The following is a 230686-nucleotide window of genomic DNA, read 5'->3' as shown; positions in this document are numbered from 1 at the left end:
GCTTCACTTAAGTTATCACTGAGGACTACGGGAATACTCTCCATACCCAGTTTTCTTGCTGCTTTGAGGCGTAAATGACCATCAACCACAGTGCCATCGCTTTTTGCAACTATTGGGATACGAAAACCAAATTCCCGAATAGAGGCACACATTCTGTTTACTACATCGTCATTCTTGCGAGGGTTACGATCGTATTCGACAAGATTTTCAACGGGGTAATAGTGGATTGCTAAATTCATATAATTGCTATGTTTAAATTCTTAATAACTTGTTAAAAAGTTAATAATCAAAATACGTCTGACGCTAGAGAGGGCCCGGGGTTTCGCTCCCAAGTCCGCCATTCTGGCCGAAAGGACCCACTTCCTATGTGTTATCTAGCATATTAAAATCTTTACTAAAATTATTAACATAGAACATCAATGCCAAAGCATCAGCTTCATTATCGTCTTGAGGGAAAAAACCTTTGCCCCTTACAGCTTCAATAACTTCACCCTTACTTGCATTGCCTTTGCCTGCTATGAAACGTTTTATCGTCTTCACCGGAACACCTTTGTATGGTATATGATGCTCTTCACACCAAGCAGTTAAAATGGCAAAAAAACCACCATAACAATGTGCAGCGTCAGTACCTAAATGTCTTCTCACTTCTTCAAAATACACTGCTTCAATATCTGAAAATCTTTCCCTCATCTCATTGAGCCACCTACGAAAATTTAAGAAGTGCATTCCACCTCCGCTGAAACGGCTACCATGAAAGTTTTTGCTCCCACTTTGAATTACTCCATCTGTAAGAATAGCCCAGCCGGTTTGTTTGCCGAGGTCTAGTGTTAAGATTGACATTTGCTATAATTTAAAACTGCAAGTAGCACTAAATATCATTTGGTTCCTTCAAAATACGCTATGAATGGGTTTTTATTGGCCAATGACAAGAATCTTATGCTACTACCTTAGTTAGGACTTGCTATTATATATATTCACCGATTTTACAAAAACTGTTCACTTTTTTTTAATTTTTCTTTGCAAAGCGTAAAAAACGTGCTAAACTCACCTGTGAGTTTACTATACAGCAATAGAATTGCTAAGAATGCCATTTATTCGAGTTCTAAGGGGTATTATATGCGTTCTTTGGTAATAGTAGTATTTGTACCCTAAAGTTGCATCTAGCCTTAAAACAAAGTTTTTACCTCATCTAAAAAAATACAAATTCTCAATTACGTAACTTACCAAAAGCCTAAATTTCTTTTGCTTCCTTCAATCTTTTCTACTCTGTTTATTTGCCGACTTTTGTGTTTGAAGCACATCTACACTCAATGCCCCTATACTCCGGATTTCTCACCACTTTTTCCGGGATTTTCTGAAAAAAAGTTAAAATAATTTGAATGCAGCTAAGAAATTAAAAAGAGCCTAAACTTTAAGAACCCGCTAAACGGAAGTCCGACCTCCTAGACACCTTACTATTTGAGTTGTTTCCATTTTGGAAATAACTGTTTAATGGAGCTGAGAAGAGGTCACATGAATTTTTGATAAAACAGATACTTCCCCTCTATCTAGCTCATTAATAAGTTATAATAGCCCTCTAAAGACGTTTTAAAGAATTTAGTTGCAGTAGAGACAATTAATTGGTTAAATTCCTATTGATGATCAATGGTTTGTTTGTAAGTTATAGGAGATAGATAATGGATGAGAATAAGATTGTATTTTATACTACTCCAGGTGGAAATATAGAAATTGAAGTTTTATGCAGAGATGAAAATCTTTGGCTTACGCAAAAAAGGATGGCTGAATTATTTGATGTACAACTGCCAGCTATTAGTAAGCATATCAAGAACATATTTGAATCTGGTGAATTACAGGAAAAAGAAGTTGTTTCCACTTTTGAGGTAACCGCTGCAGACGGTAAAAATTACCCAACACAACTTTACAATTTAGATACAATTATAGCTGTTGGTTATCGAGTTAATTCTAAAAAAGCAACATTATTCAGAGTATGGGCTACAAAAGTTTTGAAGGATTTTATTATCAAAGGATTTGCTTTAGATAGTGAACGACTAAAAAACGGGAAAAAGTTTGGCAAAGACTACTTCAATGAATTACTTGAAAAAATCAGGGAAATACGAGCATCCGAACGTAGATTTTACCAGAAGATTACCGACATTTATGCCGAATGTTCTGCAGATTACGATCCAAATTCAGAAATAACAAAACAATTTTACGCAAAAGTACAAAACAAATTATATTGGGCAATTTATGGTTTAACTGCAGCAGAGTTGATATGTTCTCGGGTTGATCACAAAAAACCACATATGGGGCTAACTACATGGAAAGATGGTCCAGGTAAAAAAATTCACAAGAGTGATGTAAGTATTGCGAAAAATTACTTAACTGAAGAAGAACTAAGTGAACTAAACCACATTGTTTCGATGTATCTAGATTATGCAGAACTTCAAGCAAAAAAGAATCGGCTGATGAAAATGCAAGACCGGGCTGAAAAATTGGATGCATTTCTATTATTCAATGATTATGAAGTACTTAAAGATGACGGTAAAGTTAGTGCTGAAGTTGCAAAAGCCCTGGCTGAAGGAGAATACGAAAAGTACAGAGTTATACAGGACAAATTACATGAATCTGATTTTGATGAATTAATTAAAGCAAGTAAAGAAAGTGAGAAAATAACTATCTAACTACAACAAAAACCAGCTTGTAGTTGAGTTATCTGTGTTTGACATCTTGTTTACCACCTTTTGTTTTAATTTTAAGGGGGGTGAAAAATTGTGTGCGCCAAGAAGTGCGTAAGGAACAGTTGGTGAAAATCCAACACGGGTAAAGCTTAGCCGGCAACCTGGAACAAACCATTATGCTGCGTAAGGTAACGAGCGTAGTAAAGCTAATGGAATGGACAACATAGGGTGCAACGAAAGTGAAGGTATTGAGTCCCGTAATTCACGCGTCATGGGGGCTGACACTTTACATTTGGTGGAAGGCAACATGGGTAATAACGCTAAGGCAAGATATTACTCACCTCATCGGGATCGAAGGCCGCGTCATGTGTTGAGATGGACCTTACGTGAACTTGGGAGATCCTTTGTATTCCTGTAAGGGTACTCTGGAACAAGTCAATAAAGGCGAGGACTGGAGGAAGATGCAAAGGAAGTCGGACTAACTGATAGTACTCGGAGTGTGGGAAAGCCACATACAAGGGGAAGCGGTTAGCAATATAGTGACTGGTATAGGGATTGCTATACCAATACAACAGAGATTAGAGGAGTATGCAAGGAAAACTAAACCAGATAGCAGTAAGGGCTAAGCAAGATAAGCGAGTAAAATTTACATCATTAGTTCATTTGATTAATGAAGAGAATCTTGCAGAGTGTTATAAGGAACTAAAACGCAACAAGGCTTGTGGTATAGATCGTGTGACAGTGGAAGCTTATGGAGAAAATCTAGAAGAGAAACTTAAAACACTAGTGGATAGTATGAAGAGAAAACAATATCAACCGCTACCAGTGAAAAGGGTATACATACCCAAAGCCGGGAGCAAAGAGAAGCGCGGTCTCGGAATACCATCAACGGAAGATAAGTTGGTACAGGTAATGCTAAAGAAGATATTAGAAAATATTTATGAAGCAAACTTTATGGACAGCTCGTATGGATTTCGACCAGGAAGAAATTGTCATCAGGCGATAAACGCTCTAGATAAAGCAGTTATGCACAAACCAATTAACTATATTGTAGAAGTGGATATCAAGAAGTTCTTTGATAATGTTCAACATAAATGGCTAATGAATTGTCTAAGGGAACGAATAGCTGACCCAAATTTATTGTGGTTAATAAAACGATTTCTAAAGGCAGGAATAGTCGAAGTTGGATGTTATAAAGCAACCGATCAAGGCACACCACAAGGTGGTATAGTAAGCCCTGTATTAGCTAATATATACTTACACTATGTGCTGGACTTATGGTTTGAAAAGAAATTTAAGCCAAAAGCCAGAGGATATTTACAGCTAATAAGGTTTTGCGACGATTTTGTAGTTGGCTGCGAGAGGGAAGAAGACGCAAAAGAATTTCTAGAATTACTGAAACAAAGACTAAGTAAATTTGGGTTGGAAATAGCTGAAAATAAAACAAAAATAGTAAAGTTTGGTAAGAAAGAATGGTATCAAGCAGAAAGAGAGAAACGTAGGACGGCTAGCTTCAACTTTCTAGGATTTACACATTATTGTGGAAAAAGTCGTAATGGTAAACTTATGATGAAGCAGAAAACTTCAAAAATAAGCCTAGCCAGAAAGATTAAAGAAATCAAAGAATGGTTGAAGATGGTACGAAGTCGTATCTGTCTCAAAGATTGGTGGCAGAAACTTAAAGCCAAACTAACAGGACACTATAGCTACTTCGGAGTTAGCGGAAATTATCGGTGTTTGATTCAATTCTATCGACCGGTAACAAAGTTAGCATTTAAGTGGATAAACCGACGTAGTCAAAAGAAAAGTATGGATTGGGAACAACTTATACACTATTTAAAAGTAAATCCATTACCAAAACCAAAGGTATATGTTTCTTTATACACAGGAGCACTAGTGTGAACGCTGTATTGTGGAGCCGTGTGCGGGAAATCCGCAAGCACGGTTCTTTTGGGGAGACTATGGTTATGAGACCAAATCGCTGGTTTCAAGGTCATGAGTCTCTACCAGACCCCCTCCCTTCAGAAAGCCCTATATCTCTGCTTTTTTTGACTACTACAAAAGAAGCTTTTCTGTTGGAGACGTAAATAAACTTTGCTCTTTGTCTCCATTTTAAGCAGCAATCAAATTTTACGAGCTTCTGTCTCTTCTTCTATGGCAGTAACTTCAAACTTTTTTCCTTTAGCTTCATCTACAATTTGCTGATAAAGATTGTTTCATCACTGAGAGTTTTGCAATCAATTGCTCAGAGGTTTGCAATAAAAGTTGTTGTATTCTCATATAGTCTCCATTAACCCCTTATACTCACCACAAGTTGTTCAATCTTTTTTGAAAAATTTTCTTTGCAACCAACAAAAAAACATGATAGACTAGCTTTAGGGTTTTTTGTAATAAATAAAAATTTGAGATAAAAAATAATTTAGAAATGCCTCATAATCAATTTTTAAGCTACCTTACATGAGCAACTTAGGTCTTGGTGGTATAATTGTACCCTGAAGTCGTAGAATCGTTTTAAAACCGCATTAGCAGACCAACGTTTATTTGAGTTTTATCAGCATAAAAAAAAGATGAGAGTAAGAGCCTTTTAAAAACGCACTAATTGTATTTTTCATTAAATGTAAATATCTTAATAATATTTTGTGGCAGCCTTTCTGGACTTCTTTCTTTTTGCTGTTTAAGTTATTGTACTTTATTTGTATTTTACTATTATTTTATATTATCTATTATTATTTATTACTATTATATATATATAATATATAAGGGTTTTAGGAACGCAGAATCCGCTATACTGGCTGACTTCAGACACATAATAACTAGGAACACTTTTAGGAATAGAGGGCAAAAGGTTAGGATTCAAGCGATCTTTAGCTTCCTAGTTTCTCATTACTTATTTAGTAACCAAGGAATCAGGAATATAATTCAACCATTTGATGTCTTATCCCTTTTTAATTGAAATCATAACTTATAATAGGGTTGTGGCTCCGAAGTTAGATTGAGTAGATGGTAGATTGAATAGAGAAAATAGGGCAACTCTAAAATATTTAAAGAGCCACCCATAAAGAAAGACTTATCCTAACATTAAATTTTGCCTATAGCTAAAATCTTCAGCTCCAAGAGTGAACTTTCCTATACCACAAGCAAATGGTCCAGTTGGAATGTCAAGCCACTTATCCTCTTTTGCACCTGTAGACATTCCTTTAACTAACTGCTTTGCTTGTAAAAGTTCCTGAACTATACGCTCTAGTCGATCTCTTCCCATACTGTGGAAAATCTCAGGTAGCCTATGCCGTTGTTTATATACTCCTGTGCTTCCTGTGTGAGTAAATGGGTGTCCTGCAACAGCAGATCGTGTAATTGCATCAGTAAGACATATTTTAAGGTCTTTTTCACTAGCATTTTTAACTGTTAGTTGTATTGTTATATCTTCTAGTAGCCCTGTTTCCTGATTTCTTAGGTAAGTTCTTACAGTGCGATCAGCTAAACCATTGGCCTTCACAACTGCCCCATGAAACAAAGCATTCTGTCTTGGTGTTTCTCCTACTGCCTTAAAGATTTCTAGCCTAGCTGTATTTTCTATTGGCCAAAAAGCGTATGAGCATCTAACACCATTAACAAGAGCAGAGGTACCTCTAATTGCATCGCGTGCTTGTTCAGCAGTTAATATTGCTCTACCTAAAATCCTTCCTACTCCTGTATAAGTATTCACCAAATTTTTAGCAATTTCTTGAGCCTGTGGGCTTTCATGTACTGCACTTAGAAACGTTTCCATTATTTCACGATCAAGTAGTGCTTTGCCTTTGCTTTCTAATATTCTGAATTCGATTTCTTCTTTACTTTTATTCATATAATTTACCTTTCACTAACAACAAACTTTTTTTAGATATTTACTGCTGTTTTTTATCAGCATTGGCATAAAGCCATAGCTTTCGAGTGAAGTCAAATCAATTTCTCAATCTTTTTTACTTATTTTTTCATCTAAGAGTAAAGATATTAATATATACTGATTTTTTATTTTAAATCTGTTGAATTTCGCCTAAAGAGAGGCCTGTTATTTGCAAAATAATATCGGTAGAAATTCCTCCTTTCACTAAATCCTTTGCAATTTTCATCTTTTCTGCTCTTTTCACTTTTTCTTCGCAAATTTGTATGCTTTCAAACAGAGATTTTATTAGCGCATAGCGTAATTCTTGACTCTCAATTTTTTTGTATTCTTTTATTAAATCAGGTAGCTCACTTTCTACTATCTCATCTTCCTCTATGAGCAGATCTGTAATGCTAATTGATAATGTTTCTGCTATTGCATATAATTTTTCCAGTGGAATGGCCACACGTCCTTGCTCATAGTTGCTTATTTCATCACGTGTTGTATCCATTTTCTCAGCCAAATCCTTTTGAGTATACTCTCTCACTAGCCTCCATTCTTTTATCTTTTTTCCTATTTGGTAGTAGATAGAACCTGTTTTTTCTTCAACACACTCATTAGCAGAGAGGCCAATTGCTTGTGAAACAATATCAACAGAAATTCCTGCTTTAACCATACCCTTTGCAATTTTTACCTTCTCTGCTTTTTTACTACTTTTCTCACCAACTCGGGTAAATTTTGTTAGCAAGTAAAACACCTTGCGCAACTCTTGATCATTAATCGTTTTATATTTTCTTACTAGATTTAATATTTCCTCTTCTTCGTTTTTAAGGCAAATTTTTTCACTTGATACAGGAATAAGATCTATGATGCCAACCGATAACACTTCTGCTATAGCATACAATTTCTCAATCGAAATTTTACGTGTTCCTTTTTCATATTGTAGTACTACTTGATACGTTACGCCAATTTTTCCCGCTAAATCTTTTTGAGTATAACCTCGCTTTAACCTCCAGCTCCTTACTTTTTGTGCTATTTTGTACCTTATCGAGATATTTGCCATAAATATTATACAGGTTAATACTACCAAATAAAGATATACAAAAGGGATGCTTCTTTCTATGTTTGAATTTTAGTTGAATATTTCTTCACAATTGTGTATAATTATTAATGCTTTTTAAGTGGATTTCCTATGGCTCTTTCGAAGTTTCTCGATCCCAAGAATGATATATCGTTCAAGCGCATCTTTGGTACTAAAAAAAATAAAGATATCCTTATTCACTTTCTTAATGATATTCTCGGCTTTGCTGGAACAAATGCAATACAGGATATAGAGTTTTTAAGTACTATTCAAGATCCTGATATTGCTTCTAAAAAACAAAGCATTGTTGATGTTCTTTGTAGAGATAAAAATGGGCTGCAAGTGATAGTCGAAATGCAGGTCGCTAAAACTAAGGGCTTTGAAAAACGTGCTCAATACTATGCTGCTAAAGCCTATTCAAGACAGGCTGACAAAGGCGATCAATATCATGACCTTAAGGAAATTATCTTTATTGCTATAGCAGACTGTATTTTATTTCCTGATAAGTCTGAGTATAAGTCAAAGCATACCATTCGCGATGAAGATACTAATGAACATGATCTAAAAGATTTTTACTTTATATTTATTGAGTTGCCTAAATTTCCAAAAACCAAAGAAGATCAGCTTTCAAGTATTGTTGAGAAATGGGTCTACTTCTTTAAATATGCAGATGAGACTAGTGAAGAAGAGCTGGAAAAAATAATAGGTAGTGATCTAATAATTAAAAAGGCCTATGAAGAACTAAATAGGTTCAACTGGTCAGAAAAAGAATTTATTGCCTATGAACAGGAAATAAAACGTATTCTTGATGAACAGGCTGTCCTTGCTCAAAAACTTGATGATGCTACTGCAAAAGGCATCCTCATCGGACATGAAAAAGGCAGAAAAGAGAGGGAAATTGAAGTTGCAAAGAATCTACTTAAAGCAGGAGTTTCTATTGATATCATAGCTCAAACTACTGGTCTTACAGCTAATGAAATTAAAGACTTAAGCTCTTTGGATGTTTAGATGAACATCTTTGTACTAGATGAAAACCCAGAGATTGCGGCAAAAATGTTATGTGATAAGCATATAGTAAAAATGCTATTAGAAACTGCTCAGTTACTGAGTAATGTTTTTTCAATAGCATTAAAAGTGCCAAATCCTTTAGTCAGCATCACAGACCAGAATATAGAAGTTCCATATAAACTTACTCACAAAAACCACCCTTGTTCTCTATGGGCTAGACAATCCAAAGGGAACTTTTTCTGGTTAATAAAATACGGAAGGGAGCTGTGCAAAGAGTATACTTGGCGATATAAAAGAAAACATAGATCAGAAGAAGTTATAGATTGGTGTGATAGTAATAAGAATTTGCTTGTTTTTCAATCAACCGATATAAAGCCTTTTGTACAGGCGTTACCAGATCAATATAAGTCTAGTCATTCAGTAAAAGCTTACAGAGAGTACTACCTAAAAGAAAAGATGAGGTTTGCTAAGTGGGAAAAGGGTAGAGAAGTACCGGATTGGTTGCTAAGCAGAATCGTACGTCTGAAAAGCCGCAAATAAAAAGAACGCCTTAATTAGTAGAGAGGAAGGTGCATAAAAACTAAAACATCTTCTCACTTTAACTCTTAATTAGATTTGAGGTAAATCATTAAAATCTCCACTCTTTTAACTGAGTCTGATAAAATTTAAAAACGGCAGTTTATTGAATACTTTACATGATTAAACCATTAAAACTCTTCAATTTTACTGAATTGATGGTAATTTCAAGGTATTTGCTGCTCAAATTTAGATACATGCTAATTTCTCTATTATAAATACTTAAATTATAAACTATTTACTCTTTAATTTTGGTTATTAGTACTGCGATCCAGAGGTATTCCAACATCACTCACTTCAGAAGAGCAAAGTACTCTGATAATCTGGAATTTCAAAGTAAGGTCTCGATATTACTTCTTTTATAACCTAACGAAAATCTGAGTTCAGAACATAAAACCAGTCCCTTAATATAACTACTTTGCTGTTCCCTTACTATCATTTACAAAGAAGCCCTTATATTTTTCTACTAAATCTGGTCTTTTCTTCATCTATATCTCCTTCTACACCTAGAACTCTATTCGCCAATTCCCTATTCTCTAGAGAAATAAGTAATGCTCTATATCACCGTCAGAAATTAATCTGCCGCACCGAGAACTGATAGACTTTTTTATCTTTCCCATTATCTCTTTTCTTGGGGTGAGTAAAACAATATATTTTTCCACATAGTTATAAGCTGGGAACCATAAAAACAGCTTCATGATCAGCCATTTTAAAAGTTCGATCAAGTTCAATATTCCTAAGCGTTGTACTTGCCTTATATGAACAATAACATCCCAATGTAAGGAAAGTTAATGCAGTCAAAGCAAGTGAAATAGATATTCCTAAATGAGACATTGTTAAACTTGTGCCAACAGCAAATACTCCAGATAATATAAGAGAAGCAGAGGCATAAATTATTTGCTTTCTACTCTGAGCTCTTGCTTCTGAGAATTGAGATTTTACTGCTGAACTTTGTTCAGAGACTCGAGATAGGTTGCTAGTCCTTTTACTATAACCTTGTTTTACATTAACACCCACAGACTCAGTGGCAACTTTTGAATCCATCTCATCCTGGATTGATATATCAATATTTTCCGGCTGTTCATTAGCTAGAATAAGCTCATCATGCAAATTTTTTACAGAGCAAAAATGTGAGGGATCGATACTAAAGCTTTCTTCAATGCCTTCTAATCGTTTATTCTCTTCCTTTAATCGTTCTATATTTCCTCGTAATATACTATTTTCTAATAGCAATTCCTCACATTGTTTCCCTTTTGCATCTATCTCTTGTTCCAGCTTTACTAGTTTAATTTCATAGTCTTTACATAACTCAGCTTTTCCTTCCGGTATATCTGCATCCTCCACTTGTATACACGAATCTTCGGTTTCTCTTTTTGTCTTTTCCGCTCTTAACAAATACTCATAATCATCTTCTAACCCATTTATTTTTTGCATTAATCGTTGATTGTTCTCATTCAGCCCATTTATAACTTCCTGCATCTTTTCTTTTTTATTAAATAGCAATTCCTTTTCTTCTTTCGCTGTAGCAAGTTTTTCCTTAAGTTCATCATTTTCTGCTAGAAAATCTTTATTCTCTTTTTCAAGTTTACCTACTTTTTTCTCTAACTCTTGAACACTGTTATCTAAGGATTCATTCATCTTTTCCAATCCCTTCAATTTTTGTTCAAGATACATGCTTTTAGAATCACTTTGTGGTAATCTTGTACCAATATCTACGAGAATTTCTCCTACAAAATCCATAAACTTTTTGAAATGTCTCTCATGAACTATCACTTCTTCACTTAGTGTAGTATTACCCAGCTTTTCCACAATTTCTTGGATTTTTTTTAAACTATTGGATAATAGCTCCATTCGTTCAACAATTTTAGTTACTTCACTTACGTTCAATTCATCACTCAGATCTGCATTACTAGTATAATTCTCACCAGTGGTAACTAGGTTAGATGGATTGGCAGGTTTAATCGGGGTACTCGTATCAACAGAAGCTCCAAATGGCATAAACAGTGCACTTCGGCTGCTCTTAATCGATCTACCTAGTGAAGGTATATCACTATTATAAAGTGTTCTATCACCACTAGAGGCAACTTGCTCTTGTCTATAATTTGTAGAAGTTCCTGTTGGACTAGTACCATTTTTCTGATCTTCTCTACTGCTTTCATTCGTAAAGCGCTTCACTCCCATTACCCTCCTAACATTCTCTCCAAGTTCTTCTCTTTCGATTATAATACGAGATTCATTTTTTTCATAGTTAATTTTATCATATAATTGTTCACATTCTTTGTAGGACAATATTGGTTGTAGCGTCTTCTTCTTTACTTCTTCATCGTAGAAAGCTCTCAGCTTATCATTTGATAATATTGCTATAGCTTCTTTTACATCAGGATGCAATTGAGAATGCCCATTTTTGCATGAATGAACACGGTTCAGTAGAAAAATCTTAACAGAGTGTTGCTTGTATTCCATAATTTCCTCTAATGTAATCCCCATAACTTTTTCTTGTGATTCTATGTATCCTAGAGCTTCTTCAAAGTCTTGTCTGTTAGAGGTGAGAGGTTGAGCTTTTTTTAACTTTTTGATCTCACTATCTTTTGGATGCACACCATTAACTTCAATAACAGGGATAACACTTGCAGAGTCAATCGCATTTAACACAATACTACAATCATCTTGATTTTTTAGGAAAGCTTTTAGCTGTTTTTTAAAGTTCAATAAATTACTTAATTTATCTTCATTAGTTTTAGATTTTTTGATTTGATCATAAACGTTTCTGGCTGCTTGGTTATTCTCTTTATCAGTCCTTATTTTACTTTCTAACTTACCAAGGAGTTTGCTCAGTGGTTTTTTAAGTTTCTTATAATCGTTAACAAGCAGTTCTCTTATCCGTCTTTCAAAATCTCCTTTTTCTTTGAATCTCAAAACAGTATATAGATCATCTTCAGCCCTCTGCTGATCGGATTTTGTATTTACAACCATAACCTTACCTAACACTAACAGATACTGCTGAACAGAACTTAAGGGCGAAGTTAAAACACACTTAGTTAAAGTCATAAGCACTTCTCCAATTAATCTTACTAATATTCTTCTGGAAAACAACATATCTACTGACCTTATTCTTGGGAATATAAATAGAAAAAGTGCATCACCTATAGTCTCCAGAAAACCTGGTGTTAGCTGTCAAATTAAGATTTCTAGAAAATACTCAATAATTCCAGACAGATTTCTCTAGGCCTGACCAGAACGTTTGGGTATCAAATAGGTCTTTCTGGAGTAATTAGGTGTTGCAACTTAGTTACAAATTTAGTACCATAGCGTTGTTTTCATGATATAGGGAGGTTTAAATGCCAATAGAAACAAAACGTCAGGCTGAAGTGCTTAAAAAGCTACAAGATGTGATAAAACATACAGATCGTGACATTGCGGCTGGAAGAAAGTTAGCTATTAAAAGGTGGGTCGAGACCTATATAGAGTATATCAAACTTTTTAAGGATGATAAGCTGGAATTCTTATATAATGTTTTTCGAGATGAAGGTTGTTGGTTAGGTACAAGGTTAAATAATACTGTTTTAGGTCAGAAATTGACTGAAGAGAAAATAGGAGAAATCGATAACCCACTACCAAGGTATGGCATCTAGGTACTGTATAACGGGCAAGATAGGTGATTTTTTCAACAAACAGTTTGTACTCTCTAGAGGTCAATTTACTTCAGAAGAGGTAGATAGTCAAGGTAATCCGATCAGTGATCAATATGTAAGAAACATTCTGCTATCATCCATGAAGAGAAATGGTCCTGTGTTTGATTTCTGGATCGATAGAGAATCTGGGGAATTAAAGAAGTATGATGCAGTAGAAGGTTTTGACAGTACTGTAAAACTTAAGTGGAGCGAAGGGGTAGAGTATTTTTATAATCAGTTAGAGGAAAAAGATAAGGAGAAGAAGCTTACAGAAGCTATTGTTGCTCTTTCTCGTCCTCAATCTGTTAAGAAAGACGCTCCTATTTTAGATTTTTGTGTAAGGAATATAGGCGATAAAGATACTCTTTTACAGAAATTATTGCAGAAAGATAAGGGAGTATATTCCCTTCTTGCTGAATTAATAGAGTCATGTTTTTTTGATACGGTTCATGATTTGGTACAGTGCTGGTGTTATAAAGGCGTTTCAGCAGGAGGAGACTGTTCGGACAAGATATTCTCACAGCAAGACTATGAACTTTTTCTTTATTCACTTTCAAATGTGATGTTGAAAAATCCTGAGTTAAGTGTTCAAGCTAGATCCCTTATTATGGAGATTTGGAAATGTGAACGCTTTGCTGAATACAGAGAGACCTCTGTTAATACTTCTAATTATACAGTTCCTATAAAGAGTGTACTTGGGGGATTAATCATTAATTGGAAACGAGAAGATGTTTGTAAGCCCGATAGGGAAATAGAGAAAGAAGAAATATTAGATATGATTTCATTTGCCAAAGGTTGCTTTCCTGAAAAGTTTGACCTTTTTAAAGAAGTCATGATAGAAAATCTTAGAATATGTGGTAGGGAAGGAAAGAGGAAAGGTGTAGATTACGGCAAGTTTGCAGAAGAGTTATTTCTTCAGTTAGAGAAAGTAACTTTACCTTCTGTAGGTGATGGTCCTTGGAATAATTTGCGGTCTCAATCTAAGGTATCTTTGCCACTTGATGGTTCTGGTGATGGCCCACAGTCTGAGTTTGAAGCTCCTAGTGTGAGTGGTATTTCTGGTTCTCATAAGAAAAGAAGAATCTAGTCTACTCATTAATGTGAGTGGTTTTTCTGGTCTTAGCAAATAGAGAGGTGCTTTGTGTCTTTAATAAGAAGTTTAGTGGATGGAGATCTTGATGGTTTTAGACAAGAGTTTGAATCCTTTTTAGATCAATGTCCATTTTTCTTGTATCATGTAAGTACAGGACGTTTCCTTCCTGTATTCTTTTTCAGTATGTTTGCTACTGCTCATGATGCTAATATCTTAAAAGCAAATGAGAGAGTGTATTTTCGTTTTGATAATCATGGTATTGATACAGGTGGTAGAAATAGAAATACAGGGAACCTAAAAGTCGCTGTTTATCGTGACGGACAGCAAGTTGTCAGATGCTACAGTATTTCTGATCGTCTTAATAGTGATGGGTTAAGGTTCAGTACAAGGGAAAGAAATGCTCTAGTGCGAGAGATTAGAGGGCAAAATCCAAATTTAAGGGAAGAAGACCTAAATTTTGAGCAATACAAAGTATGCATGCATGGAAAGGGCAAGAGTCAGGGAGAGGCGATTGCAACAGTATTCGAGGTGATTCGTGAAAAAGATTCTCAAGGTAGAGATAGATTTGCTAAATATTCAGCGTCTGAGATTAGCCTTCTTAGGCATATAGAACGCAATGGGATTAATGCGCCTGCGCCACGCAGTTTGTTGACAGTTAAGGAAATAGGAAGTATACGACTCAATCAAGATCAGAGAGTACAGCTTGGTCATTTGGTCAATTTTGTGCAAGTTGCACCGGGTCAGCAAGGGATTTTCAGTTTTATGGAAGTGCTAGCAAGTAACCAAAGAATAAATATAGAACGTGGAATAAATGAAGGAATTTTGCCATACATAACTCGAATCTATCGTAGTTACCTAGGCAGCCTACAAAATGACATTCAAAATCGCAGTCAAAAGTTTGAGAGTCACGGATTTTTCTTAGGTTTGTTGGCAAATTTTATTCATCTCTACACAATAGATATTGACCTTGACTTGTCTCCTGGAAATTCATATGTTGCTTTTCTTATATGTCATCAGGCAGAGAGAGAAAACATTCCTATCGTTATTAATGTTACTAGATGGAGGACATCGTCTGATATTGCATTAAACCGCGCTAGAGCTGATGCTAAAAGATTACATGCTTCTTCATTTATATCTATTCACACTGAATCAAGAAATGCTGTTTGTATTGGATTAAATTTTAATCTGAATATAGATCCTTTTAGTATTGATACAGTAGAGTTTTTAGAGAATAGATTTCCTTTGGTACAAAGATTATTTGAGTGTTTGGAGGATGAAGGAATTAGAGAAAATATTAGAGATTTCTTGCTTTAACATCTTCCTAACGAAATACCAAGAAATGCAGAGAATTATAACAGAATATTTGATTGCATAACTGGTTTTGCTTTTGGGAATAGTATTTTAGAAGAGTTCAGATTAGTAAACGCAGTTCAACAACGTGTAAGAAAGTATATATTTAGATATGGTGATGAGAATCATGCTTTAACCATGGTCTTCCATACTAAAGGTTCTGATATAGTTATACTTCATATTAGAGATAACAACGCTGTACAACAAGGAGCCATCAATTTACAAGATCTTAATGTTGACGGAAATAATGTTCATGTACGGGAAGTTTCATGCACACTTAATAATCAACTTGGCCTTAATATTCATACAGATAACCTTGGTTTATATCACAATTACCAAAATAATAATGCAAATAATTTTCTTGGTGGTAATCTTGTGCAAGTGCCTAATGCTGGAAATGTGCATAATGCTTTAAATCAAGTTATGAATGATGGCTGGCAAGATAGATTTCAGCATCAAGAATTATTTAGAAACATTTCTGCAGTATTAATGCCAGAAGATACGCATGGCAATATGATAATAGATGTAAATAGCAAAGATAAGTTTCGCTCTATACTACATGGTACATTTTATGCTAGTGATAATCCTTATAAAGTGCTTGCTATGTATAAAGTTGGTCAAACATATAGTTTAAAAAGGTGGCAGGAAGAAGAAGGAGAAAGGGTAATACTTACAAGAGTTACAGAACAGAGACTAGGTCTTCTATTATTAAGACAACCTACAGCAGATACTCACCCAATTGGATATGTATTAGGATTTGCTGATAATGCAGAAGAAGTAGAACAGGAGCAAGACGAGGCAAGGTACAAAATAACAGAATTGATGAGCAAACAAAGGGGATATTTGCCTATTACTTCTGGAAATGAGGTGGTTTTGTCTTATGCTGTATTTAATAGAGGTGCACAGAGAGCAGAAGACTTTATATCTCTTCCACAACAAGCAGTGTATGTACATAGACTTGATCGTCGTGGTCATGACTCAAGACCAGAAGTATTAGTGGGACCTGAAAGTGTTATTGATGAAAATCCACCAGAAAATCTATTGTCAGATCAAACTCGTGAAAATTTCAGGCGCTTTTACATGGAAAAAAGACCAGGACAGAACTCGATTTTTTTGCTTGATATAGATGATAATCTGCACGTTCCATTTAGTTACTTGCAAGGTACTAGAGCACAGGCAATAGAAACATTAAGGTCAAGAATAAGGGGAGGTGGTACTTCTACAGCACAAGGAATATTACAACAAATAAACACTATCCTTCGTAGAAACAACGCTCGTGAAATAGAAGATGTGCATAATCTACTTGCACTAGACTTTGCAACAGAAAATCAAAATTTCCGTTATTGGCTACAAACTCATGACATGTTTTTCGCTGCACGACAATATACTTTCCATGATGATCGATCTAATCCAACTAATGATCGTCATGATTTTGCAATAACTTCAGTAGGAGTCGATGGAAATCAAAATGATCCAACAGGTAGGGACTTATTAAGTAGTAACATAGATAACTTTAAACAAAAAGTAGATTCGGGTGAAAAAGATAGATTAACTGCTATTATTAATGTAGGTAATCGTCATTGGGTTACATTAGTTATTGTCCACCAAAATGGAAATTATTATGGGTATTATGCTGATTCACTTGGTCCAGATAGTCGTATTGACAATAATATTCGAGGAGCTTTAAGAGAATGTGATATTAGCGATGATAATGTCCATGATGTTTCCGTTCATCAGCAAACAGATGGCCATAATTGTGGCATATGGGCATACGAAAATGCTAGGGATATTAACCAAGCTATTGATCAAGCTTTACAGGGAAATAGTAACTTTGGAGAGAAAGGTGAAGGTATTATAGGTTATATACGTGGTCTTCTTAGTGCAGGAATTGGAAATGACACTAGACAACCTCAAAGAAATGAACAATACTTTAGAAATCGGAGAAGAAATATTTCACAATTATTCCAAAATGATTCTCTATCTTCTCCTAGGGGTAGATTGATTCAAGGTCGTCCAGGAATTCAACATGAAATTGATCCATTACTATTACAATTTTTAGAACTCCAATATCCACAGCGTGGAGGTGGGGGAGCATTGCAATTAGGCGGAGAAAGAGTGATATCAATTGATTTTGGTCCGCAATCTGTATTGGATGAAATTGATGGAGTGAATAGAGTTTATGATCATAGCAATGGTAGAGGCAGTAGGTAGAGGTTAATAGGTGAATGAAGTATTTCTTTACTCCATATTTACGCGTTGGTTGTAATGGGTCTTTTAATTTATTTCTGCATATTTTTTTTGGGGGGTTGTTTATTAACAATAATATAGAAGATATTAATAAAGCTTTTGTCCGTAAAGCACATTCATGAGAGCGATATTTTCTTAAAATCAGCTAGCTTTAGATGCTGAAGTTGTGTACCGTTTAGAATAACTTCCTTAATTTTGGATATAAAATAATTTAAACGTAAGATCCACTGTAAAAGATAAGATTTAATTTGGAAGAAAAATTGATGTGATTAGAACTTGACCTTACATAGTATAGGAATATTTTTTATAAAAAGAACAATATCCATTTGAAATGTAAAATTATCATAAATTTTTCTTTTTGTTCTCAAATGAATTACTATTAATTTAGTATTATATATTGCTAATAACTTAAATAATCCAACCATTTCCAGCAACAAAAACCAGCAAGCGTGAGAAGAGTTTGTTTTGGGATGCGTTGGTCTACCAAATGATCTGTGCGAACTTTTTTATATTATAATTTTATTATATGCCAAAACCAGCTACATTGGCTCACTTTCGCTAAATCCACATACGAACTAATTTCCCTGACTTTGTCGCAAAGATTGCAAGTTCCTATTTTCATAACCCTACTTTTACGTAGCTTGTTCTCACAAAGATACGATCTTTTTGGGATCTTTGAAGAAGTAAATAATTGAAATCTTTGTAATACTTGGTTGCAATGTTTTTTAGAGACAAAAGGTATTTTCCTATATCTGAATACAATAAATTTGTAATTCTGAAAAAATATAAAACTATTGCTAATTATAATAATTGTGTAATAATTAAAACATAAGTTTTTAAGTTAAGGTAGTGTTATGGGTAATCAATTGGAAGAAGTATCTAATCCAACAAATATTCAAGCAGATTTAGAATAGAACAGTATGGTTGATGGAATAGAAAAGCGGTCAAAAGAACAAGGTTTTTATGCAACACAGACAATACCAATTTATCAAGTTAATCAAAATATTACGTATTCATATTTAGCTACGCTCGATAGTCACTTAAAAACAGATGAGCATTGTGTACACGAAAGTAATATACATACTGACTTACTTAATTTTGCTTTTCATGGTTCCTTAGAGAAAGTTCAAGATCTATTAAACAAAGGAGCTAGCGTTGAGATAGAAGACAACGATGGTAACACGCCTTTGCATTTTGCTGCTAGCAAGGGCCACTTCGTAATCGTTGAAGCCCTGTTAGAAAAAGGGGCTACTGTTGAGGTAAAAAACAATGAAGGCGCTACTGCGCTGCATATTGCTGCTCAGATGGGTCACTTAAACGTAGTTCAATTTCTGCTAGATAATGGTACTGATGTTGATGCGCAAAAATATAATGGTGACACTGCCTTACATATTGCTGCTGAAGCAGGCAAATTAGAAGTAGTTCAATTTCTGTTAAAAAGAGGTGCTAGTTTTGAGATACGAGGTTATCAAGACTGCACTGCTTTGCATTGTGCTGCTATAGGGGGAAACTTGAAAATAGTTCAGTTTTTATTGGGCAAAATGAATAATGCTGACATACGAAAGAATAGTTTCAAATGTGTCTTGCATATTGCTGCTCGAAAGGGTTACTTAGAAATCGTTAAAGCTCTATTAGACAAAGGTACTGATATTAATGCAACAAACTATGACGGCGATACTGCTTTAAATGAAGCTGCTGGATGTGGTCGTTTGAAAGTAGTTCAATTTTTGTTAGACAAAGGAGCTAGTTTTGAAGCACGAAACGAAGAAGGATGCACTGCTTTGCATATTGCTTGTGAGGTGGGCTATTTAGGCATAGTTAAAGCTCTGTTAGAAAAGGGATCTGATGTTAATGTAGTAAGCAAAAAAAATGGCGATACTCCATTACATGAAGCTGCTAGAATGAATCGCTACGATATAGTTGAATATCTTGTAGAGGAAGAAAAGGCTACTATTGATGTAAAAAACTTTAGATGTGAGACTCCTTCCGATTTGGCGGATTCCAATGGTTACAAAGATATAGTTAAGTATCTTAGTCTTCGAGTAAGGGAGTGTCCCAAAACCTCGGGAAGTCTGGCTGACAATAAAAATGTGATACAGTATCAAAAAGTGACAGAAAATAAACACCTAACTATAACTAATAGAGCAATAAAGACCAGTTTCTGTGTAGGCATAATGACCATGTTGACAAGTGTAGCTATTGGATGTATTGCTATTCATCTTAGTTTATCAATATCAGCTACTGCTGCATTGATTGTTGGGGCCATTGCTGGTGGCATTACATATGCAGTATTAAAGCCTAGTAGTAGGCTAAATGAATGTGAAGTGAATAGGCAAAGCTTACCTCAAATGCCTAAGGACGAATGTTGCATGTCATATTAGTTCTTGCATTTTATGTCATGCGTGTAAAAATGGTGCGTAGTATTTTTAACCGAGGTGGAGTTATGGAATTGAATAAATTGCAGGAAGTATTAAGTACTGCTAACGCTGATGTTGGTTTAAGTAAGAGTAATGTAGTTAGTAAAATAGAAGAGAGATTAAAACAAGTAGATCCAGGTACATTGTGCCAATTAAGTTTTGCTGTTTTAAAAAACAACAAACAAATGGTAGAAACCCTTATAAAAGGAGGAGCTGATGTTAACACAATTGATGCGTACAATCGTGATCCATTATATTATGCTATCTCACAAGGGAACACAAGAATGGTAGAGATCCTAATAAAAAATGGAGCAAGTGTTAATAAGAAGTATAATGACGGAAGCACTCCTCTACATCATGCTGTCTTGAGCCAAAAAATAAAAATAGTAGAGTATCTTATAAACAATGGGGCTGATGTTAATGCGTTAGATGAAAAACGGCGCACTCCATTATACTTAGCTGGACGAAGTACACAAATGGTCTCGATTCTCATGAAGAAGGGAGCATTCCCTTTACTGGAAAACAGAGATATTGAATTTTTAAAGGATCTAGCTAAACTCATTAAAGATGATGATACAGAGTATTTAAAGGAGGTAAAGGTAGAACAGAAGGAGGGGCGGGTAGATGATAAGTATGAGTCAATTAAATACTCGTTGCTGCTTAGTGATAACAGCTCTTTGACCTCTATTATTAAAAGGGAAAAATTCAAAAATTTAATATCTGATTGGTCTTTCAACGTACCTGATTTAAAAGATAACCAAAAAAATTTGAATAAGGCACTGTTAAATCTTCTTACAGACTTTCCATTTTGTGACATTACAAGGTTTGAGGACTTTTTACACGATAACAAAGGTGATGATCTAAAAGCTGTTCTCAATCTTCAAAGGGGAGAATCCAAATTGACAATACTACATGTAATACAAGGTATGGAGTATTTAGCAGTGGAAAAAGACATAGGTTGTGCAGTTAGTGCATTTATGACTTTACTTTTAAAATCTGGTGCTGATCCTAACATAGTTAACAGTGAAGGGCAAACACCTTTGCACTATGCTGCTTATTATAATACTTTAAATATACCTTTGCTTCTGAAAAAAGGAGCACGTAGTCAACCTGACAGACAAGGAAAAACTCCTCTAGACATTGTAATTATTAACAAAAAACCTTTTGAAGTGAATCTTTTAGAACAGATCTTTTTAACTCAGGAGCAATTGGAAGCAAAAAATGATTTAGAAGGTGTTTGCGGTCATAGCTTTAACACTAATCGACTAAGAAAGTTTTTCAATCAGCACAAAGGAAATGAAGGTCTTAAAGAGATTCTCAATCTCCGTGATTGCGAAGGAAAGTCTCGAGTTTTTCAAAAGATTAGGGAGGCTTGTTATGGTAATGAAACTCATTTCAAAGAAGCAAAAAAGTTGCTGCTAGAAGCAGGAGCGATTGATTACGAAGAGTGGAAGGACAAAAAACGTTTGCCTAAGCTTAGAACTCTATGGGATGATTTAATATTAGATCAGTCGGAAAAGTTGAAAATATTTTTGGGTAGGGTAAATAAATCCAAAGATATAGATGAGTTAAAACGCGTTGTAAACGAAGCTATAGAACTTGGGGTAAGGCTGAACTTTCCTAACCAGGGTAGTATATACGGAAAGGTATATGAAAAGGAATATAGTTTTACAGATTTTGTGATAAGAAAGATTAGTGAATTAAGAAAGAGTTCCGAAGGTTCAAGGAATATAGAGGTTGCTAGTGGTATAGTATGTCAATTGATATCAAAAGGGGCAATTTTGTACAACATAAGCAGTATATATGTAATTGACGAACTGGAAGAGTTTGAAAGCCACAAAGCTAATATGAAAAACGCTTATGCAGATTATGAGAATCGTGCTTTAGATTTCATAACAATCGTTCAAAGCGCAACAAGTGGTAAGGTAAGAGACGTAAAAATCGACAACTCTACTCTCTGTCTTGAATATTCACAGGATAGTAAAGTAGATGTTGCAAAGATTACAAATGGAGCAAGGGGTTTAGGTATCACTCAGGAAGGTGTACAATACGGAAGAAATATAATAAAGATAGGTAAGAGTGAGGTAGAAATTATAACGGAAAACGCTATAAGGAATTATGTAGGCCTAGCAGATGGTAGTAATATAGTATTGACTTTCGATACTGGCTTGGGAGAGTTGGAAGTGAGATTATACCCTGATAAGCAAAATCTAATAAAGGTAGAAGTAGAAGATCAAGAAAAGTGGAAAAAATTACAGAATTGTGAGGAACGAATAGGGGAAAAATGTTTGCTTGGTGGGTGTTCAGTACGTGATGCTATTGAACGAGGTTTTTTTACTAGATCTGGAGAGTTGATTCGTTCTGAAACAATTAGTCAATCTGATGCAACAAAAGTGGGCCCTTGGGCAAAGCGCGAAAAAATGAGAAAAGCTTCAAGTCTTGAAGAAACAGTAGGCCGTTCTCTATAATGAAGTGATGGTGATGTTAAGTTAACATTTTAAAAGATTTTTTGAGAAATTTGTCTTATTTGTATCTGTTCAGCCTGTAAAAGACAAGATTTGATCTGACAGACAAGAATTAACTGACAGAAGAATTGAGGTAGTCAAAACTAATATCAGGCTCTTGTGTAATGCTACTAATATTTTTCTGAAAAGCAATATATTTGCTATCAAGAAAAGTTTGCATAGGCGTTTTGCCATAGCAATATTTACCCGAGTGAGGTCTTGTCTCATTATAAGAACGCAACCAATGATCAACATCAATCTGTAGATCTTCCAAAGAACTGTAGATTTTCTTTCTAAAGATGATATTGTAACACTCATCTTGCATGGTTCTATGAAACCTTTTACATATGCCATTAGTCTGTGGAGAGTTGGCTTTAGTTCTAGAATGATCGATGTTTTCTATGCCCAAATAAAGCTGATAAGCGTGATTTTCGGGCTTGCCACAGTACTCCGTACCCCTATCAGTTAAAATGCGTAATAATGGAATTTTCTGCTCATCAAAAAATGGAATAACTCTATCGTTGAGAAGATCTGCAGCTGTAATAGCTGTTCTGTCCGTGTAAAGTTTAACCATTGCAACTCTGGAATAAGTATCAACAAAAGTTTGCTGATAAATGCGCCCTATACCTTTGATATTGCCCACATAATAGGTATCTTGAGAACCCAAATAACCTGGATGTTGCGTCTCAATTTCACCATGAGCTTCCCTTTGTTCTTTCACTTTTTCTAAAGCTGCAAGTTGTTCTTCAGTTAAAATGATTCCGTCTTGAGCTACTTTTGTCTCTAGTGCTTTAAGTCTCTTTTTGAGAGTTTCAAGGTCATTTCTTAGCCATACAGACCTTACTCCTCCCTGGGAAATTATTATACCTCTTTTTCTCAGTTCATTTGCAGCTCTTTCTTGCCCATATGCTGGAAATTCTGTTGCTATACCAATCACTGCTCTTTCTATATCGTCGGAAACTCTGTTTGCTAATAGCGGTTTTTTCTTACTTATTTCATGTAATGCTTCCTCTCCTCCATTTTCATATAACTCCTTAAAGCGATAAAATGTATCTCTTGAGTATCCCATCACTTTGCATGCTTGAGACACATTTCCTAGTTGTTTTGCTAGTTCTAATAATCCTAGCTTTGGTTTTAATATTTTTGTCTGTATTGTACTCATATCTAACACTCCTTTATTTTTATTATTTTTAACTTACTTTTTTAAAGTGTCAGGTCAAGTCTTATTTAATACACCATCCTCCAGCTCAACTATTCCTTTCTTTACTAAGTAACAGACGTATTGCTTTGAAACTCCTAGTTCTCTTGCCCATTCCGTCTGCGTGATTTTTCCTCCTTCCACTTTTTTCTCCCTTCTTTTACCGTTTTTCTTCTTGAATTTGTGCAAAGGTTTTGCCAGTATTAGAAAGTATCGCTTCTCTTCCCGTGTATACTTGCCAACGTTTTATGGTCACATCTACAAACGTAGGATCTAGCTCTATCGTTCTACAGATTCTTCCTGTCCTCTCACATGCAATCAACGTACTCCCAGACCCGCTAAATGGATCAAGAACTATGTCCCCTGGTCTACTGCTGTTTACTATCGCTCTCTCCATTAACTCCACTGGTTTCATCGTTGGGTGCAGTGAGTTGTACGTTGGCTTATCGTAAAACCAGAGATCACTTTGATTACGTCCTCCATGCCACTCACGCTTATTGCCATTTTTCCAACCGTAGAGTATTGTTTCGTATTGTCTTTGATAATCAGATCTTCCTAGCGTAAAATGATTCTTTGCCCAAATTATAAATGTCGACCAACGACCACCTGCTTCTTCAAATACCTTTTGCAGCGTTGCCAGCTCGGATGATGATGCACAGATGTAAATTGCACCTTTGGTGTACGCTAAAACGTGAGAACAAATGTCATACAGAAAAAGTTCGTATTTTTCACCTTGATCATCGTTTAGTATTTTTTTGTCTTCTCTTTCCTGACTGTCACCATATGCTACGTTATACGGAGGGTCACACACGGTAATATCTGCCATTTTATCGTCTAATACCGCTTTAAATGATTCAACCAGACAACTATCACCACAGTAGATTCGATGACCACCTAAAATCCATAGATCCCCTGGTTTTGTTATTTTTACCTTTTTGCTATCACCGGCTAAGTCGGAAAAATCTTCTTTTTCACTGTTTTCTCCATCTAAATCATCAAGAAAACGTTGAACCTTTTCCAGCTCAAATCCGGTCATTTTAAGGTCAAACTGCAAATCTTCTAACTCTTGAATTTCCACTTTTAAAAGATCATCGTCCCACTTTGCCCAGTTAGCTGATTGATTGGCAAGTAAACGAAAAGCTTTGGTTTGGGCTTCACTTAAGTTATCACTGAGGACTACGGGAATACTCTCCATACCCAGTTTTCTTGCTGCTTTGAGGCGTAAATGACCATCAACCACAGTGCCATCGCTTTTTGCAACTATTGGGATACGAAAACCAAATTCCCGAATAGAGGCACACATTCTGTTTACTACATCGTCATTCTTGCGAGGGTTACGATCGTATTCGACAAGATTTTCAACGGGGTAATAGTGGATTGCTAAATTCATATAATTGCTATGTTTAAATTCTTAATAACTTGTTAAAAAGTTAATAATCAAAATACGTCTGACGCTAGAGAGGGCCCGGGGTTTCGCTCCCAAGTCCGCCATTCTGGCCGAAAGGACCCACTTCCTATGTGTTATCTAGCATATTAAAATCTTTACTAAAATTATTAACATAGAACATCAATGCCAAAGCATCAGCTTCATTATCGTCTTGAGGGAAAAAACCTTTGCCCCTTACAGCTTCAATAACTTCACCCTTACTTGCATTGCCTTTGCCTGCTATGAAACGTTTTATCGTCTTCACCGGAACACCTTTGTATGGTATATGATGCTCTTCACACCAAGCAGTTAAAATGGCAAAAAAACCACCATAACAATGTGCAGCGTCAGTACCTAAATGTCTTCTCACTTCTTCAAAATACACTGCTTCAATATCTGAAAATCTTTCCCTCATCTCATTGAGCCACCTACGAAAATTTAAGAAGTGCATTCCACCTCCGCTGAAACGGCTACCATGAAAGTTTTTGCTCCCACTTTGAATTACTCCATCTGTAAGAATAGCCCAGCCGGTTTGTTTGCCGAGGTCTAGTGTTAAGATTGACATTTGCTATAATTTAAAACTGCAAGTAGCACTAAATATCATTTGGTTCCTTCAAAATACGCTATGAATGGGTTTTTATTGGCCAATGACAAGAATCTTATGCTACTACCTTAGTTAGGACTTGCTATTATATATATTCACCGATTTTACAAAAACTGTTCACTTTTTTTTAATTTTTCTTTGCAAAGCGTAAAAAACGTGCTAAACTCACCTGTGAGTTTACTATACAGCAATAGAATTGCTAAGAATGCCATTTATTCGAGTTCTAAGGGGTATTATATGCGTTCTTTGGTAATAGTAGTATTTGTACCCTAAAGTTGCATCTAGCCTTAAAACAAAGTTTTTACCTCATCTAAAAAAATACAAATTCTCAATTACGTAACTTACCAAAAGCCTAAATTTCTTTTGCTTCCTTCAATCTTTTCTACTCTGTTTATTTGCCGACTTTTGTGTTTGAAGCACATCTACACTCAATGCCCCTATACTCCGGATTTCTCACCACTTTTTCCGGGATTTTCTGAAAAAAAGTTAAAATAATTTGAATGCAGCTAAGAAATTAAAAAGAGCCTAAACTTTAAGAACCCGCTAAACGGAAGTCCGACCTCCTAGACACCTTACTATTTGAGTTGTTTCCATTTTGGAAATAACTGTTTAATGGAGCTGAGAAGAGGTCACATGAATTTTTGATAAAACAGATACTTCCCCTCTATCTAGCTCATTAATAAGTTATAATAGCCCTCTAAAGACGTTTTAAAGAATTTAGTTGCAGTAGAGACAATTAATTGGTTAAATTCCTATTGATGATCAATGGTTTGTTTGTAAGTTATAGGAGATAGATAATGGATGAGAATAAGATTGTATTTTATACTACTCCAGGTGGAAATATAGAAATTGAAGTTTTATGCAGAGATGAAAATCTTTGGCTTACGCAAAAAAGGATGGCTGAATTATTTGATGTACAACTGCCAGCTATTAGTAAGCATATCAAGAACATATTTGAATCTGGTGAATTACAGGAAAAAGAAGTTGTTTCCACTTTTGAGGTAACCGCTGCAGACGGTAAAAATTACCCAACACAACTTTACAATTTAGATACAATTATAGCTGTTGGTTATCGAGTTAATTCTAAAAAAGCAACATTATTCAGAGTATGGGCTACAAAAGTTTTGAAGGATTTTATTATCAAAGGATTTGCTTTAGATAGTGAACGACTAAAAAACGGGAAAAAGTTTGGCAAAGACTACTTCAATGAATTACTTGAAAAAATCAGGGAAATACGAGCATCCGAACGTAGATTTTACCAGAAGATTACCGACATTTATGCCGAATGTTCTGCAGATTACGATCCAAATTCAGAAATAACAAAACAATTTTACGCAAAAGTACAAAACAAATTATATTGGGCAATTTATGGTTTAACTGCAGCAGAGTTGATATGTTCTCGGGTTGATCACAAAAAACCACATATGGGGCTAACTACATGGAAAGATGGTCCAGGTAAAAAAATTCACAAGAGTGATGTAAGTATTGCGAAAAATTACTTAACTGAAGAAGAACTAAGTGAACTAAACCACATTGTTTCGATGTATCTAGATTATGCAGAACTTCAAGCAAAAAAGAATCGGCTGATGAAAATGCAAGACCGGGCTGAAAAATTGGATGCATTTCTATTATTCAATGATTATGAAGTACTTAAAGATGACGGTAAAGTTAGTGCTGAAGTTGCAAAAGCCCTGGCTGAAGGAGAATACGAAAAGTACAGAGTTATACAGGACAAATTACATGAATCTGATTTTGATGAATTAATTAAAGCAAGTAAAGAAAGTGAGAAAATAACTATCTAACTACAACAAAAACCAGCTTGTAGTTGAGTTATCTGTGTTTGACATCTTGTTTACCACCTTTTGTTTTAATTTTAAGGGGGGTGAAAAATTGTGTGCGCCAAGAAGTGCGTAAGGAACAGTTGGTGAAAATCCAACACGGGTAAAGCTTAGCCGGCAACCTGGAACAAACCATTATGCTGCGTAAGGTAACGAGCGTAGTAAAGCTAATGGAATGGACAACATAGGGTGCAACGAAAGTGAAGGTATTGAGTCCCGTAATTCACGCGTCATGGGGGCTGACACTTTACATTTGGTGGAAGGCAACATGGGTAATAACGCTAAGGCAAGATATTACTCACCTCATCGGGATCGAAGGCCGCGTCATGTGTTGAGATGGACCTTACGTGAACTTGGGAGATCCTTTGTATTCCTGTAAGGGTACTCTGGAACAAGTCAATAAAGGCGAGGACTGGAGGAAGATGCAAAGGAAGTCGGACTAACTGATAGTACTCGGAGTGTGGGAAAGCCACATACAAGGGGAAGCGGTTAGCAATATAGTGACTGGTATAGGGATTGCTATACCAATACAACAGAGATTAGAGGAGTATGCAAGGAAAACTAAACCAGATAGCAGTAAGGGCTAAGCAAGATAAGCGAGTAAAATTTACATCATTAGTTCATTTGATTAATGAAGAGAATCTTGCAGAGTGTTATAAGGAACTAAAACGCAACAAGGCTTGTGGTATAGATCGTGTGACAGTGGAAGCTTATGGAGAAAATCTAGAAGAGAAACTTAAAACACTAGTGGATAGTATGAAGAGAAAACAATATCAACCGCTACCAGTGAAAAGGGTATACATACCCAAAGCCGGGAGCAAAGAGAAGCGCGGTCTCGGAATACCATCAACGGAAGATAAGTTGGTACAGGTAATGCTAAAGAAGATATTAGAAAATATTTATGAAGCAAACTTTATGGACAGCTCGTATGGATTTCGACCAGGAAGAAATTGTCATCAGGCGATAAACGCTCTAGATAAAGCAGTTATGCACAAACCAATTAACTATATTGTAGAAGTGGATATCAAGAAGTTCTTTGATAATGTTCAACATAAATGGCTAATGAATTGTCTAAGGGAACGAATAGCTGACCCAAATTTATTGTGGTTAATAAAACGATTTCTAAAGGCAGGAATAGTCGAAGTTGGATGTTATAAAGCAACCGATCAAGGCACACCACAAGGTGGTATAGTAAGCCCTGTATTAGCTAATATATACTTACACTATGTGCTGGACTTATGGTTTGAAAAGAAATTTAAGCCAAAAGCCAGAGGATATTTACAGCTAATAAGGTTTTGCGACGATTTTGTAGTTGGCTGCGAGAGGGAAGAAGACGCAAAAGAATTTCTAGAATTACTGAAACAAAGACTAAGTAAATTTGGGTTGGAAATAGCTGAAAATAAAACAAAAATAGTAAAGTTTGGTAAGAAAGAATGGTATCAAGCAGAAAGAGAGAAACGTAGGACGGCTAGCTTCAACTTTCTAGGATTTACACATTATTGTGGAAAAAGTCGTAATGGTAAACTTATGATGAAGCAGAAAACTTCAAAAATAAGCCTAGCCAGAAAGATTAAAGAAATCAAAGAATGGTTGAAGATGGTACGAAGTCGTATCTGTCTCAAAGATTGGTGGCAGAAACTTAAAGCCAAACTAACAGGACACTATAGCTACTTCGGAGTTAGCGGAAATTATCGGTGTTTGATTCAATTCTATCGACCGGTAACAAAGTTAGCATTTAAGTGGATAAACCGACGTAGTCAAAAGAAAAGTATGGATTGGGAACAACTTATACACTATTTAAAAGTAAATCCATTACCAAAACCAAAGGTATATGTTTCTTTATACACAGGAGCACTAGTGTGAACGCTGTATTGTGGAGCCGTGTGCGGGAAATCCGCAAGCACGGTTCTTTTGGGGAGACTATGGTTATGAGACCAAATCGCTGGTTTCAAGGTCATGAGTCTCTACCAGACCCCCTCCCTTCAGAAAGCCCTATATCTCTGCTTTTTTTGACTACTACAAAAGAAGCTTTTCTGTTGGAGACGTAAATAAACTTTGCTCTTTGTCTCCATTTTAAGCAGCAATCAAATTTTACGAGCTTCTGTCTCTTCTTCTATGGCAGTAACTTCAAACTTTTTTCCTTTAGCTTCATCTACAATTTGCTGATAAAGATTGTTTCATCACTGAGAGTTTTGCAATCAATTGCTCAGAGGTTTGCAATAAAAGTTGTTGTATTCTCATATAGTCTCCATTAACCCCTTATACTCACCACAAGTTGTTCAATCTTTTTTGAAAAATTTTCTTTGCAACCAACAAAAAAACATGATAGACTAGCTTTAGGGTTTTTTGTAATAAATAAAAATTTGAGATAAAAAATAATTTAGAAATGCCTCATAATCAATTTTTAAGCTACCTTACATGAGCAACTTAGGTCTTGGTGGTATAATTGTACCCTGAAGTCGTAGAATCGTTTTAAAACCGCATTAGCAGACCAACGTTTATTTGAGTTTTATCAGCATAAAAAAAAGATGAGAGTAAGAGCCTTTTAAAAACGCACTAATTGTATTTTTCATTAAATGTAAATATCTTAATAATATTTTGTGGCAGCCTTTCTGGACTTCTTTCTTTTTGCTGTTTAAGTTATTGTACTTTATTTGTATTTTACTATTATTTTATATTATCTATTATTATTTATTACTATTATATATATATAATATATAAGGGTTTTAGGAACGCAGAATCCGCTATACTGGCTGACTTCAGACACATAATAACTAGGAACACTTTTAGGAATAGAGGGCAAAAGGTTAGGATTCAAGCGATCTTTAGCTTCCTAGTTTCTCATTACTTATTTAGTAACCAAGGAATCAGGAATATAATTCAACCATTTGATGTCTTATCCCTTTTTAATTGAAATCATAACTTATAATAGGGTTGTGGCTCCGAAGTTAGATTGAGTAGATGGTAGATTGAATAGAGAAAATAGGGCAACTCTAAAATATTTAAAGAGCCACCCATAAAGAAAGACTTATCCTAACATTAAATTTTGCCTATAGCTAAAATCTTCAGCTCCAAGAGTGAACTTTCCTATACCACAAGCAAATGGTCCAGTTGGAATGTCAAGCCACTTATCCTCTTTTGCACCTGTAGACATTCCTTTAACTAACTGCTTTGCTTGTAAAAGTTCCTGAACTATACGCTCTAGTCGATCTCTTCCCATACTGTGGAAAATCTCAGGTAGCCTATGCCGTTGTTTATATACTCCTGTGCTTCCTGTGTGAGTAAATGGGTGTCCTGCAACAGCAGATCGTGTAATTGCATCAGTAAGACATATTTTAAGGTCTTTTTCACTAGCATTTTTAACTGTTAGTTGTATTGTTATATCTTCTAGTAGCCCTGTTTCCTGATTTCTTAGGTAAGTTCTTACAGTGCGATCAGCTAAACCATTGGCCTTCACAACTGCCCCATGAAACAAAGCATTCTGTCTTGGTGTTTCTCCTACTGCCTTAAAGATTTCTAGCCTAGCTGTATTTTCTATTGGCCAAAAAGCGTATGAGCATCTAACACCATTAACAAGAGCAGAGGTACCTCTAATTGCATCGCGTGCTTGTTCAGCAGTTAATATTGGTTTTTCTCCTTTTGGCTTTCTCATGTGATGAGCAGTAATTATCGAAGCTCCAGTACTACATGCTAAATCAGATAATAAGCACATTAGATAATCCCCTACAGCAGGATCAGCATTTATATCTGCATGGATAAATGAAGCAAGTGGATCAAATACTATCAATTTCAGATCTTTAATTTCCTCGAGCTGTTTCATTACGGATTCGAATTCAGGAGAAACTTCGACGATTTTACCACGAACATTTCTGAGTATTGTAAGTGATCCTCTGACGTTTGGCAGTGGTACAATAAATAATTTATCTTTATGTTTCAACCTTTCACACTTAGGGTCGAGTCGTTCTAAGCGGCGGTGTATCTCACTTGCATCATCTTCTGCTGAAAAAATCACTACTGATCCATGTTCAGTAACAAGTGAACCAAAGCCACACATCTGATCCTTATCACTTGCAACCTTAAGCGCTAGGTCAAGAAGAAGCATACCTTTGCCTGTATCTCCCATTGCTGCTATTATTGAAGTAACACCTAAAGGAAATAGACCTTCAACAAGAAACTTTTGCTCTGGTACCGGACCTACAAAGCGCTCTGCACTCCAATCTAAAATGTTAAGTGGCTGTTTTGTGGATCTTTCTAAACTTTTCATATTTGAAGTATCAGTAGCTGGAGTATCAATAGTAAGCAACGGAGTTGAAGCTAAAAACTCTTTGACATCTATACCTTCCTCTACACAATCAGCAGCATCCCATTTCTCAGGCTTACCTCGAGGAATTTCAAGCACAGCAAGTGATGCAACTCCGATCTCTAAAAGCTTTTTTTCAGCATTTTTTGCGTATTTATTACCTGCTTCATCATTATCTGGCCAAATGATAATATGCTTACCTTTAAGTGGTGACCAGTCTGTTTTATCAATTGGTGCGTTTGCTCCAGACATTGCTGTTGTTGCTGTGATACCTTGTTCTATCAGCGCTTCTGCACATTTTTCCCCTTCAACCAGAACAACTTTATCAGACTTTAAAATACTTGGTATGTTATAGAGAGGTCTTACTTTTGGCGCACCATACCGAGATTGTTTAACATCAAAAGGCTTATATTGCTTTTTTCCTTTAGGAGGATCAGAACGATAAATTTTTACAATGACCTGACCATTTTCATCATAATAATTCCAACTGTGGGTAATAAATTTCTCGAAGTCTTCGTCAGCCTTTGCGCATTTCTTGTTATATCCAAGACATTCACTTATAGAGGCCATCACTTCACAAAAGTCTCTCTTTGTATCTTTTCCCTGTGCACCTGCCCAAATATCAAGAACATCACCTTTCTGCCCAGTTGCAAAATCCTGCCAGAGTCCGGCTTTTCCACCAGTTAATGCTACTCTGAGGCTTTGTCCTTTGTTACCATGCACATCACCTATTCGGAATTCATCTCCATGAAAAGTTCCCCTTGGGAATAAATAAGAAAGGCATGATCTTATGTTTAATAATAGTTGTCTTTTTATTTCTTCTACATCAAATTGCTCTAATGGTTCTACAGTATTATTAAAATCATAATATTCATCATTTAAAGTATTTTTTTGTTTGACATCAGTTAAAAAATCTTGTACCATAAGTTGAAACTCCTTTTAAGATTAAGCGTTTGAAAGGTTTTTGAGTAAGGCTGTTTTGATTGGGGTCTTACTCTTTCATTATGTAAGTAAAAACTACGGTGGGGGTTCTCTTGGCAAAGCTTGAAAAATATATTAACAAGTAAAGGAAGTCAGTTCAGGTGAAAAGTGAGGTTTTAGTATCTTCTTTCTTTTAAGGAAAAATACTCTATTATAATTCTACTACATTTTACTCACCATGTCAACCACTTAGTTTTTATTCTGTTGATATATTTAAAATAAATTAAAAAAACTAATGTTTTCTTTCTGCTATATAATTCATAATGGTGTCTTTGATAGAAAACCCTCTACTATATATATACTGGGTTTCTTATGACTTTTTCTGAAAAAATTAAAAACTTTTTTCTTTGGAGGAGTTTGGCCTACCTATTAATGATAATCTTTTCAAGCCATCTGTAAAAATGAAAAGTTTCTGAAAACGGCAATTACTTTTTGGTTCATGAATAGAATTATTAAAGATGCTTTTTATTCAAATTTTAAAGGGCATTACAGGTGCTAAAGGGTACAGTTTAAAGTGGAATCACTTTAAAACGTAATTACAGGCTTTTTGCCTACCAATGAGACATAAAGTACGAAATATAAATCTTTGTCTCTATTTTGAACTATTAGCGGTAGTTAGCTGGTTCTTTACATTAAATAACTCAGCTATATTATAGTGCATTTTTTATATTAACTAAATCTCTTAATTGATCGTTGTTAAATTCTGTAATCCAACTCTCGCCACTACTTATAGTTAGGTTTGCTAATTCCTTCTTGCTTTGAATCATCTCATCAATACGCTCTTCAAATGTACCTGTTGAAAGTAGCCTGTACACCATGACATTACGTTCTTGCCCGATACGATAGGCCCGATCTGTTGCTTGTGCTTCCACTGCTGGATTCCACCATAAATCGTAATGTATTACATGGTTTGCCGCTGTTAAATTAAGCCCTGTTCCACCAGCTTTTAAAGACACTATAAGAATGTTGGACTGGAATAAGTTTTGAAAGTCATTAATCATTGTATCACGTGCTTTTCTAGAAAGTCCTCCATGTAAAAATGGCACTTCTGATTCAAACCTTTCTTCAAGTAGCCTAGCTATAATCTCACCCATTTCAGTGTATTGAGTAAATATCAATGATTTTTCTGCAACTTCACCAATACTAATCAATATTTCCTCAAGCATCTGCATTTTACCGGATTGTTCAATACTCGCACGCTTTTTCTTGCCAAACTGTGATGGATGGTTACAAATTTGCTTTAAAGCATTGATAAGTTTAAAGATTAGTCCCTTACGTTCAATCCCTTCACTTTTTTCTATCTTCTCCATAGTTGTATCAACAACCTTTTGATAAAGCGCTGTTTGCTCTGAAGTGAGGGAACAATAACGATTGTTCTCAATTTTATCTGGTAAATCCTGAATAATGCTTTTATCACTCTTAAGCCTACGTAACATAAAAGGGCTAGTGATTTTCATAAACCTTTCTAGACAAGTTTTATCTCTTGCTTTTTCAATCGGTGTTGCAAAGCTGCTTTTAAACTGCTTAGGAGTACCAAGATAAGATTTGTTGATAAAGTCAAAAATGCTCCAATACTCAAGCAACCTATTCTCAACAGGCGTACCACTCATAGCTATCTTATGTTTTGCTGCAATAGTTTTAATTGCCTTGGTTTGTTCGGTATTAGGATTTTTTATATTTTGTGCTTCATCAATCACGAGCAAAAACCAGCGAATTTTATTAAGTTCTTTTTTATCACGACGTGCAAGACCATAGGATGTTAGAGCTACATCATAATCACTTGCCAATTCTCGATTTTGTCCGTGATAGATGAAAAGCTTTAATTCTGGTGCAAAACGCTCTATCTCCCTTTGCCAATTGCTTAAGATACTTGTAGGCGCTACTATCAAGACTTTATCTTCATTTAAAAATCCTGCATTTTTACAGTATAGAATGGCTGCAATAACTTGTATAGTCTTACCAAGACCCATATCATCAGCAATTATGCTACCAAACCCACTTTCTATGTTCTGTACAAGCCAACTAAATCCGCGTTCTTGATATGGGCGTAGTTGTGCTATTAGATTATTTGGCGTAGTTACAGGTGTGTAAGTATTAAATTTTTTAAACAAGCTTGTAAGCTGCTGGTCAAATGCTACTTTAGTTTCATTTACTTCTCCTGTTAGAGCAGCTTGCATAAGCTCTGCTTGACTTAAATAATCAGGCAATTTATCAAGTTTTTTTAATAAAGCTTCTACCTCTTTGTCATCCAAAAGGACGTATTGATCCACGATTCTTACAAACCCTCGGGAATCTTTTAGCAATTTTTTAAATTCTGTAACGCTTAGTTTTTTATCTCCTATTGCTACTTTCCAATCAAATTTCAATAAATTTTCCAGCGTTAAAAAACTTTCGCGATCTTCTTTTATTTTATCCTTGGCAGACAAACTAAGACTTAATTGTGGTTTGAAGATTTTTTGCAAAGATTTCGGCAAGATAACTGTTATACCTATTGCTCTTAGTACTGGTACAATACCCAGGAATAAAGGTGCAAAATCGTCTAAATTAAATGATAACTTGCTATTGCTATCAATCGATCTTTCTAATTCAGGTATGTATTCAGATAAGAGTGCAAGATCAGATAAAATACTAAGCTTTACGTTTTGATTAGAAAGTGCTTTTTCCAGCTTGATGAATGACTTCTCATCATCCAGTGATAACTGTACCTCAAGTTCAAATTTTTCATGGTGATCTTTTATCATTAAATAGAGTTTGTAAGGTTTATCTGCTAAATAAAGACGTGAAAGCCAGAGATTAATTGCTTGCGGTATTTCCTTGTTGCTAAACTCAGTAAACTTGTATGGTCTTCCAGTAAAGAATAATTCAAAGATGTATTTATCTCTATGCTTATCCAGTGATGCAGGAAAGTTATCTTCTATATACCCTAAAAGGATGAGAGAGATAGCAACATTTACCTGTTCCTCTGGTTCCATAGCGATTTCTTGATATTTAATCAATAGAGGCGGACAAATAGATGATATCTTGCTATGAATTTCCTTAACTGACTCATTAAACAACGCCGGAATCCACCTAATTATTACTTCTCCTCTTTTGTTTTGTAATACTTGTGGTATTAGCGCTGACTTTTCCATTAGCATATGTGCAAACTGTGAAATCATATGCATGAAGCGAAGTTCAGGGTTAAGTTTGTGGAGTAACGAACTAGGAATATCATTTAAAAATCGTGCTACATCCCTCAATACATTTCCACTGAGCCTAAATAAATTAGTTGTACCATTGCTCACTTGAGTAAGGTAATGCTGATCATCAATGAATAGTTGAAATGTTTGCCAATTCTCAATATTTCCCCATCTTTTAATAAATAGCTCCTCTTCTGATAGTTCCTTCTTAGAAGCTGGATAGTACACTAACTTTCCTGCAGGATACTTTTGCCAGTGCTTATAAGCTATCTGTAAAATATTATGGAAGTTTTTTTCAAAAAAAAGTGGATTATCTGTTAAAATACTACTGATACAATCAAAAAGGTTAGGAATAGTTGATAAATCAATATCATTTAAAATTGCTTGGTTATGTATTCTAATTTTAGAACATGCCTTAAATATATCATCTATCTTTAAAATATTTTGAGCATTTTCTAATTTTCCATTCCCAAAATCATCGATAAGTGCTGACAAATTACAATTATGAATATTAAAAATCATGAAGGGGTTTTTATCAATTTCTGCAGCAATAAGATAAATTACAGCAGCAATGTGTTTACAAGGCATAGCCCAATCAGGACAGTTGCAATTTGCATTCATCTCTTCCCAATTTGAAGGAAACAATTTAATCCCAAGATCATTAAGCTTATCAAACAAGCTGGTTGGTAATTGCCTATTTATTAATTTAGATAGTATAGAAGGTGAAGTTTCAATAATTTGACGAATGGTCTGTTGTTCTGATGAGCTTAATTCATTGAGTATAATTTTGACTTTATATGGTTGAGGTTTTGAACCACGATATGGGTAAGATCCTGAGCTATGAACTTTAGCTGTAACTATGTGACCATTAATTTTAATACCAAAAGTTCGACCAGTATTAGCACAAGTTCTGCCACGTGGAAGACGGTTATCATAATCAATTCTATTGAAGCACTGAAGCCATTTTTCTCCCCACCATGTTCTTCCATAAATAGTCATCTTGTAAAACTATATATTTTAACCTAGATAAGCTAGATGCTGATTCTATGGATGATTTTCTCTGAATATGCAAAACTCATCTTGAACTACTACAAAATGTTAATTATAACAACAGAGAGGGCAAAAGCAATAAACACTTATATCAAAGGAAAAATTGATTAAGGGAAAAGTGAAACTTTTTAAAGGTTGTTTAATACCTTTACACCTGTGATTGTAGCACTAATGTTGTGCGATAAATGTACAGTGAAAATGTCATCAGAAGTTACCCAATTATTGAGTAGTTTTTTTTACGGCGTCAAGACTCTTGCCAGCATAGAAAATATCAGTTCCTATATAAATATCCTTATGGGCTAAAAGAAACTTCTATTGGTTGATAGAAAACAGAAAAAAACTATTTAAAAAGTATACTCAACAATATAACAAGGAAGCATAAGTTAGGGAAAGTAGTAGGCCGTTGATAAGGATTTGCCTATTTTCTCGATCAACTAGCTTTTGTATAAGTACTGATGGGTCAATATAAATGAGTAGTTCTGGGAAGCTTACTTTATCGGCTAATCTATATTAGCGTCATAGAGGATTTATATATTTCAAGCATGTTAATTATTTTTTCTGGATCATTTAGGAAACTATAGTAGACTTTACAACTCATTAATTATCACTTAACTTACCTCCTAGTAAGTTCTTGAGTTATGTATGGATAACACGTTGATAATATTAGCAGCAGGAAAAAGCAGTAGAATGAATTCACAGTACTCAAAAACACTACACCCAGTAGGAAATTTTACTCTTTTAGAGCATATAATTCACAATGCAAAACCGCTGAGTTTAAAAAGTCTATCAATTGTCATTAACAAGCCTTTTCTAAAGGAGTTAGAAAGATTTAGTACCTTAAAAGATATAATTGATAAATATAATATAAAATTGATAATTCAAGAAAATATTACAGGTACTGGCACTGCAGTTAAAATTGCCCTAGAAAGCCTGGAGCGGTTATCTGGACAAGACATAGTTTTAATACAGTACGGAGACACCCCGTTTATATCTAGTGATACAGTTATGAGAATGACTGATTGTTTAAAGTGTAATAATAAAAATTTAGTTCTTCTTGGATTTAATAGTCAAGATAAGCAATATGGAAGATTAGTAATTGATGATAATGACAATGTTCAAAAAGTCTTGAAAAGTGAAGATGAAATTCTTCTTGCAAACTCTGGAATAATGGTTTCATACGCTAAAGATCTTTATACCCTAATAAAAGAAGTAAAATTTAATGATTCGACCAACGAATGTTGTCTTAATGATATAATACCCATTGCAGCAAGCAATAACTTACGTGCAGGTTATGTAGTCGCTGACGAAAAGGAAGCAATGGGGGTAAATAACAAAGAGGATTTGGTCAAAGCAGAACGTTATTTTCAGGCAAATAGAAGAAGACAACCAACCCTTCTTTCATAACTATATTTTTTTATTCATTGATCCTTAATTTAAGTTGACATTTGTTTTATACTAGTTTTATAATGCTTTTTAAGTCTTACTTGTAAGATGATAGGTGTGAAAGATTTTCCTGGTTGTAGTGAGAGGGACACATGGGAATATTAATAACAGGTGCTGCAGGTTTGATAGGATCGGCTTTAGTAGAAAAGTTAGAAAAGCAGGGTTATGAAGTAATAAGCTGCGATATTAGGTTTCGCGACAACCCACTCAGTTTTTTTTCAGAAGATATAATGCCGCTACTCGCTAAGTGTACGGGGGTTATTCATCTGGCTGCAATTTCTAGAGTTATACATGGTGAGCTTTATCCTAAATTGTGCCAAAAAGTTAATGTCGATGGTACAATCCAATTCTTAGAATTCTGCAAGTCGCTTCCGAATAAACCATGGTTTATATATGCAAGCAGTAGAGAAGTATATGGAGAACAAAAGGAACTACCAGTTGCAGAGTCTGCTAGTATTAACCCAATAAATAATTACGCCAAAGGTAAAGCGTTTATTGAAGAACAAGTAATAAATTTAAAAGGTTCTAACTTTAATGTAGCAATATTACGCTTCTCAAATGTATATGGTGGTTTACTAGATCATAGTAGTAGAGTAATTCCTGCACTCTGTATCAATGCATTGAAAGGCGATCCAATTAGGATAGAAGGTAAAGAATGTGTTTTTGATTTTACCTATTTGGATGATGTTATAGAGGGTATATACTTAACTGTTAAATATTTACAAAACGAGAAATCTTCTCTTCCTGCTATTCATCTTACTACTAATAGCCCATGTACTTTAGAAAACTTAGCAAAAACAATATTAAAAGTCACGGAAAGTGATTCTAGAATTGATTTTTATCCTCCAAGAAATTTTGACGTAACTAAGTTCCATGGTGATTTTACTAGAGCTAAAGAGCTACTTGGTTGGTCTCCAAAGCATTCATTAAAAGTAGGATTAGGTAAATTTATAAAAAGTCTACAAAACAATACACAAGAATATCCTAACAATATAGATATGGTAATATATGAAAATATTAAAAGTTATTCATGGTTACCCTCCTTATTATAGCGCTGGTTCGGAGGTTTACAGCCAAACTCTTGCCCATGAACTAGCCAATAATAATGAGGTACAAATATTTACTAGGCATGAAAACAGCTTCTTACCTGATTTCCATTATACTACAGCTCTGGACTGTAGTGATTCCCGGATCTTACTGAATTTAATTAATATACCTACAACTAAATATCGTTACAAATTTATCAATGAAGAAGTAAATATAAAATTTAAAAGAATAATAGATAACTTTCAACCAGATCTTATACATTTTGGTCATCTTAATCATCTATCAATTACTTTACCAGAAGTTGCTTTTAAAGAAAATATATCTACAATTTTTACGCTACATGATTTTTGGTTAATGTGTCCAAGAGGAAGATTTATTCAACGTAATTCTGAAGATTTGTTACGGCTTTGTGATGGACAGAAGGATCAAAAATGTGCAACCCAATGTTACAAGGGGTATTTTACAGGAGATGAAGAATTCTTGAATTCAGACTTAAATTATTGGGAACAATGGGTTGCAACTAGAATGAAGCAAACAAAGAAAGTAGTGGACTATATAGATTACTTCATTGCTCCGTCAAAATTCTTAATGGATAAATTTACTCAAGACTTTAATGTTCCGATAAACAAAATTTCTTATCTTGATTATGGTTTTGATCTAAATCGTCTTAAGAATAGAAATAGGGTGCAAGAAAAAGAGTTTATTTTCGGTTATATAGGTACTCATACTCCCGAGAAAGGTGTTGACCTATTATTGAAGGCTTTTTCTCGCTTATCATCTAAAGCAAAACTTAGAATTTGGGGAGCGGCAAGGGAAGAAACTAAAACTTTAAAAGCGATTGCCGATCAGTTTCCACATGCTGTTAAAGAAAGGATAGAATGGATGGGAAGTTATAACAATAAAAATATAGTTACTGATGTATTTAATAAAGTTGATGCGATAGTTGTTCCTTCAATTTGGGGTGAAAATTCACCATTAGTAATACATGAAGCACAGCAACTGAGTGTACCAGTAATAACGGCTGATTATGGTGGCATGGCAGAATATGTAAGAGATGGAATAAACGGACTATTATTTAAGCATAGAGATACAAATAGTTTGTCAGAAAAAATGCAAGTCCTATCTACAGACCAGGAATTATACAGTGAACTGACCCAAAGAGGCTATCTTTATACTAAAAATGGTAATGTACCTTCTATAAGTGAGCATACTGAGAAACTTAACAAAATTTACCGTAATGTTATTGAAAATAAAGGCAAATCAGTGGCTACAAAACCTGGTCCTTGGAGAATTACTTTTGATACTAATCCAGATTACTGCAACTTTGCTTGTGTAATGTGTGAATGCTTTTCACCATATAGTAAAGTTAAAGAGGAGAAGAAAGCTAAAGGGATAAAACCCAAGATAATGTCAATAGAAACTATCAGGAAGGTAATTAAGGAAGCAGATGGAACACCTTTAAGGGAAATCATTCCTTCTACTATGGGTGAGCCTTTAATGTATAAAAGCTTTGATGAAATAATCAATTTGTGCCATGAGTTCGGCCTGAAGCTTAACCTCACGACCAATGGTTCTTTTCCTATTAAAGGAGCTAGAAAATGGGCTGAACTATTGGTACCAATTTTATCTGATGTTAAGATTTCCTGGAATGGGGCAACTAAAGAAACTCATGAAAGAATCATGAAAGGTTCAAAATGGGAAGTAGTGACAGAAAATTTAAAAACTTTCCTTGAAGTTAGAGATAAATACTTTAGCGATACAGGTGAAAGGTGTACCGTTACTTTACAATTAACATTTTTAGAAAGTAATTTACATGAACTTTACGACATAGTTGAGATGGCTATAAAAAATGGCATAGATAGAGTTAAAGGACATCATCTTTGGGCACATTTTAAGGAAATTAAGGATCTATCTATGAGGAGAGATGAATTAGCAATTAGTAGATGGAATACGGAGGTGGGAAGGTTATATGAACTTAGGGATAATATGCTATTGCCAAATGGTAAAAAGATAAAATTAGAAAATTTTACGATCCTTTCTCAAGAGGGTATCAAGGATTTGGCTCCAGGTGGTCAGTGCCCATTTTTAGGTAAAGAAGCATGGATAAACAATGAAGGCAAGTTTAGTCCCTGCTGTGCTCCAGATGAACTACGCAAAACATTAGGAGATTTTGGCAATGTTAATGAAGTTAAACTGGAGGAAATATGGCAAAGTAGCGAGTACCTAAACTTACAAAAGAATTATTTAAACTATGAATTATGCAAAACATGCAACATGAGAAAACCATTAGTCAATTAATGAAAGATAGTGAGTACCTTAAATCTATTAGGGTTTCCCCCTGTGAAAGGTTTCACCAATTGTCAGAAAATCCTTTGTACAAAAATAGATTTATTAGAGTTGATAAATTTCACGAGCCTGGCCTTGCACCAGTTTATGATGAGACAGGCGCTTATCACATCGATGCAATGGGAGAAGCAATTTATCGCGACAGATTTTTAAAAACTTTTGGATTTTACTGCAATAGAGCAGCCGTAGAAGATGACACAGGGTATTACCATATTGATCCATCTGGATGTAGAGCATACAAACATTCGTATCAATGGATTGGAAATTACCAAGAAGATATTTGTGTGATTAGAAAGCATGATAAGTTTTTTCATATTGATTTGAACGGCAATAGAGTTTATGAGCAAGAATACAATTATGTTGGGGATTTTAAGGATGGTATCGCTGTAGTCCATAAAGATGGTAAAGCTACACATATTAATAATCATGGAAAGTTAGTACATAATAAATGGTATAAAAAGCTTAATGTTTTTCATAAAGGATTTGCTATTGCAGAAGATAAGCATGGCTGGTTTCATATAGATATTAATGGCAATCCTGTTTACCGGCAAAGATTTAAAATGGTAGAAGCATTCTATAATGGCATGGCAAAAGTTGAAACTTTTGAAGGTGTATTAGGACAGATCGATATTACCGGAAACGTAAAGTTTAGTATTTTTGATTTAGATAAAGAATCTCAAGTGCATAAGATTTCTGCAGAACTTTCAGCCTTTTGGAAAACTTACCTCGCAAATGTTGCTATTGAACTTGATTTGTTAAATATCTTACCTGCAACTATGCCAGTTTTATCTCAAAAGTTAAATATTATCGTTCCAAATCTAGAAAGGCTGTTAAGGGCGTTGTGGGAAATAGGGTTTATTGATTACGATAAGAACAAGGACTTATGGCAACTATCATCAAAAGGTAAGTGTTTTAAGGAAATACCATTTTTGCCTAAAGCAGCAGCAATGTGGGCAAGGGTTGCCGCTGAAAAGAATTGGTTAAAAATTGCCGATATATTAAGGCAGGAGTCAATATCTTCATTTGAATCTTTTAAGGAGAAAGAAACATCAGAAGACAGGAAAATAGCGTTTTACCAAGCATTGCTAGGATATTCCAGGTTTGACACTAAAGAGTTTAATTCTAGGGTTAATATAGATGGTGCTAAAAATATATTGCTATTTGGCGTACACTCTTTATTTCTTGCTTATTCTGATATACACAATAAAGGTTCTATAGGCTTATATTATTACAACGAACATAAAGTGCCTAGGCAGGCAGTAGAAGATTTAAAAATTAAACTCATAACTCAAGAAGAATTATCAGCTACAAATTATGAATTAGGTGTCTTTTGCCGCTTTCTGCAGCATTATGATGATAATAAGGTATTGTCTTATTTAAAATTGGTAAAAAATAAAGGAATACCACGCGTTTTAGTGATAGAAACTATCCTAGATTACTACTCCCCAGTGGGAGGTTCTGTAGATATTAATGTAATGGTTGAAACAGGGGGTAAACTAAGGACATTGAGCGATTGGAAAAGAATACTAAAACAAGTAAAAGGGCTTAAAATTTTTAGTATTGTACCTTTAACAGATTATTTATCAGTTATTGACATTAGGTGTTAATATATGAAAGCATTGCAAAAAAATGGTTTTTTTATTATCAAAAATCTAGTTCCTTTAGAGTTAATAACTCAGTCTTTAAATGATATAATAAGCAAGATATCAAAGTTATCTCAAGAATTAGGTGTTTCAACTTCTGACTATTTAAACTGCACTGGAAGATGGGGTACATCATCTCAGGTAACTAGAATTGTATCTCAAGTATTAGATAAAATTATTAAAAATTATCTTGAAAAGTCACTTCAATGCCAGATACTGCAGAAAAAATCAAATGTTATATGTAAAACTGCTGATTTAATAGATGCAGTTCCCTTCCATCAGGACATCTCTTATAGCTTTAATGACCCTTATCATTTTTCTGTTTGGCTAGCTTTGAATAATGTCAATAAAACTTCAGGTGCACTACAAGTTATAGAAGATAGTCACAACTGGAAAATACAGCCTCTAGTTGATTTTTGGCATCCATACTTTTTGGATCAATACTCGGATAACCGGGAAAATTATAAAATTAAGTCACTACCTATTTCAGCAGGAGATGCGATAGTTTTTGATTCACGGTTATGGCATGGTAGTGATAAGAATATAGATGCTAAAGATAGGTTTGCTTATGTTACGAGATGGGTTGTAAAAGATAAAAGTCTTCCTTGTGTGCCAAAACCTCAGCCTTCAGTTTTTGGTATATTAAACTGTGGTGCATTAACAGAATTTATACTGAGAGAATACTTATCATTATTTCGTCGCCAGGAAAGTATAAAAACAAAAAATATGGAAGAACTTATTAAGAGCTGGTTAGCCTTTATTACAGACACAACTACAAATATTTCTGAGGTCAACACTGCTGAAGCTAAGCGAGATTTATATAAGCTACTTATTCTGAATCAAGCGTCAGCACTACATGATGCTGGAGACATTTCAGGAAAAATATACAAAAATTTATGGTTTTCACTGCTTGTATTTCTCAATAAAAAAGTCAATGTGGTGGAGCTAGCATTATAAATGAACAAAAGTAGAGTTGGTAGTTTCAAGTATATATTGGTGTTCATTTTGAATATCTTATCCAAGTTTAAGCTTAATGTGCTTGTAATGTTCCTGGTTGCCCTAGTAGTGGCTGTTGATTTATCTTTTAGAAAGTATTTAGTAAAAAATATCTTAGATACAGCTGTAAAATATCAAGAAGGTAATGTAATTGAAAATCTTTTATTACCTGTAAGCGCTTATGTTTGTATGGCATTACTTATTACTACTGCTTTTAGATTCTATGGCTATTTTGTTGACATTCGAATGTTTACCTCAATGCGTCAAAAAATAGCTGATATGTCTTTTTACAGGCTGCTTCAGCAAGACCATTCCTATTATCAAAACAACCTATCCGGAAGTTTAGTATATAAGGTCAGTAACTTAATGGATAGTGTGATAGAGCTAATAAGACTGCTTATAGACTGTTTCTTTAGTTATAGTATAGCATTAATCTTGGCTATTTATACTTTATCACTAGTAAATATAAAGTTTGCAATAGCTACATTCATTTGGGTGAACATTTTTATTTTGATTTCGGTTTTCAGTTTTCGGGTGCTTACCGGATTAGCCGATGATCATTCTAAACAAAGTTCACAAGTAATAGCGGGTATAGCCGACAGTATTTTAAATGTTATATCAGTAAGGTTATTTTCTCGGCAAGCGCATGAGAGGCATAAATTTTTTCAAGTATGCAAGAAAAAAACTATTGCAGAAAGAAAATTACAATGGGCATACTTTTGGCTTTGGTTTATATATGGCTATTCATTTGATATACTCCAAGCAGTAAACTTGTATTTTTTAATTCATGATTATCAATTGAACAAGATTGCAATAGGAGATATTGCTCTTGTACTTGGAATTAATATATCGATTATAGAGTTTCTTAACCATCTAACTAGGAATCTTACCCAATTTTCTACTCATTTCGGCAAAGTTTCAGATGCATTGCCAATCTTGACTACCGTACCAGAAATTCAAGATAAGGAAAATGCTAAAAAATTAAATTTATTAAGTGGAAGAATAACGTTTAATAATGTTTCTTTTTCTTATGAGGGTCAGAAGTCATTATTTCAAGATTTTTCAGTTACCATTAATCCTTGCGAAAAGGTAGGTCTAGTTGGTTATTCTGGAGGTGGTAAATCTACTTTTATAAACTTAATCATAAGGCTATTTGATGTTAAAAAAGGTAATATACAGATTGATAATCAAGTAGTATCGGAAGTTACACAGAGTTCTTTGAGGCAACAAATATCTGTAATACCTCAAGAACCATTGTTGTTTCATGATACTATTTTAGCAAATATTATATATGGTAAACTTCAATCTACTATCGAAGAAATAATAAGAGCTGCAAAGCTGGCTGGTATTCACGATTTCATTATGACTCTACCCGATCAATATGAAACTGTAGTCGGAGAAAAAGGCATAAAGCTATCTGGAGGGGAAAGACAAAGAATAATCATAGCGAGAGCATTTCTAAAAAACGCTCCGATATTATTTTTCGATGAGCCAACTAGTCAGTTAGATTCTATAACAGAGAAAACAATTCAAATGAGTTTATTTAAGTTGATGGAAAATAAAACCACCATTACTATAGCACACCGTATTTCTACACTTTTACATATGGACCGAATTCTAGTATTTAACAAAGGAAAAATTGTCCAAGATGGTAAACACGCTGAATTAGTTTCTAAGCAAGGTCTTTACAAGGAACTTTGGAATGCTCAAATTGGTTGTTTGAATGGCAAAAAATAAGATGGAAAAAATTATTGATCTGAGAAGTGACACTACAACTCTGCAGAGCTCCAACGTTATACATGCAATAAGTAATGCAACTGTTGGAGATTTTGCTTATGGTGAAGACAAAAGCTGTAATGACTTATCAGAATATTGCAAACAATTATTCAAAGTAGAAGAAGCATTATTTGCAACCAGCGGTATGCTTGCAAATAGATTAGCCATTGCCAGTCAAACAAGTCCTGGTGATGAACTAATAACTCATTATAATTATCACGTTAATTTTTTCGATAGCGCAGGCAATGCAAAAGTAAATAATATCGTATTTAATTGTATTAGAAATAATAGCGGAATCTTAGATGTTGCTGAAGTAGAATATGCTATTAATTCTAAGCCAAGGTACAAAATTTTTGCTCAGGTGAGTCTTGTTTCTATAGAAAATAGTATAAACGGGTTTAATGGTAAAATTTATCCTTTTGAAAAACAAGTCGAGTTATATCACTTTTTAAAAGCTCACAATGTAAATCTTCATTTAGACGGTGCAAGAATATTTAATGCTCATGTCGAAACAAATATTGCTTTAGCAGATTATGCTAAATATGTGGATACAATGAGCTTTTCTTTTACCAAAGGACTTGGAGCTCCTTTTGGTTCAATGCTTATGGGTAAAAGAGAGATAATTGAAAGGGCTAAAAAGCTACAGGTTTGGCTAGGTAGTGGTTATCATCAGATAGGGTATTGTGCTAATGCAGCAAAGTATGTACTACAGAACAATATTTCTAGGCTTAAAGAAGACAATAAACTCGCCAAACTGTTTGCAGACAAGATTAAGGAAATTCCACACATAAAACTGGTACTACCTTATCCAGAAACTAATATAGTAAGCTTTAGTATAAAAGCACTAAATGTAACTAATGAGGTTTTCTTGAGTAAGTGCCAAGCTTATGGTTTATTGCTTTTTCCTTGGCTCGAGTCTCATATAAGAGCAGTTACCCATCTTGGCACAAAGGAAACAGACATCATGAAAGCTGCTGAAATTATAAAGGAGGTTGTGTTAAATTTAATATGAGAGTAAAAATAGATTTCTTTAGCGATTCAAACACTGACCCTTCAGCTAAAATGAGGGAAGCGATGGCTAAAGCAAAAGTTGGAAACGAAGCTGCATGTGAAGATCCAACTGTGAACGAATTAGTGGCAACCGCATGTAAAATATTAGGTAAACCTGCAGGAATCTTTTTGATTTCAGGAACGATGTCCAATGTAATTGCTTATAAAGTACACATTCAAAGACCTGGTGATTACTTGCTGCTTGATGAAACTTCACATCCACTCATAGTACAATCTGGCTTGATCGCAGCCCAGGCACATGCTACTCCTTTGCCCATCAAAGGTACAAGAGGAATATTTACTGGAGAACAAATTGTTGAGTTTATTACTCGTCCTAGTTTAAGAAATATTCCGAGAGTTGGGCTTGTTTCTATCGAACAAACGACAAATTTTGGTGGTGGAGCTGTGTGGCCTTTAGAATATATTCAAGAGATCTCAAGTCTCTGCAAAGAGAATGACGTATTCACTCATTTAGATGGAGCAAGACTGTTCAACGCTTGTGCTCATACTAAAATATCTCCAAAGGAGTATGCAAGTTATTTTGATTCGGTATTCATTGATTTTAGTAAAGGATTAGGTGCTCCAATGGGTGCAATATTGCTTGGAAGTGAAGATTTTATTGAAAAAGCTTGGTACTATAAGTTTCAAATTGGCGGAGGTATGCACCAAGCTGGCATTATTTCAGCTGCATGTTTATATGCTCTACGTAATAATGTAAATTCTTTAGAAGAAGATCATAAAAAAATGCAGCACCTTATAGAAGGCCTAGACTCCATAGATCAAGTTATAATTGATATCGACCTGTATAAAACTAATATAGCGTATTTTTCATTACGTACTAATTGTATATCTACTCAAGAATTAATAAACGTACTAATGACAAATTATGGAATTAGAATGGCTAACATCAAAGGTAAAATCAGAGCTATAACACATAGAGATATAAGCTATGAAGATATTAATACTACTGTATCTGCTATAAGAAAGATACTAAGTAATTTTCTGCACTAATTGTTTGCAAACTTCTTGTCAAACAATATTATACCAATATAGTATTATGCTAGCATCTGCATAGAGCTATTTGGGAATAGGTGTGAACTTTGTCTTCTTTCAATATTTACTATTCTTCTGTGGATATATGCTGCTTTATTTATCAAGACAAAGTATACCAATTGCTCTACCACTGTTAATAGATACTGACCATGTAAAATTAAGCTATTTTTTTGCCTGCTTTTCTTTTTTTTATGGAGTATCAAAATTTGTTAATGGAATAATCATGGACTCCAAAAATAATCCATTATTTATGTTTGGGCTATGCAATATTGCAACTGGATTATTAACCATTGGTATAACTTTATCATATAATAATCTAACTTTATTACTGTTAACATTAATATTATTAGCTTGGACACAAGGGTTAGGTTGGCCAGCTATTACCAAGTTTATGGTTACAAACTCTAGCATCTCTTTAATTGCATCATCATGGGGAGTTATGAGCGCATCTCAGCAACTTGGTTCTTGTATTACTTTAATTGTATTACCAAGTATAATTAAAATATATAATGCAAAAAGTGCATTTTTGTACTCTGGTTTCTTATGCTTACTTTTTGGAATTTATATAATATTAAAGGCATATTACAAAGAAAGTGCCAACTTTACTACCTATTATAAGGTGCAGAAATCTCAAATAGGTATCAAGGTAACAAGTTCCATATGGTTTCTATGTTGTGCTACTTTTTGTGCTTATATTATAAAAATGGGAATCTTCTTTTGGTTTCCTATAATTTTAAAGAATAAATTACAAATTTCTCTTGTACAATCCTCACTAATAACAGGCGTATATGATTTAGGTGGAATCCTTGGAACTTTAATAACAGGAAGAATTAGTGATATGTACTTCTTTCAAAATAGAAGCTTGCTGGCATCACTTTATATGTTGGGTATAGCACTCACTTTTATTGCAATGAACTTTGGTCAAAACATAATTCTTATGAACCTTTGTGCAATCTTATCAGGATTCTTTATATTTGGAGTGCAAGTACTGACAGGTGTTATAGCTGTAGAAATTGCTCCACAAAATAATGTATGTGCAATTGTAAGCTTAACAGGATTATTTGGGTATATTGCAAGTTCAATATTTTCATGCGTGCTCTTAGGAGTACTTGTTAAGCACTGTGGTAACAGTATTATGTTTTCATTTTTTTCCATTTGCTCTGTTGTTGCACTCGTTTGCTTTTCCATACTATCAAGCAAAGATCTAAAAAAACTAAGTAAAGCGGTGTAAAAAAAATTTCTCAACAGTTAAACTTTGTAGATAGATTTTTTACCCAAGGAATAAACATGGTAACCATATCTTAGTAATAGCTCGCTATCTAATAAATTACGGAAATCAAAAACATTAGGTGCAGCCATAATACTCTTTAAACTTGCAAAATCTTGATTTTTAAATTCTTTCCACTCCGTTAACAATAACAAGGCTTCCGCGTCCCTTGCAGCCCCTATAGCATTGTCCGCGTATTCTATATCCTTTAGAACTTGCCTAGCATTATCCATCCCCATTGGGTCATATGCAGTAATTTTAGCCTTGTTATTCACTAACAATTGTGCAATATCTATAGCTGGGCTATTTCTTACATCATCAGTACCAGACTTAAAAGTTAGCCCCCATATTGCTATTTTTTTATTTTGGACTCCATTTAATACATATTCTACCTTTTTAGCAATGTTTGTTATATGATTATAGTTAGATTCCTTAACTGAATTTAAAATTTGTAGCTTGACATTGTGATCTTCAGCAAGCCTTATTAAAGCTGACAAATCTTTAGGAAAACATGATCCTCCAAATCCTGGACCAGCTTTGAGAAATTCCTTACCTATTCTATGGTCCATTCCCATACTGTTAGCTAAAAGGTCAATGTCTGCTCCTAATAGCTCACATAAACCTGCCATCTCATTGATAAAAGCAACCTTTGTTGCTAGAAAAGCATTAGAAGCATATTTAATCATTTCAGCAGTAACTGTATCAGTGACTATTAACGGAATATTCTTATCTATAAATGATCTATATATAACTTCTAGTTTTGCTCTAGCTAGCTTAGTTTTTACTCCTATTATTATCCTATCTGGGTATAAAAAATCTGATACTGCAGAGCCTTGCTTGAGAAACTCTGGATTAACCCCCAAATCAAAGTTATAGCCCTTATTAGATAAATAATTATATATATTTTCTGCAGTACCAGGAGGAACAGTTGACTTTATCACTATTAAGCAATCTTGATTAACTCTCTCAGAAACTTCACTTACTGCATTATATACATTCTGTAAATTTGCATTTCCTAGGGAGTCTGATGGAGTATCTACAGTTACAAACACTACTTCTGTGTTGGGATTTATTTGAGAATACGAATCGAAGAATCTTATCCTTTGTAACTTTATATTATTCTCTAAATAGTCTGCTAATCCAGGCTCATATATAGGAATTTTTCCTAATTTCAATAACTCAATCTTCTTAGTATTTATGTCAATGCAATCAACGTTATGACCCTGCTCTGATAACATTGCACAAGATACTAAACCTACATACCCTATTCCTATAATGGTTATATACATCTTGTCATCACCTTAAAAATATCCTAATGTAGCTCAACTGCTTAAACATTTAAAAAGAACATCATTAACAATTAGAGTCATAAATTTTTACTCTAGCGTTGCATACATTATTTTTCTTAATTACTTTACTTTCTGAATAAACTATAAACAAAGTCGATGGTATTAATATTAAAATACCATACAAAGCACTTTTATCAGGCAACTCATTAAACATAACATATGTTACTATTGCAGAAATTATTAGCTCTATGTATCTATATGGTGCAAGTGCAGTAGCATCTGCAAGAGTAAAAGCTTTTAATATGAAGAACAGAATTAGATTTGAATTAATTCCCAAAATCAGTAGTAATACTAATTCTAACAAGGAAGGCAAATGCCAATAAAACAGCAAAGGCACAGTGGAAAAAATAGTTGTTGTTAGAGCTGAATAAAATAACATACTTATCACGGACTCTTTTATTGCGAGTTTCTTATTAAGTATGTCTAATATAGCAAAGATTAATGTAGATACAATAAAAATAAGAATTTTAGGATTAAAGTCTTCACTATAAGCTTTGGTAGTAATAGCAATACCAACAAAGCCAATAACAGTTACTGACCATCTTTGCCAAATTATATTTTCATTTAGTAAAGGGATTGCAAGAAGTATAACAAATAATGGTATAGAAAAACTTATAATTGTTGCAGTTACTATGGGAAAAATATCTAACCCATAGGTCCACAAGGTTATTCCAACAAATAACAATACTCCTCTAGTTATCTGAATAGATATTTGACTTGTTTTAAAAGCTTCTCTTCCATAGTAAAGCATAAAAGGTACAAGGGTAATAGTGCTAAATAAAAAGCGGAAAAAGATTACTTCAAAACTTTGGAGATGTAAACTTAGATATTTTGATATAGTATCATTAGCTACACTACTAAATAAACTAAGTATAAACCAGATAACTCCAAGTAAATAAGCTCTTAGTCTGTAATCCACAAAACTCCTAATTTAATATACAAACTTCCATGATGTGCTCATATAACTTCGCTGCAAAAAAGGTTGATAGCATACAGGCTCTCTTCTACTTACTGTTCTAACCATATTCACAAATTTTTGCTAAAAGTAGCATTAGAAGTATTATACAAGATATGTCTTTAATTGCGTAATTTTAATAGATTTAGAATAGAGATTATCTGAGCAGGGAGTTACTGACTGATTTTTTTGTAATATAAGATAAGAATGATAGACATTCAATCACAACTAAAAGTAGCATCAGCTGAGATGGATAATGTAACACCTAAAAATATTAAATGTCTGCAGCAGGAGGCAAATGCAATGATAGAGGACAACCAGGAATTAATAGATAAATTTTTGAAATGCCAAGCAAACTAAAGAAATAAAGCAAAGAAAGGTTTAAAAAACATAGTTTCGCCCAAAAAGCATACTAAGGGGCAAGAAGCTAAAATTTCAAACGATAAGCCAAAACCGCTACATGAGCAACCTCTAAAGTTGATGGAGAAGACCTCTAAAGTAAAAAAAGATAAAAAAGGAATAAAAGAAAAAATAAAAAGCTTAAAAACAAAGAAAGCAAAACCCGTAGAGAAAGAGCTGAAAAAGGGCAACGTGTTCAAAAAAGGCTTCAAAAAGCTAAAAGGGAAGCTGAAGAGCCTAAACCCCATAAAAGCTAAGAAAAACAAGATAATCGGGAGCAAGAAGTTAGCATTTTTACTAACATCTGCTACAATTGTGGCAATTTTACCAACATTCAGTTTAGCTCCTCTTCCAGCCTTAGCCATAACTTCTGCATGTGTTTTCAGTATTAACTTTATCGCAGTCAAGACACTAAAGAAATTTATTAAACAACGTAAATTAGCAGCAGAATCTAAAGAAGAGTCAACTCTACTAGCTAAGCCAGAAGAAGAAATTCAAGATGTGTCTATAAAACCAGTAAGTAAAGAAAATTCAGAGCAAATTTCTAAGGAATAGATTTCTACATTAATATACTACCTTAAATACTTTTCTATTTCTATTTAAATATTATTTATTCAATATAAAAGTAGTAGTAAAGCTAGTGGCTTCTTTGTAAAATACTAACTAAACGGGTATGCGAGTTAATAATTTAAAAACGTTTCTCGCTGCATACTCTAATACAAACACACTTTTTGTGGGGTTGCTATGACAGTAGAAAAGATTTTACAAAAGGCTGCAAAGGAAATTTATCACTTCAGACATCCTAGTATTTTTTCTTTATTAGTTAGTGCAGTTTTCAAATGGATCATAAATAGTAGATTGGGTGTTAGTTTTTTACATTTTGCTGCAGAAAAGAACTTTTATAATATCATTCGATTCCTTGTCAAACATGGTGCTAACGTTGATGCTGCAGATAGAGAAGGCAATACAGTACTACACGTTGCTTCCATATTTGGCTTTATCGAAATAGTACAAACTGTTGCAGCAAGGACTGAAAATATTAACGCCTATAATATTTACGGTAATACTCCTTTACATTTTTCAATAAAGTATAAGCAATTGTATGCTATGCAAAGGCTATTACGATATGGTGCAGACATTAATCGCCTAAATGGTCTAGGTGAGTCACCTCTTCATATAGCTGTAAAATGTGCTGATGGGGTAATGTTGGGGTTACTGATAAAGGGAGGCGCCTTTCTCGAAACTAAAAATGCAGAAGAAAGTACTCCTTTGCACCTTGCAGTTTCATTAAATAAGAAAGAGTATGTAGAGCTTTTATTGCGAAGCTGGGCAGATGTTAACGCAATTGGGAAAAGTGGTTGTACACCGCTGCATCTGGCTGTTATGAATGGCAATAAAGAAATTGTGGAATTATTGCTGAGTAAAAAAGCAAATGTTCATCTGAAATGTTTTTATAACTCTAAAGAAGGTTACACAGCACTAGAGAACGCTGTAGCGGATGAAAACGAAGAAATTACAGAATTATTTCTGCTTTACGGAATAACCTTAAAATAGCGGAGTGCAACAATGTCCTACGAGCAGATTTCTATATGTGGCATAATACTAATCATTGCTATTAAAATATTTTCCTTTTTTAGGAAACGAGCGTATAAAAGTCTTATCAGAAAGATGTCACTAAAAGAGCGTGAAGAGAAAATTGAACATAACCTTCAAGTTTATAAAGAAAATCTAAAAATAATTGGTGTTGCAAAACCGATAGGTAAATGGACAAAGATGGCTATCCTCAATAATGAATTGATGCAGCGGTTAGCACGATTGATACAGGAAGAAGGCGATGAGAAGGGATATTGGGAGCTATTTGTAAAAGCTCAGGCTTCAACTCAAGGCAAATATAAGGGAAGAGGGCGGTAGCTCCGAAAGTTTCCCATTGTTGTTGGCTTCCGGGAGTGTTAAATAAACCATACGCGTCAAGTTAAGGAAAAGTGTAAGTAAAGTTGATAGAGTGAAGGAAAATAATAAGGTATAAATTCTCTTGGATATATGAATGAGAGAACTTACAATGGACAGAATAGCTTGCTTATCAAAAGACCTCAATGAATTCTTTAATGAAAAAGCAGACGAAATATCAATTGCAGTAGGTTTTATAAAAAGAAAGAGAAAACTTAATGGCTCATCATTCATAAAAGCTATGGTTTTTGGTAACATAGGAGTTGATGATTGCAGCATAGAAACAATGTGCCAATTGCTAAATGAAGACTCGATAGAAATTACAAAACAGGGTTTAGATTTTAGGTTTAGTGAAGAAGCAGTTGAGTTCATGAAAAAAATGTATAACGAAGCTTTGTGTTTATTTAAAAAAAGTCTACAGATTGATTGCAAAATTTTACAGCAATTTGGAAGCGTTAAATTATTGGATAGCAGCTACATTAGCCTGCCCAGTAGCATGGAAGATATGTACAAAGGATATGGCAGTAGCTATAGAGATTGTGAGAATAATACCAAATCAGGAATAAAGCTACAGTTAGTCTTTGATTACCTGAATCAAGCGCTAGATAAGTTAAATTTTATGGAAGGAATAAGGTCGGATCAAGGTTATAGGGATTATCTGAACGGTTTATCAGCCAATGATTTGCTAATATTTGACTTGGGCTACTTTGTGCCTAGTTCTTTTAAACAGATTGATGAAGCAGGTGCATATTTTGTTAGTCGTTATAAGTCTGATACCAATATATATGATATAGAAACAAATCAAAAAATAGAGCTATTGGAGTATTTGGAAGGTCAATTATCTTCAGAAAAAGAAGTATTATTAGGAAAGGAAGTAAAAATTAAGGTAAGAATTATATGTCAAAAGCTAACTGAAGAACAGTCTATGGCTAGAAGAAGAAAGGCTAATAAATTAGCAAAGTCACATGGATATACATCTTCTCAAAAGAATCAAAAGTTATTAGATTGGTCAATATTTATAACTAATGTTCCAGAGAGTAAAATTAATGCTGAACAAATATTGACGGTTTATAGAGTAAGATGGCAAATCGAATTACTATTTAAACTATATAAAAGTCATATCAATCTTGATAAACTAAAAGGAAAGACAAATCCATTTAGAGTATTGTGCGAGCTATACGCAAAATTATGTGCTATTCTCGTATTTCACGGAATGATTGGCTGTGTAAAACTAAAAAAGAACACGGAGCTCAGTTTAACAAAGGCATTTATTGAATTGAAAAGGCGGGTTAGAGAGCTCTTTTTGATATTAAACAATATTGTCAATAATTTAAAAATTTTTCTAAAAAAGCTTACTATAATCTGGTCAAAGTTTTCTTTGAAAGACAGATATAGGAAGACCAGGGTATCTACTTTAAGCTCTCTACATTCCTTAACTTGACGCGTATGGTTTTTTGAACATTCCCTGTTAAGATGCCTAATCTACTTTCAGCCCCTCAGTATGTAAACTGCGTGGTAAAGACTCTAATTCCTTTGCAGCACTTAAACTTTTATTTTTTGCATGTATACCAAGCTTATTGAATTCTCGAGCAGCAGGAAACACCCTTGCTTCAAGAGAGCCAGCAGTTTTATTATAATGATCAACAGCACTTTTTAAGCTCCTGCGCAAATTATCAAAGTTTTCACCCATTGTGCAAATGCGCTCATATAAAATATGACCTAGTTCACTGATTTTCTTTGCGTTTTCAGCTATCATCTCTTGCTTCCATCCATACGCTATTGCTCTCAGCAACGCAATTAGAGTGATCGGTGTTGCAATGATCACTTTTTTTTCCACTCCAATCTCTATCAAAGCAGGCTCATATTCCAGTGCTGCGCTAAAAACCCCCTCCCCTGTTAAGAAAAGCACCACAAGTTCTGGCGTATTTTCAAATTGATTCCAATACTCTTTTTTACCCAAGTCATTTATGTGTTTTTTTATTGCCAGGGAATGGTTCTTTAATTTCTCCTTTTGTATTTGCAAATCATTTTGTGATATAGCATCCATGTAAGAATCAAGCGGCACTTTAGCATCTATTATTATTTGCTTTCCAGATGGCATTTTGATTATTAAATCAGGACGCAATAAATTATCCTCGTTTTTATCAATCACTGACGGCTGAGTAAAAAAATCGCAATACTCAATCATTCCTGCCATTTCTACCACTCTTTTGAGTTGCATTTCACCCCATTTGCCCCTAATGTGAGGTTTCCTCAGGGCATTAGCAAGGTTGGAAGTTTGGTTCATCAGCGCTCCAATTTGCTCCTTTAAACCTTCATAGGCCCCTACCCTCTCCTTTTCTAGCTCACGTATTTCATTATCGAATTTTTCTAATTTTTCTTTTATTGGAGTTACAACTTCGTTGATCGTTGCTTGTCTTTTTTTGAAATCGCTTTCCGTTTCTTTTAATTTACTATCGATTACTTCCTTTGCTAAGTTCAGAAAATTATTGTTATTTGTTTGCAAAGCATCAAGAGAGAGCGCTTTAAAAGTGTTTGTTAATCTCTCCTCTGCTTTTGTTAGTAATTCTATTTCCTTTTTCTTTTCCTCACGTTCTTTTTGCAGAGTTACTTCAAGTTCTGCTCTTTTGACCCTTAAATCAACTATTTCTTCATTCTTCGTAAGCAAAGTTTGCTTTGTTTCTTGAAGTTCTTGCTCTAATTTACATAAATTACCCTCAAGGTTTGCTTTCTTTTCGCTCAGTTTTTTTACGATAATGTAGAAAAATAGTAATAGAGAGACAACCAGAGCTATAGAATTGAAAAGCATCAGAATAAAAAAGCTGTATTTACAATTCTATATGATTTTTGTGTGTATAAGAAAGAAAAAAGGAGCACCTAAAGAGGTGACCTTACCCAGAAAAAGTAGAGAGAAAGTTAAGACGTTTTTATCATGAGAATAAATTGTGCAGGAATGCAATAGTTAATAGTAGAATGTCTACGTTATTTGTTATAAAAGATTTCTATGTATTCAAATATGGCAGTTCTGGTTTGTTGAGCGAGAAGTATCAATAAGCAGCTCCCTTTTAAGTGAACTTTTCTGCAACAGAGTTATCGTAACAACAGCCCTTATGGCTCATGCTGGAAATGATGTTTTTTGTATTCAATAGAAATTGGTAATTTTGAGAGGTATACTGTGACCCTTGATCGCTATGTAACAGCAGATTTTTATCGGGTTTGCGTTTATCAACGGCCATCAATAAAGAATCTATAACTAATTATCATGTTACTCATTAACCACCATGCGTGAATATAGGTCAATTATTGCCGCCAACAACCTTCTTTAGTTTTTATGTAGGTAATCCCAAACTTTATTTGGCTGATCAGTAGTAAAATTTTGATCCAATGTGTTCGGAGCCACAACTCGGTTGCTTATTTGCTGTTTTTTATTTTTGAACCTTCGTCTAAGCTTGGTTTTAATGCCATTTTCTTGCATAACACTTTGTACTGTTTTAATTTTTGCCTAAAGCTTTTAATTCAGCGTGAATTTTAGGGGCTCCATATCTGCATTTAGAATGCTTGATGTATTTTTTGAATATCTGCTAGAAGCCCTTCTTTTGCTAATTCTTTACTGCTTTTTTCCTTAGCAACCAATACCACCAGTACAAAACCCTACATAGTTCCTGTGTTTTATAGCAATTTCTATATAAAAGAATACTTTACTCTTTTTCTTTGCCCAGGGCTTTTTTTAAGATGTCTCTTTCTCTTATTAGCTCTTTTTTTAGATCAAATCTTTCTTTGTCATAAGGAGCCTTTGCCTGGAAATGCGTATGCTCCAGACATTTTTCCATCATATTTTCTTACTTAACATACTGCCATCTATACCTAGATCTTTTGCTATTTTTGTACTTGCTTGACCTGTTTCTTTAACCAGCTTAACAGCTTCTAATTTGAATTCTGCTGTATATTCTCTTCTATTTGTCATATTTTGAAAAAACGTTTTATTTTACTCCAAAAACGTCTTAACTTTCTCTCTACTTTTTCTGGGTAAGGTCACTTACAACTTACTTTTAATTAGTCTAACCCATGCGTGCCAATCCCTCTCACCAAGATTGCTTTCAAAAGATAGGAGATCCTTTACAGCTTTTGAGCAAATTTCTTCACTTGGAATTGATAACTCCTTATTCATTGCTAACGTTAAACATTGAGTTTTGCACGCTTGTTCTAAATGATACGTGTAAAACATTGCTTCTTGTATACTCCGACCACACGTTATAGATCCATGATTACGCATTAACATGACAAAATTTTCTTTCAGATCAGCTATTAACCTCTTTCCTTCTGTATCGCTAAGTGCTAGGGAATTATAATTATGGTAAGAGATTTTATTGTAAAAGTGCAGTGCCCATTGACTTATAGGAAGCAGCCCATCTTTGAGAGAAGAAACCGCTACAATAGAAGGTGTATGCAAGTGAAAAATTGCTTGAATATCTTTCCTTGCTTGATAAACAAAACCATGAATTATATAGCCAGTTCTATTATATTGATATTCTTTGCCTTCAACTACATCTCCATCAAATGATACTTTCATTAACGAACGTTCATCTACTTCATCAAAACGCATACCAAACGGATAAATATAAAACGACTTTTGATCTTCAGAACGCACTGAAAGGTGAGTATATGTATGATCATCGAACTTAAGGTAGGACAAAATCTGATAGGCATAGACTAGATCCCTTTTTACTCTGCTCTTTGTTAACAACACAATCCTCTGTTAGAATCTTCTGAAGGTTTATACGCGAAAAGAGACTTGTAGTAAACTAATAAGTCTATGCCACTCTGTCTTGCTTTCTGAATACCAAACACTTTTGTGTTGTAGCTTGCTTAAAAATAGTTATCGTTATTATAGAGTTTATATACAGAATTTATGTTTTTAAATTACACAATATCTTAACTACAAAAATAATTTTCTATATAATATTTCATATGTTTTAAAGCTTCATTTTTATGTTATTATAAATGTAAGTTTCAAGATTGAAAATAATATGGTAAATATTAACACAAAAAAACAGCCAGCAGGATTTTTCATATATCTCTCTGGTCTTTCGGGAAGTGGTAAACTTTCCACAGCAATAGAATTATCTAATATGATAGACGCATTAATTGTAAATAGCAAGTTCTATAACAATGTTCAAGCTTGCTCTATATACGATGGTGTCTTTGAACGTGATCCAATACCTAAAGAAGTTCAAGATAGAATATATGGCATTATGCAAATTATGCTTCAGGTAATAGAAAATTATCCGATTCACTCAAAAAATTACATATTTATTGATGAGTTGATGGAAAATAATGACCAGAACATGAGGATGTATGATTCAATAGTAAGGCTTAGTAAAAAAATGGGCACAGAAATCCTTCCTGTAGTACTCAGGTGCGATCTACTGACATTACAAAAGCGTATTGCATTAAAAAGGCAAAGAAAAAATAGGAGGGTGATTAATGTAAATAACGTTATAGAGAAATTGAGGACTAACGATTCATTTATACCACCGAGTGCCATAGAGATAGAAAATTCAAATATGAGTATAAAAGAAGTAGCTCAAGAGATAGTAAACCAGATGCACAAGCTTAGCCAAATTGCGTGTATGCAAAAGAATAATCTATAGCAATTTCATATACTGAGGCTCATTTAAATATAAAGCTTCAACTTCGTTTAATTTTTGCTTGTTCTTCAGTCTATAATGAACTAATAGTCCTGCATGGCTAGCATTTAAATTGCAATCCATATGTGTACTGCTTGTAGCGTGACCAGGGTCACATGCTGCAGTTGGACCAGACAGCGGCAATAAATTGAAATCAAATAACTGCGTATAAAACCCTTGAGCATTTTTGATTATAGCTCTGATATTTTTTTTGCTATTTTTACAAAGCAAAGATATTGCATAGGCTTGAACTTCCAGCGCACTAACTCCATATAACGGCTTATTTGTAGCAAGATTTATACCTTGTGCTGCTGATATACCAACTCTAATTCCAGTGAAACTTCCTGGTCCAACTACTACCGCTAAATGGTCTATTTTATCGTAGTTATAATTGTGCTTATTAAATAAAGTATTTAAAGTTTTAAAAAATGATTCTGCATGACTATTGCTGGCGGAATTGCGCTCTACAAAACAATTACCATCATAATCAACTATTGCTATTGAACTACCAATACCTACAGTATCAATCGCTAAAATAGACATTACTTAAGCTTATCATAGAGTTTTGCAAACATCATAGTAAAGGCACCATTACCCATAACATTTGCTGAAGTGATTATTGGATCAAACACTATATACAATGCTGTAATTAACGAAAGCATTTCTGGAGAGAATTTGAGATGTTTCTCAAGAATAGGTAGCATTACCATAATTCCTCCTGCCGGCACTGCCACGATAGCAAACTTAAATAACAAAAAATAGAGAAGAAAAGTTACATAATCTATTGTGAATAATGAATAACCGGAGGCAATTATCATTGATAATATTATAATAAAAAAGCAATCACCTACTAAATGAAAGCTAGCAGTTATTGGTACAACAGACGATGCTATGTCAGGTTGCTTTACATTTTTTTTGCTTCCTTCAAGAGTAAGCGGCATAGTTGCATTACTAGACATTGTGCTCATTGCAGTAATAAATGCCGGTATCATATTGCCTATACTAGCTATCCAGCTTGTAACCTTGAATGAATTTGCTGCTCCATATAAGAGGAAAACATAAAGGTAGGTTGCAGATGCTATAATAATGAAAATTATTGAGTAATCCTTAAATATTATAGATAAAACTTGATCATGCTGCATTTTTAAAGCAAGCCCAAGTACAAATATTGGAATAATCGGCGTCAAAAACGTTTTCAAAATAAAGAGAGTTAAATCTAACATTTTGTTCGAAAGCTCTTTGCTTTTCTTGGGTAGCAATGTGGACACTACTATGCTGGATACAAATCCACAAGCAAGGGCATAAAAATTAGAAAGGAGTAGCGGCAGCCTAAACGACCATAAAGGAACAATTGTTTCTTCATACGTTATATCTTGTATTGAATAAGTGTTTTGTATGATAAAATGCCCAACAGAATAAGCTATTAAACTTGAAGCCAGATTCGATAAGAAGATCATTATAATAAGTAATAATATAAACTTTATAGCTGACTGCTTAAGATTGTTAACACTGCTAAAGATTAACGCAAAAATAACAAAAGGCATTATAAATAGCAAAACCTCTTTTATACTAAGGCTCACTGAGTACAAGAAGGTTTTTATTTCCATTGGAACTAAATGACCAAAGAATGCAGCTGAAGTGATGACCGTGAGTAAGATTAGTAGTTGTAGCACGTTCTTATATACCAATGTTCTATGGACATATATATGGTAAGTTAGTTGTTAAGTAAAGCAAAACTGCCTAAACTGCACAGCAAATGGTGTAATGAAAGTAGCTGACACTGGAATGACAAAGAAGAGTGAAATTAGCACTCACTTATTATTCGTGTCGTTTTCAGTAAAAGCCTCCTCCCATGTGCCTTGAGTTGCTGCACGGCTATACTCTGTTACTCTATTTTCAAAGAAATTCGTATGTTCCACGCCATTTAGTATTTCATCAAGCCACGGAATAGGATTATCATTGACATCATATATGGACTCAAGACCTAATTGCATTAACCGTCTGTTTGCTACGTAGCGTATGTAATTGCGCACTTCTTCTGCGGATAGTCCTTCAACATCTCCTAAATCAAAGGCAAGCTTTATGAATTCGTCCTCAAGTTCAACGATGGTGCGACATGCAGAATATAATTCCTCTTTAAACTCGTTGTCCCAAATTTCATTATTCTCTTTAATAAATGTATTAAATAACATGATAATTGAATTGGTGTGCAAAGTTTCATCACGGGCTGACCAGGCGATTATCTGCCCCATTCCTTTCATTTTTCCAAAACGTTGGAAATTGAGCAAAATTGCAAATGATGCAAATAACTGCAACCCTTCAGTGAATGCACCAAACACTGCTAGAGTTTTAGCTACATGTTTTTTATCGTGTTTTTTGCTTTCCTCGAATTCCAACATATATTCATATTTCTTTCTCATAGCATCATACTTTAAAAATGCTTGATACTCACTTTCTGGCATGCCAATTGTGTCTAAAAGATAAGAATAAGCTGCAATGTGTATGGTTTCCATATTGGAAAAGCTTGCAAGCATCATGCATATTTCTGTTGGCTTAAATATATTTGAATAATGCCTCATGTAGCAGTTATTTACTTCAATGTCTGCCTGAGTAAAAAATCTAAAGATCTGGGTTAGTAGATTTTTTTCTACACTTGAAAGTTTAGTTTTCCAATCCTTCACGTCATCAGCGAGCGGAACTTCTTCAGGTATCCAATGGATTCTTTGTTGCTGCAGCCACGCATCATACGCCCAAGGGTAATTAAAAGGTTTGTATATTGGATCTGCTTCTAACAATGACATAAGACACCTATTATTTTCTAAAGTAAATATTATATTAAGTGATATTGAGAATCAGTCAATTTAACTTTTTTGAAATTTGACGGCAGATAATTTATTAGTGTATTATAGCTTCAAGTAATTTATCAACAGAAATGCGAGTATTAATATCTTTTATTTTATTATTTACAGTGAGCTGCACTCACACTATTCACAATCACGGAGCTCCTGGCATTAGTGTTGAATTGTGGAGCAAGATAAAAGTAGGTGACGATAAAGAAAAAGTGGTTCACACTTTAGGATCACCAACATTAGTATCAAAGTTCGATGACAATGTTTGGTACTATGTCTCATATAAAATTAAACAAGCCAATTTTTTAGGAAAAAGGAAGTATAGTAGTAAGTCTCTGCAAATTTCATTCGACCAGGACGGTAAAGTTGAAGATACAAAAGAAACTGACATCTTAGAGAGATCTTTGGCTGTTTCTGATTGAAAGTTTGCTCAGATCTTCCTACGTCATACCGCGGTTCATTCCATAACTGTACGAATATTGTGATTTTAGTCCACTAGGAAGGATGTTACCCAAGTAGCATGACACTTGTATCTGGAATCTATTTTGTACGCAATTCCATCATTGAATTACATTTTCGTGTGAAATGTGACGTTCACAACATTCATGCAGCTGCAATTACTTTAGCTATAGAATAAAGTCTAGTGTTACTTCACGCCAAATGTGGTGGTGCTGAATAGGCAAGCCGGTTAATGGGCTACATTTATATACTGCACGCATTGCGTTATCTGCTATCGACCTGAAAAGTGGATTATCTCGATAGGAACTACTGTCTGCTATATCGGCCATAATTATCTCACCTTGACTGGATAATAATAAGTTGATTTTTATACTAAAATTTTCTTTGTAAGCTATGCTTTCAGGAATGCTCCAGCATTTTGTAAGTTTGTCTCTTATAGAGTTAATAATTTCTGTTACAACTAATTCATCCTTTTTGCTCTCAACGCTTTTTTCGTTTCCTATTTCATTCTTTGCCTCTTTAACATCCCTTCTTAGTTTCTTCTCTACACTTTTTTTTCTTTTTGGAACAGGAATAAATTCTTTACCCTCGTTAATAATGACTTCTTCTTGCATTTCGATAATTTGCCTCGGTTGTGCTACAACAGTGTGCCCAACTGTTTCTTTTTTCCTTTGTGGTATAGAAACAACTGACGTATCATTCGTTTGGGCTTTTGTTGAAGGTAACGAAAAAAGCAGAAAACCACATGAAGATAAAAAAAGAATGTAATTAGAATAGAAAAAACGCATATGTTAAGCAGCTTGTTTTACTGGTTTAAAGCTAATATTGCATGTAAAGTCAATATATTTTAGTTGATGGACAAGTTTGAAGTAAATAAGGAATCCCTTCAAAGTTGCAGGCAAGCGAAAGATTGCCTTCTCGACAGACAAAGAATTGTATAATGGATTAAAAGGAACCGTATGACAAAAATTATAGGAAAAGAATATACAGAATTTTTAGAGCAGTTGAAAGATCGTATTGCAACAAGCCGTTATAAGGCAGCGCTTGCAGTAAATAGTAAGCTTATCTTGCTCTACCATTATATTGGAACAGAAATCTTAAAACGGCAAAGAGAACACGGCTGGGGAGCTAAGGTAATTGATCAATTAAGTAAGGATTTGAGAAGTACATTTCCAGAAATGAAAGGCTTTAGCACGAGAAATCTGAAGTATATGCGTAAGTTTGCCGAAGAATATCCTGATGTTGAATTTGTGCAGGAGCCTCTTGCACAATTAACTTGGTATCACAATATCACTCTTTTGGAAAAAATAGAAAGTCATGAAATAAGATTATTTTATGTAAAAAAAGCTATTGAACATACGTAACATTATGGTGATGCAGATAGAACTTGGACTACATAAACGTCAAGGAAAAGCAATAACTAATTTTAAAGAAAAATTACCATCTCCACAATCCGATCTAGCACATTACACATTAAAAGATCCGTATATTTTTGATTTTTTAAGTATAGGTAAGGATGCTCATGAAAGAGAAGTAGAAAAAGGACTCGTAGGGCATATGGAAAAATTTCTGTTAGAACTCGGTGAAGGATTTGCATTTGTTGGTAGACAATTTCATTTAGATGTTGGTAATAAAGACTTTTATATTGATTTATTATTCTATCATTTAAAGTTACGTTGCTTCGTAGTGATTGAACTAAAAGATAAGGATTTTAAGCCGGAATATGCTGGTAAAATGAATTTTTATCTTTCTGCAGTTGATGATTTACTGAAGCACTCGACAGATCAACCTTCTATAGGGTTAATCTTATGTAAATCTAAAGACGATGTACTTGCTAAATATACACTCCGAGACATGAACAAGCCAATAGGGCTAGCAGAATATCGAATAACTGAAAATCTACCAGAGAACATAAAAACAGCTTTACCGACGATAGAAGAATTAGAAGCTGAATTATCCAAAATTTCAGACGAGGAAAAGTAATGTTACTAAAATCATTCAAACAATTATTTAGCAAACCAAAAGCTCAGTATGAAATGCATCAGGCTCAGGAAGAAGAGTGGCAGCCAATAACTTACTCTCTCATAGCCTTGAAACTTTGGAAGCAAACAGTAACGGAGTAAGTGATTTTTATGGATTACACGCTCTAGGTGCACTATCCTATATATCATACGGTCAATACACTCTAAATGAGATGGAAAGATGAAGGCATCATTATAGCTGCTAAAAAATACGGCGATAAAAACTTAATTCTTTCTCTGTTTACAAAAAATCATGGAAAGCGCAGGGGATTAACTAAGCTAACAAACAATAGCAATTATAAGTTTCAGATAAGTAATCTATTACATGCAGAATGGAGTGCTAAGTTACCTGAAAATCTAGGTTTTTTTAAGTGCGAATTAATCGAATCTCCATTCCATCATTTCTTTCAAGATAGGTTAAAAAGCATTACTATTGTTTCTTTCTCCTCTATTTTAGAAAAAGTGCTTCCAGAAAGTGAACCCTGTGCCGTGCTGTATGACAATTTTCGATATTTCATCGATGTAATTAAACACAACAATCAGTCTTGGCAAAGCCATTATCTTAACTTAGAGCTTCTGCTTCTTACGCAATTGGGATTCAAGTTAGACTTATCCAAATGCGCTGTAACAGGTGTTAAGGAAAATTTACAATTTATTTCTCCAAAAACTGGTAGAGCAGTGTCAAAAAAAGTAGGAGATTATTATGCAGATAAACTCCTACCTTTTCCACAAATGTTGCATGATGTATACAATAATACCCTACAAAACAGCTACTCATTCCAAGAATTTCGGTTAGGACTGAAAGTCACAGGATATTTTTTAAATAAGTATCTATTTTTGCAGTTAAACGTGAAATTTCCAGAGCTGAGAAACCTCATGTTGTCGCTTTAATCTTAGCAGTCCTACGTCATACCGCGATTCATTCGCGGTATCTCTTAGCATAGATCCAGCTAACAAGTAGCGGGATGACGAACTTATCGTCATGCCACCGCGAACCGTCATACCGTGATTTATTCACGGTATCTCTTAGCATAGATCCAGCTAACAAGCAGCGGGACGACGGTTGTCAGGGTGTCATCCCAGCGCCCCTATGATGTCATCCCAGCGCCCCTATGATGTCATCCCAGTGCCCAGACACTGGGATGGCTTTGTTGCATCGCTACTTATGAAAGGCTAACTATAGTTAGGATTATAAGCAACCTATTGAAAATCTTGTTTTTTTGCAATCAATCTGATCAAATTTAAGAATAGTAATTTATTATTTATATTAATAAATTTAATTCTATTGAAAATAGCTAAAGCATTGAAATTCTTGAATTTTAGCCGGATTAGTGAGTGGTAGTGAAATTTCTTTTACTCAAATTTAGGTATTCACTGACCGTTCTTGTTATAAATACCAGAATAATAAGCTACTGATATTCTCTACCTTTTTTATCTTTATCCATCATAGCTAGCGATGCAACAAAGCCCACTGGGATCCAGAAAAATTTGCTTGTGAACAAGCAAACTAGCATGGAAAGTGGTTACAACGTTTTCGATGAGATTATATGGAAAACTGGATTCCAGTGTCAAGCACTGGAATGACAAGGTATAAACCTTATCGTCATGCTGCCGCGAACCGTCATACCGCGATTCATTCGCGGTATCTCAGCATAGATTCCGCTAACTAGTAGCGGAATGACGGTTGTCGGCAAACTTAAGCCACTTTAGCTATAGCCAGTAACCACTCTATTTCTACCACTGTTTTTTGCTTTATATAAATATTTGTCGGCACGTACTATAAATTCTTTAATATTGTCAAGGTCAGATTCTTGCATTTCTGCAATTCCAATGCTCACAGTTACATCGTGGGTTGTATTTTTATCCGCAAGTATAAAAGGTTTTTTAGCAATAATTTTGCGTATTCTTTCCGCAATAGTATACGCATCTGATGTATCGGTATCTGGCATTACAACAACAAATTCCTCACCACCAAATCTAGCTAACAAATCTGTCACTCTAATATTTTCAGAAATTCTTCTCTGTATTTGCTTTAAAAGTTCATCTCCAGCACTATGCCCAAAACTGTCATTCACCATCTTAAAATAGTCTATATCAAGTATCATAAGAGACAACCTTCTATCCTTTTCCACAGAGTCCTTAACAATGTTTCTTAAGTGTGCATCAAAATATCTTCTATTATAACAGTTAGTTAATGGGTCCTTTATAGACATTTCCGCATTATTAAATAAATTCATTCTCAAGGCATCTTGATATCTTTTGCGTTTCACTTGCGAATTAACCCTTGCTATTAACTCACCCTCATCCAAAGGTACTGTTAAATAATCATTAGCACCTACATCAAGTGCTTTTACTAAATTGTTTTTATCATAATCCTCAGAAAGAATCAGAATTGGTGTATAACGTGTTTCCACCTTACTACGAAACTCAGAACACAAACGCAAGCCGTCAGTTTTTGAAAATTGCATATCAGAAATGATCAGGTCGTAACCATTCTCAATACCAACCTTCAATGCTTCTATTGGATCACTCAGTATTTTAATTGACCTAAAGCGTTGCTTTAATATATTATATATCTGCTCTGCTTGATGAACATCCTCATCTATAACAAGTATGTTAGCATCAAAAATCTGATTGGAATAATCCATAATACTGTTTCCTGCGACTCCACCAATCTCAGCGTTAGTTTCTCCTCTCAAACGCAATTCATCGATAATCATCTTTAAGCGTGTGAGAGACTTAATTCGTGCAGATAAAGCAGTTTTGTTTATTGGTTTAGTCAGAAAATCATCCGCGCCAGCATTAATACCTTGCACTCTATCATGAGTATCATGCAGCGCAGTTACCATAATTATTGGAATATGGGTTGTCAAGGGATCACTCTTTAGCTCCTTACAAACTTCAAAGCCATTCATCTTTGGCATCATGATATCAAGTAATATAATATCAGGCTGCTGCTTTGCTACTAAATCTATAGCTTCTTCACCATCATGAGCTACGATAACCGTATAGTACTCTGCTTTTAGTCGAGCTTCTAAAAGCTTGACATTAGATAGTACATCATCTACTACCAGAATCTTCGCTGTCATTATCTTTAGATGTATTATCTATATCGTAAGTAGGATAAAGCTTACCATTTTTACCAACTATGTAATTTACTTTCTCAGTATTACACTCTTTATATAAGTCTTCAATTCCGGCATCCTTCAATAACCTTCTGGCTTTTAACCTTACAATTGTAAAATACCTATATATAGTCTTAATAAAATCAATAAATACAGGTACCTTATTTTTATCAAGAACAATTATGCTCACTAAAGCTACAACTAAAATTTCTGAAAGACCTATATTGAACATTTTCCTATGAAGCAAGTACTTTAATCCTTCTGATTATAAATATTAATTTGCTTAAATCAAGTTTAGAAGCAACCATCTCATCTAAAAAACTATTATAACGTTCTATGTAGTCCTTATCATCACAAGCCCAGGTTTGAACCTTATCTTCGGGGTTATCAGTAGCTTTTATGACTTTAACAGCTAGCTTGTGATGGTAATTGCTTAAATCGTCCAATAAATCATTAACTAAGCTGCGATCCCAATAAGAAGAGCGGCTTTTCATCTTGATGGCAATTGTTCTAATCAGATCGAATCTTAACAGCGACTTTAACTCAAAGTATATTTTACCAGCATCAAGAATGGACAAAGATGTCTGTTCAGCAACAGATATAATGTCCAGTGCATAAGTAAGAACGCATAGATCAGCAACTTTTTTTGCTAGATCTTTATTTATATTAAGTTCTACTAAAGAAGTTGATCCATGGCTATAGATCTTTAATAGGTGTTCATCTAAAACATCAGTTAAGTTCTGGCCTAAAGTTTCAATTGCATCTTTAAATTTTGTAACATCATCCAATTCTACAAAGCTAAGCTTGCCAAGATTTTTCACTAGCCAAAATGATACTCTGCCAATAAATTTCTGCACGTTCCTCACTATTTGTAAGTATGAGTTAACATCAATTTTTCCATCCAATTCATCAATTTTCTGCCACAGGCTGTTTAAATCATACAGGTGGTTAACAACAATATATATGTTAACCGCTTCTTGTATCTTAATTCCAGTGTTCTCAGCCAAATTATTGATGAATATACAGCCCATTCTATTCACTACATCATTTGCAATGCAAGTAGAGATAATTTCTCTACGAAGTTGGTGTTTTAATATGAAATCCTTAAACTTTGTTACCATCTTTTTAGGAAAATAACCTAGCAAGTAGTCATGAGATATAAGATCTTTTTCAGACAGATCGGAATGTATAATTTCATTTTTTATTGCTGTTCTAGCATAAGACATTAGAACAGAGAGCTGAGGAGAACTGAAACCTTCTGCACCAGTTAACATCCTTGCTATCTCTTCTTCAGTTGGAAGAAATTCTACGCTTCGGTTTAACAGCCCAGATTTTTCTAAACTGAGCAGTAACCTGTGGTGCTGCTCCAATCTCTCTTTAGCTTGCAAACACTCAAGAAGTAATGCTTTTGTTTCAATTTTGTTGTGGTTCTCAAGCACTTTGGATGCAACTTCATCCACCATACTTGCCAGTATTTCATTCCTTTTTTCTAAAGAAATACCCCCTGCTTTCATAGCTGAAACAAATGCAATCTTAATGTTAACTTCAAGGTCCGAACATATCACTCCGGCTGAATTATCAACAAAGTCTGCATTGATATATCCACCTTTTTCAGCATATTCTATTCTTCCAAACTGTGTACAACCAAGATTTCCACCCTCTATAAACATAGAAGCTCTAATATCTTTACCATTCACTCTTAACTCATCGTTTGCTTTGTCACCGACCATGCTATGATTTTCACTCTTTGCCTTAACAAACGTGCCGATTCCTCCATTCCATATGAAGTCCACTTTTGCTTTCAACAGATATCTAATCAAATCACTTGGAGGTAGCATATCTTCTGTTATATCAAAGCACTTTTTTATTTCTTGAGAAATGTTTACTTGCTTACTGCTACGCTCAAATACTCCTCCACCCTGAGAGATCAAATCTTTGTTATAATCCATCCAGGTTGAAAATGGTAACTCAAAGAGACGTTTACGCTCTGTGAAACTCTTTTCTGCATCAGGGTTTGGGTCAACAAAAATATGCATATGGTTAAATGCGCCGATTAAATGTATATTTTTTGAAAGCAGCATACCGTTTCCAAATAGATCGCCAGCCATATCTCCAATCCCAATTACAGTTACATCTTGGTAAATATCCTTATTCATTTTCCAAAAATGCCTCTGTGCTGCAATCCATGCACCTCTTGCTGTGATACCCATCTTTTTGTGGTCATAACCTGCTGATCCACCAGATGCAAATGCATCACCAAGCCAAAAATTATACTCAGAGGCTATTTGGTTGGCATAATCAGAAAATGAAGCAGTGCCTTTATCTGCCGCAACCACCAAGTATGGATCGTCTTCATCATACCTAATCACATCCTTTGGTGGAATTATTTTACCATCAACTACATTATCAGTAATATCAAGCATTCCTCTAATGAAACTCTTATAGCACTCAACACTTTTCTCTCTTAAAATATTCTTATCTTTATAAGCTTGCTTTATTACAAACCCACCCTTTGCACCAACAGGGACAATAACCGCATTTTTTGTCATCTGAGCTTTCATGAGCCCCAAAACTTCAGTGCGAAAATCTTCCGTCCTATCCGACCACCTTAAGCCACCACGGGCTAATTTCCCTCCTCTTAGATGTATCCCCTCAAAAAGGTTTGAATAAATATACAATTCACGATACGGACGAGGATCAGGTAAACCATTTATTTTACTTGAGTCAAATTTTGTAGATAAATATGGTTTATCGTCTTGATAATAACTGGTCCTTAAAGTAGCCATTATCAAGTTAAATATCGAGCGCAAAACGTAATCATGTGAAACATTGCTGATCTCTTTTAGAAGTTCCTCAATTTTTTCTCTGACAATGTCCGTAGTTTCTGCTCTATCAATGTCTATGTTAGGATCAAATCTTGCATGAAATAGTTGTATCAAATACTTTACTATTTTTGGATGCTCTGAGACTACCTTTTGGATATATTCTGGATTGTAGTTAAATGACGTCTGCTTTAGGTAAGCACTTAACGCTCTAACCAGAAGCACTTCTTTCCACTTGAGCCCAGCAATAATGATCAAACTATTGAAATAGTCATTTTTAATTTCCTTGCTAAACACTTTCGCAAGTGTTATTTCAAATTGCTCTTTTAGAGTAATGTTGTCTATTAATTCATCGACTCTTGACAACACAAAATGGTGTATCCATATTCCGCCGTTAATTTCTATGTAATAGCCATTATGAGATAGAATCTTAGCTCCCAAATTCTTAGTAATTCTTAATATCTTCGATAATTCAAGACCTCCATTGCTCGAAGTGTAAACCTTTAATTGATAATTAAGATTGTCACGAGTAAGTCTTAAATCGACCTCGCTAACTCTTTTTTTCCTCACTATCTCCAATTTTTTCATATCGTAATATGCGTCATGAGGTTCAAAACTCTCTTGATAGCTTATTGGAAATGCCTTGCAATAACGGATGAATATATCCTCAACAGTGCTAAAAGTATTATATAAATTGTCTATAAAACGATCTTCCCATTTTTCCGTAATGTTCCTTAATTTGTTTTCGATACGCAAAACTTCATCATCAGGAATACTAGCGTTTTTAGCCTTTAGCACCACGTGCAATTTCATTAAGTCATATTCGTTTATAATGTGGTGGTTATAAATATCTGAACTTTCTGCATTTATCTCATCCTTCAATATATTGCTTATCTTGAGCATTAGCCTGGAGCTAGCATAACGCATCGGTATCAGCACTATACAACTAGTAAACGCTCCCTTACTTCTTAAGCATAACTTGACTCTTGGTCTTATTGCAAGGGACATAATAGAAGTACAAATTTGAAATAATTCTTTCTCATTAGACTGGAACAATTCATCACATGAGAATACTTGTAAAATATAAATTAGAGCTTTGTTATTGTGGCCCCCGGTTACAAACCCTGCACTTTTTTCTATAACTTTAACTTTATCTCTTATTATTGGAATAGTTCTAATATCTTGGACCTCCGCTACAGAAGTAAATAGCCCGAAAAAACGCCGTTCCTTTACCACATTACCCTGGTCATCAAATTCTTTTACTCCTATACAATTCATGTATGTACGCCGATGGACTATTGAGATTAGATCTGATCTCAATATGTATAGGGAATCAAGGTTTGCAGAAGGAATCAACGTACTTTGACCTACTCTCATCAGGCCAAGGTCCTTTTTGCTGTCACAGACGAGTTTTTCATCTTTACCAGCAATATATTCTTGATAACCTAGAAATACGAAGTTATTATTCTTTAACCAAACTAGAAAATCTTTTTGCTCTTGATTTCGGTCTGGTGTCATTCCAGTGCGTGACACTGGAATCCACGTGTCCTTTTCCTGGATCCCAGTATCAAGTACTGGGATGACAGAAAGACTTGCCTCATCAAGTTTCTTGAGCATTAAGTGCCAATCTTTCACAACGCAATTAACCGCTTTCAGCGTTTTCTGTAGAGATTCTTTTAATGTATCAACAAAGCTGTCACTTATACCTTTGATAATTACATATATGACTGACTCTTTGACTCCATTGCTTTCTTCCAAAGAGTAAATCTCGTCTATTAGGCCATCTTTTCTTTTAATGTTAATTATGCTGTTGCTGTAATAGCATATGGTTAAATTGTGCGATTTAATAGTTGCAATAACAGAATCAACCAAAAATGGCATATCATCGTTTGTTATCTTAATCGTGGTAAAATCGCCTTCTATTCCTGGTATATCATCTATATTGCTTACTACTAACTTACTTTCATCTTTCTCTTTTTGAGAAACAAAATTGTAAGCATCGTTTACAATATATAGCAAAAACTTATCATTGGCTTTTAGGTCGCTTTTATAAACAAAACTATAAAAATACTTAATGAATTTTTTAATTTTTTCTTTATCTTGCTGATTTTCTTGATCAGCTAGCTTAAATAAAGACTCAGTGTCAACATTATGATCTATACACATTTTTTTTAACAAAAATACACAGTGAACTTAAACCTTTTTAACTAAGATTTCATTATCAAGAGCGTACACTATTAGCTCATCATTTTCTACTACTTCCCCTGATAAAACTAATTTAGCTAAATTATTTTGAATACACTCTTGTATAACTCTTTTTAAGGGCCTTGCTCCATATTCAGGGTCATAGCCAGTTTGTGCTATTAGTTCTTTAGCTTCCTGCGACAAACTTATACTCAGTTTACGCTTAGCAAGTGTTTTTTGTAAATAAGAAAATTGAACATCTATAATTTTATAGATGTCATCTCTGGTTAAACTGTGAAATATAATAATTTCATCCAGCCTGTTTAAAAATTCTGGACGAAATGTTGATTTAACTATTTGCATCACTTCATTTCTTACAGAATCAACATTCCCTTTTAGCATTATCTCAGCGCCAAGGTTAGAAGTTAAAATCAGTATGGTGTTGCGAAAATCAATTAATTTACCATGACTATCAGTGAGTCTCCCCTCATCCAAGATCTGTAGCAATAGATTAAATATATCTGGATTTGCTTTCTCGATTTCATCAAACAGAATAACCTGATATGGCCTTCTTCTTACCGCTTCAGTTAATCTGCCACCTTGTTCATAGCCAACATACCCTGGAGGCGCGCCAATTAGCTTTGAAACAGAATGTTTTTCCATATATTCTGACATATCAAAACGCAGAAGCGCTGATTGATCGTCAAACAGAAATTCAGCTAAGGCTTTCGCAAGTTCGGTTTTACCAACCCCGGTTGAGCCTAAGAATAAGAATGAACCAAAAGGTCGATTAGTATCTTGCACCCCAGAGCGGGAGCGCCTAACTGCATTACTTATCGCTTCTATTGCATCTTTCTGCCCTATTACTCTTCTTCCTATTTCATTCTCCATGTTGAGAAGTTTTTCCTTTTCGCTGTGCATCATGTTATCAACTGGAATTCCTGTCCACTTTGAAACAATGTTTGCAATATCATCTCCAGTCACTTCTTTCTTTAAGAAACTATCAGTAACCTTTTCCTGATTTTTTAATTCATTCTCAAGCTGAGGAATCACACCATACATCAGCTCTCCTGCTCTTCCCAAATTCCCACTACGCTGAACTAATTCCAACTCTTTTCTAGCGTTATCTAATTTTTCGGCTGTTTCTTGTATTCTAGCTATTTTATTCTTTTCCATCTGCCATTTGCTGTTCAAGTCAGCAAATTTACTGTTTAGATTTTCGATCTCTTCATTTATCTTTTTTAAACGCTGTTTAGAATTTTCATCACTTTCTTTTTTTAAAGCCTCTGCTTCAATCTTTAGCTGTATAACCTTTCTCTCAAGTTCATCAATAACTTCAGGCTTGCTATCCATTTCAATTCTCACCCTGCTTGCTGCTTCATCAATCAAATCAATTGCTTTATCAGGTAAAAACCTATCTGTTATATATCTATTGGACAACGTTGCAGCAGCAATTATTGCACCATCTGTAATTCTTATACCATGATGCACCTCATATCTTTCCTTCAAACCCCTGAGTATTGAAATGGTATCAGTTTCAGTTGGTTGAGAGATAAACACAGGCTGAAAACGCCTTGCAAGTGCAGGATCTTTTTCTATATGCTGACGATATTCATCTAAAGTTGTGGCTCCTATACAGCGAATTTCTCCACGCGCAAGAGCAGGCTTCAGCAGATTCGAGGCATCCATTGCACCACTTGTTGCTCCTGCTCCAACTAAAGTGTGCAATTCATCGATGAATAATATAATTTTTCCCTCCGCTCTCGAAATCTCATTAATCACTGCTTTTAACCTTTCCTCAAACTCTCCTCTAAACTTAGTGCCAGCAATTAGTGCTCCAAGATCCAAAGCTAAGACCTTTGCATCATGCAAACCAAGTGGCACATCGTTTGCAACAATTCTATTTGCAAGCCCCTCAACTATTGCAGTTTTTCCAACACCAGGTTCACCGATCAGCACTGGATTATTTTTTGTCCGCCTCAGTGATACCTGCATAGTTCTTCTGATCTCTTCATCACGACCAATTACAGGATCAAGCTTTCCTTGCATAGCAAGCTCTGTAACATCTTTTGTATATTTCTTTGCCGCGTTTAATTTTTCCTCACTGTTTGGCGAGTCCGCACTGCTGCCTTGTCTCATTTCTGCAATAACTGAGTTCAGTTTTTGTAGAGTCACACCATTCTCTGCCAGAATTTTGCCTACAGTATCATCTTTTTGTGCAGTGAGGCCCTGTAGTAAACGCTCAACAGCAACAAATGAATCTTTATTTCTTCTTGCAATACCAATTGAATCTTCAAAAACTTTTGCTATTTCTCTTGAAAGTTGAAGGCCACCACTTCCTGGACCTTCAATTACTGGCAACTTTTTTATTGCGCTATCCACAGCATCAGAAATACTTTGCACACTTCCACCACAAGCGTTTATCAAATCCTGAACTAAACCTGATTCATCTTCAAGCATCACTTTTAGTAAATGCTCAGGCATAAAAATCTGATGCCCAGCTCCCAACGCTTTCATTTGAGCACTTTGAATTAGACTTTTTGCTTTTTCGGTAAATTTATTTAAGTCCATAACACCAGTTAAATTCGTATTTGCTGATGTATATAACAACTGATTTCATAAATTTAAACCTAAAGTTGTTTATTGTTAGGTATGAAATTTAAAACTTTCTTAAAAAAGGAACTATCATAGTAACCATACAAATATCTTGTATCTCAAGACCTTTGGTTTTTGTTGCTGAAAATGGTTGTATTATTTAAGTTATTAACAATATACAATACTAAGTTAATGTAATTTATTTGGAGATGACAGGAAAATTTATTGTAACTTTATATTCTAAATAGAATAAAGTTCTTTTGTTAGTATTGTCCTTTTTGTAAAAAATATTCCTAATTTCTTCATCATTTCTGTGGGTAAGGTCATCTGCTTCTCTACCTCAAGTGGTTAACAAAGTTTCTTGTCACGAGGGACCAAATGGAAATCTGCTCGTTTTCACGCGAATTAATGTTACAAATTCTATACATTTCGTTACAAAATGGCATTCGCTTTCTCCATTATCCTTTACCTGCATTTTCATCAGCGTTCCTTGCGGTTTGCTTGCCATATAGGCGGAAATACAGGCTTACCCTGTTCCTTCTGTCATACAACAGTGGGTTAGGTGACTTCTCTATACCGGTGATTTGCGTACATCCAGAAATGAAAAATGTCACATTACCTTTTGGTCGGAGCTTATCAGCATCTTTAGCTCTTTAATCGTTACGATACTTATGAAGCTTCACTTACGTTCACCATACCACTAAGCCTAGCTCTCCAACCACATGATGCTTGTAGTTTATGCTCCTTTCACGATTGAGCATCTTCTTTTTCAAGAGGAGGTTCATTGTCCGCATCGCTTGGCACCAACCGGTTACCCGATTCGCACTGATGCGTAGACTCAGATGGCAAAACATCTGGTTTAATAAGTTTTAGAACTCTTTTAGTTTCTTTCTGAAGGAATTCCTCTCCTTTTAAACAATATGACCTAAGACTTTCAGGTCGCACCATTTCAATAATTAGCTGGGTTCCAGCAGAATCAGTACAGAAAACATCAACAATACTTTGTTTTTTAGAGGCAATCTCAGCATCCATGATAGTGCTGAGAAATTCTATTTCTTCTATTTCATCTTTGCCAGCGAAGCCCAATATATCATTGAGAAAGTGAATGAGAATATCTTTATTTTTCTCAGTGCCAAATATTCTCTTGAACGCGAAATTGTTTTTTGGATCGAGAAATTTCGAAAAGGCCATAATTAAATACAATTAGGAGACGAATAATTATACACTATTTTTCGCAAATGTTCAACCTCTGATTACTCCTTATTCTTTGCCCTTCCTGCACGCTTACGTTCATTTGGATCAAGGAATTTCTTGCGTAAACGTATAGATTTTGGAGTTACTTCCACCAATTCATCATCATCTATATACGCTATCATATCCTCCAGTGTCATTATCTTTGGTGGAGTGAGCTTTATAGCTTCATCACTACCTGAAGCTCTTACGTTTGTTAATTGCTTACCCTTTAACACATTTATCTCCAAATCATTGTCACGGCTATGCTGGCCGACAACCATGCCACAATATACCTTATCCTGTGGCTTAATAAACATAATTCCCCTGTCTTGCAAATTGAAAATTGCATATGCCACAGCCTCACCCTTATCTGTAGAAATTAAAACTCCATTGCGCCTTCCAGAAATTGGACCTCTATGTGGAGCATAACTGTGAAATAAACGGTTAATTATGCCTGTGCCACGAGAATCAGTTAAAAACTCTCCTTGATAACCGATTAATCCTCTTGATGGCACTAAAAACGTTAATCTTGTCCTGCCATTACCAGAAGGTCTCATGTCAGTTACTTCACCTTTACGGAAGCTGAGTTTTTCCATGATGATTCCACTATATTCATCATCTACATCAATTACTACTTCCTCTATAGGTTCAAGTTTTTTACCGCCTTCTTCTTTAAATAACACGCGAGGGCGTGATACCGAAAGCTCAAAACCTTCTCTCCTCATATTTTCAATTAACACTCCAAGCTGTAACTCACCACGCCCACCTACTTCAAATGCTTCACCGCTTGGTGCCAAAGTCACAGTAATTGCAACATTTGTTTCTGCTTCCGCATATAAACGATCCTTTATAGCAGTTGAAGTAAGCTTTGTACCTTCTTGCCCAGCAAAAGGTGAATCATTAACGCTCAGAGTAATCGCCATTGTTGGCGGATCAACTGGAGTTGAGCTTACTGCAGTTGTAACTTCTGGTGCTGCTATAGTATCTGAAACCGAAGCTTCCTCAAGTCCTGCAATTGCAATTATGTCTCCCGCCACAGCTTGTTCTACTGGAATGCGTTTCAAGCCAGAAAATGAGAGCAACTTAGTTAATCTTCCTCGTTCAATTACTTTGCCATCGAGGTCAAGCACCTTAAGATCTGAATTAACTTGTGCAACACCCTGATAAACCTTTCCTGTCAATATTCTGCCAAGAAACTTATCAGACTCAAGTAGAGTGACCAACATAGCAAAAGGTGCATTTTGATCATAAACAGAAGGTTTTATATAATCTATAACCGTTGAAAATAATGGGCTTAAATCTTTTCTTTCATCAGAAAGCTCCTTAGCACACCAACCATTTCTACCTGAAGCATACAACACTGGAAAATCTAGCTGCTCGTTGGTTGCATCAAGGTTAAAAAATAACTCATATATTTCATTTAGTACTTCATCAATTCTGCTGTCTGGTCGATCAACCTTATTGATTATCACAATTGGCTTCAAATTTGCTTTTAGTGCTTTTGAGAGCACAAATTTTGTTTGTGGCATTGGACCTTCTGCAGCATCAACCAGCAGCAACACACCATCTGCCATGCACAATACCCTTTCCACTTCCCCACCAAAGTCCGCGTGCCCTGGCGTATCAATAATATTGATCTTTTCATCGCCCCACATTATTGATGTGCACTTTGCAAGTATTGTAATTCCGCGCTCACGTTCTTGGTCGCCACTATCCATAACTCGCTCTTGAACTTCTTGATTCTCACGAAACGTGCCACTTTGTTTTAACATGTTATCGAGTAAAGTAGTTTTCCCGTGGTCAACGTGTGCGATTATTGCTATATTTCGGATCGATTTAAATTCGTTCATTTTCTATCATTTCAAAATTAATTTAGTAATAAGTATACATAAAATACACTTAGAGTAAATAACTAAAGCTGTGCTGTGCTTCCAAGATATTATAGGATTACTTTGTTAAATATTCTCTACTCCCAGGTTTTGTTATGGGTAGTTGTTTTAATTCACTTGGAAGTTCTTCCTCGCTGTAGTTTTTGATGTTCAGTTCAATCAAAGATATGACAGGAAAAGGCAGTTTCGTTTCACTATTTCTCTTTATCAAAGAAGCTTCAGCAACAACTTTACCTCCTTCCCCTTCTGCACATTCCACTGCTTCAAGCGAAGATTTACCTGTGGTTATCACATCCTCAATAAGTAATATTTTTTCACCTTTTTTAATTTCAAATCCACGGCGTAATTCAAACTTGCCATTAACGCGCTCGCAAAACATTGTCTTTATTCCAAGCTGCCTGCCAATCTCATAACCCACAATTATTCCACCAATTGCAGGAGATAATATTAAATCTATGGAGCTATTTAATTCTTTTTTTATTTTATCTGCTAATAATGCGCAAACTTTCATGGCTCTGCTTGGATTTTCAAAAATCTTCGCACACTGTATGTATGTGCCACTATGCAGTCCGGATGATAAAACAAAATGCCCATGCAAAATTGCTTCTGCTTCTTTAAATTCTTTTATTATTAGGTTATTTTCGTCTAATATCATTTTTTAAGTTTCACTATTACATTCTTTATTAATTATCTGAGTTATGCAAATATCAGACCACACATTTATTGCAGTTTCAAACATATCGATGATTGTATAAATAGGCAAAATCAGTCCCATAATATGCAAAGGAACATTCATCGATACGAGATAACTGGTTGCCATAAAATAGCACCCCATAGGCACTCCAGCGTTACCAATTGCAGCCCCTGTAGCTAAAAAAATCCATATCAACATTTCGCTCAAGGAAAATGCGTATCCGTTCATTTCTGCAACAAACATTACAGTGATTAGTATAAATGCAGCACATGCATTCATATTAATTGTTGTGCATATTGGTAAAATAAAAGACGACAATTTCTTTGGCACCTTTAGCTTGTTCTGCACACATTCTATAGTTGTTGGCAATGTTGCACTGGATGATTTAGAGAAAAATGCGAGCGTCAACGCTGGCATAACCCCCCTTAGCGTTTGAATTGGTGATATGCCTTTATACCACATAAGTAGCGGTAAGATCAGAAATGCCTGCACAAAATTTGCAGACATTATGCAAACAAAATACCATAAAAGATTGTAGAACTCGCTACCACCTTTTAATTCATGCAAAAAACATGTAATAAAAGACCAAACAGCAAGCGGAATAAATTTTAATAACCCTTGAGCAATTTTAAGTAGTGTATCAAAAAGTGCAGAGAATATTTGATGTAATATATCCTGCTTTTCTTTTGAAAGTGAAATAATAGCTCCGCCCATCAAAAAAGCGATTAATATACTACCAATAATGTTATTCTCAAGAAAGACTTGCACAAAATTAGAAGGAATGAGTGATTTTAAATATGAAAAATAACTGTGGTTATTGCTGTTAACACTCCCTATTGTATTACTTATGAAATTTTTTCTTGCTGGATCTATTAACAAATAAAACGATAATGCAACAAACGCAGCTATAATAGTTGTAAGCAGCGTATAAAATAGTGTTTTCTTAACTAAGGTTTTAATTTCAATTGAGTCTTTGAGTCCTGAAATTGTGGAAACTATAGATAGAAAAACTAAAGGTAAACTTATTAATTTCAACAAACTAACAAATATGTCACTAAATAGCTTTGCTATTTCAAATATAACTTCGTTGTTTAAATAGTAAGCAACTATTGCAAGCAGTATAGAAAAAAGTATTGCAAACTTGTGCATTGAAAATAAAACTTCAAAGTAACATTATACAATAATTTTGCTGTTTTGGAATCAGATTGATAGACAAAATAACTTTACAGATTAGGGAAAGATAAGAGGATGTGTTTATTCGGAGACAGTGTAAGATTTCTTAATTTAAATTTAGGTGCACTTAGCCCATTCTGGTGATAACAAATTGGAATAGATAAGATATGATAACTAACTCTTCTGCGAGTATATAGTTTTGCCGGACACAACAGTACGTACTACGTGTCCTTTTACTTTGCGACCATCGAAAGGAGAATTCTTTGATTTACTAGCAAAGTTGTCAGTTTTAATTTCCCATTCATGATTGAGGTCAACTAAAATTAAGTCTGCAGCAAGGTTTTTTTGTATACGACCACGTGGTATGTGTATTATATCTGCAGGCTTATATGTCAATTTTGCGAGCACATCAAGTAGACCCATTTGCCCACTGTGATAGAGTTCAAGTGAAAGGGGCAGCATTGTTTCAAGGCCAACAATACCAAATGCAGCATTTTCAAGTGGCAGATCTTTAGAACTACGATCATGCGGAGCATGATCGGTTGCAATGCAATCAATCACACCTGTCTTTAAACCTTCAACCATAGCTAAACGATCTTCTTCAGTGCGAAGTGGCGGGTTCATTTTTGCAATTGCCCCATGTTGTTTTACTATATCTTCAGTCAAAGTGAAGTGATGAGGGGTTACTTCGCACGTAACATTTAATCCCAAATCTTTTGCACGTTTAATAGCATCAAGTGAATCTTTTGAAGAGACATGTAGAATATGGTAGTGCACATTCTCCATATCTTTCATGAGCAGTATATCGCGACTTACCATAACCGATTCTGACGCACTTAAGATCCCCTTTACTCCCAATTCTTCAGAAATTTTACCTTCGTTGATTGCACCACCTGCTGATAAATTTAAATCTTCTGCATGTTGAGCAATAGGAACACCCAGCATACTTGAATAAAGCAGCGCCTGTCTCATAATCATTGGGTTCATAACTGGCATGCCATCATCAGTGAACCCAACCGCACCTGCTTCCTTTAAAAGTGCCATTTCAGTCAACTTTTCTTCCGAAGTGGTGATTTTAGCGTAAAATTCAACGTTTACATGTGAAGTTTCAAGTGCTCTATATTTCAAATATTTAGCCAAAACAACGCTATCAATTGCTGGAATAGTGTTTGGCTGACAAACTACAGTTGTAACGCCTCCTGCAGCTGCAGATTTGCTACCTGTATATATAGTTTCTTTATGTTCCTGCCCTGGTTCACGAAAATGTACGTGAATGTCAATAAGGCCTGGCATTAGAACAAGCCCTTTACAGTCTATTGTTTCATCGACCCCACTTGTTGAAAATAATGATTCGCCAAAATCAACAATTTTATCCCCTTCAGTCAATAGCGAACCTTTTATATCAAGTTTAGTTTCCGGGTCGATAATACGAGCATTAGTATACGCAATTTTATAGCCTTCCTTTTGCCCTTTTTGTAACAAATTCCAAGTCTGTGTCATTATATTTGAGTATCGATTATGCAATAAATCTAAAGTTTTTTTAATAAAACACAACCAAATTAAAACACAGACTAAGAGCTGTCTTGAATTAAAATTATCCCAAAAACCCCGCCCTTATAACCTAGTTAGCTCAGTTTTAACGTTAATGTGTGAAACTCTTAGCTCTGTTGGAGGATTTTCCAGTTGAATATCTAGCTCATTCTGCATGTTCGATAAACAAATTAAAGCTGAATCAAAATCTTCATCGAACTGTTTTGCTTCATGTATACCATCGATTATTTCCTCTAATTCTTCCACATCATCCATTTCTTGCGGCGCACTTTTTAATATCGCTTTTATTTGGTTTAAGTTTTGACGAATTTTCTCCTGATATCCAACAATTCTCTCTTGATATATGTCAATCATTTTTTGACATGCGTTGCCTCTAAATGGATGTTCTTTTTTCTCTTTTATGTAAGAATTTTGAAAGTCTTTACAGTTAAGGATTGCTTCTCTATGTTTTTTTATGTCATTAATTGCGCTGATTATCGACTTATCTATTTTCTTTAAATTTTCTTCCCGTTCTTCTCTTTTAATTATACTTTTGGATTCATTTTTTATCTGGTTCATTTTGTCATACAGGTTTCTGCATCCTTTGTAAGATACCATTGGTTGTAATATTCCTTCTTTTACACCTTTATTGTAAAAATTCTTCAACTCATCACTTGATAGTATTGTTATAGCATCTTCCCTTTTACCTTGTGATTTAGGATACTTTTTATTCAATGAACTAACATGATTTAACAAGAAATCTTTAACTAGCTCTTCCTTTTTAACTTCAGCTAATTTTTCTAGTGTTTCTATATATTTTAGAACTTCCGCAAAGAGCTGTCCACCAGATGGAGCAAATCCTTGAAGTGGTTTACTCTGAGCTTTATAAAAATCGGTTTGTAAAAAATCTTCAGCTTGTTTTTTTATTACTGAAAGTTCATTAAAGGCTTTTTCTGGATTGATTTTTCTCAAAATACTAATAGCTTCTCTAATCGCTTTTTCTCTCTTTTTATCACCTTGTTTTTCATTTAATATTAGACGTTCAGCTTTGGTAAAAGCATCACCGCGATCACTCTTTGCAATGTTACAAACGATGCTTTTTACAACTTTTTCGGTTGCTGCATAATCTATTTCTTTTGCAAAGCAGTCAACAAATGATTGCCAAACTTTTTTATTAACAAGCTTACTTGTCTTATTTTCAAAATCTTCTATATCTTTGAATCCTAAAATAGTATAGAGATTTTTTTCGATTATTGGTTCGGCATGTTGTTTTGCCACTTTACCTTTTATATTGAATGGAAATTTACTAATCTTAGTTGTACCCACAATGTTACCTCAATATTAACGCTATCTATAAAAGTATAAAGATTTAATATTTAATTTTTAACTAATACTAGCACAGCTAACTATGGGAGCATTATGCTATAGCTGACCCAAGAAAGATTTCCCTACGTCATACCGCGATTCATTCGCGGTATAGATTCCGCTAACGAGTAGCGGAATGACGAATTTGTTGTTTTTCAAATTGTAGGTAAACCTAAGCCACTTTAGCTATAGCATCAATAGCAAGTGTCAATTAACACTTTGACTTCTTACTTGTCATCAGTAATATTGTTTATATAAAAACTATAATTTTTTATGCCCGAACTTGGGAATATATTGCTATTGCTAGCCTGCTTATTGTCTTTGACATATTTGTTTTTACCGCTTAGTTCTTGTCGGTTTATTACCACTGCCATATTTTTTTGTGTATCAACATCAATGGCTATTTTGATCTACTGCCACATTACAAATGATTTCTCACTCGAAAACGTATACTACCACTCACACACAACAAAACCTTTGATCTACAAGATTTGTGGTGTTTGGGGAAATAAAGAAGGATCTATGTTGCTTTGGACCTTAGTGCTTACCTTTTACCTATTTCTGATGGGTATTTTTATTGATAACGGCAGTAAATTGAAGAAAGTATCCTTGATCACCCAAGGCTTGATTTGCTTTTGTTTTTTACTGTTCACTTTACTTGAATCCAGCCCCTTCACTAAAATGCCAGGCATTGAAACAGATGGACTGGGTTTTAATCCGATATTGCAAGATATAGGCCTTGCTATTCATCCACCGATATTATATTTGGGGTACCTTGGGTTTAGCGTTTCTTTTTCGCTCTCTATAGCTGGATTAATTGCAAAAGTTGAAGGAAATGTTTGGGCTAAAATTGTCAGGCCTTGGGTACTTATTTCTTGGTCGCTGCTCACTTTGGGCATCAGCTTGGGTAGCTGGTGGGCATATCGCGAACTTGGGTGGGGTGGATTTTGGTTTTGGGATCCAGTGGAAAACGTTTCTTTGATGCCGTGGCTAATTGCAGTAGCGCTGACACATTTGTTGCTCTTGGTACGGAATTTCAATGTTTTAAAGAACTTTGCTATTTTACTTACGCTTACAACTTTTATATTGAGTGTGACTGGAACATTTCTAGTCCGCTCAGGAATACTCACCTCAGTGCACACGTTTGCAGATGACCCAAGGTATGGACTGTATATATTAGCGCTACTTGGTGTAATTACAGTCAGTAGCTTAGTAATATTTGTAGTGTTTACGAGAAAAAATCACACATCTGCAATGTCATTCCAGTGCGTGACACTGGAATCTGAAAAGAAACTTGCTACTCAAGTGACAGAGGGTAGAAGACTCTTTTCACGCCTTACGATGATGCTGATGAACAATTTATTATTCATCACTGCCTTTTTCATTGTGTTCGTTGGCACTTTATACCCTACAGTGCTCGAATATTTAACCGGTGAATTAATTTCAGTTGGAGCACCATATTACAATTCTTTATTTAATCCTATTGCACTGGCTATTCTAGCCCTCACGATAATTGGGCAATACTGCAGTTGGCAGGGAAATAGTCTATTGCCAATATTCCGCGAATATAGATTTTCATTCTGCAGTGCTGCAGCTATTTTGCCGTTTATCTTTCACATGGAGCTAATAATTGTGCTATCAATTACTATCTCCATAGCATTATTAATCTTTGTTTTAGAAGCATACAGTAAAAGAATTCGTTTATTTAAGAGCGAATCAATTTTATTAGCAAAAAAAGTTTCTAAATCCTACTATGCAATGATGGCAGCTCATGCTGGAGTGGCAATTCTAGTGCTTGGTATAGCATATTCGGTTGGTTGGCAGGAGAAAAAAGAAAATTACTTAAAAATAGGGGATAGCATAACAGTCAATAAGTTTAAAGTTACTTTACGAAATATTGAGCTAATAAAAGAAAAAAATTTCCATGCAGTGAGGGGTACAATGGATATCAGGAATTTGCTGAATAATAAGATATTAGGTGAGATAACCCCTGAATATAGATTTTACCTTGTGGAAGGTCAGAAAAATGTTGAAAGCAGTATCTACCACAATTTATTTTCTGATATTTATGTTGTAATTGGAGAAATTGATAAGAGTAAGAGCAAAATTGCAGCTAAAGTGCACTATAAACCTGGAATGTCTATAATCTGGTTTGGATCCTTTCTTATCGCTTTTGGTTCGCTCCTTGCTGCTTTTCCTTTTAGTGGACGAGCAAGGATTGTCTAGCTGTCGTGGATTTATTAACAACGCTCCTAGGTCCAGAGTGCAACGTATGAGAAATTACCGAGCTATAGATACTGATTTGCAAAGGTTAGAACCAAAGAAAGTTATATTTTTTTATTGACAGACCTATATATTACGATATTCACTAAGGGATTAGTGAGTAATGGTTATACAATATGAATGGTGGGGTATCAGGCAAGGAAAAAGTTATACGCACTCCTTTCGATTTTAAGGAGCCTTACAGCGATTGGCGTCAAATTTTTAAACGTCCTAATCAACAGTATAACCCTTCCAACTATGATTCGTCGAGCGAAATAAATGAACACGATATAGAAACTCAAAAGATTGAAGAAGGTGATGGCCATGATTCAGGTATTAGTTCCGATGATGAGGATTACCGGACAACTTATACAGCAGTACAATTAACTAATGATTCTCTTGATAGCCAAAGATATACAGGAATATGCATTCCAACACCAACTGATGGTTGGGTAGGTGAAAATAATCATCAGACTGGTTTATCAGGTAATTTGCCAAACGGAAGTAATAATCCACAAATTTTTGAAAGTACTGATTCAGTACAGCTAGATAATATTGTTTTTAGCAATCTAATTCAGCTTTCCTTGATTAGTCAAGAGCATAATTCTACCTGCAATGATCATGTAATTTGTGATTCAGGTCACAATTCTGACGATGAGGATCAGTTTAAACTGTTGTACGAAAAGGAGAAAATAGAAGCACAAAATAATCAAAAATATACAGAAAATGTATGTAATCCAACAAATGGTGGTTTGTTAGGTGAAAGTGATAATCAACAGATTTCTGAAGATACAGAAATAACTTCTGATTGTAATCCAGATGATCCAGATCCAAAAGGGAATGAGGGCTATGGTTTAGATGGTTCTTGTGAAAGTAAAGAAAATTTGACAAAGGGCGCTGACGGTAGTAATCAGACTTTTGAAGGTGAACAGAAAAGCTCAGAATTTCCGAAAGTTGACAATTGGTCAGATAGTGATGGGAACTCAGAAGATAGTTCGGACTCAAAAAAGGGTTCGTACTATAGTTCAGGTAATCTTGATTCAATGGAGTTAACAGATGATTTGGATTCAGAAAATGATCGGGACCTAGAAGATGATAATCCTTTTCTAAAAGACTCACTTTTTATGAAACTAAAAATGTCGTTAACTCAAAGTAAACAGGATCTGATTGATAAATGCTGTGGGGAGGTGAGAGGTATAACAGAACAAAATGAACAAAAAGATATAAAAAATACTCCAGAAAGTATTAAGTGCATAGTAGCTAAATACTTAGAAAAAGAAGTAATGTTAAATTTAAAATGTAGTTGTTGTAACAAAACTGTAACAAATACAGTATTTGAAGAAATAAAAGATCTTACTAGTGGTAGTCATATAAGTAACAGAAGTAACACTTTTGTATTTGATAACTTTCCCTATCAAAGTAAAGATAAAAACTGTAACAAAGAAAGTAAAGGTCAAAACTGTAACAAAAAAAATGAAGTGTCCGAAGAGGACATTATCAAAAGCATTGTTAGTAATTTATTGTTAGTAATTTATTGTTAGAAGGTGGGAAAGTAAAACGCCATAATTTTTTCGATGGGAATGAGTTTGAGCAGATAGTTACTTGTAATGGATTTGATGATGGTCTTTCTGAGAAATGTAAGGAAATTGAAAGCAAGCTAAAAGGTTTAGCATATGAAAGTATTGTAAACAAAAGCAAGCAGACTCAAAATGTATTAGGAGTAGACAAGGATAATAGATATTTTTGTATAGAGTACTCGCAAGATAGTATTGTTGAAGTTGCAGAAATCCTAAACAATGAAAAAGCCAAAGACTTAAATTTAAGAGTTGGCATACTCAAAATTGGAGAAAGTATAGTAAGAGTTGAAAATGTAGAAGAAATAGGGGGAAAAAGAAATTACATGGATGTCTCAAAAGGTGGTATTGAAATGTCTTTTACTACTGAGGTAGGAGAGATAAGTATTTATCTAAGTCCTAGTGAGAAAGGCAGCAATAAAATAAAAGTGGAGATTGATGGGGAAAACAGAGCAAGGTTTAATGAGTTAAAAAATAGGGGAAAAAGTTTAGGGGAAAACTGTCTTTTAGGAGGAAAAAGTGTTGAGGAAGCTATAGAGCATGAAAGTTTTGAAAGATATGGCAGTGTACCTAACACTGCTATGAAGGAACCTAGCTTAGGTTGCGTTGCTAACATAGCAAGGGGGGGATAAGCTTGCAGAGATAAAATGATGGGCCAAATTGGCAGTATTTTGCTCTTGTAATGTACTTCAAAATTGCAAAGTTTGCACTAGATAGAACTTAATTGACAGACAAGAATAACTGACAGAAAAATTTACATAGTCAAACAATCACAAAATAAACTAGTGAACTTTTTGAAAAGTATATAGAATTCAAATTATTACTTTAATTAAAGAAGATGGCACTTAGACTCATTCCAGATAACCTCGATATCAAGTTTAGTAAATATAGGGATTTGACTGCATTAATTAGCATTGTTCTTATCATCTTTTCAATATTCACTGTTGTGCTGCGTGGAGTGAACTTAGGCATAGACTTTGCAGGCGGGATTTTGATAGAGATAAAATCTTCAGATGAGAATCACTCTATTCTCGATGCATTAAAAGAAAATGGTTTTACAGTGCAAAGTTCAAAAGCGGGTGATAATTTAGTCATGCGTTTTAAAGATGAAGGAGATGAAGATAAAATCAAAAAGATAAAAAGCATACTAGAAGAAAAGCTGGGGAGCTCAATAAGCTATCGTAAAATAGACTATGTTGGCCCACAAATAAGCTCAACACAAATATTTGAAGGAATGTTATCCACGTTGATCGCGATTGTTGGAATATTTTTTTACGTTTGGTTTAGATTTAATTGGCAATGTGGATTCAGTGGAATAACAGCACTGATTCATGACGTGATTTTAACTGTTGGTTTTATTAGCCTAACTGGCATTGAGTTTAATATTTCATCAGTTGCAGCTCTCCTTACTGTCATTGGTTATTCAATCAATAACTCAGTAATTATATATGATCGGATTCGAGAGTATCGCAGGAGTGGTAAAAGTGGGCGGATGAGTGAGGTAGTAGATGCAAGTATCAACACTACATTATTTCGCACTATATTAACTTCTGGTACAACCCTTCTTGCTGCTCTTCCTTTGGTATTAATCTGCACAGATGCAGTGAGAGACTTCAGCTTGATCATTTTTTTTGGTATTTTGATTGGCACTTGTTCTGCAATATTTATTTCTGCTCCTATATTGACCTACAGAGCTTTGATAAGTAGATTGTAGAAGTGTTTAGTCGCGGTATAATATCAACTTATTATCTCTTATAGTGAAATGAAAATACCTTAAAAAGCTCATTCCAAGTAGTGAATGAGACATAGAATGAGTGTTAACGCTTGCCTGTACATCATTAATCAAAAAATTTCCTATTTTAACTTGAGGTATTTGGACCACTCCAGCTTTTATTTGACCTTTCGCAGTTTCATATATTTTAAAATCCTGAACGTTTTGTAAGTTAATACCAGCATGTAATGCGTCTTTTTGTGATAGAACAATATCGGTTGCTCCAGTATCAAGCAAAAACGTTATATTGCTATCATTGACTTGAGCCTGAATATAAAAGTGTCCATCGTATGATTTCGTAAATTCGATACTTCCACTATTTTGAATTCTTCCTTTATATGGTAAAAAAGTACTGAGAAATCTGTCGCTTAATTTGTCCCTTTGTGAATCAATAAGCATTGCAGTAGTGGCTATTATTAGTAACCAAATAACTAGATTTTTTACCGCGTTCATATTGTTAAAATTTGAAGCTATTAAAATAAATTTTAAAGATTAGCGTTAAAAGTTATTATTAAAAATAAGTAAATTTCATTGTTTTAGTACAATATTTAGTATACACTTTAAGAAGATATGTTTGATTTAATTTCATGTCAGAAGCAAAAAGTTTAATTTTGGCAGCTATCCTTTCCATGTTAATCATGGTGTCTTGGCGTATTATTTATGATAATTTTTTTAGTACAAACCAAAACCAGCCATTGATTGAAAATATTGAACATATCGAATCTTTTAACGACCTTGCTCCTATAATATACCAAAATCGTTCTGAAATTATTAATTCTACTCGAGAACAGAGGGTTAGTTTAACCAATAACATGATTAAAGGATCAATTTCTCTGAAAGGTGCAAGGTTTGATGACTTAATTTTAACTAATTACCACTTAGAACCGAATTCTTCTTCTCCACAAGTGGTGTTACTGTCACCTGCAGAATCAAAAGATGTATATTTCGCAGAATTTGGGTGGCTCGATCCGAATAACAAGATTAAAGTTCCAGATTCTAAGGCAGTTTGGCAAGCAGAGAAACTCAATCAAAAAGAGGTCAATTTATTTTGGGATAATGAAAATGGCATTGTGTTTAAAATGAAAATTAGCCTTGACGATAACTACATGTTTAAAATTGAGCAGATTGTTGAAAATAACACAAAAGATAATGTAGTTTTGGTTCCTTATGGTAAAATTAACCGTAAACGTGACAATATCAACGAATCTTATTGGATATCCCATGAAGGAGTACTGGGTGCATTTGATAATAAACTGGAGGAGTGGACGTATAAGGATATCTCCAAGAAACATTTAATAAAAGCAAATACAAGTGAAAAAAATTGGTTTGGTTTTGCTGATAAATACTGGCTCACAGCCATCATACCTGAAAAATCTGATAAAATAAATGTAAGCATTAAACATACTAACGCTAATGATATTGATAAATTTCAAGTAGATTTTGTTAAGTCTTATAAGAGTATACTTCCTGGTGCAAGCACTTCTAATGTGAATTATTTTTTTGCTGGAGCAAAAAAGTTGAATTTACTGGATTCTTATAAGGATACTCTCAATATACCTTTGTTTGATAAAGCTGTAGATTTTGGTGTTCTTTACTTTATAACTAAACCAGTGTTTTTACTGCTTGAATACTTTAACTTCGTTTTAAAGAATTTTGGCTTAGCAATATTATTGCTGACTTTAGTAATCAAACTTTTGATGCTTCCCTTATCTAATAGATCATATGTTTCAATGTTCAAGGTGAAAAGCTTGCAGCCTGAGCTAACTCGTGTAAAAGAGTTGTATAAAAATGACAGCTTAAAGCAGCATAAAGAGACAATTGCATTGTTTAAGAGAAACAACGTAAATCCAATGTCGAGCATTTTTCCCATGCTAATACAAATACCGGTATTTTTTGCTCTATATAAAGTATTATTTGTTACTATAGAGATGAGGCATGCTCCTTTTTTTTTATGGATTAAGGATCTTTCAGCTCCTGACCCAACGAACATCTTTACATTATTTGGGTTGTTTAATTATAACTTTCCTATTTCTATAGGCATTTTACCTATAATTTTCGGTGCCACCATGATAATTCAGCAGAAGCTAAGTGAGAAAGATCAAACCAGTAAAGATGATATTCAAGTAAATGTTATGAAGTTTTTACCTTACATTTCTGTCTTTATTTTTTCCTCTTTTCCTGCCGGCCTGGTAATATATTGGATATTTAGTAATATTATAACTCTAATTCAACAATCATTAATAAAGTTGTTTTTAACAAAAAAAGTGGTAGTAAATGTCGAGAATACTAATAGTTAATTCGATTTATTATACTGAAATAGCGAACCTTTTGCTTGAAGGTGCAATTGATAAATTAAAAGGCAGTAATGCCAGTTACGATGTAGTTGAGGTTCCTGGTACATTTGAGATACCAGCTACAATTCTTTTTGCAGTCAAGAGTGGGCATACTAATTATGATGGTTATTTAGCTCTTGGGTGCGTAATTCGCGGTGAAACCGATCATTATCAATATGTTTGTAAAGGAGTAATTGAAGGCTTAAATGCAGTTGTTATGCATTATGCAATGCCCCTTGGTATGGGCGTAATTACCGCTGACAGCAAAGATAAAGCACTAGTTAGAGCTGATAAAAACAAAAAGAACGTTGGTGGCCATGCAGCCTCAACTGTTTTGCATATGATAGATTTACACAATAAATTAAAATAATGGAGGAAAAACCAGTAGATAAAAAGTGGCGCATAAAAAGAAGCACGGCAAGATTTCTTGCTGTACAAATTGCTTATTCAAATATTTTCGTAGGTTACAACAAAAGCACTTTTAAACTGGGAAATTGTGAGCTTAAGGACTACATAAATAAGTTGAAAGATATATTTGAATGTGAAGAATTTGAACATCAGTTCTTAGAAAACTTGTTATATAAGGTTATAAAAAGCAGTGAAGAATATGATAAAATAATAGAGTCTTATTTACACCCAAGTTGGTCCCTTTCACGGTTAAATCTTATAAGCTTATCTATTTTGCGTGTTGCAATATGTGAGTTAGCTAATTGTGATACGCCAGTTCCAGTTGTCATTAATGAATATACTAACATTGCATCTGATTTACTTGATAAACCAAGCGAAATTGGTTTTATTAATGGGTTATTGGATAAGGCAAAAGATGCAGTTAAATTAAATAAAAATCCTTAGCAGCTTCTCACAACTATATAAAAGTTTATTTTTTAAGGCAATTCCCATTGAGTAACTGACACTAAAAAATAAAGAGGCAGACTTAGCCTGCCTCTTTTACTTCACTTGGCCATACTGTCTATTTTCCTTGTTGTTGAGAAGCAACTTGTTCAACAATAAGCGAGCCTAAATAAGTGTTAACTCCTTTATTCTCATTTTTGTTTAAACCTAATGTTTTATTCCATTCTGTTTTATCTACTGTCTCGAACTTACCTTCTTTGTTTTTCACTTCTAGTGAATTTATACCTAAGAATACAGTATCACCAAACTCCGCTTTACCATCACCAATTTCACCAGTAACATAGTAATTTTTGCCTTCTAAGCTGAAGTTTATACGATATTTATCTTTTATAACCTCACCTTTTTCATTCTTGTTTTGGTTATTTGCTTTTATATCTTCATGCACTTCTTTTGTTACTTGTAACATTACTGTACCATCCTTAATAACAATCTTCGGAGCTTTCAACTCAGATGTTTTATTGTTTTTGCTGATAGCGTATATTGCTAGACTAGTTAGTGCAACAGCAACAATTGCTAATATACCGATTCCAAGTGGTGTAGCTGCAAAAGCTGCAAGTGGAGTAAGCATGCAAGTTGAAGACACCCAATATGGTGCTGAAAGTGCTATTGCTGCGCCTATGACATACAAAGAAGTAAGTGCAACAAGTGCAGTATTTGTTTTGTGAAATTGACCACAGTGATTTTGAAAAGTTAGCATAAACGACCTCGTTTAATAAAATATTAATATGCTTAAATTGTGTATAAAAAAATTGTCATAGTCAAGCTTTTTCGTAAGTTACCTACCACTTGAGCCAAAGCCCCCTGCATTGCGACCGGTTTCTTCTGTGCAGAACTCTTCTCTGTCATCCCAAATTACCTGAGATACCGGAGAAATAAGGATTTGTGCGATTCTATCTCCTCTTTTTATTTCGTATGGTTGATTACTTAGATTAATTAGGCAAATTTTAACCTCACCTCGATAATCAGAGTCTATAGTGCCCGGAGAGTTTAAGACAGTGATTCCATGTTTTGCAGCAAGACCAGAACGTGGGCGTACTTGCCCCTCAAAACCGTTTGGTATTGCAATCACAATTCCAGTTGGAATAAGTAATCTCTCAAGTGGATTTAAAACAGCAGAGTCATTCAATGCAGCATAAAGATCCATACCAGCACTCTGCGTAGTTGCATAACATGGAAGAGACAAGTCTTCTCCGTGTGATAATCTTTTTATTTCTACTTTAATTTTACTTCTTTGCACTCCAATTTACCATCTATGAAGACTCAATTATAGCATGTAAATTGTATCTGCAAAAGTGATAAATGTAAATGATGTCATTCCAGCGCGTGACGCTAGGCCATAAAATTCCTTGACAAGTTCAGTGCTCCTTTTTTTGTCATCCCAGTGCCCCTATGATGTCATTCCAGTCTGGAATCTAGTCCTTATTATGCAGCCACTTGGTTGAAATTAAGTCTTCTGGATCCCAGTGTCTGGGCACTGGGATGACACCCTGACAACCGTCATCCCGCTACTTGTTAGCGGGATCTAGAGATACCGCGAATGAATCGCGGTATGACGTAGATTGCTGTCATTCCAGTGTCAGCTACTTGAATGACACCCTCTTGGTATTCGTGTAGTTGTAAGCAGTATAGCTATAAATCACTCACAATCGATATGCTTGCATTACTCTCAGTAAATAAATCAAGCATAATGTTAGGTATTCTACCATCAACTATGTGAACAACTCCAGCACATTCCTCCGCCATTTTAACGTATGCCATAAGCCTTTCAATAAATTTTTCCCCTTTAATTTTCCCACAATCAATCGATGCATTTAAATTTTTAACAGATATCTTCCTGCCACCAATTTTATCTATTTCTTCATCTGTGTCACTCAAGATTATCATTTTAGATGCAGAAACTGCGATTGCGATTGCGCTTGCAGTGCTATCGGCATCAATATGATATGTTTCCCCATCTTTTCCATGACCAATTGGTGCAATAACTGGTATAAAATCTGATTCTTCAATAAAAAATAATATATCAGGATTGATTTCAGTGGGTCTACCGATGAACCCCATGTCTAATATCTTTTCGATATTATTTGATCTATCTTCTCTAAGCGTAGCGGTTATTTTTTCGGCTTTAATTAAGTTACCATCTTTTCCACATAATCCAATAGCTGAACCACCAGCAGAATTTATATACTGAACAATTTTTTTATTAACTGAACCACACAGTGCCATTTCAATGATTTTCATAGTGTCTTTGTCTGTAAGTCTGATACCATTCACAAACTTACTGTCCATACCCAGCATTTTTAACACCGAGTTAATTTCATATTCTCCGTCATGAATTATTACCGGATTTATACCAAGCTGCTTCAACAAGACAACATTATGCACAAAAGTATTAAATAGTGTTTCATCTAAGATTATTGTACCACCGCATTTAATGACAAAAGTCTCGCCTACAAAGCTAGGTATGTTAGATAGCACTTCAAGTAATATTTCTGCTTTTTGTTCAAATGATACCTCACCCTTTAAAAATTCGCTACTCTTCATTTTTTTATCTTGTAAACTTGAAAAACTCATCTCTTACCTTGGTTATTTTATGCTTAACACGGATGCTCATTTGATGAATTGACACATTCTCATTATTAATCCATTTTTGAATATCTTCTATAACAGCACCTAAGCTTTTTTGACTTACTTTATCTATTTTTGTTAGCACAATGTTAAAGTTAATGTTATTATATATTAACCAATAAATGAAGTCTTTGTCTATTTCTTTTAATCCTACCTTGCTATCTATCAACACAAACACTCTTCTTAGATTTCTTCTTTGAATTAGATAATACTCAATTAAGTTTAAATATTGTATAATTTCCTCCTTACCTGCATGAGAATAACCATACCCTGGCAGGTCAACAAGCCTGAACTTATCATTGTACATAGAGTAAAAATTTATTTGTCTAGTGCATCCAGGTTTAGAGGAAACTCTGGCAGCTTTTTTGCTGTTTATCAGTAAGTTAATCAGACTGGATTTTCCTACATTTGATCTACCAGCAAACGCAATCTCTGGAGCCGATTCATCTGGTAATGTTTTTATGTCCGAAGCTCCAAATATGAAATTGCAGTTTGATGTTATCTGTTTTGCCATTATATTCAACTAGAAGGTAGTAGGTATATTATAGTGTTATTGCTTGATATAAGAAATTTTTTATTTCAGTATATACTACTTAGCTAGATCTGTGCTATATGGATATGGAAAATAATTTACAAGACTTAAAGAAAAAATTTAATGATATAGAGAGGAATTTGGAAAATCCTACCAATTTAAGTCAAAAAGAATTCATTACCCTTTCAAAGGAATACTCTGAGCTCAGGCCAATAATCAAGATAATTGATGAATATAACACGCTGAAAGAGGAAATTTCAGACTTAGAAGAAATAATGAAAGATGAAAACAGCGAAGGTGATATAAAAGAGTTAGCAAAAGAAGAATTTTTCGAAAAGCAGAAGGTATTATTACCAAAAATAAAAGCAAAATTAAAGTTAGCATTACTGCCCAAAGATGAAGATGACTCAAGAAATGCAATATTAGAAATTAGAGCAGGTACAGGCGGAGAAGAAGCAGCATTATTTGCAGCAATGTTATTTCGTATGTATCAAAAATATGCAGAAAGAAGAAATTGGAAGTTCGAGCCAATAAGCATTTCTAATACAGGTATAGGTGGCTATAAGGAAGCTTCTGCACTCATTAATGGAACAGAAGTTTTTGCAAGGTTGAAATTTGAATCAGGGGTGCACAGAGTACAGAGAGTGCCAGAAACTGAATCCTCAGGAAGGTTGCATACCTCTGCCGCTACTGTTGCGATATTACCTGAAGTAGAAGAAGTTGACTTTAAAATAGAAGAAAAAGACTTACGAATAGATGTTTATAGATCCAGTGGTCCTGGAGGGCAATCAGTGAATACAACTGACAGCGCAGTAAGGGTCACCCACTTGCCAACAGGGATAGTTGTGATACAGCAAGATGAAAAATCGCAGCATAAAAATAAAGCTAAAGCGCTCAAAGTATTGAGGGCAAGGCTATACGAAATTGAAAGACAAAAAAAAGAAATGGAAAGGTCAACAATGAGGAAAAGTCAGATTGGCTCTGGTGATCGTTCCGAGCGCATAAGAACATATAATTTCCCACAATCAAGAATAACAGACCACAGAATTAATCTAACTTCACATCGGCTAGAGCAGATTATAAAAGAAGGCGAACTAGATGAATTTATTGAGGCATTAATCTCACGTAATGAAGCAGAAAGATTGGCAGGGGAAAGTTAGCAGCCTACAATGGAATATCTTTATTAATTACATAGGATCTTTTAAACGCAATAGATAGACAGTAAAAACAAGTTCTAGTACTATCGCGGATAAAACAAGAACAGCTACACTAATTGTTTGACCATTGTAAATGTAGCTTGTTAAGCCGATAAAAATAGCCATGATAAAAGCTCTAATGAACGAGACTGCAGAAGAAGCTGTGCCTTTAATTTCAGGGAAAACATTTATTGATGCATTAAAAATCACTGGCTGGAAAATTGCACAACCGATAGAAAAAATAATCATAGACAGTGTTACTAAGTAGAAAGAGTGGGGTACAATTATACTGAATATTACAAGCAATAGAGACCCAATAGCACCCACGCTCGTACCAGAAATTACACACTTTATTGCTCCAAGTTTCTGCAAGATTTTGCCAGCAAATAGACTGATGAGTGAGAAGCACCCAACTATTGCACCTTGATGTAGTGCATAAATAGTGCTAGATAAACCAAAAGTCTTCATATACAGAAAAGGTCCACAAGTAATGAATGACATATACGCAGCAGAAAAGAGGCTTGACATCAAAGACAACGTAACAAACCTCGGATTAGATAGTAGTTTTCTGTAATCTTTCATCGTTTTTTTTAAACTGAAAATATCGCGGTTCTTTTTTGTTTCTGGTAACGCTAAAAGCAGCAAAACCCAAGAGATCAAACAAAGTATTGCAACAGTTGCATAATTACCACGCCATCCTACAATTTCATTGATGAAACTGCCTAACACTGGCGCAATTGCCATGACAACTGTAAGAACAGAATTCATGATTCCAATAAATTTCACCGCTTCGTCGCCTTTGTAGCTGTCTGCAACGATTGCAAACACAACTACAGATGTGCTAACACCAATGCCCTGAACAAAGCGAGAGATTAAAAGCCAAAAAATCGACGGTGCAAAAACACAACCAACAGCGCCGATTAATAACAAAGTGTTACCTATGATCATAATTCTCCTTCTGCCATAGCATTCAGACAATGGACCAAAAAACAACCCTCCTATGCAAAAGCCTAGGAAATTATAAGCAATAGTTAATTGAATTATGCCTTCCGGTACGTTAAAATAGTGCACCATATCAGGAAAACTAGGTACGGAAATGTCAATTTCAATGAACTTGGCAATGAGAGACAGGATTAACAGAAATGGTAGTAACATTTGAGATTTTTAATTAATGAATAAAAATATCACATTTAAAGCGTTGAAAGAAAACATTTTTTACTGTTATTAAAATGGTTAGAAACACCTCATGTGAAGGAATGGTGGATAAATTGGACACTAGGGTTAATTAAAGAAAAATATGACAACTATGTTAAAGCTCTTACTCTCTGTCCTAACTTTACTTATTTCCTCTTACTTTTTCAACAGTCCGTCTAAATTACTACAAGCAGTTTAATTTTTAGTAAATATGTCATTATTCAAAAATATGCAAGAAGCTTTATAGAAACTTAACATAATTTTATCATAAAAATGTCATTCTTAAGTCCTATGTAAAAACGAATTTTGGCACCAAGTGAATCTTTTTTAATTAACTATGAGCTGGATAAATTGGAAAATAAATTTTGTTTACTTTTACAATACCTTAAGATCTAATATAACTTTATCAGTCAAAAGTATCACAATAGGCTAGTATGTTCTTTACTCTTTTCCTAAAAATATTACCTATTTATATTACGATATTTATTGGTTATTTAGCAGGAAAATGTCTTAAAATTGATAGAAAAACTATATCTCAAATACTCTTTTATATAGCTAATCCAATAGTGATTTTATATGGAGTTTCTCATACAGAAGTTAATTTAAAAGTAATTTCTCTGCCGATTTTGATATGGTTTATAGGTAGCACTATGTCCTTATCAGTGTATTATCTTTCTTCTTTTTTATTTAAGGATAACACGAGAAACATATTAGCATTTAGTTCGGGCAGCACAAGTATGGGTTATTTTGGCCTGCCGATTGCCATGGCTTTATTTGATGAAGATTCAGTATCTGTATATGTTGTTTGTTATATAGGAATGGCGCTATTTGAAAACAGCTTAGGATTTTACATAGCTGCAAATGGTATTTATACCGCAAAAGAATGCATATTAAAGTTGTTCAAACTTCCTTCGCTTTATGCGATGGTTCTGGGCTTCTTTTTAAGTATATACGATATACAAATACCTACTTTTTTAACAGATGTTATGATGAACATTAGAAGTACATTTGTCACATTAGGAATGGTGCTACTTGGAGTGAGCATTGCGAATATTGCAAGCTTTAAAATAGATTGGAAGCTTGCTTTGATCACTATTACAGCAAAGTACGTATTCTGGCCACTGTTTGTTTTAGGAATTGTCCTTTTAGACAAGCATGTTATAGGTATATACGATGAGAGCATATATAAAGCACTGATGTTGCTGGCTATTATTCCAGTTTCTGGGTCCAGTATAATACTTGCTAATATTTTGAATTATCAACCAGATAAAGCTACTCTGTTGCTTCTAATCAGTACTGCAGTGGGACTGTTTTATGTTCCACTAATAATATCATTATTTTTTACTAAACTTGTTCCTTTTTGATCAAAAAATTAAGCGCTTGCACAACCATTATTTGGGTAACAACACAAGACATTGATAAAACTTGAATTTATAGCTAAAGCAACTTCTACAATTTGGTAACCCGTCATCCCGCTACTAGTTAGCGCCGCGGCGGTAAATTGACCTTACCCAGAAAAAGTAGAGAGAAAGTTAAGACGTTTTTGGAGTAAAATAAAACGTTTTTTCAAAATATGACAAATAGAAGAGAATATACAGCAGAATTCAAATTAGAAGCTGTTAAGCTGGTTAAAGAAACAGGTCAAGCAAGTACAAAAATAGCAAAAGATCTAGGTATAGATGGCAGTATGTTAAGTAAGAAAATATGATGGAAAAATGTCTGGAGCATACGCATTTCCAGGCAAAGGCTCCTTATGACAAAGAAAGATTTGATCTAAAAAAAGAGCTAATAAGAGAAAGAGACATCTTAAAAAAAGCCCTGGGCAAAGAAAAAGAGTAAAGTATTCTTTTATATAGAAATTGCTATAAAACACAGGAACTATGTAGGGTTTTGTACTGGTGGTATTGGTTGCTAAGGAAAAAAGCAGTAAAGAATTAGCAAAAGAAGGGCTTCTAGCAGATATTCAAAAAATACATCAAGCATTCTAAATGCAGATATGGAGCCCCTAAAATTCACGCTGAATTAAAAGCTTTAGGCAAAAATTAAAACAGTACAAAGTGTTATGCAAGAAAATGGCATTAAAACCAAGCTTAGACGAAGGTTCAAAAATAAAAAACAGCAAATAAGCAACCGAGTTGTGGCTCCGAACACATTGGATCAAAATTTTACTACTGATCAGCCAAATAAAGTTTGGGATTACCTACATAAAAACTAAAGAAGGTTGTTGGCGGCAATAATTGACCTATATTCACGCATGGTGGTTAATGAGTAACATGATAATTAGTTATAGATTCTTTATTGATGGCCGTTGATAAACGCAAACCCGATAAAAATCTGCTGTTACATAGCGATCAAGGGTCACAGTATACCTCTCAAAATTACCAATTTCTATTGAATACAAAAAACATCATTTCCAGCATGAGCCATAAGGGCTGTTGTTACGATAACTCTGTTGCAGAAAAGTTCACTTAAAAGGGAGCTGCTTATTGATACTTCTCGCTCAACAAACCAGAACTGCCATATTTGAATACATAGAAATCTTTTATAACAAATAACGTAGACATTCTACTATTAACTATTGCATTCCTGCACAATTTATTCTCATGATAAAAACGTCTTAACTTTCTCTCTACTTTTTCTGGGTAAGGTCAATTTGGGTCTGCACCATTTTTGAGTAATAGTTTTACTTCTTGTGCATTACCATCTTCTACAGCTAGGAATAATTGTTCTTCCTGTGTTTTTACGCGTGTTTCCACATTAGATATAAAAAATAACAATACTAAACATGCAATACCAATAATGCTAATATATTTTATAACTTTTCTCATAAGATATTTTACAATGCTTCTAATAATATTAGATATCATCTATAAAATTAAAAAATCCATGAAAGGGGATGAAAATATGTAAAAAAGTATTATTGATTAATTAAAAACAGATTTTGATTTGATAATACTAATAAAATCGATTTATCTTAAATTTACGTTGATTTTTACCTGTTATTTTTTGTAGTTTATCCAACGTAAATTCCAGGTAAAACAAAGTCGTTATCTCCAACCGTTACAACCAACTCTCCTTCTTTAATTTTTATTTGATTAGGTGTATGGTCCCATACCATCACACTCTGGGATCATACACCTAAAGTACTCCGACACTGGGATGACACCCAGGGGTTTCTGGGATGACAAAAAAGAGCCCCCTGAGCAAAAATCTTATAGCCACTTGAATGATAATTGACTTTTTGCCTAAAATAACTAAGAAAGAAACTTCTCATCAAGATAACTTAAATATATACTAATTCTCTTATTTTTAAACGATTTCTCATCATGAATTGCACGATCAAAAACCTGAATTTGACTTGTTATAATGCTACAATTATTATTTGCAACTTCTAATACGCCACTATCAATTACAACCTTCTTTTCTATTTGGTTACTCATTTTAACAGTAATCATACCAGGCAATAAATAAATTAAGTAAGGAGCATGGTGAGCTAAAATCATAAGCTCCCCTTCGAGCCCAGTTACTGAAAGAGAAACCACTCCACTGAATGAAATTTGATCATCAGGAGAGAAAAATTGCACTTTAAAAGTATTCATAATCTTTAACTTTTATTTAGCTTCAGCTTGTATTAATTCAGCCTTTTTTATTGCTTCATCTATATTCCCCACCATATAAAAAGCAGCCTCTGGTAAGTGATCATATTTGCCTTCAACAATCCCTTTAAAACTGGAAACAGTATCAGAAAGTGAAACAAATTTACCAGGCATGCCAGTAAATATTTCTGCAACGTGAAAAGGTTGAGAAAGAAATTTCTGAATCTTACGAGCCCTATCAACAATAATTTTATCTTCATCAGATAGCTCATCCATACCAAGTATTGCGATAATATCTTGCAGTGATTTATAAGTTTGCAATATACGTTTCACCTCAGAAGCTACATTATAATGTTCTTCACCAATGATTTCAGCAGATAAAGACTGAGAAGTTGAATCAAGTGGATCAACAGCAGGGTATATTCCCATTTCAGCTATTTGCCTTGACAACACTGTGGTTGCATCAAGGTGAGAGAATGTAGTTGCTGGGGCTGGATCAGTTAAATCGTCCGCAGGAACATATATAGCTTGCACAGAAGTAATAGAGCCAGAAGTTGTTGAAGCTATTCTTTCTTGCATTGCACCCATATCAGTTGCAAGGGTTGGCTGATAACCAACAGCTGACGGTATTCTTCCAAGTAAAGCAGAAATTTCAGAACCAGCTTGTGTAAATCTAAAGATATTATCCACAAAAAATAGAACATCTTGGTTTTCACGGTCACGAAAATACTCTGCCATAGTAAGTGCTGTTAAAGCAATTCTAGCCCTTGCTCCAGGAGGCTCATTCATCTGACCATAAACCAAAACAGCTTGAGATTTTTCATGCTCATTTATATTTATTACATTTGAAGTGATCATCTCGTGATAAAGATCGTTACCTTCACGCGTTCTCTCCCCTACCCCGGCAAACACAGAAAATCCTTTATGAGCTTTTGCTATATTATTAATTAATTCCATTATTAGGACTGTTTTACCAACACCGGCTCCACCAAATAAGCCAATTTTTCCTCCTTTAAGATAAGGTGCAAGAAGATCTATAACTTTTATTCCCGTAACTAAAACTTCTTCCTGTATTCTCTGTTCAGTAAAACTTGGAGGTGCTCTGTGTATAGGCTCTAAGTTATACTTTCCCTTCAGTGGACCACACTCATCTATAAGCTCTCCAACAACATTAAAAATCCTTCCTAAAGTTGAACGCCCAATTGGCACCGATATTGGTGCACCTGTATCAACAAATTCATCCCCCCTTGACATGCCATCTGTGCTATCCATAGCAATACAACGAACTATATTGTCACCTATATGCTGCGAAACTTCTAAAACCAGCTCCTTATCCTTATATTTTAGTTTGCTTTTTAAAGCATTAAATATTTTAGGCAATTCACCTTCAAATTTTATATCAACAACTGCTTGAGTTACCTTAATCGCTCTACCTATATTCATCTCTTTATTTTTATCACCTAACACTATAATTCCATAAAAGAACTTCTAAAGAAAATAAATTTTATATTATTAATAGAAATTTTGCAACATTAAAACGCTTACTAGTTACGCTTCATTACAAACAATGCAAATGCATTTAATAGCCAAGTAATAATAAACAATACTAAACTAAGCGCATAAGCAACAAGAGTTTGTACACTATTGAAATCCTGATCTCCGGTAAGTAATGTAGCGATCTGCACGGTAATGGTAGTAACTGAATTAAGAGGGTTAAAAGTCAAATTTGCGTTGATTCCCACAGCCATTAGCACAATCATTGTTTCACCTATCACTCTTGAAATTGACAATAAAATTGCACTTAAAATTGTAGGCATTGCATAAGGTATTGTTATATGCCATATAGTTTCCGCTGGAGTTGCACCAAGTGCCATGAAGCCATAACGCAAGCTTTTTGGAACAGATCTTATGGCATCTTCGAGTAAAGAAATAATAAAAGGAAGAATCATTATCCCAATCGATAAACCGGCAACTAAGGCACTTTCTGAGTGTATACTTAAACCAAAAAAATTTGCTACCTGCTTTATAAAGAAAGACAAAAACACAACCGCGAAATATCCATATACAACCGTAGGAATAGCAGACAAAACTTGCAAAGTTGTATTAACAATATAACGCACTTTCTCACTCGCATATTCACTAATATATATTGCAGAAAATAAACCAAGCGGAACGACAACTAACATTGCTATAATAGTTATAAGTAATGTACCAACTAAAAGCGGCGCTATACCAAAACATCCTATCTTCTCTTCATTGATAGTGACTACATTGTGGCCCCATTTCAAGCAAAACAAGAATTCTGAAATAGCTACTTTATTAAAAAAACTAATGGATTGAATAAAAATAGACAGCATTATAAATAAAGTGATAAAAAATGATATGGCCAAAGCCACAAATAACGAAAGTTTTATTATCTTATTTCTTTTATTTTTAAAGATAAAAGCAAGCATGAAAAAAAGTAACGCTATAGAAATAAAAGTTACAAAACAATTATTATAGAATACTAACAACCAAGTTAGCATCCATACACAACTAAGATATAGATAAGATTTAACCTTATTTACTTCTTGAAACCTACTAAAACAAAATAAAAGGATTAGTAAGACAGGTATGACTATCACCGAATTCATTCTTCCATGCATCAAATTTTATTCTACGAAAATGTCATACAAGTTCACCATTATTTGACAATAAAGTAAAACAATTTAAAATAAATAATTATATTAATATAAAAACAATGAAGAGAACATTTCAACCAAAAAATTTGATAAGAAAGCGCAGACACGGATTTCGTTCACGTATGGCAACAAGAGCTGGAAGAAAAATCCTTAATAGGCGCCGTTCATTAGGGTGTAACAAATTATGCGCATAGTAAGTATAAAAAAAAAGATTTTTCTTCTGCTTTCAAAAATAAGTTAGCACTCAACAGTCTTTTTTATCGTGGGCTTTATATATCACTGTACGCTATAAAAGAAAGAGAACCTGAAAAGTACATTCATACTATTAGAGTAGGTCTGGCTATCAGTAAAAAAACCGGAAAAGCAGCAAAAAGAAATAAAATAAAAAGGCAACTACGAATGCTTGCTAAAATTAGCATTTTAAATATAAGTAATATAGGGCACTACTACATAATACTAACTCATAGAAACATTATGCAAGCAAGTTATAAAAATTTACAAAAAGATCTAACTATTTGCTTAAAAAAGATAAAATAAAAAAAATCTCAATTAAGGTATTTACAACTATATTTTTTATGATAATATAGGTAAAATTTTTAAAAATAGTTAATGGGTGTGATGAATGGTAGAGCATATAAAAGAGGTAAATAACACAGGCTTTGGTCAGATGTATCAATTCTTATTTCTTCCTAAAGGAACAGGAACAGATTAGAGGTCAGCATTTCGCCAACAAGAAGAATTATTTAAAAAAGTGGGAGGTAATGTAATATTACCAGAAATCAGTAATTCTCCTTCAAAAGGGAATCAATTAGGGGAAGTAGGAACAATGCTAAATAATGTAGAAAATGACCAAGAACATATAAGAAAAAAAAGATATCATAGTTAAAGTAAAAACTTAAAGAATAGTAACAAAACAAGAAAGTTAAAATATAAGTATACCTACTGTCTAATTAACAAAGAAATTTTTATAAACTTGGCGGCGACCTACTCTCCCTTTTCAAGTACCATCAGCGCTAAAAAGTTTCACTTCCGAGTTCGAGATGAGATCGGGTGGTTCATTTTTGCTATAGCCACCAAGTCAATAAAAATTTCTAACTTAACAATTTTAACTTAATATTTAACACTGCATACACACATATAGAAAGCAAATAAATCAATCAGGCTATTAGTACTAGTTAGCTTCACATGTTACCATGCTTCCACACCTAGCCTATCAACGTGGTAGTCTTCCACGACCTTAATTGGGAAATCTTTTTGAAGAGGGTTTCTTGCTTATATGCTTTCAGCAATTATCCCATCTATACATAGCCACCCAGCGATGCTATTGGCATAACAGCTGGTACACCAGAGGTATATCCATCTCGGTCCTCTCGTACTAGAGTCAGACCTTCTCAAATTTCCTTCACCCACGGCAGATAGAAACCGAACTGTCTCACGACGTTCTAAACCCAACTCACGTATCACTTTAATCGGCGAACAGCCGAACCCTTGGGACCTTCTTCAGCCCCAGGATGTGATGAGTCGACATCGAGGTGCCAAACGGTGTCGTCGCTATGAACGCTCGAACACCATCAGCCTGTTATCCCCGGCGTACCTTTTATCCGTTGAGCGATGACCCTTCCATACAGAATCACCGGATCACTATGACCGACTTTCGTCTCTGCTTGGCTTGTCAGCCTCGCAGTCAGGCAAGCTTATGCCATTATACTATCAAGCTGATTTCCGACCAGCTCTAGCTTACCTTCGCACGCCTCCGTTACTTTTTAGGAGGCGACCGCCCCAGTCAAACTACCCACCATACAATGTCCTAGTTCCAGATAATGAAACATAGTTAGATATCAAAAGTGTAAAGAGTGGTATCTCAAGGTTGACTCCATTATAGCTAGCGCCATAACTTCAAAGTCTCCCACCTATCCTGCACATCACAGTTTTAATAGCAATGTAAAGCTATAGTAAAGGTGCACGGGGTCTCTTCGTCTAACCGCGGGTACCCCGCATCTGCACGGGGAATTCAATTTCGCTGAAGTGATGTTGGAGACAGTGGAGAAATCGTTACGCCATTCGTGCGGGTCGGAACTTACCCGACAAGGAATTTCGCTACCTTAGGACCGTCAGTGTTACGGCCGCCGTTTACTGGGGCTTCAATTCGGAGCTTGCACCCTTCCTATTAACCTTCCAGCACCGGGCAGGCGTCAGACTCTATACTTCCACTTACGTGTTTGCAGAGTCCTGTGTTTTTAGTAAACAGTCGCTACTCCCTATTTTGTGCCACCTACTCATAGTTGCCTAAAAGCAGGTTACCCTTCTTCCGAAGTTACAGGTATAATTTGCCGAGTTCCTTCAACATCATTCTTTCAACACCTTAGTATACTCTACTCATCCACCAGTGTCGGTTTGCGGTACGGCCTCATAAATATAAGTGCTATTTCCTGGAGCTTCTTTTAAGCATAGATCAATCCAATAAGATCTATACAAATACGAAACCCGTCACACTTAAGAGGTTTAGGAATATTAACCTAATTGCCATCGACTACTCCTTTACGGACTCGCCTTAGGAACCGACTAACCCTACGCAGATTAACTTAACGTAGGAACCCTTAGATTTTTGGTGAGAGTGTTTTTCACACTCTTTTACGCTACTTATGTCAGCATTCTCACTTCCGATATCTCCAGCAGTTTTCACAAACCACCTTCACAGACTTACGGAACGCTCCGCTACCGCGCCTATTGATCGAAATCAATAAGCACTCACATCTTCGGTATACAGCTTTAGCCCCGGTACATTTTCAGCGCAGAAAAACTTATTTAGACAAGTGAGCTGTTACGCTTTCTTTAAAGGATGGCTGCTTCCAAGCCAACCTCCTAGCTGTAATGGTTTTTCTACTTCCTTCCCCACTTAGCTGTAATTTTGGGACCTTAGATAGTGATCTGGGTTGTTTCCCTCTTCACCACGGACTTAGCACCCGTAGTGTGCCTGCTATATAATTAATTGTTGGTATTCGGAGTTTAGTTAGATTTGGTAAGACGGTGAATCCCCCTAGTCTATCCAGTGCTCTACCCCCAACAACATACATACAACGCTCTACCTAAATAGATTTCGCGGAGAACCAGCTATTTCCAAGTTTGATTGGCCTTTCACCCCTAATCACAACTCATCCAATAATGTTGCAACATTAACTGGTTCGATCCTCCAGTGTGTTTTACCACACCTTCAATCTGGTCATGACTAGATCACTTGGTTTCGGGTCTAATCCATAAAACTAAAACGCCCTATTCAGACTTGCTTTCGCTACGCCTACACCTAACGGCTTAAGCTTGCTTCATAGATTAACTCGCTGACCCATTATGCAAAAGGTACGCTGTCACTCTAAATATCAATAAATTGATATAGAGCTCCAACTGTTTGTAAGCACTTGATTTCAGATTCTATTTCACTCCCCTCCCGGGGTTCTTTTCACCTTTCCCTCACGGTACTTGTTCACTATCGGTCGTTAAGGAGTATTTAGGCTTGGAGGATGGTCCCCCCATATTCAAACAGGATTTCACGTGCCCCGCTCTACTCAAGGATTTAAAAACTTTCTACTTATACAGGACTATCACCTTCTATGGTTACTATTTCCAGAGTATTCTAATTCTTATTCTTAAATCACTAGCCTTTTCCGCTTTCGCTCGTCACTACTAACAGAATCTCGGTTGATTTCTTTTCCTTTGGCTACTTAGATATTTCAGTTCACCAAGTTTGCTTTACATACTTAGTACGTAATAACTAGCTAAACTAGTTGGGTTTCCCCATTCGGAAATCTGCGGATCAAAATTTGTTGACAATTCCCCACAGCTTATCGCAGCCTGCCACGTCCTTCATCGCCTCTTAACGCCAAGGCATCCATCAAGTGCTCTTAATAATTTATTTATCCGACTATATGCAGAATATGCAGAGTTAAATATTATTAAAATTGAATTGAGATTAAATTAATCTCTACCATAAAACTTGTCAAACATCTAAAAACTAAATTAATCTTTTATATGTTATAACCTAATAAATAATATGTCAACGCCTTTTTGCACAAAACATTTACTTATATTATCAACAACAATATACTAGCAATCCTAAACAGTATAATCTGAGAAATATGTGGTAAACTTATATATACAGTAAAAATTAATAAAAAAGATATTTTGTAAGATAAAATGTGTTAAAATCAATTGCCTAAAAATGATAATAAACATTCGGAGTATTTCTAACGTATGAAAAGTAATCTCTCTTTTATAAAAAACGTTGCTTTAAATTGTATGTCTAAGCTCATTGGCGTATTAAATATTAAGAAAGTAAAACACTTCATTGTGAATAAATATAATACTCTTCATAAAGAAATGACAGTGCTTCTTAAAAAATCTAAGAACCTGTTAAACACCAACATTGAAATCGGTTTATATCACTTTTATAAAGGTAGCATATCAGATGCAAAGTTACGATTTTGGTTAATTAGCATATTTTACCCCCATTTACCTATAGTCTGGTATAACATCGGAAGGTGTCATTTTGCGGTAGGGAATACTAACAAAGCTTATAATTATTTAACAAGGGCACTAAAATTAGATAATGACCACGAGGAGGCGTCTTACTATATAAAAAAAATGACAAACTCAGCGCCTATTACAGAATTGCCAAAAAACCTCATAAGACAATATTTTGATTACACAGGTGAATATTTTGTTGAGCATTGGTTGATTGCCAAACAATATAGAGGGCATGAACTTGTACACATGATAATTACAAAAATCTTCAACAACTCCACTTCTGAGCTCAATATACTCGACCTTGGTTGTGGAACTGGAATATGTGGTCATTTCTTGAAAATAAATAGTATTGGAAACCATATAATAGGAATTGACATTTCAAGTAGAATGCTAAATATCGCAAGAGGATGCTTTATAAAAGGTAAGCCTGTTTACAATGAATTAATACATATGGAAATGAAAGAGTTTCTTAAACAAGAGAAAAACCAGCAGTATGATGTAATTATCTTTGCTGAAGTGCTACATTATCTACATGACTTTCAAGAAGAATTGGAATTAGCAAAAAGATCTACGAGCAAAAAAGGGGTTATTGTATGTTTAATAAGAAGAAAGGAAGGTGAAGGTATTGACTTTGTAAATAAAGGAGACTATTTTCGTCACTCAGAAAGTTATGTTCAACATGTTGCAAAAGAAATAAATATGCAAATAAGTTATATGAGTTACTGTAAAATATATGGCAGTCAGGTTGACGGTATCTTGTTTGCATTACAGCATCAACAAGAAAATCCGAAAAACCTAACTTAAAAATCGCTCAAAATGACTTTTAAGTATCTATATATAATAAAAGAATAAAAGGAACTTTATGAATAACATTACCATTAATTACGCAAAGGACAGCAAATTAACCGACTTTGGAAAAGCAGTTCTATCAGACAGGTATTTAATAGAAAATGAAAGTTATCAAGACCTCTTTGCACGTATTGCTAATTACTATTCTGATAATAAAGAACATGCGCAGCGTCTTTATGACTACATGAGCAACTTGTGGTTCATGCCTTCAACACCAATACTCAGCAATGGTGGCACTAAGAGAGGGTTACCTATCTCTTGCTTTCTTAATGAAACCGAAGACAGCTTGCAGGGAATAGTTGATCTATGGAATGAAAATGTTTGGCTTGCTGCAAGTGGAGGAGGCATAGGTAGTTATTGGGGAAATTTACGCTCAATAGGCGAAAGCGTAAAGGGTAGCGGCAAAACATCAGGAATTGTTCCATTTATTGTAGTGCAAAATGCTCTAACGCTTGCAATTAGTCAGGGATCCCTAAGGCGAGGAAGTTCAGCAGTCTACCTTCCTGTATCTCATCCGGAGATAGAAGAGTTTCTAGATTTACGCAAGCCAACAGGCGGTGACCCAAATCGCAAAGCGTTAAATATACATCATGCTGTAATAGTAACAGATAAATTTATGCAGGCTGTTGAGAATGATCAAGAATGGAATTTAATAAGCCCTCACAACAATAAGGTTATTTCAACTGTAAAAGCGCGGGATATATGGATCAAAATATTAACAGCAAGAGTTGAAACTGGAGAACCTTACATTATTTTCCTTGATGCAACAAATAACAATAAGCCAGAATCTTACAAAAAGCTCAACTTAGACATCAAGATGTCAAATCTATGCAGTGAAATAACTTTAACCACAGGTTATGATCACCTGAATAAGTCACGCACTGCTGTGTGTTGTCTATCATCCGTAAACCTTGAGTACTACGAAGAATGGAAAGACAATAAACTCTTCATAGAAGATATAATGCGCTTTCTTGATAATGTATTGGAAGATTTCATAAATAAAGCACCGAATGAAATGCAGCGAGCAAAATATTCTGCAGCCAGAGAACGCAGTATTGGTCTTGGTGTGATGGGCTTTCACTCATTTTTACAAAGCAAAATGGTTCCTTTTGAATCAGTAACAGCACAACAATGGAATAAAAAAATATTTAAGTATTTACGCGAGCAAGCAGATATAGTTTCTAAAAAATTAGCAGAAGAAAAGGGAGCATGTTCTGATGCCAAAGAAGTTGATCTAATGGAAAGGTTTACACACAAACTCGCTATTGCTCCTACTGCTTCGATCTCCATTATTGCAGGTAATACCTCTCCTGGAATAGAACCATATGCAGCAAACGTATTCATACAAAAGACACTTACAGGCTCATTTGTAGTGCGAAATAAATTCTTGCAAAAACTATTAGCAGAAAAAAATCAAGACAATGATAAAATATGGTCTTCAATTTCAACAAACGAGGGTTCCGTTCAGCATTTAGATTTTCTTAGTGAGCATGAAAAATTGACATTTAAAACAGCGTACGAGCTTGACCAAAGATGGATTATAGAACATGCAAGTGATAGAACTTCGTATATTTGTCAATCTCAATCAGTAAATCTGTTCTTACCTGCCAACGTACATAAACGTTACTTGCACAAAATACACATGCTTGCTTGGAAAAAAGGATTGAAGAGCTTATATTACTGCAGATCACAATCAATGCAGAGAGCCGATAAGGTCTCGCATGACATATTCAAAAAAAGTGAAATATTGCAACAAAAAACAGATATTGACTACGATGAATGTCTGTCATGCCAATAGCGGCCTTACTCAAAAAAGTAGAGAGAAAGTTAAGCAAATGGGTAAATAGACTTCTTGCATAACCATATAACGCACTTTTATTGGGAATAGAAACGAAAAAACTTTCTTGACAAACTCCGCCAGCCCTCTTATCATAAAATTGAAGCTATTTATTTATCTTCTCTGTACAGATTAAATGACAAAAAAACTCACGTATCTGGCGTCTCATGTTTAATTTTTTGCACTATGTGCACCTTATGTCTTTATCAAACTTCTACCTACATAAGCTGAAACGCGCTTATAAAGCGTTTAAAACATAAAAAAACGCCAACTTAAAAAATGGATAGTGAATAACTAGCTACCCTAGGGTTTCTTTTGCCTTTTTTTCTGTTTAGTAAATTTCTTAACGTTTATAATTTAGATTAGTTGCGGTTTAAAAGCAACTGAATCGCGGTTATTAAGTGTTTAGAATAAAAAAACGCCATACTTGAAAGTATAATGTAAGTAATTAGCCAACCACGGGGCTTCTTTTGCCTTTTTTTTGATTTGGTAAATTTCTTAAACATTTATGGCTAAACGACAATCGTCATCCCGCTACTTGTTAGCGGGATCTATTGCCGAGATACCGCGAATGAATCGCGGTATGACGGTTCGCGGTGGCATGACGATAAAGTTTATACCTCGTCATCCCGCTGCTTGTTAGCGGCTGAGATACTGCGGCGGTATGACGTAGATTGCTGTCATTCCGCTACTAGTTAGCGCCGCAGCGGTATGGTGTAGGAAAATTAGCTATATAGCTAACTTGTACCACGCGTTAAAGCTTTTAAACAGGTCTTGGTTTACTTACTCCATTATTTTCTTTATTATCAGATATCATTTTAAATAATATGGAGGAGCAAATTGTCAGCAATTGCCATTATTGATTTTGGTTCACAGTTTACACAGCTTATCGCAAGACAAGTAAGAGGAATGGGCGTTTATTGTGAGATATTTCCAAGCAACATCAGTTTTGAAACAATATCAAAATTCAATGGGTTTATTCTCTCTGGAGGACCACAATCTGTAAATGATGATTGTTCTGAAACAAGTAGAGTAGTACATGAAATTATAAAACTTAATGAGGCAACAAGCGTTCCTATACTTGGAATATGCTATGGACAGCAACTCATTTGTCATTATTTTGGAGCAAAAGTAAAAGAGAGTTTCAAACAGGAGTTTGGTAGAACTAAAATCAAGATACTAAAAGAATCCCCCATTGTAAAGGATAACTGGGATGTTAATTCTGAAGTGGATGTATTAATGAACCATGCGGACAGTGTTGATACTATACCACAGGGATTTACTGTTATCGCATCAGGTGTGATAAATCAAACAATTGCAATGATTGTTAACGAACAGCGAAAGATTTACTGTACTCAATTCCATCCTGAAGTGAGGCCCACAACAAATGGCAGTAAATTGCTCTCTAACTTCTTGGATATTGCAAATTGCGAAAGAGACTGGACAATGAAGTCGTTTATTGAGGAGCAAAAGGAAAAAATCAAAAATGTAGTAGGAGAGAAAAAAGTAATCGCTGCAGTAAGTGGTGGGGTTGATTCAAGTGTTGCAGCGGCTCTCACATATAAAGCTATAGGAAAACAATTAAACTGTATTTTTATCGATACTGGGTTGTTACGCAAGAACCAGACCATTGCTATGTTGAAAGAGATTCCGATAAACTACGTTGATAAATCAAATTTATTTTTGAGTAGATTGAAGGGAATAACTGATCCAGAAGAAAAACGAAAAATTATCGGTAACACTTTTATTGAAGTGTTTGAAGAAGAAGCAAAAAAAATAGGTGATGTGGATTTTTTGATGCAAGGTACCATCTACTCTGATGTAGTTGAGTCAGGGCATGCCTCAGACAACACTAGTACAATTAAGTCTCACCATAATGTTGGTGGGTTGCCAGAAAAGATGAATCTGAAGTTAGTGGAGCCTTTACGTTACCTCTTTAAAGATGAGGTAAGGCTACTTGGAAAGGAAATTGGGCTTTCAGACGAGATAATATTTCAACATCCATTTCCTGGACCCGGACTTGCAGTGAGGATTATAAGTGAAGTCGATAAAGAAAAGGTGCAAATATTGCAAGAAGTAGATGAAATATATATTAATACGATGAAAAATTACGATCTATATGATAAGATATGGCAAGCTTTTGCTGTATTATTACCAATAAAAACTGTAGGCGTTATGGGAGATGGTCGTACGTATGGATATGTTTGTGCTTTAAGGGCTGTAACATCATCTGATGGTATGACAGCTGATGCATTTCCATTTGAAAATAAGGATCAACACTTGCTAGTATTTTGGGATTTTTTACAGAATGTTGGCAGTATAATTGTTAATAATGTTCCCGGAGTAAATAGAGTTGTTTATGATATCACTTCTAAACCACCCGCAACTATTGAGTGGGAGTAAATCAAAAAGATCCCGCTGCTTGTTAGCTGGATCTAGAGATACCGCGAATGAATCGCGGTATGAAGGTTAATTTTCTTTATTTTGCTTATAATTTCCACAAGCAGTGCAAACATAAATGAAGAATACAAATATCCTTTTGGTAATTCTATATGAAATCCATGAAGTATGAGGTACACACCGACAAGTAAAATAAATAAAATGGCGATTATTTTTAACCCTGGGTTAGATTTGATTAACTGGGCGGTATAACTTGATAAAAACAGCATTGCTAGCATGGAAAATGTAAATGCTGTAGCAATTATTACCATGTTATAAGTTAGTGCTATAGCAGTTAATATCGAATCAACCGAAAAAACTAAATCTATTAATATAATTTGTAGCACAACTAAAAAAAATTTTGATTTAACGTTTGCTTTCTTTTTATTTTTCTTACATACAAAGATGTCATCCCGTAACTCCATAGAGCTCTTAACAATAAGGAATAATCCCCCTGCGATCATAAGTAAATCCCTTGCTGATGCAGTGTGAAATATAGGTTTTTGCATTGACAATATAGATGATGTAAAAAATAGTATTACAAAACGCATTAATAGTGCTAATCCAAGGCCCATAAGGCGCACTCTTTCTCTCAGCGCATTTGGTACCTTATCTATTGCTAGAGAAATAAAGATTAAATTGTCTACACTAAGTATAGTTTCAAGTAGTGTAAGTGTCAGTAAAGTCCAAGCATCAGTTAGCATTTTTGTTTCAAATTCGGTTCTTCTTACTCTACAATAGATGTGTAAAAATTAAGTGACTTCACTCAGAAGTTTTATAGCAGTTCTCCAGAAAAACAGGATATATAAAGTTCAGCAGCTTCTTCTATTTTCGTTTTTGAGCAAAATCAATAATAAGAGAGTTTCTTATTTTCATGCACGCAAATAAGATAAAGCCTTATTTTCATTTTTGACTTTATTTGAAAATAATATATACTATAAAAATAGTGTGCTAGGTTGAATGAATGTATATTAAAGGATCACCATCAGGCAAAGTATTCGCTGGTTATCAGGCATTTATACCAAGCCCCTTGCCACCAAAATTTGAATGGGACAATGATTTAGTTAATAGTCTTTAAACCCTTACTTTACTATAAGGAAAGTGGTTGAAAACTTAGGTGTCGTATTTACAACAGCCCAAAGAGCAATCGTAAAGCTTGAAGATTTAGGCATCGTTTCACAAACTTCTCAAGGAAAGAGAGATCGGGTTTATTGTGCAACTGATATTTTGAATATTCTAGAAGAACCAACTAAGATTACAGAGAACTTCGATAGCACATTGTAGCTATTGTGATGAATAAATTCAGCAAACAGCAAGCTTAAAGAGTCTGATCCAATGGACATGCTGAACAAAAAGTAAGGAGCTCCTTTTGGAGGATTATATTAACTTATTAATTAATTGCTTGACTTTTAGCAGGATTTATTATATTATTTATTAATGAGCAATGCAATCAAACCAAGGAGGATAGCATGATAAATAATTTGGATTCAATAATTCTTGGAATAAAAGATGGTGAAAAGGCGATTGAAGATTTAAGGGTTGTTCTTAAAAAAAGAAAAGAAGAAGTTATTACTACACAGACATTTAATTACGCTTTACGATGCCCAAAAACTACAAAGGAAGCGATAGTACACGAAATTCTGCTTCATTTTATACAAAATCCTGGCGAGCAATCACTAGAACAAGTGATACAATGCTTAGATAGAGCAATACAATCTGGGATATATGCAAAAAACAACCCAATAAGAAATCTAGATGAAGAATTTCGTACTCATATAAACTTTAAAGATGAAGAGGGAAATACATTACTACATCATGCAGTTATAGGTAATAAAACTGAAGAAATAATCACCCTTCTTGTTACATATAGTGCAAATCCTTTGATACAAAACGCGGATAATAAAATTCCTTTAGATTTAGCTCAAGGAGAAACAAAAGAAGTGCTTATTAAAAGTATGAAAAAACAAGCTAATACGAAAAAAGAAAGCGCTATGGTAGGCAGTTTGGTGCCTGGCGTAATAATTGGTGGTTTTCTTGGTGTTGTACTTGGAGCTGGTGTGTGTGTTGCAGTAAGTCTTTCTGATGGTATGATACTAGGTGTAATGATAGCATCTTCTCTTGTTGCTAGTATAGCTATTGGACTGGCCATGTATTTTTTGAGTCAAGACTATGAACAGGCTAAAGCGATAGAAAAAACTATTAGCACTGTTAGCTCTGAAATATCTGTTGATGATACAACTGCCGCTAATAAAAATAATAAAGAAGGGCCACAACTTACATATAGCTGACCCAAGCAACACGTCATACCGCGATTCATTCGCGGTATAGATTCCGCTAACTGGTAGCGGAATGACGAATGTGTCGTTTTTCAAATTGTCGTAAGTCACTTTAGCTATAATACACACAAGGAGGGTGTCATCCCAGCGCCCCTATGATGTCATCCCAGTGCTTGACACTGGGATCCAGAAAAGTTTGCTTGTAAACTAGCATGGAAAGTAGCTGATCTTACACTAAATGAATGTTTTTGATGAGGTTGCATAGAAGCTGGATTCCAGCGTCACGCGCTGGAATGACAACTGCGTTTTTTGTTTTTTTGTCATCAAATACTCCTACTCTTTATGTCATCCAAGTGTCCTGACTACTTGGATCCAAGAAATTTAATTGTTTTAAATTTTTCCCTCTATACACCTATTTAAAATTTATGTTATCCACATGTGCAATATAATCTATAATAACGTTTATCAATACAATATATTAAAAAATATTATGAGCTTCGTAAAAGAAAAAAACACCCCTGTGATGGAGCAGTATTTGAACCTGAAAGCTCAATACAAAGATCATCTGCTATTTTATAGGCTAGGAGATTTTTATGAATTGTTTTTCGATGATGCTATTAAAGCTGCGAAATTGCTGAATATAGTGCTCACTAAGAGAGGTAATTCGTGTGGGCAAGAAATACCAATGTGTGGAGTGCCAGCACACAGTAGTGAATCTTACCTACACAAGCTAATAGATTTAGGATTCAAAGTAGCAATCTGTGACCAATTAGAAACTGCTGATGAAGCAAAAAAGAGGGGCTATAAATCCATAGTAAAACGTGATGTAGTGCGAGTTGTAACTCCAGGTACAATTATAGAAGATTCACTACTGGAGGATAAAAGCAATAATTATCTCGCGTCCATAGTTGAACAAAATGACGAATATGCTATTAGTTGGCTTGAATTATCGACGGGAAAATTTTTTCACACTTTAACGAGTTTGAAAGCTCTAGATAGTGATTTATTGCGTATATCACCAAGAGAATTATTAATTTCTGAAAAATTCACTGAGGATGAAAAAATTAGATCGATTTTAAAAAATTATAAAATATCAATTACGCAACACGCACAGAGTTTTTTTGAGTATAGTAAATCTCACAGAACGTTATGCGAGTTTTATAAAATCAGGGAACTTGGGAGTATAGGAAATTTCAGCAAAGTAGAAATCATGGCGTGTGGTGCACTGCTTGAATATGTCAGAGTAACGCAAAGGGGCTCCATTCCAAGGCTTGAATTCCCAAAAACCTATAAGCAACAAAATTTCATGCTTATTGATGCTTCAGCAAGGAGAAATCTTGAGTTGTTTTCAACTCAATTTGGTGAAAAGAAAGGTTCACTAATTTCAGTTATTGATCATACAGTTACAGCTTCTGGTGGACGCCTGCTCAAACAAATGCTCGCTTCACCCCTTGCTTGCTCCAAGGCAATCAATTTGAGGCTCAGCACCGCTCAATTTTTTGTAAATAATCATGAGCCACGCAGAAAAATACGAGAGATATTATCTAACATTCCAGATATTGAGAGGTCTTTATCGCGCTTAATACTAGGGCGTGGTTCACCAAAGGATATGAACCTATTGAAAATAGGCCTAGGAAAGACTTTAGAGTTGTCTGAGTTTCTGTCTACCTTGCATAATTATTGTTTAAGTGAAAAATCAGAAATTAACTCTCAGATGTCATTCCAGTGCTTGACCGGAGAAAAGGAACCAGTGTCTACTACTCAGGTGATAAGTAGTGACGAGAGTGAACTCAGCACAATACATAAGAGCCTTGGTAATCATAAAGACCTATTTGAACTGCTAAATAGTGCTATACTTGATAATAATCTCAGTTCCGTGAAAGAGGGAGGGTTTATCTACCCAAAATACAACTCAGAATTATCTGAGTTATCTTATATATTGAACAACAGTAACAAGTTGGTAACTAAGCTCCGTGAATCTTATCGCGACCTAACTGGCATTGCCGCACTCAAAATATTGCACAACAATATACTCGGTTATTACGTTGAAGTATCAGCAAATCACAAAATAACTTCGGATATATTTATTCATAGGCAAAGCTTAGCAAATAGCATGCGCTACACTACTAATGAATTGAAAGAACTAGAAAATAAAATTCTTACGGCACGTGATGCTGCAATCGGCTTAGAAATGAAAATTTTTAGTGAACTGTGTAGTGAAGTTGCTAAAGAGTCTGAAAAAATTGCTCTTGCTGCAAATGCTTTGGCAAAACTTGATATTAGAACCGCGTTTGCAGAGCTTGCAGTGCAAAATAATTACGTAAAACCCATTATTGATGACAGCAAAGAGTTCAATATCTGTAGCGGAAGACATCCAGTGGTTGAAGTTAACGATAAATTCATTGCAAATAGCATCAATGTAGCTGGTATACATCTAATTACTGGTCCTAATATGGCTGGAAAAAGCACTTTCTTGAGGCAAAACGCTCTCATTGCAATTTTAGCTCACATGGGGTCATTTGTGCCAGCAGAGAGTGTACATATTGGAGTGATTGACAAGATATTCAGCAGGGTTGGCGCAACGGATAATATAACAGCTGGTTATTCTACCTTCATGGTAGAGATGATCGAAACAGCAACGATAGTAAATCAGGCAACGGACCGTTCCTTGGTGATACTTGATGAAATTGGTAGGGGCACAGGGGTGTATGATGGATTATCTATTGCACAGGCGGTGATTGAACATATTCACAATGTAAATAAGTGCCGCGCCATTTTTGCAACTCATTATCATGAATTAACTAAAGTAAGCAAATACTTGAAGAACGTGAAATGTTTTTGTGTAAAAATAAGAGAGTGGAACGGAGAGGTTATCTTTCTACATGAAGTAATTGAAGGCATTGCAGATGAGTCATATGGAATACATGTAGCAAAACTTGCTGGTTTTCCTGATTCTGTTTTAAATAGAGCAAGTGAGGTATTTGAGGAGCTGAAGGCTTGAATCATTATTATAAGTGAAGAATTACCTATACAATCGTGGTAGTAGCTATAGAAACGAAAAACTTACTTGACACCCTTCGCCAGCGCCCTTATCATGATAATGAAGCTATTGTATTTGCTTTCGCCAATCTGCAGATTAAAAGGTAAGGATTACTTAATGTATCGGCGTCTTATGTTCAATTTTTTGCAGTATATAGATACTGTATGTCTTTACAAAACTTCATCTACATCTAGATTTTTATCTAAATAAGCTGAACGCGCTTATAAAGCGTTACAAGACATCAAAAAATGCCAATACTCGACAGAGATAGTAAAAGACTAGCTAACTCGGGGATTCTTTGTCTTTTTTCTGCTTGGTAAATTTCTTAAACATTTGCAGCGTAAGTTAGTTGCAATTAAAAGCGGCTGAATCTCGCTTGTCAAGCGTTTAAAACATAAAAAACGCCAATATTTTAAAGCGGATAATAACCCCAGGGCTTCTTTTGCCTTTTTTTTCATTTGGTAAATTTCTTAATGTTTGTGGCTAACATGAACAAACATTTGAGAGTAACTTCCGCTAGTAGGGTGTCATCCCAGTGTCTGGGCACTGGGATGACAAAAAAAGGAGGCTACTCGGATGACAGCTAGCCTGACAACCGTCATCCCGCTGCTTGTTAGCGGGATCTCTTGTTAGCGCCGCGGCGGTATGACGTAGAATTTTACACTCACCAATTCAGTGTCCAATCTGGATTCCAGACTGGAATGACACCCTTTTGGATGGAAACCAGTGTCAGGACACTGGGATGACAAGAAAGAGGCTACTTGGATGATACCTATAGCCCTGTCATTCCAGCGCGTGACGCTGGAATCTAGTTCTTATTATATATCCAGAGATTTACTATATTAGTAATATCAAACTAGATCAATTCTTGCTACTTCAATTTTTCTTTCAGTTAATTCCTGCCTGGCACGTTAAGTCTAGCCTTTTATAAATGAACCAGAATTATAATTTATCTTTTAAAAATCTCAAATGTAATAAATTTATGTTTTAAAGGATTTGATATATCAAATTTTATTGTATTTACTTTCTCATCAAAAACTATAGTATTCTCATCTATGTGATATCTGTCTATTTGATATGCTAGTGAAAATGCGTCAAGCTTATCAGAAGTTGGAGGAGATTTATATACCACTACATTTAAAGTTTCTAAGTCTAAGTTCACTCTAACAGTCACAACACCTTGTTCAAACGAACTTTCAAACAAACCTTGAATAGATTCACCATGCATACATGGCGGGTCCATTCTTACAGCAGATATACATCGATTATATATTGCATCCCCTGAACCGTTGTGCATGCACATCGTAAAATCTTTACTTCCTTGAAAAAGGTCTATAAAATCTACCATAACACTTCACCACTACATAACAAACACTTTATAATATTATAAGTAACTAGCAAGCTCCATTACTAATTTCGTAGTGACTCTAATTGCAAAATTTAATATAAGTAGTAAAGTAGAACCACTGAATAAAAAACATATGTTAATTAATACAACGTCGGAGCTGGAGGACATATGTGAGGGGTTGATAGCAAAAAAGCCAAAATTTATAGCAGTTGACACGGAGTTCATTAGAAATAATTTAATCTACTACCCAAAATTATCGTTAATTCAAATTTCTTACGGAGAGAAGAGTTTTATTGTAGACGCATTAGTGCCAGAAATTGATTTATCATTCATTAAGAAAATAATGCTAAATCAGGGGATAACCAAAGTGTTTCATAGCTGCCGGCAGGATATAGAATCCTTACTCACTGTATTTAAATGTATTCCCACTCCCATTTTTGATACCCAAGTTGCTGCTATGTTTTGTCATTATTATCATGACTTTATTGGTTACTCAAAAGTAGTGGAGCAATATCAAGGAATAGCACTGGATAAAATTAAAGCTAAAAATTCAGATTGGTTAAGGCGTCCGTTGTCCGAAGATCAGTTAGATTATGCAGTAAACGACGTGGTACACCTATATGACCTATACCAAATATTGTGCAATAAACTTGAAGAAAATAATAGGATGGGTTGGTTTCAAGAAGAGATGGAATCAATAGTTGATATAAATAAGTATTTACATAGCCCAAAAGATGCATGGAAGAGGATTAAATTTAATTATGAAGTAAATCCAAGATTGATACTAACTGTTAAAGCAGTTAGTGAGTGGCAAGAAACCTTAGCACAGCGCTATAATATGAACCGTAATAAAATAATCAATAATGCTGTAATAGCTGATTTTATTGAAAAAAATGTAGAGCATGTTGATGAGATTTTAGATGATCTCAAGAGGAATACAGAAAATATAAAAGATGCGGATTTACTAGAGTTTGTGAATATTTTTAATGAAAATGAGAGAAATTGGATGCAGCAAAACAACACCTTATCGAGTAATTATGATAAATCTGTACTTGATATACTCTCAATTATTTTAGATAGTAAATGTAAAGAAAGTAACATATCAAGGAAATTAGTTTCTTCAAAAGATGAGTTAACCGGGTCAATATCTAGACAGACAGATAAATTATTCAAGGGATGGAGATATGATTTTTTTGGCAGGTCAGTTGAATCATTTTTGAACACAAGCTCAAAATTTGAGATTTCAGCAGTGAAATCCGCAAATAATATAACCAAAATTCAGAGTAATTTAGTGGAGAATAACTGTTGCTAAAGTAACTTAGATTTATCGACAATCGTCATCCCGCTACGTGTTAGTGGCTAAGAGATACCGCGGCGGTATGACGGTTAAGTAGGGTGTCATCCCAGTGCCTTGACTACTTCGATCCAGGAAAATTGATTGTAAACGAGCAAACATTTTCGATAAAATTACCAAAAAGCTAGATCCCAGACTGGGATGACACCACCTACAAATTGCAATGTTCGTATAGTTATGTGCTTGACACTGGGATCTAGAAAATCTAGTTAATATATATAGAGAAACCTTAGCTATAGTTTCAAAAGAAGTCGAATGTATTTTGTTATATGATTATAAGTCTAACAGGCGGAATTGGGGTAGGAAAGAGCTTTGTAGCTAATTGCTTTCAAGAGTTTGGTGCTGTTGTATTTGATGCTGATTCTGTTGTACACCAACTTTATAAAGTGGATAAAAGCATAATAAGTTATGCAGAGAAAAATTTTCCTGGAGTGGTAGTAAATGGTGAAATAGATAGAACAGTACTGTCTAAATATTTCTTAGCCTACGATGAAAATTGGAAACAATTTCAATCTTTGGTTCACTCTGCTGTGCTGCGTGAATTAGAATTTTTTATTGCCAAGGAAAAAAAGATCGATAGAAAACTTTTAGTTTTAGATGTGCCACTTCTATTAGAAACAAAATTTTATTTATATTGCGACCTTATTGTTTTTGTTCATGCAGATAGCGTTGTGCAAGCTCAAAGACTTAACGAACGCAACATAGATAAAGAAAAGCTTAATCTAATCTCCGATGTTCAGTTATCTATTGAGGAGAAAAGGAAGATGAGTGACTTTATTATCGATACCAGTGTAAGCAAAGAGTATGTTTTTTCTCAAGTAAAAGATATAGTGGATTCATTAAACCTAAACACGTAGCTCTACGTCATACCGCCGCGGTATCTCTAGATCCCGCTAACAAGCAGCGGGATGACGGTTGTCAGGATCCCAGCAGCCTCCCTCCCCTGTCATCCAAGTAGCCCCCTATGGTGTCATCCCAGTGCCCAGACACTGGGATCCAGGAAAATTGATTGTGCACTATAGCAACATTTTTGATCAAAAACTGGATTCCAGTGGGCTTTGTTGCATCGCTACTTATGAAAGGCTAACTATAGTTAGGATTATAAGCAACCTATTGAAAATCTTGTTTTTTTGCAATCAATCTGATCAAATTTAAGAATAGTAATTTGTTATTTATATTAATAAATTTAATTCTATTGAAAATAGCTAAAGCATTGAAATTCTTGAATTTTAGCCGGATTGGTAAATGGTAGTGAAATTTCTTTTACTCAAATTTAGGTATTCATTGACCGTTCTTGTTATAAATACCAGAATAATAAGCTACTGATATTCCCTATCTTTTTTATCTTTAATCCATCATAGCTAGCGATGCAACAAAGCCATTCCAGTGTCAAGCACTGGAATGACACCCTTCCGATGGGAACTGCTCTCAAACTACAACAGCATGAGTAGCTATAGAAGCTTTAATGATACAAGAAAAAATAAACAGCTATCATTTTTTTAGTAATTAAGTAAAATAGAGTGAAAGATTGCGAGGAAGTTTTGAAAAATAAGATAAAAAAGATAGTAATTTCAGGAAAGGAAGTGTGGCCAATCATCGAGGGCGGCAAAGGCATTGCAGTTAGTGATGGAAGATCAAGCGGAGCATTTGCTGCAGCAGATGCTGTGGGTACATTTTCTGGTGCAAATGCTAAGCTTATTGATGATAATGGCAAGTTAGTGCCACTAATTTATAAAGGCAAAACAAGAAATGAAAAGCATAGTGAATTGATTGAGTATAGTATTGAAGCTGGAATTAGTCAGGCAAGAATAGCAAATGAAATATCAAAAGGTCATGGAAGAATACACATGAATGTACTTTGGGAGATGGGAGCAGCAGAACGCGTGCTTCATGGCATATTAGAAGGAGCGAAAGGTTTGATTCATGGTATTACCTGCGGTGCTGGTATGCCTTATAGGCTTGGAGAAATTGCAGCTAAATATCAGGTTTATTATTACCCTATTATCTCATCGGTGCGTGCTTTTAAAGCATTATGGAAGCGTGCTTACCAAAGAATATCTTCCTATTTGCTTGGTGGAGTAGTGTATGAAGATCCATGGCTTGCTGGAGGGCACAATGGACTCAGTAACAGTGAAGATCCAGAGCTACCACAGGCTCCATTTGAAAGAGTTGCAGAGCTTAGATCTTTCATGAACGAGATCGGTCTTTCAGAAACACCAATTGTTATGGCAGGAGGAGTGTGGCATTTGAAAGATTGGGAACATTGGTTTAACAATCTGCAAATTGGACCAATAGCTTTTCAGTTTGGCACTCGTCCACTTTTGACGAAAGAAAGCCCAATTTCTGCAGAGTGGAAAAAGAAGCTACTCACTTTAGAAGAAGGTGATGTATTTTTAAATAAATTCAGTCCAACAGGGTTTTACTCATCTGCAGTAAAAAATAACTTCATACGTGAGTTGCAGGAACGGAATTCACGTCAAATAAAGTTTTCAGAAAATGCTAGCGAAGAATTTAATAATGAATTTGCAATGGGTAGCAGAGGTAGAAAGATCTACCTTACTGCAAAAGACAAAGAACTGGCAAATACATGGACTAAAGCAGGGTACACAGAAGCAATGAAAACCCCAGATTCAACTGTTATTTTTGTGACGCCAGATAAATTTAAACAAATAAGAGAAGATCAAATCAATTGTATGGGATGTTTGAGCCATTGTTTGTTTAGCAATTGGAAAGATCATGGTGACCATTCAACAGGACGAAAGCCAGATCCGCGTAGTTTTTGCATACAAAAAACACTGCAAAACGTTATACACGATGGTGATATTGAGAACGAACTCATGTTTTCCGGGCACAATGTGTACAAATTTAAGCAAGATCCATTTTATGAGAATGGCTACGTACCGGCAGTAAAAGAACTGGTGGAAAGGATATTGACTGGGTATTGAGTCAGTGACCTTACCCAGAAAAAGTGGAGAGAAAGTTTGGAATGTTTTTTACAAAAAGAATGATGCATCAAATTGTTCTGGAATGCAATAGTTAATAGTGACGTTGTTTGTTATAAAAAATTTCTATGTATTCAAATATTGCAGTTCTAGTTTGTTGAGCAGAGTGTTGTGAAGTATCAATAAGTATTTCTCTTTTCAATGAGCTAAAGAAGCTTTCTGCAACAGAATTGTCGTAACAACAGCCTTTATTACTCATCTATATTCTTTACAGCTAAGAGATATTGATACCCTTGCGCAGTATATTGTGAACCTTGGTCACTGTGCAGCAGTAGATTTTTAACAGGTTTACGCCTATTAATGGCCATTAATAAAGAGTTCATAACCAATTGTTTATTTATTGCACTACTCATTAACTACCATACGTGAGAATTATTGCTGCCAAATATAGCCATCCCTCCTTGGTTTTGATGTAAGTAATCCCATACTTTATTTGGTTGATCAACAATAAAGTTTTGATCTAGTATATTGGGAGCTACAGCTCTATTATCTGTTTGTTGTTTTTTAATTTTAAACTTTCTTTTCAGTATAGCCCTGATGTCATTTTTCTGCATAATACTTTGCACCGTTTTCAAATTGCAACTTTTACCCAAAGCCTTCAATTCAGCATGAATTTTAGGAGTTCCATATCTACATTTAGAAACTTGATATATTTTTTGAATAGCTTCGAGTAGCTCTTTATTTGCTGATTCTCTACTGCTTATTTTTCTTGTGGTCCACTTATAGTAGCCACTAGCAGAAAATCCTACATAATTCCTGTACTTTATAGCAGTTACTATATAAAAAAATATTTTACTCTTTTTGACTGGCCAGGGCTTTTTTTTAAATGTCTCTTTCCCTTGTTACTCTTGCTTTGTAAATCAAACCTCTCTTTGTCATAAGGTGCTACATCTGGAAATGCATTTGCCGCTGACTTTTTTTCGTTATATTTCTTCATCCATTTTCCTAATACACTATCCCTTATTCCTAGATCTCTTGCTACTTTTGCAACTGGTTGACCTACCTTTCTTTGTTCATTTGCCAGTTTAACAGCTTCCAATTTGAATTCTGCTGTATATTCTCTTACCATTTCTAATCCTCCAAAATTTTATTTTACCCAAAAAAACTCTTTTCTTTCTCTCCACTTTTTCTGGGTAAGGTCAGTTTACTGGCCTCTCCATGAGTGAGATTGAAAAATTAAGTGGAAATCTGTGAACGGTTACCTTGGATGACAGAAAAGAGTGTTGGAAGGAGGCAATATTAAAAACTTAATTTCAGTCCAGCAAAGAACACATAACCAGAGTTGTTATTTTCTATTTTAGGCTCTTTTGTACTAAACTTTACAATATCGAAATAGTATGAAGTACCTAAAAAAAGAGAATTTTCAAGACTTAAAGCATATGATGTTAACTCGTTTGTACCTTCGCCTGCAATATCCCTACCACTACTAAAATATGTTAAGCTCGATTTGTAAGAATCAGAACGGTAAGCGATACCTGCATTCATATAATACGTATTATTTGTTTCAGGATTACGCTTCTCACCAGATTTACCACCATTACCATACGAAAAAATGCAATCAAGATCGAACAATTTTAGCTTCAAACCAAAATTCCAGTGTAGTAATTGATTGTGGCATTCATAATTTTTAGAAGTCCCATCTGAGCAATCAGTTAAATTTTCTCTTGCAAATTCACCAGTTAAGGCAGTAGTAAAACCTATATCATCTGACAAGCTGTTTTTATAGGAAAGGCCAGCAGCAATTAAATTGCTGTACTGTAAGTTATTTTTTCCTGGAACATAACTGAATCCGAGTTGAAAGTTATAGATTTCAGGGGAGATGTAGTTAATTGATGATTGTTTTAACCCTAGTTCGAGTTCATTATAATCGCTATAAATATTGGGCTTGACCCAGAACACCTTGTCTTGATCATATCCATGGTCACCATCTTTTTTATGATCACCGCGCAAATTTGCATAGTTTGTCCAATGACCATTTACTCCTCCAGCAGCTGCATAAATTTTTGAAGTGTTAATTAACATGCTCTGACCAACTAAACTTCTTTTACCATATTCAATTGATCCAAGTTCCTGGTTTTTTATGATAAAATACCATTCCTCCATGTCTAACTTTTCTATGTCTAACGCTTTTAGGTTTGCAATACCAGAAACCCCTGCCTTAACATTAACCCCCATTTGAGTATTTGGATAAACTTGCTGTAAATAAAGAAAGCGCAAGTATGAATAACTTGAAGTTTTATCCTTAGGCTTAGCATTGAAAGAATCTCTGTTGAAGGCGTAGCCGAATCTCAAATCTATTTTTCCGTCTAGTTCTGCATAAAATATTTCCTTATCCAAAATTGTTTTAGAGCTAGCACTATTCTGCAAAAACAATGATGAAAGCAGTGCTACCAGGTAGTACTTTAACTTCATAAATAACCTTAAATCTTTATAAAAATTTAAGTTTAAACTCAATATAAATAAAAAACAACTTTTCAGAAGGCACCGCTGGTAGATTTTGCTGCCTGTTTTTGAGCTATATTCCCATAAATTATTGATACACTTGGTAATTTTTGCATTAATAACTGCTTATTAATGGCAGAATGTATACGATTAATTATTTTAGATGTACTTTTTACATCGCAGTTAATCAAAACAAAAAGCACTTTATTCTCATCAATATACCCTAGAAAATCATCACTACGGCAATTTTTATAAAAATGTTCTATGACAACTTTCAGTGCATCATTTGTCTCGCTACAGCTACTATTTAAGCCAATTATTCCTATAGCTGCATTAATTTGATGTTGAAAGGCGAAATTCAATATAAGGTATAACTCTAAAATAGTGGACTCATTGCCCGGTATATCGAATAAGTCATGGTTTTTATATTTCTTACCCATTAGATATTCATCTCTAAAGATTCCTAATTTATGGGACAAACTGATATCACGTATTAACAGCTCATAATTTATTTTATTACTGGCAAATTGTGCAGTGCGGAAAACTTTTACTTTTGTCCTGATATCTTCTCCTTTAGCATCAGTTAAGGAAAAATCTATCACTTTAGGTAATATATCAAGTAAATCGTGCCCATTTTCGGTATACTCTAAATAATTCTTCATGTCGTCAGCTGCTCTTGCACTTAAAATATTGATTAACGGCTTATTAAGTAAATTCCCTTCCTCGTATTTTAACAAATTCCTTGCGGCTTGATTGAGCCCTAAAATTAACACGTTTTTTTTCTTATTATCCTGACAAACAGATACCACAGCATCATCTTTTCTTCTTGCAGTTATGAAATCATCCATACTTTCATTCTATACAGCGTATTTATAAGTATAATAAGATTATATTAAGATTTACTTACTTATTGATATGCTTAATTAGGTATAGACAAAATGTCATACGGGATGGCTTTGTTGTAGAAGAATCAAGATTACTGTTTATAGACTTCAAGTTACTGCAAAAAATATTTTAAAACATAGTGATATCTTGACTTTACCTAGTTAATATTCCAAATTATAAAAAAACAGATAGTTCTATGACGACAAGTCTATTACAAGGCAAAAAGGGATTAATAACCGGAATAATAAATAAGAGATCGATAGCATGCGGTATAGCAAAAGCTCTCTCAGAGCACGGGGCAGAACTTGCAATCACCTACCAGAACGAAATAATAAAAGAAAAATTATTACCAATAGCAGATGAATTAAATGTGGAGCTAATATTACACTGTGACGTTTCAAATGAAAAAATCGTAGATAACGCTTTTGAAATAATAGAGAAAAAATGGGGTACTCTTGACTTTTTGGTGCATGCAATAGCATTCTCCGATAAAAATGAGTTAGATGGTAAATATGTCAATACTTCACTGAATAACTTCCTCAATGCAATGCATATATCGTGCTATTCTTTCACTGCTTTAGCACAAAGAGCTGAAAAAATGATGTCAGGTGGTGGTAGTTTGCTTACTTTATCTTATTATGGCGCTGAAAAAGTTATGCCAAATTATAACGTTATGGGTTTATGTAAAGCAGCACTTGAAGCAAGTGTAAAATATATAGCATGTGATCTCGGGCCACAAAATATCAGAGTAAATGCAATTTCCGCTGGTCCAATCAGAACTTTAGCATCTTCTGGAATAAGCGATTTTCACTTCATATCAGAATGGAATAGAAATAATTCTCCGCTCAGACGCAATGTTACAATAGAGGATGTTGGCAAGGCAGCGCTATACTTATTAAGCGATTTAAGTAGTGGCACTACTGGAGAAATTTTGCACGTTGATTCAGGATATAACGTTGTGGGAATGAAGGTAGTTGACTAACAAAGCACTAGTTCCTTCGGGTTCATACACAACTCTATCAGGAGTTTTGTGACTGTGATTGCAGAAAACATCGAACATAAAATTCCTATTGATAAAGTGACAGAAAAGCCTCTAATTGCTCCACTGCCAATAATGAACATTATTCCTGCAGCAATTAATGTAGTGATATTTGAATCCAGTATTGTCTTTATAGCGTTTTTAAACCCTTCTTCAATAGCACGTTCCACTCTCTTGCCAGATTTTATTTCCTCACGAATTCGCTCAAATATTAAAACATTTGCATCCACCGCCATACCGACAGTGAGTGCAATACCGGCAATTCCAGGTAAAGTTAGAGTTGCTTCAAGCAGAGTGAGAATTGATAATATAAGAATTACATTAGAAAAAAGCGCAACAGAGGCCAATACACCTAATTTACCGTAAGTGATGATTATAAATAAAGCCACGGCTATAATAGAGATTGTTGCTGCCATTTCCCCTGCCTTTATTGATTCTTCTCCAAGACTTGGGCCAATGTTTTTTTCTTCAATTATTTTAAGTGGTGCTGGCAGTGCTCCAGATTTTAAAAGTATTGCAAGTTCGCTTGCTTGTTTTTCAGTAAAATTACCGCTAATTTCTCCCTCTCCATTTAAAATTGGCTCACGTATTGTAGGTACTGTTAAGACTGTGTTATCCAGAACAATTGCAAAAGGTTTTCCCACATTTTCTTTAGTGATTTTTGCGAATCTTTTACTCGCTATGCTGTCAAATTTAAAATGCACTGTTGGTTTACCTAAGTGACCAAATCTAACTGATGCGTTAACCAGCGAATCACCACCTATTTCAGTTTTGCGGAATATTGGATAAGAATTACCTAAAGAATCCTTGAGCATGACAGTGGTTTCATGGTCTATATCCTGCACCTTGGCTATGTTAGTGTTTGCCAAATGAAAAGCTAGCTTAGCAGTTTTGCCAAGCAGAGATTTTATCTGCTTGGTATCTTCTACTCCAGGCACCTGCACTAATATTTTATTCTGCCCTTGTTTTTGAACGCTGACTTCCTTTGTGCCAAGTTTGTCCAAACGGCGCTGGACATTGTTTATTGATTCTGCAGCTACTTCACTGATCAAAGAATTTTTATAATGGGGTTTATACGAAATGAGAATCGAAGAATCTTTTCTATTTAGCTCTAAATTTGGATTTATCGCATTAATCAACACAGATGCTTTTTTATAATCATCAATATTATTTAAAGTTATAACGCTATTTTGTACGTTAGATTCAATATTTTTTGTTAGCAATGTCTCTTTTATTTCGTTAGCTAGCATGCTTAGCTTTTCCTTAAAATAGAAGTCTAAGTCTATGTTTAAAAGCAAAGATGCCCCTCCTTTCAGGTCAAGGCCTAAGTTTATTCTTTTTTTCGAAATAAAAAGCTTATTATCAAAGAAATTTGGCAGTGTTATGTATAAAGCAAATAAACAGATGCATAATACTGAAAAAGATTTGACTATAAGTCTGTTATACATAAGTTGTATGTTTAAAATTGTAATAATTGATTGTAAGTTAAAAATAGATTTTTGTAAAATTCTCTATTTGACCTTACCCAGAAAAAGTAGAGAGAAAGTTAAGACGTTTTTATCATGAGAATAAATTGTGCAGGAATGCAATAGTTAATAGTAGAATGTCTACGTTATTTGTTATAAAAGATTTCTATGTATTCAAATATGGCAGTTCTGGTTTGTTGAGCGAGAAGTATCAATAAGCAGCTCCCTTTTAAGTGAACTTTTCTGCAACAGAGTTATCGTAACAACAGCCCTTATGGCTCATGCTGGAAATGATGTTTTTTGTATTCAATAGAAATTGGTAATTTTGAGAGGTATACTGTGACCCTTGATCGCTATGTAACAGCAGATTTTTATCGGGTTTGCGTTTATCAACGGCCATCAATAAAGAATCTATAACTAATTATCATGTTACTCATTAACCACCATGCGTGAATATAGGTCAATTATTGCCGCCAACAACCTTCTTTAGTTTTTATGTAGGTAATCCCAAACTTTATTTGGCTGATCAGTAGTAAAATTTTGATCCAATGTGTTCGGAGCCACAACTCGGTTGCTTATTTGCTGTTTTTTATTTTTGAACCTTCGTCTAAGCTTGGTTTTAATGCCATTTTCTTGCATAACACTTTGTACTGTTTTAATTTTTGCCTAAAGCTTTTAATTCAGCGTGAATTTTAGGGGCTCCATATCTGCATTTAGAATGCTTGATGTATTTTTTGAATATCTGCTAGAAGCCCTTCTTTTGCTAATTCTTTACTGCTTTTTTCCTTAGCAACCAATACCACCAGTACAAAACCCTACATAGTTCCTGTGTTTTATAGCAATTTCTATATAAAAGAATACTTTACTCTTTTTCTTTGCCCAGGGCTTTTTTTAAGATGTCTCTTTCTCTTATTAGCTCTTTTTTTAGATCAAATCTTTCTTTGTCATAAGGAGCCTTTGCCTGGAAATGCGTATGCTCCAGACATTTTTCCATCATATTTTCTTACTTAACATACTGCCATCTATACCTAGATCTTTTGCTATTTTTGTACTTGCTTGACCTGTTTCTTTAACCAGCTTAACAGCTTCTAATTTGAATTCTGCTGTATATTCTCTTCTATTTGTCATATTTTGAAAAAACGTTTTATTTTACTCCAAAAACGTCTTAACTTTCTCTCTACTTTTTCTGGACTACTCCGAATCGGTTGACAAATTGGACGTTTGATAAGCATAATTTGGAGCTTCTTGTGTAATGACTATATCATGAGCGTGACTCTCTCTTAATCCTGATGCAGTAATAGTAACAAATTTACAATTTTTTTTCATCTCTTCTATATTCCTATTACCAGTATACCCCATTGCAGCTTGCAATCCGCCAATCAATTGATGGATTACTCCTGAAGCTGGACCTTTGAATGGAACTCTTCCTTCCACTCCTTGTGGAACTAATTTGAGTTTTGAATCTTTATCTTGAAAATAACGGCTAGCTGAACCTCGTTTCATTGCACTAATAGATCCCATTCCTCGATAGCCTTTATATGCTCTGCCCTTATACATAATAATCTCACCTGAGCTTTCGTCAGTGCCAGCAAAAATCGAACCAATCATCACAGAGTCAGCACCAGCTGCAATAGCTTTTGCAACATCTCCTGAGTATTTTACCCCACCATCAGCAATTAGTCTGACGTTTCTTGCTCTACACGCCTCTGCAACATTCTTGATTGCAGAGAATTGTGGCACACCAACACCTGTAACTATTCTGGTTGTACAGATTGATCCTGGTCCTATTCCAACCTTCACTGCATCAACACCCGCATCAATCAACGCTTCAGCAGCCTCCTTTGTTGCAATGTTTCCGCCAATTAATTGCGTATTAGGATACATCTTTTTTATTTCCCTAATGGTATTGATAACGTTTTCGGAATGACCGTGAGCAGTATCCACAACAACTACATCAACTTCTTCTCCGATCAAAGCTTCACATCTGTCTATACCATCTTTTTTACCAGTGCCAATTGCAGCGGCAACTCTGAGACGCCCTTTACTGTCTTTACATGAATTTGGGTATCTATTGTATTTTTCAATGTCTTTAACCGTAATTAAACCTATACAACAAGAATTTTCATCTACGACCAAAAGCTTTTCTATTCTATTTTCATGCAACAATTTCATTGCTGAGGCACTATTCACTCCCTGCTCCCGCACTGTCACTAACTTATCTTTTGTCATCACTTCGGAAACTTTTACATTCATGTTCTGGTCTTCAATAAATCTCACATCTCGGTTAGTTAAAATTCCAACTAACTTGCGTTGATCGACTACAGGAATGCCAGAATAATTGTGCTCTCTCATTAATGAAATTGCTTCCGCAACTGTTTTATCCGGTGAAATCGTAATTGGGTTATACACGATCCAACTTTCATATTTTTTCACCCTTCTTACTTCTAAAACTTGTTCATCTATTGATAAATTCTTATGTATGCAACCTATCCCTCCATGTTGGGCAATAGCTATTGCAAAGCCCGATTCAGTAACAGTATCCATTGCAGAGGATATGAGAGGGATATTTAGTTCTATACTATTTGTTAAATAAGTTTTTGTATCTGCATCGCAAGGCAATATATTAGAATAGGCTGGCAAAAGAAGTATATCGTCAAACGAATAACAAGCTTCCATTTTTTTCATAGGCTTTATTTAAAGCTTATACGCCAATTAATTAAATTGCAATAGGCAAAATTAGCTAGGAGCCTTTAATTGTATAGCTCTAACTGTTTTTAGGAGATAGAAAAGCTATATAGTTGCTAATACATTTTATTGCAAAATAAGCATTCTACATTATTTGCCAGCAAACAAAACTGCTCAATAGTTAAGTTTTCTGGACGCTGGTTTCCGCTCAATTTAGCGTTTTCAAGGACAGTTTCAGCGTGGTTCGTTATATTTTGCAAGCTATTTCTCAGCATCTTTCTTCTTTGAGAAAAAACAGCACGTGTTAATCTTGTTAAGGTTTCCAAATTTACTGCAAATTTTGGGATAGGCAAAGGATTTACTGTAATTACTGAAGAATGTATTTTTGGTCTTGGAAAAAACTCTTTAGGTTCAATATCAAATTCCTTTTTTATATCACATAGTAACTGGCTTAGCACTGATAAGGAACCATAATCTTTAGAATTGGGTCTTGCCGTAATGCGATCTGCTACCTCTTTTTGAAACATTAATGTCAAGTTCGTAAAAAATTTTATATTATTTAACCACTTTAAAAATAACACTACCGAGATATTGTAAGGCAAGTTAGCAATAACTTTAACTGGACGTTCTATCAGCTCTTCTTCTATAACGTGCAGTGCATCTGCTTCTATAATTTTATACTTTCCTTGATGCTCATTTAGCAGTTGATCATGGTGTTTTACTAAATCTCTATCTTTTTCTATAGAAAGTAGAGACTTTGGATTATGCACCAATATTTCTCTTGTTAATGCACCATATCCAGGACCAATTTCAATGACATTAAAATTCTCCAGACTACCAGCTAAAGCGACTATTTTTTTTGTTATCTCACTCGATAAAATAAAATTTTGCCCTAGACTCTTTTTTGGCTTCAGTAAAAATTTTTTCATATTATTTTCATTATACAGTATTTTAAAAATTAGTTGACTAAAATTCATTGATAATTGTATATTATTAATGTGTTTAACGCCGGCTTAGCTCAATTGGTAGAGCAACTGACTTGTAATCAGTAGGTTGTCAGTTCAAGTCCGACAGCCGGCACTCTCACTCATATAAGTAAAGTTGATGTCCTTTTTAATAGTAGCAAATTGGAAAATGAATGGAATGCGTTCTTCATTTGTTGACTTTATAGGCAAACTTAACAACAAGAGCAACGAAATTACCTCTAAGCTAGTGATTTGCCCTCCTTTTACATCATTTCCAAGCAGTATAGAGTTGAACAATAATATTAATATAGGAGCACAGAATTGCCATCATAAAAAGTTCGGTTCTTACACAGGTGAAATTAGTGCAGAAATGTTAAAAGAACTAGGGTGTACTTACGTAATACTTGGGCATTCTGAAAGGGCTAATGAAAAAGATAGTGAAATAAAACTTAAGTCGGAAATAGCAATAGAATCAGGCTTACACCCAATTATCTGTGTAGGTGAAAATTCAGAAGATTATAAGAATGAAAAAACAAAAGAAGTAATAGAATATCAATGTAAAAACCGCTTGCCAACACACGGTGAATATACCGTAGCATATGAGCCAATATGGGCAATAGGCACAGGTCATGTGCCAAATAATGATGCAATTGCTAAGGTGATAGAGGTAATAAAATTGTGTACTAGTAAAAAACACATTATATATGGTGGTTCAGTCAGTTCAGAAAATATAGAAAATTTGCTCAGTATCTCAAATTTATCAGGAGTTTTAATTGGCAGTGCAAGCTTAGATTTCGATCACTTTTATAAAATTATACAACAAGTTGAAAAAAAGTTTTCTCTTATCAATTCTAAAATCAGCAACTAAGAATCCTATAACAAATGACATCATTTCAGTGTCAAGCATATATAGCTAACCCAAGAAAGGTTTCCCTACGTCATACCGCGATTCATTCGCGGTATCTCTAGATCCCGCTAACACGTAGCGGGATGACGAATTTGTTGTTTTTCAAATTGTAGGTAAACCTAAGCCACTTTAGCTATATCTGTACGAACATCTAGTAAAACGACCTAGCTATAGCTAAAGTAATCTAGAAAATTAACGATATTTTATTCCCCGGGGAACGCTCTATTCTGTTTTCCAACTCTAGTTCCAAAAGAGCCATTAGAGCTATGTTGGTAGAAAGTCCGCTTGCTAATATAAGTTCATCTATATCAACAGGTACAGAGTTAATATGATCAACTATAACAGATTTTGCCTGTTGTAATTTTTCTTGTTTTTGGTTAACAGCATAGTGCTCAACATCAAATAGTTTTTTTTGCTGCGGAGGTAGACTAAACCTAATACTCTCTATTATGTCATCAGCGGATTCGATAAGCTTAGCACCGTTTTTAATTAAATAATTACTACCACTACAGCGTGAATCTAAAGGGAAACCAGAAACTGCAAACACCTCTCTCCCTTGATTTAAAGCAAAATCTGCTGTTATTAGAGAGCCAGAACGTTTCGATGCTTCAATCACTGCAACACCTAGCGATAGGCCAGATATAATTCGATTCCTCTGAGGAAAATACTGAGGCTTTGGTTTAGTAGCAAATGGAAGCTCAGTAATTACTAACCCACCGTTCCCAGTGATTTTTTTGTATAGATCAAAATTCTCTTTTGGATACACCACATCAATTCCGCTTGCTGTAACAGCAATAGTGGGATGATTTTTGTATATTACACTGTTTGCTGCAGTATCGATTCCTTTTGCAAGTCCAGAAACGATAACAAAACCAGCTTCGCTTAAATCAAGTGCCAACTTATTGGCAAAATTTCTTCCATTCATTGAAGAGTTACGCCCACCGATTATTGCAATTATCTCACGGCTTAATAATGATATATCACCAAGCGCAGTTATTACAGGAGGACAACTAGAGATATTTCTTAAAAGATCAGGGTAATCTGGGTCACATGCGGGTATAATTTTAGCTCCAATTCTTTCTGCATTATTGATTTCTTCTCGTGCATCTTGAATGCCATACACCTTATTATTAGCCACCCTATTGAGATATTTTAGCACCTCATCTAGCGATCCATGTGTTCTTAGTATACTAAAAAACTTTGTTGGTCCTATAGTTCTAGCCAAGCTTAACCATACTTCTAATTCTTTGTTGTTCAATTTATTTATCTTCATAAAAGGCTTGAATTTCTTATCAATTTAGTGTACCCAAGATAATGCAAATATACAGTGTTTTATGACGCATTTTGTTACAGATAAATGCATAAAATGTAAATATACGGACTGTGTGGAAGTATGTCCCGTTGACTGCTTCTATGAAGGTAAAAACATGCTCGTGATTAACCCAGATGAATGTATTGATTGCGGAGTGTGCATACCTGAGTGTCCAGTAGATGCAATTGTAACTGATGATTCCATAAAAGATATTTTAGAACTAGATGAAGAGTTACCGAACAGTGAACAAAAAATCTTCAAATCATTTTACAACATAAACGTAGAATACTCACAAAAATGGCCAAATATCACAGCTAAGAAGCAACCTCTCTATACAGCAGAAGAGTATAAGGAAAAAAAGGATAAAACAACTTATTTTGAGGAAAATTTAGAATAATACTGCTGAAGGAAAAGAAACTTTTTGTATTTCAGGGTTATTGTTTTTGGTTGCTGAAAATAGTTGCGTTATCTAAGTTGTTATGCTGATAAATTAGTATCGATTAATTTAAGGATTAAGGAAAAAGGCTTATTGACTTTTGAAATATTTGATTATAAAACTAGCTGTTAGCATTAAATCTTGGGGGTAAGTTATGAGTATAAATAAAAGAGAAACCATTAAAAAGATTGAAGGGTTACTTTTTCAAGCGAACGGTAATCTTGAAAAAACATGTGATCTATTATCAACAGTAAAGTTAACCGAAGATGATATTAAAATATTGCTGGAAGAGATGATAAAAGAGTATTATAGCTTGTTTAAAAAGATTTCTTGGAGTTGTGGAATTACTGCAGGCGGTGCACAAGATGCCAACGCAAGCAGCTTCAACGAAGCTTATAAGTTAGGTTCAAAAGAGTTAGCATTGGCAATAATGTCAGATTTTAAGAAGTCTTATGATCAAGAATTATTCAAGAAATATAAAAAGGAAGAAATGTCTTATCCTGAAGGAGAAGGAGTACAATTTATTAGAGAATTAAGAGTTCTAAGTAGAATACTTACTATATCTTTAATAAGGAAACTTGATGAAGTTTACAAGTTTACTCCAGAAGAAATTGAGCGTTTGAAGGAATATATATTAGTTAGCAACTATGATACAAGCAAAAGTCTTTCTGATATAGACAAATATATGCATGCACTATCTGCCTTAATTAGAAACCCCTCACTTGATACAAAAAAGATATTTGAGCTAAATAATCGAATGATAATACACACTACAGCCTTAATTGATTTAGTAACTAGTGGAGTAGTGAAAAAAGAAGAAGCAAAAGAACAATCTGCTGAGGATTTAGAAAAGCTTGTCTGTGAACAGTATAAAGGTGCAGCAAACACGCCAGTACCGTTGCCGAGCACGCTATTTGAAGTGGATAAAAAAAGTGCTTAAAGGAAAGTAAGAAGGTCTTATAGTTAGCCAAAGTAGGTATTTAATAAGCTTAATGTAACCATTATATATGCTATATAGTAAAACATAGAATGCTTATGGTTCCAACTATAGCAATTTTAAGTGGTGGGTTTTCTTGTGAGAGAGAAATATCGCTTATGAGCGGAAAAGCAGTAAAGAAGGCGCTCGATAGCCTTTCATATAATGCAATAGAAATAGATGTTGACAGTAACATTGCTGAAAAGCTTAGAAAAATTAATTCGGGCCTTGCTTTTATCGCTCTGCATGGACCTTATGGTGAAGATGGCTGCATTCAAGGTTTATTGGAGATTTTAGGTATAAAATATACACACTCAGGAGTTATGGCTTCTGCTGTTGCTATGAATAAAGTGATGTCAAAGCATATATTTCGGTCCCTTAGTATCGACACTCCAAAAGGTTATGTAATTAGCCGAGAAGATCTACTAAAAAATAATATTAAAATCGATTATCCGTACGTCTTAAAACCAATTAATGAAGGTTCAAGTATTGGAGTGTACATAATTTTCTCGCACGAGGATTACTTAGAACTGAAAGATAATAGTTCTACTATAATGGAAAAGATGATCGTAGAAGAATACATACCGGGCATAGAGTTACATACTGCTGTATTGCTGGATGAAGCAATTGGCACTATAGAAGTACGACCAAAAAATAAATTCTATGATTATGAAGCAAAGTATACAGATGGATTTGCAGAACATATATTTCCCGCTGAAATTCCTAACAATATATATAAAATGACCTTGGAACACGCACTGAAAGTTCATCAATTTTTAGGATGCAAAACTATTTCCCGCTCAGATTTCCGTTATAATCCCAAAAATAACACTTTAAAAATGCTTGAGATTAATACACATCCTGGGTTTACTGAGTTATCGTTAGTGCCAGAAATTGCAAAATTGGCAAAAGGAATCAATTTTAATGAATTAGTTAAAATTATTATTGAAGATAGTTTGCAGCACAAAAATATTAGGGATTTAAGTCATGTTGAGCAGTATTACTAGAAGCCAAAGGAGTTTTTTGCGTAAGTGTGCCTTGGTTATTATCACAGCACTTTTTCTTACGCTAATACTTTACAGCTCACTTGATAAAATAATAAATCGATTTAATTACTACTTTACTTGGTATAATGACTGCCTATCTAGTTTATTACTCAGTAGTGGATTTTCAATCGACGAAGTAGTCGTGAGCGGCAATAAATTTACAAACAAAAAGGATATTCTAAGTTTGACAGATAGAACGCAACCTATCCTGTATATATCACTTTCAAAACTTGCCGGTAACATACAATCCGTAAGCAGGTGGATAAAACACGTAAGAGTTCACAGAATTTTGCCCAATACTCTACACATTAATATAGATGAGCATAAACCGTTTGCTCTCTGGAAAGATAATAACAAAACCTCGGTAATTGATTTTGAAGGTAAAGTGATCGTAGATGACTATCTAGTAGATGATCTTGTTGTAATTAAAGGACAAAACTCGTTATCAAACCTAGAATTTGTTAGAGATGTGTTGGAGAGTAAAACTCAATTAAGAGACCACATTTCTTCTTTTGCTTATATAGGGAATAGAAGATGGAATATCATACTTGATAACGATTCCACAGTAAAACTGCCTGAAGATAACCCTTATAGTGCATGGGACTATTTAAACCACTTACACAATACAACTGATTTTACTTTCAGCGATTGGAGTATTATTGATATGCGTATTACTGATAAAATTTTTGTGAAGAGGTGATCTGCTGTCATCCAAGTAGCCCCTTTTCCTGTCATCCCAGTACCCAGACACTGGAATCCCGCCGCGAACCGTCATACCGCGATTCATTCGCGGTATCTCTTAACATAGATCCCTTATTTAACCGCCATACCTTAACATAGATCCCGCTAACACGTAGCGGGATGACGAGGTTATCGTCATGTCACCGCGAACCGTCATACCGTCACGAACCGTCATACCGCGATTCATTCGCGGTATCTCAGCCGCTAACAAGAGATCCCGCTAACAAGCAGCGGGATGACGATTGTCGTTTAGCCATAAATATTAAGAAATTTACCAAATGAAAAAAAGGCAAAAGAAGCCCCGTGGTTGGCTAATTACTTACATTATACTTTCAAGTATGGCGTTTTTTTATTCTAAACGTTTAATAACCGCGATTCAGTTGCTTTTAAGCCGCAACTAATCTAAATTATAAACATTAAGAAATTTACTAAACAGAAAAAAAGGCAAAAGAAACCCTAGGGTAGCTAGTTATTCACTATCCATTTTTTAAGTTGGCGTTTTTTTATGTTTTAAATGCTTTATAAGCGCATTTTAGCTTATATTAGGTAAAAACCTAGAATTTTATAAAGACATAAGGTGCACATAGTGCAAAAAATTAAACATGAGACGCCAGATACGTGAGTTTTTTTGTCATTTAATCTGTACAGAGAAGATAAATAAATAGCTTCAGTTTCATGATAAGGGGGCTGGCGAGGTTTGTCAAGGAATTTTTATGCAAGAGATCTATTGAAATGCCCCTGTAAAATTATACTATTAATTAGTACACTATAAATTTAAAATTATAGATATGTTAAGCAGATTGGTAATTTTGCTATTAGTTTTTATACTTCCTTTTTCTTCATACTCATACCAGTTTAGAACCAAAGCAAAGCAAGCAGTAGTCTTAGATTTAGCTTCAGACTCATTCATTTTTGACCATAATTCTGATGAAAAAATGGCCCCATCTTCAATGAGCAAGCTAATGACTTTATATATAGCCTTCGATTATCTAAAAGCTGGAATAATACACATGGAGGATAAATTTCGAGTAAGTAGAAAAGCGTGGGAAAGGAGAGGCTCTTCCATGTTTTTGAAAGAAGGTCAATCCGTTACGGTGAGGGAATTACTTGAAGGAATTACAATAGTCTCAGGCAATGATGCCTGCATAACACTAGCCGAGGGCATTGCAGGATCAGAAGAGAATTTTGTGGCTGAAATGAATGAAGTTGCACAAAATTTGAATCTGAATGACAGTCATTTTGTCAACTCAAGCGGGTGGCCAGATGAAGATCATTTTATGAACGCAAAAGACTTGGTAATGCTGGCAAAAAGGATTTTCACCGATTTTCCTGAATATTATGATTTATTTTCCGAACAATATTTGACATATAATGAAATTGTACAAAAGAATAAAAATCTTCTACTTTTTCACGATATTGGGGTTGATGGCTTAAAAACCGGTTATACAAATGCTGGTGGTTACGGCATTGTAGCATCTGCAAAACGAAATGATAGGAGAATTTTTGCTGTCGTAAATGGTTTAAACACTGAGAAAGAGCGAATAGAAGAAGCAAAAAGATTGATACAATACTCCTTAAATCATTTTAACACTAAGAAAATATTCGTTAAAGACAGCGTAGTTGAGGAAGTAAATATTCTCTATGGAAAAGATAGAAAAGTGCCTATTACAGTTGCAAACGATGTTACCATAACTTACAACCGCAAATTGCATGACCAAATTAAGGTGCGTATTGAATATAAAGATATGATACCTGCACCCATTCAAAAAGGTCAAGAAGTGGGCAAAGTTTTTGTAGAAATACCAGGTATTGAGCAACAAACTACACCACTTTATGCAGCAAATGACGTGCAGGAATTGAATTTCGTAGAAAAGTTTTTTAGGATGTTGTTTTAAGTTTGATATTAAAGCAATTCCGAAAGAGAGATCTATTGCACTTTAGTGTAGTTTTAACTAACAATTTCTGTTACAATACAAGATTGAAATGTTACGAAAATGTGCTGGTTGTATTTGTTGCTGTCTAGTATCCTAGAGATACTGTGGGCTGTAACGCTAAAGTTTAGTAACAGTTTTACTAAAGTTGTGCCTTCGATTGCAACATTGGTAATTATGATCATTAGCATTTACTTTTTATCTCTTGCAGCATGCTTTCTACCTATTAGGGTATGCTATGCAGTTTCCTCTGGAATATGCACAATTGGAATAAATATAATTGGTGCAACCACTTTCACAGAGAATATTAATTTATCTCAAGTTTTATGTATCGTTTTAATTGTAATAGGAAGCATAGGGCTGAAGCTCTCTATTTAAACCTAAAAATTTATGCATGAATTGGATATATTTACTCTTATCGTCACTAATTGAAGTGTTCTGGGTCATAACACTTAAGCATAGTTATGGATTTACTCATCTCGTACCATCAATAATTAGCATACTCTCCATGGCTCTTAGTACATATTTACTTTCGCTCGCTACACGTTCTATACCTATCGGAGTATGCTATGCAATTTGGACTGGAGTGGGCGCTATAGGAGCTTCGATACTTGGAGTTTACCTATTTGATGAACCAGTTAATTTATTCGAAGTAATATGCTTTATTTTAGTTACATTCGGGATTATAGGATTAAAATTGTTTGATACTGCAAAACAAACTGTTGATAAAATGGAATAAAAGATCCCACTGGGATGAAAGAAGCAGATACTCCATATTGTCATGCAAATTGGAATCCAGACTTTTTTCTATATAGCATGGTGAAGACGGGAAACCGTAACCGTTCACACAATGGCGTCAACTTAAGGAAAAATATCAGCGATAGTGTATAAAATTTCTCTCCAAATTTTTTATCATTAAATTATCCAAAGAGTGCAAGGGACAGCACTTTTGTTTCTGTTTTATTTCAACAAAGAAGTCTAAAATGTGTCCTTTTTAGGTGAAATATGCAAAAAGGAAAAAACCTTATTCTACAAATTAAAAATATAATATACTCGAAAACTTTTCAGAAAATCCATTGTGTTGAGTTTTACACGAACAAGAAAACTTCCTTTTTCGACAGTATTTTCTATGATTTTAAAGTTAGTTAAAAAAAGTTTGGGAATAGAATGTGAACTTATGGAGCCATTGACATGTACCCTCAAAGCAAGCTTTTTCTAAAGCAAGGTATAAGATTTGCCATACAGGCTTTCAAGAATTTAAGCATCCAAACAGCCTATCAGGATGAACCTGAGTTGGAGAGGCTATAGACTTATTGCAGCAGATGGTTCTGGTATGAGATTACCCAGCTCTGGGGAAATTGTATCCGAGTTTGAACCAAATGGAACAACAGGCACCATTGGCAATTTGTTTGTTGATTTGTGTACTTCGCTAATTTGTAGTGCTCGTCTTGCAGCTTGGAATATAGGTGAACAAACGTTGGCGGCAGAGCAATTACCCGAAGTTATCACTCAAATGCGTTTATTAAATCAAGAGAAATTATTATTTATCTATGATCGTCTTCAGTAAAATTCATTCAGCAGCATTATGATTTGGAAGTAGATTTTATTTTTCGCTTGCAAAAAAGAAATTATAGTAAGCTATGGGAACGCTGGCGAATTAGATTTTGATTTTATATTAGAAAATGAAAAGCTAAAAAATAAAATGAAAGGACAGAAAGTAAGAGTTATAGTGCTGACATTAGCCAACTGAGAAACAGAGTTTTTGACCGAGACTTTGGAGCAAAGCTTATGTGTTAAGGTGGCACATAGAGGAGTGCTATAAACGACTCAAAGTAGGAGCAGAGTTAGAGAATTTTTCTGGAGAGGCTGTATTACAAGAATTTTGGGCAAACTTGGTCATGTGCAATATATTATCGCTTCATATGTGTGATGCACAAGGGCCTTGGAACCCAGATCAAATTACTGAGTATCGTTTAAATTTTTCAGTTTTATTTGGTGTAATGAGGCAGAAACTCTATCAGGTACTTATTGCGCCAAAAAACTTTCAAGCCCTTTTTAAGTATACGCGCTAAAGTTAAAATCCGACCGGGACAGCCGCAATAAAGTAGATAAGCCTAAACGCCATCATGTCTTTAGGAGAGTTTGCTAATGAAAGTTCTTAAGTTGACGCCATTGGCTGAACGGATACGATTTATTTCAGTGCATGAGCTGGTCCTTTTCGGATTTTAGCGCTGTGTACATAACTGCACGAACGTCTAGTTTAGGGGTAAGAAAAATTAGGGCCCGCAAATTAATCCAAACACATAAGTGTAGTGTTACCACCAAATGCTGTAGTGTTAACACTTACAACTTTTTCTGTAGAAAAACGCTGTAAATAATGAGGACCACCAGCTTTTGGCCCAGTGCCAGATAGTCCTCTACCACCAAATGGTTGTATCCCAACTGCTGCACCTATCTGGTTACGGTTGATGTAGACATTTCCAACTGATATTTTTTTACTTATAGTGTCAATTTGACTTTGTATACGACTCTGCAAAGAAAACGTAAGCCCATATCCAGTACTATTTATATCACTTATAACTTCATTTAATTGTGACTTGTTAAAACGTATGATATGTAAAATAGGACCAAATACTTCTTGCTTTAATTGCGAAATTTTTTGTATCTCATAAATATATGGAGGAAAGAAATAACCATTATGAGAATTTGTATCCATGGGTACTTTAAATAACAGATTTGAATCTTTATCCTCTGACATTTTTTGCGTATGTTGAGTGAGCATATCGATAGATGCTTTATCAATTATTGGACCAATATCAGTACTAAGTTGTATTGGGTCACCAATCTTGAGTTCTTGCGCTGCACCGCATATCATTTTTATCTGCTTCTCTGCTATGTCCTCTTGAATAAACAGCACTCTAAGCGCAGAACAGCGTTGGCCAGCGCTGCGAAACGCAGAAAGCAAAACATCCGTAGTCACTTGCTCTAAGAGAGCAGAGCTATCAACAATCATAGCATTTAATCCGCCAGTTTCAGCAATAAATGGCACAATAGGACCATCCCTATTTGCAAGCATTCTATTAATTATTTGAGCGGTTTGTGTTGAACCAGTAAAAGCTACACCGGAAATTCTATTGTCTGGAACTAATATTTTGCCTAAATATCCACCATCCCCAGGAATGAGGTGCAACACATTTTTTGATATCCCAGCTTCATGTAGTATCTTAACAGCTTCATAGGCAATAATCGGCGTTTGCTCTGCCGGTTTTGCCAGCACTGCATTACCTGCTGCAAGTGCAGCTGAAACCTGCCCAATGAAGATAGCGAGCGGAAAATTCCACGGTGATATGCATAAGAAAACTCCTCTGCCTTCAAAAAAGATGAAGTTATCTTCACCTGTTGGCCCTGGCAATTTTCTCCAGTCGCTCAGTTCATTTTTTGCTATCGTTGCGTAGTAACGTAAGAAATCCACTGCCTCTCTTACTTCCGCTATTGCATCAGATAAAATTTTTCCTGCTTCTACGATCAGAATGTAAATCAACTCTTTCATCCTTTCTTCAAGCAAATCTGCAGCTTTTTCAAGGCATTTAGCGCGCTCTACTGCTGAAACATTCTGCCATTCAGTAAAAGCATTATGTGCTATTTCAAGAGCGTTTAAAGCTTGAACACTTGTTGTATTTGACACTTCTCCAATTACATTTTCTAAATGTGCAGGATTCACTACTTCGATAAATTCAGCACTATCAAATAGTGCTTTTCCATCAATTATTGGTCCAACTTGCCACTTTTTTTCACTAAAACCCTTTATATCATCTGCAAATTGTGAGACTATCACAGAATCACTAATATCCATTCCCAAAGAATTTTTTCTTTCTGGTCCCAAAATATCTTGTGGTAATGGAATGCCTGGATGAGGCTCATAATTAAAATTTATAGCTTTTTCCAGTGGATCTGAAATTAACTCATCGATTTTAACGTTAGGATCACTTATTTGATTAACAAACGAACTATTAGCTCCATTTTCAAGAAGACGTCTTATAAGATAAGGCAACAAGTCACTATGTTCCCCAACGGGTGCGTAGACACGACAGCTAACATTTGTTGCAAGCTCTGACATTGCATAATCATATAAGTCTTTTGCCATTCCATGTAAGCGTTGAAATTCAAATCCAGGGTGGTTTTTATCAGCAAGTTCCATGATAGAAGCAAAAGTATAGACGTTATGAGTTCCAAAGCATGGGTAAAAGCTGTTTGGTTTACTCAAAAGTTTCTGTGCGCACACGAGGTAAGATACGTCAGTATAGCTTTTTCTTGTAAATACTGAGTAATCATTTAATCCCAATTCTTGCGTACGCTTGATTTCTGAATCCCAATATGCACCTTTTACAAGCCTCAACATAATTTTGTGCTTTGATCGGATAGCAACATCTTCAACAAAGTCAAGAACAGATAAAGCGCTCTTTTGATATGCTTGCACAGCCAAGCCAAGCCCTTCCCACTCAGAAAGTGATTCATCAAGCCGTAATTGTTCAAACAAGATTAAGGAAATTTCAAGCCTTTCTGATTCTTCTGCATCTATGCATAATGAAATGTTGTATTTTTTTGCCTCGCGGCAGAGCTCTAAAACCTTAGTGAATATCTCACCAGCAATTCGGTCAAATTGGCTGAATTCATAACATGGGTGTAAAGCAGAAAGTTTGATTGAAATTCCATGGGATTTAAAACAATCATTTATTTCAGTGGATTCACCTATAGCTTTTATTGAATGCATATATGAATTAAAATACTCTTCTGCATCCTCAGCTGTGTGAGCAGCTTCACCAAGCATATCAAAAGAGTATAAAAACTTACTATTGTCATCTAGTTTTGCGTACCTTAAAGCTTCTTCTATGGTTTCTCCAACAACAAAATGATTACCAAGCATAGACATTGCTTGTTTTACTGCTTTGCGAATGATCGGTTCTCCTAAATTCTTAAGTAACTTAGAAATTGCGTAATAGAACTTCGAATCGCCTTCATTGTCTCTCAATATACTGCTACCTATCATTAAACTCCACGTGGAAGCATTGACGAACAATGAAGAAGAATATCCTAAATATTTACTCCATTCTTGATTGGCAATTTTATCTTTGATTAGCTCGTCTATTGTATAATCATCTGGTATTCTAAGTAGCGATTCAGCAAGGCACATCAATGCTATTCCTTCATCATTGGAAAGCGAGTATTGCTGCATAAAGGAATCTACAATACTTAATTTATTGTGTTTGATTTTTTCAATAACTTGTTTTGCAATATTATAAATTCTATTTTTTGAATCAGCCGAAAGCTCTGCTTTTTCTACAAGATAACGTATATAACTCTTTTCATCAGTACGATAAAATCCTTGTAAACGTTTTCTCAATTCGTTAGGTTCTTGTATAGAGCTTATCATATATAATTATCTCCAAAAAATACTCCGACACCATATGTATGGTGAAATTATATCATAACTTTGCGCAGAGCAAATTGCTATTTACAAAGGGATCAGGGCTGGCTAAAAGAAGTCCATGCAATAACTTCACTAAATCAAAAAGATTGTGCAAGTATGTAGCTCAACACTCCACCACACATCAAGTATTTAGTCTCAGTTGCGGTTTGTACACAGCATTTGAGTTGAATTGATTGCTTTGAATTATCCTTTCTTTTGATGATGCATTCTAGATTTCCACCTGGCACTATTTCACCTTTTATGCTTATTACCTCGCTACCATCAAATATCTTTCTGGTTATTCCATTTTGGAATATAAGTGGAAGAACACCCATGCCGACCAAGTTGGACCTATGTATACGCTCAAAGCTTTCTGCAATGACAACTTTAACCCCCAACAATAAAGTACCCTTTGCTGCCCAATCCCTACTTGAACCTGTGCCATACTCCTTTCCTGCCACAATGATGAGAGCTTCCTTGTAGCGCATTGCTGCATCAAAAATCGACATAGTTTCTTGAGAAGGAATATATTTTGTATAGCCGCCTTCGATGCTTACCATTTCATTTTTTATTCTAATGTTAGCAAAAGTCCCACGCATCATTACATTGTGGTTACCACGACGAGACCCATACGAATTAAAGTCCTGTGGCTCAATTCCAAGATTTTTTAAATATATACCTGCAGGACTACTTGAGGCAATATTTCCAGCAGGGGAAATGTGGTCAGTGGTTACGCTATCGCCAAACATTGCCAATATTTGTGCACCTTTTATATCGATTTTATTATTTTTAGGTGATAAATTATCAAAATAGGGCGGATTTTGTATGTAAGTGCTATTTGCATCCCAATTATAGATTTCACTTTTTTCACACTTTATCTTTCGCCAATGTTCATCACCAGAAAAAACATCCTTATACTTTTGTATGAACATCTCACGTGTTACCACACTTTTAACACAATCTTCGATTTCATTGTTTGTTGGCCATATATCTTTGAGATAGACATCATTTCCATTCTTATCTTTGCATATTGAATCTTTTGTCAGATCAATTTGCACAGTACCAGCAAGTGCATATGCAACAACAAGTGGCGGAGATGCCAAGTAATTAGCTTTGACTAACGGATGAATTCTTCCTTCAAAGTTACGATTACCAGATAAAACTGCAGCAACGGTTAAGTTTTTGTTTTTAATGCCATCTTCTATATCTTTATTAAGTGGACCAGAATTCCCAATGCAAGTTGTGCAACCATATCCAACTAAATTAAAGCCCAGAGCATTTAGATCTACCTGCAATCCAGACTTTTCTAAATATTCTGTTACAACTTGTGACCCTGGAGCAAGAGAAGTTTTAACCCAAGGCTTTGATTTTAATCCAAGTTTAATTGCATTACGAGCTACAAGACCTGCAGCAATCATCACACTTGGATTTGAGGTATTAGTGCAGCTTGTTATTGCTGCACTAACTACACTTCCATCTTGGAGTTTATCGTTTTCCTTTGACTCATTAACTGAAAATGATTTAGAAAAAGACTCTGCCACTTGTGAAAGAAAAACTTTATCTTGTGGTCTTTTGGGACCAGCCATTACTGGCTTCACGCTTGATAAATCAAGTTCTAGTGTGTCAAAAAATGCTAACTCATTATTGCTACGCCACAGTCCTTGCTCTTTCGCATAAGCCTCAACTAGCTTAATCAGCTTTTCTGGCCTTCCGGTTAAGCTTAAATAATCTAGCGTTTTTTGATCAATTGGAAAAAATCCACAAGTTGCGCCATACTCCGGGGCCATGTTTGCTATAGTGGCTCTATCTGCCAAAGATAAATAATCTAAACCATCACCATAAAATTCTACAAACTTACCAACAACGCCTTTTGTTCTTAGGATATTGGTAACCGTCAGCACTAAATCGGTCGCAGTTACTCCTTCCGACAATCTGCCAATTAATTTAAATCCAACTACTTCTGGAATCACCATACTAATTGGTTGACCAAGCATCACAGACTCAGCTTCTATGCCTCCAACACCCCAACCAAGGACTGATAACCCGTTAATCATTGTAGTATGGCTGTCAGTACCAACTAAAGTATCAGGATATATGACTCCATCATTATTACACACAACTTGCGCTAAATATTCAAGATTCACTTGGTGGCAAATCCCTGTGCCAGGCGGCACTACTCTAAAATTTGTGAAGGACGATTCTCCCCACTTTAAAAATTGATATCTCTCCAAATTTCTTTTTACTTCTAACTCAACATTCTTACTGAATGCGGAAACACTTCCATAACTATCTACTTGAACAGAATGGTCAATCACAAGATCAACCGGTACAGAAGGATTTATGTTGCTCGGGCTTCCTCCATTTTTCTTGACATAACTCCGCATTGAAGCTAAATCAACAACAGCAGGAACCCCTGTAAAATCTTGCATCAACACCCTTGCTGGTTTATAGCTAATTTCGTGATTAGTGTGTTTATTAACGCAGTCTGCTAGTACTCTTATGTCATCCAGCTTTACGTTTACTCCATCTTCATTACGCAATAAATTTTCAAGCAGCACCTTAAGTGAGCAGGGCAATTTAGTTACATCTGTCCCTAAAAATTCACTAGCACTACTTAGGCTAAAATAGTTGTATGACTTCCCGTCAATGTTTAAAGTCGTTTTTGCGTTTAAAGAATTGTTCATCCTATCACACTATATTAGTTAAAATTGGAATTACTACCGTTACTTTTTTGTTGTTGACCTTGCTGCTCATACATAGTTTCAAAATCTATAGGATCTAGCATCAGTGGGGGAAATCCACCACTACTTGTAACTCTTGCAATTATTTCTCTTGCAAAAGGGAAAAGAAAAGTAGGTCCGCCAATAAACAAAGCTTGTCTTACCTCTTCCTCACTCAACTCTTTTAAATTTTCTATTGAAAAAATGCCACAATATTTCGTCTCACAAATGAAAGCTACACCATCTTTTATGCCTTCATCTTTTACCGTTGCTTTGACTTCTATATGCAAAGTAATTTCATGAAAAGATTTTTCTTCATTCACTTCTTCTTTGTTTTTCGTCCCTTCTAATTTTGCTGAATTGATATTAACCATTACATTAATATCTGGAGCTTTACTAGAAGAAAGGAATGGCGAATTCGGATTCTCAAATGATAGATCTTTAACATATTGACCGTGAATTCTCATTTTTTGTTGTGGCATTTCTTACGTCTCCTTTAATTAAGTTGAGATATTTAATACTTTCTTATATAATATATTCATTTACAAACGAATAGCAAACCTGATTATAAGTTGATATGAAAAACATATTTTCATTAATAATTAATAATGTTCGGATACTTTATATGCCAAGGAGTTGAGTTACTATGATAGAGCTTGTAATATATGCTTTATTAGCGGCGTTCATTTTTTCACGTTTGTATAATTCTTTAGGAAGGTCAGCCAACCTCAACCTAAAAAAGCTAACTAATGTATTGGATGTAAGCCGAAGTAGAGAAGATGTAGTAGAAAACATTGAGGGTTACATTGATAGCAATGATGAAAATTCAATAAAATTTACTTATAAACAAATATTAAAAAAAAACAAAGATTTTTCTATTTCCCACTTTATAGAAGGTTCAAGCATAGCTTTTGAATTAATAATAAAATGTTTCAATCAAGGAAATTTGTCTCAGTTAAAACCACTTCTCGATAAAGACTTATATGATAATTTTGCAGAGAAGATTAAACATCGTAAAGAGGTGCACGAGTCTATAATTGTTTCTATTGTTTCACAAAAGATTTTAGAAATAAAGCTAGTAAAAAACGCAGTGTTTATTGCAGTATATTTCCTTTCAGAGCAAATTAACTTCGTTAAGAATAATAAAGGGGATATCATATCAGGTAGTACATCCACCATTAATAAAGTTGAGGATGTATGGCAATTCAAAAAAAATGTTAATTCATCAGACCCAAGCTGGTTGCTTGTTTCTATTCACTATAAAAAGACAAGTAACGATAAGACAAATGACAAGTAAGATGAGTTTTTTTTGAAATGGAAAGCAAGCTACGCGAAATAGTACTTGACACTGAAACGACAGGTCTTGACACTGAATCTGGTCATCGAATTATTGAAATAGGGTGTGTGGAATTAATTAACCGCATTCCAACAGGTAAAGTATTCCATCGGTACCTTAACCCAGAAAGAGATATACCTTATCACTCGTTTAAGATTCACGGTATTAGTGAAGAATTTTTAGAAGATAAACCATTATTTTCAAATGTTGCACTTGAATTTCTTGACTTTATATCTAATGATATTTTGGTAATTCACAACGCTGAATTCGATGTTAAGTTCCTTAACATGGAGCTAAGCAAGCTGAATGCTGGGTTAATTTCCTCAGATAGAGTGCTAGATACATTACCTCTTGCGAGGAAAAAATTCGCAGGATCACCTGCTTCTTTGAATGCATTATGTAAGCGTTTTGATATATCGCTAGAGAATAGAGAATTGCACGGAGCACTAGTTGATGCTCAATTGCTTGCAAAGGTATATGTTGAACTTACAGGAGGGTTACAAACCTTTCTGTTTGATAATCAATGCAATCAGGACAGTAACTCTACATTCGTTCAGCATAAAGTGCGTAATCTAACTCCCAGAGAACATTCACCAAATAGTGAAGAAATTGATGAACATAAGAAACTGTTAGACAAAATTAACAATACACTTTGGAATAAATATATTGAATAGGTCAACTAATAAAGATACAATTTAATTTTACTGAGAGCACCCTAATGGTAAGGTTTATAAGATTGTTATCTAATGTGCTAGCAGCATTAGCAGTTGTTTTTTTAGGTTATTGTTATTTCACTAAAAAAGGCATATTTGCCCCAGCAGCGATTCACAACGCAGAAGTTAAGATAGGCGGAGATTTTTCTTTAATTAATCAGGACGGACAGATCCTGCGCAGTAGTGATTTTAAAGATAAATACATGATGATTTTCTTTGGGTTTTCCTCATGCAAAAGAATTTGCCCTATGAACCTTGGGATAATTTCAGAAACACTTGCAAGGTTAGATGAGAAAACTAACAACAAGCTACAAACATTTTTTATCACAGTTGATCCTGAGCGCGATAGCACGGAAAGACTTAAAGAATTTCAGCAGCAATTTGACCACAGAATACAAATGTTAACTGGTGAAAGAGAAAAAATAGACGAAGTAATTGCAAAGTATAAAGTATATGCTAGCAAAGTTGGTGGAGAAGAAGAAATCAACCATTCTTCAATAATGTACCTTATTGGCCCTGGAGGAAAATATGTTACACACTTTGCAGCTGATTTAAATTCAGACGAAAGTCAATCTGATAAGATTTTGGCTGAGATCAGAAAATACGTAAACTGAATTATAGATTTTTCTGTTAATTAGTCGAACACGCAACTGCATGAGCGTTATAATTTAATCTCCATCGGGAAGACACATTGGAATGACACTATTTGCTGTTTTCAAAAATAAACATTCGTAAAATTGTGCTTTTAATATGGGTTATCAGTTTAAAAATGTTGCTAATCAGCATATATGAATGTAATATTAATTAACATTCATAAATGAAGCAATACCATGGAAAATAGTTATAATGCCGATGCAATAAAAATCTTAAGGGGTCTTGATGCTGTAAGGAAACGTCCAGGTATGTACATTGGTGACACTGACGATGGATCTGGCTTGCATCACATGGTATATGAGGTTGTTGACAACGCAATAGATGAATCTTTAGCTGGATATTGTGATAAAATTGAAGTTAGCATAAATAAAGATGGTTCAGTATCAGTAACCGACAATGGTCGTGGCATTCCAACTGACATTCATGAAGAAGAAGGAATATCAGCAGCAGAGGTAATAATGACTCAACTCCATGCTGGTGGTAAATTTGGCAGTAATACCTATAAAGTTTCTGGGGGATTACATGGTGTTGGAATCTCAGTTGTGAATGCATTATCAAGCTGGTTGGAATTAACTATTTGGCGCAATAAGAAAGAACACTTTATGCGTTTTGAAGATGGTGAGTCTATTGAACCTTTAAAGGTAGTCAACGAAAATACAAACAAAAGAGGAACTAAAGTCACGTTCATGCCATCAACAGAGACTTTTAATGGCATTAATTTCAGTTACTCAACGCTTGAAAGTCGTATAAGAGAATTAGCATTTTTAAATTCAAATATCGACATTACTTTACGTGATCTGCGCAATGAACCATATACAGAATCTCATTTCAATCAGAGCAATCAATCTAAAGACAATTTTGGTACAGCAAATTTTGTGCAGTATTTAGATAAGAATAAGACACATGTAACTAAAATTGCCAGTATGAAAGGAGATGCAGACGATCTTGGCATCAGCTTGGAAATATCGATGGAATGGAATGATTCCTACTATGAGAATATGTTGTGTTTCACTAATAATATACGGCAACGAGATGGTGGTACGCATTTGGCAGGATTTAGATCTGCACTAACTAGATGTATCAATACCTATGCAACTAATGAAGGGTTTTTAAAGAAAGCAAAAGTAAATTTAACTGGAGAGGACGTTAGAGAAGGTTTAACTTGTGTTTTATCTCTTAAGATGCCTGATCCTAAGTTTTCTTCACAAACAAAAGATAAACTAGTTAGTTCTGAAGCACGTGCAGTTGTAGAAAGTATAGTTTCTGATAAATTGAGCACAATCCTTGAAACTGATCCCAAATTGGCAGCAAGCATAGTAGAAAGAGCAATCAGGTCAGCAAAAGGAAGAGAAGCTGCAAGAAAAGCGCGCGAGCTAGTTAAAAGCAAAAACAATATTGATATTGCAACTCTGCCAGGAAAGCTTGCTGATTGTCAGGAAAAAGCTCCTGAGTTATCGGAATTATTTATAGTAGAGGGTAATTCAGCAGGTGGTACTGCAAAGCAGGGGCGTAATCGTAAAACACAAGCAGTGCTTGCCTTAAGAGGAAAAATTCTAAACGTAGAACGTGTAAGTTTAGATCGTATTTTTTCATCTGCAGAAATAGGCTCTTTAATCACTGCAATTGGTGCTGGAATAGGGAGTGAACACTTCGATATTGAAAAAGCTAGATATCATAAAATTATCATCATGACAGATGCAGATGTTGATGGTTCACATATAAGAACTTTGATTCTAACTTTCTTTTTTAGACATATGCGTGAAGTTATTGAAAAAGGTTACTTATACATAGCACAGCCACCCCTCTATAAAGTTACAAAGAATGCCAAAGACACTTATATTAAAGATGACGAAACTTTTGAAGAGTATATAATAAACTCAGCAGTTAAAAGATTAACACTAAGTGGTACAGCTACAGAATTTAACGACTTGCGCCTTATTTTGAATAAATGCGTTAGCATTTCTAATATTAGCAAAAATTATGATAGAGAAATACCACAAAATCTCCTAGAGTCATTGCTAATTTTAAGCAAAAAGAATGCTCTATCATCGGCTGATGAGATATTAAAGTATTTAAAATTAATGTACAGCGAATACACTTGGGAAGTAGAAATAAAAGATGAAGAAAAAGAAATTCACATCTCTAAATTGTTTCAAGGATTGGCAGACAAATATATATTTGCACTTAGTATGCTTGAAGGCAAAGATATGCAAAGCATATTAAGTTTGCTTGATGGTATAAGTAATTTATTTAATGGTGATTCATTTTTAAAGTCACAAGAAACTGAAATAAGAATCACTTCTCCAAGTACGCTTGCAAAAATAATAATGGACTATGGTAAAAAGGGTTTAACTCTGCAGAGATTTAAAGGTCTTGGTGAAATGAATGCTGATCAGCTATGGGATACTACGTTAAATCCTGAGGCTAGAACTTTACTGAAGGTTGAAATAAAAGATTGTGAAGAAGCTGATTCCATATTTTCAATACTAATGGGTGATATAGTTGAACCACGCCGTGATTTTATTAATAGCAATGCACTCAACGTGCATGATGTTGATATTTGAACTTTTAGCAAAATGTACGAACGTTACGGGTTTAAGCAAAGACTGTGTCATTCAAGTAGCTGACACTGGTTCCTTTATAACGGTGTCATTCCAGTGCTTGACACTGGAATCCAGGTTGCTCACAAGCAAACTAGCATAGAAAGTGGTTACAACGTTTTCGATGAGATTGCAGAAAGGCTGGATTCCAGTGTCAAGCACTGGAATGAAAGCAGTCCTACGTCATGCCGCGATTCATTCGCGGTATCTCTAGATCCCGCTAACAAGCAGCGGGATGACGGTTGTCAGGGTGTCTCCCACTACCTTCTCCTGTCATCCCAGTGCCTCCCTCCCCTGTCATCCAAGTAGCTTGACACTTGTATCTTTATGATGTGAGGCATTAGAGCTAAAATACCTCACAGGGAGGGTGAAGCTGATGCGACGCTAATGCCATTAAGGCCGAATCCCAGATTTTGCTTCCCTCCCATAGAGTTATAGCTCTTCTCATAATAATCCAAATAAGGTAAGAATGGATTTATGGTAGAGGGGTTTGTATGCCAGCAGCGTATAGTTACGACTTAAGGAAAAAAGCAATGGAAGCATTGGATGAAGGAGAAAGTAGAGCAACTGTTGCCAAGAGATTTAAAATTGGAAAAACGACTTTATATGAGTGGCAGAAAAGGCGTGAGGAAACGGGAGATTTTCAGTCAAAAAAGCCTGGAAGCGTAGCATAAAATTACCGACTGGAATGTCTTCACCGAATTTGCAAAAAACCATGGTGGCAAGACTCAGTCAGAGATGGCCAAACTCTGGAGTCGACAAATGATTCACCGCGCACTTAAAAATATTGGATTTACAAGAAAAAAAGACCTACGGATATAAAGAAAGAAATGAAGAAAAGCGAGCTCAATTTGCAAGGGTTATAGCGACAAAACATCGTGATAATCTTGTATATATTGACCTTACCCAGAAAAAGTGGAGAGAAAGTTTGGAATGTTTTTCACAAAGAGAATGATGAATCAAAATGCTCAAGAATGCAATAGTTAATAGTGACGTTGTTTGTTATAAAAAATTTCTATGTATTCAAATATTGCAGTTCTAGTTTGTTGAGCAGAGTGTTGTGAAGTATCAATAAGTATTTCTCTTTTCAATGAGCTAAAGAAGCTTTCTGCAACAGAATTGTCGTAACAACAGCCTTTATGACTCATCTATGTTTTTTATGGATAAGAGATATTGATAACCTTGCAAAGTATATTGTGAACCTTGATCACTATGTAATAGTAGATTTTTGGCAGGTTTACGCTTGTTAACGTCCATTAATAAAGAGTCCATAACCAATTGTTTATTTATTGAACTGCTCATTAACTACCATGCGTGAATATAGATCGATTATTGTTGCCAAATATAGCCATCCTTCTTTGGTTTTTATATAAGTAATCCCATACTTTATTTGGTTGATCGACAATAAAGTTTTGGTCTAATATATTGGGAGCTACTGTCCGTTTGTTGTTTCTTAATTTTAAATTTTCTTCTCAATATAGCCTGAATACCATTTTTCTGCATAATACTTTGCACTGTTTTTAAGTTGCAACTTTTACCCAAAGCCTTTAATTCAGCATGAATTTTAGGAGCTCCATATCTACATTTAGAAGCTTGATATATTTTTTGAATATCTGCTAATAACTCTTTATTTGCTGATTCTCTACTGCTTATTTTCCTTGTAGTCCACTTATAGTAGCCACTAGCAGAAAACCCTACATAATTCCTGCACTTTATAGTGTTTACTATGCTCTTTTATGAAAAAATATTTTACTCTTTTTGACTGGCCAGGGCTTTTTTTAAAATGTCTCTTTCTCTTGTTACTTTTGCTAACTCTTTCTGTAAATCAAATCTCTCTTTGTCATAAGGTGCTACATCTGGAAATGCATTTGCCGCTGACTTTTTTTCGTTATATTTCTTCATCCATTTTCCTAATACACTATCCCTTATTCCTAGATCTCTTGCTACTTTTGCAACTGGTTGACCTACCTTTCTTTGTTCATTTGTCAGCTTAACAGCTTCCAATTTGAATTCTGCCGTATATTCTCTTGCCATTTCTAATCCTCCAAAATTTTATTTTACCCGAAAAAACTCCTTTCTTTCTCTCCACTTTTTCTGGGTAAGGTCAAATGCTCCATCCCTTCCTGTTAATGGTCTGCCTTCCCTTATTGATGACAGTATATTTGCTTCCAGTTCTTTGTAATCTACCAAACCGGTAGTTCTGTTTACTACTTTCTGACTCATTGTCAAACCTCCATTTTTTTATATCAATTTATTACTTTTTTTTCGGTTTGACACACTTTTTTGAACCATACGCGTCAAGTTAAGAGATTGTGAGCAAATTTAGAGAGGTTAAAGTGGATACTCTAGCCCTTCTACGTTTGTCTTTTAATGAAAATCGCGACCAAGTTATAGTGAGTTTTTTAAGAAATGCTTTTAAACTATTAATTTTGGTTAATACTAAAAATAACTCTCTAACCAGCCTTTTTAGCTCAATAAATGCCTTTGTTAAGCTAAGTTCTGTATTCTTTTTCACTTCTGTGCAACCAACTATGCCGTGAAATATAAGAATTGCGCACAATTTAGCATATAGTTCACATAATACTCTGCATGGCTTTCCTTTTAGCTTATCAAGCCTGATATGGCTTTTATACAATTTAAATAATTTGCCACCTTACTCTGTAAATCGTTAATACTTGCTCAGCACTAATTTTATTTTCTGGAACATTAGTTATACCAGTTCAACAATTTTTGATTTCTTTTAGAGGATCCTGCGATCTTGCTAATCTATTAGCTTTCCTTCTTCTGGCCATATTCAGTTAGTTTCTGACATATAATTCTTACTCTAATTTTTGCTTCTTTTCCTAACAATACCTCGTTTTCTAAAAATCTCTAAACATTCTAATAACTCCATTTTTTGATTTGTTTCTACATCATATACGTTGGTATCGACGACTTATGAAATAAGCTCCTATTTCATTGATTTGTTTAAAAGAACTTGGCACAAAATAACCGAGATCAGATATTAGCAAATCATTGCTTGATATATTACTTAAATGTTTCCTATATCCCTGGTCTGATCTTATTCCCTCCGTTAAATTAAGTTGGTCTATTATCTGATTCATGTAATCGAAAACTAATTGTAACTTTATTCCAGACTTAGTATTGCTTTCATAGCCACTGTAGCTAGTACCATAACCTTTATACATCTCTTCCATACTGTTAGGTAGAGTAATATAGCTACTGTCCAATAATTTAACACTATTAAATTGCTGTAAGATTTTGCAATCAACTTGCAAGATATTTTTAAAGAGAATCACAGATTCATTATACATCCTTTTCATAAATTCCACTGCTTCTTCAGTAAATCTAAAATCCAAACCTTGTTTTGTTATATCTATCGAGTCCTCGTTTAGTAATTGACACATTGTTTCTACGCTACAATTATCAACTCCTATATTACCCAAGACCATGGCTTTTACGAATGATGAACCTTTTAGCTTTCTCTTTCTTTTTATAAACCTTGTTGTAATTGAGATTTTCTCTGCTTTTTCATTAAAAAATTCTTTGAGCTTTTTTGATAAGCAAGTTATTTTATTCATTGGTTCTCTCACTAAAAGTATATCTGGGAGAACTTATACCTTATTATTCTATCTCTTTCATACCTTTATTTCCTTAACTTGACGCATATGCTTTTTTGAACATTCCCAACGAAAAAAGAAAAACAAGGTCTAATTTTCTTTTTTATTTGCGATTTATCTATTAATTAACCGTGAAAGGTTACGTGTAATGCTCCTTCACATAATTATCAATAATTGCCTTAAATTCTTCAGAGACATTATCACCTTGTAAAGTTTTGAAATATTTGCCGTCTTTGTAGACTGCTGAAACAGGTTTTTCTCCATATCCAGGCAAGCTGATTCCCAAATTTGCGTGTTTGCTTTCTCCAGGACCGTTTACTATGCATCCCATAACAGCAATGCTCATATGCTCTACACCTGGATTTTTTTTCTTCCATATCGGTATATGAGTTTTTATATAGCCATTCACCTCTTCAGTTAATATACGAAAACGATCGCTACTCGTGCGCCCACAACCAGGACATGAATTAACCTGAGGGTTAAAGTATCGCAAGCCTATAGACTGCAATATTTCCTGACACACCACCACTTCATTAGTACGCGATTCACCAGGACGTTGAGTCAAAGAAGCCCGTATTGTATCTCCAATGCCATTTTGCAATAAATAAATAAGCCCTGCTGCGGTATTTACCACACCTTTATTGCCCATACCAGCCTCAGTTAAACCCAAATGCAGCGCATAATTGGAAGATTTTGCAAGTGCCATATAAACTAAAATTAAATCTTGTACTTTGCTAACTTTACATGAAATGATTATTTTGTTTGAATTTAGACCAATTTCTTCAGCTTTTTTTGCACTATCAAGAGCAGACATTACAAGTGCTTTGCGCAGTATAACGTCAGAAGGCCTTGAATTACTAAGCGAAGAGTTTTCATCCATCAATTTTTGCAAAAGGTATTTATCAAGACTACCCCAATTTACCCCAATTCTAACCGGAAGATCGTGCATTATTGCATACTCTATAACCCTTTCAAACTTCTCATCACGTTTGTTGCCAAAACCTATATTGCCTGGGTTTATCCTAATTTTACCCAGCATTTTGATGTTGTCTGGATAATCTTGAACTAATTTATCTAGCTCATACTGACCACAGCCTACCAATATTTTACCGTCAAAACCTTCTTTATTTATCTCTTCTACTATATAAGGTATTGCTCTTGCTACCTCCTCTGAGTTCAAGGCAATTCGCACCAATTCTGAACCTGTACGCGCTAGTTCTGTTATCTCTTTTGCATAATGTTTTGCGCTACTTTTTATATTATCAGAATCTATATGCACGCCAAGCGCCATAGATTGTACAACTACAGGATTATTTCCACCTATCTTTACTTTTCCAACTTCTACAACATGAGTCTTGTGCCTGGAAATCGGCAATAATTCATATGCATCATCATTCAATATCAGGTCTTTATCTAGCATATTATTAATGGCCAATATTGTGATACTATTTTACTGTGTCAGCTACACTGCCAAATGAACTCGAACCATTCAAACTATAAGCATCTACGTTATCCAAATTAGCAATAGAATCATGTGAGCATGTTTTTCTTGATGGAGTTTTTTTTATAGTGATATTCATAGGAGAAACTTTTTTTTCTCGTGTTGAAGTAACTTTCTTCTCTTCTTGTTGTTCACTTTCATGCTGCTTATTTTCATACTGGAAAACTGGCTCTTGATCTATAAATACAGCACCCCTTAAACGCGCGATATTAATACCATGCTGATTTATCATAGCGCTCTCTTCATCGTCGACTATGCACGCTTCCATGTCATTTGGCTCATTATCAAGACTAGCAATTTTTTTCTCTTTTAATTTTTTGATTAGATCTTCTTTATTTATAGCTCGATCTTGTGACTTTTTTTTCTTGAGCAATTCCCTACGCTTTTCATATAGCTTATATGACTCAGCAAAATCCTCATCTGTATGAAAGCTTGCACCACCAGGGTTACCAGGAGGTATGTATCTCTTACTGAGCTTAGATTTAGCTTCAGCACTATGCACAGTAAAAAAGCTAGAAACCAAAAACATTAATATAAACAAGACTTTAGAAAAAATCCTAAGCATATGGTGCTATAGTAAATATCGTGTTTTAAAAGATAGCAATTAACAAACTTTAAGTAAACCAGAATCTTTACTAACTTTACAATACAAATATTTTTCTAAAAAGTGATATGTTTACTATCAAAAAATCTACATAGGCTAAGAGAAGAGGAAGGTGTTACAAGTTGCGTAACACCTTTTCAAGAAAAGTGTTATACAACTTAGTTTGGAGTGTATAAGCTATTCTGTTGCACTTGAGTATCAACTTTATCATTAAGTTTTGTGTCTGGCGTATCTTTAGACAAGTTCTTTTCTTTCTCCCTTTCACACTTAACTCCCTGATAGATACAGAATGCAACAAAACTAGTTATCGCTATTACGGCAACAGCAGTGGCTATGGTACAAATTAGTAGTGTTTTTTCTTGATCTGCTACTGCCTCTGCAAGTGTTTCCACTTTTTCTTGTAGGCCGTTTAAGTGCTCTTGCATAGCTTGAAACTGCTCAGTACCAATCTTGTCTTCTAATGCACTAAAAACTTTTTCAAACTGCTCAGCATCTATCTTTTGAGCTTCTTGCCATTCTTTTAATGCACTAAATACCTCTTCAAACTGTTTAGCATCTATCTTTTGAGCTTCTTGCCATTCTTTTAATGCACCAAAAACTTTTTCAAACTGCTCAGCATCGATTTTTTGACTTTTTTGCAATGCTGTTATATCTAACCTATCATTGCCAGACAAACTATACCAAGCATTACTAAAAACATTTGACATTTTAACCCCCTAGTTAATTAATATATTATAATTTTACATTCCCAATGTTTAAATTATTATTAAATTAACTGTCATTATGTATTGACCTTTTAATAATTTTGTTTGACTTGCTTTTTAAAAGTGCGAAAACTTAAATTAAGGTACTTACGAAATACATGAAGAAAAATGCTTATTGTATTTTTGTAACCATTAACACTTAATTCTACAATTCTTTGATCTCACTCATGGAGAGGCCAGTAAACTTAACAATAGTGTTGACATCAACATTATTAGCTAGCATTGCTTTTACGACTTCAATTTTTCCTTTCCGTACACCTTTCTCTTCAGCAAGATCAAGTCTGTATTCAAGGATAGCTTCTTCTTTCTGTAGATCCATCACTCTTTCTTCATAAGCTAGGAGATCTTTTTCACTCCAGTGAAACTTGTCTAATTCATCGTATGCTAGCTTTATTATTGGTGATTCCTCTGCAATTTTCTTTAGATCTTCATCTGTCGTTTCTTCTGCATGCTTAAAAAAGAAGCACCACCTTTCTATTGTGCTTTCTAGTTCCTCCACTCTGCTTTTTGAAAATTTAGGTAATTCTATAAAGACAAATTGAAAATCTTTTAAGTAATGGCCGTTGGTTTTTATATCACGTATATTGTGAGTAGAAATATACTCAACCTCTTCAGGGAATAGCATACCATTGGAAATAGCAATGAAGAAAACCTTCTTTAAATTAATGTAATTTTTATCAGCCTGCCTTGAGTAAGCCTTAGCAGCATAGAGTTGTGCGCGCTTTTCAAAGCCCTTGTCGCGAGCGAGCTGCATCTCAATTATATATCTTGACCCACTAGAATCCCTGCAAAGAACATCAACTATACTTTGTCTATCAGAGGCAATTTCAGGGTCCATAATGGTGCTTAAGAATTCTACTTCTTGTATAGTATTGACTTCAGTACATCCTAAAATATCATTTAAAAAATGGATAAGAATATTCTTATTTTTTTCAGTACCAAAGATTTTCTTAAATGTTAAATCTAACTTTGGATCGAGAAATTTAGAAAGAGCCATGGCAAGAATGCTTGAAAATATTAATAATTATACACTATTATTAACAATTATTCAATTATATTTTTAAGGAAGACAACTTTTAACTTTGTAAAAGATAGCCAAGAAAGTTGCATTTGCAGCAAATTTTAAGATACCCATCTATGGCCTAACTTAACGCGCATGAACGTTCTCAGAAGCCCTGTTATTCTACTAATATCTCTCTCTTTCCTGAATAATTTGGAGCACTGACAACACCTTCTTTTTCCATTCTTTCAACGATGTTTGCAGCTCTGTTATAGCCTATTCTAAGTTGTCGCTGAATGTAACTGGTTGAAACTTTTTGATCTCTTTGAATGATGGCCACTGCTTGATTGTAGAGGTCGTTTTCTTCATCCTCTGTTTCACCTTCTGATTCCACAGAAGAATTTTCATCTTCTTTGGTAATTTCCTCCATATAATTTGGCTCACCTTGCATTTTCAGATGATCAACTATATCTTGTACCTCATCATCGCTCACAAATGGGCCGTGAATTCGAATAATCTTACCACCAGAGGCCATATAAAGCATATCACCCATACCAAGCAATTGTTCAGCCCCTTGTTCGCCAAGTATTGTGCGACTATCTATCTTAGAAGTAACAGCAAAACTGATTCTCGTTGGAAAGTTCGCCTTTATCACACCTGTGATCACATCCACAGATGGGCGTTGTGTTGCCATTATGATGTGTATTCCTGCAGCACGAGCCATCTGAGCTAAGCGTTGAATAGAGCACTCTATTTCTTTGCCGGCAACAAGCATCAAATCTGCCATTTCATCTACAATCACTACAATATATGGAAATGTTTCCATTTTAATCGGCAGCTTTTCAAACAAAGGTTTGCCTGTTGTTGAGTTAAAGCCAATCTGCACAACGCGCTCCAATTCTATTCCACTATTCATCGCTTCTGTGATTCTTTGGTTATAGTTTATTACATTGCGCACATTTAAATAGGACATCATGCGATAGCGGTTTTCCATCTCTTTTACTATCCACTTAAGAGCGACTACAGCCTTTTTTGGCTCTGTTACCACTGGCGTTATTAGATGCGGTATTGCATCATATATTGAAAGCTCAAGCATTTTTGGGTCGATCATTATCATCTTACATTCATCAGGACTTAATCGATAAACGAGTGAAAGAATCATAGTGTTAATCGCAACTGATTTACCAGACCCTGTGGTTCCAGCAACGAGCAAGTGGGGCATTTTAGTTAGATCTGCAATAACTGGTTTTCCACTTATTTCTTTGCCAAGCGCAATTGGGAGATTTAAGTTTGCATTTTGGTATTCTGGGGATTCAAGCAAATCACGCAGCATTACAATTTCCCGTTCCTTGTTCGGCAACTCTATTCCCATAGCATTTTGCCCACGAATTATTGAAATACGTGCAGAGAGTGCACTCATCGAACGTGCAATGTCATCTGCAAGGCCAATTACTCTTGCAGATTTCGTGCCAGCTTGTGGTTCAAGTTTGTACAAAGTCACAACCGGCCCATAGCATACACTGATAATTTTTCCTTGCACGCCAAAATCACTCAGGACTTGTTCCAGCAGAGATAAATTTTTATTGCTCTCCATTTCATTCAGCTGCTTTCTCTGCAAAGACTCCTCTGCTTTAGAAAGTAAATGGATACTTGGAAACTTAAACTCACTTAAAACCTCCTCGGTAGCTTTTTTCTGTCTTGCTTTTGGTTGTTGTTTAGTAGTGATTTTAGTTCTATGTTTTTCTTCTACTACTAATGGTGCAATTGAATACTCAGTAGTTTTATGTGATCTGAAGAATGGAACATTTACAAATAAGCAAGCTATTTTTTTACATAAGAAGAATAGAGAGTAAATTGTTCTCTTCCAACCAACAGATCCTACAAGACCTATTGATGTTACTATCACAAATATATAAAACGGGCAGTTATTAATTAGTGCATTCCCTATTATTCCACTGTGTCTGTACCTTGCAGTGATGCCTAGCGAAAGTTGTGGTAGTATAGCACATATCCCTAAATTGATTAATATTAAATAGAGAATTTTTAGCAGCCTTTTTGATGGCCTGAAGATCAACAAGTAAACTATGGTTGTAGCTATTGTAACACTAGTTAATCCAAGAAATTGAACCAATATATCAGCTAAATATGAACTTACTATTCCACCTAAATTTGTCACTTCCTCATTTGTAGCTGTGTTTAAGGAAGGATCTTTATAGTTATAGCTAAAAACTGATATATATATATATATTAAAAGGGATAGATATATTGCTGATTTTAGATATTTTTTTAACATCTACCTAAAGTAGTAAGCTACTGTATATTTTACAAAGTGAATTGTTATTAGCAATATCATTATAGATAAATCTAATCCGTTGAACGGTGGTATATATCTTCTAATAATCTTTAGTGGTGGATATGTCAATTGGTTCAAGATGTGCATTATGCTACTGACAGTTTCATTATATATGTTCACCATATTAAGTTTAACCAGCCAGTTTAGGACAACCCAACATATTAGAATGAAGCTATAAAGATCAAGTAACGTATTGAGTAGATATATGATTGGATGCATACATATCTATTACACGAAAGTTATATAAAAGACAAGTATTTAGCCTTTTCAAACTCAAAATGTTGTTTTTGCTGAACCAAAAAAAACTTCATTTTTTGAGCTGCGCAAAGCCACCTAAAGTAGAGAATGGACAAGGAAGGAGGGGTGTATAATATATATTAATGTTGATATTTATTTCTTATAAATATCATCTCTATGTCCTATCTCTGTGATAGTTACTATATGATCTAATTGATTTACTCTGTAAATTACACGATAGTCACCAACTCTTAGCCTTCTACATCCTTTTAAGTTATGATGTAGTGGTTCACCAAAATTTATTGGGTCAACTGTAAGACGTTCTTTTATAGCCTTTTGAACTCTTAGCCTTATTGTCTTTGGAAGGTTTGGTAAATCTTTTTCAACAACACTCTTTAGAGACTTAACCTTGTAACGCTCTAATCCCACTTAATATCTTCAAAATCAACTGTTTCTGCACCTTCAACATCACGCTCATCAGAAATTTTAGATACTAAAAAATCCTCCATTTCAAGCTCAACTGCTTCTCTAAATAGTTTTCCTGCTAATTCTTGAACGGGCTGTTTAGTAAATTCAGATAATTCAGCAAGATGCTTTAAAGTTTCTTCGCTAAGAGCTATGTTAATGCCTGAATTTGCCATATGTTTTACCGAACTCTACTACTGTAACAAGTATACAACATTTTTTTTAATTTTTCAATAAAGAAAGTTGATGATACGTAAGAAAAATTTTGCCACCTGCGTTAATAAATAATTAAAAATTTAGCATATTTATCTACCCTCTATTCTATTACTTAAGTTAGACCACTTTTTTCTATTAATATTTTTTGTTTATAAAGATGAGCAGTTACTCATCACGCAGTTGATCTATGGATATAATACTACCGTTTGATAGTTTTTCAGTACATTTTTCACTTTTGTATTCTTTATCAGAGTCGATACTGATTTTGTCAAATATTAAAACATCTCCTGAAATTTTATCACGAAACTCACTAATAGCAAAAAACGGTATAGTAATTCGCTCTTGTTTTCCTTGAAAACTCAAACTGACGCTAAATTTATCCTCAGAAACTTTTAAATCATAGAATTGATGCTGTAATATAATAAGCATTTGAGTAGGGTATGACTTTTTCAAACGATCTGGCATGGTCACACCATTAAAATATGTGAAAAATAATATTTCTAAGTGAGGGATAAAACCATTACCTGATATAACATCTAAAGTCTTTTTGATAACTTGAAACTTAGCAGAATTAAGCAGTTTTTTGTAATCTGTTTGCTCCATATAACTTTCACATACGTAAATTTTGGGGGAACTTCTGTTACCCGGCGTTCCCTAAACCGTGCTTTAGTAATAAACCGGTTGTGCTAAATTAAGCAGCAACAGGATATTCTTCAGCAGCAAAATTATCGTTTGCATTTAAATTATGAACTCTTAGCGGTGGTGTCTAACCGAGCAAAGCTACCATCTTTACTATGCATGTCGATCCTTAATCGCCCCCGTATAATTAAAAAACATGGTGGAGGCGCCGAGTACTGCCCTCGGGTCCAATACACCTATTACAAGGTAATTTTATTGCTATAGTACACAAAATGTACATAGCTATTATATAGCAACATTAAATAAATGTCAAGATATTATGACCTTAAGTTGATTTATTGCTAAAACAAAATTAATATTTCCAGTAAAAAATTCTGTGCTCTTAACCTGACACATATGGCTTTTTGAATACTCCCAATGAAAATATTTATAAATAAATATTTACTCTTCTTTTTTATTGTTTTTAGGTTTTTCTTGATCAACCATTTCTCCACCTATCTCTTTTATTTTTAGTATCAACGACTCTGGTACATACATGTCAATTACTTCTTCTGCTGTCACAAATAAAGCCTGATAAGAGTGTGAATTTATTATCCAATTAGGCAATATGTCTTCTGCTTCTATTTTATACTCTCCCTCTTTTTTGTCATATACTGTGTAGCAATATAAGTGCACAGCAAAAAATAATACATAAGAGAGCAATATTCCTTTAAGCACTCCGAGAAAGATTCCAGTAACTCTATCGATAAACCCCAACCTTATGGGTAATAATATGTACATTAGCCAGTTATTTATTATCATGAATATAAGATTAAGTATAATAAATACAGAGATTGTAGAAAGTATGTTTAGTGTAACTTTAGAATCAAAATATTTACTATAATTTGGAGTGAAAAAATCATAGTGATTAGCTGTCAGAAAGACCGATAAAAATAGAAACATTAGTGCGCATAGCTCTTTTATAAAGCCTCTAGTTACCGAGATTATTACGCATAGAACAACAATGAAGATAATTAGGCTATCGAAAAGCATGTTTTATATCTATATGGTTTTCAAGATATAATAGTTGTAAATAACAAGGTTGTAAAATTAATTGTATTTATGCTGCATCAATTGATCTAAATACCTAGCGATCATGTCAATTTCTAAATTCAAATAATCATTTACTTTGTTGTACTGAAAAGTTGTATTTTCCCATGTATAGGGAGTGATATTTACTGTAAATTCCTGATTAACAACTGAATTCACTGTGAGGGAAACCCCATCTAGTGTAACGGAGCTTTTTTTTGCAACAAATTTAATTAATTCTTGTGGGCACGATAGTTTGATTTCATGAGAATCTAAATTTTGATTAATTGTTAAAAATTTTACTATCCCATCAACATGACCCTGAACCAGGTGGCCATCGATCTTATCGCTTAATCTCATTGCTTGTTCGAGATTTATTTTTTTTCCTATTCTCCACGTATTTAAGTTAGCAACCTTCATAGTTTCTTGAGATGCTTGGACTGTAAATGTATCGCTCATTATATCAACAACAGTTAAACACACACCAGAGCAAGCTATTGAATCTCCTTTATTTATAGAGGATAAATTTTGTGTCTTGATATGGAAAATTTGATCAGAGTTGGAGTGAGTGGTAGTATCAGTTATAGTCCCGATATCCGTGATAATTCCTTTAAACATATGGTGAAAATAAATAATTTTACCATGAAAAATTTTTTACAACAACTTATTTCTATTTTGTTATAGTTAAAGTAATTCTGGTTTACCGACAATTTAAAAAACGACAAATTCGTCATCCCGCTACGTGTTAGCGGGATCTAGAGATACCGTGACGGTATGACGTAGGAAAACTGAGCCTGCACTAGCTATAGGCGCGAGAAAGGGGATCGTTTTCACTTACTTGCTTAATAGATTCTATAGAATATTCAGAATATATAAAGCGAGCTAAATTCAAAATACACAGCGCGATTAATATTGGCAACCCTATGTTCAATGCTAACCCAATACTTTCCCTTTTTTCTGGTGGCACTAATCCTTTTAACATTGACACTTTTCCTAATGGAAAATGCCATAAGCAAAGTGTTGATGCAGATGCTACTATTATAAATAGACAAAAATAAGCCTTTTTTGAGGAAAATACAGTTTTTAACGGTGATTTGAGTGTAATGTTAGTAGGTGGTAGAGTTTTAGCTTCATTTGTTGCTGGTGAAAGATCTTTAATTGGTAAAGGGTTTGTAGATTTATGAGGAGTATTTTCATGTTGTGGAGAAGGTTGTTGTATATAAACACCTGAAACTAATTTAAGCAATTGCTCTTTTTTTCTATATACTTGTTTTTGTAAATATTCTTTACCTAAAAGTGAGTTACTAAGAGGTTGTGGCCTTTCGAGTATCTGTAATACTTCTGATATTTCGCCTGGCTCTAATATTGCATGTAATTGTTTATCTTGAAAGTAAACAATATTGAATACTGAGCTGAAAATATTGCAAAATGTTTCTGGATCTTGATTTTTGTATCCACTCATCACTTCAATAAATATTTTATCGAGCTTTTTCCCCCTGTGCTCAATTTGGTTATCTATCACAGCTACTCTAGCATCATTTCGTGCTTGTTTTATGGTAGATTGTTTTTCTTCTTCTGGTAGTTCTTGAGATTGCTTTTTCGATTTTTTTCTATTAGCTTTAAAATACTCTGTGTGCGAAGTAGTTTGACCTACATTCTGTTCTGCTTCTTGAGGTATTGGATTTTCTATACTACCCCCTGTCATCCGAGTAGCTTGACTACTTGGATCCATGTTTCTTTTTTCCTGGTCAAACGCTGGAATAACACCAAATGGTATATTGTTGCTCTGTATAGAAAATTTTGGCAATTGTTGGGAAAAGAATTGTGACGTATTAAAAAAATTGGGTAGACAGAAAAAAGATCTAAACCAGAAAACGTTTTCATGCATTGCAGCAACTACTATCGAAACACGTGTAACTTGTTTTCCATTATTTGTTACATCGAAGCCAAATGAGCCTGTAACTGGTACGATTTGTTTATTTTGTGCATTTTTTTGGTTAGTTTCACTCTGTTCTTTTTTGTCTTCATTTTCAGTTTTTTCTGCATGTTGTAGCTTTTCATTTAGAAATAACTCGATTTGGTACAAGTTGTCCAGGTTAATGTTTTCAACGTCTGTTTGTAGCGTTATCGTTGTGCCCTGCAGAAGGATTTGAGGCGGAGCACTATTTACGAATTCTTCTACAGTTTTATAACTGTTAGTTTTACAGTAGTTATTATATAGTTCACTGCTTTCTTTGGGCACTTTTATGTTGGCTGTAAATTTTTTTTCCCGGGAAAGGCAGATTTTGAAAAAATCAATTAAAGGGTTTATTCGAAATAATCTTATATTAAAGGTGTCTTTATCTGTTGCTGTTAGCTCAAATGAAAATTTTTGTATATTGCTTTCAATACTTCTCGAGCGAATAGCACTGATCTTAATTGTTTCGCTAGAAAATGCTTTACTTATGTTTCTGGATTTTTCCTTAAAGAGCTTAGGTAAATCCTCTATTTTATACTTATTCTTAGTTTCAGTGTTACTGTTGTGCATAGTTGATACAGCAAATTCATCAACGCAAAGGTAAATAAAAAAGATTAATTAGTCAATAAATTAATAATCAGAATAGGGCAATTTTTCGGATTGTTGATGATATTTAAAATTTCACTATAATGAAAGTTTAAGCCAGCGTTTTTAAGATGAATAAAGAGTTATTAGATGACATACTTTCACTTGAAGATAAAGCAGTTTCCGAAATTGAGAATGCTTCTTCTTTGCAAGATTTAGAAAAAGTTAGGCTATTATATTTGGGAAAAAAGGGTGTAGTTAGAGCGTATTTTGATAACTTAAAAAAGATAGAAAATGCAGAGAAAAAGCGTGATTTAGGTGCAGTGATTAACGCTTTACGTGATAAGATAGATCATCTTATCATGAATAGGGAAAATGTGCTAAAAACAGAAGAAGTTAACTTTAAATTGCAGAACGAGGCGGTTGATATCACGTTGCCCGTTAGACCAGAAAAAATGGGCAAGGTCCATCCACTCAGTAAGGTTATAAATGAAGTAAAGCTTATTTTTGCACATATGGGTTTTAAAGCAGTTGATGGCCCTGATATTGAAGATGAATTTCATGTATTTGATGCACTGAATACTCCAAGTCATCATCCTGCGCGAGAGGAGCAAGATACCTTCTACTTAAAGAACAAAATAGATGATAAAAGAATGGTACTGCGCACTCACACCTCATCTGTACAGATTAGAACCATGGAAAAAACAAAAAAGTTCCCAATTAAAATAGTAGCTGCAGGTAGAGTATACAGAAACGACTTTGATGCAACTCACACCCCTATGTTCCATCAAATAGAGGGGTTATATGTCGATGAGAATGTCAATATGGGCCAGTTAAAATTTACTATTCATCACTTCCTTAATAAGTTCTTTGGCGATAAAGGGCTGAAGATACGTTTTCGTAATAGTTTTTTCCCTTTTACCGAGCCTTCTGCGGAAGTGGACATAAGTTATAAAGGTAGTAAATGGATAGAAGTACTGGGATGCGGTATGACGCATCCAAATGTATTTCAAAATGTTGGAATAGACCATACTAAATACAACGGTTTTGCGTTTGGCATTGGTATAGAAAGGCTTGCAATGCTAAAATATCAAATTAGCGACTTGAGGAGCTTTTATGACAACAAAATCAGCTGGCTTGATCATTACGGTTTTCATTTTTCATCTTTAAGATAAGTGATAAGTAAAACTCATACGTTCGTTATACTTGCTGCAGGGCATGGCAGGCGGATGAATTCAGATTTGCCTAAGGTCCTACACAAAATAGGCAGTTTTTCCATGCTCCAGCATGTCATTTACAATGCAAAACAGTTAAATCCTGAAAATATTGCTGTTGTAGTTGATCAGCCTTTAATTGAAAGACTAAAGTGTTTTAAGGATATACAGTTAATTACACAAGAATTAACACTTGGCACGGGAGATGCGGTCAAAACTGCGATGAGAAACCTAAGAGAATTGCCAGATTCAAGCATAGTTGTTGTGCAGTATGGGGATACTCCGCTCATAAAAAGCAGCACAATAACTAAAATGATTAGTTATTTAGAAGGCAAGGCTCTAGTTTGCCTAGGTTTTAGGACAAGCAATAAAGAATACGGTAGGTTAATTATTGAGAATGGTTCCTTAAGAGAAATCGTAGAAGCAAAGAGTGATAAAAATAATCATGAAGAATTTCTTGCCAATGCTGGAATAATGGTGGCATGTGCAAAGAATTTACGTGAATTGGTGGAGAAAATAGAGTGCAATAGCTCAACTCATGAATATTACTTGACCGATATAGTTTCCATTGCAGTGAAGAGTAATTTAAATGTCGGTTACGTTATTACCGGTGGAGAAGAAGCAACGGGAATAAATAACAGAAATGACCTTATAAAAGCTGAATTTTACTTTCAAGAAAATAAAAGAAAAGTTTTTACCGACTCCGGAGTAACGCTTGTTGCACCAGAGACTGTTTTCTTTTCTCTTGATACGCAAATTGCCAGAGATTCAGTTATTTACCCATATGTTTTTTTCGGTACTGGAGTGAAAATAGAGTCTGGTGCGAAAATACTGCCATTTTCGCATTTAGAAAATTGCTTAATTAAAAGTAATGCTGAGGTCGGTCCATTTACCAGAATACGCGGAAACACAACAATTGGTAATAAGGCAAAAATAGGAAATTTTGTGGAAGTGAAAACAAGTGAAGTTGGTCAAAACACTAGAATAAAACACTTAAGTTATATAGGAAATGCTAAAGTAGGGCAGGAGAGTAATATAGGAGCAGGCACTATTGTTTGTAATTATGATGGGAAAAATAAACATGAAACGAATATAGGGAGCAATTGCTTTGTTGGCGCCAATAGCTCACTAATTGCGCCGCTTAATATTCATGATGAATCTGTAATTGCAGCAGGTAGTGTTATAGTTGAGGATGTACCAGAAAAAAGCCTTGCAATAGCAAGAGAAAAGCAAGTAACTAAGAGAATAAAGTAGTCTAATTTAATTATGTTGTTGTGTCATTTTTAATATTAGACTTCTTGCATAACCATATAACAAACTTTTATTGGGAATAGAAACAAAAAAACTTCCTTGACAAACTCCGCCAGCCCCCTTATCATAACAGTGAAGCTATTGTATTTGCTTTCGCCAATCTGCAGATTAAAAGGTAAGGATTACTTAATGTATCGGCGTCTTATATTCAATTTTTTGCAGTATATAGATACTGTATGTCTTTACAAAACTTCATCTACATCTAGATTTTTATCTAAATAAGCTGAACGCGCTTATAAAGCGTTACAAGACATCAAAAAATGCCAATACTCGACAGAGATAGTAAAAGACTAGCTAACTCGGGGATTCTTTGTCTTTTTTCTGCTTAGTAAATTTCTTAAACATTTGCAGCGTAGGTTAGTTGCAATTAAAAGCAGCTAAATCTTGCTTGTCAAGCGTTTAAAACATAAAAAACGCCAATATTTTAAAGCAGATAATAACCCCAGGGCTTCTTTTGCCTTTTTTTTTATTTGGTAAATTTCTTAATATTTATGGCTAAACGACAACCGTCATCCCGCTACGTGTTAGCGGCTAAGAGATACCGCGGCGGTATGACGGTTTGCGGCGGCATGACCTCGTCATTCCCCTACGTGTTAGCGGGATCTAGAGATACCGCGAATGAATCGCGGTATGAGGGTGTAGATGATGGTTAAGTAATTCGTCATCCCGCTACGTGTTAGCGGGATCTAGAGATACCGTGACGGTATGACGGTTCGCGGTGGCGTGACGATAAGCTCGTCATCCCGCTACTTGTTAGCGGGATCTGGAGATACCGTGACGGTATGATGAGGGAGAACAGTTAGCGGATGAGATACCGCGAATGAATCGCGGTATGACGGTTCGCGGTGGCATGATGTAGGACTGCTGTGACACCATTATAGAGTGAACCAGTGTCAGCTACTTGCATAGAAAATGTTTATGACTAATTTTTAGATCAAACATGGAATTTCGACAAACTTAACTTTTTTGTGAGACTGTTCAACAATAATAAATAAATTGAGAGGAAAGGTTACGGCAATGGAAAAGAAAAAGTTTTTTGAAATAATAAATGAGGTAAGCAAGAGTGAAGGTTTAAATGAGAATAATTTACTTGAAAGAATAGGAAGTGAGCTAAAAGATGCAGACTCAATAGTATATAGCACTTATAACAATCTGAAGATAGATAAGATGTTCAGTATATTAGATTCAGACAAAATTGTAAATTATATGTTGGTACATCTTGCTGTGGAATGTAACAGTGTACCAATAGTAAAACTCCTACTAGCAAAGGAAGCAAAAGTTAATGAACCAATATATGAACTTGATGAAGCTAAGTCTAAGCTAACTGCTTTGCACATTGCTGCTTTGCATGGTCATCAAGAGATAGCTCAGCTTTTATTGAACAATAACGCAAATCCTTCACTAAAAGATAGTCAAGGCCGAACTCCAAGGGATATTGTCGGTGATGTAAAAGGTAAAAAGGCTATAATAAAAATGTTAGAGGAAGGAGAACAACGTTATGCTGAGACAAGAGCTACGAGAAGACAACCTTATAGACAAGGCACTTTACCGCAGCCTAATAATAAAACTCCAGGAGATTCAGCTATGGGCGGAAATAAAATAACTGCTGCAGTGCAAGCATGGAACGCAAGAGATCAGAAAGAGAACAACGGAATTACACCAAACAGCAGAAAAATCTATGTACAAGATGAGGATGAACAGACTTCTTCAAACTCAATCACTAATGAAAACAATATAAACAAAGTAGATGATACATTAGAAAGAGAACTGGCTAAAAGAGATGCTGTGGCGCAAAAGTTGCAAGAGGCAGAACAAAGACTTGCCAATAATCAGAAGCGCATAGAACATAATGACTTGCACAGTCAACATCCAGAGCAGTATACTACATATAATGGGGAACAGACCTTTTTAAATAAAAGTAGTAGTGACGACAGTGGAATATGTTTTGATGGAGATGGATCTGAAGCTTTAGGCCAATCTATATTAGAAAATGGAGAAGACATTGATGCACAAGATAAAGATGGCGTGACCCCTTCACATTGGGCTGTTGCAGATAACAATAAAGAATTAGCAAAACTTTTGATAAAACATGGAGCAGATGTTGATGCACGAAATAGAGATAAACATACCCCTTTACATTATGCTGCTGTGCATGGTTATGTAGAGATTGCAAAGTATCTAATAGATAATGGAGCAAATGTTAATGCACAAGATCAAGATGAACATATCCCTTTATACTTTCCTGTTACAAATGACAATAAAGAATTAGCAAAACTTTTGATAAAATATGGAGCAGATCGCTCATTGATAAAGGATGAAGACCTAATAGATAGACTAAACAGTATGTGTGATCAGCCATCTGAGGTTGTACCTAGTACCTTTTCTCATTCCAAAACACACAACGCAACGGAAACTCCAGAAAAAGCAGAAAAGGTTGAAAAACGTAAAGCTAAGTTAAAAGAATTACGTACTCAGCTAAAGGATGAGCAGAAAAAGAATGAATTGCTAAAACAAAAAATACAAGATCTAGAAAGTAAAAACACAACGCTTAATAGTGAATTAGAAAAAACAAAAACTAAAACAGACGAAGTACCATTAGAAAAAGCGCAAAAGGAACTAACAGAATTGAAAAGTTATATCACTGGACATGGAGCTAGGCTGGACACACTGGAGAAACTCAATGAAGAGAATGAATCACTAAGACAAGAAATAAAAAATCTAAAAAATGAAAACACAACACTTAAGGGTGAATTAGAAAAAACAAAAACTAAAAAAAACGAAGTACCATTAGAAAAAGCGCAAAAGGAACTAACAGAATTGAGAAATTGTGTCACTGAACATGAGACTAAATTGGAAGTACTGGAGAAACTCAATGAAGAGAATGAATCACTAGAACAAAAAATACAAGATCTAGAAAGTAAAAATACAATACTTAATAGCGAATTAGAAGAAAACGAAAATAAGCATTCTAAAACAAAAGTGTTGTTAGAAAAAGCGCAAAAGGAACTAGCAGAATCAAAAAGTTGCATAGTTGGACATGAGACTAAGTTGAAACAATTCAATAAAGAGAATGAATCACTAACACAAAAAATAAAAAGTCTGGAGAATGAAAACACACCACTTGAGGGTGAACTGGGCAAAACTAAAACAAATGAAGTGTCACTAGAAAAAAATTTTCCCCAAAAGTTGCCTACGCGAGCCTTGCAGCTATGTTAGCAGTAGGTGCTGCTCTTAGTATTGCTTCCGGATTGTCTGTTCTATTAATAGTTGCAGCTTCTGTGGTATCTGCACTGATAGCCGGTGGCATTACATACACAATATCAAAACCCATCGCTCCTGACACTGAATTGAAAGAAGTGAATATTCAAGGTTCAGCACAACGGTGTTTGTAAAACTTAGCACCTACATCTGTACGAACATTGCAGTTTGCAGGTGGCAGATGCAAGTAGCTGCACTGGAATCTATAACTAACCCAATAAAGGTTTCCCAGCAGTCCTACGTCATACCGCCGCGAACCGTCATACCGTCACGGTATCTCTTAGCATAGATCCCGCTAACAAGCAGCGGGATGACGAATTCGTTGTTTTTCAAATTGTAGGTAAACCTAAGCCACTTTAGCTATAGTAAAAAGTATTTGCAAGTTACACAGTAGTGTGAATTTTTTACTTCGGTAGTTTTTCATTGTCATTATAATCATAATAGTAGTTGAGTTTAATTGATATGAAAACTTTTACGAAAAATTTTAAAAATAACGAAAAAAAGCTAGAGGAGTTTAATAAGGAAATTGAAGATATAACAACTATAGCTCAAGATAAATTTGCACATGAACTTGAGAACATCGCATATGACAGTGTGCAGAAATTTCGCAGTCTGCTTGCTAAAGAGTTAAACTCCACCTTCAATAATATTCATTCTCAAAATGTCAATCTACTAAAATCTAGCCTAGTTGAATATGCTATAAGTTCAAATTTTATCAACAAAAAAGGAGAAACAGCTTTAATACGTTCTCTTCTTAATATATTCATACGATAAAGCACTCAGAGTTGTTGCTGCGCCAATCTAACTTAATGTTGCATGCAAGCTGCATAGCTAAAGTAAGTAAGATTTGCCCCATGCTATCACGAGGTAAACCTTACTTATTCTAGCTATATCAAAAAGGAGGGTTATTATGTCAATAAGATCTACTTCACCAAGAATATCTGTGCAACGTAAATCTAAGCCTGAATCTTTTCCAGTTACTTTAGAAGAGGTTAAATCTTTTTTACGTATTGAGAACAACCAGGATGATAAGTTGATTTCAGATCTAATTTTTATGGCAACTGATTATGCTGAGTGGCATATGGAAAAGTCACTAGTAAAGCAAACATGGCAAGTTTCATATGAAGATTATGTACCTCGTAGGATCTATTTAAGCTATGGCCCTGTGAGTAAGATAGTATTGGCTACTGCAATGATGTCTAAAAATCAAGAGAAGAGAACACTTAAGTATTATTTTAGTGATGTAGGGGGCTACGTTGAGTTTTTCAATTGTTTGAATGCAATAAGAGTTGATGTTGTATACGAGGCTGGCTATGACAATGTTCCTGAGCAGATAAAACTAGGTATTATGCGGCATGTTTCTGCTCTTTACAAAAATCGTGAATCGGAGGTAAGTAGCCATTTATCTGAAGTGAAGAAGGTATATTCTCCGTTTCGCGAACCAAAGGTTGTGTTGTAGCTCTTTCTTGTCATCCAAACTGGGCTACTACGTCATACCGTTACGGATAGATCCCGCTAACAAGCAGCGGGATGACGAGGTATAAACCTTATCGTCATCCCGCGATTCATTCGCGGTATCTCTTAACATAGATCCCGCTAACAAGTAGCGGGATGACAGCAGTCCTACGTCATACCGCGATTCATTCGCGGTATCTCTTAGCATAGATCCCGCTAACAAGTAGCGGGATGACGAGTTTGTATCGGGAAATGCTGCTTATGTTTTAGCTATATATCTTTACGAGGATTCATTATGGAAAAAATTCAAGCTATAAATGAGTTGTACAATAGCATTTATGCAGCACTAAAGGCAAATTCTGATTTAAGAAAATATGTTACTAACATTTATGACTACTTACCTAAACAGGTCACCATTCCTTACCTGAGATTGCGCGCAGTGAATTATAGCAACCTGCATATGCTGTCCAATTTTGCTACAAAGGCAAGATTTTCATGCGACATATATACTTATCATATAGACAGTATGTTTGCCATTATAAGGCATATTAACTTGATACTTAAGAGCATTGAAGGTTTTAGTAGTGAGGTCATTTTAGAAAGTAATTGTGCTATGGATCAGCACGATGAAATTTTACATTCAACAATTAATTTTGATATTTTAATAAAAGGAGGTGATAATGAGCAAATTACAGCTAAAAATTAAAGATCATGACAATAATTTTATTGTGTTAAATAATATACAAAACCTAAGGTTTACTTTGCGTAATAACAGAGAAGAGGTAAAAGATATTTCTTCTTTTGGCTGGAGAAAAGTATTGGATTCTGCTGGAAGCAGACATATTACGATAAAAATTAATGGAATTTTAGACTCTGTATTAGCTGATGAATTATTACGTAATTCTGCTATGCTAAACTCTAATAATGATTATGAAATTAGTTTTAAGGCTAAGGAAAAGATAAGGCTTAGGTGTTCAGTTGAACTGTATGAGAGGTATTATGACCCCGCTGCTTTTGACAGTTTTACTGTAATTTTAGCGAGTGCTGAAGTTGTAAACGCTTTTCATTAATGTTAATTTAATTTTTTCATATACAATAGTAACTGGTGAGAATTTTAACTAAATTAAAAAAAATCATGAACGACAAAGACCTTTTCGAGGAAGACGGTGATAATATTGAAGAAAATAACGATGATAAAAGAGAGAGAAGTTTAGAAAATGAAAATCAGCAAAATCAAGAAGAACAACACAAAGAGGAAGATAAGCAATACATAATACAGTATACTCAAGACTATTTGAAAGTTTTTGAGGATATTCTAAATCAGATCGACGAAGGAATTGATAATTTAGATAGTTACGAAAGGACTATGCAAATAAAGCGAAGCATAGACAGGCTCATAGAGACTTTATATAGTCAGGCTGCGTCTGAAGATATTGATACAGAATTTGAAACCACAAAGCATACTCGCGATAAATCAGAATCTATGAAAAGAGTTAGAGAGAAAAGAAGGAAGCAAGCGATAGAAGAAGTATTAAGTAGCATGTTTGCCCAGCAACAAAAGGAGCTAATGAACGCTAAACACTTAAGTCATGGACATGAAACAGCACATGATGATGAAGCAAAGAAACGAGTGAAGTCTTCAATCAGGGGAGTGTTGTTTTCGGTGATTGCTCATAGGATGGATCCAAGAAGGAGGGCAGGGGAAACTGCTGACGATAACGAAAAGCAAGCTCATATACATGGCAGGGAAGCAGTTGGTGGAGCTTTAGGTGCATTGTTAAAAACGTTTTTAACAGCGGTTGCTGCTATTGTGCATGAAATTGCTAAACCACTTCAGAAACAGGAAACATCTTTTGCAAAACAAGTTGAAGAAAGCAGAAACGCAGATTCACAAAAGGGTCGATCTGTGTAGATTTCTCCTTGTAATAATCTTTCGATTCTACTGTCTGTTAATTCAAATTAGGGTTATAAAATTTTAGAAGCCAGCTCTTATATAACCAATTTATAGCAAGAAATTACGATACAAAAATCAGCGTCCGTTAGAAAATAAACATAACACAGGGTGATAGAGTTGCCCCTATCCATAAGCGTCAGTTAAGCTCAAAATTGTAAGCTTAAAATATGGTTGAATAATTATTAATAATAGTATATAATTATTAACGTTTTTCAGGCATTTTTGTTATGGGTGCGCCAAGTAAGCGTTTAGAATACAATTGGTGAAAATCCAACTGACCTTACCCAGAAAAAGTGGAGAGAAAGTGTGGAATGTTTTTTACAAAAAGAATGATGCATCAAATTGTTCTGGAATGCAATAGTTAATAGTGACGTTGTTTGTTATAAAAAATTTCTATGTATTCAAATATTGCAGTTCTAGTTTGTTGAGCAGAGTGTTGTGAAGTATCAATAAGTATTTCTCTTTTCAATGAGCTAAAGAAGCTTTCTGCAACAGAATTGTCGTAACAACAGCCTTTATTACTCATCTATATTCTTTACAGCTAAGAGATATTGATACCCTTGCGCAGTATATTGTGAACCTTGGTCACTGTGCAGCAGTAGATTTTTAACAGGTTTACGCCTATTAATGGCCATTAATAAAGAGTTCATAACCAATTGTTTATTTATTGCACTACTCATTAACTACCATACGTGAGAATTATTGCTGCCAAATATAGCCATCCCTCCTTGGTTTTGATGTAAGTAATCCCATACTTTATTTGGTTGATCAACAATAAAGTTTTGATCTAGTATATTGGGAGCTACAGCTCTATTATCTGTTTGTTGTTTTTTAATTTTAAACTTTCTTCTCAGTATAGCCCTGATGTCATTTTTCTGCATAATACTTTGCACCGTTTTCAAATTGCAACTTTTACCCAAAGCCTTCAATTCAGCATAAATTTTAGGAGCTCCATATCTACATTTAGAAACTTGATATATTTTTTGAATAGCTTCGAGTAGCTCTTTATTTGCTGATTCTCTACTGCTTATTTTTCTTGTAGTCCACTTATAGTAGCCACTAGCAGAAAATCCTACATAATTCCTGTACTTTATAGCAGTTACTATATAAAAAAATATTTTACTCTTTTTGACTGGCCAGGGCTTTTTTTTAAATGTCTCTTTCCCTTGTTACTCTTGCTTTGTAAATCAAACCTCTCTTTGTCGTAAGGAGCCATGTTACCTCTACCTGGAAATGCATCTGCTGCCGACTTTTTTTCGTTGTGTTTCTTTATCCATTTTCCTAATAAACCACCCTTTATTCCTAAATCTCTTGCTATTTTTGTAATTGTTTGACCTGCCTTTCTTTGTTCATTTGCCAGTTTAACAGCTTCCAATTTGAATTCTGCCGTATATTCTCTTACCATTTCTAATCCTCCAAAATTTTATTTTACCCAAAAAAACTCTTTTCTTTCTCTCCACTTTTTCTGGGTAAGGTCAGTCTTTAGGCACCCAAACAAAGGGAAATGCTGGATAAAAAGAAAGTACTTTAAGAAGTATAATAACGAAAACTGGCGCTTTATGACAAGTAACAAGGTACGTCTTACTATACACAGCGATCATGTTATTAAACAAAGTGCAAAAAACCAGATCCCCATATGATGGTGATTGGGTATATTGGGGTAAACGTCTGAGAAAAATACCAGATAAGCCACTAGGAGTAATAAAATTATTGAGGTTGCACCAAAGTAAATGCGATAATTGTAGACTATGGTTTAAAAGTGATGATACAATAAAAATACATCACAAAGACCAGAATAGACGAAACAATATGATCACAAACTTATCTTTGTTACATGGACATTGTCACGATGAATTACACAGGAGGTGTGCATGAAAAGCACCAAATTAGAGAGAAGCCGTATGAGGCTCAAAGTCTCACGTACGGTTTTGAAGTCGAGTGAGGAGGGGCGACCTTCTTCACTTAGACAACAATATGCAGATGAAACTACGGAAGAAGACTTAAGGAAAATAGCAGAAAAAGCACCAATAATAAAGTTAGCCTACGATGAATTAGACAGGTTTAGCTGGAATGAAAAAGATTTAGTAGCATATGAAGAAAGAATAATGGATCTGCTGAAAGAAGAAGGCATCCTCGCTAAAAAACTTGATGAGGGAAAGATTGAAGTAGCAAAAAACCTACTTAAGGCTGACATCTCTATTGATATTATCTCTCAGACAACCGGCCTTCCTCAAGCTGAGATTAAACGACTTCAGGAAGAAATCACCTAAAAGGCTAATGATCAACGAAAAAATTGTAAGAGAGAACTTAAAAAAAGTCATAGAGCAAAAAAGCGGTAAAGATGTGATCGCTCTTGGCATAATATCCTCAATTATTATTAAAGGTCAAGATGTTGGTTTTGTGCTTGAAGTTGCCGGTAACACGCAAGCAAATGAAGAATTAAGAAGAAATTGTGAGCAAGCTGTTAAAGCTATACCGGGGGTGACAAAAGTGACCGTGGTTGCTACTTGTCAAAAACAAACTGGGCAACAAAAAGCTAAATTACATATCGAAGGAGTGAAAAATATAATCGTTGTGGCCTCTGGTAAAGGCGGTGTGGGCAAGTCCACAGTTGCGCTAAATCTTGCTCTCTCATTAGCAAAGTTAAAACACAAAGTTGCGCTGGTTGATGCAGATATATATGGTCCTTCAATTCCTAAAATGCTTGGCGCTGAAAAATTAAAGCCAGAAATACAGGATAGTAAAGCAATGCCTATAGAAAAGTATGGACTGCATACTATTTCAATTGGCTATTTTATCGATAAAGATCGTGCAGCAATATGGCGCGGACCTATGATTACAAAAGCACTTTATAGTCTGCTAATGGGAACAAAATGGTCCGATATAGAGTATTTGATAATTGATACACCACCTGGAACTGGCGATGTGCATTTAAGTCTTATGGAAAATTTTAACTTAACTGGGGCGATAATAGTTTCAACTCCACAGGAGCTCTCTTTAATCGATGCTCGCAAAATTTATGATATGTTTACAAAGCTCAGCGTACCGGTTATTGGCATTGTAGAAAATATGAGTTATTTCATTCAAAGCGGCTCAAAAATATACATATTTGGAAAAGACGGTGCAAAAAAAATGTCTGAGGAGCTGGGCATCAAACTTCTAGGCAGAGTTCCTCTAGATCCACAAATATGCCATGCTTCTGATTGTGGAAATCCTTTAATGTTAAGTGAAGATTTAGCAGGGATTTATGAAGGTATTGCTAAAGATGTTATAGCTAAAGTGGCTCTACAATTTGAAAAACCGTCATTCCGCTACTAGTTAGCGCCGCGGCGGTATGACGTAGGGGTAACCGTTCACACTTAATTCTTCAATCTCACTAATAGAAAGGCCAGTAAACTTGACAATAGTGTTAACATCAACATTATTAGCCAGCATTGCTTTTGCGACTTCGATTTTCCCTTCAATTTTGCCTTCCTCTTTACCAATTTTTTTGCCTTTTTCAGTAGCAAGATCAAGTCTGTATTCAAGAATGGCTTCTTCTTTCCGTAGATCCATTATTCTTTCTTCGTAAGCTACTAAATCTTTTTCATTCCAGCTAAACCTGTCTAATTCATCGTAGGCTAACTTTATTATTGGTGCTTTTTCTGCTATTTTCCTTAAGTCTTCTTCCGTAGTTTCATCTGCATATTGTTGTCTAAGTGAAGAAGGTCGCCCCTCCTCACTCGACTTCAAAACCGTACGTGAGACTTTGAGCCTCATACGGCTTCTCTCTAATTTGGTGCTTTTCATGCACACCTCCTGTGTAATTCATCGTGACAATGTCCATGTAACAAAGATAAGTTTGTGATCATATTGTTTCGTCTATTCTGGTCTTTGTGATGTATTTTTATTGTATCATCACTTTTAAACCATAGTCTACAATTATCGCATTTACTTTGGTGCAACCTCAATAATTTTATTACTCCTAGTGGCTTATCTGGTATTTTTCTCAGACGTTTACCCCAATATACCCAATCACCATCATATGGGGATCTGGTTTTTTGCACTTTGTTTAATAACATGATCGCTGTGTATAGTAAGACGTACCTTGTTACTTGTCATAAAGCGCCAGTTTTCGTTATTATACTTCTTAAAGTACTTTCTTTTTATCCAGCATTTCCCTTTGTTTGGGTGCCTAAAGACTGACCTTACCCAGAAAAAGTGGAGAGAAAGAAAAGAGTTTTTTTGGGTAAAATAAAATTTTGGAGGATTAGAAATGGTAAGAGAATATACGGCAGAATTCAAATTGGAAGCTGTTAAACTGGCAAATGAACAAAGAAAGGCAGGTCAAACAATTACAAAAATAGCAAGAGATTTAGGAATAAAGGGTGGTTTATTAGGAAAATGGATAAAGAAACACAACGAAAAAAAGTCGGCAGCAGATGCATTTCCAGGTAGAGGTAACATGGCTCCTTACGACAAAGAGAGGTTTGATTTACAAAGCAAGAGTAACAAGGGAAAGAGACATTTAAAAAAAAGCCCTGGCCAGTCAAAAAGAGTAAAATATTTTTTTATATAGTAACTGCTATAAAGTACAGGAATTATGTAGGATTTTCTGCTAGTGGCTACTATAAGTGGACCACAAGAAAAATAAGCAGTAGAGAATCAGCAAATAAAGAGCTACTCGAAGCTATTCAAAAAATATATCAAGTTTCTAAATGTAGATATGGAGCTCCTAAAATTTATGCTGAATTGAAGGCTTTGGGTAAAAGTTGCAATTTGAAAACGGTGCAAAGTATTATGCAGAAAAATGACATCAGGGCTATACTGAGAAGAAAGTTTAAAATTAAAAAACAACAAACAGATAATAGAGCTGTAGCTCCCAATATACTAGATCAAAACTTTATTGTTGATCAACCAAATAAAGTATGGGATTACTTACATCAAAACCAAGGAGGGATGGCTATATTTGGCAGCAATAATTCTCACGTATGGTAGTTAATGAGTAGTGCAATAAATAAACAATTGGTTATGAACTCTTTATTAATGGCCATTAATAGGCGTAAACCTGTTAAAAATCTACTGCTGCACAGTGACCAAGGTTCACAATATACTGCGCAAGGGTATCAATATCTCTTAGCTGTAAAGAATATAGATGAGTAATAAAGGCTGTTGTTACGACAATTCTGTTGCAGAAAGCTTCTTTAGCTCATTGAAAAGAGAAATACTTATTGATACTTCACAACACTCTGCTCAACAAACTAGAACTGCAATATTTGAATACATAGAAATTTTTTATAACAAACAACGTCACTATTAACTATTGCATTCCAGAACAATTTGATGCATCATTCTTTTTGTAAAAAACATTCCACACTTTCTCTCCACTTTTTCTGGGTAAGGTCAGTTGGATTTTCACCAATTGTATTCTAAACGCTTACTTGGCGCACCCATAACAAAAATGCCTGAAAAACGTTAATAATTATACACTATTATTAACAATTATTCAACCATATTTTTGAAGATAGCTATGCCGCCGCGAACCGTCATACCGCCGCGGTATCTCTTAGCCGCTAACAAGTAGCGGGATGACGGTTGTCGGTAAATCTAAGTCAGTTTAGCTATAGGCAGCAATTTTCTGTATTTACTTTAAATTGAAGAAAGATCAAATGAAAGATCGTGTTTTGCTAAAAATCACAGAATGCAGTCTGGTTACAACCTTTCTTGGGTTAGCTATAGGTCTTTGTCTATAAAGTTTGTTTAAACTATTTTCAAAATAGATAAAATATAATTTTACAATTAGCGTAAATAAAATGAATTATGATGTAATCATTTCAGGTGGTGGGTTACTTGGTCTTATTACTGCAATTGGCCTCAGTTGTAACTCTGTGTCTGTAGCTGTAATTGAAAAAAATAGTTTGCCACGTGTAGTAGATGACAACCGAGCATTTGCTATTTCTCAAGGCTCGAAAAAAATATTGGAAAAATTAGGGATTTGGCAGTTTATAGAAAGCGAAGCTGAGCCAATACTTGATATATGCATATTAGATGCGGTTACTGTGCATTACAATCATAAAATGGTTGGTGAAGAACCAATGGGTTATGTTATTAACAATGCTGCTATATGGAATGCAATCAACAATAATTTTCTGAATAAACTAAATATATACTCTCCACATTCCTATAAAACAATTGCTTATGATTCAGGATATGTGGAAGTTATTCTTGATAATAACCAGGAATTAATATCATCGCTACTTATCTGCGCTGAAGGCAAAAACTCTAAATTACCAGAGTTATTTTCTATACCGACAGTGAAATTTGACTATAAACAAAGTAGCATAGTATTTAATGTAAAGCATGAACTGCATCACCAAAACTTAGCTGTAGAGCGTTTTTTTCCTGGCGGTCCATTTGCAATTCTACCGATGAAGGGTGGCTATACTTCTTCGATAGTTTGGACAGAAAAATCTGAAATTTCAAAAATGCTAATGGATCTGTCTGAAGAAGAATTTATTATAGAGCTTAAAAAAAGATTTGGTTCTTATTTAGGAGAGATAAAATTAGAGGGTGAAAGAAAACTTTATCCTTTAAGTTTTGCTTTTGCAAAAAAGTTATATAAGGGTAGAGTTTTGCTTATCGGCGATGCAGCACATTCAATTCATCCAGTTGCAGGTCAAGGGCTTAATCTTGGAATTAGAGATGTAGAAAGTATTATAAAGCACGTAGTTGCCGCAAAAGCATCTGGTATTGATGTTGGCAGTAGTTATTTATTAAAGAAAATTTCACGTAACAGATACTTTGATAATTTTACAATGGCGCTTGCAACTGATGGATTAAATAGGATGTTTTCCAACAGAATATTCTGCGCTAAAGCACTAAGAAATCTTGGCTTGATTGCAGTTGAAAATTCAAATTTCCTCAAAAAACGCTTCATTCGGCATGCTATGGGATTTATATAAATCACTATTTTATAGCTAATGCAAGTCAGGTTTCCCACGGCATACCGCCGCGGTATCTTGGCCGCTAACACGTAGCGGGATGACGAATGTATCTGTTCAGCAGTTGTGTTAAAAGTCAATAGAAAAATTGATGTAGCTGTGGATAAGCACGTTTATACAGATAAAAGTACTTATCCACAGCTATGCTGGCTCTTAGATAGAAACAGACAGAGAGTTATATTCCTCAGTAAAAACCCTGTCATCTCTGACTAAAGAGTTAGCAAGAATAAGCAATTTCCTCATGGCAGCAGTGGAAGCAATTTTATATGGCTTTTTATATTGACTATATAATCTAGTAAAGAAAGGTTTGATATAGGAATTAGGGGGGGGAGGGGGGGATGTATGGTCCCAGAGTGTGATGGTATGATAAAATATGAGAAAACAATACCATCAAAGGAGGAATTATGGGACAAATATTACATGGGTGCGCCAAAACAACAGAGACAATTCGTAGAGCAATACAAAATAGTAAAGAGAGCATAGCAAAACTCTCCAGGTACTATAACCTTAATCCAAAAACTATCATTAAATGGAGAAAACGGTCTTTTGCCAAAGACGCTGATATGGGTCCGAAGCATGCAAGATCAACTGTTTTAACTTTAGAAGAGGAGGCTGTAATTGTTGCATTTCGTAAGCATACTCTATTGCCATTAGATGATTGTCTCTACGCTTTGCAAACCTCAATCCCACACTTGACTCGCTCTAGTCTACATCGTTGCTTACAGAGGCACAGCATTAGCAGACTACCAGATGTTGATGGCGAAGTTAAACCAAAAAAGAAATTCAAACAATATCCTATAGGCTATTTCCATATTGATATTGCAGAAGTCAGAACAGAAGAAGGAAAGTTATATTTGTTTGTTGCAATAGATAGAACATCCAAATTTACGTATGTTGAGTTGTATAAAAGTGCTACAAAACCTATAGCTGCTGAGTTTCTACGTAATTTGATTAAAATTTTACCATATAAAATCCACACTATTTTGACAGATAACAGTGTACAATTTACCAACCAAAAACGCCATAAATACGCTTTTCAACATATATTTGATAGAGCTTGTGAAGAAAATGACATTGAACACCGTCTAACAAAAGTTAGCCATCCTTGGACAAATGGGCAAGTTGAGCGTATGAACAAAACTTTAAAGAATGCCACTGTTAAGAAGTATTACTATCAGTCTCACCAGCAACTCAAAGAGCATCTTTATGACTTTGTTATGGCCTACAATTATGCTAAAAGACTCAAAACTCTTAAGGGTCTTACACCTTTTGAGTTTATATCTTTACAGTGGACAAAATCTCCTGAATTGTTCATACTAAATCCACACCATCACACTCTGGGACCATACACTCCCTGTGTTTCGTAATATTATACAATCAAATTGATAAAAGCTGTATTATCTCCTTGCAGCATTAAGTGTATATTTTTTGCTATTTTTTCCACTAAGGAAGTAACATTATCAAAATTTGAAAATTTTGATAACACATAATCTGCTAAGCTTCTTTGATCTTCAGGTCTACCCACTCCAAATCTCAAGCGCCAATAATCGTTGCCAATAAAACTATCTATGGATTTAAGTCCATTATGTCCAGCAGAGCTACCACCTTTCTTTATTTTTATTCTTCCAAGTTCCAAATCAGCGTCATCGTGTATGACAACAATATTATCTAGCGATAATTTGTAAAAATTTCGTATTTTTGCAACAGGGATGCCTGAATTATTCATAAATGAATAAGGCTTTATTAACATGATTTTATTATCATTAATTATGCCAGAGGTTATTAGATAATCGGCTTTTTTAGAGAACGACTGGAAATTCCAATATTTGCAAATTGTATCAACTACGATGAAGCCGATATTATGATGAGTTAACTCATATTGACTACCAGGGTTACCAAGCCCAACTATCAGGTGCACTATTCCTCTGTTTCTGCTTGAGGTTCTTCAACGTCACTATCGGCAGCAGAAATTGTAACAATGGTAAAATTTTCTTCTTCATGGGCTACAAACTTAACACCTTCTGGTAATTTTACATCATTAATATGTATAGACTGGCCAATCATTTTACCGGATAAATCAACTTCAATAACCTGAGGTATTTTATCAGGAGAGCATTTAACAGCAATAGAACGACATAAAACATTAAGCACTCCACCTAACTTGATCCCTGGGGCTTTACTTTCATTCACAAATGATAGAGGTATGTCTATTTTAATTTCACTGCCTTTATCAACAAATTGAAAATCAACATGTTGCACAGTATCCTTTACTACATGCAATTGGATATCGCGAACAAGAGCATATTCCTTTTTGCCCGAAATATTCAGCTCTATCAAATGTGCAGAAAGAGAACCTGATTTATATTGCTTCGTGAATTCCTTTGCAGACAATGTCAAATTTACATTATCATGGCCCTTTCCATATATTATTCCAGGGATGTTTCCTTTCTTCCTTAGAGAATGCATCGCTTTTGTTTTTGTTATATCACGTAACTCTGCATTAATTGTTACTATTTCCTGTTGCGTCATCGGTTACTCCTATTCAGCTAATCCTTTTAATATAATTTAATAATAATATAACATAAAAATATTTATTTCAAACTTCATTCTTTCATACTAATTGTTTGTGAAAGGATTTATTTAGATATATATTTAAGCTTATTTAACAAGAACTATGGGCATTGATGATAAAGTAGTTTTTAGGATTTATAAACCAACAAAAACTGCAACACAATCTGGTTTAGGTAATACAAATTTCTGGCACCTGAAAATTGAATCTGGCTCTTACTACATTGAACCTTTAATGGGGTGGGTTGGCTCAAAAGATCCAAAAAAACAGATTGTATTAAAGTTTGATTCTCTTGAAAAAGCAGTATTCTACGCAAAAAAACGCAACGTTAAATACATAATTGAAATGCCAAAAAATGTTAAGAGGCTGCCAAAATCTTACGCAAGCAATTTCATACTAAAGTAAGTTGCACAACAAATGGTGTTATGCAAGTAGCTGACACTGCTCTCCTTTGTCATCCCAGTGCCCAGACACTGGGATGGCTTTGTTGCATCGCTACTTATGAAAGGCTAACTATAGTTAGGATTATAAGCAACCTATTGAAAATCTTGTTTTTTTGCAATCAATCTGATCAAATTTAAGAATAGTAATTTGTTATTTATATTAATAAATTTAATTCTATTGAAAATAGCTAAAGCATTGAAATTCTTGAATTTTAGCCAGATTAGTGAGTGGTAGTGAAATTTCTTTTACTCAAATTTAGGTATTCACTGACCGTTCTTGTTATAAATACCAGAATAATAAGCTACTGATATTCACTATCTTTTTTATCTTTAATCCATCATAGCTAGCGATGCAACAAAGCCCACTGGGATCCAGGAATTTTATTAAGTTGGTAAGCATAAAAATAGCTGTTTTACGTTAAAATACAATGTTTTTGATGATTATGGAAAGGCTGGATCCCAGTGTCAAGCACTGGGATGACACCATTTGTTGTAAACTCACTTTTACTCTATGGTTATACTACCTTGCCGCTATCCTGAACGGATACAAAGTAAGTTTTATTGTGATGTGCTCATCTGTAAAAAATAAGACTTAATCTCACTGTTGATCATGGATTTTAAGTTGTGCTAGCACACTGCGGCCATTTAAAGAGTCAAGATTTTTAACCTGGCTAGCCAGTATTAAAGAGTTATTTTTCAGGTATTTCTTTACAAGACTTGCAAGCCTTTTTGGATTATTCAAATAGCTCCATTCTGCTTGTAAAACTTTCATATCACTTTGCACTAAATTAATTTCACTTTTTATTTTTATTAGCTCTCTATTTAATGACTGAACATGTAATTTTACCTTAAATAGTCCTACAATGCTAAGAAAAAACATAACTATTGAGATGACGCAGAAAGTTCTCATGACAACCTCTGTATAGCTCTTAGTTTTGCTGAGCGTGAACGCGGATTTGCACTTACTTCTTCTATACTTGCTTCGATCACTTTTTTATTTAGAAGAGAGAATGTCTTGCAATCAGTAGCACATAAATCTTTAAAAAAAGTTTTGACTATACGATCTTCTAAGGAATGAAAGGTGACGACAATTAATTTGCCATTCTCACTTAAAATCTCAGATGCAGCTTTAATGCCCTTTTCAAGTTCTCCCAGCTCATCGTTTACCCATATTCTGATTGCCTGAAATGTTCTGGTTGCAGGATCAATTTTGCTTTTTCCACGAAACACCACAGAACGTACAATATCCGCAAGCTCAAATGTAGTTTTGATAGTTTTCTTCTTCCGTGCATTTACTATTGCTCTTGCGATTTTGCGAGAATGACGTTCGCCTCCGTAGTTATATATAGTATTTGCGATTTCTTCTTCGCGTAAAGCGTTAACAAACGTTGAAGCGTTTATATAAGAAGAGTTATCCATACTCATATCGAGTGGACCATCATGTAAAAATGAGAACCCTCTATCTCCGTTATCAAGCTGCATAGATGAAACTCCGATGTCAAAAACTATTCCATCGATACCTTCAATATTGTTGCTATCTAATAAATTTTTAACATTACTAAACTTCTCAATAAATAGTTTTATTCTATCGGGATATCTAATGCTTAAATCATCATAAAACTTAGTTACCGTTTCATCTCTATCAATTGCATATACTTTGCAATCAGCTGACTCCAATATTGCTTTGCTATACCCTCCAGCTCCAAATGTGGCGTCCACATATATACCATCATCCTGCGGTGATAGTAGTGATAGCATCTCTTTTAACAAAACTGGAGTGTGTGTCATAGTGCTCCATCAAGAGACTCTGTGCATACAAATAAAAATAACTTCCCACTAAAACATATGGAAGTATATAGGCAATAATATAAAAACACTTGAATATAGTCAATGATATAAAAATATTAAGATTTAATAAGATGCTATTATTAATATGATGTTCAAATTTTTCTATTATATAAAAAAAAGTAATGTATATTACTAAATACTAAACAAACTATAGAAAATTATGCAGCAAATAACAAAAGTAATATTTTCAAGTTTGATTTGTAACACTTTATTGTGGTATGACCACATGCTTTTTGGCCACTTAATAAACATAATAGGTAGTGTGTTTTTTCCATCGGATGATCAACTAACCAGCGTATTGAAAGCTTTTGGAGTGTTTGCAGTGGGTTTCTTAATGAGACCAGTCGGTGCTGCTATATTTGGTCACATTGGTGATAAGCATGGCAGAAGAGTTGCCTTATTGCTCTCGATTATATTAATGACTCTATCAACCGTATTAATTGCTTTTGTTCCAGGTTATCAAAGCATTGGAATACTAGCATCAATGCTGGTAGTTTGTTTAAGGTTATTGCAGGGTATATCTCTTGGAGGAGAAGCAGGAAATGCACCATTTTTAATAGAACATGCTCCTAAAAACAAAAAAGGATTTTTTGGCAGCATTGAAGTATTAAGCGCAATTTTTGGTTCAGTATTAAGCTTGATAGCGGTACTCATATGCAAAAAAGTATCTGATTTTGAATCTTGGGGGTGGAGATTACCTTTCATTTTCAGTTTAGCAATGGGATTAATTAGCATATATATGAGATATATACTTGATGAAAGCCCAGAGTATAAAAGACAGAAAAATCCATCTAAATTGCCATTAAAAGAGTTATTAAATAGCTATAAAAAACCTTTTCTGATATCAGTTGGGGTTGATATAGTTGAAAACTCATCTCTTTACATATATCTGGTATTTTTCAATGTGCTTACGAATAAAATATTAACAGTAAATACTCATTTTAATCATATAGTGGAAATACTGAGTCAAATTGCGCTCGGAGGATTGACAGTATTGTTTGCAATACTTTCTGATAAGGTAGGAAGAGAAAAAGTTATGAAGTTTGCATTTATAGCTTTTGTAATAGTGAGTTATCCAGTTTTTTCAATGTTATGTAGTAGCAATTACTTGCTGGCACACATTCTTTTTATAATTCCAATAGCTGCATCGCTTGGTCCTGTCAGTGCACTTATGTGCGAATTATTTCCAACAAAGGTTCGGTACAGTGGATTTGGTTTATCAAGAAATATAGCTGCTGGATTTTTTGGCGGCCTTGCACCATTTATATGCACAACAATTATCAAGGTTACAGGACAAGAGACTTCAGCTAGTTTTTACATGATTTTCTGTGCATTAATTGGGCTAGTTGCTATATCGCAAATTAAGGGTGAGCTTTCTTCAAAATCACCCAAAGTAAACCAAGTATAGTTGCAGTATAGCAGAATTTAAAAAAATCTAATTATAAGGTGGGAAATGCCAATTCTTAGGTGATAATGTGAATATTTCAGCACCATCTTTTGTCACTCCAAGTGTATGCTCAAATTGAGCAGAAAGTGAAAGATCGCGTGTTGTTACTGTCCAGTCATCGAGTTTACTGAGCAGAGTCTCATGTTTTCCAGCATTAATCATTGGCTCTATTGTAAAAAACATACCTTCCTTTAAGACAAGATCTTCATCTTGATCATAGAAATGCACTACATTTGGTGGAGCATGAAAGACTTTTCCTATACCATGTCCGCAGTAGCTGCGTACGATAGAATATCCAAAATCTCTAATATATTTCTCTATAGCAAGCCCTATTTCATTTAACTTATTGCCGGGCTTAACTTGTTTGATTGCTTCCATCAACGCATTATAAGTAGCATCACATAAACGTTTTGCTTTGATTGATGGTTTGCCAACCCAAAACATGCGACTTGTATCACCATGCCAACCATTTAAAATCACCGTGACATCAATATTTAAAATATCTCCATCTTTAAGCGGTTTATCATCGGGAACACCATGGCACACAACTGCATTTTTTGAAGTGCAAATTGATTTTGAATACCCCCTATAGTTTAGTGGTGCTGGAATTGCACCTGCATTAATTATAAAGTCATGGCATAGATCATTTAATTCATTAGTTGTCACCCCTACCTTTACGTACGGTGCAATGAAATCAAGAGTTTCAGCAGCAAGCCTGCCAGCCTTGCGCATAAATTCAAAATCTTCTTGTGAGTGTATAGTTATGTTCATATTTTCCATGTCTTATTATAATTGGTACGCTTACTTGCAGTACATAAATGTAATAACTTTGCGTATTATGAAAATAAGCCCTATGGATCCTAGCGTCAAGTCATTTGTATGAAAGGTGGTCAAGCAAGAAGTCTATTTAATAATCTGAACTATACAACTATTATCTCAGGATAATCTGAAGGTTTTTTGTGATAGTAATCGATGCTCTTAGAATTCACCTCAATGTAAGTATTATAGATACGATTCTCAAAACCACCTCTCTCTTGTTTTTTAGAGATACGCTTTTCTTCAATTTGTTCTATTGATAGTCCACTTTCTTTGCCTAATGCATGTATGACCTCAAGTAAATCGGCTAACTCTTCAAGATTTTCATCTGGAGTTTTAGAGGCAATAACTTCCTTTGCTTCTTCTAAAAGTTTATCTTTGAGACGTTCAATGTATTCATCTTTTTCCATCACCCTCTCATAAACAATAATTCCATGGGAACGTATAATTTCAGTTGTATGATCACGAACCAATTTATTAATTTTGAAACAATGTTTTTTATTCATAATGTTTCCTTTGATAGATATAAGAATTTCATTCAGTAAAATTAAACTGTAACTTTTGATTTAACCCAATTATACAATTTACTCATTTTACCATCTTGTCCTAACATACCAGAGTTATTTTTATAAAAAGTGTCAACTATTAGCTTTATAGAACCTATAGCAGCAGAAAATACAGGATTTTTATCATATTCGCCATCAAGGCCACTGAGAGATTCAGGGGACCCAATTCGAACTTGTTTATTGAATATATAGCCTGCAATTTCCTTCATGCTTGTAAGTTGACTAGTTCCACCTGTGATCACTACTTTATTAATTGGATCTTTCTGCTCTTGAAATTGCTCTCTTACCATTTCAAGTATTTCTTCAACTCTTGGTCTTATGATGTTAATAAGCTCAGATTTGAATACTTGAGTAGGTTCATCATTTTCACTATTTTGGACTGTAATATATTCGTTCTCATCTATTGAAGTTACGATAGTGCTACCATACAGTATTTTTATATACTCTGCACGTTCTATGCTTGTGCATAGCCCGTAAGCAATATCTCGAGTGATATGAACGCCACCAATTGGAACGCTGCTTGCATACACAAGTTTCCCTCTTTTGAAAATTCCAATTGCAGTGCACCCACCGCCTATATCAACAATAGCAGTCCCGAGCTCTTTTTCATCTTCACTGAGACACGCAAGACCTGCAGAATATGCAGAAGCAATACAACCTGCCATATTTAATCCACCATTATTGGTAATACAGTTTTCAATATTGGTAAGCGCTGGACGCGAAGCAGTGACAACATTAACATCAGCAGATAGTCTTTTTCCGTACAATCCACCAACTTCTTTTATGTCAGTCATGTCATCTAAGTGATATTTTAGTGGTATATTGTGAATGATAACATTGTCTTCAATATATTTCTCAAATGTTTGAAAAACTAAACGTCTTATATCACGCTCAGAAATCTCATGGTTAGCTGCAATAATTTCATTATGTACATTGAAAGATGAGATGCCACATCCAGCAATGTTCACATATATCTGATCTATGGTTTCTTCTGATACTTGTTCAGCTAAACCTATAGTTGATGAGATGGAGTAATTTGCGTGTTTTACATTAGTTATTGATCCACCGTTTACACCTTCTGCAATCTTATAACCCGTTCCTGTTACTTTATAGCTGAAGTTGCCATTTATCTTAACGATTAGACAGATAATTTTTGTTGTACCTATGTCTAAAACAGCAAAAACATTTCTCTTTGGTTTTGCTATTACTGCAGAGTACATTAGTTAACCTTATTACGCAATTTCATTTAAATTGTAGCTTTCTTTAATAATTTATATTTCTATTATAGATATAGCAACATTTTAATATACACTAAATTCTGGACAAAAGGAAAAGTAAAACATAGAATGATGATTTTTATGTCCATATTACCAATTGTAATTGCCCCTGATGAAAGACTAATCACACGTGCCAGTGAAGTAACAGATATAAACGATAAAATTAAAGAATTAGTAAACGACATGTTCGAAACTATGTATGATGCAGAAGGTCTTGGCCTTGCTGCAGTGCAAGTTGGAGTGTTAAAGAGAATTTTTGTTATGGATATTCAGCTAGAAACAATTGAAAATGAGCCAGCAGGATATGGCTCAACTGGCAAATTTTACATGATTAATCCTGAGATTACAGAATTATCCGATGAACAAGTAATTCTCAAGGAAGGATGCCTTTCAATTCCAGAGCAAAGTCATGAAATTAAGCGTCCAAAGTATCTAACTGTGAAATATAAAGACTTAGATAATGAAGAACAAACACTAAAAGCTAGTGGTTGGCTTGCAAGGTGTATTCAGCATGAATTAGATCACTTAAACGGCATATTATATATTAGACATTTATCTAAATTAAAGTATGATATGGCGATGACAAAAGCACAAAAGATTAAAAAGCAATATGAGCAATAAAGACCTAGAATTATTAAAATTTTACCATGAAGTGGGCGTTGATTGCACACTAATGGAGGGTGAAGAGGAAAAAAAATTGGAGAGCAAAGAGAGTGTGCAACCCTCTGTTATCCAAACTGGGACCCAGAAGAAAGATGCAGATACGCGCTGGGGTGACACTAAAGATGGAAAAGACATGTTTCCAAGTGATTGGATAATTGAAGCAAGGAAACTTGCAGGTAAATGTGGTAGTGTGGATGAATTAAGAAGTGCAGTAAAGTCATTTGAAGGTTGTGAGATAAAAAAAACTGCAACTAATACTGTCTTTTCCGATGGTAATCCAAATGCAAAAATTATGCTCGTTGGTGAAGCTCCAGGAGCAAATGAAGACCTTCAAGGCATACCATTTTGTGGTGCAAGTGGAATGTTGCTCGATAAAATGTTAAATGCAATCAATCTTGATCGCACCAAAGTTTATATAAGCAATACCGTATTTTGGCGCCCACCTGGCAATAGAAAGCCAACCGACCTAGAGCTTGATATGTGCAGACCATTTGTCGAAAAACACGTTGCACTAGTTTCACCACAAATTTTAATTTTGGTCGGGGGAATCGCATGTTATAGCCTTCTTGACAGCACAAAAACTATATCGAATTTGCGTGGCAGATTTCATACGTACACTAACCAATATTTGTCCAATTCAATCACCACAGCCGCTATATTTCATCCAGCTTACCTACTTCGCCAACCGGCACAAAAACGTTTAGCCTGGGAGGACTTGAAGAAGATTAGGGAGTATCTTGATAACACCAATAACTGCACAAATACCTAATAAAGTGGTAGACCTCTTGCATAGTTTTTTGCAGCATGTTAACAATCGTTAGAAACGAAAAAACTTCCTTGACAAACTCCGCCAGCCCCCTTATCATGAAACTGAAGCTATTGTATTTGCTTTCGCCAATCTGCAGATTAAAAGGTAAGGATTACTTAATGTATCGGCGTCTTATGTTCAATTTTTTGCAGTATATAGATACTGTATGTCTTTACAAAACTTCATCTACATCTAGATTTTTATCTAAATAAGCTGAACGCGCTTATAAAGCGTTACAAGACATCAAAAAATGCCAATACTCGACAGAGATAGTAAAAGACTAGCTAACTCGGGGATTCTTTGTCTTTTTTTCTGCTTAGTAAATTTCTTAAACATTTGCAGCGTAAGTTAGTTGCAATTAAAAGCAGCTTAATCTTGCTTGTCAAGCGTTTAAAACATAAAAAACGCCAATATTTTAAAGCGGATAATAACCCCAGGGCTTCTTATTTAAACAATGATTGTAAAATGATTATAATAAGAGATCTATTGAAATTTTAAAGTTATTAAATATTGACGCTATATACTTAAGTGTTAAAATAGAATGAAAAGTTTTTAGGAGTTTATATGGCAGCAGGTGGGAAAGCAAAGACAGCTAGTAAAAATAACCCTACTCAGCGTAAGAAAGCTGAGCAAAAAATGTATAAAGATAAACCGGTAAAACCTGTTAGATATATAGATCGTGATTCGCGCATGAATTATATGTCTGCTCAATATGACAACGGCAATCTGGTTGAAGATGAGGTAAGCGGCAATCCTATAAAGTGGGAAGCTGTATAATAGTTGTGGTTAAAGTTACTATTAATTCTAAGGAATGTGAAGTAGAGCATGGGCTCACTATAATTCAAGCTTGTGAAGTCGTGGGCGTTGAAATTCCACGTTTTTGTTATCATGAGCGTTTAGCAATTGCTGGTAACTGCAGAATGTGTTTGGTTGAAGTGGAGGGTGGACCTCCAAAACCAGTAGCCTCTTGTGCAATGCCAGTTGCAGAAGGGATGGTTATTCACACTGATACCCCTAAGGTTAAAAAAGCACGTGAAGGTGTGCTTGAGTTTTTGCTAATTAACCACCCGCTTGATTGCCCAATTTGCGATCAGGGTGGTGAATGCGATTTGCAAGATATCACGATGGCTTATGGGAAAGGAGCCAGCAGACTTGATGAGCATAAGAGGGCTGTGCCAAAAAAACACTTCGGACCACTGATTGAGACTGCGATGAATCGATGCATTCATTGCACTCGGTGTGTTAGATTTTTGTCTGATGTTGCAGGTACAAATGAACTTGGAGGAATCGGAAGGGGAGAAAATGTAGAGATTAGCACTTACATAAAAAGGCATATTAGTTCTGAATTATCTGGAAATATCATAGATCTCTGCCCGGTAGGAGCTTTAACTTCAAAGCCTTACTCCTTTACAGCGCGTCCATGGGAGCTATCACATTGTGAGACTATAGATGTGCTAGATGCTGTGGGTAGCGCAATTAGAGTTGGTTATCGTGGCCCGGAGGTTATGAGGATATTACCAAGGCTGAGCGAAGAGGTAAATGAAGAATGGATATCAGATAAAACCCGCTTTGCCTATGATGGACTAAAAGTTCAGCGTCTTGATCGACCTTATATAAAAAAAGATGGTAAATTAGCCCCAGTTGATTGGAATGAGGCATTAACTGTTGCTGCAAAGAAATTAAAGAATACAAAATCAAATAAAATAGCTGCAATTGCAGGTGATTTAGCAGATTGTGAGTCTATGCTTCTACTTAAAGAAATGATGCAGAAGCTCGGCTCGGGAAATATAGATTGCAGGCAGGATGGTGCAAAACTTATACCAAATAATCGTGGATCGTATGTGTTCAATACCACTATTGAAGGTATAGAGAATGCGGATTTGTGTCTGCTTATAAATACAAACCCAAGGATAGAAGCACCGATCATTAACGTAAGATTGAGAAAGAGATATTTACAGGGCAACTTTCCTGTTGCAAGTGTTGGTCCTAACATTGAATATTTGTATCATGTTGAGAAATTGGGCGATAATCCTGATATTTTGAGTGAAATAGCAAATGGAAATCATAAGTTCTGTAAGCTGCTGAGTGCTGCTCAGAGCCCTATGCTGATTATCGGTCAAGATGCATTAGTAAGAGACGATTCTGAATCAGTTCTAGTTCTAGCTGGCAAAATTGCAGAAAAATTTAACATGGTCAGAGATGACTGGAATGGCTTTAATATGCTGCATAAAGCTGCAGCAAGAGTTGGTGGGCTAGATATTGGGTTTGTTCCTAAAAAAGGCGAAAGGGATATTAATCAAATATTGGAACATGCAGAAAGTGGTGAAATAGAAGTTGTTTATCTTCTTGGTGCAGATGAAATTGACACATCAAAGTTAGAAAACACATTTGTAATTTATCAAGGTCATCACGGTGATAAGGGTGCACATGTGGCAGATGTTATCTTGCCTGGTGCTGCATATACAGAAAAATATGCAACTTATGTAAACACTGAAGGTCGAGTGCAAAGAACAAATTTAGCTGTATTTCCTCCAGGTGAAGCAAAGGAGGACTGGTTAATTATTAAAAATCTCTCGCAATATTTGGATCTCTCCTTACCATATGATAGTTTATTTGACGTGAGAAAAAAATTAGATACTATCGGTCCACAGTTTAGAAATGCTGATCAAGTGATAAAAAACACATGGGTACCAATCAGCAATGGTAAAATAAATTTAAGTAATACACCTTTTACTTTAAAGGAGTGTAATTTTTATATGACGGATTCAATAAGTCGCGCTTCAAAAATAATGGCAGATTGTACTAAAGCTTTTTATGAACACGCTAGTTAATATTTTATTTATTTTAGTACCGCTACTACTTTCAGTTGCATATTTGACATACTTTGAGCGTAAGGTCCTTGCTGCAATTCAACTGAGGCACGGCCCGAGTGTAGTTGGACCTTTTGGGCTATTGCAGCCATTTGCAGATGCTATTAAGCTACTGATTAAAGAGCCGATAATACCATTTAGAGCGAGCACCATACTGTTCATTATGGCTCCAATGCTTACCTTTATCTTGGCATTAATTGCCTGGGCAGTTATACCGTTTGGTGCTGAAGTAATTGTAGAAAATGGCCAGCAAGTAGTTATTCCTAAGGTTATAGCAAATATTAATGTTGGAGTGCTTTACGTGCTAGCTATATCGTCGCTGGGAGTATACGGCGTAATTATTGCAGGCTGGTCAAGCAATTCTAATTATGCATTTCTTGGTGCTATACGGTCGGCTGCTCAGATGATTTCATATGAAGTTTCAATAGGCTTAATAGTTGCTGCAGTCGTTATTACCACTGGAACATTAAATCTTGGAGAGATGGTGGTAGCGAAACACAATATGCCATTTTGGGTTGATTTACTACTAATGCCTATAGGAATAATATTTTTTATTTCTTTGCTTGCAGAAACTAATCGTCACCCATTTGATTTACCAGAAGCTGAAGCAGAGCTAGTCTCTGGATATAACGTTGAATATTCATCCATGCCTTTTGCCCTCTTTTTTCTTGGAGAATATGCAAATATGATTCTAGCAAGTGCTATGATGACGATATTCTTTCTAGGAGGATGGTATCCTCCGTTAGAACTTGGTTTGCTTTATAAAATTCCAGGTTTAATTTGGTTCGTTTTGAAGATAATTATACTTTTATTCGTATTTATTTGGATTAGAGCAACAATACCTCGTTATCGATATGATCAGCTAATGCGCCTTGGTTGGAAAGTATTTCTACCAATATCGGTGCTTTGGGTAATACTCATTTCAGGGGTGTTGCTCTTTACTGGGAATTTGCCTGGATCCAATGTTTAATTTCCCAAATACAAGATTAAGACGCAGGCGCTCGAGCAAATGGGTTCGCAATTTAACAAGTGAAAATAGTTTATCAGTAAACGATCTGGTTCTTCCTCTGTTTGTTCATGACAGAGAAGAAACAACTGAACCAATTTCTGGCTTACCAGATGTAAAGTGTTATTCAATAGATGGATTAGTGTCTATAGTTAAGGAAGCTAAAGATTTAGGAATTAATGCTGTTGCAATTTTTCCTGTAGTTGATAGTAAACTAAAATCTGAAAACGCTGAGGAAGCATATAATTCTGACAACTTAATCTGCAGAGCAATTTGTGCTGTAAAATTAAAGGTACCTGAAATTGGTATTATTGCAGACATTGCATTGGATCCATACACTATTCACGGCCATGACGGCATTTTAAAAGATAATCAGATGGATGTAGAAAACGATGAAACCGTGTCGATATTATGTAAGCAAGCACTTGCTTTAGCAGCATCAGGATGTGATGTAGTTGCTCCTTCTGATATGATGGATGGTAGAATAGGAAGAATCAGAAAATCATTAGATGATAACAATTTTCAAGACGTATTAATATTATCTTATGCAGTAAAATACTGCTCTAGCTTCTATGCTCCATTCAGGCAAGTCGTTGGTTCATGTGGGCTATCACATTCTATAGACAAAAGTGGTTATCAAATGGATTATAAAAATGCGCGCGAAGCAATGTGCGAAATTGAAATGGATATAAATGAAGGTGCAGATTTTATTATGATTAAACCAGGTATGCCATATTTGGATATTATCAAAACAGCAAGTGATAAGTTTAATTTTCCGATTTTTGCTTACCAAGTAAGCGGTGAGTACGCAATGATAAAAGCTGCTGCAAATAATGGCTGGCTAGATTATGACAAGGTGATTTATGAATCTTTGATTGGTTTCAAACGTGCGGGTGCAAGTGCAATATTCACTTACGCTGCACTTGATATTGCAAAAAATTTAAGTGCATAAGCCCTATAAAATTATTAAATTTTTGGCGCACGTTCTTCTACTGTTGCTGCATATTACCTAAAATCTTCCAATACATGTTTTAAGCTATTGATAAGTCTATTACAATACAGTATTATAAATAATATAAACCAAGTGTTACTTAGAACATGGGGATTTTTTTTAAATTTTTGGGGAAGATGCTAGGCAAGGTTTTTCCTGCTAAAACAGTAAGCTCTCTTTTAGGAATAGGATATTTACCAAGTTGGCAGAACTATTGGTCTTCTTTTTTAATATTATTTATTGTCGATGTTATATTAATTCTTACATATGGAGGCGAATACTTACTATATAAAATGCCAGACTCAGGAATAGTCGTAGCTGCTGTTTTTACAAAATTGGCAATAGTTATGTTAGTAATGCAATTAATTGGAATATTTATTTTTCATGCTCAAGACCCTTCAGCAAACAGTGGTGAAGAAATAGTAATACAAATAGCGTCAGGGCAAGTACTGACTGTAGCACTTTCAATGCCGGCAATGATGTCGATTTATTATGCTGTAAGTAAACTCTATGGGAATACATGTAAGCAGATGTTTCAATGCCCATTTTGGTTTAATGATTTTATGCACTTTTTCTTTTTTCTTATGATACCTTACGTATTTTTTAATGTCGTAGAAGTGATAAAACCATGGCCAATAAGTTCAATACAGCTCAGCTATAATAATGCAATGTCAATTACATTTGAGGGGATTTTTCACACATTTTATGCGGTGATTTTACTGTATTTAACAGCATTTATATTCTGCGATTTAACTATGCATGATGCAATTGTCCTAAATAAAAGCATAATTCAGTATGTGAGGGAAAGTTCAGCAGTTTTAGGTGATTATTTACATGATACTGTTAAAAAAATAGGTATTGAATAGTACTTATTTATTTATATATTTAGTATAAAAAGTGTGAAATTTGTGTGAACTTACAAAGTATAATAAAAGAGTTACAAGATTTTTGGGCTAGTGAAGGATGTGTTATACTTCACTCATACACATCTGAAGTTGGTGCTGGCACATTACATCCTGCAACAATTATGTCTGCAATTGATACAAAACCGGCAAAAATTGCATATCTACAACCAGTAATTAGGCCAGCAGATGGGCGCTATAGTGATAATCCTAATCGTTTGTATCAACATTACCAATATCAAGTTATAATAAAGCCATCTGGTAATAATTTACAAGACGTCTATTTAGATAGCTTAAAAGTTCTTGGCATATCTACAGAAAAATATGATATTAAGTTTGTTGAAGATGATTGGGAAAACCCAAGTGTTGGTGCATCAGGACTTGGATGGGAAGTTACATGCAATGGAATGGAAGTAACACAGCTTACTTATATACAGCAAGTTGGAGGGATTGACTGCAAGATGATTCCTGGTGAGGTGGCATATGGGTTGGAACGTTTAGCAATGTGCATACAAGGTGTAGATAATGTTTACGATATAATTTGGAACGATAACGGTGTAACTTACGGAAATATTTTTAAACAAAGAGAATATGAATTTTCTTATCTAGCATTAGATTATTATGATACTAAAGTGGTACAGCAGCAATTCGAAGATACGGAAAAATTGTGCAAGTTCCTTATTGAAAAGGAGCTACCAATGGCAGCTTATGACCAATGTATTAAAACTAGTCACCTACTTAATCTGCTTGATGCAAGAGGTGTGCTTGGTGTGAATGAACGTACAGCTTATATTGGTAGAGTTAGAGAGCTGACAAAAAAATGTTGTGAATTGTACATGAGTAAATAGCGTATGTCGTTGCAGTTGTTATTTGAGTGCCTTTCAGAAGAAATACCACCGAGAATGCAGAATGTAGCTGTAACTCAAGTTAAGAGCTGTATTGCCAATGTTTTTAACAAAAATAATGTAAAATTTACATCAATGGAGGTTTTTGTAACAGCACGTCGCATTACCCTATTTGTCGACAACATAAATGCTTTGGAGCTAAAGGATTCCAATAACGAAGTTAAGGGACCAAACATTAACGCACCAAAAAGTGCTATCGAAGGTTTTTTAAGAAAATATCAGAAAAATGAAGAAGATTTGCTCGTTCGAAAAGTAAATAATGAGGATTTTTACTTCATTAAAAGAGAAAGCTGCTCATTTAACATTCAAGAGTTTCTTAAAAATCAACTAGGAGAAATATTAAAAAATTTCTCTTGGCCAAAAAGTATGAGATGGGGCAAAGGAAAAGAAAGGTGGGTTAGGCCAATTAAAAACATTTTATGCATTTTAAATGACGAAATAATACCTGTGTCTTTTGCAGGGATCACAGCATCTAACACAACATATGGCCATCGATTTCTCTCAAGTGGTACAGCGTTAACTGTTAAAGCACCTAAAGACTATTTTGAATTGCTAGAAAAAAACAGTGTAATTCTCCAAATGGACAAAAGAAAGCAATTTATACTAGATCAGATTAATAAATTCACAAAAGAGCAGAATTTACAACTTGAGAAAAATGATTATTTACTAAATGAATTGACAGGGCTTATAGAGTGGCCAATCGTGCTGTTTGGTGAAGTAAATCAAGAAAAGTCATTTGGATTACCGAAGGAAGTAATACTTAGTATAGTTAATACACAACAAAAATACCTTGCTTTAAGTAATGGAAAGAGAATTTCACACTTTGTCACTGTTGTCAACGTCAACAATGGTGAAGTTGTTAAAGGGCACGAAAGAATATTAGAAGCACGTCTTGCTGATGCCCAATTTTTAATATCTCAAGATAAAAAGGAAAATCTAGATTATTATGTCAAAAAATTAGGTTCGATATTATTTCATGCTTCTCTTGGCAGCGTTGGAGAAAAGGTAAAGCGTATTACGGCTCTGTCAAAGTATATAGCTATATTTATTCCACATGCTTCGCTGATAAAAGTTGAACGCGCTGCATATTTGGCAAAAGCTGATTTGGCAACATCGATAGTAAGAGAGTTTCCAGAATTACAAGGAGTAATGGGTGGATATTATGCTTCTTATTTTCAAGAAGATAAAGAAATAGTGGAAGCTATAACTGAACACTATAAGCCAATCAGATCGGAGCAAGAATGCCCTAAATCCCCTTCAGCAATTGCTGTGTCAATTGCAGACAAAGTGGATAGCTTAGTTGGTTTAATTGCAGCAGGTGAAAAAATCTCTGGTTCGTATGATCAATTTAGTTTGCGGAGAATGACAATTGGTATAATTAGGACAATACTTGAAAATAATTTGCATGTTCCAATTAGGCTATTGATAGACAAGTCAGTATCTTTATATTCAAAACTTCTATTTAATAAAAATACAACGTCAGCTGATAAGCCAAATAGAAAACAAATTTCAGAATTAGTATTTAAATTCTGCTTAGAAAGATTCAAGGTTATTTTAAAAAATAGAGATATAAGACAAGATGTCGTAGATTCAATACTATATAAAATCGATATTAATGATCTGCTGACAGCAGAAAAGCAAACTGTTATATTGGATCGTTATCTTAGTACGCCAGAAGGTGAACAGATTCTAAGCACTTACAAAAGAGTCAGTAACATGATGAGCAAAGTAAGAAAAAGTGATGGCACTACTTATAGTGCATCTTACGGTAAGAGGTTTTTGATTGAAAGTGAAGAAATTGCGCTATCAAATTGTGCTATAACTGCTTGTAAAAACATAAAACAAGCGATAAAAAATAACCACTTTAATGTAGCACTTGATGAACTTGCTGGTTTTGCTCCGTTTATCAATCAGTTTATGGACAGTGTAAAGATTAACTGTGATTCTGATAAACTGAGGAGAAACAGATTATCTTTGCTTGAAAATGTAGTTTCCATCTTTCATTTAGTAGCAGATTTTAACCTCATACAGGTTAAGCAATGGATAAATGCTCAGGCAATATAAAGAACAAATCAAATCATCTCCACAGTCCTGTGGCGTGTATAAGATGGTTGGAGATAAGAATAAAGTTTTATATGTTGGAAAAGCAAAAAACTTAAAGTCGAGATTATCCGACTACCTTCAATTCGAAAACCTTTCTGAACGAATTAGAGTTATGCTCTTACAGGTTATTAAGGTTGAAATATTCATCACTGAGAATGAAATCGAAGCACTGCTTCTTGAAGCACAGCTAATAAAATCATTGAAACCACTTTATAATATTGTGCTCAAGGATGGAAAATTTTATCCTTATATAACAATTTCCAAGCACGATTATCCAAGAATAGCAAAATATAGAGGCAAATTTAAGAAAAATGAGTTTCATTATTATGGTCCCTTTACATCTGCCGCTGCTGTTAAGCAAACTATATTGTCATTGCAAAAAGCTTTTCTCCTAAGAGTATGTTCAGATCAATACTTTTCCTCAACAAAAAGACCATGTATTGAATATCAAATTAAGCGCTGCTCAGCACCATGCATAAACAAAATCACAAAAGACGACTACTGCCAATCAGTAAAACAGGCACGAAATACATTGCTTGGAAGAAATAAGGAAGTGAAAGAACAGTTACTTTTCACAATGAGAAAGTGCAGCAGTGAAGAAAACTATGAGCTTGCTGCTATATATAGAGATCGGGTAAAGTTTCTTGAGCAAATTCAAATACAGCACACGGATTTTTCTTTTGAAAAAGATGCAGATTTCTTCAGTATTGTACGTGAAGAGGATCTAGCATGTATTAGTGTGTTATCGTTCAGAAATAAAGACAACTACGGCAGCACTCCTTACTTTGCCGAGAACTGTGGTGATCACTCAAATGATGAAATTTTATCCACCTTTTTGGTCAATTTTTATAATTCAGCTAACATACCTCCAATACAAATTTACGTTCCAGATTCTATTGTGGATAAGGAAATTATAGAACAAGCACTATATAAGGTTGCTCAAAAGCCAGTAAAAGTTCTGCATGCAAAGAATAAAAAAGAGCGTGATTTATTGAAATTTGTTTATGATAACTCTCAGCATAGCTTAGAGCAGAAGCTTATCGATTATAGAAATAACCTAGAAAAGCTTGAGGAGCTTAGCAAAATCTTCTTGTTACCAAATATTCCAAAGCGTATTGAGGTTTATGACAATAGCCATATATTTGGAAACCAACAAATTGGTGTAATGGTTGTTGCAGGGCAGGAGGGTTTTTTAAAAAGTGAGTACAGAAAATTTACTATAAAGGAAAAATTTTCAGGCGATGACTATAAAATGATGAGGGAAGTGCTAACCAGACGTTTCTCCGGCAATATAAAAGGCATAATACCTGATTTTTTACTGATTGATGGTGGACCAGGACATGTTTCCATAGTACAGAATGTACTGGAAGTATTGAATATAAACGTTCCTTTTGCTTGTATGGCAAAAGGTCCTGATCGTAACGCAGGAAATGAAAGATTTTATATGCTGGGCAGGGAAGAATTCATTCTGGCAAATGACAGCAAAGTCATGCTTTACTTACAATCGCTGCGTAATGAAGCCCACCGTTTTGCGATAACTTCACATAGAAAAAAACGCGATAAACAGTTTATAGTTTCACAATTAAGCAAAATACCCGGCATTGGCAACAAAAGAAAAAAAGCGTTGATGTCTTATTTTGGTTCAGTGAAAAATATAAGCAAAGCTTCTCTGGCTGAAATTCAAAACGTACCTGGAATTAGTAAAGGTTTAGCAGAAGTCATTCTTAAACACGTAAATTATAAGAGAGGAGTACTGGAATGACACAAAACCCGTTTTATTATTAGGGAATTTATATCTTAAAACCGCAAAAAAAGGTGTGCGTATTTGTGAAAAAAAATCTCCATGAAATTTAATGTGGTGGGACTAGTGCGATTCGAACGCACGACCTTCAGATTAGGAGTCCAACGCTCTATCCTGCTGAGCTATAGTCCCGTGTTTCCTACCATTCATGTAAAGTTATAGCAAAAAATCCTTTCTTTTCTAGATTTCTTGCATAACCAATTTATGACGACAAAAAACATTTCTGTACTTCTTGAGTATAATGCTATTATATTTAATAACATGGTTTAAGTAAGATTAATGCTAGTTAACAATATTGGTTATTTCTATAACAATCAAAACGACTTTGCTTTAAGCAATATAAACATTAAAGTAAAGAAAGGAAATGTTGCATGTTTATTGGGGCATTCTGGCTGTGGCAAGTCAACAATTTTGAAATTAATTGCGGGGATAGAAAATCCAAAATCTGGAACTATTTTTATAAATGATAGGTTAGTTGCAAGTAATAAGGCATCAGTCGCTATAGAGCATAGAAATATCGGATTGATTTTTCAGCATTCTGCATTATTTCCTCACAAAACAGTAGTAGAAAATATAACCTTTGCTATCCGCAGCTCTTCCAAGAGAGAAAAGCACCTAATTGCATTGGAAATTTTGAAGTTACTCAATATAGAAAAATACGAAAATATGTACCCTAACGCCTTATCTGGAGGACAGCAACAATTAGTTGCAATAGCAAGAGTGATGGCACAAAACCCTGATGTTGTGTTGTTAGATGAACCATTTTCTAATTTAGATATACTGCTCAAGTGCCTAATAAGACAACATATATTGTCCCTTTTTAGAAGTAAAAATATCCCTGTGCTAATGGTAACTCATGACCCGCAAGAAGCATTGAAAGTTGCAGATTTTATCTACGTAATGAAAAATGGTAAAATTATTCAATCAGGAGTTTCTAGCGATATATACCATAGGCCTCAAGATGATACGCTAGCAAAGTTTTTTAGTGAGCTCTCTTCTACTCTACAGTTAAGCGAAAAGTTTCCACTTATTCGCTGCAAGAAAATAATCTAGTCTGGAATTGTTATAAAATAATTAAAAAACCTTGATTTATAATTAAATAAAGGTGATATAATCTATGTGTTACTTGACTTCAGTCAAGTTTTAATATTTAAAGGTCAATATTTTAAATGGAGGTGAAAATGAGTTTAGGACCATGGCAATTGTTTCTAGTCTTAATAATAATTTTAGTTCTGTTTGGTGCAGGCAGATTACCGCAAGTTATGGGTGATTTAGGAAAAGGCATCAAAAACCTTAAACAGGAGCTTAAGGACTCAGAAAAATTATCGTCTAACGAACCAGATCGTTAGCGTCCTCATACTTCGTGACATGCACCTTAGTGCATGTCATCTGTTTAAAAACTTAGTCAGGTTAAAGAATGAAAGAGATGAAGTATTGGTATGAAATAAATAACAAATATTGAAATACAGCAACAACTATGTTAGCTTAGGAGGAATATTTTATTAAAAGATAATTGTGCAAAAAAGTGAGAAACTAACTAAAGATAAAAAACTAGCTTCTGATATTCTAAAAGAGGTTGCAGATACCAATAACAATGATAGCAATAAAGTAACTTTGTTTGACATTAAAACAGCTTTGCATGAGCGCGGTTTTGGTATTTTAATAATCATCTTCTCCTTGCCGCTATCGGTGCCTATACCGGTTCCACCTGGTTATACAACTATTCTTTCTATACCTTTAATCTTATTCTCACTGCAGCTTCTATTTGGATTTGATTCTCCTTGGATGCCCAGTTGGCTAGAAAGAAGATCTTTTCAGCGTTCAACACTAGCTCTTGTGGTAGAGAAAACTTCCCCTGTATTAGAAAAAATAGAAAAATTCATGAAGCCAAGACTGTCTTTCATTTTCTATGGGCCTGGTGAGAAGATTCTGGCTTTTATGATGTTGCTTTGTGCAATAATAATAGCTCTTCCATTACCTTTTACTCACTTCCTTCCTGCAATTGGCACAACTCTTATTTCACTTAGCATTATGAGTAAAGACGGGTTTCTATCCATATTGGGAGTTTTAGTATCGTTGTGCGCGTTGTTGCTTACTCTTGTTGTAATAGTCAAAGGACCACAACTTATAACCGGAGCACTTTCTCTTCTTAAAAGCTTTACAACACTTTAACAAAAGAACGAATTACTAGCGCAAAATGAATAATGCATATTGAAATAAAACAATAATTGTGTTAAGAATTATTTTTATCAAAGGTTTTTCGTGTCAAAAAATGATAAGTTGACTAAAAGTGATAAATTAGCTTCTGATATTCTAAAAGAAGTTGCAGATACCAATAACAATGATAGCGATAAAGTAACTTTGTTTGACATTAAAACAGCTTTGCATGAGCGTGGTTTTGGTATTTTAATAATCATCTTCTCCTTGCCGCTATCGGTGCCTATACCGGTTCCACCTGGTTATACAACTATTCTTTCTATACCTTTAATCTTATTCTCACTGCAGCTTCTATTTGGATTTGATTCTCCTTGGATGCCGCATTGGTTGGAAAGAAGGTCTTTTCAGCGTTCAACACTAGCTTTTGTGGTAGAGAAAACTTCTCCAGCATTAAAAAAAATAGAAAAGTTCATGAGACCAAGAATGTCTTTTATTTTCTATGGGCCCGGTGAAAAAATTTTAGCTTTTATAATGCTGCTTTGTGCGTTATCAATAGCTCTTCCACTACCTCTTACTAACTTCATTCCTGCAATTGGTACGACTCTTATTTCGCTTGGTATCATGAGTAAAGATGGGTTTCTATCCATATTGGGAGTTCTAATATCATTGTGTGGGTTATTGCTTACTCTTGTTGTAGTAGTCAAAGGGCCACAACTTATCATTGGGGCATTTTCTTTTCTCAAAAGCTTCGTATATGGTTAGGCTTTACAACACCTTAACAAAAAAAAAGGAGCTTTTTACACCTATCGATAAAGATCATGTGAAAATGTATGTTTGCGGACCAACAGTATATGACACAGCACATATAGGCAATGCACGGTCTGTTGTTGTGTATGATGTGTTATTTCAGCTACTTAAGTTTTGTTATGGCAAAGTTACCTATGTGCGTAACATAACCGACATTGATGATAAGATAATTAATGCAGCAAGTGAAAAAAATAGCAACATAGAAAGTATAACCACATATTACATTAAAGCTTTTCATGATGATATGGAAAGCATAAATTGTAAAAAACCAACATACGAACCAAAAGCAACGGAAAACGTAGATTACATTATAAAATTAATTGAACATTTGCTGCAATCAGGCCACGCTTATGAATCTGACAAACATGTGTATTTTAATATAGAATCTTACCATGAATATGGTGCTTTATCAGGAAAAAAAACTGATGAATTGGTTCCAGGTAGCAGAGTTGAAGTTAATGAAAATAAAAAGCACCCTGGAGATTTTGTGCTGTGGAAGCCTGCAAATGATATTGACTACAAACTTTCAAGTTATTGGAATAGCCCATGGGGAGAGGGCAGACCTGGATGGCATATAGAATGCTCAGCAATGTCATATGCTTACCTTGGCAAAGATTTTGATATTCATGGTGGCGGCATAGATTTACAATTTCCTCACCATGAAAATGAAATTGCACAGAGTAAGTCTGCATTTGCTGGATCAATGTTTGCAAAATACTGGATACATAACGGCTTTCTTACAGTAAATGAAGAGAAAATGAGCAAGTCCTTATTTAATATAGTCAAAGTAAGAGATTTGCTAGATAGTGGAATAAAGGGTGAAGTAATACGCTATGCACTGCTCAAAACTCACTGCAGAAAACCACTTGATTGGACAGAAAACGTTATTTCTGATGCACAGGAAACCTTAAATAAATTTTATCGGTTATTACGTGGTTTAGATACAATAAGTATTGATGAAAGTAACGCAGAGATTTCTAAAGATTTTATAGACGCTTTAAAAAACGACTTAAACATTCCTGAAGCTCTAGCTATATTACATGAAATGGCTGCAAAAATTAACAAAATGAGTAATGAAAGTGAAAAGCTTAAATTAACTGAGAGTTTTGTTAAGAGCGCCAGATTTATTGGTCTTCTTGAGTCAAGTTATCAAGAGTGGTTTACTGCTGGTGTGAGTCATCAAGAAATAGAAAGATTGATAGATTTAAGAAGAGCAGCAAAACAAAATAAAGATTATAATACTGCAGACAAAATAAGGGACCAGTTGAAACAAATGGGGATTACAATTTCTGACAATGAAGATGGTACAACAACCTGGTAAACTCATATGGAAAACTACTTCCTGTTATTCACAGATAGTCTAGTATCGTCGTTAGTTTTACCCATACATCAAGGTTTTGTGTTCAATACCATGCTTTATTTCAGGTCGTATTACACTCCACTACTTATGTTATTTTTTGGAGTACTAGGATCAAGCCTTGGTGGAATAGTTAACTGGTATTTAGGTAGAATAACAATCTCTATACGAAAATCATACCGCAAACTAGAGAACGAGCATAAAACACCAAAAATCGTAAAAAATCTACTGATTTGTGCAGTTACATTACTTTCATGGGTGCCGGCACTTGGAAGTGTGATTCAAATTTTATCAGGTTATTTTAAGTTAAACCTTTATATCCTTGCCCCTTTAATCATTCTATCTAATTTCCTCTATTTGTTATATCTAATACTTACTTTTGGCGTATAACAGCTATAGTACTACAGCCATTAAAGCCCAAGTCATAGGATGGATGCACCATGAGCTAAAAGTAACTCCACAAGGTCCCTATGATTGAAATCAGTGGCATAATGTAATGCTGTTCTTCCTTCATTATTTTTAGCGTTAACATCGGCGTTGTGTTTTAGTAGTACTTTTGCTACATCAATCTTTCCATTCATAGCAGCGAGGTGTAGTGGTGTGTTGCCGTCTTTATCCTTAGCGTTAACATCAGCACCTTTTTGAATGAAGTATTCTGTTGTTCCCAACATTTCATTCAAATCATCCCCCCATAATAGACGGTTATTCTTGGCAATCAAGTGCAATGGTGTCCAGCCACGTTTGTCTTTAGCATCAACATCACTACCATCTTCAACAAGACATCTTACTACCTTCAAGTTCGCGTATAAAACTGCCCAGTGTAACGACGTTAGATCATCATTATCTTTAGCATTAACGTCAGCACCTTGCTCTATAAAATATCTTACCATATCAATCTTTCCTCTGATAGCAGCCCAATGCAATGGAGTACCGCCATATCCGTCTTTGATATCAATATCAATTCCTTTACCAATTAGGTACCTCACCGCATCCAGTTTCGCAAACCTAATAGCCTCATGTAACATAGTTTTGCCATTGCTGTACCTAGCACTAACATCAATACCTTTTTCTTTTATAAGGTATTCTGCTATATAAAAATTTTCATTCTCAACAGCCCAGTATAACGCAGTCCAGCCATAACTATCTTCAATATCAACACTAGCGCCTTTATTTACAAGATATTTTACCATGTCTAACTCTCCACTCTTAGCAGCCCAGTATAATGGCGTTTGGTAAAAACAGTCCCTAACATCAATACTAGCACCTTTATTGATCAGGTATTTTACTATGTCCAATTTCCCATTTCCAGCAGCTAAATGCAATGGAGCAATATCACACCCATCTTTAGCATTAACAATCTCACTAAGCTTATCTTGATGTTTTTTCTTTATATATGCTAATAAGTTTTTAATCGCTTTATAATCATCATTTTCAACAAGCAAATGTAAATTAGTATCTTTGTAAAAGTCATCAATCAACCTACCGTGTTTACTTGCATATCCCCAAATAGATGCAACATGAATTTTACTATCTTTCGCTAAATCACCACTGTTTATCAATTCTAGAGCCTTTCTGAGGGTTTTCTCTTCTTGTCGGTTCTCTTGTAATTTTAATCTTGTTACTTCCTGTACTAACCTATGGACATTTAATACACTTTGGTTTTGTTCACCGCCCACCATGGAATATCTCACAAGTAAACGGATGGCTAGCTTTAACTGCTTTTTCTTATAATCACTTACCGAATTTAAGAATATTTCTCTAGCGATTTTATCAGGTGCAAAATAAGCCAAAACATCTAAAATCTCTGAAGCTAATGGTCCATATTGTTCATCACTTCTTACTTTATCCATCGTAACTTCCCAAGCTGTAAAAGTTGTTTTAGTATAGTTATTATCAATTCCTTGAAATATTTTAGACTTAAGCAACTTCTTAGCTTTCTTTTCATACTCTTTTAGGTAATCACTAATTTTAAACTTCTCTATTATTCTCTGATCTTCGATATATGATATTGCTTGTTGTATAGCTAAAGGAAAGCATTGCAACCTTCTTACCAAATTTTCTATCTCCCGATCTTGCGATTTATCTTTTTTTAGTATATTAAATCCTTTTTTAACAAACTCTATAGCGTCTCTTTGTTCCAATTCTCCTAGCTTTATAACGTCTATTCCCTTTTCCAGTTCCTGATCATGCGAGGTAATCAAAATATGAGGCTTGTTAAGATCAGGAGATAAAGAAAATGGCAAAAATTTACTTATCTTTTTGTACTCTTGAACGTTATCGAAAATGAACAGGCTCCTCCTTCTTGCGAAGAAAGCATATACTTCTCTAACAATAGTTTCTATCGTTTTGTCGTTTCCATACTTATCTTTGGGAGAAATACCTAATCTATTTCTAGCTAACCTTAAGAAAGAATCTTTCATAGCTTCAAAGTTTTCAGCGTCTATCCATATAACATTGTCGTCATAATATCTTCTATATTTACAAGCATATTTTCTAGCTAACTGGCTTTTTCCCATCCCCCCAGGACCACTAATAGACGTTATGTATGAAATTACAGCACCTTTGGGATTGCGTTGTAGCGAATCATGTAGCATTCCCAAATCCTCATCTCTTCCTGTAAATAGTCTGACTGGACCTCTTACATCAAACCAAACCGCTCCTAAAATTTCCTCTCTTATTTCTTCAAGAAGAGCTTTTGCTTTCTCATATGATAGAAACTCCTCTTCTTCTTTCTCCAGCAAAATCAGCACTTCTTCCTGGTAACGGCTGTAAAAGTGCTTTGCATCAGTATTGCTGAATTCCTTGCCCAATTCACTCTTAATAATTTCACTAAGTTCAGTTCCGCTTGGCAAATTGACTGCAAATACTAATTTATTTAAAAAGTCTTCTATTTCTTTATTGCTGACTTCTCTACCTACCTCACGCTTTACAAAATCCTTATTTTCCTGCAAATATGAGATAATACTATTATCAAATTTATATCTTACACCATCACCTACATCCAGAAACTCATCTTGTGTGTCTATTCTTATGACTGAAATTTCCTTTCCTTTATTCTTCCCACTCGGCATCATTCTCAGCTTTCTTACTGGATGCGATGTCGAATCCGCGGAATCAAAATCATCATTTGTAATAATGACAAAATCCTCTATTTCACCCTCAAACTCTCCACTACTTTTGATCTTTAAATAAGCAATGAGATATTTTATTAAGCCAAACGCACCATCCTTTCCCGGTGTTAATAAGTCACCTATGCTGATCTTTTTGTGCCTACCCTGCCTGTGCTTGACTTGTATGAATCTATGTACTATTTTCCCATCTTGTTCATACCGAAGAACAATATCATCAAAATCCTTAGCTGATTTTTTCTCTGTGAATAGGCGGAAAGAATACTCTCTATCTACTGCATGTTTAGGAAACAGCATTAGCCATCTCGCTTGATACATAATACCATGAAAGGTGCGCTTAACCGCCAAGCAGGATAATCTTACAGGCACCTCACTCTAATCTCTCACTCAAAATTGAATTCACAACATCAGGGCTGGCTTTTCCCTTGGTGAATTTCATGACTTCACCAACAAAGAAACCATATAATTTTGTTTTACCGCTTTTGTATTCTTGAACTTTATCTTGGTTGCTATTGATGATTGTGTCGATGACTTCTGATATTTGACCTCTATCGGTTATTTGCTTTAGGTCCTGCTCTTCTATGATGAGAGATGCAGGTTTGCCAGTTTCAAACATAATATCAAAAACTTGTTTACCAAGTTTAGCAGAGATTGTTCCATCAACGATAAAATCTAAGAGTTCGGACAAAGCATTTGCTTTGATTGGGGAGCTCACAATATCAATATTTGCTTTATTTAAACGACCGAAAAGCTCTACAGTTAACCAGGTGACCGCGAGCTTTGAATCATGTTTTTTTATCAATTCCTCAAAGTAATCAGCAATCGCCTTATCGGAAGTAATGACGTTTGCATCGTATTCGTTGATACCTAATTTTTCAATGTATCGCTGCTTTTTCTGCTCTGGCAACTCAGGTAAAGATGATTTAATAGAATCGATTTTATCCTGGCTTACCTCAACAGGTAATAAATCAGGCTCAGGGAAGTATCTATAGTCGCTTGCATCTTCTTTGTTTCGCATCACTTTTGTTTTTCCCAAAGCGACATCAAACAATAAGGTATCTTGACTTATTTCTTCTCCACTTTCTAAAATTTCAATTTGTCTTTGTATTTCATAGTCTATAGCTTGCACAATATAACGTATCGAGTTCAGATTTTTTATTTCACAACGAGTGCCAAATGTACTACTGCCTTTTAGGCGAACAGAAACATTTGCATCACAACGAAGTGATCCCTTTTCCATATCACCATCACACGAACCAATGTAACGCAAAATCTGCCTCAATCTTTTCATGCATTCTGCAGCTTCTGCAGATGAACGGAGATCTGGTTCTGAAACAATTTCCATTAAAGCAACCCCTGCACGATTTAAATCTACATAAGTTCTGCTTTCCTCATGAACGCTCTTTCCTGCATCTTGCTCTAAATGAATTCTCGCAATTCTTATTTCTTTTTCATTGTCGTTGATAAATACTCTACCGTTTTTAACTATTGGCTCAAAAAACTGAGTTATCTGGTAACCTTGTGGTAAATCAGGATAAAAATAATTTTTCCGATCAAAGTAAGAATACTTATTAATTTCTGCAGAAAGTGCAAGACCAGTGCGTATTGCTTGCTCTATGCAGTAATAATTTAGTATTGGCAGCGTACCTGGCATTGCCGCATCAACTAGAGAAACTTGAGTGTTATGCTCAGCACCAAATTCCGTTGATGAGCTAGAAAATAGCTTCGTATTAGAAGAAACTTGAGCGTGTACCTCAAGCCCAATTACCGCTTCCCAATCCTCTTTCGTCATGTATTTTATTTAAATGATAATCTTAATATTCTGCAAAATTAGCACAAAAAGTCAAAACAAAACTCATGTTAGCTAAGTGGTATGCAGATTGTTTTACCCATAGAAACGGGTTAAATGCAAAAGATTACTTGACAAGCTTCGCCAGCCCTCTTATCATAAAATTGAAGCTATTTATTTATCTTCTCTGTACAGATTAAATGACAAAAAAACTCACGTATCTGGCGTCTCATGTTTAATTTTTTGCACTATGTGCACCTTATGTCTTTATAAAACTTCTACCTACATAAGCTGAAACGCGCTTATAAAGCGTTTAAAACATAAAAAAACGCCAACTTAAAAAATGGATAGTGAATAACTAGCTACCCTAGGGTTTCTTTTGCCTTTTTTTCTGTTTAGTAAATTTCTTAATGTTTGTAGCTAAACGATAACCGTCATCCCGCTACTTGTTAGCGGCCGAGATACCGCGAATGAATTGCGGTATGACGTAGGATTGCTGTCATTCCAGTGCCTTGACTATGATGGCTTTGTTGCATCGCTAGCTATGATGGATTAAAGATAAAAAAGGTGGAGAATATCAGTAGCTTATTATTCTGGTATTTATAACAAGAACGGTCAGTGAATACCTAAATTTGAGTAAAAGAAATTTCACTACCACTCACTAATCCGGCTAAAATTCAAGAATTTCAATGCTTTAGCTATTTTCAATAGAATTAAATTTATTAATATAAATAATAAATTACTATTCTTAAATTTGATCAGATTGATTGCAAAAAACAAGATTTTCAATAGGTTGCTTATAATCCTAATTATAGTTAGCCTTTCATAAGTAGCGATGCAACAAAGCCATCCCAGTGTCAGCTACTTGGATGACACCATTCTTTTTCCTGGATTCCAGTGTCTGGGCACTGGAATGACATCCTCCCTTGTGGAGATTGCTCTCAAATCACAATGTTCGTACAGCTATGCAAACACAAAGGTGTCATTCCAGCGCGTGACGCTGGAATCCAGTTGAGCTATTTCAACAAAAATACTGCATTTTGAGATGAACGTCTATTCTCACCAGACTTATTTACAAGTATAACAATTAAAGTCTGGATTCCAGTGTCAAGCACTGGAATGACATCATAGGGGGCACTGCCCTTTTGGATGGAAACCAGTGTCAGCTACTTAGATGATACCTTTTTTCTACTTAGTTTGGGTTATGCAAGAAGTCTATTGCATTCCTGAGCAATTTGATTCATTATTCTTTTTGTAAAAAATTTTCTTAACTTTCTCTCCACTTTTTTGGTAAGGTCACTTTAAAGGAAGTCTAATAGATGCTACATAGAAATCCAGATGAGTTTCTAAAGTCTATTCCAAAAGATAAGCGCATAATGTGCCTTGACATGGGAGAAAAGCAAATAGGCATAGCATTTAGCGATAAAACACAGCTCATAGCCACAGCTCATAGCATATATCACAGAAAAAATATGAGCAAAGATTTAGGTTATCTGCATAGAATATTCAAAGAAAATGAATCTGGATCAATGGTAATAGGACTACCATTAAAAATGGACGAGCAAGAAACTAAATGGTGTAAAACTATAATCCAATTCGCAAATAAAATAATAAAAAAATATAAAGTAAATATATACTTACAAGACGAAAGCTTCTCAACATCTATCGCAACTCATACACTAAAAATTACTGGAATATCAATCACAAAATCGAAAAAAATAGATGATAAAATCTCCGCATGTATTATTTTGCAACGAACGTTAGACAAGATAAATACAATCAAATAGTTTTTCCAGATCTGGAAATCTTCAAACTGAATCCCATATAAAAGTTACTCAACAAAACAAGAACCTTTCGTATAAGCATGACAAATTGCTACAGCAAGAGCGTCAGCAGCATGGTGGCATTTTATACTCAAATTTTTAACTATTTGCTTCACCATAAATATCATCTGATCCTTATCAGCATGGCCATTTCCGGTAATGCTTTTTTTTACATAGTTTGCATCATATTCATTCATAGTTAGCTTTGTTATTTTTAACGCTAAAATTACAACCCCTCTTGCATATCCTAAAGTTAGTGAAGATTTAGGATTTTTATTAACAAAAATTTTCTCCACCGCAGCTTCATTCGGAGAGTATAGGGAAATTACTTTCTTTAATTGTTCAAAAATTGTATGTAGGCGTTCACCTGTACCCAATTTACCATCAGTTGATATGGTACCGCCGCCCAAAAATTCAATATTATTTTTTTCGTTCAGGCTGATAATGGCCCACCCAGTCTTGCTTATTCCTGGATCTAGACCTATTATTTTAACCACTTAATAAACGCTTAACCAATAGACAAACAAAAATAAAAATATCCAGACTACATCTACAAAGTGCCAATACCAGGAGGCAAACTCAAAGCACAAATGGTCCTGAAGTGTAAATTGGCCTTTCCGTGCTCTAAATAAACACACTGATAAAAATATTATTCCTATTATAACGTGTGCGCAGTGAAAACCGGTAATCATGTAAAAATTGGATGTATAAATAAGCTTTTCTCCTGTTTCTTGTAGAGAAAAACTCGCTTCATGATACTCTATTGCTTGCACTATTATAAAAAAAACTCCAAGCAATATAGTTATGGACAGCATTTTAATCATGCTCTTTTTATCATTTTTAAGTAAAGAGTGATTTGCCCAAGTAATTGTTGTACCAGAAAGCAATAATATTAATGTATTCATGAATGGTAGTGACCACGGATCAGGTGGCAAAATTCCCTCAGGGGGCCATTCAACTTTTTTTGCAGGAGAAAACGCCTCAAATAAAAAAACTGGATCAAGCCAGGCTTTAAAGAATGAACAAAAGAACACTATAAAAAATACGACCTCCGAGAGAATAAACAAGTACATTGCAAATTTGAGTCCATGTTTTACAATGGCAGTGTGACATTTGTCATAAATGGCCTCCCTTATTACATCTCTCCACCAATAAAACAGCACCCCTGATACTGCGGAGATTCCCAAAACTAAACAAAACATTCCGACAATTTGTTTATGAAGCGCGCCAACTAATCCAAGTGCAAGAATAAGAATTGCTGCTGATACAGCAATTGGCCAAGGGCTTGGATCCACTAAATGAAAATCATGTTCTTTACTTTTCATAGCATTTTAAAAAATACTTATTAAGGATACAAATTAGCTTAAAATTGTCAATGTTCCTTAGGAAATTGATTGAATCTTGAAAAATTATATGCACCGTTCAAAAAATCTAACACAAATTGTGCAGTTATTCTAAACAACTCAAGCATTCTGCTCTTTTCGTTTTCTCTTGCTCTGCTGCAATATCCATCAACAATATTTTCCAAAATAATGCATCCAGACTTTACTGAATCACTGTAACAAAAATTAAACCAATCCCTATATCTATTATTTTTCTTGAATCTATTTTTCATGCTATCAACGACAGTCTCGTATATAAACATGCAAGAATACAAAACCGTCATAGCCTCATAGGTATTACTATGCGAGATGGATAAAAGAAAATTAGTGAAATTAAAACACTCAAGAGATTTCTTTTCGCGACTTATACCGTACATAGTAAAGTAGTAGTCATATAACATTCTATTAACAGTCACTACTCTTTGGGCTACTTCAGCAAGCGAGATAATACTACTATAATCTTCCATTTTGGATGCAGTAATTAAGGTGGTACGAATATAATCACCTAAGAACAACGTCTTTTGTTGAGCATAGAATTTGAAGTTCTCTATATTTAGGGTGTTATTCGCTAACTCAACATTAAAAGGATGCTCAATTATATCCTTTAAAAGATTTGACCCGTAACAGCTCCTAATTATGCCACTGAACACTGTAGTTATCGATAAAAGATCAAGTTAACGTAAATAATCCGCTGCTAATATTCTTTGCTAGATATATTAGAGTAATATGCCTCATCCCAAAACATTATTTCTAATTCCAGCCCTTTCTTAAAAAACTCATACATCCTCTTTTTTTCACAGTCACTAGCTTTTTTATATAGCTTATTTGTAATATCAGTAACCTCATCAATTACAGCATTTACTGTTTCGCCACTATAAATGTTGATCCACTCTTTGTATTTGTTATTTTTAACCCCTTTAGTTGTTATCTCATTTACCATATGGCGTATAACGATTTGGTATATGTTAAAGCAAGAATAAGATGCTACTAAAGCTTCATTAACAGAATTGTGATATGCGGCACTCATGAAAAAGTCAGTAAAGGCAGAACAAGCTCTTGACTTTTTGTGATCATCAGATAGATCACAATCTTCAAAATATTTTTTATACTGTTCTCGAACATAAAATGCTCCTTGTGCCAAATTGATTAAACTACTCATCATTTCAATATCATCAACTCTAGCTGCAACAATTAAAAAAGCACGAGCGCAATCTATACAATACAGAAAATCCTGCTGAAGGTAGAATTTGAATTTTTCATAATCTAATGTATTATTTATCAATTCAACATTAAAAGGGTGTTCTTTTATTTTATCAATAAGATCAGAAAACTCTTTTACAATTACGTTGTACAGTTCTCCTTCTATTTCGTTATACACTTTATAAGCCTCACAATAAAAATTGAATATAAAAATTATTACTAATATGATATAATTATTATGAAAAAGCGTGCTATGCTTTAACAATAAGCTAGTATATAAATATGAGGCTGTAAATCAAAAATTTTAGCAATCTAAAGAAATTTTACTATTACCTTCTATATTGAATTCTCTACAAAGATCAGCAGATAAGTCCATGTTTTCCCAAGAAAATCCACCGTCCCTTTCCGACTGTTTACCAAAATGTCCATAACAGGCTGTACGTTTATATATAGGGCAATTAAGCGATAAATGCTTGATTATGCCTTTTGTTGATAAATCTATATTATTCTCGATAAACTTTTTAATTACTCTTTCCTCTACCTTATTCGCACCAAATGTATCAATATAGAATGAAGTAGGTTTTGATACACCAATTGCATAAGAAAGCTGCACAAGACAACGTTCAGCCAAACCTGCAAAGACAATATTTTTAGCAAGGTATCTTGCCATATAAGCTGCAGATCTATCAACTTTAGTTGCATCTTTTCCGGAAAATGCCCCTCCACCGTGTGGAATATAACCCCCATAAGTATCAACCATAATTTTTCGTCCGGTTAATCCACAATCACCAACTGGCCCACCAATAACAAATCTACCAGTTGGATTGACTAAGAGATTTTCCTCAGGACACATCCATCCTTCAGGTAAAGATGAAACTATGTAAGGGTAAATTATTTCTTTTACTTTTGATTGATCCAAATTCTCAGGGTGCTGTATCGAGACAATAATACTTTCAGCACGTACCGGGAGGTTATTCTCATATGCCAAAGTGATTTGTGACTTTGCATCTGGACCAAGTTTTGCTTCTTTAACTGCGCTCATGATATTTTTCAGAATCGAGTGTGCATAAAAAATGGGTGCCGGCATAAGGTTTTCTGTCTCTGTTGTTGCATAGCCATACATTATGCCCTGATCTCCAGCACCTTGATCCACCCCTATTGCAATGTCATTTGATTGCTCATGCAGCAATATATTTACTTTCACTTTTCTCCAGTGGAACCCATCGTGCTTGTAACCAATATCTTTTATTGTATTCCGTACAATACTTTCAATCCTGCTATTTTTGATGTTAGGCCCAAACACTTCCCCAGCTATAATAACGTTATCTTTGGTGACTAAAGTCTCTATTGCAGCTCGCGCAAAAGGATCAGTAAAAAGGTACTCATCAAGTATTGCATCTGAAATTTGATCTGCTACTTTATCTGGATGACCAGCCGCCATTGATTCACTGGTTACTAAATTTTTATATAAACTCATGTTTTTGCTTATACAATATCAAAACCGCTATAGAAAACACAGTTAGTAACTACTAAATGGTGGGTCTGGGAAGAGTTGAACCTCCGACCTCACGCTTATCAGGCGTGCGCTCTAACCACCTGAGCTACAGACCCATGATTTATTCAAGCTGAAGCTTTCATATTATCTGTAGGCACGATATCAATAAAAGTCTTTTTATTTGCTGACCTTCTAAAGCTGACCCAGCCTTCTATTTTAGCAAAAATCGTATGATCTTTACCTATACCAACATTCTTCCCAGGATGGAATTTTGTGCCTCTTTGGCGCACAATTATGTTACCAGGAATAACCTTCCCATTCTTCTTTATTCCTAACCTACGACCCGCTGAATCTCTACCATTACAGGAACTACCACCTGATTTTTTAGTTGCCATATCTTACCTCTTACTTTTGAAGACTAATTTCATTTATACGAAGAACAGTTATATACTGCCTATGACCAGTTTTCCTACGGTAATTTTTTCTTCTTTTCTTCTTAAAGATTATAATTTTTTCCCCCCTGCACTGCTGCAACACTTCAGCTTTAACAGTAGCATTAGATGAATAAGATAAGCCATTATTTGAAATACAAATCACCTTATTGATTTCCACCTCTTTTTTTTCTTCAGCTTCTAACTTCTCTACCTTTATTATACTACCTTCTTTTACTAAATATTGCTTTCCACCAGTCTCAATTACTGCAAACATGATAAATATAAATTATTGTTATTAACTTTAATCGTAAACGATGTCATATACGCTGTCAATATAAATAAAAAGCATGACTTAACGTTCTTTTTAAGCTATCTAAACACTTCTATCTTTCTTCACCCTTTATCTACTTTTTCTCAGACAGTAGACTTCTTGCATAACCTAAGCAGAAAAAAGGCAAATAGTTATTATAGCTCTAAGTTTACCGACACCGTCATTCAAGTAGCCCCTTCTCCTGTCATCCGAGTAGCTGACACTGGTTTACCTTATGATGATGTCATGAAAGTAGCTGACACTGGAATCCAGCCTTTTCATCCAAGACGGCAGCGCCTCCTTCTTCTGTCATCCCAGTGCCCAGACACTGGGATCCAGGAAAGTTTGCTTGTGAGCAAGCAAACTAGCATAGAAAGTGGTTACAACATTTTCGATGAGATTATATGGAAAACTGGATCCCAGTGTCAAGCACTGGAATGACATCATAGAGGCACTGGAATGACATCATAGGGGCTCGGGTGACAAAAAAAGGAGCACTGGAATGACACCTTCCTGCCCAATTCATGTTGCTATAAATATTAAGAAATTTACCAAGCGAAAAAAAAGGCAAAAGAAGCCCCGTGGTTATTGTCCGCTTTAAAATATTGGCGTTTTTTATGTTTTAAACGCTTGACAAGCGAAATTCAGCTGCTTTTAATTGCAACTAACCTACGCTGCAAATGTTTAAGAAATTTACTAAGCAGAAAAAAGACAAAGAATCCCCGAGTTAGCTAGTCTTTTACTATCTCTGTCGAGTATTGGCATTTTTTGATGTCTTGTAACGCTTTATAAGCGCGTTCAGCTTATTTAGATAAAAATCTAGATGTAGATGAAGTTTTGTAAAGACATACAGTATCTATATACTGCAAAAAATTGAATATAAGACGCCGATACATTAAGTAATCCTTACCTTTTAATCTGCAGATTGGCGAAAGCAAATACAATAGCTTCACTGTTATGATAAGGGGGCTGGCGGAGTTTGTCAAGGAAGTTTTTTCGTTTCTGTGGGCTACCTGGATTAATATTATATAGAAAGTCTGCTGCCAATAAAGCCTAAACTTACCAAATACATTTCTGTAGATTCAGATCTACTTGACTTTGGTTTAAAGTATTTTACTGTTTTAAACATTTTTTTTAGCTCGTTACAAAAATCTTTATCAGATTCTCCTTGGAAAATTTTTACTACAAACGTGCCACCATGGCTCAAGAAATGCTTTGCAAAATTGAGCGCTGCCTCACATAAAAGCATAATTCTGATATGATCCAACGATTTTAAACCACAAGATTCGGGCGCCATGTCAGATAAAATTACATCAAATTTTTGATCCTTGAATTTTTCTCTTAAAATTTCAAACTCATTGATAATATCACATTGTATAAACTCTACTCCATTAATTGCGTTCATTGGTTTTATGTCAAGAGCAACCACATTTGCACCTTTCTGAGATGCAACTTGTGACCATCCACCAGGAGAAGCACCAAGATCAATAATTTTTTGCCCTTCTTGGAATAATTTAAATTTGTTATCCATTTCTACCAGCTTATATGCTGAGCGTGACCTATAACCATCCTTGCTAGTTTTTTGCACATACTGATCATTCAAATGACGATGTAGCCACCTTGTTGAAGATAGTTTTCTGCCTCTAGCCGTCTTTACTCTAGTTTTTATTGCTAATACCCTACTTATTATTGATTATATCTTTAAGCTCTTTTTCAACTACTTCTTTTACCAGTGCATGTAGATATTTATTCAGCCATTCTGAGAGCTGAGGTTTTAAAAGAGATGTAACTAATTCTTCAACAGTAAGGTTCGCTTTTTTTTGTTGTTTATGCTGTAATTCGTTTTGCATTTTTCCAAGCAAAGCTTTGATCTCTTCCATATTCTCTTTTAAAATTAGATGATCGTTATTTTGCGCTTGTAAGCCGCTATTACTCGCTTTGTTATTACTCATTTGGATATTATCGTACAAATAAATATCTTTTTTTTCTTCTGAATTGTAGCTATGGCCATTAAATTGGTTATTGTTGCAAGCCATTTCCTCACTTTGGTCATCATTATCAATGTCCTCTTTTTCATTATTTTCTTTTTTGCCATCTTCTTCTATTTCTTCTGGATACTCTTCCTCAAGGTATAGCACATCATCATTTTCATCCTTTATTTCTGCTTTATCGTTACTCGCGTTTTTACCCGATATAGCTTTTTTTATATCTTCTAGGATATCTTTTACAGATTGATTGCCTTGTTCATCATGCATAGTGCTAATACCATTAAATTTAGAGGTCTATACTATTTATCATAAAAAGCAAGTTGTAAACACTAATCACATAATTGCTTTTTGCTTCAACTAAGTCTGAACGTGCTTTAAATAATGCATCTTCAGTGTCCAAAAGGTCAGATGTACTCTTTAAATTTAAGTTTACTTCTTGCTCAACTCCTTCCAATGCTAGAGCTGCTGCTTTTTCCGCTTCTTGACTTGCTTTGATAATGGCCTTTGCTGTCAACACATTATTCCAAGCATTTACAACTGCTTGTTCTATATTTTTTACCGTTTCATAATAATCGTAGGTAGATTTTTTTGCATCCATTTTAGCTTTACTGACACCAAAAGCATTAACTCCTCTCTTAAAGATTGGAACATCAAGAGTAAAAACTACATGAACATTTTCTAATAGTTTGTCTACCTTCATACCATCCTCCCCAAAATTTTTGCTTGCACTTAGATTTAAAGAAGGAAGCCACTTGGAGCTTTCAGCAATCACTTCCATTCCGGCTGCTCTTTTTTGATAAACTGCTGCTTTTAGAGATAAATTATTGGTTTTTGCTAACTGTAAACATTCATTTAGCTCTGGAACAGAAGGTAGTTTATCATTAGCTTCAGAAAGGTCATCAGCATCTTCGCCAATCAAATGATAATAAGCAATATTTACCAACTTTAATTTACCTTCAGCATCAACTCTTTCGGATATAGAAGACGAAAATTTTGCTTTTGCTAACAAAACTTCAGCATTGGTTACCTCTCCAAGGGAAAAGCGTTTTTTCATAGCTGACAAATGTTCCAAAGAAACGCGTTCTTTATGTTCTCTGAGCTTTAATATTTCTGTCTTTTGTAAAACATTAACATATGCTTTCACAGCATTAAGTGCAAGCTCTTGTTTTAATTGCTGAAATCGCATCTTTTCTGCTTTGAGAAGATGGCTTGATCGACTGAATGTGGCAAAGGTACCACCGCCATCGATTAATTTCTGGCGCAATGTAAGTTTTTTTTCAGATGTATCAAGATTAAAGTTACTATCGAAATTGTATTGCAAATTAATGTCAGGTAAAAATCCAGCTAACCCAGAAGATTTATAGTGTTTTTCTGCGCTTTTATATTGGTAAAATTGAGACTTTATTTTTGAGCTATTTTTGATGGCTTTGCTTATCACTTCTCCCACATCGGTTGCATAGCAACTTATAGTATTAAAAATGATCGCAAGTGTGATAATCAATCGAAACATTCTAATTCCTATGCATATTGGTTGCGCAGCTCAATTACTAACATAAATTACTTTAATAATCAATAACTAATATTGTTGACACTATTGAGAAATTAAGTATATCATAGCTTACTATTGTTGGATCAAATAATGAAGACTTTTTTCTTAAAGGAGAAACAAATCAATAAAAAGTGGTTTGTCATAGATGCAGAAGGATTAGTGGTAGGGAGGCTTGCAGCATTTGTAGCGACACTATTACGTGGAAAGCATAAACCTGAGTATACACCTCATATGGATTGTGGCGATAATGTAATTATTATCAACGCAGAAAAGGTGCATTTCACCGGAAAGAAGCTTAAAGATAAAATTTACTATAAGCATACAGGTTATTCTGGTGGTTTGAAGAAAACTACTCCAGATAATATTTTAAATGGCAAATTTCCTGAGCGTGTAATAGAAATGGCAGTGAAAAGGATGCTTGATGATGGGCCTATGGCACGTAGACGCTTTGAAAATTTGTATGTTTATTCTGGTTCAGAGCATAAGCATCAAGGACAGCAACCTGAAAAGATAGATTTTGCCTCTTTGAATCGTAAAAATAAAAAGTAATGGAGTAAAAATGAAGAGTTCTACAATAAATAACAATGATTGGTCAGAAAAGACAATTAAATCAGCAGTTGATTCGCTTGGTCGTTTATATGCTACAGGCCGAAGAAAAGAATCTGTAGCAAGAGTATGGATAAAGCCGGGGAGTGGAAAATTTAGTGTTAACAAAAAAGGCGATCTAATTTCTTATTTTAAAAGAGAGTCAGTGTGCCAAACAGTAAAAATGCCATTTGTTGCAACCTCTATGTTAGATAAATATGATGTATTTGCAACTGTAAAAGGTGGAGGGCTATCTGGTCAAGCAGGTGCTCTAGCTCATGGAATAAGCAGAGCTTTAAGTAGCGTAAGCCAAGATTTGCATTCTATATTACGTAATGGTGAGTTCTTAACTAGAGATTCACGTGTTGTTGAACGTAAGAAATATGGTCAACATAAAGCTCGGAAAAAGTGTCAATTTTCTAAGAGATAGTTATTTTATAGTGGTGTTTTTTTGTAAGTATTATACAAATATTTGCAAAAATGTATGATATCCTCTATTTTTGTGATGAATTTAGTTGACTATCGGTGTCAACATAATATGCTATTTATGTGATTTTTTCAATATTAAGGTAATTTATGAGTAAAGAAGATATAATAAAACAATTAAAGGAAGATTGTTCTAGTCAGAATATAGATATAACAAAATCTGATTTGAGCAAGATTCATGATGCGTTTATTAAAATAATAAAGAATGAGCTGCATGGGAAAGGTGAAATACGTTTGCATGGAATAGGAACATTTTCTACTGCTATCAGTCAGGAAAAACAATGTCGTAACCCCCAAAGTGGTGAGATCATGACTGTTCCTAAAAAGACAAGGGTAAAATTTAAAGCAAGCCAAACTCTTTTAAGTATTTTAAATGAGAAGGAAAAAGCAGCAGTTAGTTAGACATTGTCATTTTCATTGTTTTTACTACGCTGTGTAAGCCGTAAAATACAGCTTCGCTAATTAAATAGTGGCCTATGTTAAGAGCTGAGATGTGAGGTATTCTTGTCATCTTCTTAGCGTGTTTATAAGTTATGCCATGTCCTGCGTGGCATTCTATTCCTAATTTATTGACGTACTCTGCAGCATTAGTAATTAACTGTAACTTTTTTTCTGATGGATTATCACAGTAATCCCCTGTGTGAATTTCTATTATGTCAGGTTTTGTCCCTAGCTTTTCAAGATATGTTAGTTGATCAATATTTGGATCGATAAACAGTGAGACTTTTATGCTAGAGCTATGCATTTCCTCTATTATACTAGAAAGTTTACTGTGCATATTCACGATATCCAGGCCACCTTCGGTTGTTAATTCTTCTCTTTTTTCTGGTACTATACTAATCGAATAGGGTTTTACCTTTTTTGCTATTTCAAGCATTTCTTCCGTGGCTGCAATTTCAAGATTTAACTCAGTGCTAATGCTTTTTTTTAGGTTAAATACGTCTTCATCTCTAATATGCCTTTTATCTTCTCGTAAGTGTACAGTAATAAAGTCTGCTCCAGCGTCAATGGCTATTTCTGCTGCTTTCAATGGATCTGGATAAGAAGTTCCGCGTGCGTTGCGGAGGGTTGCAACGTGATCGATATTAACACCTAGTTTCACAATCTACCTCAGAAATTATTTATAGATTATACATGTTATTAGTTTTTTTGCATAGTCATTGTTTGACCTTACCCAGAAAAAGTGGAGAGAAAGAAAGGAGTTTTTTCGGGTAAAATAAAATTTTGGAGGATTAGAAATGGTAAGAGAATATACAGCAGAATTCAAATTGGAAGCTGTTAAACTGGCAAATGAACAAAGAAAGGCAGGTCAAACAATTACAAAAATAGCAAGAGATTTAGGAATAAAGGGTGGTTTATTAGGAAAATGGATAAAGAAACACAACGAAAAAAAGTCGGCAGCAGATGCATTTCCAGGTAGAGGTAACATGGCTCCTTACGACAAAGAGAGGTTTGATTTACAAAGCAAGAGTAACAAGGGAAAGAGACATTTAAAAAAAAGCCCTGGCCAGTCAAAAAGAGTAAAATATTTTTTTATATAGTAACTGCTATAAAGTACAGGAATTATGTAGGATTTTCTGCTAGTGGCTACTATAAGTGGACTACAAGAAAAATAAGCAGTAGAGAATCAGCAAATAAAGAGCTACTCGAAGCTATTCAAAAAATATATCAAGTTTCTAAATGTAGATATGGAGCTCCTAAAATTTATGCTGAATTGAAGGCTTTGGGTAAAAGTTGCAATTTGAAAACGGTGCAAAGTATTATGCAGAAAAATGACATCAGGGCTATACTGAGAAGAAAGTTTAAAATTAAAAAACAACAAACAGATAATAGAGCTGTAGCTCCCAATATACTAGATCAAAACTTTATTGTTGATCAACCAAATAAAGTATGGGATTACTTACATCAAAACCAAGGAGGGATGGCTATATTTGGCAGCAATAATTCTCACGTATGGTAGTTAATGAGTAGTGCAATAAATAAACAATTGGTTATGAACTCTTTATTAATGGCCATTAATAGGCGTAAACCTGTTAAAAATCTACTGCTGCACAGTGACCAAGGTTCACAATATACTGCGCAAGGGTATCAATATCTCTTAGCTGTAAAGAATATAGATGAGTAATAAAGGCTGTTGTTACGACAATTCTGTTGCAGAAAGCTTCTTTAGCTCATTGAAAAGAGAAATACTTATTGATACTTCACAACACTCTGCTCAACAAACTAGAACTGCAATATTTGAATACATAGAAATTTTTTATAACAAACAACGTCACTATTAACTATTGCATTCCAGAACAATTTGATGCATCATTCTTTTTGTAAAAAACATTCCACACTTTCTCTCCACTTTTTCTGGGTAAGGTCAATTGACAACTGT

177 protein-coding genes, 3 tRNA genes, 2 rRNA genes, 1 other RNA gene and 22 pseudogenes (1 of these 205 running past the window's edge) are annotated in these 230686 nt (G+C 34.8%); 109 read left to right on the top strand and 96 right to left on the bottom strand.

Annotation, left to right across the window (positions count from 1 at the left end):
• Both WHA_RS01270 and WHA_RS01265 read right to left on the bottom strand, forming a co-directional pair.
• Window positions 1-239: the 5' end (the start) of a DNA modification methylase gene (locus WHA_RS01270; protein ID WP_015588907.1), read on the bottom strand. The gene continues 991 nt to the left of window position 1, outside the view; the window shows 239 of its 1230 coding nt (coding positions 1-239); its start codon is at window positions 237-239; the stop codon falls past the left edge of the window.
• A 124-nt stretch (window positions 240-363) separates the two neighbouring features.
• Complete coding sequence (locus WHA_RS01265; RefSeq protein ID WP_015588906.1) at window positions 364-840, bottom strand: crossover junction endodeoxyribonuclease RuvC; 477 nt, start codon at window positions 838-840, stop codon at window positions 364-366.
• Between the two features lie 836 nt (window positions 841-1676).
• Between WHA_RS01265 and WHA_RS01260 the strand changes: the two genes are divergently transcribed.
• From WHA_RS01260 to ltrA (WHA_RS01255), 3 genes are all read left to right on the top strand, one after another.
• Window positions 1677-2681, top strand: coding sequence for a virulence RhuM family protein (locus WHA_RS01260; RefSeq protein WP_015588905.1), 1005 nt, complete (start codon window positions 1677-1679; stop codon window positions 2679-2681).
• 494 nt (window positions 2682-3175) lie between these two features.
• Entirely contained in the window at window positions 3176-3304 is a 129-nt protein-coding gene (locus WHA_RS07220; RefSeq protein WP_255324786.1) for a hypothetical protein, read from the top strand.
• Window positions 3267-4580 carry a group II intron reverse transcriptase/maturase gene (ltrA, locus tag WHA_RS01255; protein ID WP_015588904.1) on the top strand — a complete coding sequence of 438 codons (1314 nt, stop codon included), beginning with the start codon at window positions 3267-3269 and terminating at the stop codon, window positions 4578-4580. Before WHA_RS07220 ends, ltrA (WHA_RS01255) begins: the two co-directional genes overlap by 38 nt.
• Before the next feature lie 1165 nt (window positions 4581-5745).
• On the opposite strand, the gene WHA_RS01245 is transcribed toward ltrA (WHA_RS01255), so the two are convergent.
• Together WHA_RS01245 and wmk are read right to left on the bottom strand one after the other, a co-directional pair.
• Window positions 5746-6522, bottom strand: a complete 777-nt coding sequence (locus WHA_RS01245) for a hypothetical protein (protein WP_015588913.1) — start codon at window positions 6520-6522, stop codon at window positions 5746-5748.
• Between the two features lie 169 nt (window positions 6523-6691).
• Window positions 6692-7603 carry a WO male-killing family protein Wmk gene (gene wmk / locus WHA_RS01240; RefSeq protein ID WP_010962718.1) on the bottom strand — a complete coding sequence of 304 codons (912 nt, stop codon included), beginning with the start codon at window positions 7601-7603 and terminating at the stop codon, window positions 6692-6694.
• 129 nt (window positions 7604-7732) lie between these two features.
• Between wmk and WHA_RS01235 the strand changes: the two genes are divergently transcribed.
• Together WHA_RS01235 and WHA_RS01230 are read left to right on the top strand one after the other, a co-directional pair.
• The gene (locus tag WHA_RS01235; protein WP_015588912.1) at window positions 7733-8629 is read left to right on the top strand and encodes an Rpn family recombination-promoting nuclease/putative transposase; all 897 of its coding nucleotides are present in this window, start codon (window positions 7733-7735) and stop codon (window positions 8627-8629) included.
• Window positions 8630-9169, top strand: coding sequence for a pyrimidine dimer DNA glycosylase/endonuclease V (locus tag WHA_RS01230; protein WP_010082266.1), 540 nt, complete (start codon window positions 8630-8632; stop codon window positions 9167-9169).
• Window positions 9170-9871: 702 nt separating this feature from the next.
• On the opposite strand, the gene WHA_RS01225 is transcribed toward WHA_RS01230, so the two are convergent.
• Entirely contained in the window at window positions 9872-12301 is a 2430-nt protein-coding gene (locus tag WHA_RS01225; RefSeq protein ID WP_015588911.1) for a TomO hydrophobic C-terminal domain-containing protein, read from the bottom strand.
• Between the two features lie 242 nt (window positions 12302-12543).
• Between WHA_RS01225 and cifA the strand changes: the two are divergent.
• From cifA to WHA_RS01200, 4 genes and pseudogenes are all read left to right on the top strand, one after another.
• Window positions 12544-13963: pseudogene (cifA, locus tag WHA_RS01220) on the top strand (cytoplasmic incompatibility factor CifA).
• Window positions 13964-14038: 75 nt separating this feature from the next.
• Window positions 14039-17530, top strand: a pseudogene (gene cifB, locus WHA_RS06720) (cytoplasmic incompatibility factor CifB).
• A 956-nt stretch (window positions 17531-18486) separates the two neighbouring features.
• Window positions 18487-19947, top strand: a complete 1461-nt coding sequence (locus WHA_RS01205) for an ankyrin repeat domain-containing protein (protein ID WP_015588910.1) — start codon at window positions 18487-18489, stop codon at window positions 19945-19947.
• Window positions 19929-22451 carry an ankyrin repeat domain-containing protein gene (locus tag WHA_RS01200; protein WP_051062200.1) on the top strand — a complete coding sequence of 841 codons (2523 nt, stop codon included), beginning with the start codon at window positions 19929-19931 and terminating at the stop codon, window positions 22449-22451. Before WHA_RS01205 ends, WHA_RS01200 begins: the two co-directional genes overlap by 19 nt.
• Window positions 22452-22560: 109 nt before the next feature.
• Here WHA_RS01200 and WHA_RS01195 read toward each other — a convergent pair whose 3' ends face one another.
• From WHA_RS01195 to WHA_RS01185, 4 genes and pseudogenes are all read right to left on the bottom strand, one after another.
• On the bottom strand, window positions 22561-23649 hold the full coding sequence (locus tag WHA_RS01195) for an IS481-like element ISWpi2 family transposase (protein WP_015588908.1): 1089 nt from the start codon (window positions 23647-23649) through the stop codon (window positions 22561-22563).
• Between the two features lie 60 nt (window positions 23650-23709).
• Window positions 23710-23829 (bottom strand): annotated as a pseudogene (locus WHA_RS06715) (MarR family transcriptional regulator); the annotation flags it as partial.
• Window positions 23830-23845: 16 nt separating this feature from the next.
• Window positions 23846-25075, bottom strand: a complete 1230-nt coding sequence (locus WHA_RS01190; RefSeq protein WP_015588907.1) for a DNA modification methylase — start codon at window positions 25073-25075, stop codon at window positions 23846-23848.
• Window positions 25076-25199: 124 nt separating this feature from the next.
• Window positions 25200-25676, bottom strand: coding sequence for a crossover junction endodeoxyribonuclease RuvC (locus tag WHA_RS01185; protein ID WP_015588906.1), 477 nt, complete (start codon window positions 25674-25676; stop codon window positions 25200-25202).
• A gap of 836 nt (window positions 25677-26512) precedes the next feature.
• Here WHA_RS01185 and WHA_RS01180 point away from each other — a divergent pair.
• From WHA_RS01180 to ltrA (WHA_RS01175), 3 genes are all read left to right on the top strand, one after another.
• A complete protein-coding gene (locus WHA_RS01180) occupies window positions 26513-27517 on the top strand; it encodes a virulence RhuM family protein (RefSeq protein ID WP_015588905.1) in 1005 nt (334 codons plus the stop codon).
• A 494-nt stretch (window positions 27518-28011) separates the two neighbouring features.
• Window positions 28012-28140 (top strand): hypothetical protein, encoded by a 129-nt coding sequence (locus tag WHA_RS07215; RefSeq protein WP_255324786.1) that lies wholly within the window; start codon window positions 28012-28014, stop codon window positions 28138-28140.
• Window positions 28103-29416 carry a group II intron reverse transcriptase/maturase gene (gene ltrA / locus WHA_RS01175; RefSeq protein WP_015588904.1) on the top strand — a complete coding sequence of 438 codons (1314 nt, stop codon included), beginning with the start codon at window positions 28103-28105 and terminating at the stop codon, window positions 29414-29416. The genes WHA_RS07215 and ltrA (WHA_RS01175) overlap by 38 nt, the downstream gene beginning before the upstream one ends.
• 1165 nt (window positions 29417-30581) lie before the next feature.
• Here the strand turns inward: ltrA (WHA_RS01175) and WHA_RS01165 are convergent.
• Window positions 30582-32777, bottom strand: a complete 2196-nt coding sequence (locus WHA_RS01165) for an AAA family ATPase (protein ID WP_006280189.1) — start codon at window positions 32775-32777, stop codon at window positions 30582-30584.
• A 707-nt stretch (window positions 32778-33484) separates the two neighbouring features.
• Window positions 33485-37012: a DEAD/DEAH box helicase gene (locus WHA_RS01160; RefSeq protein WP_015588903.1), complete on the bottom strand. Its 3528-nt coding sequence runs from the start codon at window positions 37010-37012 to the stop codon at window positions 33485-33487.
• 693 nt (window positions 37013-37705) lie between these two features.
• On the opposite strand from WHA_RS01160, the gene WHA_RS01155 reads away from it, so the two are divergent.
• From WHA_RS01155 to WHA_RS01115, 9 genes are all read left to right on the top strand, one after another.
• Window positions 37706-38467 carry a sugar phosphate nucleotidyltransferase gene (locus WHA_RS01155; protein WP_015588902.1) on the top strand — a complete coding sequence of 254 codons (762 nt, stop codon included), beginning with the start codon at window positions 37706-37708 and terminating at the stop codon, window positions 38465-38467.
• A 131-nt stretch (window positions 38468-38598) separates the two neighbouring features.
• Window positions 38599-39558 (top strand): NAD-dependent epimerase/dehydratase family protein, encoded by a 960-nt coding sequence (locus tag WHA_RS01150; RefSeq protein WP_015588901.1) that lies wholly within the window; start codon window positions 38599-38601, stop codon window positions 39556-39558.
• Window positions 39515-41851: a glycosyltransferase gene (locus WHA_RS01145; RefSeq protein WP_015588900.1), complete on the top strand. Its 2337-nt coding sequence runs from the start codon at window positions 39515-39517 to the stop codon at window positions 41849-41851. The genes WHA_RS01150 and WHA_RS01145 overlap by 44 nt, the downstream gene beginning before the upstream one ends.
• Window positions 41812-43506, top strand: coding sequence for a WG repeat-containing protein (locus WHA_RS01140; protein WP_015588899.1), 1695 nt, complete (start codon window positions 41812-41814; stop codon window positions 43504-43506). The genes WHA_RS01145 and WHA_RS01140 overlap by 40 nt, the downstream gene beginning before the upstream one ends.
• A 3-nt stretch (window positions 43507-43509) precedes the next feature.
• Window positions 43510-44499 carry a phytanoyl-CoA dioxygenase family protein gene (locus tag WHA_RS01135; RefSeq protein WP_006280067.1) on the top strand — a complete coding sequence of 330 codons (990 nt, stop codon included), beginning with the start codon at window positions 43510-43512 and terminating at the stop codon, window positions 44497-44499.
• Window positions 44500-46275 (top strand): ABC transporter ATP-binding protein, encoded by a 1776-nt coding sequence (locus tag WHA_RS01130; protein ID WP_006280068.1) that lies wholly within the window; start codon window positions 44500-44502, stop codon window positions 46273-46275.
• A gap of 1 nt (window position 46276) precedes the next feature.
• Window positions 46277-47326, top strand: a complete 1050-nt coding sequence (locus WHA_RS01125; protein ID WP_006280069.1) for a threonine aldolase family protein — start codon at window positions 46277-46279, stop codon at window positions 47324-47326.
• On the top strand, window positions 47323-48375 hold the full coding sequence (locus WHA_RS01120) for a threonine aldolase family protein (RefSeq protein WP_006280070.1): 1053 nt from the start codon (window positions 47323-47325) through the stop codon (window positions 48373-48375). Before WHA_RS01125 ends, WHA_RS01120 begins: the two co-directional genes overlap by 4 nt.
• 127 nt (window positions 48376-48502) lie before the next feature.
• Window positions 48503-49648, top strand: coding sequence for an MFS transporter (locus tag WHA_RS01115; protein WP_015588898.1), 1146 nt, complete (start codon window positions 48503-48505; stop codon window positions 49646-49648).
• 17 nt (window positions 49649-49665) lie between these two features.
• Here WHA_RS01115 and WHA_RS01110 read toward each other — a convergent pair whose 3' ends face one another.
• Both WHA_RS01110 and WHA_RS01105 read right to left on the bottom strand, forming a co-directional pair.
• On the bottom strand, window positions 49666-50973 hold the full coding sequence (locus tag WHA_RS01110) for a UDP-glucose dehydrogenase family protein (RefSeq protein WP_006280072.1): 1308 nt from the start codon (window positions 50971-50973) through the stop codon (window positions 49666-49668).
• A 64-nt stretch (window positions 50974-51037) separates the two neighbouring features.
• Complete coding sequence (locus WHA_RS01105) at window positions 51038-51952, bottom strand: DMT family transporter (protein WP_015588897.1); 915 nt, start codon at window positions 51950-51952, stop codon at window positions 51038-51040.
• A 240-nt stretch (window positions 51953-52192) separates the two neighbouring features.
• Here WHA_RS01105 and WHA_RS06710 point away from each other — a divergent pair.
• From WHA_RS06710 to WHA_RS01085, 5 genes and pseudogenes are all read left to right on the top strand, one after another.
• Window positions 52193-52348: pseudogene (locus WHA_RS06710) on the top strand (patatin-like phospholipase family protein); the annotation flags it as partial.
• Window positions 52349-52468: 120 nt separating this feature from the next.
• Window positions 52469-52942 carry a hypothetical protein gene (locus tag WHA_RS01100; protein WP_015588896.1) on the top strand — a complete coding sequence of 158 codons (474 nt, stop codon included), beginning with the start codon at window positions 52469-52471 and terminating at the stop codon, window positions 52940-52942.
• A gap of 189 nt (window positions 52943-53131) precedes the next feature.
• Window positions 53132-53941: an ankyrin repeat domain-containing protein gene (locus WHA_RS01095; protein ID WP_015588895.1), complete on the top strand. Its 810-nt coding sequence runs from the start codon at window positions 53132-53134 to the stop codon at window positions 53939-53941.
• 12 nt (window positions 53942-53953) lie between these two features.
• Window positions 53954-54298, top strand: a complete 345-nt coding sequence (locus WHA_RS01090) for a hypothetical protein (RefSeq protein ID WP_015588894.1) — start codon at window positions 53954-53956, stop codon at window positions 54296-54298.
• Between the two features lie 148 nt (window positions 54299-54446).
• A complete protein-coding gene (locus tag WHA_RS01085; protein WP_041573564.1) occupies window positions 54447-55775 on the top strand; it encodes an IS4-like element ISWosp9 family transposase in 1329 nt (442 codons plus the stop codon).
• A 36-nt stretch (window positions 55776-55811) separates the two neighbouring features.
• Here the strand turns inward: WHA_RS01085 and WHA_RS01080 are convergent, their stop codons facing one another.
• From WHA_RS01080 to WHA_RS01070, 3 genes and pseudogenes are all read right to left on the bottom strand, one after another.
• Entirely contained in the window at window positions 55812-57143 is a 1332-nt protein-coding gene (locus WHA_RS01080; RefSeq protein ID WP_007548651.1) for a DNA recombination protein RmuC, read from the bottom strand.
• 173 nt (window positions 57144-57316) lie between these two features.
• Window positions 57317-58298: pseudogene (locus tag WHA_RS07460) on the bottom strand (IS3 family transposase).
• 72 nt (window positions 58299-58370) lie between these two features.
• The gene (locus WHA_RS01070) at window positions 58371-59081 is read right to left on the bottom strand and encodes a class II aldolase/adducin family protein (RefSeq protein ID WP_041573502.1); all 711 of its coding nucleotides are present in this window, start codon (window positions 59079-59081) and stop codon (window positions 58371-58373) included.
• A 280-nt stretch (window positions 59082-59361) separates the two neighbouring features.
• Between WHA_RS01070 and WHA_RS01065 the strand changes: the two genes are divergently transcribed.
• Complete coding sequence (locus WHA_RS01065) at window positions 59362-59985, top strand: ATP-binding protein (protein WP_015588891.1); 624 nt, start codon at window positions 59362-59364, stop codon at window positions 59983-59985.
• Here the strand turns inward: WHA_RS01065 and tsaB are convergent.
• The 3 genes from tsaB to WHA_RS01050 all read right to left on the bottom strand — a co-directional run bounded on the left by tsaB (window position 59980) and on the right by WHA_RS01050 (window position 62822).
• Window positions 59980-60564, bottom strand: a complete 585-nt coding sequence (tsaB, locus tag WHA_RS01060) for a tRNA (adenosine(37)-N6)-threonylcarbamoyltransferase complex dimerization subunit type 1 TsaB (protein ID WP_015588890.1) — start codon at window positions 60562-60564, stop codon at window positions 59980-59982. The genes WHA_RS01065 and tsaB overlap by 6 nt on opposite strands.
• The gene (locus tag WHA_RS01055; protein WP_015588889.1) at window positions 60564-61694 is read right to left on the bottom strand and encodes a cation:dicarboxylate symporter family transporter; all 1131 of its coding nucleotides are present in this window, start codon (window positions 61692-61694) and stop codon (window positions 60564-60566) included. Before WHA_RS01055 ends, tsaB begins: the two co-directional genes overlap by 1 nt.
• A 138-nt stretch (window positions 61695-61832) precedes the next feature.
• The gene (locus WHA_RS01050; protein ID WP_006280119.1) at window positions 61833-62822 is read right to left on the bottom strand and encodes a ribonucleotide-diphosphate reductase subunit beta; all 990 of its coding nucleotides are present in this window, start codon (window positions 62820-62822) and stop codon (window positions 61833-61835) included.
• A gap of 131 nt (window positions 62823-62953) precedes the next feature.
• On the opposite strand from WHA_RS01050, the gene WHA_RS01045 reads away from it, so the two are divergent.
• Window positions 62954-63292 carry an outer membrane protein assembly factor BamE gene (locus tag WHA_RS01045; RefSeq protein WP_006279908.1) on the top strand — a complete coding sequence of 113 codons (339 nt, stop codon included), beginning with the start codon at window positions 62954-62956 and terminating at the stop codon, window positions 63290-63292.
• Between the two features lie 204 nt (window positions 63293-63496).
• Here WHA_RS01045 and WHA_RS01040 read toward each other — a convergent pair whose 3' ends face one another.
• Window positions 63497-64117 (bottom strand): hypothetical protein, encoded by a 621-nt coding sequence (locus WHA_RS01040; protein WP_015588888.1) that lies wholly within the window; start codon window positions 64115-64117, stop codon window positions 63497-63499.
• 171 nt (window positions 64118-64288) lie between these two features.
• On the opposite strand from WHA_RS01040, the pseudogene WHA_RS07330 reads away from it, so the two are divergent.
• The 3 genes and pseudogenes from WHA_RS07330 to recO all read left to right on the top strand — a co-directional run bounded on the left by WHA_RS07330 (window position 64289) and on the right by recO (window position 66241).
• Window positions 64289-65312, top strand: a pseudogene (locus WHA_RS07330) (PDDEXK nuclease domain-containing protein).
• Window positions 65313-65388: 76 nt separating this feature from the next.
• On the top strand, window positions 65389-65535 hold the full coding sequence (locus WHA_RS06850; protein WP_007548499.1) for a hypothetical protein: 147 nt from the start codon (window positions 65389-65391) through the stop codon (window positions 65533-65535).
• Entirely contained in the window at window positions 65519-66241 is a 723-nt protein-coding gene (gene recO / locus WHA_RS01030) for a DNA repair protein RecO (RefSeq protein ID WP_015588887.1), read from the top strand. Before WHA_RS06850 ends, recO begins: the two co-directional genes overlap by 17 nt.
• A gap of 815 nt (window positions 66242-67056) precedes the next feature.
• On the opposite strand, the gene WHA_RS01025 is transcribed toward recO, so the two are convergent.
• The 10 genes and pseudogenes from WHA_RS01025 to WHA_RS00980 form a co-directional block, all read right to left on the bottom strand.
• Entirely contained in the window at window positions 67057-68439 is a 1383-nt protein-coding gene (locus tag WHA_RS01025) for a PleD family two-component system response regulator (protein WP_015588886.1), read from the bottom strand.
• A complete protein-coding gene (tatB, locus tag WHA_RS01020; protein ID WP_010082258.1) occupies window positions 68411-68707 on the bottom strand; it encodes a Sec-independent protein translocase subunit TatB in 297 nt (98 codons plus the stop codon). The genes WHA_RS01025 and tatB overlap by 29 nt, the downstream gene beginning before the upstream one ends.
• Window positions 68708-68711: 4 nt before the next feature.
• A complete protein-coding gene (locus WHA_RS01015) occupies window positions 68712-73463 on the bottom strand; it encodes an NAD-glutamate dehydrogenase (protein WP_015588885.1) in 4752 nt (1583 codons plus the stop codon).
• Window positions 73464-73490: 27 nt separating this feature from the next.
• Window positions 73491-76052 (bottom strand): ATP-dependent chaperone ClpB, encoded by a 2562-nt coding sequence (clpB, locus tag WHA_RS01010; RefSeq protein ID WP_015588884.1) that lies wholly within the window; start codon window positions 76050-76052, stop codon window positions 73491-73493.
• 969 nt (window positions 76053-77021) lie between these two features.
• Window positions 77022-77267, bottom strand: a pseudogene (locus WHA_RS07275) (PD-(D/E)XK nuclease family transposase); the annotation flags it as partial.
• Window positions 77268-77329: 62 nt separating this feature from the next.
• Complete coding sequence (typA, locus tag WHA_RS01000; protein ID WP_015588882.1) at window positions 77330-79159, bottom strand: translational GTPase TypA; 1830 nt, start codon at window positions 79157-79159, stop codon at window positions 77330-77332.
• A 97-nt stretch (window positions 79160-79256) separates the two neighbouring features.
• Entirely contained in the window at window positions 79257-79853 is a 597-nt protein-coding gene (pyrE, locus tag WHA_RS00995) for an orotate phosphoribosyltransferase (RefSeq protein ID WP_015588881.1), read from the bottom strand.
• A gap of 3 nt (window positions 79854-79856) precedes the next feature.
• Complete coding sequence (locus WHA_RS00990; RefSeq protein ID WP_015588880.1) at window positions 79857-81041, bottom strand: dicarboxylate/amino acid:cation symporter; 1185 nt, start codon at window positions 81039-81041, stop codon at window positions 79857-79859.
• Between the two features lie 198 nt (window positions 81042-81239).
• On the bottom strand, window positions 81240-82565 hold the full coding sequence (locus WHA_RS00985; RefSeq protein ID WP_015588879.1) for a dihydroorotase: 1326 nt from the start codon (window positions 82563-82565) through the stop codon (window positions 81240-81242).
• Between the two features lie 114 nt (window positions 82566-82679).
• Window positions 82680-83921, bottom strand: a complete 1242-nt coding sequence (locus WHA_RS00980) for a hypothetical protein (RefSeq protein WP_015588878.1) — start codon at window positions 83919-83921, stop codon at window positions 82680-82682.
• A 312-nt stretch (window positions 83922-84233) separates the two neighbouring features.
• Here WHA_RS00980 and WHA_RS00975 point away from each other — a divergent pair, with 312 nt between their 5' ends.
• The 4 genes from WHA_RS00975 (at window position 84234) to secF (ending at window position 89510) form a co-directional block, all read left to right on the top strand.
• The gene (locus tag WHA_RS00975; RefSeq protein WP_015588877.1) at window positions 84234-86186 is read left to right on the top strand and encodes a heme lyase CcmF/NrfE family subunit; all 1953 of its coding nucleotides are present in this window, start codon (window positions 84234-84236) and stop codon (window positions 86184-86186) included.
• A 173-nt stretch (window positions 86187-86359) separates the two neighbouring features.
• The gene (locus tag WHA_RS06995) at window positions 86360-87763 is read left to right on the top strand and encodes a hypothetical protein (RefSeq protein ID WP_051062198.1); all 1404 of its coding nucleotides are present in this window, start codon (window positions 86360-86362) and stop codon (window positions 87761-87763) included.
• Window positions 87757-88428: a hypothetical protein gene (locus tag WHA_RS07325; RefSeq protein ID WP_051062197.1), complete on the top strand. Its 672-nt coding sequence runs from the start codon at window positions 87757-87759 to the stop codon at window positions 88426-88428. Before WHA_RS06995 ends, WHA_RS07325 begins: the two co-directional genes overlap by 7 nt.
• Before the next feature lie 206 nt (window positions 88429-88634).
• Complete coding sequence (secF, locus tag WHA_RS00960; RefSeq protein ID WP_015588876.1) at window positions 88635-89510, top strand: protein translocase subunit SecF; 876 nt, start codon at window positions 88635-88637, stop codon at window positions 89508-89510.
• Between the two features lie 6 nt (window positions 89511-89516).
• Here the strand turns inward: secF and WHA_RS00955 are convergent, their stop codons facing one another.
• Entirely contained in the window at window positions 89517-90020 is a 504-nt protein-coding gene (locus WHA_RS00955; protein WP_015588875.1) for a TIGR02281 family clan AA aspartic protease, read from the bottom strand.
• 134 nt (window positions 90021-90154) lie between these two features.
• Here WHA_RS00955 and yidC point away from each other — a divergent pair, with 134 nt between their 5' ends.
• Genes yidC through nusB form a run of 3 tightly spaced genes read left to right on the top strand, consistent with a single transcriptional unit; the run spans window position 90155 to window position 92752 of the window.
• Complete coding sequence (gene yidC, locus WHA_RS00950; protein WP_015588874.1) at window positions 90155-91864, top strand: membrane protein insertase YidC; 1710 nt, start codon at window positions 90155-90157, stop codon at window positions 91862-91864.
• A complete protein-coding gene (locus tag WHA_RS00945) occupies window positions 91842-92270 on the top strand; it encodes a 6,7-dimethyl-8-ribityllumazine synthase (RefSeq protein ID WP_015588873.1) in 429 nt (142 codons plus the stop codon). The genes yidC and WHA_RS00945 overlap by 23 nt, the downstream gene beginning before the upstream one ends.
• Entirely contained in the window at window positions 92270-92752 is a 483-nt protein-coding gene (nusB, locus tag WHA_RS00940; RefSeq protein WP_015588872.1) for a transcription antitermination factor NusB, read from the top strand. Before WHA_RS00945 ends, nusB begins: the two co-directional genes overlap by 1 nt.
• Before the next feature lie 118 nt (window positions 92753-92870).
• Here the strand turns inward: nusB and WHA_RS00935 are convergent, their stop codons facing one another.
• From WHA_RS00935 to yihA, 4 genes are all read right to left on the bottom strand, one after another.
• Window positions 92871-93509 (bottom strand): hypothetical protein, encoded by a 639-nt coding sequence (locus tag WHA_RS00935; protein WP_015588871.1) that lies wholly within the window; start codon window positions 93507-93509, stop codon window positions 92871-92873.
• A 78-nt stretch (window positions 93510-93587) separates the two neighbouring features.
• Window positions 93588-94049 (bottom strand): dUTP diphosphatase, encoded by a 462-nt coding sequence (gene dut, locus WHA_RS00930; RefSeq protein WP_015588870.1) that lies wholly within the window; start codon window positions 94047-94049, stop codon window positions 93588-93590.
• Window positions 94050-94441: 392 nt separating this feature from the next.
• On the bottom strand, window positions 94442-95353 hold the full coding sequence (gene argB / locus WHA_RS00925) for an acetylglutamate kinase (protein ID WP_015588869.1): 912 nt from the start codon (window positions 95351-95353) through the stop codon (window positions 94442-94444).
• Window positions 95354-95357: 4 nt separating this feature from the next.
• Window positions 95358-95951, bottom strand: a complete 594-nt coding sequence (yihA, locus tag WHA_RS00920) for a ribosome biogenesis GTP-binding protein YihA/YsxC (RefSeq protein WP_015588868.1) — start codon at window positions 95949-95951, stop codon at window positions 95358-95360.
• 98 nt (window positions 95952-96049) lie between these two features.
• Between yihA and prfA the strand changes: the two genes are divergently transcribed.
• Window positions 96050-97129, top strand: coding sequence for a peptide chain release factor 1 (prfA, locus tag WHA_RS00915; protein ID WP_015588867.1), 1080 nt, complete (start codon window positions 96050-96052; stop codon window positions 97127-97129).
• A gap of 27 nt (window positions 97130-97156) precedes the next feature.
• On the opposite strand, the gene WHA_RS00910 is transcribed toward prfA, so the two are convergent.
• A complete protein-coding gene (locus tag WHA_RS00910) occupies window positions 97157-98320 on the bottom strand; it encodes a multidrug effflux MFS transporter (RefSeq protein WP_010962461.1) in 1164 nt (387 codons plus the stop codon).
• A gap of 16 nt (window positions 98321-98336) precedes the next feature.
• On the opposite strand from WHA_RS00910, the pseudogene WHA_RS07455 reads away from it, so the two are divergent.
• The 3 genes and pseudogenes from WHA_RS07455 to WHA_RS07450 all read left to right on the top strand — a co-directional run.
• Window positions 98337-98479, top strand: a pseudogene (locus WHA_RS07455) (N-acetyltransferase); the annotation flags it as partial.
• A 314-nt stretch (window positions 98480-98793) separates the two neighbouring features.
• On the top strand, window positions 98794-99723 hold the full coding sequence (locus WHA_RS00905) for an AEC family transporter (RefSeq protein WP_015588866.1): 930 nt from the start codon (window positions 98794-98796) through the stop codon (window positions 99721-99723).
• Window positions 99724-99932: 209 nt separating this feature from the next.
• A pseudogene (locus tag WHA_RS07450) lies at window positions 99933-100914 on the top strand (IS3 family transposase).
• Between the two features lie 93 nt (window positions 100915-101007).
• Here WHA_RS07450 and WHA_RS00895 read toward each other — a convergent pair.
• The 4 genes from WHA_RS00895 to pstC all read right to left on the bottom strand — a co-directional run bounded on the left by WHA_RS00895 (window position 101008) and on the right by pstC (window position 104588).
• Window positions 101008-101226, bottom strand: coding sequence for an ankyrin repeat domain-containing protein (locus WHA_RS00895; protein ID WP_010962434.1), 219 nt, complete (start codon window positions 101224-101226; stop codon window positions 101008-101010).
• Between the two features lie 387 nt (window positions 101227-101613).
• On the bottom strand, window positions 101614-101958 hold the full coding sequence (locus WHA_RS00890; RefSeq protein ID WP_015588865.1) for a F0F1 ATP synthase subunit epsilon: 345 nt from the start codon (window positions 101956-101958) through the stop codon (window positions 101614-101616).
• Between the two features lie 12 nt (window positions 101959-101970).
• Window positions 101971-103398 carry a F0F1 ATP synthase subunit beta gene (atpD, locus tag WHA_RS00885; protein WP_015588864.1) on the bottom strand — a complete coding sequence of 476 codons (1428 nt, stop codon included), beginning with the start codon at window positions 103396-103398 and terminating at the stop codon, window positions 101971-101973.
• A 101-nt stretch (window positions 103399-103499) separates the two neighbouring features.
• On the bottom strand, window positions 103500-104588 hold the full coding sequence (pstC, locus tag WHA_RS00880; RefSeq protein WP_041573560.1) for a phosphate ABC transporter permease subunit PstC: 1089 nt from the start codon (window positions 104586-104588) through the stop codon (window positions 103500-103502).
• Between the two features lie 107 nt (window positions 104589-104695).
• Between pstC and rpmH the strand changes: the two genes are divergently transcribed.
• The 3 genes and pseudogenes from rpmH (at window position 104696) to WHA_RS07200 (ending at window position 105522) form a co-directional block, all read left to right on the top strand.
• On the top strand, window positions 104696-104830 hold the full coding sequence (gene rpmH / locus WHA_RS06200) for a 50S ribosomal protein L34 (protein WP_006279898.1): 135 nt from the start codon (window positions 104696-104698) through the stop codon (window positions 104828-104830).
• A 19-nt stretch (window positions 104831-104849) separates the two neighbouring features.
• Window positions 104850-105173 (top strand): annotated as a pseudogene (gene rnpA / locus WHA_RS06985) (ribonuclease P protein component); the annotation flags it as partial.
• Window positions 105174-105387: 214 nt separating this feature from the next.
• Window positions 105388-105522, top strand: coding sequence for a hypothetical protein (locus tag WHA_RS07200; RefSeq protein WP_255324784.1), 135 nt, complete (start codon window positions 105388-105390; stop codon window positions 105520-105522).
• An 85-nt stretch (window positions 105523-105607) separates the two neighbouring features.
• On the opposite strand, the gene rrf is transcribed toward WHA_RS07200, so the two are convergent.
• Both rrf and WHA_RS00865 read right to left on the bottom strand, forming a co-directional pair.
• Window positions 105608-105714 (bottom strand): 5S ribosomal RNA (gene rrf / locus WHA_RS00870).
• 66 nt (window positions 105715-105780) lie between these two features.
• A 23S ribosomal RNA gene (locus tag WHA_RS00865) occupies window positions 105781-108546 on the bottom strand.
• A 335-nt stretch (window positions 108547-108881) separates the two neighbouring features.
• Between WHA_RS00865 and WHA_RS00860 the strand changes: the two genes are divergently transcribed.
• From WHA_RS00860 to guaA, 3 genes are all read left to right on the top strand, one after another.
• Window positions 108882-109958 (top strand): methyltransferase domain-containing protein, encoded by a 1077-nt coding sequence (locus tag WHA_RS00860; protein ID WP_015588862.1) that lies wholly within the window; start codon window positions 108882-108884, stop codon window positions 109956-109958.
• Between the two features lie 58 nt (window positions 109959-110016).
• Entirely contained in the window at window positions 110017-111801 is a 1785-nt protein-coding gene (locus tag WHA_RS00855; RefSeq protein WP_015588861.1) for a ribonucleoside-diphosphate reductase subunit alpha, read from the top strand.
• 879 nt (window positions 111802-112680) lie between these two features.
• Complete coding sequence (guaA, locus tag WHA_RS00850; protein ID WP_015588860.1) at window positions 112681-114243, top strand: glutamine-hydrolyzing GMP synthase; 1563 nt, start codon at window positions 112681-112683, stop codon at window positions 114241-114243.
• Window positions 114244-114275: 32 nt separating this feature from the next.
• Here the strand turns inward: guaA and WHA_RS00845 are convergent, their stop codons facing one another.
• Window positions 114276-114983, bottom strand: a complete 708-nt coding sequence (locus WHA_RS00845) for a TerC family protein (protein ID WP_015588859.1) — start codon at window positions 114981-114983, stop codon at window positions 114276-114278.
• A 397-nt stretch (window positions 114984-115380) separates the two neighbouring features.
• Here WHA_RS00845 and WHA_RS00840 point away from each other — a divergent pair, with 397 nt between their 5' ends.
• The 3 genes from WHA_RS00840 (at window position 115381) to mutS (ending at window position 119556) form a co-directional block, all read left to right on the top strand.
• A complete protein-coding gene (locus tag WHA_RS00840; protein ID WP_006279522.1) occupies window positions 115381-115563 on the top strand; it encodes a hypothetical protein in 183 nt (60 codons plus the stop codon).
• Between the two features lie 185 nt (window positions 115564-115748).
• Window positions 115749-116567: an ankyrin repeat domain-containing protein gene (locus WHA_RS00835; protein WP_015588858.1), complete on the top strand. Its 819-nt coding sequence runs from the start codon at window positions 115749-115751 to the stop codon at window positions 116565-116567.
• A gap of 478 nt (window positions 116568-117045) precedes the next feature.
• On the top strand, window positions 117046-119556 hold the full coding sequence (gene mutS, locus WHA_RS00830; protein ID WP_041573500.1) for a DNA mismatch repair protein MutS: 2511 nt from the start codon (window positions 117046-117048) through the stop codon (window positions 119554-119556).
• Window positions 119557-120544: 988 nt separating this feature from the next.
• Here the strand turns inward: mutS and WHA_RS00825 are convergent.
• Complete coding sequence (locus WHA_RS00825; protein WP_007548550.1) at window positions 120545-120943, bottom strand: hypothetical protein; 399 nt, start codon at window positions 120941-120943, stop codon at window positions 120545-120547.
• Window positions 120944-121076: 133 nt separating this feature from the next.
• Here WHA_RS00825 and WHA_RS00820 point away from each other — a divergent pair, with 133 nt between their 5' ends.
• The 3 genes from WHA_RS00820 (at window position 121077) to WHA_RS00810 (ending at window position 125242) form a co-directional block, all read left to right on the top strand.
• Window positions 121077-122255, top strand: coding sequence for a ribonuclease D (locus WHA_RS00820; RefSeq protein ID WP_015588856.1), 1179 nt, complete (start codon window positions 121077-121079; stop codon window positions 122253-122255).
• A 311-nt stretch (window positions 122256-122566) separates the two neighbouring features.
• Window positions 122567-123154 (top strand): dephospho-CoA kinase, encoded by a 588-nt coding sequence (coaE, locus tag WHA_RS00815; RefSeq protein ID WP_006280338.1) that lies wholly within the window; start codon window positions 122567-122569, stop codon window positions 123152-123154.
• A gap of 684 nt (window positions 123155-123838) precedes the next feature.
• Complete coding sequence (locus WHA_RS00810; protein WP_015588855.1) at window positions 123839-125242, top strand: NAD(P)H-dependent flavin oxidoreductase; 1404 nt, start codon at window positions 123839-123841, stop codon at window positions 125240-125242.
• Between the two features lie 48 nt (window positions 125243-125290).
• Here WHA_RS00810 and WHA_RS07445 read toward each other — a convergent pair.
• The 3 genes and pseudogenes from WHA_RS07445 to WHA_RS00790 all read right to left on the bottom strand — a co-directional run bounded on the left by WHA_RS07445 (window position 125291) and on the right by WHA_RS00790 (window position 128589).
• Window positions 125291-126368: pseudogene (locus WHA_RS07445) on the bottom strand (IS3 family transposase).
• Window positions 126369-126538: 170 nt separating this feature from the next.
• A complete protein-coding gene (locus WHA_RS00795; RefSeq protein WP_015588854.1) occupies window positions 126539-127711 on the bottom strand; it encodes a porin in 1173 nt (390 codons plus the stop codon).
• A gap of 62 nt (window positions 127712-127773) precedes the next feature.
• The gene (locus WHA_RS00790) at window positions 127774-128589 is read right to left on the bottom strand and encodes a hypothetical protein (RefSeq protein ID WP_015588853.1); all 816 of its coding nucleotides are present in this window, start codon (window positions 128587-128589) and stop codon (window positions 127774-127776) included.
• Between the two features lie 233 nt (window positions 128590-128822).
• Here WHA_RS00790 and WHA_RS00785 point away from each other — a divergent pair, with 233 nt between their 5' ends.
• The gene (locus WHA_RS00785; protein WP_015588852.1) at window positions 128823-129608 is read left to right on the top strand and encodes an enoyl-ACP reductase FabI; all 786 of its coding nucleotides are present in this window, start codon (window positions 128823-128825) and stop codon (window positions 129606-129608) included.
• Here WHA_RS00785 and secD read toward each other — a convergent pair.
• The 4 genes and pseudogenes from secD to rsmA all read right to left on the bottom strand — a co-directional run bounded on the left by secD (window position 129605) and on the right by rsmA (window position 134745).
• A complete protein-coding gene (gene secD / locus WHA_RS00780) occupies window positions 129605-131113 on the bottom strand; it encodes a protein translocase subunit SecD (RefSeq protein ID WP_015588851.1) in 1509 nt (502 codons plus the stop codon). The genes WHA_RS00785 and secD overlap by 4 nt on opposite strands.
• Before the next feature lie 164 nt (window positions 131114-131277).
• A pseudogene (locus WHA_RS07440) lies at window positions 131278-132259 on the bottom strand (IS3 family transposase).
• Window positions 132260-132322: 63 nt separating this feature from the next.
• The gene (gene guaB / locus WHA_RS00770) at window positions 132323-133816 is read right to left on the bottom strand and encodes an IMP dehydrogenase (protein WP_015588850.1); all 1494 of its coding nucleotides are present in this window, start codon (window positions 133814-133816) and stop codon (window positions 132323-132325) included.
• Window positions 133817-133932: 116 nt separating this feature from the next.
• On the bottom strand, window positions 133933-134745 hold the full coding sequence (rsmA, locus tag WHA_RS00765) for a 16S rRNA (adenine(1518)-N(6)/adenine(1519)-N(6))-dimethyltransferase RsmA (protein WP_015588849.1): 813 nt from the start codon (window positions 134743-134745) through the stop codon (window positions 133933-133935).
• A gap of 78 nt (window positions 134746-134823) precedes the next feature.
• Here rsmA and WHA_RS00760 point away from each other — a divergent pair.
• Window positions 134824-134896, top strand: a tRNA-Thr gene (locus WHA_RS00760).
• A gap of 24 nt (window positions 134897-134920) precedes the next feature.
• A complete protein-coding gene (locus tag WHA_RS00755; RefSeq protein WP_015588848.1) occupies window positions 134921-135649 on the top strand; it encodes a triosephosphate isomerase in 729 nt (242 codons plus the stop codon).
• A gap of 223 nt (window positions 135650-135872) precedes the next feature.
• Here WHA_RS00755 and dprA read toward each other — a convergent pair whose 3' ends face one another.
• Window positions 135873-136961: a DNA-processing protein DprA gene (gene dprA, locus WHA_RS00750; RefSeq protein ID WP_015588847.1), complete on the bottom strand. Its 1089-nt coding sequence runs from the start codon at window positions 136959-136961 to the stop codon at window positions 135873-135875.
• A 61-nt stretch (window positions 136962-137022) separates the two neighbouring features.
• Between dprA and WHA_RS00745 the strand changes: the two genes are divergently transcribed.
• The 8 genes and pseudogenes from WHA_RS00745 (at window position 137023) to WHA_RS06170 (ending at window position 144279) form a co-directional block, all read left to right on the top strand.
• Window positions 137023-137397: a ferredoxin family protein gene (locus WHA_RS00745; RefSeq protein ID WP_015588846.1), complete on the top strand. Its 375-nt coding sequence runs from the start codon at window positions 137023-137025 to the stop codon at window positions 137395-137397.
• Window positions 137398-137590: 193 nt separating this feature from the next.
• Window positions 137591-138376: a hypothetical protein gene (locus tag WHA_RS00740; protein WP_015588845.1), complete on the top strand. Its 786-nt coding sequence runs from the start codon at window positions 137591-137593 to the stop codon at window positions 138374-138376.
• 89 nt (window positions 138377-138465) lie between these two features.
• Window positions 138466-139419, top strand: a complete 954-nt coding sequence (locus WHA_RS00735; RefSeq protein ID WP_041573499.1) for a D-alanine--D-alanine ligase — start codon at window positions 138466-138468, stop codon at window positions 139417-139419.
• Window positions 139400-140158 carry a cell division protein FtsQ/DivIB gene (locus WHA_RS00730; RefSeq protein ID WP_015588843.1) on the top strand — a complete coding sequence of 253 codons (759 nt, stop codon included), beginning with the start codon at window positions 139400-139402 and terminating at the stop codon, window positions 140156-140158. The genes WHA_RS00735 and WHA_RS00730 overlap by 20 nt, the downstream gene beginning before the upstream one ends.
• Window positions 140159-140987: 829 nt before the next feature.
• Window positions 140988-142094, top strand: coding sequence for a D-alanyl-D-alanine carboxypeptidase family protein (locus WHA_RS00725; protein ID WP_015588842.1), 1107 nt, complete (start codon window positions 140988-140990; stop codon window positions 142092-142094).
• Window positions 142095-142193: 99 nt separating this feature from the next.
• Entirely contained in the window at window positions 142194-142508 is a 315-nt protein-coding gene (locus WHA_RS00720) for a DMT family transporter (RefSeq protein ID WP_015588841.1), read from the top strand.
• Window positions 142509-142524: 16 nt separating this feature from the next.
• Window positions 142525-142869 carry a DMT family transporter gene (locus WHA_RS00715; RefSeq protein WP_006279756.1) on the top strand — a complete coding sequence of 115 codons (345 nt, stop codon included), beginning with the start codon at window positions 142525-142527 and terminating at the stop codon, window positions 142867-142869.
• A 266-nt stretch (window positions 142870-143135) separates the two neighbouring features.
• Window positions 143136-144279: pseudogene (locus WHA_RS06170) on the top strand (transposase).
• A 141-nt stretch (window positions 144280-144420) separates the two neighbouring features.
• Here WHA_RS06170 and putA read toward each other — a convergent pair.
• The 3 genes from putA to secB form a co-directional block, all read right to left on the bottom strand.
• The gene (putA, locus tag WHA_RS00700) at window positions 144421-147561 is read right to left on the bottom strand and encodes a bifunctional proline dehydrogenase/L-glutamate gamma-semialdehyde dehydrogenase PutA (protein ID WP_015588840.1); all 3141 of its coding nucleotides are present in this window, start codon (window positions 147559-147561) and stop codon (window positions 144421-144423) included.
• A gap of 134 nt (window positions 147562-147695) precedes the next feature.
• Window positions 147696-150281 (bottom strand): aconitate hydratase AcnA, encoded by a 2586-nt coding sequence (acnA, locus tag WHA_RS00695; RefSeq protein WP_015588839.1) that lies wholly within the window; start codon window positions 150279-150281, stop codon window positions 147696-147698.
• 14 nt (window positions 150282-150295) lie between these two features.
• Window positions 150296-150799: a protein-export chaperone SecB gene (gene secB / locus WHA_RS00690; protein WP_006279761.1), complete on the bottom strand. Its 504-nt coding sequence runs from the start codon at window positions 150797-150799 to the stop codon at window positions 150296-150298.
• A 164-nt stretch (window positions 150800-150963) separates the two neighbouring features.
• Between secB and WHA_RS00685 the strand changes: the two genes are divergently transcribed.
• The 5 genes and pseudogenes from WHA_RS00685 to WHA_RS06165 all read left to right on the top strand — a co-directional run.
• The gene (locus tag WHA_RS00685; RefSeq protein ID WP_015588838.1) at window positions 150964-151614 is read left to right on the top strand and encodes a Tim44/TimA family putative adaptor protein; all 651 of its coding nucleotides are present in this window, start codon (window positions 150964-150966) and stop codon (window positions 151612-151614) included.
• A 17-nt stretch (window positions 151615-151631) separates the two neighbouring features.
• Window positions 151632-152327: a DNA polymerase III subunit epsilon gene (gene dnaQ, locus WHA_RS00680; RefSeq protein ID WP_015588837.1), complete on the top strand. Its 696-nt coding sequence runs from the start codon at window positions 151632-151634 to the stop codon at window positions 152325-152327.
• A gap of 44 nt (window positions 152328-152371) precedes the next feature.
• Window positions 152372-152980, top strand: coding sequence for an SCO family protein (locus tag WHA_RS00675; protein ID WP_015588836.1), 609 nt, complete (start codon window positions 152372-152374; stop codon window positions 152978-152980).
• 216 nt (window positions 152981-153196) lie between these two features.
• Window positions 153197-155584: a DNA topoisomerase (ATP-hydrolyzing) subunit B gene (gyrB, locus tag WHA_RS00670; RefSeq protein ID WP_015588835.1), complete on the top strand. Its 2388-nt coding sequence runs from the start codon at window positions 153197-153199 to the stop codon at window positions 155582-155584.
• A 530-nt stretch (window positions 155585-156114) separates the two neighbouring features.
• Window positions 156115-156521: pseudogene (locus tag WHA_RS06165) on the top strand (IS630 transposase-related protein); the annotation flags it as partial.
• A gap of 39 nt (window positions 156522-156560) precedes the next feature.
• Here WHA_RS06165 and WHA_RS07435 read toward each other — a convergent pair.
• The 16 genes and pseudogenes from WHA_RS07435 to WHA_RS00590 all read right to left on the bottom strand — a co-directional run bounded on the left by WHA_RS07435 (window position 156561) and on the right by WHA_RS00590 (window position 170614).
• Window positions 156561-157654: pseudogene (locus tag WHA_RS07435) on the bottom strand (IS3 family transposase).
• A 45-nt stretch (window positions 157655-157699) separates the two neighbouring features.
• Window positions 157700-157843, bottom strand: a pseudogene (locus tag WHA_RS06840) (IS256 family transposase); the annotation flags it as partial.
• 79 nt (window positions 157844-157922) lie between these two features.
• Window positions 157923-159201 (bottom strand): annotated as a pseudogene (locus WHA_RS00645) (IS4 family transposase).
• Window positions 159202-159379: 178 nt separating this feature from the next.
• On the bottom strand, window positions 159380-160660 hold the full coding sequence (ispG, locus tag WHA_RS00640) for a flavodoxin-dependent (E)-4-hydroxy-3-methylbut-2-enyl-diphosphate synthase (protein ID WP_015588834.1): 1281 nt from the start codon (window positions 160658-160660) through the stop codon (window positions 159380-159382).
• 25 nt (window positions 160661-160685) lie between these two features.
• A complete protein-coding gene (locus WHA_RS00635; protein WP_015588833.1) occupies window positions 160686-161306 on the bottom strand; it encodes a TRP75-related protein in 621 nt (206 codons plus the stop codon).
• A gap of 197 nt (window positions 161307-161503) precedes the next feature.
• Window positions 161504-162052, bottom strand: coding sequence for a hypothetical protein (locus tag WHA_RS00630; protein ID WP_015588832.1), 549 nt, complete (start codon window positions 162050-162052; stop codon window positions 161504-161506).
• Between the two features lie 202 nt (window positions 162053-162254).
• On the bottom strand, window positions 162255-163106 hold the full coding sequence (locus WHA_RS00625) for an Rpn family recombination-promoting nuclease/putative transposase (RefSeq protein ID WP_015588831.1): 852 nt from the start codon (window positions 163104-163106) through the stop codon (window positions 162255-162257).
• A 181-nt stretch (window positions 163107-163287) separates the two neighbouring features.
• Window positions 163288-165402, bottom strand: coding sequence for an FtsK/SpoIIIE family DNA translocase (locus tag WHA_RS00620; RefSeq protein WP_015588830.1), 2115 nt, complete (start codon window positions 165400-165402; stop codon window positions 163288-163290).
• Complete coding sequence (locus WHA_RS06150) at window positions 165403-165681, bottom strand: YggT family protein (RefSeq protein WP_006279515.1); 279 nt, start codon at window positions 165679-165681, stop codon at window positions 165403-165405.
• 171 nt (window positions 165682-165852) lie between these two features.
• Window positions 165853-166128 (bottom strand): type II toxin-antitoxin system RelE family toxin, encoded by a 276-nt coding sequence (locus WHA_RS00615; protein WP_015588829.1) that lies wholly within the window; start codon window positions 166126-166128, stop codon window positions 165853-165855.
• Entirely contained in the window at window positions 166119-166340 is a 222-nt protein-coding gene (locus WHA_RS00610) for a hypothetical protein (RefSeq protein WP_006279415.1), read from the bottom strand. The genes WHA_RS00615 and WHA_RS00610 overlap by 10 nt, the downstream gene beginning before the upstream one ends.
• Window positions 166341-166545: 205 nt before the next feature.
• A complete protein-coding gene (locus WHA_RS00605) occupies window positions 166546-166983 on the bottom strand; it encodes a ClpXP protease specificity-enhancing factor SspB (protein WP_006279412.1) in 438 nt (145 codons plus the stop codon).
• 23 nt (window positions 166984-167006) lie between these two features.
• Window positions 167007-167336: a transfer-messenger RNA gene (gene ssrA / locus WHA_RS06145) on the bottom strand.
• A 124-nt stretch (window positions 167337-167460) separates the two neighbouring features.
• On the bottom strand, window positions 167461-168051 hold the full coding sequence (locus WHA_RS00600; protein WP_015588828.1) for a CvpA family protein: 591 nt from the start codon (window positions 168049-168051) through the stop codon (window positions 167461-167463).
• A 57-nt stretch (window positions 168052-168108) separates the two neighbouring features.
• Window positions 168109-168705 (bottom strand): riboflavin synthase, encoded by a 597-nt coding sequence (locus WHA_RS00595; protein WP_012673066.1) that lies wholly within the window; start codon window positions 168703-168705, stop codon window positions 168109-168111.
• Between the two features lie 181 nt (window positions 168706-168886).
• Window positions 168887-170614, bottom strand: a complete 1728-nt coding sequence (locus tag WHA_RS00590) for a hypothetical protein (protein WP_015588827.1) — start codon at window positions 170612-170614, stop codon at window positions 168887-168889.
• Between the two features lie 146 nt (window positions 170615-170760).
• Between WHA_RS00590 and pheS the strand changes: the two genes are divergently transcribed.
• From pheS to WHA_RS00545, 9 genes are all read left to right on the top strand, one after another.
• A complete protein-coding gene (pheS, locus tag WHA_RS00585; protein WP_015588826.1) occupies window positions 170761-171804 on the top strand; it encodes a phenylalanine--tRNA ligase subunit alpha in 1044 nt (347 codons plus the stop codon).
• Window positions 171805-173097, top strand: a complete 1293-nt coding sequence (gene glmU, locus WHA_RS00580; protein WP_015588825.1) for a bifunctional UDP-N-acetylglucosamine diphosphorylase/glucosamine-1-phosphate N-acetyltransferase GlmU — start codon at window positions 171805-171807, stop codon at window positions 173095-173097. It begins immediately after the preceding gene.
• A 1074-nt stretch (window positions 173098-174171) separates the two neighbouring features.
• Entirely contained in the window at window positions 174172-176370 is a 2199-nt protein-coding gene (locus WHA_RS05960) for an ankyrin repeat domain-containing protein (protein WP_081600757.1), read from the top strand.
• Entirely contained in the window at window positions 176364-176546 is a 183-nt protein-coding gene (locus WHA_RS00570; RefSeq protein ID WP_041573496.1) for a hypothetical protein, read from the top strand. Before WHA_RS05960 ends, WHA_RS00570 begins: the two co-directional genes overlap by 7 nt.
• Window positions 176547-176874: 328 nt before the next feature.
• Window positions 176875-177186 carry an ECH_0659 family protein gene (locus WHA_RS00565; protein WP_015588824.1) on the top strand — a complete coding sequence of 104 codons (312 nt, stop codon included), beginning with the start codon at window positions 176875-176877 and terminating at the stop codon, window positions 177184-177186.
• A 136-nt stretch (window positions 177187-177322) separates the two neighbouring features.
• Window positions 177323-177871 carry a head-tail connector protein gene (locus tag WHA_RS00560; protein WP_015588823.1) on the top strand — a complete coding sequence of 183 codons (549 nt, stop codon included), beginning with the start codon at window positions 177323-177325 and terminating at the stop codon, window positions 177869-177871.
• A gap of 291 nt (window positions 177872-178162) precedes the next feature.
• Window positions 178163-178573, top strand: coding sequence for a tail completion protein gp17 (gene gp17 / locus WHA_RS00555; RefSeq protein ID WP_015588822.1), 411 nt, complete (start codon window positions 178163-178165; stop codon window positions 178571-178573).
• Entirely contained in the window at window positions 178548-178937 is a 390-nt protein-coding gene (locus tag WHA_RS00550; RefSeq protein ID WP_015588821.1) for a phage tail tube protein, read from the top strand. Before gp17 ends, WHA_RS00550 begins: the two co-directional genes overlap by 26 nt.
• 65 nt (window positions 178938-179002) lie before the next feature.
• Complete coding sequence (locus WHA_RS00545) at window positions 179003-179779, top strand: hypothetical protein (protein WP_041573495.1); 777 nt, start codon at window positions 179003-179005, stop codon at window positions 179777-179779.
• A 360-nt stretch (window positions 179780-180139) separates the two neighbouring features.
• Here WHA_RS00545 and WHA_RS07430 read toward each other — a convergent pair.
• Window positions 180140-181226, bottom strand: a pseudogene (locus tag WHA_RS07430) (IS3 family transposase).
• Between the two features lie 194 nt (window positions 181227-181420).
• On the opposite strand from WHA_RS07430, the gene WHA_RS00525 reads away from it, so the two are divergent.
• The 3 genes and pseudogenes from WHA_RS00525 to WHA_RS00515 all read left to right on the top strand — a co-directional run bounded on the left by WHA_RS00525 (window position 181421) and on the right by WHA_RS00515 (window position 183139).
• The gene (locus WHA_RS00525; protein WP_039963646.1) at window positions 181421-181696 is read left to right on the top strand and encodes an HNH endonuclease signature motif containing protein; all 276 of its coding nucleotides are present in this window, start codon (window positions 181421-181423) and stop codon (window positions 181694-181696) included.
• A 95-nt stretch (window positions 181697-181791) separates the two neighbouring features.
• Window positions 181792-182091: pseudogene (locus WHA_RS00520) on the top strand (hypothetical protein); the annotation flags it as partial.
• Between the two features lie 7 nt (window positions 182092-182098).
• Window positions 182099-183139, top strand: a complete 1041-nt coding sequence (locus tag WHA_RS00515; protein ID WP_015588818.1) for an Mrp/NBP35 family ATP-binding protein — start codon at window positions 182099-182101, stop codon at window positions 183137-183139.
• Here the strand turns inward: WHA_RS00515 and WHA_RS00510 are convergent.
• Together WHA_RS00510 and WHA_RS00505 are read right to left on the bottom strand one after the other, a co-directional pair.
• A pseudogene (locus WHA_RS00510) lies at window positions 183140-183511 on the bottom strand (nuclease/transposase family protein); the annotation flags it as partial. It abuts the gene before it with no gap.
• 95 nt (window positions 183512-183606) lie between these two features.
• Window positions 183607-183882 (bottom strand): HNH endonuclease signature motif containing protein, encoded by a 276-nt coding sequence (locus tag WHA_RS00505; RefSeq protein WP_039963646.1) that lies wholly within the window; start codon window positions 183880-183882, stop codon window positions 183607-183609.
• 194 nt (window positions 183883-184076) lie between these two features.
• On the opposite strand from WHA_RS00505, the pseudogene WHA_RS07425 reads away from it, so the two are divergent.
• From WHA_RS07425 to WHA_RS00480, 3 genes and pseudogenes are all read left to right on the top strand, one after another.
• A pseudogene (locus WHA_RS07425) lies at window positions 184077-185163 on the top strand (IS3 family transposase).
• A gap of 450 nt (window positions 185164-185613) precedes the next feature.
• Complete coding sequence (gene ubiH / locus WHA_RS00485) at window positions 185614-186762, top strand: 2-octaprenyl-6-methoxyphenyl hydroxylase (protein ID WP_015588816.1); 1149 nt, start codon at window positions 185614-185616, stop codon at window positions 186760-186762.
• A 443-nt stretch (window positions 186763-187205) separates the two neighbouring features.
• Window positions 187206-188168: an IS481-like element ISWpi4 family transposase gene (locus tag WHA_RS00480; protein ID WP_015588815.1), complete on the top strand. Its 963-nt coding sequence runs from the start codon at window positions 187206-187208 to the stop codon at window positions 188166-188168.
• A 2-nt stretch (window positions 188169-188170) separates the two neighbouring features.
• Here WHA_RS00480 and pth read toward each other — a convergent pair whose 3' ends face one another.
• Together pth and WHA_RS00470 are read right to left on the bottom strand one after the other, a co-directional pair.
• Window positions 188171-188719 carry an aminoacyl-tRNA hydrolase gene (pth, locus tag WHA_RS00475; protein ID WP_015588814.1) on the bottom strand — a complete coding sequence of 183 codons (549 nt, stop codon included), beginning with the start codon at window positions 188717-188719 and terminating at the stop codon, window positions 188171-188173.
• Entirely contained in the window at window positions 188719-189330 is a 612-nt protein-coding gene (locus tag WHA_RS00470) for a 50S ribosomal protein L25/general stress protein Ctc (RefSeq protein WP_010962412.1), read from the bottom strand. The genes pth and WHA_RS00470 overlap by 1 nt, the downstream gene beginning before the upstream one ends.
• A 145-nt stretch (window positions 189331-189475) precedes the next feature.
• Between WHA_RS00470 and WHA_RS00465 the strand changes: the two genes are divergently transcribed.
• Window positions 189476-189775 carry an NADH dehydrogenase ubiquinone Fe-S protein 4 gene (locus tag WHA_RS00465; protein ID WP_015588813.1) on the top strand — a complete coding sequence of 100 codons (300 nt, stop codon included), beginning with the start codon at window positions 189476-189478 and terminating at the stop codon, window positions 189773-189775.
• A 636-nt stretch (window positions 189776-190411) separates the two neighbouring features.
• Here WHA_RS00465 and ftsL read toward each other — a convergent pair.
• Together ftsL and rsmH are read right to left on the bottom strand one after the other, a co-directional pair.
• Entirely contained in the window at window positions 190412-190723 is a 312-nt protein-coding gene (gene ftsL, locus WHA_RS00460) for a cell division protein FtsL (protein ID WP_015588812.1), read from the bottom strand.
• The gene (rsmH, locus tag WHA_RS00455; protein WP_015588811.1) at window positions 190720-191601 is read right to left on the bottom strand and encodes a 16S rRNA (cytosine(1402)-N(4))-methyltransferase RsmH; all 882 of its coding nucleotides are present in this window, start codon (window positions 191599-191601) and stop codon (window positions 190720-190722) included. The genes ftsL and rsmH overlap by 4 nt, the downstream gene beginning before the upstream one ends.
• Before the next feature lie 220 nt (window positions 191602-191821).
• Between rsmH and WHA_RS00450 the strand changes: the two genes are divergently transcribed.
• Complete coding sequence (locus WHA_RS00450; protein ID WP_015588810.1) at window positions 191822-193069, top strand: MFS transporter; 1248 nt, start codon at window positions 191822-191824, stop codon at window positions 193067-193069.
• A 27-nt stretch (window positions 193070-193096) separates the two neighbouring features.
• On the opposite strand, the gene map is transcribed toward WHA_RS00450, so the two are convergent.
• The 3 genes from map to ftsA form a co-directional block, all read right to left on the bottom strand.
• Window positions 193097-193879 (bottom strand): type I methionyl aminopeptidase, encoded by a 783-nt coding sequence (map, locus tag WHA_RS00445; RefSeq protein WP_015588809.1) that lies wholly within the window; start codon window positions 193877-193879, stop codon window positions 193097-193099.
• 149 nt (window positions 193880-194028) lie between these two features.
• A complete protein-coding gene (locus WHA_RS00440; RefSeq protein ID WP_015588808.1) occupies window positions 194029-194430 on the bottom strand; it encodes a nucleoside triphosphate pyrophosphohydrolase in 402 nt (133 codons plus the stop codon).
• A 41-nt stretch (window positions 194431-194471) separates the two neighbouring features.
• Window positions 194472-195710 carry a cell division protein FtsA gene (gene ftsA, locus WHA_RS00435; RefSeq protein WP_015588807.1) on the bottom strand — a complete coding sequence of 413 codons (1239 nt, stop codon included), beginning with the start codon at window positions 195708-195710 and terminating at the stop codon, window positions 194472-194474.
• Window positions 195711-195848: 138 nt separating this feature from the next.
• On the opposite strand from ftsA, the gene def reads away from it, so the two are divergent.
• The 10 genes from def to uvrC all read left to right on the top strand — a co-directional run bounded on the left by def (window position 195849) and on the right by uvrC (window position 207777).
• Window positions 195849-196388 carry a peptide deformylase gene (gene def, locus WHA_RS00430; RefSeq protein WP_015588806.1) on the top strand — a complete coding sequence of 180 codons (540 nt, stop codon included), beginning with the start codon at window positions 195849-195851 and terminating at the stop codon, window positions 196386-196388.
• Window positions 196378-197199, top strand: coding sequence for a uracil-DNA glycosylase (locus WHA_RS00425; RefSeq protein WP_015588805.1), 822 nt, complete (start codon window positions 196378-196380; stop codon window positions 197197-197199). The genes def and WHA_RS00425 overlap by 11 nt, the downstream gene beginning before the upstream one ends.
• A gap of 603 nt (window positions 197200-197802) precedes the next feature.
• Window positions 197803-198015 carry a hypothetical protein gene (locus WHA_RS00420; RefSeq protein WP_006279675.1) on the top strand — a complete coding sequence of 71 codons (213 nt, stop codon included), beginning with the start codon at window positions 197803-197805 and terminating at the stop codon, window positions 198013-198015.
• A gap of 5 nt (window positions 198016-198020) precedes the next feature.
• On the top strand, window positions 198021-200069 hold the full coding sequence (gene nuoG, locus WHA_RS00415; protein ID WP_041573557.1) for an NADH-quinone oxidoreductase subunit NuoG: 2049 nt from the start codon (window positions 198021-198023) through the stop codon (window positions 200067-200069).
• Window positions 200053-201078, top strand: coding sequence for an NADH-quinone oxidoreductase subunit NuoH (gene nuoH, locus WHA_RS00410; RefSeq protein WP_015588803.1), 1026 nt, complete (start codon window positions 200053-200055; stop codon window positions 201076-201078). The genes nuoG and nuoH overlap by 17 nt, the downstream gene beginning before the upstream one ends.
• A complete protein-coding gene (hemB, locus tag WHA_RS00405; protein WP_015588802.1) occupies window positions 201071-202066 on the top strand; it encodes a porphobilinogen synthase in 996 nt (331 codons plus the stop codon). Before nuoH ends, hemB begins: the two co-directional genes overlap by 8 nt.
• 146 nt (window positions 202067-202212) lie before the next feature.
• The gene (locus WHA_RS00400) at window positions 202213-202971 is read left to right on the top strand and encodes a hypothetical protein (RefSeq protein ID WP_015588801.1); all 759 of its coding nucleotides are present in this window, start codon (window positions 202213-202215) and stop codon (window positions 202969-202971) included.
• Window positions 202972-203015: 44 nt separating this feature from the next.
• Window positions 203016-203855 carry a glycine--tRNA ligase subunit alpha gene (locus WHA_RS00395; RefSeq protein ID WP_015588800.1) on the top strand — a complete coding sequence of 280 codons (840 nt, stop codon included), beginning with the start codon at window positions 203016-203018 and terminating at the stop codon, window positions 203853-203855.
• Window positions 203856-203858: 3 nt separating this feature from the next.
• Window positions 203859-205976 carry a glycine--tRNA ligase subunit beta gene (glyS, locus tag WHA_RS00390; RefSeq protein WP_015588799.1) on the top strand — a complete coding sequence of 706 codons (2118 nt, stop codon included), beginning with the start codon at window positions 203859-203861 and terminating at the stop codon, window positions 205974-205976.
• Window positions 205960-207777 carry an excinuclease ABC subunit UvrC gene (gene uvrC / locus WHA_RS00385; protein WP_015588798.1) on the top strand — a complete coding sequence of 606 codons (1818 nt, stop codon included), beginning with the start codon at window positions 205960-205962 and terminating at the stop codon, window positions 207775-207777. Before glyS ends, uvrC begins: the two co-directional genes overlap by 17 nt.
• Window positions 207778-207871: 94 nt before the next feature.
• On the opposite strand, the gene WHA_RS00380 is transcribed toward uvrC, so the two are convergent.
• A tRNA-Arg gene (locus WHA_RS00380) sits at window positions 207872-207948 on the bottom strand.
• A gap of 147 nt (window positions 207949-208095) precedes the next feature.
• On the opposite strand from WHA_RS00380, the gene WHA_RS00375 reads away from it, so the two are divergent.
• From WHA_RS00375 to WHA_RS06110, 6 genes are all read left to right on the top strand, one after another.
• Window positions 208096-208869 (top strand): ABC transporter ATP-binding protein, encoded by a 774-nt coding sequence (locus WHA_RS00375; RefSeq protein WP_015588797.1) that lies wholly within the window; start codon window positions 208096-208098, stop codon window positions 208867-208869.
• A gap of 128 nt (window positions 208870-208997) precedes the next feature.
• Window positions 208998-209165, top strand: a complete 168-nt coding sequence (tatA, locus tag WHA_RS00370) for a twin-arginine translocase TatA (protein WP_006013840.1) — start codon at window positions 208998-209000, stop codon at window positions 209163-209165.
• A 166-nt stretch (window positions 209166-209331) separates the two neighbouring features.
• Entirely contained in the window at window positions 209332-209988 is a 657-nt protein-coding gene (locus tag WHA_RS00365; protein ID WP_010962397.1) for an exopolysaccharide biosynthesis protein, read from the top strand.
• A 90-nt stretch (window positions 209989-210078) separates the two neighbouring features.
• On the top strand, window positions 210079-210735 hold the full coding sequence (locus WHA_RS00360; protein ID WP_015588796.1) for an exopolysaccharide biosynthesis protein: 657 nt from the start codon (window positions 210079-210081) through the stop codon (window positions 210733-210735).
• Window positions 210728-212101 (top strand): cysteine--tRNA ligase, encoded by a 1374-nt coding sequence (gene cysS / locus WHA_RS00355; RefSeq protein ID WP_015588795.1) that lies wholly within the window; start codon window positions 210728-210730, stop codon window positions 212099-212101. Before WHA_RS00360 ends, cysS begins: the two co-directional genes overlap by 8 nt.
• A 6-nt stretch (window positions 212102-212107) precedes the next feature.
• Window positions 212108-212527, top strand: coding sequence for a YqaA family protein (locus WHA_RS06110; RefSeq protein WP_015588794.1), 420 nt, complete (start codon window positions 212108-212110; stop codon window positions 212525-212527).
• Window positions 212528-212559: 32 nt separating this feature from the next.
• Here the strand turns inward: WHA_RS06110 and WHA_RS00350 are convergent, their stop codons facing one another.
• Complete coding sequence (locus tag WHA_RS00350) at window positions 212560-215583, bottom strand: ankyrin repeat domain-containing protein (RefSeq protein WP_051062191.1); 3024 nt, start codon at window positions 215581-215583, stop codon at window positions 212560-212562.
• A gap of 52 nt (window positions 215584-215635) precedes the next feature.
• Window positions 215636-217057, bottom strand: a complete 1422-nt coding sequence (gatB, locus tag WHA_RS00345) for an Asp-tRNA(Asn)/Glu-tRNA(Gln) amidotransferase subunit GatB (RefSeq protein ID WP_015588792.1) — start codon at window positions 217055-217057, stop codon at window positions 215636-215638.
• A gap of 1316 nt (window positions 217058-218373) precedes the next feature.
• On the opposite strand from gatB, the gene ruvX reads away from it, so the two are divergent.
• Window positions 218374-218841, top strand: coding sequence for a Holliday junction resolvase RuvX (ruvX, locus tag WHA_RS00340; protein WP_010082183.1), 468 nt, complete (start codon window positions 218374-218376; stop codon window positions 218839-218841).
• 44 nt (window positions 218842-218885) lie between these two features.
• On the opposite strand, the gene ruvC is transcribed toward ruvX, so the two are convergent.
• The 8 genes from ruvC to rplU all read right to left on the bottom strand — a co-directional run bounded on the left by ruvC (window position 218886) and on the right by rplU (window position 223662).
• Complete coding sequence (gene ruvC / locus WHA_RS00335) at window positions 218886-219374, bottom strand: crossover junction endodeoxyribonuclease RuvC (protein ID WP_015588791.1); 489 nt, start codon at window positions 219372-219374, stop codon at window positions 218886-218888.
• Window positions 219375-220202, bottom strand: coding sequence for a cytochrome c oxidase subunit 3 (locus tag WHA_RS00330; protein WP_006279354.1), 828 nt, complete (start codon window positions 220200-220202; stop codon window positions 219375-219377).
• Between the two features lie 47 nt (window positions 220203-220249).
• A complete protein-coding gene (locus WHA_RS00325; protein WP_010962391.1) occupies window positions 220250-220909 on the bottom strand; it encodes a TenA family protein in 660 nt (219 codons plus the stop codon).
• A 44-nt stretch (window positions 220910-220953) separates the two neighbouring features.
• Window positions 220954-221637 (bottom strand): TenA family protein, encoded by a 684-nt coding sequence (locus WHA_RS00320; RefSeq protein ID WP_015588790.1) that lies wholly within the window; start codon window positions 221635-221637, stop codon window positions 220954-220956.
• Between the two features lie 126 nt (window positions 221638-221763).
• Window positions 221764-222936, bottom strand: a complete 1173-nt coding sequence (gene metK / locus WHA_RS00315; RefSeq protein ID WP_015588789.1) for a methionine adenosyltransferase — start codon at window positions 222934-222936, stop codon at window positions 221764-221766.
• Between the two features lie 57 nt (window positions 222937-222993).
• Window positions 222994-223070, bottom strand: a tRNA-Ile gene (locus WHA_RS00310).
• 9 nt (window positions 223071-223079) lie between these two features.
• The gene (gene rpmA, locus WHA_RS00305; protein ID WP_006279564.1) at window positions 223080-223349 is read right to left on the bottom strand and encodes a 50S ribosomal protein L27; all 270 of its coding nucleotides are present in this window, start codon (window positions 223347-223349) and stop codon (window positions 223080-223082) included.
• A 10-nt stretch (window positions 223350-223359) separates the two neighbouring features.
• Complete coding sequence (gene rplU / locus WHA_RS00300; protein WP_015588788.1) at window positions 223360-223662, bottom strand: 50S ribosomal protein L21; 303 nt, start codon at window positions 223660-223662, stop codon at window positions 223360-223362.
• Window positions 223663-223818: 156 nt separating this feature from the next.
• Between rplU and WHA_RS07190 the strand changes: the two genes are divergently transcribed.
• Window positions 223819-224139: a toluene-4-monooxygenase system B family protein gene (locus WHA_RS07190; protein WP_242049588.1), complete on the top strand. Its 321-nt coding sequence runs from the start codon at window positions 223819-223821 to the stop codon at window positions 224137-224139.
• Between the two features lie 583 nt (window positions 224140-224722).
• On the opposite strand, the gene WHA_RS00290 is transcribed toward WHA_RS07190, so the two are convergent.
• The 3 genes from WHA_RS00290 to WHA_RS00280 all read right to left on the bottom strand — a co-directional run bounded on the left by WHA_RS00290 (window position 224723) and on the right by WHA_RS00280 (window position 227196).
• On the bottom strand, window positions 224723-225301 hold the full coding sequence (locus WHA_RS00290; RefSeq protein WP_015588787.1) for an RlmE family RNA methyltransferase: 579 nt from the start codon (window positions 225299-225301) through the stop codon (window positions 224723-224725).
• Window positions 225302-225377: 76 nt separating this feature from the next.
• Complete coding sequence (locus tag WHA_RS00285) at window positions 225378-225953, bottom strand: PopZ family protein (protein ID WP_010082598.1); 576 nt, start codon at window positions 225951-225953, stop codon at window positions 225378-225380.
• A gap of 19 nt (window positions 225954-225972) precedes the next feature.
• A complete protein-coding gene (locus tag WHA_RS00280; RefSeq protein WP_006279873.1) occupies window positions 225973-227196 on the bottom strand; it encodes a TolC family protein in 1224 nt (407 codons plus the stop codon).
• Window positions 227197-227325: 129 nt separating this feature from the next.
• Between WHA_RS00280 and rplM the strand changes: the two genes are divergently transcribed.
• The 3 genes from rplM to WHA_RS00265 all read left to right on the top strand — a co-directional run bounded on the left by rplM (window position 227326) and on the right by WHA_RS00265 (window position 228708).
• The gene (gene rplM, locus WHA_RS00275) at window positions 227326-227784 is read left to right on the top strand and encodes a 50S ribosomal protein L13 (protein ID WP_010082596.1); all 459 of its coding nucleotides are present in this window, start codon (window positions 227326-227328) and stop codon (window positions 227782-227784) included.
• A gap of 10 nt (window positions 227785-227794) precedes the next feature.
• Window positions 227795-228250 (top strand): 30S ribosomal protein S9, encoded by a 456-nt coding sequence (gene rpsI / locus WHA_RS00270; RefSeq protein ID WP_007548415.1) that lies wholly within the window; start codon window positions 227795-227797, stop codon window positions 228248-228250.
• A 146-nt stretch (window positions 228251-228396) separates the two neighbouring features.
• Window positions 228397-228708 carry an HU family DNA-binding protein gene (locus tag WHA_RS00265; RefSeq protein ID WP_006279876.1) on the top strand — a complete coding sequence of 104 codons (312 nt, stop codon included), beginning with the start codon at window positions 228397-228399 and terminating at the stop codon, window positions 228706-228708.
• Here the strand turns inward: WHA_RS00265 and WHA_RS00260 are convergent.
• A complete protein-coding gene (locus WHA_RS00260; RefSeq protein WP_015588786.1) occupies window positions 228701-229408 on the bottom strand; it encodes a pyridoxine 5'-phosphate synthase in 708 nt (235 codons plus the stop codon). The two genes, WHA_RS00265 and WHA_RS00260, sit on opposite strands and share 8 nt — an antisense overlap.
• 136 nt (window positions 229409-229544) lie before the next feature.
• Here WHA_RS00260 and WHA_RS07420 point away from each other — a divergent pair.
• Window positions 229545-230631 (top strand): annotated as a pseudogene (locus WHA_RS07420) (IS3 family transposase).
• Window positions 230632-230686 lie beyond the last annotated feature (55 nt).

The organism is Wolbachia endosymbiont of Drosophila simulans wHa (assembly GCF_000376605.1).
Taxonomy (GTDB): Bacteria; Pseudomonadota; Alphaproteobacteria; order Rickettsiales; family Anaplasmataceae; genus Wolbachia; species Wolbachia pipientis.
Note: the sequence above shows the minus strand (reverse complement) of the source record. Positions and strands in the feature narration are given on the sequence as shown.

Excerpts from the sequence above, each read along its gene's own strand:
- WHA_RS01265 (WP_015588906.1), bottom strand. The coding sequence starts at position 840 with ATGTCAATCTTAACACTAGACCTCGGCAAACAAACCGGCTGGGCTATT.
- WHA_RS01260 (WP_015588905.1), top strand. The coding sequence starts at position 1,677 with ATGGATGAGAATAAGATTGTATTTTATACTACTCCAGGTGGAAATATA.
- ltrA (WP_015588904.1), top strand. The coding sequence starts at position 3,267 with ATGCAAGGAAAACTAAACCAGATAGCAGTAAGGGCTAAGCAAGATAAG.
- WHA_RS01245 (WP_015588913.1), bottom strand. The coding sequence starts at position 6,522 with ATGAATAAAAGTAAAGAAGAAATCGAATTCAGAATATTAGAAAGCAAA.
- wmk (WP_010962718.1), bottom strand. The coding sequence starts at position 7,603 with ATGGCAAATATCTCGATAAGGTACAAAATAGCACAAAAAGTAAGGAGC.
- WHA_RS01235 (WP_015588912.1), top strand. The coding sequence starts at position 7,733 with ATGGCTCTTTCGAAGTTTCTCGATCCCAAGAATGATATATCGTTCAAG.
- WHA_RS01230 (WP_010082266.1), top strand. The coding sequence starts at position 8,630 with ATGAACATCTTTGTACTAGATGAAAACCCAGAGATTGCGGCAAAAATG.
- WHA_RS01225 (WP_015588911.1), bottom strand. The coding sequence starts at position 12,301 with ATGTTGTTTTCCAGAAGAATATTAGTAAGATTAATTGGAGAAGTGCTT.
- WHA_RS01205 (WP_015588910.1), top strand. The coding sequence starts at position 18,487 with ATGGTTGATGGAATAGAAAAGCGGTCAAAAGAACAAGGTTTTTATGCA.
- WHA_RS01200 (WP_051062200.1), top strand. The coding sequence starts at position 19,929 with ATGTTGCATGTCATATTAGTTCTTGCATTTTATGTCATGCGTGTAAAA.
- WHA_RS01195 (WP_015588908.1), bottom strand. The coding sequence starts at position 23,649 with ATGAGTACAATACAGACAAAAATATTAAAACCAAAGCTAGGATTATTA.
- WHA_RS01190 (WP_015588907.1), bottom strand. The coding sequence starts at position 25,075 with ATGAATTTAGCAATCCACTATTACCCCGTTGAAAATCTTGTCGAATAC.
- WHA_RS01185 (WP_015588906.1), bottom strand. The coding sequence starts at position 25,676 with ATGTCAATCTTAACACTAGACCTCGGCAAACAAACCGGCTGGGCTATT.
- WHA_RS01180 (WP_015588905.1), top strand. The coding sequence starts at position 26,513 with ATGGATGAGAATAAGATTGTATTTTATACTACTCCAGGTGGAAATATA.
- ltrA (WP_015588904.1), top strand. The coding sequence starts at position 28,103 with ATGCAAGGAAAACTAAACCAGATAGCAGTAAGGGCTAAGCAAGATAAG.
- WHA_RS01165 (WP_006280189.1), bottom strand. The coding sequence starts at position 32,777 with ATGGTACAAGATTTTTTAACTGATGTCAAACAAAAAAATACTTTAAAT.
- WHA_RS01160 (WP_015588903.1), bottom strand. The coding sequence starts at position 37,012 with ATGACTATTTATGGAAGAACATGGTGGGGAGAAAAATGGCTTCAGTGC.
- WHA_RS01155 (WP_015588902.1), top strand. The coding sequence starts at position 37,706 with ATGGATAACACGTTGATAATATTAGCAGCAGGAAAAAGCAGTAGAATG.
- WHA_RS01150 (WP_015588901.1), top strand. The coding sequence starts at position 38,599 with ATGGGAATATTAATAACAGGTGCTGCAGGTTTGATAGGATCGGCTTTA.
- WHA_RS01145 (WP_015588900.1), top strand. The coding sequence starts at position 39,515 with ATGAAAATATTAAAAGTTATTCATGGTTACCCTCCTTATTATAGCGCT.
- WHA_RS01140 (WP_015588899.1), top strand. The coding sequence starts at position 41,812 with ATGCAAAACATGCAACATGAGAAAACCATTAGTCAATTAATGAAAGAT.
- WHA_RS01135 (WP_006280067.1), top strand. The coding sequence starts at position 43,510 with ATGAAAGCATTGCAAAAAAATGGTTTTTTTATTATCAAAAATCTAGTT.
- WHA_RS01130 (WP_006280068.1), top strand. The coding sequence starts at position 44,500 with ATGAACAAAAGTAGAGTTGGTAGTTTCAAGTATATATTGGTGTTCATT.
- WHA_RS01125 (WP_006280069.1), top strand. The coding sequence starts at position 46,277 with ATGGAAAAAATTATTGATCTGAGAAGTGACACTACAACTCTGCAGAGC.
- WHA_RS01120 (WP_006280070.1), top strand. The coding sequence starts at position 47,323 with ATGAGAGTAAAAATAGATTTCTTTAGCGATTCAAACACTGACCCTTCA.
- WHA_RS01115 (WP_015588898.1), top strand. The coding sequence starts at position 48,503 with ATGCTGCTTTATTTATCAAGACAAAGTATACCAATTGCTCTACCACTG.
- WHA_RS01110 (WP_006280072.1), bottom strand. The coding sequence starts at position 50,973 with ATGTATATAACCATTATAGGAATAGGGTATGTAGGTTTAGTATCTTGT.
- WHA_RS01100 (WP_015588896.1), top strand. The coding sequence starts at position 52,469 with ATGGAGAAGACCTCTAAAGTAAAAAAAGATAAAAAAGGAATAAAAGAA.
- WHA_RS01095 (WP_015588895.1), top strand. The coding sequence starts at position 53,132 with ATGACAGTAGAAAAGATTTTACAAAAGGCTGCAAAGGAAATTTATCAC.
- WHA_RS01090 (WP_015588894.1), top strand. The coding sequence starts at position 53,954 with ATGTCCTACGAGCAGATTTCTATATGTGGCATAATACTAATCATTGCT.
- WHA_RS01085 (WP_041573564.1), top strand. The coding sequence starts at position 54,447 with ATGGACAGAATAGCTTGCTTATCAAAAGACCTCAATGAATTCTTTAAT.
- WHA_RS01080 (WP_007548651.1), bottom strand. The coding sequence starts at position 57,143 with ATGCTTTTCAATTCTATAGCTCTGGTTGTCTCTCTATTACTATTTTTC.
- WHA_RS01065 (WP_015588891.1), top strand. The coding sequence starts at position 59,362 with ATGGTAAATATTAACACAAAAAAACAGCCAGCAGGATTTTTCATATAT.
- tsaB (WP_015588890.1), bottom strand. The coding sequence starts at position 60,564 with ATGTCTATTTTAGCGATTGATACTGTAGGTATTGGTAGTTCAATAGCA.
- WHA_RS01050 (WP_006280119.1), bottom strand. The coding sequence starts at position 62,822 with ATGTCATTGTTAGAAGCAGATCCAATATACAAACCTTTTAATTACCCT.
- WHA_RS01045 (WP_006279908.1), top strand. The coding sequence starts at position 62,954 with ATGCGAGTATTAATATCTTTTATTTTATTATTTACAGTGAGCTGCACT.
- WHA_RS01040 (WP_015588888.1), bottom strand. The coding sequence starts at position 64,117 with ATGCGTTTTTTCTATTCTAATTACATTCTTTTTTTATCTTCATGTGGT.
- recO (WP_015588887.1), top strand. The coding sequence starts at position 65,519 with ATGAGATGGAAAGATGAAGGCATCATTATAGCTGCTAAAAAATACGGC.
- WHA_RS01025 (WP_015588886.1), bottom strand. The coding sequence starts at position 68,439 with ATGACAGCGAAGATTCTGGTAGTAGATGATGTACTATCTAATGTCAAG.
- tatB (WP_010082258.1), bottom strand. The coding sequence starts at position 68,707 with ATGTTCAATATAGGTCTTTCAGAAATTTTAGTTGTAGCTTTAGTGAGC.
- WHA_RS01015 (WP_015588885.1), bottom strand. The coding sequence starts at position 73,463 with ATGTGTATAGATCATAATGTTGACACTGAGTCTTTATTTAAGCTAGCT.
- clpB (WP_015588884.1), bottom strand. The coding sequence starts at position 76,052 with ATGGACTTAAATAAATTTACCGAAAAAGCAAAAAGTCTAATTCAAAGT.
- typA (WP_015588882.1), bottom strand. The coding sequence starts at position 79,159 with ATGAACGAATTTAAATCGATCCGAAATATAGCAATAATCGCACACGTT.
- pyrE (WP_015588881.1), bottom strand. The coding sequence starts at position 79,853 with ATGATATTAGACGAAAATAACCTAATAATAAAAGAATTTAAAGAAGCA.
- WHA_RS00990 (WP_015588880.1), bottom strand. The coding sequence starts at position 81,041 with ATGCACAAGTTTGCAATACTTTTTTCTATACTGCTTGCAATAGTTGCT.
- WHA_RS00985 (WP_015588879.1), bottom strand. The coding sequence starts at position 82,565 with ATGACACAGACTTGGAATTTGTTACAAAAAGGGCAAAAGGAAGGCTAT.
- WHA_RS00975 (WP_015588877.1), top strand. The coding sequence starts at position 84,234 with ATGCCCGAACTTGGGAATATATTGCTATTGCTAGCCTGCTTATTGTCT.
- WHA_RS06995 (WP_051062198.1), top strand. The coding sequence starts at position 86,360 with ATGAATGGTGGGGTATCAGGCAAGGAAAAAGTTATACGCACTCCTTTC.
- secF (WP_015588876.1), top strand. The coding sequence starts at position 88,635 with ATGGCACTTAGACTCATTCCAGATAACCTCGATATCAAGTTTAGTAAA.
- WHA_RS00955 (WP_015588875.1), bottom strand. The coding sequence starts at position 90,020 with ATGAACGCGGTAAAAAATCTAGTTATTTGGTTACTAATAATAGCCACT.
- yidC (WP_015588874.1), top strand. The coding sequence starts at position 90,155 with ATGTCAGAAGCAAAAAGTTTAATTTTGGCAGCTATCCTTTCCATGTTA.
- WHA_RS00945 (WP_015588873.1), top strand. The coding sequence starts at position 91,842 with ATGTCGAGAATACTAATAGTTAATTCGATTTATTATACTGAAATAGCG.
- nusB (WP_015588872.1), top strand. The coding sequence starts at position 92,270 with ATGGAGGAAAAACCAGTAGATAAAAAGTGGCGCATAAAAAGAAGCACG.
- WHA_RS00935 (WP_015588871.1), bottom strand. The coding sequence starts at position 93,509 with ATGCTAACTTTTCAAAATCACTGTGGTCAATTTCACAAAACAAATACT.
- argB (WP_015588869.1), bottom strand. The coding sequence starts at position 95,353 with ATGAAGAGTAGCGAATTTTTAAAGGGTGAGGTATCATTTGAACAAAAA.
- yihA (WP_015588868.1), bottom strand. The coding sequence starts at position 95,951 with ATGGCAAAACAGATAACATCAAACTGCAATTTCATATTTGGAGCTTCG.
- prfA (WP_015588867.1), top strand. The coding sequence starts at position 96,050 with ATGGATATGGAAAATAATTTACAAGACTTAAAGAAAAAATTTAATGAT.
- WHA_RS00910 (WP_010962461.1), bottom strand. The coding sequence starts at position 98,320 with ATGTTACTACCATTTCTGTTAATCCTGTCTCTCATTGCCAAGTTCATT.
- WHA_RS00905 (WP_015588866.1), top strand. The coding sequence starts at position 98,794 with ATGTTCTTTACTCTTTTCCTAAAAATATTACCTATTTATATTACGATA.
- WHA_RS00895 (WP_010962434.1), bottom strand. The coding sequence starts at position 101,226 with ATGATATCTAATATTATTAGAAGCATTGTAAAATATCTTATGAGAAAA.
- WHA_RS00890 (WP_015588865.1), bottom strand. The coding sequence starts at position 101,958 with ATGAATACTTTTAAAGTGCAATTTTTCTCTCCTGATGATCAAATTTCA.
- atpD (WP_015588864.1), bottom strand. The coding sequence starts at position 103,398 with ATGAATATAGGTAGAGCGATTAAGGTAACTCAAGCAGTTGTTGATATA.
- pstC (WP_041573560.1), bottom strand. The coding sequence starts at position 104,588 with ATGAATTCGGTGATAGTCATACCTGTCTTACTAATCCTTTTATTTTGT.
- rpmH (WP_006279898.1), top strand. The coding sequence starts at position 104,696 with ATGAAGAGAACATTTCAACCAAAAAATTTGATAAGAAAGCGCAGACAC.
- WHA_RS00860 (WP_015588862.1), top strand. The coding sequence starts at position 108,882 with ATGAAAAGTAATCTCTCTTTTATAAAAAACGTTGCTTTAAATTGTATG.
- WHA_RS00855 (WP_015588861.1), top strand. The coding sequence starts at position 110,017 with ATGAATAACATTACCATTAATTACGCAAAGGACAGCAAATTAACCGAC.
- WHA_RS00845 (WP_015588859.1), bottom strand. The coding sequence starts at position 114,983 with ATGCTAACTGATGCTTGGACTTTACTGACACTTACACTACTTGAAACT.
- WHA_RS00835 (WP_015588858.1), top strand. The coding sequence starts at position 115,749 with ATGATAAATAATTTGGATTCAATAATTCTTGGAATAAAAGATGGTGAA.
- mutS (WP_041573500.1), top strand. The coding sequence starts at position 117,046 with ATGAGCTTCGTAAAAGAAAAAAACACCCCTGTGATGGAGCAGTATTTG.
- WHA_RS00825 (WP_007548550.1), bottom strand. The coding sequence starts at position 120,943 with ATGGTAGATTTTATAGACCTTTTTCAAGGAAGTAAAGATTTTACGATG.
- WHA_RS00820 (WP_015588856.1), top strand. The coding sequence starts at position 121,077 with ATGTTAATTAATACAACGTCGGAGCTGGAGGACATATGTGAGGGGTTG.
- coaE (WP_006280338.1), top strand. The coding sequence starts at position 122,567 with ATGATTATAAGTCTAACAGGCGGAATTGGGGTAGGAAAGAGCTTTGTA.
- WHA_RS00795 (WP_015588854.1), bottom strand. The coding sequence starts at position 127,711 with ATGAAGTTAAAGTACTACCTGGTAGCACTGCTTTCATCATTGTTTTTG.
- WHA_RS00790 (WP_015588853.1), bottom strand. The coding sequence starts at position 128,589 with ATGGATGATTTCATAACTGCAAGAAGAAAAGATGATGCTGTGGTATCT.
- WHA_RS00785 (WP_015588852.1), top strand. The coding sequence starts at position 128,823 with ATGACGACAAGTCTATTACAAGGCAAAAAGGGATTAATAACCGGAATA.
- secD (WP_015588851.1), bottom strand. The coding sequence starts at position 131,113 with ATGTATAACAGACTTATAGTCAAATCTTTTTCAGTATTATGCATCTGT.
- guaB (WP_015588850.1), bottom strand. The coding sequence starts at position 133,816 with ATGAAAAAAATGGAAGCTTGTTATTCGTTTGACGATATACTTCTTTTG.
- rsmA (WP_015588849.1), bottom strand. The coding sequence starts at position 134,745 with ATGAAAAAATTTTTACTGAAGCCAAAAAAGAGTCTAGGGCAAAATTTT.
- WHA_RS00755 (WP_015588848.1), top strand. The coding sequence starts at position 134,921 with ATGTCCTTTTTAATAGTAGCAAATTGGAAAATGAATGGAATGCGTTCT.
- dprA (WP_015588847.1), bottom strand. The coding sequence starts at position 136,961 with ATGAAGATAAATAAATTGAACAACAAAGAATTAGAAGTATGGTTAAGC.
- WHA_RS00745 (WP_015588846.1), top strand. The coding sequence starts at position 137,023 with ATGACGCATTTTGTTACAGATAAATGCATAAAATGTAAATATACGGAC.
- WHA_RS00740 (WP_015588845.1), top strand. The coding sequence starts at position 137,591 with ATGAGTATAAATAAAAGAGAAACCATTAAAAAGATTGAAGGGTTACTT.
- WHA_RS00735 (WP_041573499.1), top strand. The coding sequence starts at position 138,466 with ATGCTTATGGTTCCAACTATAGCAATTTTAAGTGGTGGGTTTTCTTGT.
- WHA_RS00730 (WP_015588843.1), top strand. The coding sequence starts at position 139,400 with ATGTTGAGCAGTATTACTAGAAGCCAAAGGAGTTTTTTGCGTAAGTGT.
- WHA_RS00725 (WP_015588842.1), top strand. The coding sequence starts at position 140,988 with ATGTTAAGCAGATTGGTAATTTTGCTATTAGTTTTTATACTTCCTTTT.
- WHA_RS00720 (WP_015588841.1), top strand. The coding sequence starts at position 142,194 with ATGTGCTGGTTGTATTTGTTGCTGTCTAGTATCCTAGAGATACTGTGG.
- WHA_RS00715 (WP_006279756.1), top strand. The coding sequence starts at position 142,525 with ATGAATTGGATATATTTACTCTTATCGTCACTAATTGAAGTGTTCTGG.
- putA (WP_015588840.1), bottom strand. The coding sequence starts at position 147,561 with ATGATAAGCTCTATACAAGAACCTAACGAATTGAGAAAACGTTTACAA.
- acnA (WP_015588839.1), bottom strand. The coding sequence starts at position 150,281 with ATGAACAATTCTTTAAACGCAAAAACGACTTTAAACATTGACGGGAAG.
- secB (WP_006279761.1), bottom strand. The coding sequence starts at position 150,799 with ATGCCACAACAAAAAATGAGAATTCACGGTCAATATGTTAAAGATCTA.
- WHA_RS00685 (WP_015588838.1), top strand. The coding sequence starts at position 150,964 with ATGATAGAGCTTGTAATATATGCTTTATTAGCGGCGTTCATTTTTTCA.
- dnaQ (WP_015588837.1), top strand. The coding sequence starts at position 151,632 with ATGGAAAGCAAGCTACGCGAAATAGTACTTGACACTGAAACGACAGGT.
- WHA_RS00675 (WP_015588836.1), top strand. The coding sequence starts at position 152,372 with ATGGTAAGGTTTATAAGATTGTTATCTAATGTGCTAGCAGCATTAGCA.
- gyrB (WP_015588835.1), top strand. The coding sequence starts at position 153,197 with ATGGAAAATAGTTATAATGCCGATGCAATAAAAATCTTAAGGGGTCTT.
- ispG (WP_015588834.1), bottom strand. The coding sequence starts at position 160,660 with ATGCTAGATAAAGACCTGATATTGAATGATGATGCATATGAATTATTG.
- WHA_RS00635 (WP_015588833.1), bottom strand. The coding sequence starts at position 161,306 with ATGCTTAGGATTTTTTCTAAAGTCTTGTTTATATTAATGTTTTTGGTT.
- WHA_RS00630 (WP_015588832.1), bottom strand. The coding sequence starts at position 162,052 with ATGTCAAATGTTTTTAGTAATGCTTGGTATAGTTTGTCTGGCAATGAT.
- WHA_RS00625 (WP_015588831.1), bottom strand. The coding sequence starts at position 163,106 with ATGGCTCTTTCTAAATTTCTCGATCCAAAGTTAGATTTAACATTTAAG.
- WHA_RS00620 (WP_015588830.1), bottom strand. The coding sequence starts at position 165,402 with ATGTTAAAAAAATATCTAAAATCAGCAATATATCTATCCCTTTTAATA.
- WHA_RS06150 (WP_006279515.1), bottom strand. The coding sequence starts at position 165,681 with ATGCATCCAATCATATATCTACTCAATACGTTACTTGATCTTTATAGC.
- WHA_RS00610 (WP_006279415.1), bottom strand. The coding sequence starts at position 166,340 with ATGGCAAATTCAGGCATTAACATAGCTCTTAGCGAAGAAACTTTAAAG.
- WHA_RS00605 (WP_006279412.1), bottom strand. The coding sequence starts at position 166,983 with ATGGAGCAAACAGATTACAAAAAACTGCTTAATTCTGCTAAGTTTCAA.
- WHA_RS00600 (WP_015588828.1), bottom strand. The coding sequence starts at position 168,051 with ATGCTTTTCGATAGCCTAATTATCTTCATTGTTGTTCTATGCGTAATA.
- WHA_RS00595 (WP_012673066.1), bottom strand. The coding sequence starts at position 168,705 with ATGTTTAAAGGAATTATCACGGATATCGGGACTATAACTGATACTACC.
- WHA_RS00590 (WP_015588827.1), bottom strand. The coding sequence starts at position 170,614 with ATGCACAACAGTAACACTGAAACTAAGAATAAGTATAAAATAGAGGAT.
- pheS (WP_015588826.1), top strand. The coding sequence starts at position 170,761 with ATGAATAAAGAGTTATTAGATGACATACTTTCACTTGAAGATAAAGCA.
- WHA_RS05960 (WP_081600757.1), top strand. The coding sequence starts at position 174,172 with ATGGAAAAGAAAAAGTTTTTTGAAATAATAAATGAGGTAAGCAAGAGT.
- WHA_RS00570 (WP_041573496.1), top strand. The coding sequence starts at position 176,364 with ATGTTAGCAGTAGGTGCTGCTCTTAGTATTGCTTCCGGATTGTCTGTT.
- WHA_RS00565 (WP_015588824.1), top strand. The coding sequence starts at position 176,875 with ATGAAAACTTTTACGAAAAATTTTAAAAATAACGAAAAAAAGCTAGAG.
- WHA_RS00560 (WP_015588823.1), top strand. The coding sequence starts at position 177,323 with ATGTCAATAAGATCTACTTCACCAAGAATATCTGTGCAACGTAAATCT.
- gp17 (WP_015588822.1), top strand. The coding sequence starts at position 178,163 with ATGGAAAAAATTCAAGCTATAAATGAGTTGTACAATAGCATTTATGCA.
- WHA_RS00550 (WP_015588821.1), top strand. The coding sequence starts at position 178,548 with ATGAGCAAATTACAGCTAAAAATTAAAGATCATGACAATAATTTTATT.
- WHA_RS00545 (WP_041573495.1), top strand. The coding sequence starts at position 179,003 with ATGAACGACAAAGACCTTTTCGAGGAAGACGGTGATAATATTGAAGAA.
- WHA_RS00525 (WP_039963646.1), top strand. The coding sequence starts at position 181,421 with ATGTTATTAAACAAAGTGCAAAAAACCAGATCCCCATATGATGGTGAT.
- WHA_RS00515 (WP_015588818.1), top strand. The coding sequence starts at position 182,099 with ATGATCAACGAAAAAATTGTAAGAGAGAACTTAAAAAAAGTCATAGAG.
- WHA_RS00505 (WP_039963646.1), bottom strand. The coding sequence starts at position 183,882 with ATGTTATTAAACAAAGTGCAAAAAACCAGATCCCCATATGATGGTGAT.
- ubiH (WP_015588816.1), top strand. The coding sequence starts at position 185,614 with ATGAATTATGATGTAATCATTTCAGGTGGTGGGTTACTTGGTCTTATT.
- WHA_RS00480 (WP_015588815.1), top strand. The coding sequence starts at position 187,206 with ATGGGACAAATATTACATGGGTGCGCCAAAACAACAGAGACAATTCGT.
- WHA_RS00470 (WP_010962412.1), bottom strand. The coding sequence starts at position 189,330 with ATGACGCAACAGGAAATAGTAACAATTAATGCAGAGTTACGTGATATA.
- WHA_RS00465 (WP_015588813.1), top strand. The coding sequence starts at position 189,476 with ATGGGCATTGATGATAAAGTAGTTTTTAGGATTTATAAACCAACAAAA.
- ftsL (WP_015588812.1), bottom strand. The coding sequence starts at position 190,723 with ATGAGAACTTTCTGCGTCATCTCAATAGTTATGTTTTTTCTTAGCATT.
- rsmH (WP_015588811.1), bottom strand. The coding sequence starts at position 191,601 with ATGACACACACTCCAGTTTTGTTAAAAGAGATGCTATCACTACTATCA.
- WHA_RS00450 (WP_015588810.1), top strand. The coding sequence starts at position 191,822 with ATGCAGCAAATAACAAAAGTAATATTTTCAAGTTTGATTTGTAACACT.
- map (WP_015588809.1), bottom strand. The coding sequence starts at position 193,879 with ATGAACATAACTATACACTCACAAGAAGATTTTGAATTTATGCGCAAG.
- WHA_RS00440 (WP_015588808.1), bottom strand. The coding sequence starts at position 194,430 with ATGAATAAAAAACATTGTTTCAAAATTAATAAATTGGTTCGTGATCAT.
- ftsA (WP_015588807.1), bottom strand. The coding sequence starts at position 195,710 with ATGTACTCTGCAGTAATAGCAAAACCAAAGAGAAATGTTTTTGCTGTT.
- def (WP_015588806.1), top strand. The coding sequence starts at position 195,849 with ATGTCCATATTACCAATTGTAATTGCCCCTGATGAAAGACTAATCACA.
- WHA_RS00425 (WP_015588805.1), top strand. The coding sequence starts at position 196,378 with ATGAGCAATAAAGACCTAGAATTATTAAAATTTTACCATGAAGTGGGC.
- WHA_RS00420 (WP_006279675.1), top strand. The coding sequence starts at position 197,803 with ATGGCAGCAGGTGGGAAAGCAAAGACAGCTAGTAAAAATAACCCTACT.
- nuoH (WP_015588803.1), top strand. The coding sequence starts at position 200,053 with ATGAACACGCTAGTTAATATTTTATTTATTTTAGTACCGCTACTACTT.
- hemB (WP_015588802.1), top strand. The coding sequence starts at position 201,071 with ATGTTTAATTTCCCAAATACAAGATTAAGACGCAGGCGCTCGAGCAAA.
- WHA_RS00400 (WP_015588801.1), top strand. The coding sequence starts at position 202,213 with ATGGGGATTTTTTTTAAATTTTTGGGGAAGATGCTAGGCAAGGTTTTT.
- glyS (WP_015588799.1), top strand. The coding sequence starts at position 203,859 with ATGTCGTTGCAGTTGTTATTTGAGTGCCTTTCAGAAGAAATACCACCG.
- uvrC (WP_015588798.1), top strand. The coding sequence starts at position 205,960 with ATGCTCAGGCAATATAAAGAACAAATCAAATCATCTCCACAGTCCTGT.
- WHA_RS00375 (WP_015588797.1), top strand. The coding sequence starts at position 208,096 with ATGCTAGTTAACAATATTGGTTATTTCTATAACAATCAAAACGACTTT.
- tatA (WP_006013840.1), top strand. The coding sequence starts at position 208,998 with ATGAGTTTAGGACCATGGCAATTGTTTCTAGTCTTAATAATAATTTTA.
- cysS (WP_015588795.1), top strand. The coding sequence starts at position 210,728 with ATGGTTAGGCTTTACAACACCTTAACAAAAAAAAAGGAGCTTTTTACA.
- WHA_RS06110 (WP_015588794.1), top strand. The coding sequence starts at position 212,108 with ATGGAAAACTACTTCCTGTTATTCACAGATAGTCTAGTATCGTCGTTA.
- WHA_RS00350 (WP_051062191.1), bottom strand. The coding sequence starts at position 215,583 with ATGTATCAAGCGAGATGGCTAATGCTGTTTCCTAAACATGCAGTAGAT.
- gatB (WP_015588792.1), bottom strand. The coding sequence starts at position 217,057 with ATGACGAAAGAGGATTGGGAAGCGGTAATTGGGCTTGAGGTACACGCT.
- ruvX (WP_010082183.1), top strand. The coding sequence starts at position 218,374 with ATGCTACATAGAAATCCAGATGAGTTTCTAAAGTCTATTCCAAAAGAT.
- WHA_RS00330 (WP_006279354.1), bottom strand. The coding sequence starts at position 220,202 with ATGAAAAGTAAAGAACATGATTTTCATTTAGTGGATCCAAGCCCTTGG.
- metK (WP_015588789.1), bottom strand. The coding sequence starts at position 222,936 with ATGAGTTTATATAAAAATTTAGTAACCAGTGAATCAATGGCGGCTGGT.
- rpmA (WP_006279564.1), bottom strand. The coding sequence starts at position 223,349 with ATGGCAACTAAAAAATCAGGTGGTAGTTCCTGTAATGGTAGAGATTCA.
- rplU (WP_015588788.1), bottom strand. The coding sequence starts at position 223,662 with ATGTTTGCAGTAATTGAGACTGGTGGAAAGCAATATTTAGTAAAAGAA.
- WHA_RS00285 (WP_010082598.1), bottom strand. The coding sequence starts at position 225,953 with ATGCATGATGAACAAGGCAATCAATCTGTAAAAGATATCCTAGAAGAT.
- WHA_RS00280 (WP_006279873.1), bottom strand. The coding sequence starts at position 227,196 with ATGTTTCGATTGATTATCACACTTGCGATCATTTTTAATACTATAAGT.
- rplM (WP_010082596.1), top strand. The coding sequence starts at position 227,326 with ATGAAGACTTTTTTCTTAAAGGAGAAACAAATCAATAAAAAGTGGTTT.
- rpsI (WP_007548415.1), top strand. The coding sequence starts at position 227,795 with ATGAAGAGTTCTACAATAAATAACAATGATTGGTCAGAAAAGACAATT.
- WHA_RS00265 (WP_006279876.1), top strand. The coding sequence starts at position 228,397 with ATGAGTAAAGAAGATATAATAAAACAATTAAAGGAAGATTGTTCTAGT.